General features: G+C 67.7%; 155 protein-coding genes, 1 pseudogene and 2 riboswitches. Of the genes and pseudogenes, 65 read left to right on the plus strand and 91 right to left on the minus strand.

The window, feature by feature from the left end; all coding sequences use genetic code 11:
- From QSJ95_RS17740 to thiC, 3 genes are all read right to left on the minus strand, one after another.
- Positions 1-685, minus strand: a 685-nt coding sequence (locus QSJ95_RS17740) for an IS110 family RNA-guided transposase (RefSeq protein ID WP_285644410.1), incomplete at its 3' end; no start/stop codon positions are given.
- A 548-nt stretch (positions 686-1,233) separates the two neighbouring features.
- Positions 1,234-2,511 carry a putative hydroxymethylpyrimidine transporter CytX gene (gene cytX, locus QSJ95_RS17745; RefSeq protein WP_285644178.1) on the minus strand — a complete coding sequence of 426 codons (1,278 nt, stop codon included), beginning with the start codon at positions 2,509-2,511 and terminating at the stop codon, positions 1,234-1,236.
- A gap of 129 nt (positions 2,512-2,640) precedes the next feature.
- Positions 2,641-4,521 (minus strand): phosphomethylpyrimidine synthase ThiC, encoded by a 1,881-nt coding sequence (gene thiC, locus QSJ95_RS17750; protein ID WP_285644180.1) that lies wholly within the window; start codon positions 4,519-4,521, stop codon positions 2,641-2,643.
- A 112-nt stretch (positions 4,522-4,633) separates the two neighbouring features.
- Positions 4,634-4,741: riboswitch (TPP riboswitch) on the minus strand.
- Between the two features lie 182 nt (positions 4,742-4,923).
- On the opposite strand from thiC, the gene QSJ95_RS17755 reads away from it, so the two are divergent.
- The gene (locus tag QSJ95_RS17755; RefSeq protein WP_043268550.1) at positions 4,924-6,384 is read left to right on the plus strand and encodes a TolC family outer membrane protein; all 1,461 of its coding nucleotides are present in this window, start codon (positions 4,924-4,926) and stop codon (positions 6,382-6,384) included.
- A 1,124-nt stretch (positions 6,385-7,508) separates the two neighbouring features.
- On the opposite strand, the gene QSJ95_RS17760 is transcribed toward QSJ95_RS17755, so the two are convergent.
- Positions 7,509-8,294: a class II aldolase/adducin family protein gene (locus tag QSJ95_RS17760; protein WP_061562970.1), complete on the minus strand. Its 786-nt coding sequence runs from the start codon at positions 8,292-8,294 to the stop codon at positions 7,509-7,511.
- Positions 8,295-8,405: 111 nt separating this feature from the next.
- Positions 8,406-9,449 carry an ABC transporter substrate-binding protein gene (locus QSJ95_RS17765; RefSeq protein ID WP_285644216.1) on the minus strand — a complete coding sequence of 348 codons (1,044 nt, stop codon included), beginning with the start codon at positions 9,447-9,449 and terminating at the stop codon, positions 8,406-8,408.
- Positions 9,450-9,789: 340 nt separating this feature from the next.
- On the opposite strand from QSJ95_RS17765, the gene QSJ95_RS17770 reads away from it, so the two are divergent.
- The 3 genes from QSJ95_RS17770 to QSJ95_RS17780 all read left to right on the plus strand — a co-directional run bounded on the left by QSJ95_RS17770 (position 9,790) and on the right by QSJ95_RS17780 (position 12,922).
- Positions 9,790-10,140 carry a EutQ-related cupin domain-containing protein gene (locus QSJ95_RS17770; RefSeq protein ID WP_009613539.1) on the plus strand — a complete coding sequence of 117 codons (351 nt, stop codon included), beginning with the start codon at positions 9,790-9,792 and terminating at the stop codon, positions 10,138-10,140.
- 34 nt (positions 10,141-10,174) lie between these two features.
- Complete coding sequence (locus QSJ95_RS17775) at positions 10,175-12,127, plus strand: oxidoreductase (RefSeq protein WP_285644221.1); 1,953 nt, start codon at positions 10,175-10,177, stop codon at positions 12,125-12,127.
- 201 nt (positions 12,128-12,328) lie between these two features.
- On the plus strand, positions 12,329-12,922 hold the full coding sequence (locus QSJ95_RS17780; RefSeq protein ID WP_009613541.1) for a helix-turn-helix domain-containing protein: 594 nt from the start codon (positions 12,329-12,331) through the stop codon (positions 12,920-12,922).
- A 326-nt stretch (positions 12,923-13,248) separates the two neighbouring features.
- Here the strand turns inward: QSJ95_RS17780 and waaA are convergent, their stop codons facing one another.
- Together waaA and QSJ95_RS17790 are read right to left on the minus strand one after the other, a co-directional pair.
- Positions 13,249-14,517: a lipid IV(A) 3-deoxy-D-manno-octulosonic acid transferase gene (gene waaA / locus QSJ95_RS17785; RefSeq protein WP_285644223.1), complete on the minus strand. Its 1,269-nt coding sequence runs from the start codon at positions 14,515-14,517 to the stop codon at positions 13,249-13,251.
- A gap of 188 nt (positions 14,518-14,705) precedes the next feature.
- On the minus strand, positions 14,706-15,584 hold the full coding sequence (locus QSJ95_RS17790; RefSeq protein ID WP_061562974.1) for a LysR family transcriptional regulator: 879 nt from the start codon (positions 15,582-15,584) through the stop codon (positions 14,706-14,708).
- A 112-nt stretch (positions 15,585-15,696) separates the two neighbouring features.
- On the opposite strand from QSJ95_RS17790, the gene QSJ95_RS17795 reads away from it, so the two are divergent.
- The 4 genes from QSJ95_RS17795 to QSJ95_RS17810 all read left to right on the plus strand — a co-directional run bounded on the left by QSJ95_RS17795 (position 15,697) and on the right by QSJ95_RS17810 (position 19,280).
- Positions 15,697-16,029, plus strand: coding sequence for a DMT family transporter (locus QSJ95_RS17795; protein WP_009613544.1), 333 nt, complete (start codon positions 15,697-15,699; stop codon positions 16,027-16,029).
- Positions 16,030-16,084: 55 nt separating this feature from the next.
- Entirely contained in the window at positions 16,085-17,260 is a 1,176-nt protein-coding gene (locus QSJ95_RS17800) for an NAD(P)/FAD-dependent oxidoreductase (protein ID WP_058488178.1), read from the plus strand.
- Positions 17,257-18,060, plus strand: a complete 804-nt coding sequence (locus QSJ95_RS17805; protein ID WP_285644227.1) for an aldo/keto reductase — start codon at positions 17,257-17,259, stop codon at positions 18,058-18,060. Before QSJ95_RS17800 ends, QSJ95_RS17805 begins: the two co-directional genes overlap by 4 nt.
- 308 nt (positions 18,061-18,368) lie before the next feature.
- Entirely contained in the window at positions 18,369-19,280 is a 912-nt protein-coding gene (locus QSJ95_RS17810) for a metal ABC transporter ATPase (RefSeq protein ID WP_285644229.1), read from the plus strand.
- A 178-nt stretch (positions 19,281-19,458) separates the two neighbouring features.
- Here the strand turns inward: QSJ95_RS17810 and QSJ95_RS17815 are convergent, their stop codons facing one another.
- The 6 genes from QSJ95_RS17815 to msbA form a co-directional block, all read right to left on the minus strand.
- A complete protein-coding gene (locus QSJ95_RS17815; RefSeq protein ID WP_074983427.1) occupies positions 19,459-20,667 on the minus strand; it encodes an acyl-CoA dehydrogenase family protein in 1,209 nt (402 codons plus the stop codon).
- Positions 20,668-20,678: 11 nt separating this feature from the next.
- Positions 20,679-21,962: an acyl-CoA dehydrogenase family protein gene (locus tag QSJ95_RS17820; protein WP_285644235.1), complete on the minus strand. Its 1,284-nt coding sequence runs from the start codon at positions 21,960-21,962 to the stop codon at positions 20,679-20,681.
- A 223-nt stretch (positions 21,963-22,185) separates the two neighbouring features.
- The gene (gene hldE, locus QSJ95_RS17825; RefSeq protein WP_267853550.1) at positions 22,186-23,610 is read right to left on the minus strand and encodes a bifunctional D-glycero-beta-D-manno-heptose-7-phosphate kinase/D-glycero-beta-D-manno-heptose 1-phosphate adenylyltransferase HldE; all 1,425 of its coding nucleotides are present in this window, start codon (positions 23,608-23,610) and stop codon (positions 22,186-22,188) included.
- A gap of 75 nt (positions 23,611-23,685) precedes the next feature.
- Positions 23,686-25,101 carry a PIG-L deacetylase family protein gene (locus QSJ95_RS17830; RefSeq protein ID WP_285644241.1) on the minus strand — a complete coding sequence of 472 codons (1,416 nt, stop codon included), beginning with the start codon at positions 25,099-25,101 and terminating at the stop codon, positions 23,686-23,688.
- A 127-nt stretch (positions 25,102-25,228) separates the two neighbouring features.
- Complete coding sequence (locus tag QSJ95_RS17835; RefSeq protein WP_285644412.1) at positions 25,229-26,125, minus strand: GNAT family N-acetyltransferase; 897 nt, start codon at positions 26,123-26,125, stop codon at positions 25,229-25,231.
- 6 nt (positions 26,126-26,131) lie between these two features.
- On the minus strand, positions 26,132-27,952 hold the full coding sequence (gene msbA / locus QSJ95_RS17840; protein ID WP_285644243.1) for a lipid A export permease/ATP-binding protein MsbA: 1,821 nt from the start codon (positions 27,950-27,952) through the stop codon (positions 26,132-26,134).
- Between the two features lie 99 nt (positions 27,953-28,051).
- On the opposite strand from msbA, the gene QSJ95_RS17845 reads away from it, so the two are divergent.
- Positions 28,052-28,699 (plus strand): lipopolysaccharide kinase InaA family protein, encoded by a 648-nt coding sequence (locus QSJ95_RS17845; protein WP_285644246.1) that lies wholly within the window; start codon positions 28,052-28,054, stop codon positions 28,697-28,699.
- A gap of 5 nt (positions 28,700-28,704) precedes the next feature.
- On the opposite strand, the gene QSJ95_RS17850 is transcribed toward QSJ95_RS17845, so the two are convergent.
- Entirely contained in the window at positions 28,705-30,186 is a 1,482-nt protein-coding gene (locus QSJ95_RS17850; protein WP_285644248.1) for a hypothetical protein, read from the minus strand.
- A 481-nt stretch (positions 30,187-30,667) separates the two neighbouring features.
- Here QSJ95_RS17850 and QSJ95_RS17855 point away from each other — a divergent pair, with 481 nt between their 5' ends.
- Positions 30,668-31,573: a glycosyltransferase family 2 protein gene (locus QSJ95_RS17855; RefSeq protein ID WP_352230819.1), complete on the plus strand. Its 906-nt coding sequence runs from the start codon at positions 30,668-30,670 to the stop codon at positions 31,571-31,573.
- A gap of 16 nt (positions 31,574-31,589) precedes the next feature.
- Here QSJ95_RS17855 and QSJ95_RS17860 read toward each other — a convergent pair whose 3' ends face one another.
- From QSJ95_RS17860 to glnE, 13 genes are all read right to left on the minus strand, one after another.
- Entirely contained in the window at positions 31,590-32,390 is an 801-nt protein-coding gene (locus QSJ95_RS17860) for a hypothetical protein (RefSeq protein ID WP_285644415.1), read from the minus strand.
- A gap of 46 nt (positions 32,391-32,436) precedes the next feature.
- A complete protein-coding gene (locus QSJ95_RS17865) occupies positions 32,437-33,114 on the minus strand; it encodes a hypothetical protein (RefSeq protein ID WP_285644250.1) in 678 nt (225 codons plus the stop codon).
- Between the two features lie 63 nt (positions 33,115-33,177).
- On the minus strand, positions 33,178-34,149 hold the full coding sequence (locus tag QSJ95_RS17870; protein WP_285644251.1) for a glycosyltransferase: 972 nt from the start codon (positions 34,147-34,149) through the stop codon (positions 33,178-33,180).
- A gap of 62 nt (positions 34,150-34,211) precedes the next feature.
- Entirely contained in the window at positions 34,212-35,966 is a 1,755-nt protein-coding gene (locus tag QSJ95_RS17875) for a carbamoyltransferase family protein (protein ID WP_285644253.1), read from the minus strand.
- Positions 35,967-36,172: 206 nt separating this feature from the next.
- Entirely contained in the window at positions 36,173-37,657 is a 1,485-nt protein-coding gene (locus QSJ95_RS17880) for a lipopolysaccharide kinase InaA family protein (protein WP_285644255.1), read from the minus strand.
- Positions 37,654-38,409 carry a lipopolysaccharide kinase InaA family protein gene (locus QSJ95_RS17885; protein ID WP_009613575.1) on the minus strand — a complete coding sequence of 252 codons (756 nt, stop codon included), beginning with the start codon at positions 38,407-38,409 and terminating at the stop codon, positions 37,654-37,656. The genes QSJ95_RS17880 and QSJ95_RS17885 overlap by 4 nt, the downstream gene beginning before the upstream one ends.
- Positions 38,406-39,140, minus strand: a complete 735-nt coding sequence (locus QSJ95_RS17890; RefSeq protein ID WP_285644257.1) for a lipopolysaccharide kinase InaA family protein — start codon at positions 39,138-39,140, stop codon at positions 38,406-38,408. Before QSJ95_RS17890 ends, QSJ95_RS17885 begins: the two co-directional genes overlap by 4 nt.
- Entirely contained in the window at positions 39,140-39,946 is an 807-nt protein-coding gene (gene rfaP, locus QSJ95_RS17895) for a lipopolysaccharide core heptose(I) kinase RfaP (RefSeq protein WP_043268509.1), read from the minus strand. The genes QSJ95_RS17890 and rfaP overlap by 1 nt, the downstream gene beginning before the upstream one ends.
- A gap of 48 nt (positions 39,947-39,994) precedes the next feature.
- Positions 39,995-41,116, minus strand: a complete 1,122-nt coding sequence (locus QSJ95_RS17900) for a glycosyltransferase family 4 protein (RefSeq protein ID WP_043316965.1) — start codon at positions 41,114-41,116, stop codon at positions 39,995-39,997.
- On the minus strand, positions 41,113-42,180 hold the full coding sequence (waaC, locus tag QSJ95_RS17905) for a lipopolysaccharide heptosyltransferase I (protein ID WP_043316968.1): 1,068 nt from the start codon (positions 42,178-42,180) through the stop codon (positions 41,113-41,115). Before waaC ends, QSJ95_RS17900 begins: the two co-directional genes overlap by 4 nt.
- Positions 42,177-43,211: a lipopolysaccharide heptosyltransferase II gene (gene waaF / locus QSJ95_RS17910; protein WP_285644263.1), complete on the minus strand. Its 1,035-nt coding sequence runs from the start codon at positions 43,209-43,211 to the stop codon at positions 42,177-42,179. The genes waaC and waaF overlap by 4 nt, the downstream gene beginning before the upstream one ends.
- 80 nt (positions 43,212-43,291) lie before the next feature.
- On the minus strand, positions 43,292-44,215 hold the full coding sequence (gene ilvE / locus QSJ95_RS17915; protein ID WP_009613587.1) for a branched-chain-amino-acid transaminase: 924 nt from the start codon (positions 44,213-44,215) through the stop codon (positions 43,292-43,294).
- Positions 44,216-44,297: 82 nt separating this feature from the next.
- Positions 44,298-47,246 carry a bifunctional [glutamate--ammonia ligase]-adenylyl-L-tyrosine phosphorylase/[glutamate--ammonia-ligase] adenylyltransferase gene (gene glnE, locus QSJ95_RS17920; protein ID WP_285644265.1) on the minus strand — a complete coding sequence of 983 codons (2,949 nt, stop codon included), beginning with the start codon at positions 47,244-47,246 and terminating at the stop codon, positions 44,298-44,300.
- 243 nt (positions 47,247-47,489) lie between these two features.
- On the opposite strand from glnE, the gene aceE reads away from it, so the two are divergent.
- The 4 genes from aceE (at position 47,490) to msrA (ending at position 55,501) form a co-directional block, all read left to right on the plus strand.
- Entirely contained in the window at positions 47,490-50,138 is a 2,649-nt protein-coding gene (aceE, locus tag QSJ95_RS17925) for a pyruvate dehydrogenase (acetyl-transferring), homodimeric type (protein ID WP_009613590.1), read from the plus strand.
- Positions 50,139-50,149: 11 nt separating this feature from the next.
- Entirely contained in the window at positions 50,150-51,784 is a 1,635-nt protein-coding gene (gene aceF, locus QSJ95_RS17930) for a dihydrolipoyllysine-residue acetyltransferase (RefSeq protein ID WP_285644269.1), read from the plus strand.
- 299 nt (positions 51,785-52,083) lie between these two features.
- Positions 52,084-54,771 (plus strand): putative bifunctional diguanylate cyclase/phosphodiesterase, encoded by a 2,688-nt coding sequence (locus QSJ95_RS17935; RefSeq protein WP_043268493.1) that lies wholly within the window; start codon positions 52,084-52,086, stop codon positions 54,769-54,771.
- 82 nt (positions 54,772-54,853) lie between these two features.
- Positions 54,854-55,501, plus strand: coding sequence for a peptide-methionine (S)-S-oxide reductase MsrA (msrA, locus tag QSJ95_RS17940; protein ID WP_285644272.1), 648 nt, complete (start codon positions 54,854-54,856; stop codon positions 55,499-55,501).
- Between the two features lie 218 nt (positions 55,502-55,719).
- On the opposite strand, the gene QSJ95_RS17945 is transcribed toward msrA, so the two are convergent.
- Positions 55,720-56,568, minus strand: a complete 849-nt coding sequence (locus QSJ95_RS17945) for a 23S rRNA (adenine(2030)-N(6))-methyltransferase RlmJ (protein ID WP_285644274.1) — start codon at positions 56,566-56,568, stop codon at positions 55,720-55,722.
- Positions 56,569-56,701: 133 nt separating this feature from the next.
- Between QSJ95_RS17945 and QSJ95_RS17950 the strand changes: the two genes are divergently transcribed.
- The 8 genes from QSJ95_RS17950 to QSJ95_RS17985 all read left to right on the plus strand — a co-directional run bounded on the left by QSJ95_RS17950 (position 56,702) and on the right by QSJ95_RS17985 (position 69,027).
- The gene (locus tag QSJ95_RS17950) at positions 56,702-58,519 is read left to right on the plus strand and encodes an acyl-CoA dehydrogenase (RefSeq protein ID WP_285644276.1); all 1,818 of its coding nucleotides are present in this window, start codon (positions 56,702-56,704) and stop codon (positions 58,517-58,519) included.
- 418 nt (positions 58,520-58,937) lie between these two features.
- Positions 58,938-60,680: a potassium/proton antiporter gene (locus QSJ95_RS17955; RefSeq protein WP_009613606.1), complete on the plus strand. Its 1,743-nt coding sequence runs from the start codon at positions 58,938-58,940 to the stop codon at positions 60,678-60,680.
- 132 nt (positions 60,681-60,812) lie between these two features.
- Positions 60,813-64,181, plus strand: coding sequence for a mechanosensitive channel MscK (gene mscK / locus QSJ95_RS17960; protein ID WP_285644278.1), 3,369 nt, complete (start codon positions 60,813-60,815; stop codon positions 64,179-64,181).
- Between the two features lie 63 nt (positions 64,182-64,244).
- Positions 64,245-65,705: a protein adenylyltransferase SelO gene (gene selO / locus QSJ95_RS17965; RefSeq protein WP_285644417.1), complete on the plus strand. Its 1,461-nt coding sequence runs from the start codon at positions 64,245-64,247 to the stop codon at positions 65,703-65,705.
- A 123-nt stretch (positions 65,706-65,828) separates the two neighbouring features.
- On the plus strand, positions 65,829-67,106 hold the full coding sequence (locus QSJ95_RS17970; RefSeq protein WP_285644280.1) for a bifunctional O-acetylhomoserine aminocarboxypropyltransferase/cysteine synthase: 1,278 nt from the start codon (positions 65,829-65,831) through the stop codon (positions 67,104-67,106).
- Positions 67,107-67,158: 52 nt separating this feature from the next.
- On the plus strand, positions 67,159-67,593 hold the full coding sequence (gene trxC / locus QSJ95_RS17975) for a thioredoxin TrxC (protein WP_285644282.1): 435 nt from the start codon (positions 67,159-67,161) through the stop codon (positions 67,591-67,593).
- A gap of 104 nt (positions 67,594-67,697) precedes the next feature.
- Positions 67,698-68,141 carry a PaaI family thioesterase gene (locus QSJ95_RS17980; protein ID WP_009613620.1) on the plus strand — a complete coding sequence of 148 codons (444 nt, stop codon included), beginning with the start codon at positions 67,698-67,700 and terminating at the stop codon, positions 68,139-68,141.
- Between the two features lie 76 nt (positions 68,142-68,217).
- The gene (locus QSJ95_RS17985) at positions 68,218-69,027 is read left to right on the plus strand and encodes a universal stress protein (RefSeq protein ID WP_285644285.1); all 810 of its coding nucleotides are present in this window, start codon (positions 68,218-68,220) and stop codon (positions 69,025-69,027) included.
- A 25-nt stretch (positions 69,028-69,052) separates the two neighbouring features.
- Here QSJ95_RS17985 and QSJ95_RS17990 read toward each other — a convergent pair whose 3' ends face one another.
- Both QSJ95_RS17990 and QSJ95_RS17995 read right to left on the minus strand, forming a co-directional pair.
- Positions 69,053-69,820, minus strand: coding sequence for a ParA family protein (locus tag QSJ95_RS17990; protein WP_009613622.1), 768 nt, complete (start codon positions 69,818-69,820; stop codon positions 69,053-69,055).
- A gap of 89 nt (positions 69,821-69,909) precedes the next feature.
- Positions 69,910-70,803, minus strand: coding sequence for a LysR family transcriptional regulator (locus QSJ95_RS17995; RefSeq protein WP_043316996.1), 894 nt, complete (start codon positions 70,801-70,803; stop codon positions 69,910-69,912).
- Between the two features lie 183 nt (positions 70,804-70,986).
- Between QSJ95_RS17995 and QSJ95_RS18000 the strand changes: the two genes are divergently transcribed.
- Positions 70,987-72,309 carry an MFS transporter gene (locus QSJ95_RS18000; protein ID WP_285644286.1) on the plus strand — a complete coding sequence of 441 codons (1,323 nt, stop codon included), beginning with the start codon at positions 70,987-70,989 and terminating at the stop codon, positions 72,307-72,309.
- Positions 72,310-72,571: 262 nt separating this feature from the next.
- The gene (gene gabP / locus QSJ95_RS18005; RefSeq protein WP_043316999.1) at positions 72,572-73,969 is read left to right on the plus strand and encodes a GABA permease; all 1,398 of its coding nucleotides are present in this window, start codon (positions 72,572-72,574) and stop codon (positions 73,967-73,969) included.
- A 512-nt stretch (positions 73,970-74,481) separates the two neighbouring features.
- Here gabP and hemE read toward each other — a convergent pair.
- The 11 genes from hemE to QSJ95_RS18060 all read right to left on the minus strand — a co-directional run bounded on the left by hemE (position 74,482) and on the right by QSJ95_RS18060 (position 90,301).
- Positions 74,482-75,546 carry a uroporphyrinogen decarboxylase gene (gene hemE, locus QSJ95_RS18010; protein WP_043268474.1) on the minus strand — a complete coding sequence of 355 codons (1,065 nt, stop codon included), beginning with the start codon at positions 75,544-75,546 and terminating at the stop codon, positions 74,482-74,484.
- A gap of 288 nt (positions 75,547-75,834) precedes the next feature.
- Positions 75,835-77,253, minus strand: a complete 1,419-nt coding sequence (locus QSJ95_RS18015) for a glutamate synthase small subunit GltD family protein (RefSeq protein ID WP_061562993.1) — start codon at positions 77,251-77,253, stop codon at positions 75,835-75,837.
- 27 nt (positions 77,254-77,280) lie between these two features.
- On the minus strand, positions 77,281-81,726 hold the full coding sequence (gene gltB, locus QSJ95_RS18020) for a glutamate synthase large subunit (protein ID WP_058070739.1): 4,446 nt from the start codon (positions 81,724-81,726) through the stop codon (positions 77,281-77,283).
- 219 nt (positions 81,727-81,945) lie between these two features.
- On the minus strand, positions 81,946-83,622 hold the full coding sequence (locus QSJ95_RS18025) for an AAA family ATPase (protein ID WP_069863126.1): 1,677 nt from the start codon (positions 83,620-83,622) through the stop codon (positions 81,946-81,948).
- 6 nt (positions 83,623-83,628) lie between these two features.
- Positions 83,629-84,735 carry a 3-dehydroquinate synthase gene (aroB, locus tag QSJ95_RS18030; protein WP_285644292.1) on the minus strand — a complete coding sequence of 369 codons (1,107 nt, stop codon included), beginning with the start codon at positions 84,733-84,735 and terminating at the stop codon, positions 83,629-83,631.
- A gap of 51 nt (positions 84,736-84,786) precedes the next feature.
- Positions 84,787-85,305 (minus strand): shikimate kinase AroK, encoded by a 519-nt coding sequence (aroK, locus tag QSJ95_RS18035; RefSeq protein ID WP_024128057.1) that lies wholly within the window; start codon positions 85,303-85,305, stop codon positions 84,787-84,789.
- 8 nt (positions 85,306-85,313) lie between these two features.
- Positions 85,314-87,407: a type IV pilus secretin PilQ gene (locus QSJ95_RS18040; protein WP_058488152.1), complete on the minus strand. Its 2,094-nt coding sequence runs from the start codon at positions 87,405-87,407 to the stop codon at positions 85,314-85,316.
- 56 nt (positions 87,408-87,463) lie between these two features.
- On the minus strand, positions 87,464-87,988 hold the full coding sequence (gene pilP / locus QSJ95_RS18045; RefSeq protein ID WP_009613643.1) for a type 4a pilus biogenesis lipoprotein PilP: 525 nt from the start codon (positions 87,986-87,988) through the stop codon (positions 87,464-87,466).
- A complete protein-coding gene (gene pilO / locus QSJ95_RS18050) occupies positions 87,985-88,641 on the minus strand; it encodes a type 4a pilus biogenesis protein PilO (RefSeq protein ID WP_009613645.1) in 657 nt (218 codons plus the stop codon). Before pilO ends, pilP begins: the two co-directional genes overlap by 4 nt.
- Positions 88,638-89,237, minus strand: a complete 600-nt coding sequence (pilN, locus tag QSJ95_RS18055; protein ID WP_009613648.1) for a type 4a pilus biogenesis protein PilN — start codon at positions 89,235-89,237, stop codon at positions 88,638-88,640. The genes pilO and pilN overlap by 4 nt, the downstream gene beginning before the upstream one ends.
- Positions 89,237-90,301, minus strand: a complete 1,065-nt coding sequence (locus QSJ95_RS18060; protein ID WP_009613650.1) for a pilus assembly protein PilM — start codon at positions 90,299-90,301, stop codon at positions 89,237-89,239. Before QSJ95_RS18060 ends, pilN begins: the two co-directional genes overlap by 1 nt.
- 185 nt (positions 90,302-90,486) lie before the next feature.
- Between QSJ95_RS18060 and QSJ95_RS18065 the strand changes: the two genes are divergently transcribed.
- On the plus strand, positions 90,487-92,919 hold the full coding sequence (locus QSJ95_RS18065) for a penicillin-binding protein 1A (protein ID WP_009613652.1): 2,433 nt from the start codon (positions 90,487-90,489) through the stop codon (positions 92,917-92,919).
- A 505-nt stretch (positions 92,920-93,424) separates the two neighbouring features.
- On the opposite strand, the gene QSJ95_RS18070 is transcribed toward QSJ95_RS18065, so the two are convergent.
- From QSJ95_RS18070 to tkt, 8 genes are all read right to left on the minus strand, one after another.
- The gene (locus tag QSJ95_RS18070) at positions 93,425-93,916 is read right to left on the minus strand and encodes a M48 metallopeptidase family protein (protein WP_043268464.1); all 492 of its coding nucleotides are present in this window, start codon (positions 93,914-93,916) and stop codon (positions 93,425-93,427) included.
- Between the two features lie 61 nt (positions 93,917-93,977).
- Positions 93,978-94,748 (minus strand): class I SAM-dependent methyltransferase, encoded by a 771-nt coding sequence (locus tag QSJ95_RS18075; RefSeq protein ID WP_043268462.1) that lies wholly within the window; start codon positions 94,746-94,748, stop codon positions 93,978-93,980.
- Positions 94,749-94,790: 42 nt separating this feature from the next.
- A complete protein-coding gene (locus QSJ95_RS18080; protein WP_009613658.1) occupies positions 94,791-95,213 on the minus strand; it encodes a hypothetical protein in 423 nt (140 codons plus the stop codon).
- 71 nt (positions 95,214-95,284) lie between these two features.
- Entirely contained in the window at positions 95,285-96,349 is a 1,065-nt protein-coding gene (gene fba / locus QSJ95_RS18085; RefSeq protein ID WP_009613660.1) for a class II fructose-bisphosphate aldolase, read from the minus strand.
- 93 nt (positions 96,350-96,442) lie between these two features.
- Positions 96,443-96,784, minus strand: coding sequence for an MliC family protein (locus tag QSJ95_RS18090; RefSeq protein WP_009613662.1), 342 nt, complete (start codon positions 96,782-96,784; stop codon positions 96,443-96,445).
- 104 nt (positions 96,785-96,888) lie between these two features.
- Positions 96,889-98,052: a phosphoglycerate kinase gene (locus tag QSJ95_RS18095; protein WP_285644301.1), complete on the minus strand. Its 1,164-nt coding sequence runs from the start codon at positions 98,050-98,052 to the stop codon at positions 96,889-96,891.
- A gap of 27 nt (positions 98,053-98,079) precedes the next feature.
- On the minus strand, positions 98,080-99,129 hold the full coding sequence (gene epd / locus QSJ95_RS18100) for an erythrose-4-phosphate dehydrogenase (protein WP_285644303.1): 1,050 nt from the start codon (positions 99,127-99,129) through the stop codon (positions 98,080-98,082).
- Between the two features lie 112 nt (positions 99,130-99,241).
- Positions 99,242-101,239, minus strand: coding sequence for a transketolase (gene tkt, locus QSJ95_RS18105; protein ID WP_285644305.1), 1,998 nt, complete (start codon positions 101,237-101,239; stop codon positions 99,242-99,244).
- Positions 101,240-101,541: 302 nt separating this feature from the next.
- On the opposite strand from tkt, the gene QSJ95_RS18110 reads away from it, so the two are divergent.
- The 3 genes from QSJ95_RS18110 to ligB all read left to right on the plus strand — a co-directional run bounded on the left by QSJ95_RS18110 (position 101,542) and on the right by ligB (position 105,918).
- Entirely contained in the window at positions 101,542-102,543 is a 1,002-nt protein-coding gene (locus QSJ95_RS18110; RefSeq protein WP_043313171.1) for an ArsR/SmtB family transcription factor, read from the plus strand.
- Positions 102,544-102,559: 16 nt separating this feature from the next.
- Positions 102,560-103,750 carry a methionine adenosyltransferase gene (metK, locus tag QSJ95_RS18115; protein WP_009613672.1) on the plus strand — a complete coding sequence of 397 codons (1,191 nt, stop codon included), beginning with the start codon at positions 102,560-102,562 and terminating at the stop codon, positions 103,748-103,750.
- A 503-nt stretch (positions 103,751-104,253) separates the two neighbouring features.
- Positions 104,254-105,918: an NAD-dependent DNA ligase LigB gene (gene ligB, locus QSJ95_RS18120; RefSeq protein WP_285644310.1), complete on the plus strand. Its 1,665-nt coding sequence runs from the start codon at positions 104,254-104,256 to the stop codon at positions 105,916-105,918.
- Positions 105,919-105,922: 4 nt separating this feature from the next.
- Here the strand turns inward: ligB and QSJ95_RS18125 are convergent, their stop codons facing one another.
- The gene (locus QSJ95_RS18125; protein WP_285644311.1) at positions 105,923-107,224 is read right to left on the minus strand and encodes a ferredoxin reductase family protein; all 1,302 of its coding nucleotides are present in this window, start codon (positions 107,222-107,224) and stop codon (positions 105,923-105,925) included.
- A gap of 170 nt (positions 107,225-107,394) precedes the next feature.
- Here QSJ95_RS18125 and QSJ95_RS18130 point away from each other — a divergent pair, with 170 nt between their 5' ends.
- A complete protein-coding gene (locus QSJ95_RS18130; protein WP_285644313.1) occupies positions 107,395-108,138 on the plus strand; it encodes a metallophosphoesterase in 744 nt (247 codons plus the stop codon).
- Here the strand turns inward: QSJ95_RS18130 and QSJ95_RS18135 are convergent.
- On the minus strand, positions 108,117-109,106 hold the full coding sequence (locus QSJ95_RS18135) for a CE1 family esterase (RefSeq protein WP_058070751.1): 990 nt from the start codon (positions 109,104-109,106) through the stop codon (positions 108,117-108,119). The genes QSJ95_RS18130 and QSJ95_RS18135 overlap by 22 nt on opposite strands.
- Before the next feature lie 149 nt (positions 109,107-109,255).
- Here QSJ95_RS18135 and QSJ95_RS18140 point away from each other — a divergent pair, with 149 nt between their 5' ends.
- Positions 109,256-109,642: a DUF1090 domain-containing protein gene (locus QSJ95_RS18140; RefSeq protein ID WP_009613677.1), complete on the plus strand. Its 387-nt coding sequence runs from the start codon at positions 109,256-109,258 to the stop codon at positions 109,640-109,642.
- A gap of 333 nt (positions 109,643-109,975) precedes the next feature.
- Here the strand turns inward: QSJ95_RS18140 and QSJ95_RS18145 are convergent, their stop codons facing one another.
- From QSJ95_RS18145 to QSJ95_RS18155, 3 genes are all read right to left on the minus strand, one after another.
- The gene (locus QSJ95_RS18145; RefSeq protein WP_009613678.1) at positions 109,976-110,434 is read right to left on the minus strand and encodes a c-type cytochrome; all 459 of its coding nucleotides are present in this window, start codon (positions 110,432-110,434) and stop codon (positions 109,976-109,978) included.
- 131 nt (positions 110,435-110,565) lie between these two features.
- Positions 110,566-110,952, minus strand: coding sequence for an MAPEG family protein (locus QSJ95_RS18150; RefSeq protein WP_058070753.1), 387 nt, complete (start codon positions 110,950-110,952; stop codon positions 110,566-110,568).
- 119 nt (positions 110,953-111,071) lie between these two features.
- Positions 111,072-111,902, minus strand: a complete 831-nt coding sequence (locus QSJ95_RS18155; RefSeq protein WP_061563004.1) for an EamA family transporter — start codon at positions 111,900-111,902, stop codon at positions 111,072-111,074.
- 154 nt (positions 111,903-112,056) lie between these two features.
- On the opposite strand from QSJ95_RS18155, the gene QSJ95_RS18160 reads away from it, so the two are divergent.
- Together QSJ95_RS18160 and QSJ95_RS18165 are read left to right on the plus strand one after the other, a co-directional pair.
- The gene (locus QSJ95_RS18160; protein WP_009613681.1) at positions 112,057-112,671 is read left to right on the plus strand and encodes a LemA family protein; all 615 of its coding nucleotides are present in this window, start codon (positions 112,057-112,059) and stop codon (positions 112,669-112,671) included.
- 2 nt (positions 112,672-112,673) lie between these two features.
- On the plus strand, positions 112,674-113,564 hold the full coding sequence (locus tag QSJ95_RS18165; protein ID WP_285644320.1) for a TPM domain-containing protein: 891 nt from the start codon (positions 112,674-112,676) through the stop codon (positions 113,562-113,564).
- A 3-nt stretch (positions 113,565-113,567) separates the two neighbouring features.
- Here the strand turns inward: QSJ95_RS18165 and QSJ95_RS18170 are convergent, their stop codons facing one another.
- From QSJ95_RS18170 to QSJ95_RS18190, 5 genes are all read right to left on the minus strand, one after another.
- Positions 113,568-114,344, minus strand: a complete 777-nt coding sequence (locus QSJ95_RS18170; protein WP_043313159.1) for an ABC transporter ATP-binding protein — start codon at positions 114,342-114,344, stop codon at positions 113,568-113,570.
- The gene (locus QSJ95_RS18175; RefSeq protein WP_285644324.1) at positions 114,344-115,150 is read right to left on the minus strand and encodes an ABC transporter permease; all 807 of its coding nucleotides are present in this window, start codon (positions 115,148-115,150) and stop codon (positions 114,344-114,346) included. Before QSJ95_RS18175 ends, QSJ95_RS18170 begins: the two co-directional genes overlap by 1 nt.
- A gap of 57 nt (positions 115,151-115,207) precedes the next feature.
- A complete protein-coding gene (locus QSJ95_RS18180; protein WP_285644327.1) occupies positions 115,208-116,215 on the minus strand; it encodes an ABC transporter substrate-binding protein in 1,008 nt (335 codons plus the stop codon).
- Between the two features lie 131 nt (positions 116,216-116,346).
- Positions 116,347-116,754 carry an acyl-CoA thioesterase gene (locus tag QSJ95_RS18185; RefSeq protein WP_009613689.1) on the minus strand — a complete coding sequence of 136 codons (408 nt, stop codon included), beginning with the start codon at positions 116,752-116,754 and terminating at the stop codon, positions 116,347-116,349.
- A gap of 117 nt (positions 116,755-116,871) precedes the next feature.
- A complete protein-coding gene (locus tag QSJ95_RS18190) occupies positions 116,872-117,780 on the minus strand; it encodes a LysR family transcriptional regulator (RefSeq protein WP_009613691.1) in 909 nt (302 codons plus the stop codon).
- A 214-nt stretch (positions 117,781-117,994) separates the two neighbouring features.
- On the opposite strand from QSJ95_RS18190, the gene QSJ95_RS18195 reads away from it, so the two are divergent.
- From QSJ95_RS18195 to rhlE2, 6 genes are all read left to right on the plus strand, one after another.
- A complete protein-coding gene (locus QSJ95_RS18195) occupies positions 117,995-119,176 on the plus strand; it encodes an acyl-CoA dehydrogenase (RefSeq protein ID WP_009613692.1) in 1,182 nt (393 codons plus the stop codon).
- A 96-nt stretch (positions 119,177-119,272) separates the two neighbouring features.
- Positions 119,273-120,496: a CaiB/BaiF CoA transferase family protein gene (locus QSJ95_RS18200; RefSeq protein ID WP_285644333.1), complete on the plus strand. Its 1,224-nt coding sequence runs from the start codon at positions 119,273-119,275 to the stop codon at positions 120,494-120,496.
- A gap of 147 nt (positions 120,497-120,643) precedes the next feature.
- Positions 120,644-120,747: riboswitch (S-adenosyl-L-homocysteine riboswitch) on the plus strand.
- A gap of 22 nt (positions 120,748-120,769) precedes the next feature.
- Positions 120,770-122,179 carry an adenosylhomocysteinase gene (gene ahcY, locus QSJ95_RS18205; RefSeq protein ID WP_043313154.1) on the plus strand — a complete coding sequence of 470 codons (1,410 nt, stop codon included), beginning with the start codon at positions 120,770-120,772 and terminating at the stop codon, positions 122,177-122,179.
- 84 nt (positions 122,180-122,263) lie between these two features.
- Positions 122,264-123,109 (plus strand): methylenetetrahydrofolate reductase [NAD(P)H], encoded by an 846-nt coding sequence (metF, locus tag QSJ95_RS18210; RefSeq protein ID WP_043313153.1) that lies wholly within the window; start codon positions 122,264-122,266, stop codon positions 123,107-123,109.
- 69 nt (positions 123,110-123,178) lie between these two features.
- Positions 123,179-124,243, plus strand: coding sequence for a hypothetical protein (locus tag QSJ95_RS18215; RefSeq protein ID WP_285644339.1), 1,065 nt, complete (start codon positions 123,179-123,181; stop codon positions 124,241-124,243).
- Positions 124,244-124,491: 248 nt separating this feature from the next.
- Entirely contained in the window at positions 124,492-126,480 is a 1,989-nt protein-coding gene (gene rhlE2, locus QSJ95_RS18220) for an RNA helicase RhlE2 (RefSeq protein ID WP_285644341.1), read from the plus strand.
- Positions 126,481-127,183: 703 nt separating this feature from the next.
- Here rhlE2 and QSJ95_RS18225 read toward each other — a convergent pair.
- From QSJ95_RS18225 to pip, 7 genes are all read right to left on the minus strand, one after another.
- Positions 127,184-127,918: an amino acid ABC transporter ATP-binding protein gene (locus tag QSJ95_RS18225; RefSeq protein ID WP_043268418.1), complete on the minus strand. Its 735-nt coding sequence runs from the start codon at positions 127,916-127,918 to the stop codon at positions 127,184-127,186.
- Positions 127,911-128,873, minus strand: a complete 963-nt coding sequence (locus QSJ95_RS18230) for an amino acid ABC transporter permease (RefSeq protein WP_009613709.1) — start codon at positions 128,871-128,873, stop codon at positions 127,911-127,913. The genes QSJ95_RS18225 and QSJ95_RS18230 overlap by 8 nt, the downstream gene beginning before the upstream one ends.
- 72 nt (positions 128,874-128,945) lie before the next feature.
- The gene (locus QSJ95_RS18235; protein ID WP_009613710.1) at positions 128,946-129,743 is read right to left on the minus strand and encodes a transporter substrate-binding domain-containing protein; all 798 of its coding nucleotides are present in this window, start codon (positions 129,741-129,743) and stop codon (positions 128,946-128,948) included.
- A gap of 236 nt (positions 129,744-129,979) precedes the next feature.
- Positions 129,980-132,565, minus strand: a complete 2,586-nt coding sequence (gene mdoH, locus QSJ95_RS18240) for a glucans biosynthesis glucosyltransferase MdoH (RefSeq protein ID WP_064584739.1) — start codon at positions 132,563-132,565, stop codon at positions 129,980-129,982.
- Positions 132,558-134,132: a glucan biosynthesis protein G gene (locus QSJ95_RS18245; protein WP_009613713.1), complete on the minus strand. Its 1,575-nt coding sequence runs from the start codon at positions 134,130-134,132 to the stop codon at positions 132,558-132,560. Before QSJ95_RS18245 ends, mdoH begins: the two co-directional genes overlap by 8 nt.
- Positions 134,133-134,347: 215 nt before the next feature.
- Positions 134,348-134,785 carry a D-aminoacyl-tRNA deacylase gene (gene dtd / locus QSJ95_RS18250; RefSeq protein WP_009613714.1) on the minus strand — a complete coding sequence of 146 codons (438 nt, stop codon included), beginning with the start codon at positions 134,783-134,785 and terminating at the stop codon, positions 134,348-134,350.
- A complete protein-coding gene (gene pip / locus QSJ95_RS18255) occupies positions 134,782-135,753 on the minus strand; it encodes a prolyl aminopeptidase (RefSeq protein WP_009613715.1) in 972 nt (323 codons plus the stop codon). Before pip ends, dtd begins: the two co-directional genes overlap by 4 nt.
- 111 nt (positions 135,754-135,864) lie before the next feature.
- On the opposite strand from pip, the gene QSJ95_RS18260 reads away from it, so the two are divergent.
- The 4 genes and pseudogenes from QSJ95_RS18260 to QSJ95_RS18275 all read left to right on the plus strand — a co-directional run bounded on the left by QSJ95_RS18260 (position 135,865) and on the right by QSJ95_RS18275 (position 137,800).
- Positions 135,865-136,299 carry a hypothetical protein gene (locus tag QSJ95_RS18260; protein WP_064584740.1) on the plus strand — a complete coding sequence of 145 codons (435 nt, stop codon included), beginning with the start codon at positions 135,865-135,867 and terminating at the stop codon, positions 136,297-136,299.
- Entirely contained in the window at positions 136,296-136,769 is a 474-nt protein-coding gene (locus QSJ95_RS18265) for an NUDIX domain-containing protein (RefSeq protein WP_009613717.1), read from the plus strand. The genes QSJ95_RS18260 and QSJ95_RS18265 overlap by 4 nt, the downstream gene beginning before the upstream one ends.
- On the plus strand, positions 136,766-137,275 hold the full coding sequence (locus QSJ95_RS18270; RefSeq protein ID WP_285644351.1) for a M23 family metallopeptidase: 510 nt from the start codon (positions 136,766-136,768) through the stop codon (positions 137,273-137,275). Before QSJ95_RS18265 ends, QSJ95_RS18270 begins: the two co-directional genes overlap by 4 nt.
- 93 nt (positions 137,276-137,368) lie before the next feature.
- Positions 137,369-137,800: pseudogene (locus QSJ95_RS18275) on the plus strand (hypothetical protein).
- Between the two features lie 476 nt (positions 137,801-138,276).
- Here the strand turns inward: QSJ95_RS18275 and hutG are convergent.
- From hutG to QSJ95_RS18310, 7 genes are all read right to left on the minus strand, one after another.
- Complete coding sequence (gene hutG, locus QSJ95_RS18280) at positions 138,277-139,080, minus strand: N-formylglutamate deformylase (protein ID WP_285644353.1); 804 nt, start codon at positions 139,078-139,080, stop codon at positions 138,277-138,279.
- The gene (gene hutI, locus QSJ95_RS18285) at positions 139,073-140,281 is read right to left on the minus strand and encodes an imidazolonepropionase (RefSeq protein WP_285644355.1); all 1,209 of its coding nucleotides are present in this window, start codon (positions 140,279-140,281) and stop codon (positions 139,073-139,075) included. Before hutI ends, hutG begins: the two co-directional genes overlap by 8 nt.
- 14 nt (positions 140,282-140,295) lie before the next feature.
- Positions 140,296-141,693 (minus strand): purine-cytosine permease family protein, encoded by a 1,398-nt coding sequence (locus tag QSJ95_RS18290; RefSeq protein WP_285644356.1) that lies wholly within the window; start codon positions 141,691-141,693, stop codon positions 140,296-140,298.
- Between the two features lie 103 nt (positions 141,694-141,796).
- Positions 141,797-142,942, minus strand: coding sequence for an acyl-CoA dehydrogenase family protein (locus QSJ95_RS18295; protein WP_009613724.1), 1,146 nt, complete (start codon positions 142,940-142,942; stop codon positions 141,797-141,799).
- Positions 142,932-144,107, minus strand: coding sequence for a CaiB/BaiF CoA transferase family protein (locus QSJ95_RS18300; RefSeq protein WP_285644357.1), 1,176 nt, complete (start codon positions 144,105-144,107; stop codon positions 142,932-142,934). The genes QSJ95_RS18295 and QSJ95_RS18300 overlap by 11 nt, the downstream gene beginning before the upstream one ends.
- Before the next feature lie 10 nt (positions 144,108-144,117).
- Positions 144,118-145,797, minus strand: a complete 1,680-nt coding sequence (gene hutU / locus QSJ95_RS18305; protein ID WP_285644358.1) for a urocanate hydratase — start codon at positions 145,795-145,797, stop codon at positions 144,118-144,120.
- A gap of 366 nt (positions 145,798-146,163) precedes the next feature.
- Positions 146,164-147,132: an isopenicillin N synthase family dioxygenase gene (locus QSJ95_RS18310; RefSeq protein ID WP_285644360.1), complete on the minus strand. Its 969-nt coding sequence runs from the start codon at positions 147,130-147,132 to the stop codon at positions 146,164-146,166.
- Between the two features lie 422 nt (positions 147,133-147,554).
- On the opposite strand from QSJ95_RS18310, the gene hutH reads away from it, so the two are divergent.
- From hutH to hutC (QSJ95_RS18355), 9 genes are all read left to right on the plus strand, one after another.
- Complete coding sequence (hutH, locus tag QSJ95_RS18315; protein ID WP_285644362.1) at positions 147,555-149,084, plus strand: histidine ammonia-lyase; 1,530 nt, start codon at positions 147,555-147,557, stop codon at positions 149,082-149,084.
- A gap of 10 nt (positions 149,085-149,094) precedes the next feature.
- Positions 149,095-150,288, plus strand: coding sequence for an alpha-hydroxy acid oxidase (locus QSJ95_RS18320; RefSeq protein ID WP_285644364.1), 1,194 nt, complete (start codon positions 149,095-149,097; stop codon positions 150,286-150,288).
- Between the two features lie 9 nt (positions 150,289-150,297).
- Positions 150,298-151,674 (plus strand): FAD-binding oxidoreductase, encoded by a 1,377-nt coding sequence (locus QSJ95_RS18325; protein WP_285644366.1) that lies wholly within the window; start codon positions 150,298-150,300, stop codon positions 151,672-151,674.
- Between the two features lie 101 nt (positions 151,675-151,775).
- On the plus strand, positions 151,776-152,609 hold the full coding sequence (locus QSJ95_RS18330) for a transporter substrate-binding domain-containing protein (protein ID WP_285644369.1): 834 nt from the start codon (positions 151,776-151,778) through the stop codon (positions 152,607-152,609).
- 80 nt (positions 152,610-152,689) lie between these two features.
- Entirely contained in the window at positions 152,690-153,352 is a 663-nt protein-coding gene (locus tag QSJ95_RS18335) for an amino acid ABC transporter permease (protein ID WP_009613739.1), read from the plus strand.
- A complete protein-coding gene (locus QSJ95_RS18340; RefSeq protein WP_285644371.1) occupies positions 153,349-154,020 on the plus strand; it encodes an amino acid ABC transporter permease in 672 nt (223 codons plus the stop codon). The genes QSJ95_RS18335 and QSJ95_RS18340 overlap by 4 nt, the downstream gene beginning before the upstream one ends.
- Positions 154,021-154,108: 88 nt before the next feature.
- Positions 154,109-154,906, plus strand: coding sequence for an amino acid ABC transporter ATP-binding protein (locus tag QSJ95_RS18345; RefSeq protein ID WP_173427893.1), 798 nt, complete (start codon positions 154,109-154,111; stop codon positions 154,904-154,906).
- Complete coding sequence (hisC, locus tag QSJ95_RS18350; protein WP_009613745.1) at positions 154,903-156,030, plus strand: histidinol-phosphate transaminase; 1,128 nt, start codon at positions 154,903-154,905, stop codon at positions 156,028-156,030. Before QSJ95_RS18345 ends, hisC begins: the two co-directional genes overlap by 4 nt.
- Before the next feature lie 23 nt (positions 156,031-156,053).
- Complete coding sequence (gene hutC, locus QSJ95_RS18355) at positions 156,054-156,797, plus strand: histidine utilization transcriptional repressor HutC (RefSeq protein ID WP_009613746.1); 744 nt, start codon at positions 156,054-156,056, stop codon at positions 156,795-156,797.
- 53 nt (positions 156,798-156,850) lie between these two features.
- Here the strand turns inward: hutC (QSJ95_RS18355) and QSJ95_RS18360 are convergent, their stop codons facing one another.
- Positions 156,851-157,438, minus strand: coding sequence for a HutD/Ves family protein (locus QSJ95_RS18360; RefSeq protein ID WP_285644374.1), 588 nt, complete (start codon positions 157,436-157,438; stop codon positions 156,851-156,853).
- Positions 157,435-158,187 carry a histidine utilization transcriptional repressor HutC gene (gene hutC, locus QSJ95_RS18365; RefSeq protein WP_276215193.1) on the minus strand — a complete coding sequence of 251 codons (753 nt, stop codon included), beginning with the start codon at positions 158,185-158,187 and terminating at the stop codon, positions 157,435-157,437. The genes QSJ95_RS18360 and hutC (QSJ95_RS18365) overlap by 4 nt, the downstream gene beginning before the upstream one ends.
- Positions 158,188-158,288: 101 nt before the next feature.
- On the opposite strand from hutC (QSJ95_RS18365), the gene QSJ95_RS18370 reads away from it, so the two are divergent.
- Positions 158,289-159,653, plus strand: a complete 1,365-nt coding sequence (locus tag QSJ95_RS18370) for a formimidoylglutamate deiminase (RefSeq protein ID WP_285644379.1) — start codon at positions 158,289-158,291, stop codon at positions 159,651-159,653.
- A gap of 260 nt (positions 159,654-159,913) precedes the next feature.
- Here QSJ95_RS18370 and QSJ95_RS18375 read toward each other — a convergent pair whose 3' ends face one another.
- The 7 genes from QSJ95_RS18375 to QSJ95_RS18405 form a co-directional block, all read right to left on the minus strand.
- Positions 159,914-160,474: a lipocalin family protein gene (locus tag QSJ95_RS18375; RefSeq protein WP_043317924.1), complete on the minus strand. Its 561-nt coding sequence runs from the start codon at positions 160,472-160,474 to the stop codon at positions 159,914-159,916.
- Position 160,475: 1 nt separating this feature from the next.
- A complete protein-coding gene (gene bamE, locus QSJ95_RS18380) occupies positions 160,476-160,730 on the minus strand; it encodes an outer membrane protein assembly factor BamE domain-containing protein (protein WP_009613753.1) in 255 nt (84 codons plus the stop codon).
- Between the two features lie 69 nt (positions 160,731-160,799).
- Positions 160,800-161,408, minus strand: a complete 609-nt coding sequence (locus tag QSJ95_RS18385) for a DUF924 family protein (RefSeq protein ID WP_285644380.1) — start codon at positions 161,406-161,408, stop codon at positions 160,800-160,802.
- Positions 161,408-162,418, minus strand: coding sequence for a class 1 fructose-bisphosphatase (locus QSJ95_RS18390; RefSeq protein ID WP_043317922.1), 1,011 nt, complete (start codon positions 162,416-162,418; stop codon positions 161,408-161,410). The genes QSJ95_RS18385 and QSJ95_RS18390 overlap by 1 nt, the downstream gene beginning before the upstream one ends.
- A 169-nt stretch (positions 162,419-162,587) precedes the next feature.
- Entirely contained in the window at positions 162,588-164,501 is a 1,914-nt protein-coding gene (gene estP / locus QSJ95_RS18395) for an esterase EstP (protein ID WP_069863100.1), read from the minus strand.
- 134 nt (positions 164,502-164,635) lie between these two features.
- Positions 164,636-166,000 carry a DUF3999 domain-containing protein gene (locus tag QSJ95_RS18400; protein WP_069863099.1) on the minus strand — a complete coding sequence of 455 codons (1,365 nt, stop codon included), beginning with the start codon at positions 165,998-166,000 and terminating at the stop codon, positions 164,636-164,638.
- Entirely contained in the window at positions 165,997-169,608 is a 3,612-nt protein-coding gene (locus QSJ95_RS18405; RefSeq protein WP_285644382.1) for a DUF2339 domain-containing protein, read from the minus strand. Before QSJ95_RS18405 ends, QSJ95_RS18400 begins: the two co-directional genes overlap by 4 nt.
- 527 nt (positions 169,609-170,135) lie before the next feature.
- Between QSJ95_RS18405 and QSJ95_RS18410 the strand changes: the two genes are divergently transcribed.
- Positions 170,136-170,375 carry a hypothetical protein gene (locus tag QSJ95_RS18410; RefSeq protein WP_064584754.1) on the plus strand — a complete coding sequence of 80 codons (240 nt, stop codon included), beginning with the start codon at positions 170,136-170,138 and terminating at the stop codon, positions 170,373-170,375.
- A gap of 191 nt (positions 170,376-170,566) precedes the next feature.
- On the opposite strand, the gene imm45 is transcribed toward QSJ95_RS18410, so the two are convergent.
- Both imm45 and QSJ95_RS18420 read right to left on the minus strand, forming a co-directional pair.
- Positions 170,567-170,887, minus strand: a complete 321-nt coding sequence (gene imm45, locus QSJ95_RS18415) for an Imm45 family immunity protein (RefSeq protein ID WP_285644386.1) — start codon at positions 170,885-170,887, stop codon at positions 170,567-170,569.
- A gap of 1 nt (position 170,888) precedes the next feature.
- Positions 170,889-178,799, minus strand: coding sequence for a two-partner secretion domain-containing protein (locus QSJ95_RS18420; RefSeq protein WP_285644387.1), 7,911 nt, complete (start codon positions 178,797-178,799; stop codon positions 170,889-170,891).
- 190 nt (positions 178,800-178,989) lie between these two features.
- Between QSJ95_RS18420 and QSJ95_RS18425 the strand changes: the two genes are divergently transcribed.
- The gene (locus tag QSJ95_RS18425) at positions 178,990-179,637 is read left to right on the plus strand and encodes a DUF746 domain-containing protein (protein ID WP_285644389.1); all 648 of its coding nucleotides are present in this window, start codon (positions 178,990-178,992) and stop codon (positions 179,635-179,637) included.
- Between the two features lie 54 nt (positions 179,638-179,691).
- Here QSJ95_RS18425 and typA read toward each other — a convergent pair whose 3' ends face one another.
- Positions 179,692-181,512, minus strand: a complete 1,821-nt coding sequence (gene typA / locus QSJ95_RS18430) for a translational GTPase TypA (protein WP_009613807.1) — start codon at positions 181,510-181,512, stop codon at positions 179,692-179,694.
- Positions 181,513-181,642: 130 nt separating this feature from the next.
- The gene (thiI, locus tag QSJ95_RS18435; protein WP_285644394.1) at positions 181,643-183,148 is read right to left on the minus strand and encodes a tRNA uracil 4-sulfurtransferase ThiI; all 1,506 of its coding nucleotides are present in this window, start codon (positions 183,146-183,148) and stop codon (positions 181,643-181,645) included.
- A 332-nt stretch (positions 183,149-183,480) separates the two neighbouring features.
- Here thiI and glnA point away from each other — a divergent pair, with 332 nt between their 5' ends.
- Together glnA and QSJ95_RS18445 are read left to right on the plus strand one after the other, a co-directional pair.
- Positions 183,481-184,890, plus strand: a complete 1,410-nt coding sequence (gene glnA, locus QSJ95_RS18440; protein WP_009613809.1) for a glutamate--ammonia ligase — start codon at positions 183,481-183,483, stop codon at positions 184,888-184,890.
- Between the two features lie 455 nt (positions 184,891-185,345).
- Positions 185,346-187,571 (plus strand): mechanosensitive ion channel domain-containing protein, encoded by a 2,226-nt coding sequence (locus QSJ95_RS18445; protein WP_502945280.1) that lies wholly within the window; start codon positions 185,346-185,348, stop codon positions 187,569-187,571.
- Between the two features lie 15 nt (positions 187,572-187,586).
- Here the strand turns inward: QSJ95_RS18445 and QSJ95_RS18450 are convergent, their stop codons facing one another.
- On the minus strand, positions 187,587-188,357 hold the full coding sequence (locus QSJ95_RS18450; RefSeq protein WP_058488117.1) for a bactofilin family protein: 771 nt from the start codon (positions 188,355-188,357) through the stop codon (positions 187,587-187,589).
- A 335-nt stretch (positions 188,358-188,692) separates the two neighbouring features.
- Here QSJ95_RS18450 and QSJ95_RS18455 point away from each other — a divergent pair, with 335 nt between their 5' ends.
- From QSJ95_RS18455 to ntrC, 4 genes are all read left to right on the plus strand, one after another.
- Positions 188,693-189,238 carry a DUF4124 domain-containing protein gene (locus tag QSJ95_RS18455; RefSeq protein WP_285644400.1) on the plus strand — a complete coding sequence of 182 codons (546 nt, stop codon included), beginning with the start codon at positions 188,693-188,695 and terminating at the stop codon, positions 189,236-189,238.
- Positions 189,238-189,792: a DUF4124 domain-containing protein gene (locus QSJ95_RS18460; RefSeq protein ID WP_009613813.1), complete on the plus strand. Its 555-nt coding sequence runs from the start codon at positions 189,238-189,240 to the stop codon at positions 189,790-189,792. Before QSJ95_RS18455 ends, QSJ95_RS18460 begins: the two co-directional genes overlap by 1 nt.
- Positions 189,793-190,022: 230 nt before the next feature.
- Complete coding sequence (gene glnL, locus QSJ95_RS18465; protein ID WP_009613815.1) at positions 190,023-191,105, plus strand: nitrogen regulation protein NR(II); 1,083 nt, start codon at positions 190,023-190,025, stop codon at positions 191,103-191,105.
- Positions 191,102-192,532 (plus strand): two-component system response regulator NtrC, encoded by a 1,431-nt coding sequence (gene ntrC, locus QSJ95_RS18470; protein WP_009613816.1) that lies wholly within the window; start codon positions 191,102-191,104, stop codon positions 192,530-192,532. The genes glnL and ntrC overlap by 4 nt, the downstream gene beginning before the upstream one ends.
- Positions 192,533-193,108: 576 nt before the next feature.
- Here ntrC and trmL read toward each other — a convergent pair.
- A complete protein-coding gene (gene trmL / locus QSJ95_RS18475) occupies positions 193,109-193,570 on the minus strand; it encodes a tRNA (uridine(34)/cytosine(34)/5-carboxymethylaminomethyluridine(34)-2'-O)-methyltransferase TrmL (RefSeq protein ID WP_043317611.1) in 462 nt (153 codons plus the stop codon).
- Between the two features lie 76 nt (positions 193,571-193,646).
- Here trmL and QSJ95_RS18480 point away from each other — a divergent pair, with 76 nt between their 5' ends.
- Complete coding sequence (locus QSJ95_RS18480) at positions 193,647-194,018, plus strand: hypothetical protein (RefSeq protein WP_285644404.1); 372 nt, start codon at positions 193,647-193,649, stop codon at positions 194,016-194,018.
- Positions 194,019-194,619: 601 nt separating this feature from the next.
- Here QSJ95_RS18480 and secB read toward each other — a convergent pair.
- Genes secB through QSJ95_RS18495 form a run of 3 tightly spaced genes read right to left on the minus strand, consistent with a single transcriptional unit; the run spans position 194,620 to position 195,824 of the window.
- Positions 194,620-195,105: a protein-export chaperone SecB gene (gene secB / locus QSJ95_RS18485; RefSeq protein WP_043317607.1), complete on the minus strand. Its 486-nt coding sequence runs from the start codon at positions 195,103-195,105 to the stop codon at positions 194,620-194,622.
- Positions 195,106-195,145: 40 nt separating this feature from the next.
- Positions 195,146-195,400, minus strand: a complete 255-nt coding sequence (gene grxC / locus QSJ95_RS18490; RefSeq protein ID WP_009613820.1) for a glutaredoxin 3 — start codon at positions 195,398-195,400, stop codon at positions 195,146-195,148.
- A 1-nt stretch (position 195,401) separates the two neighbouring features.
- Positions 195,402-195,824: a rhodanese-like domain-containing protein gene (locus tag QSJ95_RS18495; RefSeq protein WP_058070782.1), complete on the minus strand. Its 423-nt coding sequence runs from the start codon at positions 195,822-195,824 to the stop codon at positions 195,402-195,404.
- A 145-nt stretch (positions 195,825-195,969) separates the two neighbouring features.
- On the opposite strand from QSJ95_RS18495, the gene gpmI reads away from it, so the two are divergent.
- From gpmI to QSJ95_RS18515, 4 genes are all read left to right on the plus strand, one after another.
- Positions 195,970-197,505 (plus strand): 2,3-bisphosphoglycerate-independent phosphoglycerate mutase, encoded by a 1,536-nt coding sequence (gpmI, locus tag QSJ95_RS18500; protein ID WP_285644405.1) that lies wholly within the window; start codon positions 195,970-195,972, stop codon positions 197,503-197,505.
- Between the two features lie 107 nt (positions 197,506-197,612).
- Complete coding sequence (locus tag QSJ95_RS18505) at positions 197,613-198,899, plus strand: murein hydrolase activator EnvC family protein (RefSeq protein ID WP_197886758.1); 1,287 nt, start codon at positions 197,613-197,615, stop codon at positions 198,897-198,899.
- 27 nt (positions 198,900-198,926) lie between these two features.
- The gene (locus QSJ95_RS18510) at positions 198,927-200,231 is read left to right on the plus strand and encodes a S41 family peptidase (RefSeq protein ID WP_009613824.1); all 1,305 of its coding nucleotides are present in this window, start codon (positions 198,927-198,929) and stop codon (positions 200,229-200,231) included.
- A 3-nt stretch (positions 200,232-200,234) separates the two neighbouring features.
- Positions 200,235-200,993 carry a divergent polysaccharide deacetylase family protein gene (locus tag QSJ95_RS18515; RefSeq protein WP_285644409.1) on the plus strand — a complete coding sequence of 253 codons (759 nt, stop codon included), beginning with the start codon at positions 200,235-200,237 and terminating at the stop codon, positions 200,991-200,993.
- Positions 200,994-201,349 lie beyond the last annotated feature (356 nt).

The following is a 201,349-nucleotide window of genomic DNA, read 5'->3' on the forward strand; positions in this document are numbered from 1 at the left end:
CCGTCATCAGCCGTTTGGCTGTCGGGTCGGCGGCGGCACAGGCTTCCAGACGCCCGGTCAGCGCGGCGATACGCTCGCCCAGCCGTTTCCATTCGTTCAGCATCTCGTCGATCAGCTCGCGCAGCAGAGCCGGCAACGGCTGTCTAGCGTCTTCCAGCACCCGGGTGACACCTTGCTTCAAGCCCACATCCCCCTGCGCCAGGGCGATACCCTGCTCCAGCAGCAGCCCGCGGATCTGATTACCCATGGCGGTGCGCCGCTGCACATAGCCCCGCCGGACACGGTGCCAGGCCTGCATCGCCAGTGCCGCGACGCTCTTCACCGGTACCGACGCGATACTGCTATCCCGTCCCGCCCGCAGAATGGCGTGGGCATCATTGCGATCATTCTTCGCTCCGCTCCGGTGCTCGGCCACCCGCTGGGCCGGCAGGATACGCACCGGGTTGCCCTGCGCCTGCAGCAGCCGAGCCCAGGCTTGTGCTCCAGGGCCGGTTTCCATCAGCATCGTCACGCCCTCCGGCAGCTTCTGCAGAAACACCTGAAACGCTTCACGCGACTTGATTCGCTGTTCGTACGCCAGTTGACCCTGGGCGTCTTCCCCCGCCACCTGGAAGACCTTTTTCGCCAGATCCACGGCGACTGTCGTGCACACCGATACATCGGTTGCAGACACCGGCTTATTCATTGTCGTATGCTTTTTCATGGACTCACCCTCACTGTCGGTGGCTTCTTAGACCGCCACCGTGGCGCCTCGACGCCTCGGTGAGGGTGAGTCCATCCAATTACGGATCACCGTGAGGCATGGCGCTGCCCGTAGGAGCAACTGTCTTGCCGGCCGCGCCGAGACGCCTTTCGTAGGATGGGTTGAGCCTTGGCGAAACCCATGCGGTTGCGGTGATGGGTATCGCTTCGCTCAACACCATCCTACGAAAGCCATGCTCGCTCATGCGGTAGGAGCGGACCTTGTCCGCGAACGGTGTTCACCGGCGGCAACGGTGCATCGGACTGACTCCGTTCCCTCTCCCCAACCCTCTCCCGCAAGCGGGAGAGGGGGCTGTCCGGCATGGACGGGAAGTTCGGCATCGACCTGTAGGAACAACTGTCTTACAGGCTGCACCGAAGTGCTCTTCGTAGGATGGGTTGAGCTTGCGAAACCCATGCTGCCATGGTGATGGGTATCGCTTCGCTCAACCCATCCTACGCTTGAGTTTCTCCCGCACTCCGCCAGGCCGCTCAGCCCTTCGCGCCGATACGCCCCAGCGCAAGCTGCAGCACACCGGCCACCAGCAGCGCCGGCAGGGTGGCGCCCAGGTCCGGGGCGTAGTTGGCCAGCAGGTGATAGGTGACCACGCCGCCGGCCCAGGCCAGCAGCGAGCCCCAGCGCAGGCCGGGGCGGACTTCGGCGGCGGCGCGGCGGCGCAGCAGGAAGTGGTCGACCAGCACCACGCCGAACAGCGGGGCGAACACCGAGCCGATCAGCAGCAGGAAGTTCTGGTACTGCGCAAGCGGCGCGAACCAGGCGATCAGGGTGCAGAACACGCCGATGATCAGCGCCAGGTGCTCGACCTTCAGCGGCACCAGGATGCCGCTGGAAACCGCCGCCGAGTGGATGTCGGCGAAGGCCTTCTCCGACTCGTCGAGCAGGATCAGCAGCAGCGGGATGCCCATGCCGGCGCCGGCCAGGGCCAGCAGCAGGGCGTTGGCGTCGCTGCCCTGGGCGAACGCCAGGGTGTAGGCCACGCCCAGGCCCATCAGCCAGAAGCAGCCGATGAAGAAGCCCAGCGCGGCGCCGCCGAACACCTGCCCGGCGTGCTTGCCGAAGCGCGAGTAATCGGCGATCAGCGGCAGCCACGACAGCGGCATGGCGATGGCGATGTCAAAGCCCACCGCCAGCGGCAGCGAGCCGTCGCCGCCGCGGGCCCAGATGGCCGCCAGGTCCGCGCGGTGCAGCAGGTCCCAGGTCAGCCAGATGCAGGCCGCCAGCAGCAGCCAGATGCCCCACTTGCGCAGCACTCGGCGGACGAAGGCCAACGGCCCGCTGACCGCCAGCAGGGTGGCCAGGGCGCCGAACACCAGGGTCCACAGCGCCGGGCTGGTCCAGGCGCTGCCCTCGCCGAAGGCGCGCGCGGCCAGCAGGCTGGCGGCGTCGCGCATGACGATCACTTCGAAGGCGCCCCAGCCCACCAGTTGCAGCAGGTTGAGCACGGCCGGCAGCGCCGCGCCGTGACCGCCCAGGCTGAGCTTGAGCGAGGCCATGGCGGCCAGCCCGGTGTCGCTGCCGATCACCCCGGCGGCGGCCAGCAGCAGCACCCCGACCAGGGTGCCGAGGAAGATCGCCAGCAGCGAGCCGGCCAGACCCAGGCCGGGCGCCAGCAGCGCGCCGGTCTGCAGCACCATCAGGCCGATGCCGAGGGAGAACCACAGGGAGAACAGGTCGCGCAGGCCGAGCACGCGCTGGGCGGCGCCAACGGCGATGGCCGGTGAGTAGTTGGTTGCAGTGGTGGTGGTCACGATGTGCGCAAGGCTCTGGGGTTATTGGGATGTGTCTTCTTTTCGTAGGAGCGGGCTTGCTCGCGAACCGGCCCCGAACCCGGGCTGTTCGCGAGCAAGCTCGCTCCTACAGGTGCCGCGGTGTAGCGATCAGACCTGTTTGTAGATCACCGAGCCTTCGTCCTTGAAGCGCGCGGCCTGTTCCTGGAAGCCGGCCTCGATGGCCTTCTGCTCGTCGGTCAGGCCGTTCTCCTTGGCGTAGTCGCGGACTTCCTGGGTGATCTTCATCGAGCAGAACTTCGGCCCGCACATGGAGCAGAAGTGCGCCACCTTGGCCGAGTCCTTCGGCAGCGTCTCGTCGTGGAAGGCGCGCGCGGTGTCCGGGTCCAGGCCGAGGTTGAACTGGTCTTCCCAGCGGAACTCGAAGCGCGCCTTGGACAGCGCGTTGTCGCGGATCTGCGCGCCCGGATGACCTTTTGCGAGATCGGCAGCATGCGCGGCGATCTTGTAAGTGATGATGCCGGTCTTCACGTCGTCCTTGTTCGGCAGGCCCAGGTGCTCCTTGGGCGTGACGTAGCAGAGCATGGCGCAGCCGAACCAGCCGATCATCGCCGCGCCAATGCCCGAGGTGATGTGGTCGTAGCCTGGGGCGATGTCGGTGGTCAGCGGGCCGAGGGTGTAGAACGGCGCCTCGTCGCAGCATTCCAGCTGCTTGTCCATGTTCTCCTTGATCAGTTGCATGGGCACGTGGCCGGGGCCTTCGATCATCACCTGCACGTCGTGCTTCCAGGCGATCTTGGTCAGCTCGCCGAGGGTTTCCAACTCGCCGAACTGGGCGGCGTCGTTGGCGTCGGCCACCGAGCCCGGGCGCAGGCCGTCGCCCAGCGAGAAGCTGACGTCGTAGGCCTTCATGATTTCGCAGATGTCTTCGAAATGCGTATAGAGGAAGTTCTCCTGGTGGTGCGCCAGGCACCACTTGGCCATGATCGAGCCGCCGCGGGAGACGATGCCGGTGACGCGCTTGGCGGTCAGCGGCACGTAGCGCAGCAGCACGCCGGCGTGGATGGTGAAGTAGTCCACGCCCTGCTCGGCCTGTTCGATCAGGGTGTCGCGGAAGATTTCCCAGTTCAGGTCCTCGGCGATGCCGCCGACCTTCTCCAGCGCCTGGTAGATGGGCACCGTGCCGATCGGCACCGGGCTGTTGCGCAGGATCCACTCGCGGGTCTCGTGGATGTGCTTGCCGGTGGACAGGTCCATCACCGTATCGGCGCCCCAGCGGATGCCCCAGGTGAGCTTCTCCACCTCTTCCTCGATCGACGAGCCCAGGGCGCTGTTGCCGATGTTGCCGTTGATCTTCACCAGGAAGTTGCGGCCGATGATCATCGGTTCGAGTTCGGTGTGGTTGATGTTCGCCGGGATGATGGCTCGGCCGCGGGCGATCTCCTCGCGGACGAACTCGGCGGTGATCTCCTGCGGGATGCTGGCGCCGAAGCTTTGCCCCGGGTGCTGGTCCTTGAGCAGGCCGGCGGCGCGGGCTTCCTGCAGCTTCAGGTTCTCGCGGATGGCGATGTATTCCATCTCCGGGGTGATGATGCCCTGGCGCGCGTAGTGCATCTGCGTGACGTTCTTCCCGGCCTTGGCCCGGCGCGGGGTGCGCACATGGGCGAAGCGCAAGGCGTCGAGGCTGGCGTCGGCCAGGCGGGCCTGGCCGAAGTCGGAGGTCAGGCCGGGGAGGATCTCGGTGTCGCCGCGCTCGTCGATCCAGCGCGAGCGCACATCGGGCAGGCCCTTGCGCAGGTCGATGCGCACTTCGGGGTCGGTGTAGGGGCCGGAGGTGTCGTAGACGAACACCGGGGCGTTCTTCTCGCCGCCGAAGGCGGTGGGGGTATCGGCCAGGGAAATTTCCCGCACCGGCACGCGGATGTCCGGGCGCGAGCCGGTCAGGTAGACCTTGCGCGAATTGGGGAAGGGCTGCGCCGACTGGCGATCGAGCTGTTCAAGGCGGGTTACGTTGTTCTTCTGGGTGCTCATCCTGGCTCTCCTGGGTTGATTGTCGGGAGAACCTGGGTGACGCGGGAGCCGCAAGGCACTGCGGAGAAAGGACGCGTCCGGGGAGGGCTGGGGCCGGCCGGAAAGGCACTGGGGACGCGGACTTCTTGTTCCCTACGCGGGTGCTAACCCGATCAGGTTCAACGGGATCCGGAACTATCCGATCTCAGCCCCTCGCAATGGGGCACCCCGACAAGAACGTCCGCAGTCTAAACAAGAGTTCGGCGCTTGGCCAATGCCGCCGGGCCGAAAGTATCGGATGCGACTTCGCGGTCACGCCCCGGCAACTACAATGCTGCAACGAATTGCCCGAAGATGGCGCCTTGACCGCCAATCGGGGCGACCGTAGCCTTGCCCCACCCGCACACTTTCTAGGACGAACGAATGCTGCGCAGACTCTCCCTGGCTGTCGCCGTGGCCGCCTCCACAGGTTTCGTCTGGGCAGCACAGCCCACGTCGAGCGTCGCTCCGCTGCCGACCAAGACCGACCTGATCAGCGTCTACAAGGATGCCGTAGACAACAACGCCGACCTCGCCGCCGCCCAGGCCGACTACCTGGCGCGCAAGGAAGTCGTGCCCCAGGCGCGCTCCGGCCTGCTGCCGCAGATCAACGCCGGCGGCAGCCTGGGCACCAGCCGCACCTCGCTGGACACCCCGGACGTGACCCTCAACCGCAGCAGCCAGCTGGTCCAGGCCAGCCTCAGCCAGCCGCTGTTCCGCGCCGACCGCTGGTTCCAGCTCAAGGCCGCGGAAAACATCAGCGAACAGGCCCAGCTGGAATTCTCCGCGACCCAGCAGCGGCTGATCCTGCAGACCGCCGAGACCTACTTCGGCGTGCTCCGCGCCCAGGACAACCTGGCCGCCAGCAAGGCCGAGGAAGCGGCCTTCAAGCGCCAGCTCGACCAGTCCAACGAACGCTTCGACGTCGGCCTGTCGGACAAGACCGACGTGCTCGAATCCCAGGCCGGCTACGACACCGCGCGGGCCAACCGGATCGTCGCCGAGCAGGCGGTGGAAGACGCCTTCCAGGCCCTGGTGACCCTGACCAACCGCGAGTACAGCGGCATCGAGGGCATCCTCCACTCGCTGCCGGTGGTGGTGCCGACGCCGAACGACGCCAAGGCCTGGGTGGATACCTCGGTGCAACAGAACATCGCCCTGCAGGCCAGCAACTTCGCGGTTACTGCCGCCGAGGAAACCCTGCGCCAGCGCAAGGCCGGGCACCTGCCGACCGTGGATGCGGTGGTGCAGTACCAGAAGGGCGACAACGACGCCCTGGGCTTCACCAACACCGGCACCGCCCCGACCTACGGCAAGTGGGTGGACCAGACCAGCGTCGGCGTGCAGTTGAACATCCCGATCTACAGCGGCGGCCTGACCAGCTCCCAGGTGCGCGAGTCGTACCAGCGCCTGAGCCAGAGCGAGCAGCTGCGCGAAAGCCAGCGCCGCCAGGTGGTGCAGGACGCGCGCAACCAGCACCGCGCGGTGAACACCGACGTGGAAACGGTGAAGGCGCGGCGCCAGGCGATCATCTCCAACCAGAGCTCGCTGGAAGCCACCGAGATCGGCTACCAGGTCGGCACCCGCAACATCGTCGACGTGCTCGACGCCCAGCGCCAGCTGTACAGCGCGGTGCGCGACTACAACAACAGCCGCTACGACTACATTCTCGACAACCTGCGCCTGAAGCAGACCGCCGGCACCCTCAGCCCGGCCGACCTGCAGGCCCTGGGCACCTACCTCAAGGCCGACTACAACCCGGACAAGGACTTCCTCCCCCCGGACCTGGCCAAGGCCGCCGAGCAGCAGCTGGAAAGCAGCAGCAAGGCGCGAACCCAGCAGTGAACGATAGCCGGACGTCCCGGCGCGGATCGCGGATGAGATCCGCTCCTACGCCGCCCCACCCACGCCATTCCCATGTAGGAGCGCGCCCTGCGCGCGATTTCGCGGGCAGGGCCCGCTCCTACAGGTTGCTGGGGAGCATGGTATTCCTCCTCTCCCGTAGAGCGGACCTTGTCCGCGATAGCCGGACGCCCCGGCGCGGATCGCGGATGAGATCCGCTCCTACGCCGCCCCACCCACGCCATTCCCCTGTAGGAGCGCGCCCTGCGCGCGAATCGCGGGCAGGGCCCGCTCCTACAGGTTGCCGGGGAGCATGGTATTCCTCCTCTCTCGTAGGAGCGGACCTTGTCCGCGATAGCCGGATGTCCCGGCGCGGATCGCGGATGAGATTCGCTCCTACGCCGCCCCCACCCACGCCATTCCAATGTAGAGCGCGCCCTGCGCGCGAAATCGCGGGCAGGGCCCGCTCCTACAGGTTGCCGGAAAGCACGGTGTTTCTCCCCATAGGAGCGGACCTTGTCCGCGATAGCCGGACGTCCCGGCGCGGATCGCGGATGAGATCCGCTTACGCCGCCCCACCCACGCCATTCCCATGTAGGAGCGCGCCCTGCGCGCGATTTCGCGGGCAGGGCCCGCTCCTACAGGTTGCTGGGGAGCACGGTATTCCTCCTCCCCCGTAGGAGCGGACCTTGTCCGCGATCCGCGCCGGAACCTCCGGCGAGATTCGCGGATGAGATCCGCTCCTACGCCGCCCCACCCACGTCATTCCAATGTAGGAGCGCGCCCTGCGCGCGAAATCGCGGGCAGGGCCCGCTCCTACAGGTTGTGGGGCAGCACGGTATTCCTCCTCTCCCGTAGGAGCGGACCTTGTCCGCGATAACCGGACGTCCCGGCGCGGATCGCGGATGAGACCCGCTCCTACGCCGCCCCACCCACGCCATTCCCCTGTAGGAGCGCGCCCTGCGCGCGAAATCGCGGGCAGGGCCCGCTTACAAGGAACAGGAGAAACGCCGTCGTAGGATGGGTTGAGCGAAGCGATACCCATCACCACGGCCGCATGGGTTTCGCAAGCTCAACCCATCCTACGAAAAGCACCTCGGCGCGGCCGGCAAGACAAGGCCGGTCGCTCAGTCGCGATACCCCGGCGCAATGCGCTCCAGCATGCGCAGCAGCGCCTCCCAGGCCAGGTCGATGCCGTCCGGGTCGCTCAGCTCGCCTTCGGCCTGCGGCTGATGCGGTTCGTTGAACTGGCGCTCGGTGCGCCGGCACACCGCGTCCGGCGGGATCACCAGTTCGCCGCCGACCTGGGCGGCGATCTGGATGTCGCAGGCCTTCTCCAGGTAGTACATGCGCAGGAACGCCTGCTTCACGCTCGCGCCCACGGTCAGCAGACCGTGGTTGCGCAGGATCATCCCCAGGTGGTCGCCGAGGTCGCGCACCAGGCGCTGCTGCTCGTCGAACGACAGCGCGATGCCCTCGTAGTCGTGGTAGCCCAGGCGCCCGTAGAACTCCATGGACATCTGGTTCAGCGGCAGCAGCCCCGCGGCCTGGGCCGCCACCGCGCAGCCGGCGCGGGTGTGGGTGTGCAGCACGCACTGGGCGTCCTCGCGGGCGGCGTGGATGGCGCTGTGGATGACGAAGCCGGCCGGGTTGACCTTGTAGCGCGTCGGCGCCACCGGGTGGCCGGCCAGGTCGATCTTCACCAGGCTGGAGGCGCTGATCTCGTCGAACATCAGCCCGTAGGGGTTGATCAGGAAATGGTGCTCCGGCCCCGGAAGGCGCAGGGAAATGTGGGTGAAGATCAGGTCGCTCATGCGGAAATGGGCGATCAGCCGGTAGCAGGCGGCCAACTCCTCGCGCAGCTTCCACTCTTCGGCGGAGCAGGTTTCACGGGAGGGCATCGGGATGGTCATGCCGGGGTTCCTCTTGTTGTTCGAACGACAGGCTACAGGCGAAGAGCATGTGCAGGGCTCTTCGCTCTTGCTTGCAGCTTGCAGCTTGCAGCTTGCAGCCTATAGCTTGACCTATTGCGCCGCCCAGGCGTTGAAGCGCTCTTCCAGCTCCTCGCCATGGTCGGCCCAGAACTCGTCGTCCATCGCCAGGCCCACCTTGATGTTCGCCGGCGCGGTCGGCACCCAGCGCGCCAGGTCCTGCGGCAGGCGTTCGGCGGCCTGCTTGTTGGTCGGGCCGTAGGGGATGTTGTGCACGTACTCGACCTGGGCGTCGGCCTGGTTGGCGAAGGCGATGAAGCGCTTGGCCAGGTCGACGTGCTGCGAGCCCTTGATGATCGCCCAGTAGTCCATGCCGTACAGCGCGCCCGGCCAGACCAGGTCGAGGTTGCGCCCGCTCTTGTGGGCGTCGGCGATGCGCCCGGTGTAGCTGGTGGTCATCACCACGTCGCCGGCGGCGAGCCACTGCGGCGGCTGGGCGCCGGCCTCCCACCACTGGATCGATGGCTTTATCTGGTCGAGCTTGGCGAAGGCGCGGTCGACGCCGGCCTTGGTGGAGAGCACCTTGTACACGTCCGCCGGGGCGACGCCGTCGGCCATCAGGGCGAACTCCAGGTTGTACACCGCGCGCTTGCGCAGGCCGCGCTTGCCGGGGAATTTCTTCAGGTCCCAGAAGTCCTGCCAACCGCTGGGCGCGGTCTTCAGCTTGTCGGCGTCGTAGGCGATGGCCACGCCCCACACCAGCGCGGCCGAGCCGCATTCCTTGGCGGCGTTGGGCACCAACTGGTCGGCGCCGCCCAGCTGCTTCCAGTCCAGCGGCACGAACATGCCCAGGTCGCAGTTGCGCGCCAGGTCCGGGCCCTCGATCTGCACTACGTCCCAGTCGGCGTGGCCGGTATCGGTCATCACCTTGATGCGCGCCATCTCGCCGTTGTACTCGGCCTGGGTCAGGCGTGCCCCGCTGGCCTTGGCGAAGGGCTGGAAGAAAGCCACGTCCTGGGCCTTCTGCCCGGCGCCGCCATAGCCGACCACGACCATGGAATCCTGCGCCTGGGCGCTGCCGAGACCGAGTCCCAGGAGCAGCAGCAGGGGTTGCAAAGCGTTCTTGCGCGAAATCATCGAGCGGACCCTCTGTGGATGCGAACCGTGGCCACCGCGGTGGCACGGCGGAGGTGGGTTGGGCGTACCGGAACAACTCGCGGACGGAGGCGGCTGGCAGTCAGAGGCGAAGGGGCGCCGCGGCCTGGAACGGCCGGCGCGGGTAGACACCGTGGGGCACGGTTCATGCGCATCTCCTCTTGTAGTTGTTGTGGAGTACGTCGCTGGGCACGCCCCGTCGGCGACGGGGCGTGGAAATGAAACTACCCAGTCACTTTTAAAAAAACAAGTTGATTTTTTACTGAAGGTAAATTTCCATGGAAATACGTTAGATGACCATCCGCCCACCAGGAGCCCCGCCGTGTCCGACGTCATCCACTTCCAGAAGTCCGCCCTGCAGTTCCAGCCCTATGCCGGCCAGGCGCCGGAGAACGCCGCCATCTGCCGCCTGATCGGCCCGGCCGACAGCCAGACCATGGGCGCCGGCCTGGCCCGCTTCGACGGCTGCTCCATCGAGTGGACGGTGCTCTACGACGAGCTGATCGTGGTGCTGGAAGGCCACTTCCGCCTGCGCCTGGGCGAGCGCGTCATCGAGGCCGCGCCGGGCGACGTGATCTGGGTGCCGGAGCGCACGCCGCTGGCCTACGAGGGCGAAAAGGCCTGCGTGTTCTACGCCCTATACCCGGTCGACTGGCAGGCCCGCAACGCCTGAGCCCCCCGCAGAACAACAAGAAAGGACCACGCCCGTGACCCATGCCTTCCCGCACCTGTTCAGCCCGCTGCAAATCCGTGGCAAGCGCCTGAAGAACCGCATCATGTCCACCGGGCACGACACCTCGATGCCCACCGACAACCTGGTCAACGACCAACTGGTGGCCTACCACCAGGCCCGCGCCAAGGGCGGCGTGGGGCTGATCGTGATGCAGGTGGCGGGGGTGCACGACAGCGCCCGCTACACCTCCCACGTGCTGATGGCCACCGACGACGAATGCATCCCCGGCTACCGCCGCGTCGCCGAGGCCTGCCATGCCGAGGGCACCCTGGTGCTGTCGCAGATCTTCCACCCCGGGCGCGAGATCATGGAGTCCAGCGACGGTCTGCTGGCCGTGGCCTACTCCGCCTCGGCCTCGCCGAATGAGCGCTTCCGCGTGATGCCGCGCGAGCTGGACCAGCGCATGATCGACGAGATAGTCGCCGGCTACGCCGCCGCCGCAAGGCGCCTGCACCAGGCCGGGCTGGACGGCGTGGAAGTGGTGGCCAGCCACGGCTACCTGCCGGCGCAGTTCCTCAACCCGCGGGTGAACCGCCGCACGGACGGCTACAACGGCGACCTCGACGCCCGCCTGCGCTTCACCCGCGAGGTGATCGCCGCGGTGCGCGCGGCCACGGCCGAGGACTTCATCGTCGGCCTGCGCATCTCCGCCGACGAACGCGACCCCGAGGGCCTGACCGAGGACGAATCGCTGCAGGCCGTGCAGTCTCTGCAGGGCGAACTGGACTACGTGCACATAGTCGCCGGCACCTCCGCCTCCCTCGGCGGCGCCATCCACATCGTCCCGCCGATGGCCATCGAGGCCGCCTACCTGGCCAGCAACGCCGCGACCTTCAAGGCGCGCCTGGACATCCCGCTGTTCGTCACCGGGCGCATCAACCAGCCGCAGGAAGCCGAGCTGATCATCGCCCGCGGCCAGGCCGACGTGTGCGGCATGACCCGCGCGCTGATCTGCGACCCGCAGATGCCGAACAAGACCGAGACCGGCCACGTCGAGGACGTGCGCGCCTGCATCGCCTGCAACCAGGCGTGCATCGGCCACTTCCACCGCGGCTACCCGATCTCCTGCATCCAGCACCCGGAAACCGGCCGCGAGCTGCAGTACGGGCGCATAGAACCGGCCGCGCAACGCAAGCGCGTGCTGGTGGCCGGCGGCGGCCCGGCGGGCATGAAGGCCGCGGCGGTGGCGGCGCAGCGTGGCCATGAGGTGATTCTCTGCGAAGCCGGCGCGCAGCTCGGCGGCCAGGTCAACCTGGCGCAACTGCTGCCGCGCCGCGCCGAATTCGGCGGAGCCTCCACCAACCTGCAGCGCGAAATGCAGCTGGCCGGCGTGGAAGTGCGGCGCAACACCCGCGTCGACCGCGCCCTGGTGGAAGCCGAGAAGCCCGACCTGGTGATAGTCGCCACCGGCGCCAAGCCCTACTGGCCGCCCTTCGAGCGCGGCGGCGAACTGCAGGTGGTGGACGCCTGGCAGGTGCTGCGCGGCGAGGTGCAGGTCGGCCGCTCGGTGCTGGTCACCGACTGGCGCTGCGACTGGATCGCCCCCGGCATCGCCGAACAGCTGGTGCGCGCCGGCCACCAGGTGCGCCTGGCGGTGAACGGCACCCACGCCGGCGAGAACCTGCCACTCTACGTGCGCGACCACCTGGCCGGCGAGCTGCACCGCCTGGGCATCGAGATCACCCCCTACGCGCGGCTGTACGGCTGCGACGACAGCAGCGTCTACCTGCAGCACAGCGCCAGCGGCGAACCGATGATCTTCGAAGGCATCGACACCCTGGTGCTGTGCCAGGGCCACCAGCCGGTGGACGACCTGGCCGCCGAGCTGGAAGGCCTGGTGGAGTTCCGCCGCATCGGCGACTGCCTGGCCCCGCGCACGGCCGAAGAAGCGATCTACGAAGGCCTCAAGGCAGCCTGGGCAATCTGAGCCGCTAGGTCGGGCGTAGGGCGAATAACCGTTCGCGGTTATCCGCGGCCTGACCTTGGCCGCCGCGCGCTCGGAGCCGAACCCGAAGCCGCCCCACGCAAAGTCCAGCAACGGCATTCGTGGCAAGCAAGGTGCAGCGGCCCACAGGCGCGGCGCATTGTTTAGAATGCCCCACGACCGACTCGCCAGGACCCTCGCCGCATGAGCCCGAAAGCCCCGCAGCAAGCCCCCGCCAGCGCCGAAGCGCAGTTCCTCGGCACGCGCATTCGCGGCCTGCGCAAGCGGCGCGGCATGACCCTGGCCGAGCTGGCCGAGCAGAGCAAGCTCACCGCCGGCTACATCAGCCAGCTGGAACGCAACCTGGCCTACCCGTCGATCCCGGCGCTGTTCAACATCGCCCGAAGCCTGGGCGTGACCATCCAGTGGTTCTTCGCCAGCGAGGTGCAGGCCGACCCGGCCGACGCCGGCTACGTGGTGCGGCGCAATGCGCGCACCAGCGTGCACTACGAGGACGGCATCGTCGACGAACTGCTCAGCCCGCAGCCCACCCGCCAGCTGGAAATCCTCCACTCGCGCTTCCCGCCCGGCACCTACAGCCAGCAGAGCTACAGCCACGAGGGCGAGGAAGCCGGCTACCTGCTCAGCGGCACCTTCGAGCTGTGGGTGGGCGAGCGGTATTTCCTGCTCAACGAAGGCGACAGCTTCAGCTACTCCAGCCAGGAGCCGCACCGCTACGGCAACCCCGGGGACGTGGATGCGGTGGTGCTCTGGGTAATTACGCCGCCGACGTTTTGACCGCCGCATTCATTGTGTAGGAGCGAGCTTGCTCGCGAACCGTGCTCACCGGTGGCTTCGGTGCTTTGGCTGGACTCCGCTCCCTCTCCCTAACCCTCTCCCTGAAGGGAGAGGGGACCGTTGGGCAGGGTTTGATGCTCTGGAGTCAGCCGGCTAGCACCGTGATTTCCGATTGAAACCATTCCCTCTCTCGGCACGAACAAGCCCTCTCTCCCTTCAGGGCGGGGCGCGCAGCCGAGGGCTGGGGAGAGGGGACGGTGGTGATCTCATGCGCCGCCATGACCGGGAAACTCCGTTCGCGAGCAAGCTCGCTCCTACAAAGACCCTCAGCCCAACAGCCGAGCCAGCCCATCAAGCAGCCGCCGCAACGCCCCCTGATTGGCCTTCAGCACCCCCAACCCAGCCTCAGCCATGCGCTGCGCCACCGCTGGCTCATCCCACAACTGCCCCACCGCCACCGCCAGCGTCGGCGTGTCCAGCACCTCGCGCAGGGCGCCGACCTCGCGCAGTTGCGCGGCGATCTCGAGGAAGTTGAACAGCTGCGGCCCGGACAGCACCGGCTTGCCCAGCGCCGCCGGCTCCAGCAGGTTGTGCCCGCCGTTGGGCACCAGGCTGCCGCCGACGAAGGCGACGTCGGCCAGGGCGTAGAGGAACAGCAGTTCGCCCATGGTGTCGCCGAGCAGCACCTGGGTGGCGGCCTGCACCGGTTCGCCGCCGGAGCGGCGCAGCGTGGCGAAGCCCTCGCGGCGGCACAGTTCGAACATGCCGTCGAAGCGTTCCGGGTGGCGCGGCACCAGGATCAGCAAAGCGTCCGGATGCGTTTCCAGCAGCTTGCGGTGGGCGGCGAGAACGATCTCGTCCTCCCCGGCATGGGTGCTGGCGGCGATCCACACCGGCCGGCCCTCGGCCTGCCAGTCGTGGCGCAGGGCCGTGGCGCGGGCGAGCAGTTCGGCGTCGATGCTCAGGTCGAACTTGATCGAACCGGTCACGCTCACGCACTCCGGACGCGCGCCCAGGCGGCGGAAGCGCTCGGCCTCGGCCTCGGTCTGCACCGCCAGCCAGCTCATCTCGCCGAGCATCGGCCGCGTCAGCCCTTCGAAGCGCGCGTAGCCGCGGGCCGAGCGTTCGGACAGGCGCGCATTGGCCAGCGCCACCGGGATGCCGCGGCGGGCGCACTGGTGGATGTGGTTGGGCCACAACTCGGTTTCCATGATCACCGCCAGGCGCGGCTTCACCCGGTCGAGGAAGCGCGCCGCGGCCCAGGGCAGGTCGTAGGGCAGGTAGCAGTGCTGGACGCTGTCGCCGAACAGCGCGCGGATGCGCTCGGAGCCGGTCGGCGTCATGCAGGTGACGGTGATCGGCAGCTGTGGATAACGCTGCTGCAGGGCGCGGATCATGGGCGCTGCGGCGATGCTTTCGCCCACCGATACTGCGTGCACCCAGATACCGCCCGGCTGCATGGCCGGCAGGCCGAAGGAAAAGCGCTCGCCGATGCGCCGGGCATAGGCCGGCGCCTTGCGCGAACGCAGGAACAGGCGCAGCGCGACCAGCGGCAGGCCCAGGTGGAACAGCAGGGTATAGAGAGTCCGGTTCATGGCGGCGGAGAGTAGCAAATAACGCCGGGGGTTCGCGCGGCGCCCAGCTTGCCGACAGGCTCTTCGTAGGATGGTGTTGAGCGAAGCGATACCCATCACCAGGGTCCGATGGGTATCGCAAGCTCAACCCATCCTACGAAAAGCACCTCGCGCTACCGGCAAGACAGTTGCTCCTACAGTCGTGCCTCCTATTCCTTCAGGTGCTCGGCGAAGCATTCGCCCAGCCACTGCGCCGCCGGGCCCAGGGGCTCGTCGCGGCGCCAGACCAGCTCCACCACCAGCGGCGGCGGCGTCCAGTCGCTGGCCAGCTCCACCAGCAGCGGCTGGTAGGCCGGGTACTGCGCCACGTGGCGCGGCAGCCAGGCCCAGCCGAGGTCGCGCATCAGCAGTTCGGCCATGGCGTAGAAGCTGTCGGCGCGCCACACCAGCGGGCTGATCTGCTCGCCGCCGGGGTAGTGGCTGTCCTGCGGCGCCATCAGCAATTGGCGGTGCCGCGCCAGTTCGCGGCGGTCGGCATAGTCCAGGCCAGCCAGGGCGTGGCCGGCGCCGCACACGGTAACCATCTCGATGGTGCCCAGGTGCTGGCGCTCCAGTTCGTCCGGCATGCCCTCGTGGTGGAACAGCAGGCCGAGATCGGCGCGGCGCTCCAGCAGCTTGCGCGCCACGTCGCCCTGGGCGCCGCTGGCCAGTTGCACCTCCAGGGTGGGGAAGGCCCGGGCCAGCGCCTGCAGGCCGGAAAGCACCGGCTGGTAGGGCATGGCCTCGTCCTGGGCCAGGCGCAGGCGCGCCTCCTCGCCGCGCACCAGGGCCATCGCCCGGCTTTCCAGGCGCTGGCACTGGCGCAGCACCTCGCGCGCCTCGTCGAGTAGCGCCCTGCCCTCCTGGGTCAGCACCGGCTGGCGGCCGCTGCTGCGGTCGAACAGGCTCACGCCCAGGTCGCTCTCCAGCAGCGCGATGGACGAGCTGACCGCCGACTGCACACGCTGGAGCTGGCGCGCCGCCGCCGAGAAGGAAGATTGATCGGCGACGCTGACGAAGAGTCGCAACTGGTCCAGGTTCCACTGCATAGCCTATCTCCCTTTCAGATAGGTAATGACTTTATCCCATCGCCGGGAACACTAGAATGCCGCTATTCGCAACATCGGCCGCCCGCCCGGCCGCTCCTGGGGAGGACTGAACATGCCCGGCTATCTCTATCTCGCCATCGCCATCGTCGCCGAAGTCATCGCCACCGCTTCGCTGAAGTCGGTGAAAGGCCTGTCCACGCCCCTGCCCCTGCTGCTGGTGATCGTCGGCTACGCCATCTCCTTCTGGATGCTCACCCTGGTGGTGCGCAGCATCCCGGTGGGCATCGCCTACGCCATCTGGGCCGGCCTGGGCATCGTGCTGGTCAGCGTCGCCGCGCTGGTGCTCTACCAGCAGAAACTCGACGCCCCGGCGCTGCTGGGCATGGGCCTGATCGTCAGCGGCGTGGTGGTGATCCAGCTGTTCTCCGGCAGCGTCGGCCACTGAGCCACAGCCCCTCGGTTATACTGCGCGCTTCGTTTCACGCGAGGCGCGCCCTTCCATGACCCAACCCCTGAGCACCGACATCCTCGTCGTCGGCGGCGGCATCGCCGGCCTCTGGCTGAATGCCCGCCTGCGCCGTGCCGGCTATTCCACCGTGCTGGTGGAGAACACCGCGCTCGGCGGCGTGCAGAGCATGCGCTCGCAGGGGATCATCCACGGCGGCACCAAGTACGCCCTGCACGGCGCGCTGACCGGCGCCTCGGAAGCCATCGCCGACATGCCCTCGCTGTGGCGCCAGTGCCTGGCCGGCGACGGCGAGCTGGACCTGCGTGGCGTGCGCGTGCTTTCCGACGCCCACTACCTGTGGTCGCCGGGCGGCCTGGCCGGCAACCTCACCAGCTTCTTCGCCAGCAAGGCGGTGCGCAGCCGCGTCGCCCAGGTGAAGGGCGACGAACTGCCGCCGGCGTTGCAGGACAAGGCCTTCAAGGGCAAGGCCTACCGCCTCTCCGAACTGGTGCTGGACGTGCCCAGCCTGGTCGCCCACCTGGCGGTGCTGGGCGGCGACGGCCTGCTGGCCGGGGAGCGCATCGAGCCGCTGCGCGAAGGCGACGAGCTGGTCGGCCTGCGCGTCGACGGCCGCGATATCCGCGCCCAGCGCGTGGTGCTGGCCGCCGGCGCCGGCAACGAGGCGCTGCTGCGCGAACTCGGCCTGGAGCAGCCGGCCATGCAGCGTCGCCCGCTACACATGGTGCTGCTCAAGGCGCCGACGCTGAAGCCGCTGTACGCCCACTGCGTCGGCGGCGGGCCCAAGCCGCGGGTCACTGTGACCACCCATCCGGCCGCCGATGGCCAGTGGGTGTGGTACCTGGGCGGCGACATCGCCGAAGCCGAGGGCGTGGCCCGCAGCGAAGCCGAGCAGATCGCCGAGGCCCAGCGCGAGCTGCGCAAGCTGCTGCCCTGGGTCGACCTCTCCGCCGCACGCTGGGCCACCCTGCGAGTGGACCGCGCCGAGCCGGCGCAATCCGGCCTGCTGCGCCCGGACAGCGCCTTCCTCGCCGACCAGGGCCGCCTGCTGGTGGGCTGGCCGACCAAGCTGGCGTTGGCGCCGAATTTCGCCGACCGCGTCTTCGAGGCCCTGGACCGCGACGGCATCCGCCCCGCCGCCGGGCAGGCGTTGCCGGAGCTGCCGCGTCCGCCCCTGGCCCGCCCGGTATGGGAGGAGCTGCTGCCATGAGCGGCCTGCACGCACTGCACCGTCCGCTGGGCCGCACCGGCCTGAACGTCTCGCCGCTGGGCCTGGGCACCGTCAAGCTGGGCCGCGACCAGGGCGTGAAGTACCCCAGCGGCTTCCGCATCCCCGACGACCGCGAGGCCGCCGACCTGCTGGCGCTGGCCCGCGAGCTGGGCATCAACCTGATCGACACCGCGCCGGCCTACGGCCGCAGCGAGGAACGCCTCGGCCCGCTGCTGCGCGGCCAGCGCCAGGACTGGGTGATCGTCAGCAAGACCGGCGAGGAATTCGAAAACGGCCAGTCGCGCTTCGACTTCAGCGCCGCCCACACCCGCCTGTCGGTGGAGCGCAGCCTGCGCCGCCTGGAGACCGACTACATCGACCTGGTGCTGGTGCATTCCGACGGCAACGACCTGCACGTCCTGCAGCACACCGAGGTCTACGAGAGCCTCGAACGGCTCAAGCAGGAAGGCCTGATCTGCGGCTTCGGCTTCTCCGGCAAGACCGTCGATGGCGGCCTGCTGGCGCTGCAGCGCGGCGACTGCGCCATGGTCACCTACAACCTCAACGAACAGGCCGAGAAAGCGGTGATCGACCATGCCCTGGCGCACCACCGCGGCATCCTGGTGAAGAAGGCCCTGGCCAGCGGCCATGCCTGCCTGGGCGAGGGCCAGGACCCCGTGCGCGCCAGCTTCGAGCTGGTGTTCGGCCACCCCGGGGTGGGCGCGGCCATCGTCGGCACCATCAACCCGCAGCACCTGCGGCACAACGTCGCGCTGGCGGCCGAAGTCCTCGGCGGCTGAGCCCTGGCGGCCGAATCCGGCGGCGCCACGACCGTTGATCGGCAGTCACCCAAGGTTGACACAAAGGGCGCATTCCTGTGCCATGCTCAGACTCCGCGGTGAAAAACCGCGGCACGTAAAATTGCCGCCAAAAGCTCGCTGACAGGAAAAACATCCGAAAACAAAGCGCCTTTCAGGGCTAACCTCGAAATAATCGAGGGTTTTCGAAGTTCGCCGTCAACGCCCTAGCCACTGGCAACCCGGAACGATCGGCCAGGCCGCCCACCCCTGAAGGCGGCCCGATGCGCCCTGTACGACGAGGACCGCCCATGCCCCGTACGCTCGCCCGCAAGGACCCGACCGCCTTCAAGACCCTGCCGTTGCTGGTCGAGGCCACCCCCGACAGCCTGGTCTACCAGGGCCTTGGCCTGCCGCTGAATTTCTCCCAGGTCCTGGGGCGCCGCCGCCCGGTCGAGGTGGCCGATGCCCAGCGCTTCACCGCCGAGCTGGCCAACCTGGGCGTGTCGGTGCGCCTGACGCTCAACTGGCAGGGCCGCGACTACTGGGTGCTGGTGCGCCAGCAGCGCGCCGACCGCGGCGACACCGTGCTCAAGCTGATTTCCGGCTACGTGCCGTCCCATGAACTGAACCTGCCGCTGCTCACCGCCATCCAGGAAGTGGCCGAAGAATGCCTGGTGGAAACCGCCGACGGCTGGCTGGGCGGGCGCTTCGGCGACACCTGGCTGCCGACGCCCTACCAGGGCGCCCTGCGCTACCGCGAGGCCAGCCACTTCTCGCTGACGCCGCTGTCCGGCGCCGCGCGCCCGGTGCAGGCCGGCGCCCTGCGTCTACTCGAGCGCCCGCAGGCCTACGTGCACCTGCCCACCGCCTCGCTGCAGCTGGTCTACGACCTGCGCATGGAACTGCCCAAGGACGTGCGCGACGTCAGCCTGTTCCACGTCGACGAGCGCCTGGAAAGCGGCCCCCTGGTGGCCCGCCTGGACCGCCGCCGCCCGGACCTGTACCTGCTGCCGCTGGAACACGGCCAGCCCACCGACGCGCTCTTCACCCTGCGCAAGGGCGAACTGGTGAAGGCCGCGACCCGCGGCATCTGGCTCTCGGAAAGCTTCGCCGAGCAGGACGGCTGGCTGGTGCGCGACGAACGCATCCGCTTCCGCGACTGGCTCGACAGCCTGCCGCCGGCCAACGGCAATTCCGGTAAGGGCCGGCGCACGGCCTGAGCCCCGCTCCTACGCCCTCCGGTCTCCCGTAGGATGGGTTGAGCGAAGCGATACCCATCACCGATGACCGCATGGGTTTCGCAAGCTCAACCCATCCTACGAAAAGCACTACGCGTGCCCTGTAGGAGCAGGCCCTGCCTGCGAATCGCGCGCAGGGCGCGCTCCTACATGTGAATGATCACTTCAATTGGCTGGAGGTCTTGCCCAACAGCCTGCGCGCCACGATCAGCAGCTGGATCTGCTGGGTGCCTTCGAAGATGTCGAGGATCTTCGAGTCCCGCGCCCACTTCTCCAGCAGTTCGTCCTCGCCGTAACCCAGGGCGCCGGCCAGTTCCACGCATTTCAGGGTGACCTCGTTGGCCACGCGCCCGGCCTTGGCCTTGGCGATGGAGGCCTCCTTGGAGTTGGGCTGGCGGTTGTCGGCCATCCACGCGGCCTTCAGCGTCAGCAGGCGCGCCGCTTCCCATTCGGCCTCCAGGCGGTACAGGGTCGCCTCGGCATGGCTGACGGAGAGCAGCGGCTTGGCGTAGTCGAAACGGCACCCGGCCTTCTTCAGCAATTCGCGGGCGCGGTCCAGCGAGGCCTTGGCCACGCCCACGGCCATGGCGGCCACCAGCGGGCGGGTGTTGTCGAAGGTCTCCATTACGCCGGCGAAGCCCTTCTGCACGTCGATCTCGGCATTGCCCAGCAGATTGGCTGCCGGCACCCGGCAGTCGCTGAAGCTGATGGAGGCGGTGTCCGAGGCCTTGATCCCGAGTTTCTTCTCCAGGCGGGTGACGGTCATGCCGGGGGTGCCCTTCTCCACCACGAAGGACTTGATCGCCGCGCGGCCCAGGCCACGGTCCAGGGTGGCCCAGACCACCACGGCGTCGGCGCGGGCGCCGGAGGTGACGAAGATCTTCTCGCCGTTGAGCACGTAGTGGTCGCCGTCCTTGCTCGCCGTGGTGCGGATCGCCGCCGAGTCCGAGCCGCAGCCCGGTTCGGTGATGGCCATGGCCGCCCAGGTGCCACCGAAGCGTTTCAGTTGTTCGTCGTTGGCCACCGCGGCGATGGCGGCGTTGCCCAGGCCCTGGCGCGGCATGGCCAGCAGCAGGCCGACGTCGCCCCAGCACATTTCCATCACGCCCAGGCAGGCGGAGAGGTTGCCGCCGTTCTTCACGCCCTCCTCCGCCGCCGCGCCCTTGCGCTTGCTGGCCGAGGTGGCGCCCACGGCGTCCGGCGAGCCGGCGTTCATGCCGTCCAGCAGCGCGGCCAGCAGGTCCAGCTCCTTGGGGTAGGCGTGCTCGGCCTTGTCGTATTTGCGCGAGATCGGCCGCAGGTAGTTTTCCGCCACCTGGTGCGCCTGGTTGACCAGGCCGCGGAATTTCTTCGGGGTTTCCAGGTACATGCAGGCGCTCCTCAGAGGTGCAGGCCGCCGGCCATCACGGCCACGGCGCGCAGGTCGCGGTACCAGCGCTCGGCTGGGTGTTCCTTGGTGAAGCCGTGGCCGCCGAGCAGTTGCACGGCGTCGGTGCCGATCTTCATGGACTTCTCGGCGCAGAGCAGGCGCGCCAGGTAGGCCTCGCGGTGGAACGGCTGGCCGCGCTCGGCCAGGGCGCAGGCGCGCCAGGTCATCAGGCGCATGGCGTCCAGTTCGATGGCGATGTCGGCGACCATGAAGGCCACGCCCTGGCGGTGGCTGATGGGTTCGCCGAAGGCCTCGCGCTCGTTGCAGTAGCCAATCACGTAGTCCAGCGCCGCCTGCGCGGTGCCCAGGGCCAGGGCGCACCAGGCCAGGCCGCTGAGGTCGAGGAAGGCCTGGTAGTCGAATTTCTCCGCGGCCAGGCGCCGTTCGGCGGCCACCTTCACGCTCTTCAGGCGGATGCGCGCGGTGCCGGCGGCCTTCAGGCCCATGGCCGGTTCGGGGCGGCGTTCCACGCCCCTGGCGGCGGCATCGACCAGGAACAGCGCCGGGCCGTCGGCGGTCTGTGCGGCGACCAGCAACTGGCTGGCGTCCAGGCCGCGTACCACCAGGCACTTCTCGCCGGACAGCAGGTAATGGCGGCCGCGCTTGCGCGCCTGGGTCTTCAGTTGCGCGGCGTCGGCCAGCAGCTGCGGCTCGCCCACGGCGATGCCGATCAGCGGCGGGCCATCCTCGCCGACGAACGCCGGCAGCCACTGCGCCTGCTGCTGCGGGCTGGCCCAGCGGCGGATGCAGTTGGCCGCAGACAGCGGCACCAGCAGCGCGGCGGCCAGGCTCAGGTCACCGCGGGCCAGGGCTTCGGCGATCAGTGCGTTGGTCAGCACGGTGCGCTCACCGGCCATGCCGCCGTGTACTTCGTTCACGCCGTAGTAGGCCAGGCCCAGTTCCAGGGCCTGGTTGAGCAGTTCGGCGGGCACCCCGGCGTTGGCGTCGGCATCGTGGGCGGCCGGGCGCAGCACCTCGGCGGCGAAGCCTTCGAGCATCTCCACCAGCATCTGCTGTTCGTCGGACAGCGACAGGTCGAAGAGCCCGTCCGGGTCGACCTTGCGCGGCGTCTTGAGCTGCTTGGCAGCGCGCTGGCTGGCCATGCGGAAGCCGGTGCGGCTGCCGGTGTAGAGCAGTTTCTCGAAGGGTTTGCGCAATTTCAGGCGGTCCGGCCAGTCGGCCTGGGCCACCCGGTTGAGCACGGCCAGGGCACGGCCCTGCACGTCGGTGGTCATGGCATCTCGCTCCACGCGGGGATGGGATGCCGGGATCATGCGCCGGGAAGCGGCGGGGGGACCATGACCGCTTTGCCGGGACGCGCTGGCACGGCGGTCAGTGGGTGGGAAGCTGGAAGCTAGAAGCTAGAAGCTAGAAGCTAGAAGCTAGAAGCTGGAAGTGTGCGGCTCTCGCTTTCAGCTTTCAGCTTTCAGCTTCCAGCTTCCAGCTTCCAGCTTCCAGCTAATTCTTACGACGTATCTTTTCGACGATGGCGGTGGTGGAGCTGTTCGGCACCAGGCCGAGCACGCGCACTTCGCCGCCGTAGCCGGCGACTATGTCGGCGCCGACCACCTGGTCGACGGAGTAGTCGCCGCCCTTGACCAGCACGTCCGGGCGCACCTGGGCGAGCAGGCGTTCGGGGGTGTCCTCGCTGAAGCTCACCACCCAGTCCACCGCGCCGAGGCCGGCGAGCACCGCCATGCGCCGGTCGACGCTGTTGATCGGCCGGCCCGGGCCTTTCAGGCGGCACACCGATGCGTCGTCGTTGACCGCCACGATCAGCCGGTCGCCCTGGGCGCGGGCCTGTTCCAGGTAGCTGACGTGGCCGGCGTGGAGGATGTCGAAGCAGCCGTTGGTGAAGACGATTTTCTCGCCGTGGGCGCGGGCGTCCTCGATGGCCAGCAGCAGTTGCTCCAGGCCCAGCACGCCGCGCTCGGAGCCCTGCTCGCGCTGCACCGCGCGGCGCAGTTCGGGGGCGCTGATGGCCGCGGTGCCGAGCTTGCCGACCACGATGCCGGCGGCCAGGTTGGCCAGGGCCACGGCCTGCGGCAGGTCCTCGCCGGCGGCCAGGGCGCCGGCCAGGGTGGAGATCACGGTGTCGCCGGCGCCGGTGACGTCGAACACCTCGCGGGCGCGGGCCGGCAGGTGCAGCGCCGGGTGGCCGGGGCGCAGCAGGGTCATGCCGTGCTCGCCGCGGGTCACCAGCAGGGCGCCCAGGTCCAGGTCGCCGAGCAGCTTCAGGCCCTTGGCCACCAGTTCGTTTTCATCCTGGCAGCGGCCGACGATGGCCTCGAATTCGGAGAGGTTCGGGGTGATCAGGCTGGCGCCGCGGTAGATGGAGAAGTCCTTGCCCTTGGGGTCGGCCAGCACCGGGATGTTGCGCTGGCGCGCGGCCTGGATCAGCGCCTGGTGGTTCTTCAGCGCGCCCTTGCCGTAGTCCGACAGCACCAGCACGCGGACCTGGTCCAGCAGCGCCTCGGTCTCGCGGGCCAGGGCCTCGGCGTCGGTCCTGAAGGGTTCCTCGAAGTCCACCCGCAACAACTGTTGGTGCCGGCTCATGACACGCAGCTTGACGATGGTCGGCTGCCCGGCGATGCGCTGGAAGCGGGTGGTCACGCCCACTGCGCCGAGGCTGTCGGCCAGGCTGGCGGCGGCCTCGTCCTCGCCGGTGACGCCGACCAGGAAGGCCGGGGCGCCCAGGGCGGCCAGGTTCAGCGCGACGTTGGCCGCGCCGCCGGGGCGGTCCTCATGCTGCTCGACCCGCACCACCGGCACCGGAGCCTCGGGCGAGATGCGCGAGGTCGCGCCGTGCCAGTAGCGGTCGAGCATCACGTCGCCGACCACCAGCACAGGGGCCTGATCGAAACGGGGCATGGTCAGTTTCATGGGAACTCCGCAGGTCGAAATCGCCGCGGATAATACCATAGCCGCTCGCCCGGCCTCGCGCCGGGCGCCGGTCGTTCAGCGCAGCGGACGGACCCAGAACAGCTCGTGGCGACGCACCGCCTTGCGGAAGAATTCGTCCTCGCCGAAGGCCGGCCAGCGGCGCCCGGCCAGGGCCCGCTGGATCAGCCGGCGCAGGCGTTTCTTGGCCGGTAGCGGGACGGTCAGGTCGTGCTGCATGGCCAGGGCCTGGGCCTTGTCGAGGCGCGTGGCGGCGTCCAGCGTCGGGCTCCACAGGGCGTCGGCCGGCAGCGGCTCGATGCACGGCGGCAGCGCCACGCCACCCTCGGCCGGGCCCATGGGCCAGCGGTCGTTGTCGTGCAGGTGGTTGGCGTAGAACAGCAGGGTCTGCGGCTTCCAGGCGCTGCGCTCGATCGCCTCGCACAGCGCCCGCGTGGCGTGCACGTGGTCGGCGTGGGGGTCCAGCTGCGGGTGCGGGCTGACCAGCACCTCGGGGCGGAAGTGCTCCAGCAGCGCCGCGAGGTCAGCCACCAGGTTGTTCCAGCTGGGCACGCCGTCGGCGTCGGCCGGCAACTGCAGCGGGTTGTGCCGGCGCCGGTCGCGGATGTCGCTCTCGCCGGACTCCCGCGAGCCGAAGCCCTTGTCCGGTTCGCCGCACATCGCCGGCAGTTGCAGGCAGTAGTAGCCCAGTTGCACGCAGCGGCTGGCCGGCACCCCGCCCCACAGCGGCACGGCCAGGCTGTCCCAGGTACGCAGGCGGCCCTTCAGGCGTGCCGCGGCGGCCTGGTCCAGGCCCAGGCGCTGGTAGTGCTCGGCCTCGATCTCGCCCTGGGTGAGGGTGACGATGCTGGCCTCGGCGGCGCGGCTGTACAGGCCGAAGGCGGCCAGTTCGGCGTCGTCGGCGTGGGGCGCGATGACCATCAGCCGGCGCTCGGCGTAGTCCGGGTTGTGGAAGGCGTGCAGGGTGCCTTGGCTGTCCAGGCGGCAGTGGCGGCCGCGGATGCGCAGGTGCCCGCCGCGCAGGGCCGCGCCCTGGCCGGACAGGTTGAGGTAGCGCACGCCGTTCACGCCGCGCTCGAAGTCCTGGCGGTCGATGCCATCGGCGCCTTCGATCAGCACCTGCGGGTCGAGCCAGCGCCCCAGCCAGTTGGCCTTGACGCGGATCTGCAACAGCAGTGTCTCGTAGCCCTCGGGCAGCGCATCGGTGGCGACGTGCAGGCCATGCGGGCCGAGGGAGGCCGGCAGGCTCAGCTGACCTTCCGGGAAGTCGTAGCGGTAGTCGTCGCGCGGCGAGTAGAACAGGTGGTCGGCGAACCAGGCCTCGTGGGCCACCCAGCCCAGCAGCACGGCCAGGGGCACGCTCCACCAGGGGGCGAACACGCCGAGGGCGACCAGCGCCAGCAGCGCGACCAGCAGCACCAGGCGCTTCTTGCGGCGGTGGGCCTTGAGCAGTTGCTGCTTGCGGGCGCTCATGGGAGTTCTCCGGAGTCTGCTTCTACGGAAGGCAACGGTAGGTGTAGGAGCGAGCTTGCTCGCGAATGAGTCCGCTGCGGAATCTGTTCGCGAGCAAGCTCGCGCCTACGAAGAGCATTTCGAGCATTTACACCTGGAACACCGGCACCCGGTGGCACCAGCGGTCCTTGTATTCGCGGTCGGCGCGGCCGAAGGAATAGCGTAGCGGCTTGCCCAGCGCCTCGGCCTCGGCCCAGGCTTGCTGGGTGTTGACGTGGGTGAGCACGCTGCCGGGGCTGAATTCGCGGTTCTCCGGGGCCACGCCGCCGTTGATGTATTCGACGCTGATCCACTTCGGCGACTCGACGCGGTAGAGGATCTGGATCGCCACCGGCTCGCCGTCCAGGCGCACCAGCGAGCCGCGCATGAATTCGCGCATCAGTTCCAGCACCTCGGCCAGGCGCGCCTTGCCCGGCACCTCGAAGCCCCAGCGGCGCTGGAACAGTTCGGCGTAGATGTGCGCCTGCTCGACCGGGCTCAGTTCGTCCATCGGCTGCAGCACACCGCCCGCCTCTTCCAGCAGGCGCAGCTCGCGGCGCTGGTTGTAGCGGAATTTCTTCGAGAAGTCCGCCGGCGCGCGGTTCAGCGCCAGCTCTTCATCTTGCCGGCGGGCGTCGGTCACCTGCTGCTGGTTGAGCTCGGACAGGTAGCGCACCCGGTGGCGCAGGGCGATCCGCGCGTCCTCGGCAACCGGCAGGATGACCTCGGCATTGCCCAGGTCGAACAGCGCCTTCTTGCCTTCGCGCTTGAGCACGTCCTTGGACAGCGCCAGGTGCCGGCCCCAGGTAGGGATGGCGGCGCGCAGCTGGCCGTCGGCAACCCAGCCCAGGTAGCGCACCGGGATGCCGGCCAGGCCGGCCAGGCGCTCCACCACCTGCGGGTGGGTCGCCACGCTGCCGCCGAAGCGTTGCCAGGCCTCGGCGTAGGCCGCGGCGTCGATGGGTGTCCAGCCGCGCTCGCGGAAGCAGCGCAGGCGATCTAGCAAGGCCATTCAGACCGACTCGCCGACACCGTCCTCGGCCGGCTCGTCGGCGAACTGCCTGGCGTGCAGGCGCGCGTAGTAGCCGTTGAGGGCGATCAGCTCGTCGTGGGTGCCGCGCTCGACGATATGGCCCTGGTCCATCACCAGGATCAGGTCGGCACGCTCGATGGTGCTCAGGCGGTGGGCGATCACCAGGGTGGTGCGGCCCTCCATGACCTTTTCCAGGGCGGCCTGGATGTGCCGCTCGGACTCGGTGTCCAGCGCCGAGGTGGCCTCGTCGAGGATCAGCACCGGGGCGTCCTTGAGCAGCGCGCGGGCGATGGCCAGGCGCTGGCGCTGGCCGCCGGAGAGCATCACGCCATTCTCGCCGACCTCGGTGTCGAAGCCTTCGGCCAGGCGGTCGATGAACTCGCGGGCGAAGGCATCCTCGGCGGCCTTCTCCACCGCGCTGCGCGGCTTGCTGGCGAGGTCGCCGTAGGCGATGTTGTTGAGCACGCTGTCGTTGAACAGGTTGACCTGCTGGGTGACCAGCGAGATGTGCTTGCGCAGGTTACGCAGGCGGTAGTCTTCCACGTCCACGCCATCGAGGAGGATCTTGCCCTGGCTGTGGTCGTAGAAGCGCGGGATGAGGTTGGCCAGGGTCGACTTGCCGCTGCCGGAGCGGCCGACCAGGGCGACCATCTGCCCCGGCTCGACGCTGAAGTTGAGGTCGTTGAGCACGCGCTTGTCGCTGCCCGGGTAGGTGAAGCTGAGGTTCTTCACTTCCAGGCGGCCCAGCACGCGCTCCTTCTCCACGCTGCCGTGGTCCACCTCGGGCTGCTCGTCGAGCTGCTCGAAGATGCTCTCGGCGCCGGCCACGCCCTTCTGGATGGTGGAGCTGACCTCGGAGAGCTGGCGGATCGGCTTGGGCAGCAGGCCAGCCATGGAGATGTAGGCCACCAGGTCGCCGACGGTGGCATCGCCGCGCAGCAGCAGCACCAGGTACAGCAGCACCGCCATGGCGCTGTAGATCACCAGTTGCAGCATCGGCGTGTAGATCGCCGAGGTCTTGTTCATGCGCAGGTTCTTGCTGGTGTTCTCCTGGCTCACCTGCAGGAAGCGCTCGCGCTCGTAGGCCTCGCCGCCGAAGCTGCGCACCACGCGGTAGCCCTGGATGGTCTCGGAGGAAACGTGGGTCACGTCGCCCATGGCCACCTGGATCTTCTTGCTCTGCTTGCGGAACTTGCGGCTGGCGCTGGTCACCATCAGGGCGATGACCGGCAGGATGGCGACCATCACCAGGGTCAGCTTCCAGTTCATATACAGCAGCGAGAGGAACAGGAAGACCACGGTCATGCCTTCGCGGATCACCACCTTGATGGCGTCGGTGGCAGCGCCGGTGACCATGGTCACGTTGAAGGTGATGCGCGAGATCAGGTGCCCGGAGTTGTGGCTGTCGAAGTAGCGGTTGGGCAGCGTCAGCAGGTTGTTGAACAGCGCCACCCGCAGGTCGTGCACCAGGCCCAGGGAGACGCGGGCGATGTAGTAGTTGCCGAGGAAGGAGCCGATGCCCTGCCACACCGCGATCATCACCACCAGCAGCGGCACCGCGTAGAGCAGCGAGAGGTCGCGCAGCCAGGGCCAGGGCGCGTTGGGGAACAGCTTGGCGTCCGGGTGCGTCAGGCCGTCGACGAAGTACTTGAGGATGCCGGCCAGCATCGGCTGGGTGGCAGCGAAGATCAGGAAGCCGACGATGCTCAGGGCGAACATGCCCCAATAGGGCCGCACGTAGGTGAGCAGGCGGAAGTAGATCTTCAGGCTCGAGGGCTCTGCGGTGTCTTTGCCGGTCATGAAAGAATCGCACGCTGAAAAGGCCGGCGATTATAACACAGGCCTCTCGTTTGCCCGGCGCCTGGGCTACTATAGCCGGCCCCCGTCCAGGAAGCCGGTATGCAAGAGCTCGACCTATCCGCCTACGAATCGCTTCGCGCCGGCGCCACCGTGCTGGAAGCCGACAAGCACGGCGACAAGGTCCTGCGCCTGCCCGACGGCAACTTCGTCAAGCTGTTCCGGCGCAAGCGGCTGATCTCCTCGGCGGCGCTCTACCCCTATGCCCAGCGCTTCGCCGACAACGCCCGGGCGCTGCAGCGGCTGGGCATCCCCTGCCCCGAGGTGATCGGCGTCTACCGCGTGCCCGGCATCGCCCGCGACCTGGTGCACTATCGCCCGCTGCCGGGCCAGACGCTGCGCCAGCTGATCGCCGCCGGCCAGGCCGACAGCGCCCTGCGCGAGCGCCTGGGCGAGCTGATCGCCCGGCTGCACGAGCGCGGCGTGTACTTCCGTTCGCTGCACCTGGGCAACGTGGTGCAGACCCCGCAGGGCGAGCTGGGCCTGATCGACATCGCCGACATGAAGACCCAGCGCCGCGCCCTCGGCCGCGCCCAGCGCAAGCGCAACTTCGCGCATATGCTGCGCTATGCGGAGGATCGGCAGTGGTTGCTGGCGGATCGGGGACGGAAGTTGGTCGACGGCTACCTGCGGGCCAGTCCCGCACGCATGGACCGAGCAGCCCTAGAGCTGGTACTCCAGCACCCCTGACTCACTCAGGGAACCTTAGCGCGGCGGAAAATCACGTAAGTCTCGCCCCGTCGATTGTGGAATTCGGCCAGGGGCTCCAGCCCCTTCGCTTTCAATTGCGCCAGTTGGGCTTCAGGTTCGCGCTTGAGGTCCAAGGCGAAATACTCGTAGGCATCATGGCCCTTGAGCGCTAGCGCCTGTTCACGATCACGCCCTTCGCTGCCATATCCCCAGCCCGCAAAATAGCCCAGGCGATTGTCCTCCTGATAGACGCGGGCCTCGCGCGACAGATGGCTGCCCAGCCAGAGGCCGGCGTCGCGCAGGTGTGTCTTCGGCGCCGAGAACGAAACGACATTGGCCAGCGCCAGCAGTAGCACCCCTCCAACCAGCCAGGGACGCAAGCGCGGCCAGAGCACGGCCAGTCCGTGCAGCCCCATCGCCATCACCGGAACCAACAGGAAGCCAAGGAATGCCACATAGCGTGCGGACAGGAACAGGTGATCTATGAGGAATAGCAGCAGTATGACGAGGTATCCCGCCGCGGCCACATCGAGCAGCAGCCAGTCCCTATCTCTGTTTCGCCGGCGCTCGATTGCGCCATACAGCCAAGGCACAACCATGACACCAAGGGAAGAGAAAACCTTCAGCAACAGATAGCCGAACAGGCCCATCAGGAGAATCAGAGCCGCATCTTCTCGCGCGTACTCAAACGGCATCGATTCCGCCAGGCGACTGGCGAACTGATGAAGCCCGGCCAAAAGACTGGGTAGCTCCAGATGCGCTACATACTCGTCGATCCGTCCCTGAGGGAGCCAGCCATGCCGTCGGGCCCAGACCAATCCCATGCAGACAGCGAGCACGCCAACGCCACCCAGGACAATGGCCACGCTTCTCTTCAACGGACCACCATGAACCCGCAGCACCGCTACCACCGGCACCACCAGCACCAGGTACATCGCCTCGAAGCGGAACAGTGTCGCTACCAGTACAGCCACAAATCCCAGCAACAGCAGGGACAAGCGACGGGAGACCATCCAGCGGTGCATGCACCAGAGCCCCAGCATGGCGAAACACCAGAATCCGTTTTCCCTCAGAATGTCGCCCCGATAAGCATTGAATGCCGGGACGGCCAATACTGCCAATGCCGCCCATGACAGCAGCTCAACACGGGTTCGGCGAACGATGTCGACACAGGCGACACACGCAATGGCAGTGAACAACTCACACAGCAGACGACCGATCAGTTCCAGATCCAGCCCGCTGATCCAATGCAACAAACCGAGTAGCATCGGGAACCACGGCCAGTCGAAACGCTCGAAGCTCTCCGAGAAACCATCCTCCCGATAATGTGCGGCGATATCCAGATATAAGGCTGCGTCACGAGCCAGGATCGGATTGCATAGGGAGGCGACCAATGACAGGATGAGGCTGCCAAGAAAAACCGCCCATAGAAGCTTCCGCCCATCGCCATCTGTGAACGCTGAAAAGCTAACCGCGTAACTACTCATGAATCTCCGTTTGCCCGAAGCGGAACCTTGAGGAGGCATTCAGCATCGTCTGGCGTCAAGAATCAATACCGAGCATGACCAAGGCAAGTCCCAACCATAAGGAAGCCCCCGGCAACCCTGCTGGGACTCGGCTAAATTCAATGCATCGCCTTGTATTTGGTTGGTAAGACCTTGGATACGATTTCATCAATGAGATATTATCCGTGCCCCCGAAGAGCTCGCCCGCCAGTAGGCAGCCAGGCCCTGCCGGCATGCGCAGACTGGCGAAGCCTGGGGATTCTAAGCGGTATCATCAAGCAAGGAAGGATATGTGAGCGAACTCTTCAGGCGCCCCCATGCACGCGTAAGCGCAGCGCCTCTTCCGATAGCGCAGACGTTTCGCGAGCCCCCCACTCTTCTGCTCGGGCGTCGGGACACCTCATCAGAGGCCCGGCTCGACCAGCAAACCAGTGATGATGTATCGCCGATGAGCTCGAGGCCTGTGATCAGCGTCGTCATCCCTGCCTACAACTACGCACATGTCCTCGCTCGCGCTGTGAGATCTGTGGCAAACCAGTTGGATGAGCGCAGTGAACTGTTGATAATTGACGACGGTTCTTCTGACAACACACCGGCCGTCATCGCGGAACTACAGCGTGAACTGGGCAATTTCCGCAGCCTGCGCCAGGAAAATGGGGGACTTGCCTCGGTTCGAAACCGGGGTATTACTGAAGCGTTAGGAGACTACCTGATCTTTCTCGACGCCGATGACGAGATGGCTCCTGGCGCCCTGTCTACCATCCACAGACATTTGGAGCAGAGCCCTCAGAGCCGCATGGTCATTGGCGGCTATCTAGCCAAAGGATACGAGCGGGTTGTCGAGCGCATTCCTCAACCGCTCCCAAGCGATCCAGAGGAAAGGGTACGTGGCTACCTGATAGAGAAAAGCATCAACATTGCCAATGGTGCCTGCGTGATGCACCGCGATGTATTCACGCGCGGCCTCTACCCTGAACGTTTCCGCAACGCCGAAGACATTCCGGTATTCGCCCAGGTACTGGCGAACTACCCCTGCACAACTCTCGAACAATCCCTGGCGATCATCCACCGCCATGATGACAGCCTGCGGCACCAGTTCTGCTACTCCAAGGAGATTGGGATAGAACTGGTCGAAGAAGTATTCAGACGCCTAGAGGGCAACTGGCAGTCTCTTAGCAAGGCCTACTACACACAACGCTGCCTGTCGCTATTTCGAGAAGCCTACTTGGTGGATGACGATGCCTCTGCCAAGCATTTTTTCCTCATGGCCTTGAAGCATGACTGGCGCGTAATACTCAAGCTATCCTACTCCCGCAAGGCGCTGCGCCTCTGGTTACACGCAAAGCGCAAACGCAACCGGAGCGCCTGACAAAGCAGAAACACGTTCAGAGGCGTCGGTCAATGAAGGTGCGCAACCGCGCCAACCGGTGGAAAACACGATTCTCGCGCTTACCCATCGAGCGCTTCGAGGAGAAGGGTTCATCGGCAAATTTTCCATCGATGCGTACGCGAGAGGCCGTAGTGTCCATGAGACAAACGCGTGCACCATGGCGCTGCAGGGCGAACTTCAGGAGCCGCTCCGAATGCACTGGACGACCACTGGAGTCGCAAAAGGCGAGCATATCCTCGATACGGCAACCGTATGCCCAAAAGCTCTCCTTGCCACAGATCGCGAACCGGTCGTTGAGCCCGCCCCACCACTGCCAGTTCGGAATATATACGTTCCGCCGCCGCATCTCCGGCTTGGCGAACACGTAGCCAGGCAACGGATCGTGGTAGAGGATGTCCGGACGGACATAGACCACGAAGTCCGGAGCCGATGGCGCCAGCAGTTCGGTAACTCGATGCAGTGAATTGAGCTGGTGGATCAGATTGCGAACAGAGCGAAAATCATCCCTCCAGGTATCGCCACGCTGCCTGATAGCTTCGAAGTTCCAGCGCTCCAGACAGAGTTCCGGCTCCTCGATGATGCCTTGCATCCCGTGGAACGGCTCGAAATTATCCTCACTCAGCATCCCTTGCTCACCCGAGCGGGGATTGACGATTTCCTGCAGGCGATACAAGTGGTAGTAGCAGGACACCTCCGCAGCAGCGGGAAGCGCCCCCAGGATATTGGCCTGTATCGATGGGAAACAAAGCGTGGAATTACGTGGAATTCCAAAAAAGGCGACAGCGATTTTCAAGATGAGATTCCAGCGTATATTCGACCCGGACACCGCCGGATCGCAGGTTTCATTTCCACCGGGAGAACAGAGACCAGAGCTTGTTTCGACGGCTCAAGGCAACAACACGCACCCGGGAGCCATTCATCCATGCCCGCTCATAATCCCAGGCATGCCCTTTCCATAGTTTCCCAGCCTCATTGGAGAAGCCCAGGGCGAACAGGTCGTACGAGTATCCCGGCCGCTCCCGCAACCAATCGAACAGCACCATGCCGTTGAAGCCGGTCGATGGACCAGCGAAGGGCTTACCGTCCGACCGCAGCTTTGGATAATCGAGCAAGGGCGCCAAGGGGATACGGTCCTCATAGACAGCGACACGCGGCAAGGCCGACATCGGCTTGACCACCCCCACCAGCAAGGTGAAACAGCGCTGCGGCGCCTGCTGGAACAAGTCGCTGATACAGCGACGGCACGGCAAGCCGAAGAAGTAGAAGTCCTGACCATGATAGCCATGCACGAACACCTGGGTGGCGCTGACCGGCAGTAACTCGGCCTTGATGGCCGTATTGAAACTCACCACCACATCCCGGCCCCCCAGTTCCAGCGCATCGAAATCTTCAGCGCGAATCGCCGGGTTGTTGGCGACCAGAACAACTCGCCGGGCCCGGCCGAGCAACTCGCGCAGTTCAGGCGGCAGATTGCTTTCCACCCAGGTATCCGTGCTGGTTGGATTGAGAGTCGGGCCCACGCAGAACTCCAGATTGCTTGCTTGTTGGGACGGCACGGATACTAACACGCAGCTCAATCGTGCCTACCCGGCGCGAAAGCCATAGCGCACGCGCGCCCACCAGCGTGTCAGGGCTCCTGGCTCCTGCCAAGGCCGCAATGGTTCCTGGATTGCCTCAGCAAGATCCTTGCCGACCCGTGCGAAGGTGTAGCGCTCCTCGACGAAGGACTGACCGGCTCTGGCAATGCTCGCGGCTAACTCAGGCTCGGCCTGGAGCTGACGAATCTTCTCCACCGCTTCGTCAACCGAGCGATAGAAGACTGCATTGCGCATGTCCTCAAAACCTAACAGGCGATCTTCCTCGCCCTGACTCCAGGCCAACAGCACACAACCGCAAGCCATGGCCTCGAAGTTTTTGATCATGAACTCGCCCATACCGATATCGGCACTGACGAAAATGCCGATACGGTTGAGGGTTTCCAGATAGTCCCGCCCCGACTCGGTACGGGTTATCAACATCGGCACCCGCGCAGCGATGCTCTCCAGCATCTGTTTGCGCTGGCTGTACTCGCTGCTCTTCAGGCTGCCGAGGAAACCCACGGGAATGTCGCGCACACTTCCTATATTGCGCAGCATTTTCTCGTCGTAGCCCTTGGACACAAAACGCACATCCAGCCCTTCGGCAGCCAAACGCCGAGCAACCAGCGCACCGGAAACGATAATCCGCACCCCCGGCAACCGACGCAGCAATGCGGAGTACTTGCCCAGGTATTTGCTGCCCTGCATGTAGTTCTGATAAGCGTCATGCTCCAAAACCACTAGATTGGGCAGGCAGCGCAGCACGGAATACTGCGGAACCATGCGTTTGAGCCGGGAGAACAGCACGATACGATCGAAGCGGCGATAGTCCACCGACTCCAAGTAACGTCCGAGGTCCATCTGCTGAGCCTTGCTCAGACGGTGAATCTCACACAATTCGCAGTTGCGCTGAATCATTTCGTACAGACGATCGAGGATCACCCTCTGCTCGTCCATCACCATCAACATGACTCTCACTAACCCACTTCCCTGCACAACTGCTCAATCGTCCCGGACAGACGTTTGAGCAATATAGTGAATCATTCAGCCGTATAGGCCGCCGCGCCTTCCTTGACCACCAGGATGTCCTGCATGATCAGGTATTGCAGGTCCGAACCGTAGAACATGTTCAGCGCGTCGGTCGGCGAGCAGATCATCGGCTCGCCGCGACGGTTCAGCGAGGTGTTCAGCGCCACGCCGTTGCCGGTGAGCTTCTCCAGCTCCTTCATGAGGTCGTAGTAGCGCGGGTTGAACTCGCGCTTGAGCACCTGGGCGCGGGAGGTGCCGTCCTCGTGGACGACTTCCGGCACGCGGGTCTTCCACTCTTCGTTGACTTCGAAGGTGAAGGTCATGAACGGCGCCGGGTGGTCGATCTTGAACATCTGCGGGCCGACGGTATCCAGCATCGACGGGCAGAAGGGCCGCCAGCGCTCGCGGAACTTGATCTGCGCGTTGATGCGGTCGGCCACGCCCGGCACGCTCGGGCAGCCGAGGATGGAGCGCCCGCCTAGGGCGCGCGGGCCGAACTCCATGCGGCCCTGGAACCAGGCCACCGGGTTGCCGTCGGCCAGCACCTTGGCGATGGTTTCGGGCACGTTGTCGATCTTGCGCCAGGCCGGCTTGGCCTCGTGACGGGCGCAGGCGGCGATGACGTCTTCGTTGCTGTACTGCGGGCCGAGGTAGACGTGTTCCATCTTCTCCACAGGCACGCCGCGCTCCCAGGATACGTAGGCGGCGGCGCCCACCGCGGTGCCGGCGTCGCTGGCCGCGGGCTGCACGTACAGCTCCTTGACCTCGGGGCGGGCGATGATCTTCTGGTTCAGCTTGACGTTCAGCGCGCAGCCGCCGGCGAAGGCGATCTTGCCGGTTTCGCGGAGGATGTCGCCCAGGTAGTAGTCCATCATCTCCAGCGCCAGTTTCTCGAACAGCGCCTGGATGCTGGCGGCGTAGTGGATGTACGGGTCGTCGGCGATGTCGCCTTCGCGCTTGGGCCCCAGCCACTCGATCAGCTTGGGCGAAAAGTAGTAGCCCTTGCCCTTTTCCTTGTAGCGGCGGAAGCCGATGACGTTGGCGTACTCGGTGTTGATGATCAGCTCGCCGTTCTCGAACTTGGCCAGGCGCGAGAAATCGTACTTGCTGGCGTCGCCGTAGGGCGCCATGCCCATGACCTTGAACTCGCCGTCGAGCATGTCGAAGCCCAGGTACTCGGTCAGCGCGCCGTACAGCCCGCCCAGGGAGTCCGGGTCGTAGAACTCCTTGATCTTGTGGATCTTGCCGTTCTCGCCGTAGCCGAAGAAGGTGGTGGCGTACTCGCCCTTGCCGTCGATCCCGAGGATCGCGGTCTTCTCCTTGAAGCCGGAGCAGTGGTAGGCGCTGGAGGCGTGGGCCAGGTGGTGCTCGACCGGCTGGATCTTGACCTTCTTCAGGTCGAAGCCCAGTTGCTGCAGGCACCACTGGATGCGCTTGTAGTAGCGCTTGTAGCGGCGGTTGCCGAGCAGGATGGCGTCCAGCGCGCGGTCCGGGGCGTAGGCGTAGCGCTTGGCGTAGTGCCAGCGGGCCTTGCCGAACAGGCTGATGGGGGCGAAGGGAATGGCCACCACGTCGACGTCGGCGGGCTTGATGCCGGCCTGTTCCAGGCAGAACTTGGCCGACTCGTAGGGCATGCGGTTCTTCGCGTGCTTGTCGCGGACGAAGCGCTCTTCTTCGACCGCCGCGACCAGCTTGCCGTCGATGTACAGGGCGGCGGAAGGGTCATGGCTTACGGCGCCGGACAGGCCGAGGATGGTCAATGACACGGGTAAGAGCCTCTTTGAAAGCAGCTGGAAGCTTGAAGCCGGAAGCTTGAAGCAACAGCGATGTTCGTCATAGCCCCTGGGGGCTTTCGTCTTCCGGCGTCAAGCCTCGGGCTTGAAACCGGGATAAATTGTCTTAGAAGCAGCTGGAAGCTGGAAGCTTGAAGCCCAAAACACCAGCGCCAACCTCCAGCTCTTGCTTTCAGCTTTCAGCTTTCAGCTTCCAGCTTCCAGCTGCTTTTAGGTATTCGCTCATCCAGCAACCGGTGCAGCGCGCTGCCTTGCGGCCAGTTGCGCAGGAAACGTGCGCGGTCGCGGGCATAGGCGCGCTCGAAACTGGCCTGGCCGTGGTGCTTGTGCATGGCGTCGAGGTCGATCAGCGCCCAGCGCCCCGCATCGCCTTCCCCCTGCCAGAACAGGTTGTGGCCCTTGAGGTCGCCGTGGCTGATGCGCTCGCGCCGCAGCGCCGCGAACAGGCTGTCCAGGGCCTTGAGTTCGGCCTCCGGTGGCATGCCGGCCCCGTCCGGATCGTCCAGATGGGGTTTGAAACGGGCAATTATATCCTGCCCGGCCAGGTAATCGGTAATCAGGAAGGCCGGCCCGCGCAGCCACAGCCAGCGCCGTTCCAGCACCGCCAGGGGTTTCGCGGTGGCGATGCCGAGGGCTTCCAGGCGGTTGCCCTCGCGCCAGGAGGCCCAGGCGCGGCTGGGGCGCCAGAAGCGCTTTAGCCAGTGCAGCAGGTTCTTGATGTTGTAACGCTTGACTACCAGTGGGCGGCCATCCAGCTCCACTTTCGCCACGGTAGCGGCACCGCCGGTCTTGTAGACATGCCCCCGGTCAATGAAAGCGTCCGGCTCGGCCAGCAGCGGCGCCAGGCCGGCTTCCTCTTCGCGGCGCACCGCGCGCAGGCCGAAGGCGCCGCGGCGCACGCTGAACAGGCTGCAGTCGCGGCCGATCTTCTTCAGCAGGTCGGCGACGCGCCAGCGGCGCACCCGGGCGATCTCCTTCTGCAGGGCCTCCAGCGGCAGCGCGTGCTCGCCGTTGACCAGCAGGTAATGCACCAGCAGTTCTTCGAGGAAGGGGTCGAGGCTGGCCGGCAGTTGGGCGAAGAACACTCCGAGGTTTTCCAGCACGTGCTTGCGCGACAGCGGCTGGCCGGGCGTCTCGGCGCGGATGCCGGCGCCGTCGATCAGGTACAGGCGGCCATCGTGGCGCAGCAGGTTGTCCAGGTGCAGGTCTTCCTGCCAGAGGCCCTTGGCGTGCAGTTCGGCGATGGCCGCCAGGGCCTCGCCGAGCACCGCCTGCTGGGCGTCGGACAGCGCCGGCTCGGCTTCCACCGCGCGCCAGGCGTCGCCCAGGCTGTGGGCATCGTCGAGGAATTCGAAGAGCAGCCAGCCGCCCTCGCCTTCGCGCAGGCCGTCGGCCAGCAGCAGCGGCGTGGTCAGGCCCTGTTCGGCGAGCAGGCGCACGCCGGCCAGCTCGCGCTGGAAGTGCCGCGCGGCCTTGCCGCCGACCAGCAGCTTGGCCAGCACCTGGCGCCCGCGCCAGTTGCCTGCGCCGACGTAGCGCCGGCCCGGCAGCACGCGCAGCAGGCTGTCCAGGCGCAGTTCGGCGGGGCCGGCGCCATCGGCCAGTTCCAGTCGCAGCGGCAGCGTCGGCTGGCGCCCGGCGCTTCGCATCTCGCCCAGCCTCACCCGCGTTTCTCCTTCTTGCGCCGGCGCGCGCCCAGGCGCTTGTACCAGTGGTCCACCTCGGCGCCGCTGGCCGCGCTGCCCAGGTAGGCGGCGAGCAGTTGGCGCACGTCCACCTCGCTCCAGTCCGGCGCGCGGCGCAGCAGCGGCTCCAGGTCCTTGACGCGGTCGCGCAGGCCGAACCACAGCGGGCGGGTCTTCTCCAGGTCGATCAGGCAGGCCTGGAAGCCGTCCTCGGCCTCCCGCAGGAAGATGTGCTTGGGATAGAAGCAGCCGTGCATCTGCCCGGCCTCGTGCAGGCGCCGGGCGAGCATGCCGCAGGCGTGCAGGATGGCCTGGCGGCGCTCCGCCGGCAGGCCGGACCAGTCCTTCAGCCAGGCGTCCAGGTCGCGCCAGCCGTCCAGCGCGCGGGTCACCAGGATGGCGCGGCGCTCGCCGCCCTCGCGGCGTTCGCCGAAGAAGGCCGCCTGCAACGCCGGGATGCCCAGTTGCTGGTAGCGCTGGATGTTGCGGAACTCACGGGCGAAGGTCGGCTCGCCGCCCGGGCGCAGCAGGCTGCGCGTGAGGTGGTTGCTCTGCCGCTTGAGGTAGTAGGCGCCGCCGTCCAGCTCCAGGCGGAACACGCAGCTCATGCCGCCGCGCTCGGTGTTGGGCTCGTCCACCGCCTCCAGCGGCAGCGTCCAGAGCGCGTCGAAGTCGGCCAGGCCCTGGCTGTGCAGGCGCTCGCGGTCGTCGTCGGCGATGAAGTCGTTCACTCGCGTCCCTCGTAGAAATGGGCGATGCGCCGCACGCGGACCTTGTCCGAGGCGTTCAGCCGCTCGCGCCGGCGGTACTGCAGGTAGAAGCGCAGGCGCTGGGTGGCGGAAAGGTGGTGCTTGGCCACCTTGTCCAGGGTCGCCAGGTCCTTGGTCACGCGGTGGCGCAGCATGAAACTGACCCAGTAGTTGCCGATCGGGCAGTCGATGAAATACACGGTGCCGGCGGCGTCGACCAGGATGTTGCGCCACTTCAGGTCGTTGTGGGTGAAGTGGTGGTCATGCATCAGCCGGGTATGAGCGGCCAGTTGCTGGCTGACGTGGTCGACCCAGGCGCGGTCGCGCAGGCGCGGGTCGTCGCGCCGGGCCAGCGCGGCCAGGTCCTCGGTGCCCGGCACTTCGCGGGTGACCATGGCGCCGCGGACGAAGGCGCCGCGCCTGCGCTCCAGGCCCCAGGCCACCACTTCGGCGGTGGGGATGCCCCACTTGGCGAACTGCTTGAGGTTCTGCCACTCGGCCTTGATCCGCGGCCGCGCGAGGTAGCGGTGGTAACCCTTGCCGGCGCTGTTGTAGCGCTTGACGTAGTAGCGCACGCCGTCGCGCTCGATGCGGATCACTTCGGACTTGGGGTCCTTGGTCAGGCGCTCGCCCTGCAGGGCGAATACCGCGTCCAGGCTGCCGAAGTCGGCGGACAGGTGGCTGTAGGCGGGTTCCAGGGTCCAGCCCGACATCAGAGCAGGTCTCCGTAGCGCTGCTTGCGATCGTAGAGTTTGGCGGCCTTGCGCTCCATCCAGGCGAGCAGAGCGGCCTCCTCGCGGAGGATGTCGCGCAGGGGCTTGCGGAAGTAACCGCGCAGGAAGCGTAGCTTGTCGCGTTGCGTCAGGCCGATGTCCAGCGCCGAGAAGTACAGCGCGGCCAGGTCCTTGTCGCGCCAGCGCCGCGGCGTGGCGGCGCGGGTCTGGGCGCGGTGCAGGTCGATCACCGACAGGCGCAGGTCGTCGGGCGTCGGCGGGCGGTCGGTGTGCAGCAGGAAGTGGCAGATGTAGCAGTCGCGGTGGTTCACCCCGGCGCGGTGCATGGTGCCGACCATCTTCGCCACTTCGTCGATCAGCGCGCGCTTGAAGCGCGGCTGCGGCGGCTCGCGCAGCCAGTTCAGCGACAGCTGTTCGAGATCGATGGTGGGCGCCAGTTCCTCGGTGACGATGAAGGAATGCTGGCGCGCCGGGTCGCCGCCGCGCTCGCCGTAGGCCACCGCGGTCATGGTCGCCACGCCGGCCTGGTGCAGGCGCTCCAGGGCGCGTTGCTCCTGGCCGGCACCGAGCACCGGGAGCTTGGCGCTGAGCAGGTTCTTGAAGATTTCGCCCCAGCCGATGCCGCGGTGGATCTTGACGAAGTAGCCGCGGCCGTCGACCTCGGTGCGCAGGGTACGGCGGCCTTCCAGCTCGCGGTAGACCTTGCCCTGCAGGCGCTCGACCTCGACGAAGGGGTCCTTGCCGGCCCACAGGCTCCTGAACGGCTCGCGCAGCTCAAGCTTCATGGGCGCCCGCCTTTCGTAGGAGCCCGGGGAAGCCGGGGAGAGGGGTGTTCATGGGCGCTCCTGCAGGATCACGTCCGCGGCGTGCTGCGGCATGGAGTACAGGTCCGCCGTGTCGGCGAAGGCCAGGCCGTTGCGCGACCAGGCAGCGCGCGCCGCGTCGTCCCGGAGCATCTCCGCCAGCATGCGGTTGAAGGCGTCCTGCTCGAAGGGCGACGGCACTACGCGGCCGGCATCGGCTTCGGCGATGTAGTGGGCGTAGCCGCAGACGTCGGTGACCAGCACCGGCAGGCCGGCGACCACCGCCTCCAGCAGCACGGTGCCGGTGTTCTCGTTGTACGCCGGGTGGATCAGCAGGTCGGCGCCGAGCAGGAAACGCGGGATGTCGCTGCGGCCCTTGAGGATCTGCACGTGGTCCGACAGGCCCAGGGCCTTCACCTGCAGCAGGAAGGGCTTGGGGTCGTCCTGGCCGATGGCGATCAGCCGGGTGCGCTTGCGCAGGTCCCGCGGCAGCGCCGCCAGGGCCTTGAGGCTACGATCCAGGCCCTTGGTCTTGAAGCCCGAACCGATCTGCACCAGCAGCAGGTCGTCGTCGGCCAGCTTGAATTCGCGGCGGAAGTCGGCGCGGATTTCCGCGGCGTTGGCCGGCGCCCGGCGGTCCAGGGCGATGCCCGGAGGCAGCAGGTGGAAGCGCTCGATCGGGGTGTGGTAGTGCTTGATGAACAGCGGCTGCTGCACCTCGGAGATCATCAGCACCTCGGTCTTCGACTCGGGGGCGAACACCGCCCGCTCGTAGTCGGCGAAGTGCTTGTAGCGGCCCCAGCGGCGGTAGATGGGGTTGCGCAGGGTCTGCGCCTTGTCTTCGAAGCAGCCGTCGGCGGCGTAGTAGACGTCGAGGCCCGGCATCTTGTTGAAGCCGATCACCCGGTCCACCGGGTCGCGCGCAAGGTCGGCGGCCAGCCAGGCGCTGAACTTCTCGTTGCGGCGGTGGTTGAACAGCGCCTTGACCGGCGCCACGCGCACGTCGAAACCGGGCGGCACCTCGCCCTCCCAGATCGGCGTGTAGACGCGGATGGAATGGCCGCGCTTCTGGCATTCCAGGGCGATGCGCATGAAGTCGCGCTGCAACCCGCCGAAGGGGAAGTACTTGTACAGGACGAAAGCCAGTTTCATCGAAGCGTCTCCGGGGCCAGCAGCAGCGCCTCCAGTTGCAGCGCCACGCGCTGCGGGTTCAGGCGCGTGAAGCACAGGGGCTGCTCTTGCCGCAGGTCGAACTGGCGCTTGTCTTCGGCCGTCGGCTGGTAGGTGCAGGTCTTCTGCAGGCAGGGTGCGCAGGGCCAGTCGCTGGCCAGGTGCACCTGGGAACGCCCGTAGGCGCCGGTCAGCCCGGGGTTGGTCGGACCGAACAGCGACAGCGTCGGCACGTCCAGGGCGGCGGCCAGGTGCCCGAGCCCGGTGTCCACCGCCACGCAGGCGGAAGCGCCGGCCAGGACCTTGGCCATGCCTGCGAGGGATAACCTGGGGAGCACCGAGGCGTTTTCCAAGCCCTGGGCGATGCGCTCGGCGCGCTGGCGCTCGTTGTCGTTGCCCCAGGGCAGGCGCACCGACCAGCCGCGCTCGCCCATGCGTTCGGCCAGCTCGCGCCAGTAGGCCTCGGGCCAGTGCTTGGTGACCCAGGTGGTGCCGTGCAGGAAGACCAGATAAGGCTCGCCGGCGCTCCCGTCGATCAGCAGGCCGCGGTCCAGGCCGTAGTCGCCGACGCCCGCCGGCAGCGGGTAATCCAGCGCCTGGGCGAACAGCTGGCGCACGCGCTCCACCGCGTGCTGACCCCAGGCGACCGGGTAGCCGCGGTCGTAGAAGCGGCTGGCCGCCGGCTCGCGCGCGGATTCCCTGTCCAGCCCGGCGACCGGCACCTTCTTCGCGTAGCGCGTCAGCCAGGCGCTCTTGAGCAGGCCCTGGGCGTCGATCACCAGGTCATAGTCGACCTCGCGCAGGCGCTTCTTGAAACGCCGCCACTCGCCGTTCTTCAGGGTCTGCCAGAGGTTCTTGCGCCAGCGCCGGATGGCCACCGGGATGACCTGGGCCACCGCCGGGTGCCAGGCCGGGATCTCGGCGAAGCCTTCCTCCACCACCCAGTCGAACTGGATGCCGGGGATGGCCCGGGCGGCGTCGGTGAGCGCCGGCAGGGTATGGATGACGTCGCCCAGGGACGACGTCTTGATCAGCAGTACCCTCATTCGACGTCGACCGGGTCCGCGACCAGGCGGTCGAGCGCCTGCAGCACCATCGACGGCGGCAGCTCGCGCAGGCAGTTGTAGTGGCCGAAGCGGCACACGCGGTCGAAGCAGGGGCTGCATTCCAGGCCCAGGCGGACGATTTCCACGGCATCGGCCAGCGGCGGGGTGAACTGCGGCGAGGTGGAGCCGTAGACCGCCACCAGCGGGCGGTTCAGCGCGGCGGCCACGTGCATCAGGCCGGAGTCGTTGCTGACCACGGCGCAGGCGCAGGACATCAGGTCGATGGCCTCGGCCAGGGCGGTTCCGCCGGCGAGGTTGACCGACTCCTCGCGCAGGCCGGGGATCAGCCGCGAGCGGATGTCCTCGCCGCCGGGGTGGTCGTTCTTCGAGCCGAAGATCCACACCTGCCAGCCGGCGCGGATCTTCGCCTCGGCGACCTTGGCATAGAACTCCGCCGGCCAGCGCTTGGCCTCGCCGAACTCGGCGCCGGGGCACAGCGCCAGCACCGGGCGGTCCAGGCTCAGGCCGAACTTGGCCAGGGCCGCGTCGCGGCTGGCCGGGTCGATGGCCAGGCGCGGCTGCGGGTAGGGCTTGGGCAGCTCGGCGCCCGGCGGGTAGGCCAGGGCCATGAAGCGCTCGATCATCAGCGGGTAGCGCGCCTTGTCGAGCTTGCGCACGTCGTTGAGCAGGCCGTAGCGCATCTCGCCCTTCCAGCCGGTGCGCCTGGCGATGCCGGCGAAGAACGGCACCAGCGCGGACTTGAGCGAGTTGGGCAGGAGGATGGCCTGGTCGTACCGGCCGGCCAGGGACTTGCCGATGCGCCGGCGCGCGGCGATGTCGAGCACGCCGTGGCCGAGCGGGAAGCTCAGGGCCTGGCGCACTTCGGGCATGCGTTCGAGGATCGGCCGGCTCCACTCGGGCGCCAGCACGTCGATCTGGCAGTCGGGGTGTTCGCGCTTCAGGCACTCGAAGAGCGTCTGCGCCATCACCATGTCGCCGACCCAGGAGGGACCTACGATCAGAATGTTCATAAGCTGGAGGCTGAAAGCTCGAAGCTGGAAGCCTGTCTGGAACCGCGTTGGCTTCCGACTTCAGGCTTCCAGCTTCCGGCTCATTTGACCAGAGTGCGCCACTCCGGATGGGCGCTGGTCTTGCCGGTGACCAGGTCGAAGTAGGCCTTCTGCAGTCGCTCGGTCACCGGGCCGCGGCGGCCGATGCCGATCTGCCGGCCGTCCACCTCGCGGATCGGGGTGACTTCGGCGGCGGTGCCGGTGAAGAAGGCTTCGTCGGCGATGTACACCTCGTCGCGGGTGATGCGCTTCTCCACCACCCTGATGCCCAGCTCGTCGGCCAGGGTCAGCACGGTGTTGCGGGTGATGCCGTTCAGGCAGGCGGTGACTTCCGGGGTGTAGATCACGCCGTCCTTGATGATGAAGATGTTCTCGCCCGAGCCCTCGGCCACGTAGCCTTCGGGGTCCAGCATCATGGCCTCGTCGGCGCCGCCGGAGATGGCTTCCTGCAGGGCCAGCATCGAGTTGATATAGGCGCCGTTGGACTTGGCGCGGGTCATGGAGATGTTCACGTGGTGGCGGGTGAAGGAGCTGGTGCGCACCTTGATGCCCTGCTCCAGGGCGTCGTCGCCCATGTAGGCGCCCCAGTGCCAGGCGGCGACTATCACGTGGACCTTCAGGCCGGCGGCGCGCAGGCCCATGCCTTCGCTTCCGTAGAACACCATCGGGCGGATGTAGGCGCTTTCCAGGTTGTTCTCGCGGACCGCGGCGCGGGTCGCTTCGTTGATCTCTTCCTTGGTGAACGGCATCTTCATGTTCATGATGTGCGCCGAGTCGAAGAGACGGTCGGTGTGGGCCTGCAGGCGGAAGATCGCGGTGCCCTGCGGGGTGTTGTAGGCGCGCACGCCCTCGAACACGCCCATGCCGTAGTGCAGGGTGTGGGTCAGAACGTGGGTGGTCGCGTCGCGCCACTGCACCAGTTCGCCGTCATACCAGATCACGCCATCACGATCGGCCATCGACATATTTGCCAGCTCCTCACAGAAATTCGTCGTCCGGTCGCCGCGGAACCCAGCCCCGCCGGCGACCTGTGCGTACTGCCCGGGATCAGGCGAGCTCGAGCTCGCGCCAGATCCGCATCACTCCGCGGCGTTCTTCATGGAAACGGTCGCCGCCCACTACCCCTGGCTGTTTCTGCAGCGCCAGACGGTGCGCGGCTGCGCGATAGGCCTTGTAGGCCTCCTGCAGGAAACGGACGTCCTCGCTGGCGATCAGGCCAGCCCGCTCCAACCCTTCCAGGATGCGGATGTTGTCGGTGAACTGCAGCAACCCAGGGTGCTGCCACGACCAGGCAAGGGCCGCATATTGCACCATAAATTCGATATCGACGATACCACCGGCATCCTGCTTGAGATCGAAGGGCGCCGCGGCTTCGAAGGCATTCGGCGCGGTGCCGGCGGCGGTCGCGGGGGTGCCCAGGTTGTCGCGCATCTTCGCGCGCATCTCGCTGACTTCCCGGCGCAGCTCGGCCAGGTCGCGATGGCGCCCCACCACCGCGGCGCGGATGCCCTCGAAGGCTTCGGCCACCCGCGCACTGCCGGCCAGCACGCGGGCGCGCACCAGGGCCTGGTGCTCCCAGGTCCAGGCCTCGTTCTGCTGGTAGGCCTGGAAGGCCGCCAGCGAACTCACCAGCAGGCCGGCGGCGCCGCTGGGGCGCAGGCGCATGTCCACCTCGTAGAGCGCGCCGGAAGTGGTCTGGGTGGTGAGGAAGTGGATGATCTTCTGCCCCAGGCGGGTGAAGAACTGCGAGCCGTCGATGGGCTTGGCGCCGTCGGTCTCGCGCTGCGGGTCGCCATCGTGGATGAACACCAGGTCCAGGTCCGAGCCGTGGCCCAGCTCCAGGCCGCCGACCTTGCCGTAGCCGACGATGATGAAGTCGGTGTCGCAAGGCGTGCCGTCGGCGCGCAGCGGCCGGCCGTGGCGCTGCACCAGCTGGTGCCAGGCCAGGGCCAGGACCTGTTCGAGGATGGCCTCGGCGAGCCAGGTCAGGTAGTCGCTGACCTTCATCAGCGGCAGGGTGCCGGCGATCTCCGAGGCCACCACGCGCAGGCCGTGGGCCAGCTTGAAGTGACGGAGGGTCTCCATCTGCTGCTCAAGGTCGTCCTCGGGGATGCGCATCAGCCGCTCGCGCAGCTCGGCGATCAGCTCCGGCGCCTGCGGCGGACTGAGCAGGCGCCCTTCATTAAGCAGCTCGTCCAGCAGAATGGGGAACTTGGCGATCTGCTCGGCCACCATCGGGCTGGCCGCGCACAGCGTCAGCAGGCGCTCCAGGGCGCCGGGGTTTTCGGTGAGCAGCACCAGGTAGGCCGAGCGCCGAGCCACCGCCTCCACCAGGGGTAGCACGCGCTCCAGGGTCAGGTCCGGCTTCTCGTGCTCGGCGAGCATGTTCAGCAGCCGCGGGACGAAGGCGTCCAGGCGCTCGCGGCCCAGGCGCTGCATGGCGCGCACCTGGTTGCCGTGGCGCAGGTCGATGAGCCGCTTGAAGGCCGCCGCCGGCTCGGCGAACCCGGCCTCGGCCAGTTGCCGGCAGGCGGACTCCTCGTCCATCTGCTCTTCCCACAGCGGCAGCCACTCGGCGCCAGGGGTGGCGCCCTCGTTCTCGCCGCTCTCGTCCTCGTCGGGGTCGGCGATCACCTGGCGGAAGTGCCAGTCGACGCGCTCGCGCCAGTGGTTGATCGCCTCGTGGAACGCCGACCAGTTGGCGAAGCCCATGATGAAGGCGACACGGATGCGCGACAGCTCGTCCTCCGGCAGCATCTGCGTCTGCCGGTCGTCGATGGCCTGCAGGGCGTGCTCGGCGTAGCGCAGGAACTGGTAGCCCTCGCGCAGCTCGGCGATTACCTGCGGCGGCAGGTAGCCCTGCCCTTCGAGTGTCGCCAGCACCCGCAGCAGCGGCCGCTGCTGCAGGCTCAGGTCGCGGCCGCCGTGGATCAGCTGGAAGGCCTGGGCGATGAACTCCACCTCGCGGATGCCGCCGGCGCCGAGCTTGATGTTCTCGCTCATGCCCTTGCGCCGCACTTCCTGCTGGATCAGCTGCTTCATGCTGCGCAGCGCCTCGATGGCCGAGAAGTCCAGGTAGCGCCGGTAGACGAACGGCCGCAGCAGCTCCAGCAGGCGCTGGCCGGCGTCCTGGTCGCCGCCGACCACCCGCGCCTTGATCATGGCGTAGCGTTCCCAGTCGCGGCCCTGGTCCTGGTAGTACTGCTCCAGTGCGGCGAAGCTGTGCACCAGCGGGCCGCTGGAGCCATAGGGGCGCAGGCGCATGTCGACGCGGAAGACGAAGCCTTCGACGGTGATCGCATCCAGCGCCTTGATCAGCTTCTGCCCCAGGCGGGTGAAGAACTCCTGGTTGTCCAGGGCGCGGCGGGCGCCCTGGGTCTCGCCGCCCTCGGGGTAGCCGAAGATCAGGTCGATGTCCGAGGACAGGTTCAGCTCGCCGGCGCCCAGCTTGCCCATGCCCAGCACCACCAGTTGCTGCGGCAGGCCGGAGCGGTGGCCGATGGGGGTGCCGAACTGCTGGCAATGCCTGTCGTAGAGCCAGCGGTAGGCCAGGTCGATGCAATTGTCGGCGAGGTCCGACAGGTCGCGGCAGGTGCCGGCCAGGTCGCTGCCGCGGGTCAGGTCGCGCCAGACGATGCGTATCTGCTGGCGCCGGCGGAAGCGGCGCAGGCGGCGGCCCAGTTCGTCCTCGTCGGCGCAGTCGGCCAGCAGCGCTTCCAGTTGCGCGCGCATCTCGCCGCGCTCCAGCGGCCGGTCCAGCTGGCCGCTGGCCACCAGTTCGAGGAAGCCCGCGGCATCGCGCGCCGCCTGCTCGGCGACGAAGTCGCTGGCGGCGCAGACCTGGGCGAAGTCGGCGTGGCGCTCGGCGGACCACTGCTCATAAAGGGCGGCGTTTTCGGCGGGAAGATCGGCTACGGCGGTGCTGAAGGTCTGCCCCGCGCGCTCGGCGAGGGGCTTCAGGGTGGCCGGCAAGGCGGCCCGGGACGGCAGAGTCATGCATCGATCCTGATGAACGGCAACCCCGCGGAAGCCCCGCCATTCGGGCGCCTGTAGTTTTACTACTAACTTTTTTCGCCCAAGGGCTGTATCCAGTCGCGTTTTGTAGTAAAACTACAACCCGCCGGAACCACCCCCGGTGCACTTCCAAGAATTCGCGGCGTCGCCCACGAGGCCGGCGCTGCTATCGGCAACGATCTACTGGCTTTCGATTCTGGAAGCCTTTCCGCCCTGGAGCAAGCCATGCAAGACCTTGATCCCGTCGAAACCCAGGAATGGCTGGACGCCCTGGAATCGGTCCTGGACCGTGAAGGTGAAGACCGCGCCCACTACCTGATGACCCGCATGGGCGAGCTGGCCAGCCGGTCCGGCACCCAACTGCCCTACGCCATCACCACGCCCTACCGCAACACCATCCCGGTGACCCACGAAGCACGCATGCCCGGCGACCTGTTCATGGAACGCCGCATTCGCTCGCTGGTGCGCTGGAACGCCCTGGCCATGGTGATGAAGGCGAACAAGCACGACCCGGATCTGGGCGGCCACATCTCCTCCTTCGCTTCCTCGGCGACGCTCTACGACATCGGCTTCAACTACTTCTTCCAGGCCCCGACCGAAGAACACGGCGGCGACCTGGTGTTCTTCCAGGGCCACGCCTCCCCCGGCGTGTACGCCCGCGCCTTCCTCGAAGGGCGCATCAGCGAAGACCAGTTGAACAACTTCCGCCAGGAAGTGGACGGCCACGGCCTATCCTCCTACCCGCACCCCTGGCTGATGCCGGACTTCTGGCAGTTCCCCACCGTGTCCATGGGCCTGGGCCCGATCCAGGCGATCTACCAGGCGCGCTTCATGAAGTACCTGGAGAGCCGCGGCTTCATCCCCGCCGGCAAGCAGAAGGTCTGGTGCTTCATGGGCGACGGCGAGTGCGACGAGCCCGAATCCCTGGGCGCCATCTCCCTGGCCGGCCGCGAGAAGCTGGACAACCTGATCTTCGTCATCAACTGCAACCTGCAGCGCCTCGACGGCCCGGTGCGCGGCAACGGCAAGATCATCCAGGAACTCGAAGGCGTGTTCCGCGGCGCCGAGTGGAACGTCAACAAGGTCATCTGGGGCCGCTTCTGGGACCCGCTGTTCGCCAAGGACACCGCCGGCCTGCTGCAGGCGCGCATGGACGAGGTCATCGACGGCGAATACCAGAACTACAAGGCGAAAGACGGCGCCTACGTGCGCGAGCACTTCTTCGGTGCGCGTCCGGAGCTGCTGGAGATGGTCAAGGACCTCTCCGACGAGGAAATCTGGAAGCTCAACCGTGGCGGCCACGACCCCTACAAGGTCTATGCGGCCTACCACCAGGCGGTCAACCACAAGGGCCAGCCGACCGTCATCCTGGCCAAGACCATCAAGGGCTATGGCACCGGCTCGGGCGAAGCGAAGAACATCGCGCACAACGTCAAGAAGGTCGACGTCGAGAGCCTGAAGTCGTTCCGCGACAAGTTCGACATCCCGATCAAGGATGCCGACCTGGAAAACCTGCCGTTCTACCGCCCCGAGGAAGGCAGCGCCGAGGCCAAGTACCTGGCCGAGCGCCGCGCCGCCCTGGGTGGCTACATGCCGGTGCGCCGGCAGAAGAGCTTCCAGGTCCCGGTTCCCCCGCTGGACACCCTCAAGGCCATCCTCGACGGCTCGGGCGACCGCGAAATCTCCACCACCATGGCCTTCGTGCGAATCATCTCGCAGCTGGTCAAGGACAAGGAGCTCGGCCCGCGCATCGTGCCGATCGTGCCCGACGAAGCCCGTACCTTCGGCATGGAAGGCATGTTCCGCCAGCTCGGCATCTATTCCTCCGTCGGCCAGCTGTACGAGCCGGTGGACAAGGACCAGGTGATGTTCTACCGCGAGGACAAGAAGGGCCAGATCCTCGAGGAAGGCATCAACGAGGCCGGCGCCATGTCCAGCTGGATCGCCGCCGGCACCTCGTACTCCACCCACAACCAGCCGATGCTGCCGTTCTACATCTTCTATTCGATGTTCGGCTTCCAGCGCATCGGCGACCTGGCCTGGGCCGCCGGCGACAGCCGCGCCCACGGCTTCCTGGTCGGCGGCACCGCCGGGCGCACCACCCTGAACGGCGAAGGCCTGCAGCACGAGGACGGCCACAGCCACATCCTGGCCTCGACCATCCCCAACTGCCGCACCTACGATCCGACCTATGCCTACGAGCTGGCGGTGATCATCCGCGAAGGCGCGCGGCAGATGATCGAAGAGCAGCAGGACATCTTCTACTACATCACCGTGATGAACGAGAACTACGTCCAGCCGGCCATGCCCAAGGGCGTGGAGGAAGGCATCATCAAGGGCATGTACCTGCTCGACGAGGACAAGAAGGACGCCGCTCACCACGTGCAGCTGCTGGGCTCGGGCACCATCCTCCGCGAAGTGGAAGCCGCGGCGAAGATCCTCCGCGAGGACTTCGGCATCGGCGCCGACGTCTGGTCGGTCCCCAGCTTCAACGAGCTGCGCCGCGACGGCCTGGCCGTGGAGCGCTGGAACCGCCTGCACCCGGGCCAGAAGCCCAAGCTGAGCTACGTCGAGGAATGCCTGGGCGGCCGCAAGGGCCCGGTCATCGCCTCCACCGACTACATGAAGCTGTACGCCGAGCAGATCCGCCAGTGGGTCCCGAGCAAGGAGTACAAGGTCCTGGGCACCGACGGCTTCGGCCGCAGCGACAGCCGTCGCAAGCTGCGTGACTTCTTCGAAGTGGACCGCCGCTGGGTCGTCCTGGCCGCGCTGGAAGCCCTGGCCGACCGTGGCGACATCGACGCCAAGGTGGTGGCCGAGGCCATCGCCAAGCTCGGTATCGACCCGGAAAAACGCAACCCGCTGGACTGCTGAGGAGACGCATTGTGAGTGAGCTGATCCGCGTACCCGACATCGGCAACGGTCAGGGTGAAGTCATCGAACTGCTGGTCAAGGTCGGCGACAAGGTCGAGGCCGACCAGAGCCTGCTGACTCTGGAATCCGACAAGGCCAGCATGGAAATCCCCTCGCCCAAGGCTGGTGTGGTGAAGAGCCTGAAGGTCAAGGTGGGCGACACCCTGAAGGAAGGCGACGAGATTCTCGAGCTGGAAGTCGAGGGTGGCGCAGCCGAGGCTCCGGCCGCGGCGCCCGCCCCGGCTGCCGAAGCGCCCAAGGCCGAGGCTCCGGCCCCGGCCGCCGCACCCGCTGCCGCCGCCCCGGCGGCAGCGGCCAGCGTCCAGGACATCGCCGTCCCGGACATCGGCTCGGCGGGCAAGGCCAACGTCATCGAGGTCATGGTGCAAGCCGGCGACACGGTCGAGGCCGACCAGTCGCTGATCACCCTGGAGTCGGACAAGGCCAGCATGGAAATCCCCTCGCCGGCTGCCGGCGTGGTGGAAAGCGTGTCGATCAAGGTCGGTGACGAAGTCGGCACCGGCGACCTGATCCTCAAGCTCAAGGTCGCGGGCGCCGCTGCCCCGGCCGCCGCCGAACAACCGGCCGCCGCGCCGGCTCCGGCTGCTGCTCCGGCCGCTCCGGCGGCCGCGGCTCCAGCTCCGGCCGCCAAGGCCGAAACCCCGGCCCCGGTCGGCGCGCCCAGCCGCGACGGCGCCAAGGTGCATGCCGGCCCGGCCGTGCGCATGCTGGCTCGGGAGTTCGGCGTCGAGCTGGCCGAGGTGAAGGCCACCGGCCCGAAAGGCCGCATCCTCAAGGAAGACGTGCAACTGTTCGTCAAGGAACAGCTGCAGCGCGCCAAGTCGGCCCCGGCCGGCGCCACTGGCGGCGCGGGCATCCCGCCGATTCCGGAAGTCGACTTCAGCAAGTTCGGCGAAGTGGAAGAAGTGGCCATGACCCGCCTGATGCAGGTCGGCGCCGCCAACCTGCACCGCAGCTGGCTGAACGTGCCCCACGTGACCCAGTTCGACCAGTCGGACATCACCGACATGGAAGCCTTCCGCGTCGCGCAGAAGGCCGCCGCCGAGAAGGCCGGCGTCAAGCTGACCGTGCTGCCGATCCTGCTCAAGGCCTGCGCCCACCTGCTCAAGGAACTGCCGGACTTCAACAGCTCCCTGGCCCCCAGCGGCAAGGCGCTGATCCGCAAGAAGTACGTGCACATCGGCTTCGCCGTGGACACCCCGGACGGCCTGCTGGTGCCGGTGATCCGCGACGTCGACCGCAAGAGCCTGCTGCAGCTGGCCGCCGAGGCCGCCGAACTGGCGGAGAAGGCGCGCACCAAGAAGCTCTCGGCCGACGCCATGCAGGGCGCCTGCTTCACCATCTCCAGCCTCGGCCACATCGGCGGCACCGGCTTCACGCCGATCGTCAATGCGCCGGAAGTGGCGATCCTGGGTGTGAGCAAGGCGACCATGCAGCCGGTGTGGGACGGCAAGGCCTTCCAGCCGCGCCTGATGCTGCCGCTGTCGCTGTCCTACGATCACCGGGTGATCAACGGCGCCGCCGCCGCGCGCTTCACCAAGCGCCTGGGCGAGCTGCTCGGAGATATCCGCACCCTGCTGCTGTAACCGCATCGGCCCCCATTCGGGGGCCGATCGCTTTCTACCAACGAGCACGCCACGCTCGTTCTCTCCAGCCCTGTCGGATGACGGGGCTTTTTTTATTCGCGCCGGCCGCGATAATGGCAAACAGCCATTACCCATGGCATTCTCCGATCAACGGCACCCCGCATGCCGCTCAAAATCCTCCCGGTCCCGCCGATACAGGCATTGCTTGTCAGACAAAACCGCATCATGCACCCTTGCCTTCGCCCAACAGAAGTCGGCCGAGGCAAAGTACCTCGCCCAGTAGTGGAAAACCGCCGAGCATGAAGAGTCATCCCGATACCGCCAATCGCCCGGCGGTCGAGGCTGTCACCCAGCTCCCCGTCCCGTCGCGGCTGGGGCTGCTGCGCTTCGAGCGGTTGAATGAACCGAGCTGGACCCTGCTGTTCCTCGACCCGGCCTGCGAGCGCGCCTTCGGCGTGCCTGCCGCCGAGCTCTGCGGCCTGCTCGACGCCCCCTACGCCAGCCTGATGGAACCCGAGGCGCGGCACCGCCTGCACGAACAGATCCAGCAGCAACTGGTGGAACACGCCCACTACCAGGTGCGCTACGCCCTGCACACGCCCCGCGGCGTGCTGAACCTGCTGGAAGTCGGCGAGGCCTTCCAGCAGCGCGGCCGCCAGCTGCTCCACGGCTACCTGCTGCAGGACGAAGAAGGCGCCCGCCAGGAAACCCAGGGCGAGCTGGCGGAACAGAACCTGCGCCTGCAGATGTCCCTGGAGATGTACCAGCGCTCCCAGGACGAGCACCTGCAGCACCTGGTGCGCTCGCGCGCCCAGCAGAACCTGATCGTGCGCCTGGCGCGGCACCGCTACCAGTCCAGCGACCCGCTGCTGGAAGCCGCGCAGCTGATCGCCCAGGCCGCCAGCGAGGCCTACGACGTGGCCCGCGCCGGCATCTGGCGGCTGACCGTCGACGACCACATGGAGCCGATCGCCGTCTACCGCCGCGACATCGACCAGTTCGAACTGCCGCGCGGCTTCGACGCCAGCCGCTACCCCAACTACCTGGAGGCCATCAACAGCGGCCGCGCCATCGACGCCCACAACGTCCTGCAGGACCCGCGCACCCGCGAGCTGGCCGAGGCCTACCTGCGCCCGCAAGGCATCAGCGCCATGCTCGACGCCACCATTCGCGTCGGCGGCGAGGTGGTCGGCGTGCTCTGCCTGGAGCACATCGGCGAAGTGCGCCTGTGGCAGAGCGACGAGATCGCCTTCGCCGGCGAGCTGGCCGACCAGTACGCCCAGGTGCTGATGAACCACGAACGGCGCAGCGCCTCCAGCGCCCTGCACCTGTTCCAGCGCGCCGTCGAGCAGAGCGCCAGCGCCTTCCTGCTGATCGACCGCGACGGCGTCATCGAATACGTCAACCCCAGCTTCACCGCCATCACCCAGTACGGCGCCGACGAAGTGCGCGGCCGCCGCCTGGCCGAGGTGCCGGCCCTGGCCAACCTCAGCGAGCTGCTGTTCGACGCGCGTTCCACCCTGGTCAACCAGAACAGCTGGCAGGGCGAGTTCCGCAGCCGGCGCAAGAATCTCGAGCCCTACTGGGGCCAGCTGTCGCTGTCCAAGGTCTACGCCGACGACGGCGAACTGACCCACTACATCGGCATCTACGAAGACATCACCCAGAGCAAGCTGGCCCAGCAGCACATCGAGAAGCTCGCCTACCGCGACAACCTCACGGGCCTGGCCAACCGGCACTACTTCATCAACGTGCTGGAAGAGCGCCTGCGCGCCGGCTCCGGCCCGCCCCTGGGCCTGCTGCTGGTGGACATCGACAACTTCAAGCGGATCAACGACAGCCTCGGCCACCAGACCGGCGACAAGCTCCTCGCCAGCCTCGCCCGGCGCCTGCGCAGCAGCCTGGTGGACGGCACCACCCTGGCGCGCTTCGCCAGCAACGAATTCGCCGTGCTGCTGGAGGAATCCAGCCCCGGCCGCGGCGAGCGGGTGGCGGCGCAGATCCTCGACGTGCTCGACAAGCCGCTGTTCGTCGACAACCAGCTGATCAACATCACCGGCTCCATCGGCCTGGCCTACGCACCGCAGCACGGCCATGACCCGCAGACGCTGATGAAGAACGCCGGCCTCGCCCTGCACAAGGCCAAGGCCAACGGCAAGCACCAGTTGCAGACCTTCACCGAGGAAATGACCGCCGAGGCCAGCCACAAGCTGTTCGTCGAGAACAACCTGCGCCGCGCCCTGGTGCAGAACGAACTGGCGGTGCACTACCAGCCCAAGCTGTGCCTGCGCAGCGGCCAGTTGCTGGGCCTGGAGGCGCTGCTGCGCTGGCAGCACCCGGAGAAGGGCATGATCCGCCCGGACCAGTTCATCAGCGTGGCCGAGGAAACCGGGCTGATCATCCCCATCGGCAAGTGGGTGATCCGCGAGGCCTGCCGCATGGGCCGCGAGCTGGCGGAAAACGGCCTGGGCGACCTGAACATCGCCATCAACCTGTCGCCCAAGCAGTTCAGCGACCCCGACCTGGTCGGCTCCATCGCCGCCATCCTCCACGAGGAACAGGTGCCGGCCGGGCGCCTGGAGCTGGAACTGACCGAAAGCCTGCTGCTGGACGCCACCGCCGACACCAAGCAGCAACTGGAACGCCTCAAGCAACTGGGCCTGACCCTGGCCATGGACGACTTCGGCACCGGCTACTCGTCGCTGAGCTACCTGAAGAAATTCCCCATCGACGTCATCAAGATCGACCGCAGCTTCATCAAGGACATCCCGGACAACCAGGACGACATGGAAATCACCTCGGCGGTGATCGCCATGGCCCACAACCTCAAGCTGCAGGTGGTCGCCGAAGGCGTCGAGACCGCCGCCCAGCTGGCCTTCCTGCGGCGCAACCGCTGCGACATCGGCCAGGGCTACCTGTTCGACAAGCCGATCCCCGGCGCCCAGCTCGCCAGCAGCCTGCAGCGCTATCCCTGCCGCGGCGAGTGAAAAGCTCCACAGCCCGCACAAAGGCTGTAATCTCCAGGGTCTTCGCGCGTCTATCGCCATCCGGACAAAGGAGACCCAGGCCATGACCCTTCGCTCGCAGATACTCGTCAACAAGCAGGAACTGCCCACCCAGGCCCAGGCCCTGCCCGGCCGTGAGGCACCGATGCCGGTGCCGGAAACCCACTACGTCAACGGCCATCCGCTGTGCCCGCCGTTCCCCGGCGGCCTGCAGCAGATCGTCCTGGGTCTTGGCTGCTTCTGGGGCGCCGAGCGGCGCTTCTGGCAGCAGCCGGGGGTGTGGGTCACCGCCGTGGGCTACGCCGGCGGCCTGACGCCCAACCCCACCTACGACGAGGTCTGCTCTGGCCTGACCGGGCACAGCGAGGTGGTGCTGGTGGTGTTCGACGCGCAGCAGACCAGCCTGGAACAGCTGCTCAAGGTGTTCTGGGAGTCCCACGATCCGACCCAGGGCATGCGCCAGGGCAACGACACCGGCACCCAGTACCGCTCGGCCATCTACTGGTACGACCAGGCGCAAAAAGCCGCGGTGGAAGCCAGCCGCGCCGCCTTCCAGAAGGAGCTCAGCGCCGGCGGCTACGGCGAGATCACCACCGAAATCCGCGAAGTGCCGCCGTTCTACTACGCCGAGGCCTACCACCAGCAGTACCTGGCGAAGAACCCCAACGGCTACTGCGGCCTGCGCGGCACCGGGGTGTGCCTGCCGGCATAACGCGACCCGTAGGAGCGGATTCATCCGCGATGGCGCCGGCCTGCGGCCGGATCGCGGACGGATGGATAGGCGCCCCACGGAAACCTGTAGGAGCAGGCCCTGCCTGCGATTCGCGCGCAGGGCGCGCTCCTACATGGGAGCGGTGTGGGTCGGCGTAGGAGCGGATCTTATCCGCGAAACGCGCCGGAACCCCCGGCTATCGCGGACAAGGTCCGCGCCTACGAAGAGCGCCCTTCCTCGACCAGCCAATCCAGCCGCCAGCCGCCTTCGCTCTGCGCCAGCACCTCGGCCAGCCAGGGCAGCAGCTCGCGCAGTTCTTCCTCCAGCGGCCACGGCGGGTTGGCGATGGCCAGGCCGGAGCCGTTGAGGCGGTCGGCGCTGTCCGCCGGGTGCACCAGCAGTTCGACGCGCAGCAGCTTGGGCGCCTTGCTGCGTTCCAGGCCCTGGTAGAAGTGCCTGAGCTGGCGCTCGTCCTTGATCGGGTACCAGATCGCCACCACCGTCTGGCGCATGCGCCCGATGGCCTCTTCCAGGGCGATGACGCAGCGCTCCAGCTCGTCGGCCTCCTCGAAGGGCGGGTCGATCAGCAGCACCCCGCGCTTTTCCGGCACCGGCAGCAGCGCCCGCGGCAGCAGCCAGCCGTCGTTCTGGTGCACGGCGATGCGCCGCTCGCCGCCCATGTTGGCCTTGAGCAGGCGGCCGTCCTCCGGGTGCAGCTCGTTCAGGTGCACGCGGTCCTGGGAGCGCGTCAGGCGCCGCGCCAGCTCGGGCGAGCCGGGGTAGTACTGCAGCTCGCCGTCGGGGTTCAGCGCGCGCACCACTTCCAGGTAGTCCGCCGCCAGCTCCGGCACCTCGTCGAGCCGCCACAGGCGGCCGATGCCCGCTTCCCACTCGCCGGTGCGGCTGGCCTCGTCGCCCTGCAGGTCGTACAGGCCGATGCCCGAATGGCTGTCGAGGAAGGCGAAGGGCGTGTCCTTGCGCACCATCAGGGCGAAGATCCGCGACAGCACCAGGTGCTTGAGGACGTCGGCGTGGTTGCCGGCGTGGTAGGCGTGACGGTAGTTCATGAACGGCAGACTCCTTGAAGGCGTGCAGTTTAGCTGCACCGGCATTGTTTTAGGCCTTTATCACGCTCATGGATGTTGCTGTGCCTGCTTCATTCACCAGACTAGACTGCGGCCATTCCCCTGGAGGCCGACCATGTCCGAGACCCTGCTCAGCTCCCGCAACCTCGCCTTCGAGCTCTACGAAGTGCTCGACGCCGAGGCCCTGACCCAGCGCGAACGTTTCGCCGACCACAACCGCGAGACCTTCGACGCCGCCCTGGCCACTGCCCGCGGCATCGCCGAGGAGCTGTTCGCCCCGCACAACCGCAAGAACGACGAGCACGAGCCGCAGTACGTGGACGGCGCCGCGGTGCTGATCCCCGAGGTCAAGCCGGCGGTGGACGCCTTCAACGAAGCCGGCTTCCAGAATGCCTCGCGCAGCTTCGAACAGGGCGGCATGCAGTTGCCGCACCTGCTGTCGCGCGCCTGCTTCGCGCACTTCCAGTCGGCCAACATCGCCACTTCGTCGTACCCGATGCTGAGCATGGGCTCCAGTCACCTGATCGAGTCCTTCGGCGACGAGGAGCAGAAGCGCCTGTTCCTGCAGCCGATGATCGAAGGCCGCTTCTTCGGCACCATGGCCCTGACCGAGCCCCACGCCGGCTCGTCCCTGGCCGACATCCGCACCCGCGCCGAACCCCACGCCGACGGCAGCTACCGCATCCGCGGCAACAAGATATTCATCTCCGGCGGCGACCATCCCCTTTCGGAAAACATAGTCCACATGGTGCTGGCCAAGCTGCCGGATGCGCCGCCGGGGGTGAAGGGCATCTCGCTGTTCATCGTGCCCAAGTTCCTGGTGAACCCGGACGGCAGCCTCGGCAAGCGCAACGACGTGGCCCTGGCCGGGCTGTTCCACAAGATGGGCTGGCGCGGCACCACCTCCACCGCGCTGAACTTCGGCGACAACGGCGACTGCGTCGGCTACCTGGTGGGCAAGCCACACCACGGCCTGGCCTACATGTTCCAGATGATGAACGAGGCGCGCATCGGCGTCGGCATGGGCGCCATCATGCTCGGCTACGCCGGCTACCTGTACTCCCTGGAATACGCCCGCGAGCGCCCCCAGGGCCGCCCGGTGGACGCCAAGGACCCGACCTCGGCGCAGGTGTCGATCATCGGGCACGCCGACGTCAAGCGCATGCTGCTGACGCAGAAGGCCTACGTCGAGGGCGCCTTCGACCTCGGCCTGTACGCCGCGCGCCTGGTGGACGACTGCGAGACGCTGCCCACGGAAGAGGCGCGCAAGCAGGCCCACGAGTTGCTCGACCTGCTCACCCCGATCGTCAAGTCCTGGCCCTCGGAGTTCTGCCTGAAGGCCAACGAGCTGGCCATCCAGATCCTCGGCGGCCACGGCTACACCCGCGAATACCCGGTGGAGCAGTACTACCGCGACAACCGCCTGAACCCCATCCACGAAGGCACCCACGGCATCCAGTCGCTGGACCTGCTGGGCCGCAAGCTCAGCCAGAACGGCGGCGCCGGCCTCAAGCAGCTGACGCGCCTGATCCACCAGGCCTGCGAACGCGCCCGGGCCTACCCGTCGCTGGACGCCCTGCGCCAGCCGCTGGAGCAACTGCTGGCGCGCCTGTCGGAAGTGACCCTGGCGCTGCTCGGCGACCTGATGCAGGGCAAGGTGGCCCAGGGCCTGGCCAACTCGGCGCTGTACCTGAAGGCGTTCGGCCACACCGTCATCGGCTGGCGCTGGCTGGAACAGGCGATCCGCGCCGAGGAAGGCCTGGCCCTGCTCCACAACGGCGGGGGCAACCCCGCCGACGAGGACTTCTACCGAGGCAAGCTGCAGGCGGCGCGCTACTTCCTGACCTGGGAAGTGCCGTCCTGCCACCACGAGCTGGCCCTGCTCGAAGCCCGCGACGACACCTGTTCCAGCATGCGGGACGCCTGGTTCTAGTCCCGCCTGCCCCTTCCAGCCCCGGTCACGTCCGGGGCTTTTTTATGGGCCAGACCCTGGCGACAGGCTGCCTTTCGTAGGAGCGAGCTTGCTCGCGAACGGAGTATCCCGGTTGCAACGGTGTGCCGGGTCGGGCTCAGCCCCTCTCCCCAACCCTCTCCCTGAAGGGAGAGGGGGCCGATCGGCATGCGCGGGAAGCCAGGTGTCATCCCGGAACCTTCGGCGGTTCGCGAGCAAGCTCGCTCCTACAGGGGGATCCGGCATCGGGGAAAAGCCCTCTGAAAGCTCGCTGAAAGGCACTGCAATTAGCCTTTGACAGCCTTGCAAATCCGCAGGTTAGAATCCCTTGGCATGCGGCCTGCATCCTTCCCGTCAACGCCGCCGCTTCCCCCCTCGCCCCGCCAGGAGATCCGCCGCCTTGGATGCCGTCTCGATCAACACCTATTTCCTGGTGGGCGCGGTGCTGGTGGGCATGAGCATCCTGGTCAGCTCGCTGTCCTCGCGCCTGGGCATCCCGATCCTGGTCATCTTCCTCGCCGTGGGCATGGTCGCCGGCACCGACGGCCCCGGCGGCATCGGCTTCTCCAACTACCCCATGGCCTACCTGGTGGGCAACCTGGCGCTGGCGGTGATCCTCCTCGACGGCGGCCTGCGCACCCGCGTGGCGAGCTTCCGCGTGGCGCTCTGGCCGGCGCTGTCGCTGGCCACGGTGGGCGTACTGATCACCGCCGGGCTCACCGGCCTGGCTGCCGCCTGGCTGTTCAAGCTGAGCTGGATGGAAGGCCTGCTGATCGGCGCCATCGTCGGCTCCACCGACGCCGCGGCGGTGTTCTCCCTGCTCGGCGGCAAGGGCCTGAACGAGCGGGTCACCGCCAGCCTGGAAATCGAGTCGGGCAGCAACGACCCCATGGCGGTGTTCCTCACCGTCACCCTGATCGACATGCTCGCCCACGGCCAGAGCGAGATGAGCTGGAGCTTCCTGGCCCACTTCCTACGCGAGTTCGGCATCGGCGCCGTGCTCGGCCTGGGCGGCGGCTGGCTGCTGCTGCAGATGATCAACCGCATGCAGCTGGCCAGCGGCCTCTACCCGCTGCTGGCGATCAGCGGCGGCCTGCTGATCTTCGCCCTGTCCAACGCCGTGCACGGCAGCGGCATCCTGGCCATCTACCTGTGCGGCCTGGTGCTGGGCAACCAGCCGATCCGCTCGCGCCACGGCATCCTGCACATGCTCGACGGCATGGCCTGGCTGGCGCAGATCGGCATGTTCCTGGTCCTCGGCCTGCTGGTCACGCCCCACGACCTCTGGCCCATCGCCCTGCCGGCCCTGGGCCTGGCGCTGTGGATGATCCTCTTCGCCCGGCCGCTGTCGGTGCTGGTGGGCCTGGCGCCGTTCCGCGCCTTCCATGGCCGCGAGAAGGTGTTCATCGCCTGGGTCGGCCTGCGCGGCGCGGTGCCGATCATCCTCGCGGTGTTCCCGCTGATGGCCGGGCTGCCCAACGCCCAGCTGTTCTTCAACGTGGCCTTCTTCATCGTGCTGATCTCGCTACTGGTGCAGGGCACCAGCCTGCCCTGGGCCGCCAAGCTGCTGCGCGTGGTGGTGCCGCCGGACCCGGCGCCGATCTCCCGCGCCGGCCTGGAAGTGCACCCGACCAGCGAGTGGGAGCTGTTCGTCTACCACCTGAGCAAGGAAAAGTGGTGCATAGGCGCGGCCCTGCGCGAGCTGAAGATGCCCGAGGGCACCCGCATCGCCGCGCTGTTCCGCGGCACCCAGCTGCTGCACCCCTCCGGCAGCACCATCCTGGAGGCCGACGACATCCTCTGCGTGATCGGCCACGAGCACGACCTGTCGGCCCTCGGCAAGCTGTTCAGCCAGGCCCCGGACCGCGGCCTGGGCGCGCGCTTCTTCGGCGACTTCGTGCTGGAGGGCGACGCCCAGCTCTCGGCGGTGGCCTCGCTCTACGGCCTCAAGCTCGACGGCGTCGACGGCGAGCAGAACCTCGGCCGCTTCATCGCCCAGCAGATCGGCGGCCAGGCGATCATCGGCGACCAGGTGGAGTGGAACGGCCTGACCTGGACCGTGGCCGCCCTGGACGGGAACAAGATCCGCAAGGTGGGGGTCAAATTCCCCGAAGGTCGCCCGGGCCCCGGGTTGTTCCTCTGACAGACCACCTCCACGGACGCTAGCCAAGCCAGCCCACGCCCCTTCCGCGGCGGCGCGTCGGCCGTGCCTTGCCGGCGCCGCACCGGGCGCACTACCCTCACTGCAACCTACCGAGAGCCGCTGACCGCGACCATGCAATCCCTGCGCACCCTGCTCGCCGCCGCCCTGCTCGGCGGCTGCCTCGCCGTCCTGCCCGCGCACGCCGAGGACAGCAACCAGCCACCGTCCGCCGAAGCCGTCCAGCAAAGCCTCGACGGCCTGGCCGAGCGCAAGCTCGCCGACGCCGATGCCAAGGCCACCAAGGCCAGCCTCGAGCGCACCCTGAAGCTGCTCGGCGCCCGCGACGACAGCGAGAAGCAGCTGGCCGAGCTGAAGGCCAGCCTGGCCGACGCCCCCCGGCAGATACTGGAGAACCAGCGCGCCCTGGCGCGCCTGAAGGGCAGCGGCGAGAAGCCGGCGGCCCAGCGCTACGCCGGGGAGAACGTCAGCCGCCTGGAAATGCTGCTCAACGACCGCTCCACCCAACTGGCCGACTGGCAGAAGCAGTTGACCGAGGCGAAGAGCCAGTACATCACCGCGCAGACCCGCCCGGAACGCGCCCAGTCCGACATCAGCAACGCCCAGGCGCGCCTGCTGGAGATCGGCAACATCCTCAAGGCCGGCAAGGAGACCGGCAAGGCGCTGGCCCCCGAGCGGCGCAACGAGCTGCTCGCCGAACAGGCCGCGCTCAACGCGCAGATCCAGCTGCTGCGCCAGCAACTGGCCGGCAACAACCTGCTGCAGGACCTGGCCAGCAGCCAGCAGGACCTGCTGGGCGAACAGGTCGCCCGCGCCGAGCGCGAGACCCTCGAACTGCAGGCCATGATCAGCGGCATGCGCCGCGAGCAGTCGGAGAAGACCGTCGCCGAGCTGGCCCGCGACGGCAGCCAGGGCGCCGGCAGCGACAGCCTGCTGAGCCAGGAGAACGCCGAGAACCTGCGCCTGTCCGACTACCTGCTGCGCACCACCGACCGCCTCAACGTGCTGACGCGGCGCAACCTCGAGGCCAAGCAGCACCTGGACAGCCTGACCCAGCTCGACCAGACCCTCGACCAGCAGATCAACGTGCTGCGCGGCAGCCTGCTGCTGTCCAAGGTGCTCTATCAGCAGAAGCAGTCGCTGCCGAAGATCAAGACCGACCAGGAACTGGCCGACGAGATCGCCGACCTGCGCCTGTACCAGTTCGAGCTGAACCAGAAGCGCGACGAACTGGCCAACCCGCAGCAGTACATCGACGACCTGCTCGCCCAGCAGCCCCAGGAAGCCGTGACCCCGCAACTGCGCAAGGACCTGTCCACCCTGGTGGACACCCGCAGCGAGCTGATGGAGCGCCTCAACCACGAGCTCAACGCCGTGCTCAACGAGGCCATCACCCTGCAGCTGAACCAGAAGCAGCTCAAGGACACCAGCGACAACCTGCGCGCCACCCTCGACGAGCAGATGTTCTGGATTCCCAGCAACCGCCCGCTGGACCTGTCCTGGTTCAAGATGACCCCGACGCTGCTGCAGCACCAGCTCTCCGAGGTGCCCTGGGGCTCGGCGGTGGTCGAGCTGGGCGAGGGCCTGATCGACCGCCCGCTGCTGTTCCTGCCGCTGTTGCTGCTGATCGCCGGGCTGCTGTGGAAACGCCGCTACCTCTACGACAAGCTCGCCTCGATCAACGACGACATCGGCCACTTCAAGCGCGACAGCCAGGCGCACACGCCGCTGGCCCTGCTGCTGGCGCTGCTGCTGGCGCTGCCCGGCACCCTGACCCTGGCCATCGCCGGCCTGGCCCTGATGCTCGACGCCCGCGGGCAGAACGCCACCCTGGGCGCCGCGCTGCTGCAGATGGCCGAGGTCTGGCTGGTGTTCTACGCCGCGCACCGCATCCTCAGCCCCGGCGGCATCGCCGAGCGGCACTTCCACTGGAGCCAGGCCCAGGTGCGCTTCAGCAGCAAGCTGATCCGCCGCCTCGGCGTGGTGGTCATGGCCCTGGCCGCGGTGGTCACGGTGGCCGAGCGCCAGCCCGGCAGCCTGGCCGACGACGTCATCGGCATCGCCGTGGTGCTCAGCGGCTTCGCGGTGATGACCTGGCTGATGGCGCGCATGCTCTTCGCTAGCCCCAGCACCAGCCGGCCGTCGGTGGTGAAGATGGTGGTCGGCGTGCTCTTCACCGCGCTGCCGGTGCTGCTCTTCGTCGCCGTGTGCTTCGGCTACTACTACACCGCCCTGCGCCTGAGCGACCGGCTGATCGACACCCTGTTCCTGCTCATGGTCTGGGTGGTGATCGAGGCCACCTTCGTCCGCGGCCTCAGCGTGGCGGCGCGACGCCTGGCCTACCAGCGCGCCCAGGCCAAGCGGCAGAACCCGCCGAAGGAAGGCGTCGACGGCAACGAGACCGCGGAGGAGCCGACCCTGGGCATCGAGCAGATCAACGAGCAGTCCCTGCGCCTGATCCGCCTGGGCCTGCTGATCGGCTTCGTGGTGGCGCTGTACTGGGTCTGGGCCGACCTGATCAGCGTCGCCGCCTACCTGGACAACGTCACCCTCTACCAGTACACCGGCGGCAGCGGCGACAGCGCCACCAGCCTGCCGATCAGCCTCGGCGACGTGCTCATGGCGCTGGTCATCGCCGCGGTGACCGTGGCCCTGGCGCGCAACCTGCCGGGCCTGCTGGAAGTGCTGGTGCTGCAGCGCCTGACCCTGGCCCAGGGCAGCGCCTACGCCATCACCACCCTGCTGTCCTACGCTATCAGCGGCGTCGGCATCGTCAGCGCGCTGTCCACCCTGGGCGTCAGCTGGGACAAGCTGCAGTGGCTGGTGGCGGCGCTCTCGGTGGGCCTGGGCTTCGGCCTGCAGGCGATCTTCTCCAACTTCGTCTCCGGCCTGATCATCCTCTTCGAGCGCCCGGTGCGCATCGGCGACACCGTGACCATCGGCAACCTGTCCGGCACCGTCAGCCGCATCCGTATCCGCGCCACCACCATCACCGACTTCGACCGCAAGGAAATCATCGTCCCCAACCAGACCTTCATCACCGGGCAGTTAATCAACTGGTCGCTGAGCGACACCGTGACCCGCGTGACCATCAAGATCGGCCTGGCCTACGAGAGCGACCTGGCCCTGGCGCGCAAGCTCATGCTCGAAGCCGCCCGCGGCAACCCGCGGGTGCTGCGCGACCCCGAGCCGTCGCTGTACTTCCTGGCCATCAGCGCCAGCACCTTCGACTACGAGCTGCGCTTCCACGTGCGCGAGCTGGGCGACCGCAACCCGGCGGTGGACGAACTGCTCACCGCCATCGCCCTGAGCTTCCGCGAGCACGGCGTGGACATGGCCTTCAACCAGCTGGACGTGTTCGTCAAGAACGGCGAGGGCAAGGAAATCCACCTGGCGCAGAACGTCACCCAGCTGCCCCTGGCGCTTCCCGGCGCGCCGCTGAAGGACCAGGACCCGCCACTGCCGCCCGGCAGCAAGCCCTGAGTCTGGACGGCTCCGGACAAGTCCGAGCACAATGCTCGGACTTACCGGAGCCCGCCCGTGACCGTGAAACAGCTCGACGAACTGACCTTCGACAACCGCTTCGCCCGCCTGGGCGACGCCTTCTCCACCGAAGTCCTGCCCGACCCCATCGCCGAGCCGCGCCTGGTGGTGGCCAGCCCCGCCGCGATGGCGCTGCTCGATCTCGACCCGGCGGTGGCCGGGGAACCGGTGTTCGCCGAAATCTTCTCCGGGCACAAGCTCTGGTCCGAGGCCGAGCCGCGGGCGATGGTCTACTCCGGCCACCAGTTCGGCGCCTACAACCCGCGCCTGGGCGACGGCCGCGGCCTGCTGCTGGGCGAGGTGGTCAACGACGCCGGCCAGCACTGGGACCTGCACCTCAAAGGCGCCGGGCAGACGCCCTACTCGCGCATGGGCGACGGCCGCGCGGTGCTGCGCAGCTCGATCCGCGAATTCCTCGCCAGCGAATACCTGCACGCCCTGGGCATCCCCAGCAGCCGCGCGCTCTGCGTCACCGGCTCGGACACCCCGGTGTGGCGCGAGACCAGGGAAAGCGCCGCCATGCTGCTGCGCCTGGCGCCCAGCCACGTGCGCTTCGGCCACTTCGAGTACTTCTACTACACCCAGCAGCACGACAAGCTGAAGGAACTGGGCGACTTCGTCCTGGCCAACCACTTCCCCGAGTGCCTGGAGCAGCCGCAACCCTACGCCGCGTTCTTCCGCGCCGTGGTGGAAAGCAACGCCGAACTCATCGCCCACTGGCAGGCCTACGGCTTCTGCCACGGGGTGATGAACACCGACAACATGTCGATCCTCGGCATCACCTTCGACTACGGCCCCTACGCCTTCCTCGACGACTTCGACGCCAAGCACATCTGCAACCACTCCGACGACGCCGGGCGCTACAGCTTCAACAACCAGGTGCCCATTGCCCACTGGAACCTGGCGGCCCTGGCCCAGGCGCTGACGCCCTTCGTCGAGGTGGACGAACTGCGCGAGGCCCTCGGCCTGTTCCTGCCGCTGTACCAGGCCCACTACCTGGACCTGATGCGCCGCCGCCTGGGCTTCGCCACCGCGGAGGACGGCGACCTGGAGCTGGTGCAGCGCCTGCTGCAGGCCATGCAGAGCGGCGCGGTGGACTACAGCCTGTTCTTCCGCCGCCTCGGCGAGCAGGCGCCGGAACAGGCGCTGGCGGTGGTCCGCGAAGACTTCGTCGACCTCGCCGGCTTCGACGCCTGGGCCACCGACTACCGCGCCCGCGCCGAACGCGAAGGCGGCAGCCAGGACGAGCGCCGCGCCCGCATGCACGCGGTGAACCCGCTGTACGTGCTGCGCAACTACCTGGCCCAGGAAGCCATCAGCGCCGCCGAGCAGGGCGACTACTCAGTGGTGCGCGAGCTGCACGAGACGCTCAGCAAGCCCTTCGAGGAACAGCCCGGGCGCGAAGCCTTCACCCGCCGCCCGCCGGACTGGGGCCGGCGCCTGGAGATCAGTTGTTCCTCCTGAGGCGGTTATAAGCTCAGGCAAAATCGTTCTGGCGCCGCCCCGCGGGCATTGCTCCCGGTCATTGACCGGTCGGGGCGCCGCTCGCATCCTCAGGGCTTTCTGCCCACCAAGGATGCTCGAACAATGAAACTGGAAACCCTGGCGATCCACGCCGGCTACAGCCCCGACCCGACCACCAAGGCGGTGGCCGTGCCGATCTACCAGACCACCTCCTACGCCTTCGACGACACCCAGCACGGCGCCGACCTGTTCGACCTGAAGGTGGCCGGCAACATCTACACGCGGATCATGAACCCCACCAACGACGTGCTGGAGCAGCGCGTCGCCGCCCTGGAAGGCGGCGTGGGCGCGCTGGCCGTGGCCTCGGGCATGGCCGCCATCACCTACGCCATCCAGACTGTGGCCGAGGCCGGCGACAACATCGTCTCGGTGGCCAAGCTCTACGGTGGCACCTACAACCTGCTGGCCCACACCCTGCCGCGCTTCGGCATCCAGACGCGCTTCGCCCCCCACGACGACGTGGCCGCGCTGGAAGCGCTGATCGACGAGCGCACCAAGGCGGTGTTCTGCGAGTCCATCGGCAACCCGGCGGGCAACATCGTCGACCTCCAGGCCCTGGCCGACGCCGCGCACCGCCATGGCGTGCCGTTGATCGTCGACAACACCGTGGCCACGCCCATCCTCTGCCGGCCCTTCGAGCACGGCGCGGACATAGTCGTGCACTCGCTGACCAAGTACATCGGCGGCCACGGCACCAGCATCGGCGGCATGGTGGTCGACTCCGGCAAGTTCCCCTGGGCGCAGCACAAGGAGCGCTTCCCGCTGCTCAACACCCCGGACCCGTCCTACCACGGCGTGACCTACACCGAAGCCTTCGGCCCGGCCGCGTTCATCGGCCGCTGCCGCGTGGTGCCGCTGCGCAACACCGGCGCGGCGCTGTCGCCGTTCAACGCCTTCCTCATCCTCCAGGGCCTGGAGACCCTCGCCCTGCGCATGGAGCGCCACTGCGAGAACGCGCTCAAGGTCGCCCACTACCTGGAGCAGCACCCGCAGGTGGCCTGGGTGAAATACGCCGGCCTGCCGGAGCACCCCGAGCACGCCCTGGCCAAGCGCTACATGGACGGCAAGCCGGCCTCGATCCTGTCCTTCGGCATCCAGGGCGGCGCCGAGGCTGGCGCGCGCTTCATCGACGCGCTGAAGCTGGTGGTGCGCCTGGTCAACATCGGCGACGCCAAGTCCCTGGCCTGCCACCCGGCCAGCACCACCCACCGCCAGCTCAACGCCGAGGAACTGGCCCGCGCCGGGGTGAGCCAGGACATGGTGCGGCTGTCCATCGGCATCGAGCACAGCGACGACATCATCGCCGACCTCGAACAGGCCCTGGCCGCCGCCGCGGCTTGATATCCGCCGGGCGCGGCTCCAGATTGGGGGAATCCTCTTCCGGAGCCGCGCCATGACCGACCCCCTGCTGATTCCCTGCCCGCACTGCGGCGGGCTCAACCGCCTGCCGGCCGCGCGCCTGGGCGACCATCCGCGCTGCGGGCGCTGCAAGAATGAGGTGCTGCCGGGCAAACCCTTCGCCGTCGACGAAGCCGGCTTCGCCGCCCAGCTCAAGGGCGACCTGCCGCTGCTGCTGGACGTCTGGGCCGACTGGTGTGGCCCGTGCAAGGCCTTCGCGCCGACCTTCGAGCAGGCCGCCGCGCGGCTTTCCGGGCGCTGCCGCCTGGCCAAGCTGGACAGCGAAGCCAACCCGCGCCTGGCCGGGCAACTGGGCATCCGCTCCATCCCCAGCCTGATCCTCTTCAAGGACGGCCGCGAAGCGGCGCGCCAGAGCGGCGCCCTGCCGCTGCCGCAACTGCTCGACTGGCTGGCCCGCCAGGGCCTGTGAGGCGCCGCGACCGCTTCGGTCAGCGCGCCTGAGCGAAGCGGTCATTGCCCGCCGCGGCAGGGCGGCTAGGCTTGCCTGGACAGAACAAGAAGCGGAGCCGCCCGATGTCCTTTCCCGTCGAATTCGTCCGCCAGATGACCGAAGAGCACATCGCCTTCGTCAAGCGCTGCGGGCTCAAGGCCGAAATCCTCGAACGCGGCCACGTGCGCCTGCGCATGCCGCTGCACGGCAACGAGAACCACCTGGGCAACATGTACGCCGGCGCCCTCTTCACCCTCGCCGAGCTGCCCGGCGGCGTCATCACCCTGACCAGCTTCGACAGCCACCGCTTCTACCCCATCGTCAAGGAAGCCGGCCTGCGCTTCCGCCGCCCGGCGGCCAGCGACGTGCGGGTGGAGGCCCGCCTGGACGAGGCCGAGCTCAAGCGCATCGCCGAGGAAGCCACGCTCAACGGCAAGGCCGAGTACGTGCTGGAGCTGCAGCTCAAGGACGCCCACGGCGAGGTGGTCGCGGAAAGCCGCGCCGTCTATCAGCTGCGCAGCCGTTGATCCGCGGCCCTTGCGCTGCGTCAACATGGGCGCGCGCGGCTGGGCCAGAGTGGTGGGACCGCCGGAGGATCCCACCATGCCCAAGCACATCCTGGTCGCCCACGACCTCAGCGTCGAAGCCGACGTCGCCGTGCGCCGCGCCGCGCAACTGGCCGCCGAGCACGATGCCCGCGTCAGCCTGCTGCACGTCATCGAACAGCCCCTGGCCGCGCCGCTGCTGGCCAAGGCCCGGCAGAGCGCCGTCGCCGCGCTGCAGGACAGCGCCCGCAGCGCCGGCCTGACGGATTACCAGCCGCTGGTCGCCGAGGGCCGCCCGGCCAGCGTGATAGCCGCCACGGCGCAGGAGCTGCAGGCGGACCTGCTGGTCACCGGCACCCACCGCCAGGCGCTGGTGGAGCGTTTCGACGGCACCACCCTGGAACAGATCCTGCGCTGCAGCCGGGTGCCCGCGCTGCTGGTGACCGACTCGCAGCTGCGCCCCTACCGGCGGGCGCTCAGCGCCCTGGACTTCTCCGTCGGCGCCTGCCACGCCTGGCGCAGCGCCTGCGCCTGGTTGGCGCCGGGCGGCGAACTGCGGGCCCTGCATGCCTACGACGCCGGCAACGACCCCGCCCGGCTGCGCGAACGCCTGGACGAGCAACGCCAGCTGCTGGAGCAGCTGATGCACGACGAGAGCCAGCAGGTGGGCGGCCCGCTGCCGCAGCTCAAGTGCCTGGTGAGTTCGATGGGGGTTCGCGAAGCGCTGGACCACAGCCTGGCCGACTGGCAGCCGCAGCTACTGGTGCTCGGCAGCCGCGGGCGCGGCGCGCTGCAACAGGCCCTGCTGGGCAGCACGGCGCGCTACTACCTGCGCCGGCCGCCTTGCGACCTGCTGGTCAGTGCCTGAATAGAGCAGCTGTAAGCCTCAGGCTTCAAGCTTCAAGCAGACCGTGCAGTTCGACGAACTGCTGGGTCAGCTTGTGGCGGGGGTCGAGGTAGATCAGCGGGGTGCAGGCCTGGTGCGACTCGCGCATCTTCACCGAGCTCATCAGGTACACCGGCAGCACCGGCATTTCCTCTTCCACCAGTTCGTCGAGCAGTTGCTGTGGCAGGCTGGCGCGCGGCTGGAACTGGTTGACCACGATGCCCTCCACTTCCAGGTCCTCGTTGTGGTCCTCCTTCAGCTCCTCGATCTCGCGCAGCAGGCCGTACAGCGCCTGGCGGGAAAAACTGTCGCAGTCGAAGGGGATCAGGCAGCGGTCGGCGGCAATCAGCGCGGATACCGTGTAGAAGTTCAGCGCCGGCGGGGTGTCCAGGTAGATACGGTCGTAGTCCTCGGCCAGCTCGTCGAGCAGTTTGCGCAGCTTGTTGATCTTGTGCTTGGCCTCGAGCTTGGGCTGCAGGTCGGCCAGCTCGGCGGTGGCGGTCACCACATGGAGGTTGTCGAACGGCGTCTCGTAGATATCCACCTTGCCCTTGCGGGCGAAGGGGCCGCCGGAGAGGCTCTGCTTGAAGAAATCGGCGATGCCCATGGGCACGTCGTCGCCGGTCAGGCCGGTGAGGTAGTGGGTGGAGTTGCCCTGGGCGTCCAGGTCCACCAGCAGCGTGCGGTAGCCCTCGGCGGCGCTCACGGCGGCCAGGTTGCAGGCAATGCTCGACTTGCCGACCCCGCCCTTCTGATTGAAAACCACGCGACGCATGAGCACCCCTCCAAGCCGTTCAAGTGACAGCGGATTCTATGCAATGCCCATGACGAGGGCGAGCACTTGCGCATGCCGTCGGGCGGCGCCTAGGCCGCCGCGCCGCGGGTGACCAGCTCGATGAAGGCCAGCGCCGCCGGGGACCTCTCGCTGCGCCGCCGCACCAGCCATACCGAGCTGGTCGCGCCAGGGTCCAGCAGGGTGCGGTAGACCACCCCGTCCACCCGCGTGCGGCGGAACGAGCCGGGCAGCATGGAAACCCCCAGGCCCGCCGCCACCAGGCCGATGATGGTCATGGCCTCGCCGGCCTCCTGGCTGATGCGCGGGGTGAAGCCGGCCTGCCGCGCCAGCGCCTGCAACTGGTCGTAGAGGCCGGTGCCGTAGCTGCGCGGGAAGAACACGAAGGGCTCCTCGGCCAGCGCCGCCAGCTCCAGGCCCTCCAGCGACTCGCGGGCCAGCGGGTGGTCGGCGCGCAGCACCGCCACCAGCGGTTCGCTGAACAGCTCCACCGCCTCTAGCGAGGCCGGCAGCTGGAAGGAGCGGATCACCCCGACCTGCAGGCGCTCTTCCTGCAGCGCTTCGACGATCTGCCGGCTGCTCATCTCCTGCAGGTCCAGGTGCACTTCCGGGTAGGCCTGGCGGAAGGCGTGGATGCTGCGCGGGATGGCCGAGGTGAAGGGCGCCGAGGCGGTGAAGCCGATGCGCAACTCGCCCAGTTCGCCCTGGTGCGCGCGGCGCGCCAGCAGCACCGCGCGGTCGACCTGGGCCAACACCTGGCGGGCCTCGTCGAGGAACAGCCGGCCGGCTTCGGTCAGCGCCACCCGACGGTTGGTGCGCTCCAGCAGGCGCGCGCCTATCTCCTCCTCCAGCGCCTGGATCTGCTGGCTCAGCGGCGGCTGGGAGATGCCCAGGGCCTCGGCGGCGCGGCCGAAATGCAGTTCCTCGGCGACGGCGATGAAGTAACGCAGGTGGCGCAGCTCCATGGGAACTCCGAATGAGTCGAATTACATATCAAACGTGTCGATCAATATATTGGAAATAATAAAAGCCCTTCCTTATCCTTGTCACACAAGCCCAATAACGACTTTCCACTTTCTGCCAGCCTGGCTGCGCGGGCCGATTTCGCTCGCCGCGAGGCACACCCCTTTCCAGAATCGAGGTGAGTTGTGAGTCACTCTGCCGTGCGGGCTTCGTCGGATTCCGAACCCGCCTTGCTGCAGGCCGCCGAGGCGGCCAACCAGGCGCTGGCCGGCGCCGTGAACGACATCGAGAGCTACATCGAGAAAGGCACCCCGGCCTTCATGCGCACCTCTTTGGCGCTGTTCTCCGGCGGCTTCGCCACCTTCGCCCTGCTCTACTGCGTGCAGCCGATGATGCCGGTGCTGTCGCAGACCTTCGCCCTCAGCGCCGCGCAGAGCAGCCTGGTGCTGTCCATCGCGACCATCATGATGGCCCTCGGCCTGCTGGTCACCGGGCCGATTTCCGACGCCATCGGGCGCAAGCCGATCATGGTCGCCTCGCTGGCCTTCGCCGCCCTCTTCACCCTGGCCAGCGCGGTGATGCCGACCTGGCACGGCGTGCTGGCCATGCGCGCGCTGGTCGGGCTGTCGCTCAGCGGCCTGGCGGCGGTGGGCATGACCTACCTGAGCGAGGAAATCCACCCGCAGCACATCGGCCTGTCCATGGGGCTGTACATCGGCGGCAACGCCATCGGCGGCATGAGCGGGCGGCTGATCACCGGCGTGCTGGTGGACTTCATGTCCTGGCACGCGGCCATCGCCATCCTCGGCGGCCTGGCCCTGGTGGCGGCCGTGGTGTTCTGGCGCATTATCCCGGAGTCGCGCAATTTCCGCCCCACCCCGCTGAACCTCCGGCAACTGGCCGACGGCTTCGCCTCGCACCTGCGCGACGCCGGCCTGCCCTGGCTGTTCCTCGAGGGCTTCCTGCTGATGGGCGCCTTCGTCACCCTGTTCAACTACATCGGCTACCGCCTGCTGGCCGATCCGTACCACCTCAGCCAGGCCGTGGTCGGCGTGCTCTCGCTGGTGTACCTGGTGGGCATCTACAGCTCCGCCTGGGTCGGCTCGCTGGCCGACCGCCTGGGCCGGCGCAAGGTGCTCTGGGCGGTGATAGTGCTGATGCTCAGCGGCCTGCTGCTGACCCTGCTGCCGGCGCTGCCGCTGATAGTCGCGGGCATGCTGCTGTTCACCTTCGGCTTCTTCGCCGCGCACTCGGTGGCCAGCAGTTGGATCGGCCGCCGCGCGCTCAAGGCCAAGGGCCAGGCCTCGTCGCTGTACCTGTTCAGCTATTACCTGGGCTCCAGCGTGGCCGGCACCACCGGCGGGGTGTTCTGGCACCACTTCGGCTGGACCGGCGTCGGCCTGTTCATCGCCGCGCTGCTGAGCATCGCCGTGCTGGTGGCGTTGCACCTGGCGCGCCTGGCAGTGTTACCGCGCACCCTTCCCGCGCTGAGCACTCCGCACAACTGAGTAGTTTCTACACACTCAGTTTCGATTCTGTCGGCGACAGATATGCCAGTGTCGCCTCTGGATATGACATTCCCATGATCGCGACGCCCCTATCCCGGGGCGTCGTGGCACTTCTACCCAACTTTTTTCGCGCCTACGACCAAGGTCGTAACAAAATATGGCGCGCATCTTGCGTTCAGGAAAAGGAACACCTCGTTGGATTATCAAAACGGCTTCGGCTGCGCAGGACGCATTTCCTTCCTTTTCTCGCTGTAGGTAACGCATGAGCAGTACCCCATCCGCCGGTCTGGCCCAGGGCCTGAAGAACCGCCACGTCACCATGTTGTCCATCGCCGGGGCCATCGGCGCCGGCCTCTTCGTCGGCTCCGGCCACGCCATCGCCGAAGCCGGCCCGGGCGTCATGGTCTCCTACCTGGTCGCCGGCCTGCTGGTGGTCCTGGTCATGCGCATGCTGGCCGAAATGGCCGTCGCGCAGCCGGACAGCGGCTCCTTCTCCACTTACGCCGACCGCGCCATCGGCCACTGGGCCGGCTTCACCATCGGCTGGCTGTACTGGTGGTTCTGGGTGCTGGTGATCCCGCTGGAGGCCAACGCCGCCGCCGCCATCATCCACGCCTGGATCCCCGGCGCGCCGATCTGGGTCCTGGCCTTCGTGATCACCGCGGCGCTGACCGTGACCAACCTGTTCAGCGTGAAGAACTACGGTGAGTTCGAGTTCTGGCTGGCACTGATCAAGGTCGGCTCGATCATCGCCTTCCTGGTCATGGGTTGCGCGGCCATCTTCGGCGTCTCGCCGAACCCCGAGGTCAGCGGCATCAGCCACCTGTACGCCGAGGGCGGCTTCCTGCCCAAGGGCTGGGGCGCCGTGCTGGCGGCCCTGCTGACCACCATGTTCTCCTTCATGGGCTCGGAGATCGTCACCATCGCCGCCACCGAGTCCAAGGACCCGGCGCAGCAGATCACCCGCGCCACCAACTCGGTGATCTGGCGTATCGCCCTGTTCTACCTGCTGTCGATCCTGATCGTGGTCTGCCTGGTGCCGTGGAACGACCCGCGCCTGGTGAGCATGGGCTCCTACCAGACCGTGCTGGAGCACCTGCACGTGCCCTACGCCAAGCTGATCGTCGACATCATCGTCCTGGTCTCGGTGACCAGCTGCCTGAACTCGGCGCTCTACACCGCCTCGCGGATGATGTACTCGCTGAGCAAGCGCGGCGACGCCCCGCGCATCGCCCAGGTGACCAGCGCCAGCCGCACCCCGGTGTACGCCGTGCTGCTGTCCACCGCCATGGCCTTCCTGTGCACCTTCGCCAACTACCTGGCCCCGGCCGAAGTGTTCAACTTCCTGCTGGCCAGCTCCGGCGCCATCGCCCTGCTGGTGTACCTGGTGATCGCCATCTCGCAGCTGAACATGCGCAAGAAGCTGCTCGCCCAGGGCCACCAGCTGACGCTGAAGATGTGGCTGTTCCCCTGGCTGACCTGGGCGGTGATCCTGTTCATCGCCGGCGCCCTGGTAACCATGATGATCCGCCCGGACCACCGCATGGAGGTGGTCGCCACCGCCCTGCTGACCATCGTGGTCGTGTGCTCCGGGCTGCTGGTGGCGAACCGTCGCAAGGCCCAGCAGCGCGCCGCCGGCTACGCGGCCGACGCCGCCTGACCGATAGCGCCCATGAAAAAGCGCCGCCAATGGCGGTAATGCTGTTCACTTAAGAAAGGATGCCGTTTCTCTGCCTGGGGGAAACGGTATTTTCATATGGCTGGGGCTATGGCTTGGCTTGCGAACGCGGAAACCCAGTTGCCTTGGCTTGGGTGTTTCTGCGCCGCACCGAGTCTGCCCGACCGTCTTGTTTCGCCCCCTCGGGCGAGTCCCTTTTGTCAAACGCCACAAAAGGAACCAAAAAGGCTTGCCCCGCATACGGGCCCGATGGAGCCGGGCTACCCTCGCGAATTCCCCCGCCACGGAGGCCTGCCCCGAGGGTACGTCCCTGTAGCCCATCGGGGCTCTCGCGACATCCATGTCGCATGACCTCCTGAGCGCCGGTTTCGTTCGGCCTGCTGAAGGGGCGTTCCGGTGCGCTCGGGTATTTCTCTGGAAGTCCAAAAGCCAGAGCGAATGCGCTTTGGCTTTTCGTAGGAGCGAGCTTGCTCGCGAGCCACCGCAGCTTCCGCTCAGTGATACTGCGCCGACAGCTCGTGCACCGCCTCGAAGAAGGCGCCGGCATGGGCCGGATCGACTTCCGGGGTGATGCCGTGGCCGAGGTTGAACACGTGGCCGCTGCCCTGGCCGTAGGCGCCGAGGATGCGCGCCACTTCGCGGCGGATGGCTTCCGGGTTGGCGTAGAGCACCGACGGGTCCATGTTGCCCTGCAGCGCCACCTTGTCGCCGACGCGGGCGCGGGCGCTGCCGATGTCGCAGGTCCAGTCCAGGCCCAGCGCTTCGGCGCCGGTGGCGGCCATGGATTCCAGCCACAGGCCGCCGCCCTTGGTGAAGAGGATCACCGGCACCTGGCGGCCGTCGTGCTCGCGGATCAGGCCGTCGACGATCTTCTTCATGTAGGCCAGGGAGAATTCCTGGTACGCCGCCGCCGACAGGCTGCCGCCCCAGGAGTCGAAGATCTGCACGGCCTGGGCGCCGGCGCGGATCTGCCCGTTGAGGTAGCTGGTCACCGACTGCGCCAGCTTGTCGAGCAGCGCGTGCATGGCCTGCGGGTTGTCGTAGAGCATCGCCTTGGATTTGCGGAAGTCCCTGCTGGAGCCGCCCTCGACCATGTAGGTGGCGAGGGTCCAGGGGCTGCCGGAGAAACCGATCAGCGGCACCCGGCCGTTCAGCTCGCGGCGGATGGTGCGCACCGCGTCCATGACGTAGCCCAGGTCCTTTTCCGGATCGGGGATCGGCAGCGCCTCGATGTCGGCCAGGCTGGAGACCACCTTCTTGAAGCGCGGGCCCTCGCCGCTCTCGAAGAACAGGCCCTGGCCCATGGCGTCGGGGATGGTGAGGATGTCGGAGAAGAGGATCGCCGCGTCCAGCTGCGGATAGCGGTCCAGCGGCTGCAGGGTCACCTCGCAGGCCAGCTGCGGGTTCATGCACAGGCTCATGAAGTCCCCGGCCTTGGCGCGGGTGGCGCGGTATTCCGGGAGGTAGCGGCCGGCCTGGCGCATCATCCACACGGGGGTGACGTCGACGGGCTGCTTGAGCAGGGCACGGAGGAAGCGATCGTTCTTCAGGGCAGTCATGGCGGCATCCGGCAAAAAAGTGCGGGCATTTTCGCAAAGCCCAAAGCAAAAGGCACGGCGGGGGCCGTGCCTTTTGTCCATCGCGGCATTCTGCCGCAGCGCCATACATCTTTTGCAGGAGCGCGCCCTGCGCGCGATTCGCGGGCAGGGCCTGCTCCTACAGGGCAGGGTTCGCAGTCGTAGGATGGGTTGAGCGAAGCGATACCCATCACCCCACGGCCGCATGGGTTTCGCAAAGCTCAACCCATCCTACGAAAAGCGCCTCGGCGCAGCCGGCAAGACAGCCAATCAGACGCCGAGGTAATCGAGGATGCCCTCAGCCGCAGTGCGCCCTTCGAAGATCGCCGTCACCACCAGATCGGAACCACGGACCATGTCGCCGCCGGCGAAGATCTTCGGGTTGCTGGTCTGGTGCTTGAACTGCGCGGCGGCCGGGGCGATGACGCGGCCCTGGCTGTCGATCTCGACCTGGTGCTGCTCGAACCAGGGCGCCGGGCTCGGGCGGAAGCCGAAGGCGATCAGCACGGCTTCGGCCGGGATGATCTCCTCGGAGCCCGGGATCGGCTCGGGGCTACGGCGGCCACGGGCGTCCGGTTCGCCGAGACGGGTCTCGACCACCTTCACGCCTTCCACCCTGTCCTCGCCGACGATGGCGATGGGCTGGCGGTTGAAGAGGAACTTCACGCCCTCTTCCTTGGCGTTCTTCACCTCTTTGCGCGAACCAGGCATGTTCTCTTCGTCGCGGCGGTAGGCGCAGGTCACGCTCTTGGCGCCCTGGCGGATGGAGGTGCGGTTGCAGTCCATCGCGGTGTCGCCGCCGCCCAGGACCACCACGCGCTTGCCCTTCATGTCGACGAAGTCCTCGGGGGACTTCTCGAAGCCGAGGTTGCGGTTCACGTTGGCGATCAGGAAGTCCAGCGCATCGTGCACGCCGGGCAGGTCCTCGCCGGGGAAGCCACCCTTCATGTAGGTGTAGGTGCCCATGCCCATGAACACGGCATCGTACTCATCGAGCAGTTGCTCCATGGTCACGTCCTTGCCGATCTCGGTGTTCAGGCGGAACTCGATGCCCATGCCGGTGAAGACTTCGCGGCGACGCGACAGCACGTGCTTTTCCAGCTTGAACTCGGGGATGCCGAAGGTCAGCAGGCCGCCGATTTCCGGGTTGCGGTCGTACACCACCGGGGTCACGCCGTTGCGCACCAGCACGTCGGCGCAGCCCAGGCCGGCCGGGCCGGCGCCGATCACCGCGACGCGCTTGCCGGTGGGCTTGACCTTGGACATGTCCGGGCGCCAGCCCATGGCGAAGGCGGTGTCGGTGATGTATTTCTCCACCGAGCCGATGGTCACCGCACCGAAACCGTCGTTGAGGGTGCAGGCACCCTCGCAGAGGCGGTCCTGCGGGCACACCCGGCCGCAGACTTCCGGCAGGGTGTTGGTCTGGTGCGACAGCTCGGCGGCGGCCAGGATGTTGCCTTCGGAAACCAGCTTCAGCCAGTTGGGGATGAAGTTGTGGACCGGGCACTTCCACTCGCAGTACGGGTTGCCGCAGCCCAGGCAGCGATGGGCCTGGTCAGCCGCCTGCTGCGGCTTGAACAGGTCGTAGATTTCCACGAACTCGCGCTTGCGCTGGCGCAGCAGTTTCTTCTTCGGATCCTTGCGCCCGACTTCGATGAACTGGAAGTCATTGTTGAGACGTTCAGACATTTCAAGACCTCTTCAGACTTCAGGCGCTTATTGCGGGTTGGCACGGGTGCTGGTCAGCAGGGAACCGAGGCTCGCGGCCTTCGGTTTCACCAGCCAGAACCGACGCAGGTAGTCGTCGAGGTTCTCCAGCAGGTTCGCACCCCACTCGCTCGCCGTTTCCTCGACATATTCCACCAGGACCTTGCGCAGGTGGCTGCGCTGGGCCTCCATCGCCTCGCCGCTGATCCGCTGGATTTCCACCAGCTCATGGTTCACGCGGTCGACGAAGGTGTTGTCCATGTCCAGGACGTAGGCGAAGCCCCCGGTCATGCCGGAGCCGAAGTTGTAGCCGGTCTTGCCCAGTACGCAGACGAAGCCGCCGGTCATGTACTCGCAGCAGTGGTCGCCAGTGCCTTCCACCACCGCGTGGGCGCCGGAGTTGCGCACGCCGAAGCGCTCGCCCGCGGTGCCGGCGGCGAACAGCTTACCGCCGGTGGCGCCGTACAGGCAGGTGTTGCCGACGATGGCCGACTCCTGGGTCTTGAACGGGCTGCCCTTGGGCGGGGTCACCACCAGCTTGCCGCCGGTCATGCCCTTGCCCACGTAGTCGTTGGCGTCGCCTTCCAGGTACAGGTGCAGGCCGCCGGCGTTCCACACGCCGAAGCTCTGCCCTGCGGTGCCCTTGAAGCGGAAGGTGATCGGCGCCTTGGCCATGCCCTGGTTGCCGTGCACCCGGGCGATCTCGCCGGACACGCGCGCGCCGATGGAACGGTCGCAGTTGCAGATGTCCAGCTCGTACTCGCCGCCCTTGGCGCCTTCAATGGCGCCGCGGGCCAGCTCGACCATCTTCTCGGCCAGCAGGCCCTGGTCGAACGGCGGGTTCTTCTCGACTTCACAGAACTGCGGCTTCTCGGCCGGGATCAGGTCGCTGCCCAGCAGCGGGGTGAGGTCGAGGTTGCCCTGCTTGGCGGTTTCGCCGGGGAGGATTTCCAGCAGGTCGGTACGGCCGATCAGCTCGGCGAGGCTGCGCACGCCCAGCTTGGCCAGCCATTCGCGGGTCTCGCTGGCGATGAAGGTGAAGAAGTTCGTCACCATCTCGACGGTGCCGATGAAGTGGTCCTTGCGCAGCTTGTCGTTCTGGGTGGCCACGCCCGTGGCGCAGTTGTTCAGGTGGCAGATGCGCAGGTACTTGCAGCCCAGGGCGATCATCGGCGCGGTGCCGAAGCCGAAGCTCTCGGCGCCGAGGATGGCCGCCTTGATCACGTCCAGGCCGGTCTTCAGGCCGCCGTCGGTCTGCACGCGGACCTTGCCGCGCAGGTCGTTGCCGCGCAGGGTCTGGTGCGCCTCGGCCAGGCCCAGCTCCCAAGGCGAACCGGCGTACTTGATGGAGGTGATCGGCGATGCGCCGGTACCGCCGTCGTAGCCGGAGATGGTGATCAGGTCGGCATAGGCCTTGGCCACGCCGGCGGCGATGGTGCCCACGCCCGGCTCGGAGACCAGTTTCACCGACACCAGCGCCTGCGGGTTGACCTGCTTGAGGTCGAAGATCAGCTGCGCCAGGTCCTCGATGGAGTAGATGTCGTGGTGCGGCGGCGGCGAGATCAGCGTCACGCCGGGCACCGCGTAGCGCAGGCGGGCGATCAGGCCGTTGACCTTGCCGCCGGGCAGCTGGCCGCCCTCGCCGGGCTTGGCGCCCTGGGCCACCTTGATCTGCAGGACCTCGGCGTTGACCAGGTATTCCGGGGTCACGCCGAAGCGGCCGGTGGCCACCTGCTTGATCTTCGAGCTCTTCAGCGTGCCGTAGCGCGCCGGGTCCTCGCCGCCCTCACCGGAGTTGGAGCGCCCGCCGAGGCGGTTCATGGCTTCGGCCAGGGCCTCGTGGGCTTCCGGCGACAGCGCGCCGAGGGAGATGCCGGCGGCGTCGAAGCGCTTGAAGATCGACTCCAGCGGCTCGATTTCGTCGAGGCTCAGCGGCTGCGCGGCGGTCTTCACCTGCAGCAGGTCGCGGAGCATCGACACCGGACGCTTGTCCACCAGCGCGGTGTATTCCTTGAATTTCTCGTAGTCGCCCTGCTGCACGGCGGCCTGCAGGGTGTTGACCACGTCCGGGTTGTAGGCGTGGTACTCGCCGCCGTAGACGAACTTCAGCAGGCCGCCCTGCTGGATCGGCTTGCGGTTGTTCCAGGCATCAAAGGCCAGCAGCTTCTGCTCGTTCTCGATGTCGAGGAAGCGCGCGCCCTGGATGCGGCTGGGCACGCCCGGGAAGCACAGGCCGGTGACCTCGTCGGACAGGCCGATGGCTTCGAACAGCTGGGCGCCGCGGTAGGAGGCGATGGTGGAGATACCCATCTTCGACAGGATCTTCATCAGGCCCTTGGAGATGCCCTTGCGGTAGTACTTGAACACCTCGTAGAGGTCGCCCAGCACTTCGCCGGTGCGGATCAGGTCGGCCAGCACCTCGTAAGCGAGGAACGGGTAGACCGCCGAGGCGCCGAAGCCCACCAGCACCGCGAAGTGGTGCGGGTCGCGGGCGGTGGCGGTCTCCACCAGGATGTTCGAGTCGCAGCGCAGGCCGGTCTGCACCAGGCGGTGGTGCACGGCGCCCACGGCCAGGGCCGCGTGCACCGGCAGCTTGCCGGGGGCGATGTGGCGGTCGGAGAGCACCAGCAGCACCTTGCCGGCGCGCACGGCTTCCTCGGCCTGGTCGGCGATGTTGCGCACGGCCGCTTCCAGGCCGATGGACTCGTCGTAGTTCAGGTCGATGTGGTGGCGGTCGAAGCCCGGGCGCTCCAGGTTCATCAGGCTGCGCCACTTCGCCGGGGAGATCACCGGGGTGGTCAGGATGGCCTGGTTGGCGTGGTGCGGCGACTCTTCGAAGATGTTCTGCTCGACGCCCAGGCAGGTCTCCAGGGACATCACGATGGCTTCGCGCAGCGGGTCGATCGGCGGGTTGGTGACCTGCGCGAAGACCTGGCGGAAGTAGTCGTAGGGCGAGCGGATGCGCTTGGACAGCACCGCCATCGGGGTGTCGTCGCCCATCGAGCCGACCGCTTCCTGGCCCTGCTCGGCCAGCGGGCGCAGCACCTGGTCACGCTCCTCGAAGGTGACCTGGAACATCTTCATGTACTGCTTGAGCTGATCGCTGTCGTAGCTGGCCACGCCCTGGTCGTCTTCCAGGGTCGCCTGGATGCGCAGCGCGCGCTGGCGCAGCCACTGCTTGTACGGGTGGCGCGACTTCAGGCGGTTGTCGATGTCCTCGGTCTGCAGCAGCTGGCCGGTCTCGGTGTCCACCGCGAGGATCTGCCCCGGGCCGACGCGGCCCTTGGCCAGCACGTCCTCGGCCTTGTAGTCCCACACGCCGATTTCCGAGGCCAGGGTGATGTAGCCGTTCCTGGTGGTGACCCAGCGCGCCGGGCGCAGGCCGTTGCGGTCGAGCAGGCAGACGGCGTAGCGGCCGTCGGTCAGCACCACGCCGGCGGGGCCGTCCCACGGCTCCATGTGCAGCGAGTTGAATTCATAGAACGCGCGCAGGTCGGCGTCCATGGTCTCGACGTTCTGCCAGGCCGGCGGAATGATCATGCGCAGGCCGCGGAACATGTCCATGCCGCCGGTGACCATCAGCTCGAGCATGTTGTCCATGCTCGAGGAGTCCGAACCCACGCGGTTGACCAGCGGACCGAGTTCGTCGAGGTTCGGCATGAACTCGTTGACGAACTTGCTGCGCCGGGCCTGGGCCCAGTTGCGGTTGCCGGTGATGGTGTTGATCTCGCCGTTGTGCGCCAGCAGGCGGAACGGCTGGGCCAACGGCCACTTCGGCAGGGTGTTGGTGGAGAAGCGCTGGTGGAAGACGCAGATGGCGGTCTTCAGGCGCTCGTCGGAAAGGTCCGGATAGAAGGCGGCGAGGTCCGCCGGCATCATCAGGCCCTTATAGATGATGGTCTTGTGCGAGAAGCTGCAGACGTAATGGTCGGCGTCGGCGGCGTTGGCCACCGAGGAGCGCCGACGGGCGCAGAACAGCTTCACGGCGAAGTCCTGGTCGGACAGGCCTTCGCCGCCGACGAACACCTGCTCGATCTGCGGCAGGCGCTCCAGGGCCAGGCGGCCGAGCACGCTGGTGTCGATCGGCACCTTGCGCCAGCCGACCAGTTGCAGGCCTTCGGCCTCGATCTCGCGATTCATGTTCGCGCGAGCGGCCTCGGCCTTCACCGGGTCCTGGTTGAAGAAGACCATGCCCACCGCGTACTGGGCGGGCAAATCGGTCGCGAACTCGGCCTTGGCCACCGCCCGCAGGAACTCGTCGGGCTTCTGGATCAGCAGCCCGCAGCCGTCCCCGGTCTTCCCGTCCGCGTTGATCCCACCTCGGTGGGTCATGCAGGTCAGTGCTTCGATGGCGGTTTGCAGAAGTTCGTGGCTTGGCTCGCCCTGCATATGGGCGATCAGGCCGAATCCGCAGTTATCCTTGAACGTCTCAGGATGGTACAGACCTGCTTTCATAGGGAACTCTCACCGGCAAAACTTTTTTAATTCAGCGACTTCGCCTGTCTTCTCGCTCAAGCGGCAAGTTTCCGACAGGCAAAGGGAGGCCATTGTACATAGGTACAAGGCGCCTCACAAATTTTTGGCGAGAGGCTGAAACTGGATGTCGCATTCCTGAAAGAAAAAACCCGCCAGTCGTGCTTGTGACCGGCGGGTTTTCATTTTTGCGACAGCGCGTCAGCGGGCGCTGGCGATTTCCTGCTGGATGCTGGCGAAGGTGCGCGGCCAGGGTTTGCCGCCCTGGGCCTTGGCCGACAGGCTCTTCACCGCGGCCACGGCGGCGGCGCGGCTGGGGAAGCTGCCGTAGGTCACCACGTAGAAGGGCTTGCCCTGCAGGGTCTTGCGGAAGTAGCGGTACTCGCCGCCGCCCTGCTTGCTGATATAGGCCTTGGCGCTGGCCTCGGAGCCGGTGCCCAGCACCTGCACAGCATAATTCCCCGCGGGCTGCGAGCGATACCACTGGCTACCGGCGCCACCGGCGGCGGCGCTGGCCTTGGCCGGGGCCGCAGGCTTGCTCGGCGCAGCCTTGGCCACGGCCTTGGGTTCTGCCGGCTTGGCCGCGGGCTTAGCGACCGGTTTTACCGGCTCGGCCTTGGCCACCGGCTTGCTGACCGGGGCCGGTGCCGGCGCGGAAACCACCGGCTGCGCCGGAGCACTCGCCACGCTCGGCGCCGGCGGCACCGGGTTCAGCGGTTGCGGCGCGCTCTTGCCGGCCAGCGGCGCGAGCGGCGGTGCGGAGGTGGTCACGGTCGGCGGCACGCCAGGCGCGGGCATGGCGCCTTCGTCGGCGTCTTCCTGGCCACCGGCCTGGGCCATGGGCTCGCGGATGACCGGCTGGGCCTCGCCCACCAGCGGCAGCGGCACCGGCTGGTTGGAACCGGCGAACTCCACCGAGGGACCGGAGCCCGAGGCCGGCGCCTGGGCGGCGCCCGGCTGCGCGGCGGAACCCATCGGCAACTGCGCGGAAGCCTGGGTGGCGGCGCTATCCGGCTTGCTGGTGCGGCCCTGCATGAACCAGGCGGCGACCACGCCGATGGCGACCACGCCGAGGATCAGCAGATGTTTCTTCGGCAGGCGCAGGCTGGCGCCGGGGGCGGCCTTGCGGGCGCCGCCACGGTCGGCCAGCATCGCCTCGATCAGGGCGTCGCGGGCCACCTGGTTGATCGAACCCGGCCAGCCGCCGGACTGCTCGTGGATGTCGGCCAGCAGGTCGTCGGAAATCAGCTCGGCGCCCTGCCCTGCGCCTTCCAGGCGCTGCGCCAGGTATTCGCGGGTTTCTTCCTCGCTGTAGGGCTGCAGCTCGATGGCGTGGAAGCGCTCCTCGCCCTCGGACAGCGCCTCCAGCCGCGACAGCAGCTCGGGCTCGCCGAACAGGAACACGTGCAGGCGCGCCTCGCTGTTGCCGGCGGCCAGCAACAGCAGCACTTCCAGGGCGCCGTCACGCAGTTGCTCGGCATCGTCCACCAGCAGGTAGACGTCCTGCCCGGTGATCGCCAGCTGGGCGACCTTGGCCAGGATGGCCTCGATGCTCACCTGAGTGATGCCCAGGCCCTGGGCCAGTTGGCGCATCAGGGTGGCTTCGTCGGCCGCCGAGCGGCCGGAGATCACCACGCTGGACACCGCATCCTTGTTGGTGCTGGCCACCAGGGCCTGGCGCAGCAACGTCTTGCCGCTGCCCAGGGGGCCGGTCACCGCCAGCAGCAGGTGACTGTAGCGCGCCAGGTGGTGCAGTTGGCCCAGCACCGGCTTGCGCTGTGCCGGGAAGAACTTGAAGCCAGGAACCCGCGGAGCGAAGGGGTCGTGGCTGAACTGGTAGTGGGCCAGGAAGGCCTCATCGGCATGCAAGCTGGACATGGGACCTCAATGTTCTCCTAACTGATCGACCAGGGCCTGGTAATCAGTACGCAGGGTTTCTTCCAGAATCTCACGAGGGAAGTCCGCAGTGACCACCGCATCCCCCAGCCCTTTCAGCAATACGAGGCGCAGACGGCCGTCGAGCACCTTCTTGTCCACCGCCATGTGCTCGAGGAAATCCCCGGCGCTCATTTCCTTCGGCGGCACCACCGGCAGTTTCGCCCGCTGCAGCAGGCGCACGCCACGGTCGCGCTCGGCGGCGGTCAGCCAGCCCAACAGATGCGACACCTGCAGTGCCATCACGGTTCCCGCACCCACGGCTTCGCCGTGCAGCCAGACGCCATAGCCCATGTGGGTCTCGATGGCGTGGCCGAAGGTGTGGCCGAGGTTCAGGGTGGCGCGCACCCCGGATTCCCGTTCGTCGGCGCCCACCACCCGGGCCTTGGCCGCGCAGGAGCGCTCGATGGCTTCGGCCAGCGCGGCGGAGTCGAGCGCCAGCAGCGCGTCGACGTTGTCTTCCAGCCAGGCGAGGAAAGACTCGTCGCAGATCAGGCCGTACTTGATGACCTCTGCCAGGCCGGCGGACAGCTCGCGCGCCGGCAGCGTGCGCAGCGAGGCGGCATCGATCACCACCGCCTGCGGCTGGTAGAAGGCGCCGATCATGTTCTTGCCCAGCGGGTGGTTGATACCGGTCTTGCCGCCCACCGAGGAATCCACCTGGGACAGCAGGGTGGTCGGCACCTGGATGAAATCGACACCGCGCTGGTAGCAGGCCGCGGCGAAGCCGGTCATGTCGCCGACCACGCCGCCGCCAAGGGCGATCAGGGTGGTCTTGCGGTCATGCCGCGCCTGCAGCAGGGCATCGAAGATCAATTGCAGGGTTTCCCACTGCTTGTACGCCTCGCCATCGGGCAGGACCACGGCGATCTGCGCGTAGTCGGCCAGCGTCTTCTGCAGGCGCGCCAGGTACAGCGGCGCGATGGTCTCGTTGGTGACGATGGCGACCTGCCGCCCACGGATATGCGGCGCGAAATGACGCGGATCGTCCAGCAGCCCTTCGCCGATGTGGATCGGGTAGCTGCGGTCGCCGAGATCGACAGTGAGTGTGCGCATGAAGCCCCCAGACAGGAAAGGGCACTAGGATAACGCAGAACCGCGCGCCCTTTAATGGCGCTCCAGCCTGCGCAGGCGATCGAGTATCTCCAGCACCACCAGGCGCGGTGGCCGCTCGTCGGTTTCCACCACCACGTCGGCGATCTCCCGGTACAGCGGATCGCGCAGGGCCATGAGGTCGCGCAGGATCTGCCCCGGGTTGGGCTTCTGCAGCAGCGGCCGGTTCCTGTCGCGGGCGGTGCGGGCGATCTGCTGGTCGACCGAGGCGTGCAGGTAGACCACCTTGCCGCCGGCCTTGAGCGCGGCGCGGTTGGCCTCGCGCAGCACGGCGCCGCCGCCGGTGGCGATCACCACGCCGTCGCCGTCGCAGAGCTCGGCGAGCATGGCGCTTTCCCGCTCACGAAAGCCAGCCTCCCCCTCGACGTCGAAGATCCAGGGGATGTTGGCTCCGCAGCGCTGTTCGATCTCCTTGTCGGAGTCCTTGAAGTCGAGGTGCAGCTCTTTGGCAAGAAGACGCCCGATGGTGCTCTTTCCAGCACCCATCGGGCCTACCAGAATCAAATTGGGCACGGCATTGATCAACGATCGATGGCAATGGCCTGATTATTCATGATCCGGGGAGTGAGGAAAACCAGAAGCTCGTTCTTGGTGTCCGTCACATAGTCGTTCTTGAACAGGCGGCCGACGACCGGTACGTCGCCGAGGAACGGGACCTTGGAGGTGGTCTTGGTCTGGGTGTTGGAGAACACCCCGCCGATGACGATGGTTTCACCGTCGTTGACCAGCACCTTGGCGTTGACCTCGTTCTTCTTGATCGGCGGCACGCCGAGCAGCGCGTTCTGGTAGTCGGGCTCGTCCTTGTTCACCTTGACCTGCATGATGATGCGGTTGTCCGGGGTGATCTGCGGGGTGACCTCCAGGGACAGCGCGGCCTCCTTGAAGGACACCGAGGTGGCGCCGCTGGAGCTGGCTTCCTGGTAGGGAATCTCCGAGCCCTTGAGGATCTTCGCGGTTTCCTTGTCCGAGGTGACCACCTTCGGCTGCGACACCACTTCGCCGTTGCCGGTCTTCTCCATGGCGTTGAGCTGCAGGTCCAGGGTGGTGTTGTCGGTGACGAAGCCGATGCCGATACCGGAGGTCGGGGACGCGGTGCTGACGCCCAGATCGACGAAGGTATTCGCACTGCTGGTACCACCAGTACCACCGGTGATGTTGAAGTTGCCGCGATTATTCAGCGAACCACCCCACTGCACCCCCAGCTCCTTGGTGTAGTCGACGCTGGCCTCGACGATGCGCGCCTCGATCATCACCTGGCGTACCGGGATGTCCAGCTGCGAGACGATGCGGCGCAGCTCGTCCAGGCGGTCCTGGGTCTGGTAGGCGATGATGGCGTTGGTGCGGTCGTCGACGGTGATGGAGCCACGGTTGTCGGTGCCGGCGGCAGGCTGGGCGCCCGGGCCGGAACTGGTGCCGGTCACGGACTGGAACAGCTTGGCGATGTCGGAAGCCTTGGCGTAGTTCACCTGGATCAGTTCGCGACGCAGGGGCGCCAGTTCGGCGATCTGCTTCTGCGCTTCCAGCTCCTGGCGCTCGCGCGCGGCGATCTCGTCGGCCGGCGCCACCAGCAGGACGTTGCCGACCTTGCGCTTGTCCAGGCCCTTGGTCTTGAGCACCAGGTCCAGCGCCTGGTCCCAGGGCACGTTCTGCAGGCGCAGGGTGATGTTGCCCTGCACGGTGTCCGAGGCCACCAGGTTGAGGTCGGTGAAGTCGGCGATCAGCTGCAGCACCGAGCGCACGTCGATGTCCTGGAAGTTCAGCGACAGCTTCTCGCCGGTGTAGGCGAAGCTGTCCTTCTTGCGCTTCTCGGCCTCGTTGGCGGTCATCGGCTTGATGCTGACGGTCATGCGGTTGTCGGTCTGGAACACCAGGTAGTCGTACAGGCCGCTGGGCTCGATGACGATGCTGGCCTTGTCGCCGGCCGCCGAGGCGTTGACGAACTGCACCGGAGTGGCGAAGTCCTTCACGTCCAGGCGCACGCGCAGGCTGTCGGGCAGCTGGGTGCGCGGGAAGTCCAGGCGGATCTTGCCGCCCTGCTCCTGGATGTCCGGGCTGACGCTCGGGTCGGACAGGTCGATGACCACATTGCCCTCGCCCTGCTCGCCGCGCTGGAAGTCGATGTTGCGGATCGCCTTGCCCACCGGCACGTAGGGCTTGGGCTGCGCCGGGCGAGGCGCCGCGGCATAGGCCGGGGCCGCGCTCGGCGCGGAGCTGGCCGCCGCGGCGGGCGCGCCGCCACCCTGGCCGACCAGGATGATCAGGTCGTTGCCCTGGGCGCGGGTGGAATACGGCACCAGGGTGGTCAGGTTGATGATCAGGCGGGTGCGGTCCTTGGCCTCGACCACGGTCAGGCTGCGCGCGTTGCCCACGCCCAGCTCGCGGTTCTTGCTGCCCAGCTTGTTCTGCACGCCCGGCAGGTCCAGGGCGATGCGCGCCGGCTGCTCGATGGTGTAGCCACGCGGCGCGGCCACCGGCTCGTCGAAGCCCAGCTTGAGCTCCACGCGATCCCCCGGCAGCGAGGCCACGTCGACGCGCTGCAGGTTGGCGGCGAGCAGGCTCGGCGCGAAAAGGCCGGCCAACAGGGCAAAGCCCAGGCGGGTCATAGTTCTGTTCATCGTCGTCTGTATCCGTCGTGCAGACAGCAGTTTGTTATCCATGGTCATCCCCGCCCTTAGGAGCGCTCCTTGAGAGTCAGGCTGCGCGGACGTTCGAGCCAGCCACCCTCACCATCAGGAACGATCTCGACTACATCGATCTTGCCTTCGCTGATGGAAACGATCTTCCCATCGTTGCGCCCCAGATAATCCCCCACCTTGACCCGGTGCACCCCTCCTGCACCGCGGACCAGGGCGAACGTACCCTCCTGGTTGGACAGTGTCCCCACCATCTCGAAGGTCTCGATGTTGAAACCTTCGAGGAACTGCTTGACCCGCGTTTCGTCGGGCTTGACCACCTTGGAGCCCTTCTGCTTGATCGCCAGGTCGATCTTCACCGGCGGCTGGAACGGGCTGCGCAGGGACGAGGCGTTGTAGGTGAAGGCCTCGTAGGGCTGGAACTTGGGCAGCGGCTCGATGGAGCCCTTGGGCCGCGCACGGACTTCGTCCATGTACGCCTGCAGGTCGGCGAAATCGCCCCCCGAACCGCAACCATTCAGACTCAGCAGCAACAGGCCACACAGCATCAGGCGCTTGTTCATTTCTTCGCCCCCGCCTTGTTGGCCGCCGGCTTGGCCTGCACGCCCTTGTCGTTGTAGCGGTAGGTCTTGGCCACGATGGTCATGCGCAGCTTGGTGGTACTGTCCGCACTCACGGGTTTGATCTCGAAGTCGTGCAGGGTGACGATCCGCGGCAGGCTGGCCACGCCGCTGACGAAGGTCGCCAGGTCGTGGTAGCCGCCGACCACGCTGATCTGTATCGGCAGCTCGATGTAGAACTGCTGGGTGACTTCCGGCAGCAGCTTGATTTCCTCGAACTCCAGGCCGCTGCCCAGGCCGGTGCGGGTGATGTCCTCGAGCAGCCCGGGCACCTCGGTGTCGCTGGGCAGCTGGCGCAGCAGCGCGCCGAAGGACTCTTCCATCTCCTTCATCTGGTTCTTGTAGGCTTCCAGGTTGGCCGCCTGGAAGGCCTTGGTGCCGAACTGCTGCTTGAGCGTCTCTTCCTCGGCCCGGCGCTGGTCCAGCTCGCCTTGCAGGTCCTTGAGGTGGAACTGGTAGCCGAGCACCAGCACCAGCACCATCAGCAGCGCGCCGGCGATCACCTTGGCCGCGGCGGGCCAGGAACCGACGTTGTTGAAGTCCAGCTCGTTGATGTCGATCTTGCGCAGGCTTTGCAGGGAATCGGCCAGACTCATTTCTTGGCTCCTTGCGCGACTGTCTTCTTCTCCTGCTCCTTGACCTTCTCGCCAGGCTGCGTCTGCTGCACGGTGAGCTGGAAGGTGTTGGCCTGGTCGACGGCGCCCTGGGTGACCGCCTTGACCTCGGTGAGGTTGGGCGAGGTCAGCCAGTCGGAGGCGTCCAGGTTGCGCATCAGGTTGGACACGCGGTTGTTGGACTCGGCGGCGCCGGCGATGGCGATGGTGTGGCCGTTCATCTTCAGGCCGGTGTAGTACACGCCATCGGGCAGGGTGCGCACCAGTTGGTCGAAGACGCGCCCGATGATCGGCCGGTTGCCCTGCAGGTCCTGGATGATCTTCATCCGTTCCAGCAGTTGCTGGCGGCGCGTCTTCAGCTCGCTGATCTCCTTGATGCGGGCGTCCAGCACGGCGATTTCCTTGCGCAGGAAGTCGTTGCGCGCGCTCTGGTTCTCGATCGCCGAGCTGAAGTACTGGTCACCGAGGAACACCAGGCCGCCGGACACCAGCAGCACGCCACCCAGGGCGACCAGGAAGCGCTGCTTGCGCTCCTCGCGCAGCTGCTCCCGCCATGGCAGTAGGTTGATGCGTGCCATCAGTCGAAACTCCTCATCGCCAGACCGCAGGCAATCATCAGCGCCGGCGCGTCACTGGCCAGCGCCCCGGCATTCACCTTGTTGCTCAGCACCATGTCGGCGAAGGGGTTGGCCACCAGCGTCGGGGTGCCGATCTTCTGCTGGATGAGCCGGTCCAGGTCGGGGATGGAAGCCGTGCCGCCGGCGAGCAGGATGTAGTCGACGTCGTTGAACTGGCCCGCGGCGAAGAAGAACTGCAGGGAGCGCGAAACCTGCTGCACCACCGCATCCTTGAACGGTTGCAACACTTCGCTGTCGTAGTCATCCGGAAGACCGCCCTGCTTCTTGGCGAGGCCGGCTTCTTCCACCGACAGGCCATAGCGGCGCTGGATCTCCTCGGTGAGCTGGCGCCCGCCGAACAGCTGCTCGCGGGTATAGATGGTGCGGCCGTGGTGGAGGACGCTGAGGGTGGTCATGGTGGCGCCGATGTCGACCACCGCGACGGTCAGCTCGTCGGCGTTGCCGCCCAGTTGGTCGCCGAGCAGGCCGAAGGCGCGCTCCAGCGCGTAGGCCTCGACGTCCACCACCTTGGCGGTGAGCCCGGCCAGGGCCAGCGCGGCCTCGCGCACCTCGACGTTCTCCTTGCGGCAGGCCGCCAGCAGCACGTCGACGCGCTCGGCGTTGCGCGCGGATACGCCCTGGACCTCGAAGTCGATGGCGACTTCCTCCAGGGGATAGGGAATGTACTGGTCGGCTTCGATCTTGAGCTGGTTCTCCAGCTCGTCTTCGGAAAGACCGCCGTCCATCTCGATGGTCTTGGTGATGACCGCCGAGCCGGCGACCGCCACGGCAGCCGTCTTCACGCCGGTGCGCGCCTTGGCGACCACCCGCGACAGCGCCTGGCCGACCCCCTCCAGTTCGGCGATGTTCTTCTCGACCACCGAGTTCGGCGGGAGCGGCTCTACGGCGTAGGCCTCTACCTTGTAGCGCCCGCCCGAACGGCTCAACTCGAGGAGTTTGACCGAAGTCGAACTGATGTCGATCCCCAGCAGTGTGTTCGCTTTCTTAGTGAAGAGCCCTAGCACGACTGATTTCCTATCAGCATCCGAGACTTACGGACGATTTATGTTTTTTGACATTAGATACCAGACTTGACACCCGCGCAAATAGCTCGCTGGCAAAAAAACTGCTTATAATGTGATCAGCTTTTCCCTTTTCGCCGCGCCTTTCGCTTAACTCTCTCTTTTCCCTGGAAATCCAAGACCTGCCAATGCGCCTGCTGAAGTTTCTGTGGTGGACTTGCGTCACCCTTTTTTGTGGAGTGCTGCTCGGTTTAAGTGGCGCCTACCTGTACCTGAGCCCCAGCCTGCCTTCGGTCGACGCCCTGCGCAACGTGCAGCTGCAGATTCCGTTGCGGGTTTACAGCAGTGATAACAAATTGATAGCAGAGTTCGGCGAGATGCGCCGCACGCCTATCCGTTTCGCTGACATCCCGCCGGATTTCATTCACGCCCTTCTGTCGGCCGAGGACGACAATTTCGCCAATCATTATGGCGTGGACGTGAAGAGCCTTATGCGCGCTGCCGCGCAATTATTGTCGACCGGTCACATCCAGACCGGCGGCAGCACCATCACCATGCAGGTGGCGAAGAACTACTTCCTGACCAACGAGCGCAGCTTCTCGCGCAAGATCACCGAGATCCTCCTGGCCCTGCAGATCGAGCGCGAGCTGACCAAGGACGAGATCCTCGAGCTGTACGTCAACAAGATCTACCTCGGCAACCGCGCCTACGGCATCGAGGCCGCCGCCCAGGTCTACTACGGCAAGTCGATCAAGGACCTGAGCCTGGCGCAGATGGCGATGATCGCCGGCCTGCCCAAGGCGCCCTCGCGCTACAACCCGCTGGCCAACGTGGCGCGCAGCATGGAGCGGCGCAACTGGATCCTCGAGCGGATGTACAAGCTCGGCTTCATCGACCAGGCCCGCTACCAGGAAGCCGTCGCCGAGCCGGTGGGCGCCTCCTACCACGTGGCGAGCCCGGAACTGGCAGCCCCGTACATCGCCGAGATGGCCCGCGCCGAAATGGTCGGCCGCTACGGCGGCAACGCCTACACCGAGGGCTACCGGGTCTACACCACGGTGCGCAGCGACCTGCAGCAGTACGCCAACGACGCCCTGCGCGAAGGCCTCCAGGAATACGACCAGCGCCACGGTTACCGCGGCCCCGAGGCGCGCATGCCGGGCAAGTCGCTGGATGCCTGGCGCCTGGCGGTGGCCCAGCAGCGCCCGATCGGCGGCCTGGAGCCGGCCATCGTCACCCGCGTGGAGAAGAGCGGCGTGATGGTCGTCACCCGTGACGGCAAGGACGACACCATCAGTTGGGACAACATGAAGTGGGCCCGCCCCTTCCTCAGCAGCAACAGCATGGGCCCGGCGCCGCGCCAGCCCGGCGACGTGCTGCAGCCCGGCGACCTGATCCGCGTGCAGCGCAAGGACGACGGCGCCCTGCGCCTGACCCAGGTGCCGGCGGCGCAGAGCGCGCTGGTCTCGCTGAACCCGGACAACGGCGCCATCATGGCCCTGGTCGGCGGCTTCTCCTTCGAGCAGAGCAGCTACAACCGCGCCGTCCAGGCCAAGCGCCAGCCCGGCTCCAGCTTCAAGCCGTTCATCTACAGCTGCGCGCTGGACAACGGCTTCACCGCCGCCAGCCTGGTCAACGATGCGCCCATCGTGTTCGTCGACGAGTACCTGGACAAGGTCTGGCGGCCGAAGAACGACACCAACACCTTCCTCGGCCCCATCCCGCTGCGCGAGGCGCTGTACAAGTCGCGCAACATGGTCTCGATCCGCACCCTGCAGGCCCTGGGTGTGGAACGCGCGCGCCAGTACATCAGCCGCTTCGGCTTCGATGCCCAGGAACTGCCGCCGAACCTGTCCATGGCGCTGGGCACCGCGAACCTGACGCCCCTGGAGATCGCCGGCGCCTGGAGCACCTTCGCCAACGGCGGCTACAAGATCAGCCCCTACGTGGTCGACCGCATCGAAAGCCGCGACGGCCAGGTGCTGTACCAGGCCAACCCGCCCAGCGTGCCGGTGGAGGACAACCCGCAGGTCGCCGACAAGGAGGCCGCGCAGCCCGTCGCCGCGCCGGCGGAGGACAACGACCCGGCCCATGCCAGGACCACCATCGAGCCGACCCCGGCCGAGCGCATCATCGACGCCCGCACCGCCTACATCATGACCAGCATGCTGCAGGACGTGATCAAGCGCGGCACCGGCCGCCGCGCCCTGGCCCTCAAGCGCGACGACCTGGCCGGCAAGACCGGCACTACCAACGACTCCAAGGACGCCTGGTTCTCCGGCTTCAACGCCGACTACATGACCACCGTGTGGGTCGGCTTCGACCAGCCGGAAAGCCTCGGCCGCCGCGAGTTCGGCGGCAACGTGGCGCTGCCGATCTGGATGCGCTACATGGGCGCGGCGCTCAAGGACAAGCCCTCGCACACGCTGCCCGAGCCCTCCGGCCTGGTCAGCCTGCGCATCGACCCGCTCAGCGGCCGCGCCGCGCCGCCGGGCACGCCGGGCGCCTACTTCGAGCTGTTCAAGAGCGAAGACACCCCGCCGCCCATGAGCGAACTGGGCAGCGGCGCGCCGGGCACGCCGCTGCCGGCCGACGAAGGCGCGCCGATGGATCTGTTCTGATCGCCTGCGCGGGCTTTACGGGAACGCCGTTCTCCTGAGGGGGGACGGCGTTTTTCGTAGGGGGCTCTTTTAGGAGGCCGGTGCTCACCTGGGGCTTCGGTGCTATGGCTTGGCGCCGTTCCCTCTCCCTAACCCTCTCCCTGAAGGGAGAGGGGACCGTTCCGTGTGAAGCGTTAGTTCGACGCTCGCCGGAAATAGCGGACTTGCGGGGTGACTCAGAACTAACCGGCAGCACCGTACGGCTCCCTCTCCCTTCAGGGAGAGGGCTGGGGAGAGGGTGCGAAGGAGAGCCAGTACACCGAAGCCGCAGGTGATCCACCTTACGTCCGCGACGATTTTTCCCCCAAATGGGAAAAAATTCCGAAAAGACTGATGGCAATATGCCAAATCTTTTGATTACTCTCCGGATGCGGCGGGGGAAGGCTCCTGTGCGGTCGACCCCCATCCGATCGCCGGGAGCTTCCCGCGGCAACCCGGCCTCCGTGGCGCGCAAGGCGCCGGAAGTTCAGTCCAGTTCGCGCCAGGTCAGGTAGACGCGCAGGTCGAATTCCAGCTGGTGATAGCCCGGCAGCATGTATTCGCAGAGCTGGTAGAAGGCCTTGTTGTGGTCGCGCTCGCGCAGGTGCGCCAGTTCGTGCACCAGGATCATCCTGAGAAATTCCGGCGCCGCATCCTTGAACAGCGAGGCCACGCGGATTTCCTTCTTCGCCTTCAGCTTGCCGCCCTGCACCCGCGAGATCGCGGTGTTCAGCCCCAGGGCGCGCTGCACCACGTCCAGCTTGCTGTCGTAGAGCACCTTGTCCACCGCCGGCGCGTTGCGCATGTGCTCCTGCTTGAGCTGCATGGCGTAGGCGTACAGCGCCTTGTCGCTCTGCACCTCGTGGCGCCCGGGGTAGCGGCGCTGCAGGTAGTCGCCCAGGCGGTCCTCGGCGATCAGCTGGCGGACCTGGTCCTGCAGCTGTTGCGGGTAGGCCTGGAGGTAGCGGAGCGGTTGCATGAAGGTCGGTTCGCGGTGACGGGGCGCGCAGTCTAGCCGATCCGCGCGCCCCTTCGCAGGCTCAGTCCAGCACCACCGCCGAATAGGCCTCGGTGCGGTAGGGGAAGGCCACCTCGGCCTGGCCCTTGAGCGCCGGGTGGGTGGCGATCAGTTCCTGCAGGCGCTGCTCGACCCGCGCCTTCTGCTCCGCCGGCAACGCGGCGATGAAGCTGATCGACAGCGTCCGCGCCACTATCACCTGCTCCGGCGGGCCGACGTGGCGGTAGCTGAATTCGCGCAACTGCAGCGGGCCAAAGGGCGCGTCGGCAAAGGCCCGGCGCCATTCGCCGGTGTGGAAGCGCGGGGTACTGCCCTCGTAGGGCGCGACTATGTGGGTCAGCTCGGCGACCCAGTCCACCCGCTCGTCGCGGACGTTCCATACCAGCCCCAGGTGGCCGCGCGGGCGCAGCACGCGATGGATCTCGCGCAGCGCCTCGGGCTTGGCGAACCAGTGGAAGGCCTGGGCGCAGAGCACCGCGTCCAGGCTGGCGTCGGCCAGCGGCATGCCCTGGGCGGTGCCTTCCAGCACACGCACGTCGGGCAGCTCCTCGTGCAGGCGTTCGCGCATGGCCGCCACCGGCTCGATGGCGGTCACTTCGGCGCCGGTGCGCAGCAGCAGGCGGGTGAACTTGCCGGTGCCGGCGCCGAGGTCGGCCACCTTGCTGCCGGCCTTGATGCCGAGGCTGCCGTCGAGCCAGCCGAGCAGCTCGTCGGGGTATTCGGGGCGCCCGTGGGCGTAGGTCTGGGCTTCCTGGCCGAAGCCCTGCTGGGCGCTGGCGTGGACGCTATCCATGGACGGCTCTCCTGTACGGTGTCGCCCTCCGGTATAGCACACTCAGCGCAGCCGGCAGGCCTTGCCTTCCAGGTAGTCGCGGTAGCAGGCGAGCAGCCTGGCTTCGCTGATCCGGCAGCGCTTCTGCCGGCACTGGCTGTGGAACTCGAAGCGCCCGCCATCGGGCTCGGCCAGTTGGATACGCAGCGCCGGCCAGCCCTTGTTCGGCGCCTTCTCCGGGGTGCTCAGCAGGCGGCCTTCGCTGACCACCAGGGGCGCGCCGGCCGCGGCGTAGTCGAAGACGAACAGCAGCGAGCGCGAGGTCTTCAGCGTGCACTCGGTGTGGCTCAGGCAGTTCTGCGCATCCACCGGCAGGTCGACCGCCGACGCTCGCGGCGCGGGGGCTGCGGCGGGCGCGGGCGCACCGGGCGGCTGCGCGGCGCAACCGGCGAGCAGGAGCATCAGCAGGGGAACGAGCCAACGCATGGCAGCCTCTGTGTCTGGCATGGATACGAAAGAGCCCCGCCGGGGCGGGGCTCTTCAGGGGCGGGGCCGGATCAGTTGATCTTCGGCTCCAGTTCGCCCTTGGCGTAGCGCTGGAACATGGCTTCCAGGGAGATCGGCTTGATCTTGGAGGCGTGGCCGGCGGTGCCGAAGGCTTCGTAGCGGGCAATGCACACGTCGCGCATGGCTTCGATGGTCTTGGCGAAGTACTTGCGCGGGTCGAACTCGCTCTTGTTCTGCGCCAGGAAGCGACGGATGGCGCCGGTGGAGGCCAGGCGCAGGTCGGTGTCGATGTTCACCTTGCGCACGCCGTACTTGATGCCTTCGACGATTTCTTCTACCGGAACGCCGTAGGTTTCCGGGATTTCGCCGCCGAATTCGTTGATGATCGCCAGCCAGTCCTGCGGCACCGAAGAGGAGCCGTGCATCACCAGGTGGGTGCCCGGGATGCGCGCGTGGATCGCCTTGATGCGGTCGATGGCGAGGATGTCGCCGGTCGGCGGCTTGGTGAACTTGTAGGCGCCGTGGCTGGTGCCGATGGCGATGGCCAGGGCGTCGACCTTGGTTTTCTTGACGAAGTCGGCGGCTTCTTCCGGGTCGGTCAGCAGCTGGCTATGGTCCAGCACGCCTTCGGCGCCGACGCCGTCTTCCTCGCCGGCCATGCCGGTTTCCAGGGAGCCCAGGCAGCCCAGCTCACCTTCCACGGAGACGCCGCAGGCATGGGCGAAAGCCACGGTCTGCTGGGTCACGCGGACGTTGTATTCGTAGTCGGCCGGGGTCTTGCCGTCTTCCTTCAGCGAGCCGTCCATCATCACCGAGCTGAAGCCCAGCTGGATGGAGCGCTGGCATACGTCGGGGCTGGTGCCGTGGTCCTGGTGCATGCACACCGGGATGTGCGGGAATTCCTCGATGGCCGCCAGGATCAGGTGGCGCAGGAAGGGCGCGCCGGCGTATTTGCGGGCGCCGGCCGAGGCCTGCACGATCACCGGGGAATCGGTCTTGTCGGCCGCTTCCATGATGGCGCGCATCTGCTCGAGGTTGTTGACGTTGAAAGCCGGGACGCCGTAGCCGAACTCGGCGGCGTGGTCCAGCATTTGGCGCATGCTGATGAGTGCCATGTTTTCACTTCTCCCAGGAAGTTGGGCTCGTTCTATGGTTCGACAGCCTGCCGCAGGGGCAGGCCGCATTCAAGTCTGTTGCGCCGCGCGGTGCTAGCGTGCGCGGCAGCCGCGGCCGATCAGGTCGTTGCTTTCCACCCAGTAGATCAGCCCCTGGTCGCCGGTGATGCTGAAACCGACCAGTCCGTCACTATAGAAAGCACCGGACCCGCCGGGTTCCTCCTCCAGGTGATGGACGACGTCGTCCTCGCCCAGGCGCAGGTCCACCACCGACGAGCGGGTGCCCTCGACGTAGCGCCAGATCACCACGGCGCCGCTGTCGCAGGTCCAGTGGTTCCAGCCGCCTTTGGCGGTGCCGGCGCCGCTTCCCGCGGGGTGGCTGGAGCAACCGGCCAGCAGGGCGCCCAGGGCCAGGGCGGCGAGGTAACGCTTCATCGGGCAATTCTCCCTCTCACGGCGATGCCGTATGTCCATTCAGCCCCGCGCCGCGCCGGCGCCCCGGTTCAGGGGCATTCACCGGGGGTCGGACGCCGCCAGGCTCACTGCTTGGCGCGTTGCTCCAGCACTTCCACGGCCGGCAGGACCTTGCCCTCGACGAACTCGAGGAAGGCGCCGCCACCGGTGGAAATGTAGGAGATCCGCTCGGCCACGCCATACTTGTCGATGGCCGCCAGGGTGTCGCCGCCGCCGGCGATGGAGAACGCCGGGCTCTCGGCGATGGCCAGGGCCAGGGTCTTGGTGCCTTCGCCGAACTGGTCGAACTCGAAGACGCCCACCGGGCCGTTCCACAGGATGGTCTTCGACGACTTCAGCAGCTCGGCGAACTGCGCGGCGGTCTGCGGGCCGATGTCGAGGATCATGTCGTCGTCGGCGACGTCGGCGATGGCCTTGACGGTGGCGACGGCGCTTTCGGCGAACTCCTTGGCCACCACGACGTCGACCGGCAGCGGCACGCTGACCTTGGCCGCGATGGCCTTGGCGGTGTCGACCAGGTCGGCCTCGTACAGCGACTTGCCGACCTTGTAGCCGGCCGCGGCGAGGAAGGTGTTGGCGATGCCGCCGCCGACGATCAGTTGGTCGCAGATCTGCGCCAGGCTGTTGAGCACGTCGAGCTTGGTGGAAACCTTGGAGCCGGCGACGATGGCCGCCATCGGCCGGGCCGGGTTGCCCAGGGCCGTGCCCAGGGCGTCCAGCTCGGCGGCCAGCAGCGGGCCGGCCGCGGCGACCTTGGCGAACTTGGCCACGCCGTGGGTCGAGCCCTCGGCGCGGTGGGCGGTGCCGAAGGCGTCCATGACGAACACGTCGCACAGCGCGGCGTACTTCTGCGCCAGCTCGTCGGCGTTCTTCTTCTCGCCCTTGTTGAAGCGCACGTTCTCGAACAGAACCAGCTCGCCCGGCTTGACCTCGACGCCGTCGAGGTAGTCGCGCACCAGCGGCACGTCGCGGCCCAGGGCCTTGCTCAGGTAGTCGGCGACCGGCTTGAGGCTGTTCTCCTCGGAGAACTCGCCCTCGGTGGGCCGGCCCAGGTGCGAGCAGACCATCACCGCCGCGCCCTTCTCCAGGGCCAGCTTGATGGTGGGCAGCGAGGCCAGGATGCGGGCGTCGCTCTTCACCACGCCGTCCTTCACCGGCACGTTGAGGTCCTCGCGGATCAGCACGCGCTTACCTTGGAGGTCGAGGTCGGTCATCTTCAAAACGGTCATGACATCAGTCCTGTCTGGGCTGGTTGTTTAACGTTCGCTGGCGGCGACCCGCAGGAAGTGCCCCGCGGTGTCGAGCATGCGGTTGGCGAAGCCCCACTCGTTGTCGAACCAGGCCAGCAGGTTCACCAGGCGCGGCCCGGAAACGCGGGTCTGGCTGCCGTCGATGATCGCCGAGTGCGGGTCGTGGTTGAAGTCGCAACTGGCGTGGGGCAGCTCGGTGTAGTCCAGCAGGCCCTTGAGCGGCCCGCTGCCGGCGGCCTCGCGCAGCACCCTGTTGATTTCCGCGGCGGAAGTGTCGCGGGAAACCTGCAGGGTGATGTCCAGGGCCGAGACGTTCACCGTCGGCACCCGGATGGCTTTGGCCTGGATTCGCCCGGCAAGTTCCGGGAGCAGGCGCTCGATGCCCCTTGCCAGCCCCGTCGATACCGGGATCACCGACTGGAAGGCCGAGCGCGTGCGGCGCAGGTCCTCGTGGTGGTAGGCGTCGATCACCGGCTGGTCGTTCATCGCCGAGTGGATGGTGGTGATCGAGACGTACTCGATGCCCACGGCCTCGTTCAGCAGCTTGAGCAGCGGCACGCTGCAGTTGGTGGTGCAGGAAGCGTTGGAGACCAGCTTCTCGGCGCCGGACAGCTGTTGCTGGTTGATGCCGAAGACCACGGTGGCGTCGACGTCGGCCTCGCTGGCCATAGGCTGGGAGAACAGCACCCGCGGCGCGCCGGCGGCGAGGAAGCGCTGGCCATCGGCGCGGCTGTGGTAGACGCCGGAGCACTCCAGTACCAGGTCGACGTCCAGCGCCGCCCAGTCGATGGCCTCGGGCTCGGCCTGGCGCAGCACCTTCACGCAGTCGCCGCCGACGTGCAGGCAGCCGTCGGCCACGCTCACCTCGCCGGGGAAGCGGCCGTGGGTGGAGTCGAAGCGGGTCAGGTATTCCAGGCTCGGCAGGTCGGCCAGGTCGTTCAGCGCGACGATGGAAAAGCCGGCCTTCGCGCCGCGCTCGTGCAGGGCGCGGAACACGCAGCGGCCGATGCGGCCGTAGCCATTGAGGGCGACACGGTAGGACGGATTCCGGGGCATTCGGGCCTGCCTAATCACAAGCCGCTCGAAAGCTGGAGGCTGGAGGCTGGACGAAACAGCAGCTCGGCGCCGCTTGTCGTCCAGCCTCCAGCCTCCAGCCTCCAGCGTCTTTTCAGTCTTCCAGGAGTTCTTCGGCAACCGCGAGCACGTTTTCGACGGTAAAGCCGAAGTGCTCGAACAGCGCCGGCGCCGGGGCCGACTCGCCGAAGGTGGTCATGCCGATCACGCGGCCTTCCAGGCCCACGTACTTGTACCAGTAGTCGGCATGGGCGGCCTCGATGGCGATGCGCGCGCCGACCTGCACCGGCAGCACGGCCTGCTTGTAGCCGGCGTCCTGCTGCTCGAAGACGCTGGTGGAGGGCATGGAGACCACGCGCACCTGGCGGCCTTCGGCGCTGAGCTTGTCGTAGGCCTGCACGGCCAGGCCGACTTCCGAGCCGGTGGCGATCAGGATCAGCTCCGGCTCGCCGGCGCAGTCCTTGAGCACGTAGCCGCCGCGGGCGACGTTGGCCAGCTGCTCGGCGTCGCGCGCCTGGTGCGGCAGGTTCTGGCGGCTGAAGATCAGCGCCGAGGGGCCGTCGTTGCGCTCGATGGCGTACTTCCAGGCCACCGCGGACTCGACTGCGTCGGCCGGGCGCCAGGTGTCCAGGTTCGGCGTCAGGCGCAGGCTGGCCAGTTGCTCGATGGGCTGGTGGGTCGGGCCGTCCTCGCCCAGGCCGATGGAGTCGTGGGTGAACACGTAGAGCACGCGCTGCTTCATCAGGGCGGACATGCGCACCGCGTTGCGGGCATATTCCATGAAGATCAGGAAGGTCGCGCCGTAGGGGATGAAACCGCCGTGCAGGGCCACGCCGTTCATGATGGCGCTCATGCCGAACTCGCGCACGCCGTAGAACACGTAGTTGCCCGAGGCGTCGCTGGGGGTCACGCCCTTGCAGCCCTTCCACAGGGTCAGGTTGGAACCGGCCAGGTCGGCGGAGCCGCCGAGCAGTTCCGGCAGCAGCGGGCCGAAGGCGTTCAGCGCGTTCTGGCTGGCCTTGCGGCTGGCGATGGTCTCGCCCTTGGCGGCGACTTCGGCGACGTAGGCCGCGGCCTGCTCGGCGAAGTCGGCCGGCAGTTCGCCCTTGACGCGGCGCTGGAACTCGGCGGCCAGCTCCGGGTGCGCAGCCTGGTAGGCGGCGAAGCGCTGGTTCCACTCGGCCTCGCGGGCGGCGCCGGCTTCCTTGGCGTCCCACTCGGCGTAGATCTCGGCGGGGACTTCGAACGGGCCGTGGTTCCAGCCCAGGGCGGCGCGGGTGGCAACGATCTCGTCATTGCCCAGCGGCGCGCCGTGGCACTCTTCCTTGCCCTGCTTGTTCGGCGAGCCGAAGCCGATCACGGTCTTGCAGCAGATCAGCGTCGGGGCGTCGCTCTTGCGCGCGGTCTCGATGGCGGTCTTGATCTCGTCGGCGTCGTGGCCGTCGACGTTGCGGATCACCTGCCAGCCGTAGGCTTCGAAGCGCTTCGGGGTGTCGTCGGTGAACCAGCCGTGGACCTCGCCGTCGATGGAGATGCCGTTGTCGTCGTAGAAGGCGATCAGCTTGTTCAGGCGCAGGGTGCCGGCCAGGGAGGCGACCTCGTGGGAGATGCCTTCCATCATGCAGCCGTCGCCGAGGAAGGCGTAGGTGTAGTGGTCGACGATGCCGTGGCCTTCGCGGTTGAACTGCGCGGCCAGCACCTTCTCCGCCAGGGCCATGCCCACGGCGTTGGCGATGCCCTGGCCGAGCGGGCCGGTGGTGGTCTCCACGCCCGCGGTGTAGCCGTACTCCGGGTGGCCCGGGGTGCGCGAGTTGAGCTGGCGGAAGTTCTTCAGGTCCTCGATGCCCAGGTCGTAGCCGGTCAGGTGCAGCAGCGAGTAGATCAGCATCGAGCCGTGGCCGTTGGACAGCACGAAGCGGTCGCGGTCGGCCCACTGCGGGTTGCCCGGGTTGTGCTTGAGGTAGTCGCGCCAGAGCACTTCGGCGATGTCCGCCATCCCCATGGGGGCGCCTGGGTGGCCGCTGTTGGCTTTCTGCACGGCATCCATGCTCAGTGCGCGGATGGCATTGGCTCGCTCACGACGGCTGGGCATCGCTGAATCTCCTGCGGGGGCTGCTTCGATTGATCGAAGGGATGAAAAAAGGCGGCCATTTTCGCCCAGCCGGCCATCGCGGGGCAATGACAATCGGGCCGCAGGCTACAGGCGGCAGGTTTCTGGCGCGAGCCGCCTTTGGCAGGAGCGAGCCTGCTCGCGAACAAGCGCCGTGCCAGGCCGGTTCGCGAGCAAGCTCGCTCCTGCAGTCCTGGCATTGCCGCTACCTTCCGTCTCCAATATCAAAACTTTTTGATACAGCCGTTGCCAGCATCCTCCCGGGGCTCTAGACTCCGCCCCCTATGAGCCTGCGCATGCCCCTGATCCGCCACGATGCCTGCGACGAGCTGGCCGCGCTGTGCAAGGCCGGCGGCGACCCGCTGCGGCTGAACGTGCTGCGGGTGCTGGCCAACGATTCGTTCGGCGTGCTGGAGCTGGCGCAGATCTTCGCCATCCGCCAGTCGGGCATGAGCCACCACCTGAAGGTGCTGGCCCAGGCCGGCCTGGTGGCGACGCGCCGCGAAGGCAACGCGATCTTCTACCGCCGCGCCCTGCCCCAGGCCGACAGCCTCGGCGGCAAGCTGCACGGGGCGCTGCTGGCGGAAGTGGACGAGCTGGCGCTGCCGCCCGAGGTGGACGCCCGCGTCGCCGCGGTGCATGCCCAGCGCGCCGCGGTGAGCCGCGACTACTTCGCCCGCAGCGCGGAGAAGTTCCAGGCCACGCAGGACCTGATCGCGGGGCTGCCGCAATACCGTGAAAGCGTTCTGGCGCTGCTCGACGCACTGAGCTTCGCCCCCGGCGCCACGGCGCTGGAAGTCGGCCCCGGCGACGGCGGGTTCCTCCCCGAGCTGGCCCGGCGTTTCGCGCGGGTGACCGCGCTGGACAACAGCGTGGCCATGCTCGACCTGGCCCGCCGGCGCTGCCTGGAGGCAGGGCTGACGAACGTGCGGCTGGACCTGGCCGACGCCCTGCAGGACGCCGCCGAACCGGCCGACTGCGTGGTGCTGAACATGGTGCTGCACCATTTCGCGGCGCCCGCCGAGGCCCTGCGCCAGCTGGCGCGCCTGGTGAAGCCGGGCGGCAGCCTGCTGGTGACCGAACTGTGCAGCCACGATCAGAGCTGGGCCCGCGAAGCCTGCGGGGACCTCTGGCTGGGGTTCGAACAGGAAGACCTGGCCCTTTGGGCCGATGCCGCGGGGCTCGCCCCCGGCGAGAGCTTGTACATTGGTTTACGTAATGGCTTTCAGATCCAGGTGCGGCATTTCGCCAAGCCGGATTCGCGAAGCGTCCTCACCCACCGGTAAAGACAGGAACCGTTAGATGAGCGAATACTCGATTTTCACCTCCGAATCCGTATCCGAAGGCCATCCGGACAAGATCGCCGACCAGATCTCCGACGCGGTGCTGGACGCCATCATCGCCAAGGACAAGTACGCCCGCGTGGCCTGCGAGACCCTGGTGAAGACCGGCGTCGCCATCATCGCCGGCGAAGTCACCACCTCGGCCTGGGTCGACCTCGAAGACCTGGTGCGCAAGGTCATCATCGACATCGGCTACAACAGCTCCGACGTCGGCTTCGACGGCGCCACCTGCGGCGTGCTGAACATCATCGGCAAGCAGTCGGTGGACATCAACCAGGGCGTCGACCGCGCCAAGCCCGAGGACCAGGGCGCCGGCGACCAGGGCCTGATGTTCGGCTACGCCAGCAACGAGACCGACGTGCTGATGCCGGCGCCGATCTGCTTCTCCCACCGCCTGGTCGAGCGCCAGGCCGAAGCGCGCAAGTCCGGCCTGCTGCCGTGGCTGCGCCCGGACGCCAAGAGCCAGGTCACCTGCCGCTACGAAGGCGGCAAGGTGGTGGGCATCGACGCCATCGTGCTGTCCACCCAGCACAACCCGGAAGTCTCCTACGCCGACCTGCGCGAAGGCGTGATGGAACTGATCATCAAGCACGTGCTGCCGGCCGAGCTGCTGCACAAGGACACCCAGTTCCACATCAACCCGACCGGCAACTTCGTCATCGGCGGGCCGGTGGGCGACTGCGGCCTGACCGGGCGCAAGATCATCGTCGACTCCTACGGCGGCATGGCCCGCCACGGCGGCGGCGCCTTCTCCGGCAAGGACCCGTCCAAGGTCGACCGTTCGGCTGCCTACGCCGGCCGCTACGTGGCCAAGAACATCGTCGCCGCCGGCCTGGCCGAGCGTTGCGAGATCCAGGTGTCCTACGCCATCGGCGTGGCCCAGCCGACCTCCATCTCGGTGAACACCTTCGGCACCGGCAAGATCAGCGACGAGAAGATCGTCCAGCTGGTTCGCGAGCACTTCGACCTGCGTCCGTACGCGATCACCAAGATGCTCGACCTGCTGCATCCGATGTACCAGCCGACCGCGGCCTATGGTCACTTCGGTCGCAATCCGTACGAGCTGACCTACGGTGACGATACCTTCACCGCCTTCACCTGGGAGCGCACCGACAAGGCCGCCGCCCTGCGTGACGCGGCTGGCCTGTAAGGTCCGTCCGACGGAACAGCCTGCTCCGGCAGGCTGTTCACGGTAAGAAAGAATGCCGTTTCTCTGTCTGGGGGAAACGGCATTTTTCGTATGGGATGGGCCATGGCTTCGCGCACGCATTCTGTCCTTCGCTCCGACCTCGATCCCATCGCGGACAGAGTCTACTACCGCATGAGCGAGCATGGCTTTCCGTAGGATGGCGTTGAGCGAAGCGATACCCATCAGCGCAACCGCATGGGTTTCGCAGGCTCAACCCATCCTACGTAAAGCAGCTCGGCGCAGCCGGTGAGACAGTTGCTCCTACGATTCAGGGAAGCTTGGGCGTAGGAGCGGACTCTGTCCGCGATTGGATTCACCGTTTGGCGTGAAGTGAAATCACGACGCTCCCTGAATCCTGTTCGCGATGGCGCCGCATCCCGGAAGCCTCCCACACTCCACCCGGCCCCTTCGCGGCGGCGGCGCACCTAGTCTGGAACCCCCTCCAGGCGCAAGGAAGCCCGCCGATGAAAGCTCTGCTCGCCTCAGCCCTGCTGCTCCTCCCCAGCCTCTCCCTGGCCTGCCCCGACTGGCCCGAACAGCGCGCCCGCGAAGAGCTGCTGGGCCTGCGCCAGCGACTGGAAGCCTGGGACCAGGCCTACCACCAGCGCGGCGAAAGCCCGATCGCCGACGAACTCTACGACCAGGCCCGGCAACGCTTCAGCCTTTGGCGCAGCTGTTATCCACAGCTCGCCATCGAGCCGCCCCCGCCACTGCCGGCCACCCGCGGCAAGCTGCGCCACCCCGCAGCCCATACCGGCCTGGACAAGGCCGCCGACACCAACGAAGTCCGCCAGTGGATGGCCGGGCGCGAGGACCTCTGGGTGCAACCTAAGGTCGACGGCGTGGCCGTGACGCTGGTCTACCAGGACGGCGAACTGGTCCAGGCCATCAGCCGTGGCGACGGCATCCGCGGCCAGGACTGGACCGCCAACGCCCGCCGCCTGCCGGCCGTGCCGCAACGTCTGCCCGCCACAGGGCGGCTGGTGTTGCAGGGCGAACTCTACTGGCGCCTGCCGGGCCACGTGCAGGCGCAAAAGGGCGGCCTCGGCGCCCGCGGCAAGGTCGCCGGGCTGATGGCGCGCAGCGAACCGGGCGAACAGGTTTCGCAGGTCGGCCTGTTCGTCTGGGAATTGCCGCACGGCCCCGGGAACATGACGCAACGCCTGGAGCGCCTGAGAGCGCTGGGCCTCGCGGACAGCGCGGCCCTGACGCTGCCGGTGACGGGTTTCGAGGACGCCCAGCACCAGCGCGAGCACTGGTACCGCAGCCCCCTGCCCTTCGCCAGCGACGGCATCGTCCTCCGCCAAGGCTCGCGCCCCGCCGCGAAGGCCTGGCAGGCTGGCAGCGCCAGTTGGGCGCTGGCCTGGAAATACCCCTACCGCCAGGCCCTGGCCGAGGTGCGCCGGGTGCATTTCCGCATCGGCCGCACCGGACGGGTGACGCCGCTGCTGGAACTGCAACCGGTGACCCTGGACGAGCGCCGCATCGCCCAGGTCAGCCTCGGTTCGACGCGGCGCTGGCAGGCCCTGGATATCCGCCCCGGCGACCAGGTGGCCATCGCCCTGGCCGGCCTGACCATCCCGCGGCTGGAAAGCGTGGTCTGGCGCTCGCCGCAGCGTCTTGCGGTAGAGCCGCCGCAGCCCGGGCGCTACCACGCGCTCAGTTGCTGGCGGGCAACGCCCGGCTGCGAGGAACAGTTCCTCGCCCGCCTCGCCTGGCTGGGCGGCGAACAGGGTTTGGCCTTGGAAGGCGTGGGGCCTGGGACTTGGCAGACGTTGCTGGAAGCCGGCCAGATTGCCGGCCTGCTCGACTGGCTGGAATTGCCGCCGGAAGCCCTGCGCCAACTGCCGGGCTTCGCCGAGCACAGTGGCGAACGCCTGCACGCCCAGTTCCGCGCCGCGCGACAGCGTCCCTTCCAGCACTGGTTGCGGGCGCTGGGCGTGCCCCAGGTCGACAGCCTGCCGGCCACCGAAGGTTGGGCCGAACTGAGCGCCCGGCAGGCCAGCGACTGGCGCCAGCTGCCGGGTGTCGGGCCGGTCCGGGCCCGGCAACTGCAGGCCTTCTTCGCCGACCACGAGGTGCAGCGCCTGGGCGCCCAGCTCGCCGCGGCCGGGGTAGCCGGCTTCTAAGCCCTCAGCGCAGGCGGAAGGCTTCCTGGTGGAAATTGCGCGCCGGCATGCCGCGCCGGCCGAGGTCGCGCCGCAGCAGGTCGGCCAGGCCCTGCGGGCCGCAGAACCACAGGCTCGGCCAGCGACCGGAGGCGTCCGGCGCCATGCTCAGGTCGTCGCCGCGCAGGTAGCCCTCTTCGGCGCTGTAGTGGACCTTCAGCGCCACGCTGGGCAGGCCGTCGCACAGCTCGCGCAGGCGCCCGGCGTAGATGGCGTCGGCGGGGCTGCGCACGCAGTAGTGCAGCTCCACTTCCGGCGCATCGGCGGGGTGCTGCTGCAGCGCCTCCAGCCAGGCCAGGAAGGGCGTGATGCCGATGCCGCCGGCGATCCACACCTGGCGCTCGCCGCCGCGGCGGAAGTCGAAGCAGCCATAGGGCCCCTCGACCTTCACCGCATCGCCCGGCGCCAGAGAGTCCTGCAGGCGCCGGGTGTAGTCGCCCAGGGCCTTGATGCTGAAGCGCACCTCGCCGTTGCCCTGGTCGGCGCTGGAAATGCTGAAGGGATGCTGCCCCTCCAGGCGGTCGCAGGTGAGGAAGGCGAACTGCCCGGCCTTGTGCCGCCAGTTGCGGCCGAGCCGGCAGGTGACTTCCAGCATGCGCTCGCCGGGCCGCGCCACCGCCACCACCACGCCCTGGTGCGTGCGCTGCCGGCCGATGCGCCCGCTCAGGGCGATCAGCGCGCACACCGAACCCAGCGCCGCGCACAGCGCCAGCAGCCAGCCCAGTGGCTGCGCCCAGTAGCCGGCCGGCGCCAGCACCACGCCATGGAAGGCCAGCACCAGGTAGACCAGCGCCAGCGCTTTGTGCACGTAGCGCCACAGGTGGTAGGGGAAGCGCTGCCAGAGCGTCAGCACCAGCATGGCGGCGAGCAACCAGGCCGACCACTCGCCCAGCTCCTTGGCCGAGCCGCGGAAGACCTCGAGGAAGGTCTCCACCCGCGGCCCCTTCGCCGGCTTGGCGACGAATTTCGCCAGCAGCGGCCCGCCCAGCTCCAGCAGGTAGTGCAGCAGGCCCAGGCTGATGGCCAGGATGCCCGCCCAGCGGTGCACCCGGTACATGCGGTCGAGCCCGCCCAGCGGCCGCTCCAGCCAGGCCGGGCGTACCGCCAGGAGCATGATCAGCGACATCAGCGCGAAGGCGACGACGCCGCTCAGCAGGATGGCCTGCTTGCGCAGGACCCAGATATCGAAAGTGGCCGGCGGATCGAGCGCGAGCGCCAGCCCGAACGCCGCCAATACGGTGGCGATGACGATGCCTACGAACTTCATATGGCCTCCCTGGTTGCGAGCCTGGTCCGAGACTGGGCGCGCGGCCTTAATCATCCCTGAAGTTCGTATGGGAATTTTCCGCTGTTCGGCCTTGCCATGATCCAGGTCAAGCGCTGGGCAAGGCCGCGGGCGTGCAGCACAATGCCGGACCCGGCCAGGAGACACCCCGCATGCGTATCCGCGTCCTTTCCGACCTGCACCACGAGCACTTCGGCGGCCGCCGCGAGCTGCCCGCGGTGGACGCCGACCTGGTGGTGCTGGCCGGCGACATCCACGAGCACTTGCAGGGCCTGCACTGGGCCCGCGAAGCCTTCCCCGACACGCCGGTGGTCTACGTCGCCGGCAACCACGAGTTCTACAACGCCGACCTGCCGGAGCTGACCCAGGCCATGCGCAACCTGGCCCGCGCCCTGGACATTCACTTCCTGGAGAACGACGCGGTGGTCATCGATGGCGTGCGCATCCTCGGCGCCACCCTGTGGACGGACTTCCGGCTCTACGGCGAGGAAAGCCTGCCGCTGACGCTGCAACGCGCGCTGCGCCTGATGCCCGATTTCAGCTGCATCGACTGGTTCACCGCGCCCTTCACCCCGGCGCTCAGCCAGCAACTGTTCGAGGCCTCGCGGGACTGGCTGGCGGCGCAGCTGGCCGAGCCCTTCGCCGGGCCGACCGTGGTGGTCACCCACCATGCGCCCAGCGCCCGCTCCATTCCGCCGCAATATGTCGGCGACAGCCTGTCGCCGGCCTTCGCCTCGGACCTGGAGCACCTGGTGCAGCAGTGCGACCTGTGGCTGCACGGCCACGTGCACGACGCCCTGGACTACCGCATCGGCCGCGCCCGGGTGGTGGCCAACCCGGGCGGCTACCCGGGCGAAAAGGGCGGCTTCGACGCCTACGGCACCGTGGAAGTCTGAGCCACCGGCAACTGCTTGAAGAAGCGCCAAATCTCCGCCGGCCCGTCCAGCTCGGGGTCGGCCATGCCGAACAGGCGCGGCGGCCGATAGCCCGGCTGCGACAACAGATGGCCGCCGCCGTGCACGCTCACCAGTTCCACCGGCGGCATTCCCTCGCCCTGCCATTGCCAGCGCTCCGACCAGACCGGGCCGGGGCGCGTCAGCGGCTCGCGCTGCGCCGGCGCGCTGATGCCGTTGCGCCGCGCCAGCTCGCCGGCCGAAGCCTCGCTGGAGAGCACTTCGCCGCGGTCGCCGAAGCCGAACAGCTTCACCCGCCCGCCGCCGTAGGGGTTGATCGGGTCGCGCGTGCCGTTCATCAGCAGCGCCGCCACGGCCCGCTGCGACTCGCTGCAAGCGTCGTTCGCCGCGCTCGGCAGGCTGGCCGCCACCAGGGCGATGCCGGCCAGCGGCAGTTCGGACTCCGCGGCCATGCGCAGGGCCATCTGCCCGCCGTTGGAGTAGCCGGCGAAGAACACCCGCTGCGGGTCCACCTGGCGCTCGCGCTGAATCCGCCGCACCAGCCGGGTGAGGAAGGCCACATCGTCGATGTTGCGGGCGCGCGCGCTGTAGCTGGCCACCTTGCGGCAGTCGTTCCAGTGGCCCTCGAAGCCGTCCGGGTAGAGCACCAGGAAGCCGTCGCGGTCGGCCAGGGCGTCGAAGCCGAAGCCGCTGTCGCGGCGCATCAGCTGGCCGTTGCTGCGCGAGGCGTGCAGCACCACCAGCAGCGCCGGGTTCGGCGCCAGGTTGGGCGGCACGTAGAGCACGTAGCCGCGGCGCAGGCCGCCGGCGCGCAGCGAGCTGTCCTCGCTCACCCCGGTGAGCATCGGCGGGCGCAACTGCTCGCCGGGCAGCAGGTACCAGGCGCCCACCAGCAGGGCCGCCAGCAACAGCAGGATCAGCGTCTGAACCAGGCGAATCGCGATACGCATCCAGCCTCCCCCGCTCCGCCCGGCGGAGCGCGTTCAATGGATCGACCAGGCCGCGGACTGCCATGGGGCAACCCCCACGCGCGCGCTTAATGGCAAACTCTAGACGTTCGTCAGCATCGATATCTCATTTGGTAACGCAGGACCCGAGAATGTTCCGATCCATTACCCTCAGCCTCGCCGCACTGCTCTGCACCGGCGCCTTCGCCGCGCAACCCGAGCAGCCCCTGAGCGGCTGCGCCGCCAAGCAGGCGGCCATCGCCGGCAAGCTGGAAGAAGCCCGCGCCCGCGGCGACAAGGGCGCCATCGCCGGCCTGGAAACCGCCCTGGAAAAGGCCCGCACCTACTGCACTGACGGCAGCCTGACGCAAAAGCGCACCCAGCGCGTGCTGGACGCCGAGCGCGAAGTCAGCCAGCGCGAAAGCGACCTGCGCAAGGCCATGAACAAAGGCGACGCGCAGAAGATCGAGAAGCGCAAGGACAAGCTGGCCGAGGCCCGCGCGGAGCTGGAGCAGGCGAAGCGGGAGTTGGAGGAGTGAGTGGGGGTGGTTGCCTGGCTGGCTACCTGTAGGAGCGAGCTTGCTCGCGAACAGCGTTTCCAGGCGGCCTCGGTGTTTTGGTTCGGCTCCGCTCCCTCTCCCCAGCCCTCTCCCTGAAGGGAGAGGGGGCTAGTCCGTGCCGAGAGAAGAAATGGTTTCAGCTGGAAACCAGCGGAGCAGCCGGCTGACTCCAGAATCCCCAACCCTGCCCAACGGTCCCCTCTCCCTTCAGGGAGAGGGTTAGGGAGAGGGGGCGGACTTAATCCCAGACACCGTAGCTACCGGGAAACTCCGTTCGCGAGCAAACTCGCTCCAAAAAAAGCAGAGCGCCCGTCAAAGCGCCCTGAATTTCTTGTGGCAAGCCTCGCAGGCATCTTCCACCGCGGCCAGGTCCTTGCGCACGCCGTCGGCGGTCGGGGTGGCCTGGCGGGTGTTGGCCTCCAGCGCGGCGGCGGCCTGCTGGAAGGTCTTGGCGTCGGCCTGGAACTCCAGCTGGCGCTGCCACAGCTCGTCCTTGGCGCGGCTGTCGCCGCCCTCGTCGGTCGGCTTGCTGGTGGGGAAATACTGCCAGGGCTGGCCGGCCAGCTCGTTGAGCTTGACCGAGTCGGCGCGGAATTTCTCGGCGTCGAAGACGACGCGGCCGCGCAGCATGCCGCCCATGTCCTCGCTGGCGTGGAGCATCTGCTTGAAGATCGCCTGGCGCTTGGCCAGCGGGGAATTCGGATCGAGGCGGTGGCAACCGGCCAGGGCGGCACCGGCCAACAGCAGGACGAGCAGGGTCTTCAGCTTCATGAGCGGACTCTTGTAGGACAGGCCAGACACGGGAGCGGCGGATTATCCGCCGCTACCCGGCATTGATCCAGAGCCCGCGCGCCCGCCTGCGGCCATCCGCCGCAGCGATGCGCGAACCGTTCAGCTGCGGTTCAGGCGGAGACCACAAAGAAGGCAGCGATCAGCGCCATGCCGACGAACCACACCAGCGAACGCAGCAGCGCCAGGTCGGCGAGGTAGAAGATCAGGTAGAGCAGGCGGCTGGTCAGCCAGGCGATGGCCAGGGTATCCAGGGTCGCCGGCTCGGCGTTGCCCACCACGTAGGCCACCAGCACGGCGATGGCGAAGGCCGGGGTGACCTCGAAGCTGTTCAGCTGGAAGGCGTTGGCGCGCTTGCGGTAGCCCTCCAGGCTGGCCAGGAAGGTGCGCGGGTCGTGGTTCTGCCGGGGGCCGAAGCCGCCGCCGGTGAACTTGGCGATGCTGGTGCCCAGGTAGGGCAGGAAGATGGCGATCAGGATGCACCAGAAGGCGATGGGCATGAACGGAGGTCTCGTCGGCTGGGAAGTCGGCAGGTTGCCGCCAAGCATAGGCGAAGGTCAGTGGCCGGCGGGCGGATGCGTGCGCCAAAGCGGCCAATCTCGCGGCCTGTTCGCCAAGCTCAGAGTTTCATCACCAGCATCCCCGCCAGCACCAGGCTGCACGCCAGCAGGCGCGGCAGCCCGAAGGGCTCCTTGAGGAAGCGCATGCCGAACAGCACCACCAGCACCACGCTGGTCTCGCGCAGCGCCGCGGCCTCGGCCACCGAGCCCAGCTGCATGGCCCAGAGCACCAGGCCGTAGCTGGCCATCACGCAGATGCCGACGCACAGGCCGAGCTTCCACTGCGTCTGCCAGAAGCGCGCGAAGGCGCGGGTGCGCGCGCCCAGGGCGAGCAGCGGGAAGGGCACGCCGGAAAGCAGCGTCAGCCACACCAGGTAGTCCAGCGGCTGCGGCCAGCGCTTCAGGGCGTGGCCGTCGGTCCAGGTGTAGCTGCCGATGCACAGGCCCATCAGCAGCACCACGGGGAAGGCGATCCAGGGCAGCCGCGAACCGCCGCCGCCCTTGAGCAGGAACAGCATGCCCAGCGGGATCAGCAGGATGCCGAGGACCTGCCGGTCGCTGAGCTGCTCGCCGCCCACCAGCAGCGTCAGCGCCAGCACCACCAGCGGCGACAGGCCGCGCATCAGCGGGTAGACCAGGCCGAGATCGCCGACCTTGTAGGCCTGGATCAGCAGCACCCGGTAGACCAGCTGCAGGGCCACGGCGCTGCCCAGCCAGGGCCAGACCTCGGCCGGCGGCAGGCTGATCCAGGGCAGCAGGGCGAGGGCCACGAGCAGGCCGACGAGGTCCATGCAGGCCACCACCAGCAGGCGGTCGGCGCTGAATTTGACGAGGGTGTTCCAGGCCGCGTGGAGCACGGCGGCGAGCAGCACCAGGGCGGTGGCGAACAAGGCGGGGCTTCCTGGTATAGACCAGTTGCGATTCTAGCGCCTCGCCCCCAATGCTCGGCAAGCCTCGGAAAGGCCTGAAGTGCGCACGCGGCTGCGCACCGAGGAGCGTGGCTGGTCTAGACTGGGGGTTTCGCGATCGCCAGAGTCCCCTGCCATGCCCCGAATGCTCAAGTTCCTGTGCTGCTACGTCCTCGTCTCCCTGCTCACCGGCTGCGGCTACAACGCCATGCAGGCCGGCGACGAGCAGGTCAAGGCGGCCTGGTCCGAAGTGCTCAACCAGTACCAGCGGCGCGCCGACCTGGTGCCCAACCTGGTCAACACCGTGAAAGGCTATGCCGCCCACGAGGCCGCCGTGCTCACCCAGGTCACCGAGGCCCGGGCCAGGGTCGGCAGCACCACCCTCAACGCCGACCAGCTCGGCGACGCGGCGGCCATGCAGCGCTTCCAGCAGGCCCAGGGCGAGCTCAGCTCGGCGCTCTCGCGGCTGCTGGTGGTCACCGAGAATTATCCACAGCTCAAGGCCGACGGCCTGTTCAAGGACCTGCTGACGCAGCTCGAAGGCACCGAGAACCGCATCACCGTGGCCCGCGGCCGCTACGTCAAGGCGGTGCAGGACTACAACGTGCTGATCCGCCAGTTCCCGCAGGTGATCACCGCGAAGATCTTCGGCTACCAGCCCAAGGCCAACTTCAGCGTGGAGAACGAGGCGGCCATCTCCACCGCGCCCAAGGTCGATTTCGGCACGCCGCAGCCGCAACCGGCGCAATGAGCATGCGCGCCTGGCTGCTGGCGCTGGCCCTGCTGTGCTGCGCGGGCCTGGCGCGGGCCGAGGTGGCCGTGCCGCAGCTGAGCGCGCGGGTCACCGACCTCACCGCCACCCTCGACGCCGAGCAGCGCGGCCGCCTTGAACAGCAGTTGGCGGCGCTGGAGCAGCGCAAGGGCGCGCAACTGGCGGTGCTGATGATCCCCAGCACCGGCGAGGAGAGCATCGAGCAGTACGCGGTGCGCGCCTTCGAGCAGTGGAAGCTGGGCCGCAAGGGCGTGGACGACGGCGTGCTGCTGGTGGTGGCCAAGGACGACCGCGCCCTGCGCATCGAGGTCGGCTACGGCCTGGAAGGCGCCATCACCGACGTGCTGGCCGGGCGCATCATCCGCGAGCAGATAGTCCCGCACTTCCGCGAAGGCGACTTCGCCGGCGGCGTGCAGGCCGGGGTGGACAGCCTGGAGAAGCTGATCGACGGCGAGGCGCTGCCCGAACCCCAACAGGCCACCCAGGGCGACGACCTGGGCCTGCCGGCCGGCAGCCTGCTGCCGCTGTTCGCCCTGCTGGCCGGCGTGCCGCTGCTGGGGCGCCTGCTGCCGCTGCCGTTCATGCGCCAGCGCAGCTTCGGCCGCTATGTGGTGTGCAGCGTGGTCGTCGGGGTGCTGGCCGGCGCGCTCAGCCTGGTGCTGACCTTCAGCTTCGCCGCGCTGGTCAACAACGGCGTCAGCGCCTTCGTCTTCGCCCTCATCGCCTACCCCTTCTTCCTGCTGCCGGCCGGCTTCTTCCGCGGCGGGCGCGGCGGCGGTTTCGGCGGGGGCGGCTTCGGTGGCCGGGGTGGCGGCGGCTTCGGCGGGGGCGGGGGTTCCAGCGGCGGCGGCGGGGCCTCCGGCCGCTGGTGAGCCTCAGAGCACCGCGGCGCCGGCCTCTTCCTCGCGGATCGAGCGCAGCACCTGGCGCTGCAGTTCGATGAACTCGGCGCTGCCGGCCATCTCCTCGCGGCGCGGGCGCGGCAGGCCCACGTCGAAGGTGGTCTTGATCCGCCCCGGGCCCAGGCCCATGACCACGATGCGGTCGGACAGGTAGACCGCCTCCTCGACGTCGTGGGTGACGAACATCACCGTCAGCCGGTGCGTCTCCCAGATACGCGTGAGCAGCTCCTGCATCTGGTGGCGGGTCATGGCGTCCAGGGCGCCGAAGGGCTCGTCCATCAGCAGGATCTTCGGCCGGTAGGACAGCGCCCGGGCGATCGCCACGCGCTGCTTCATGCCGCCGGACAGCTCCGTGGGATAGGCGTCGGCGAACTTCTCCAGCTTCACCAGCTGCAGGTGCTCGGCGGCGATCTCGCGGCACTCGGCGCGGGAGCGGCCGGCGGCCTTGAGGGCGAACTCGACGTTCTGCCGAGCGGTCAGCCAGGGCAGCAGGGTGTAGGCCTGGAACACCACGCCGCGGTCCAGGCCGGGGCCGGCGATGGGCACGCCGTCGACCTTGACGCTGCCGCTGTCGAAGTCCTCGAGCCCCGCAGCGATGGACAGCAGGGTGCTCTTGCCGCAGCCGGAGGTGCCGACGATGGAGACGAACTCGTTGTCCGCCAGGGTCAGGTCGATGTTGCGCAGCACCTCGCGGCGCTCTCTGCCGACCGCGAAGCTCTTGTTCAGGCCGGAAATCTCCAGGGTCGCCATCAGCCGCGCCTCCGGTTGTAGCGGAACAGGACGCGCTCGGCGGCGCGCATGGCCTGGTCGGTGACCAGCCCCAGCAGGCCGAGCAGCAGGATGTAGCCGATGATGGTGTCGGTCTGGAAGAAGCGCTGCGACACCACGATGCGGTAGCCCAGGCCCGAGGTGGCGGCCACCAGCTCGGCCAGCACCAGCCAGGTCCAGGCCCAGCCGAGGCTGATGCGCAGGGCGTCCCAGATGCCCGGCAGGGCGCTGGGCAGGACGATCTTCAGGAGGATGCGCCGGTCGGGCATGCCCAGGGTCCGGCCGAGGCCGACGAAGTCCGGCGGCACGCGCTTGATGGCGTCCATCACCATCAGCACCTGCTGGAAGAAGGTGCCGATCCAGATGATGAGGAATTTCTGGAAGTCGCTGGTGCCGGCCCAGAGGATGCTCAGCGGCACGAAGGCCACCACCGGCATGTAGCGCACGAAGTCCACCAGCGGCTCGGTGGCGGCCTTCCAGAAGCCGTAGCAGCCGGCGAACACGCCGATGACGATGGACATCGCCGAGGAAATCGCGAAGGCCACCAGGATGCGGTAGACGCTGACCTTCAGGTCGGCCCACAGGGTGCCGTCGGCGGCCAGCCTGAGCATGCGCGCCCAGACGTCGCCGGGCGCCGGCAGGAAGATCTTCGGCACCGCGCCGCTGGCGCCGGCCGCCCACCAGGCCAGGGCCAGCAGGACGAATACGCCGCCGCCGATCAGCAGCAGGTGGGTGCGCGCCGGCGGCTTGCCGATGACGAACAGCGGGGAGGATTTACGGGCGTTCATGCGAGGCTCGGGGTAACGGGGAAAGCGCGCCGGCCCGGAGCCGGCGCGCGGGGTGCGTCAGAGCGCCTCGGCGAAGCGCGCGTCGACGGCCTGTTCCGGGGTCACCGGCTGCTGGATGATGCCGGCTTCGCTGGCGGCCTTCTGGATGTGCGCGAAGGAGTCCTTGACGAAGGCGCCCTTCAGCTCGGTCTTGTTCTCGCCCAGGGAATAGAAGCGCACGCCGTCGAAGGCGCTCTGCAGCTCCGCCGGCTCGGCGCCGACGCCCTTGGCGATGGCCGCGCGGCCTTCGGCGGTGTGGGCCTGGTAGTGCTTCAGGCCGGCTTCCCAGCTCTTGAGCAGGGCCAGCACCTGGCCGGGGCGCTGCTTGAGCACCTCGTCGCGGACCACGAACACGTCACTGATGATGCCCGGGTCGTCCGAGCCCTTGTACAGCAGGTTCACTTTCGGGTTCTGCTGCCTGGCGGCGCTCAGGTAGGGCTCGTAGGTCACCGCCGCCGGCACTTGGCCTGCGATCAGCGCGGAACCGGCGTTGGCCGCCGGCATCGGCACCGGCTGCACGTCGGCCAGGCTCAGGCCGGCCTTGCGCAGGGCGCTGTGCAGGAGGATGTCGCTGGTGGTGCCCTCTTCATAGGCGACCTGCTTGCCCTTGAGGTCCTTCAGCGTCTTGATCGAGGGGTCGACGATCAGCGCGTCGGCGCTGGTGCTCTGGTCCAGCAGCAGGACGATCTTCACCGGCAGGCCGGCGGCGACCATGGCCATGGCGGTGTGGGTGGCGAGGTTGCCGCCGTCGATCTGGCCGCTGGCCAGGGCGGCGTTCATGTCCTTGTCTTCGGTGAAGTTGACCAGTTCGACCTTGTCCAGGCCGTTGGCCTTGAAGGCCCCGGCCTGCTCGGCGACGTACCACTGGCCGTAGCCCAGCCAGGGCTGCATGCCCATCTTGAAGGTGCCGGCCTCGGGCTTGAGGTCGGCCTTGGGCTCGGCGGCCTGGGCGGCGCCGCCCAGCAGGACGGCGCAGCAGGTGGCCGCGACGAGGCGGCGCAGCGTGGATGCGATGGGCGCTTGCATGGTGTCTCCCCGGTCTTTTTCTGTGGTGGTACGACGGGGGAGCGGTGGCCCGCACCCGCCGTGGGCGGGCACAGGCTCACACGAAACCGCGCGGATGCAAAGCCTGGATGCGTCGCTGCGGGCCCGCAGGCTCAGGGCTCGAGGTCGTCCCCGTCCTTGAACTGGTCCTTGATGTAGGTGATCTCGGTCTTGCCGTGGGGCGCCGGCAGGCCGTCCGGGCCCATGTTGACGAAGACCATCTTGTCGATGGTGAGGATGCTCTTGCGGGTGATCTTGTTGCGCACGTGGCAGGTCAGGGTGATCGAGGTGCGGCCGAAGTCGGTGGCGGTGATGCCCATCTCGATAATGTCGCCGGTGCGCGCCGAGCTGACGAAGTTGATCTCGGAGATGAACTTGGTGACCACGCGCTGGTTGCCCAGCTGGACGATGGCGTAGATGGCCGCCTCTTCGTCGATCCACTTCAACAGGCTGCCGCCGAACAGCGAGCCGTTGGGGTTGAGGTCTTCGGGTTTTACCCATTTGCGGGTGTGGAAATTCATGGGAACTCCTTGCTGGTTGCGCCTCGTGAGCGCGATGCCTTGTCGGCAAGTTGACGGGTCGAGCCCCGCCGGCTGCGCAATTATCGCGCGGATCGCCGCTGCGCGTCCTGCCTGGAGTCAGCCCAGGCCGGCCTCCTCGCGGTAGATGCGCGCCTGTTCCACCAGCCAGTCGCGGAAGGCGCGGACGATGGCGGACTCCACCTTGCGCTCGGGAATCATCAGGTAATAGGCATGCTCGCTCAAATAGGCATGTTGCATCGCCACGATCAGCCGGCCCTCGGCCAGTTCGCGCTGGATCAGCATCGGCGGGATCAGCGCCACGCCCATGCCCTGCTCGGCCGCCTGGGCGAGCATGGAGAACAGCTCGTAGCGGGTGCCGCTCATGTCGTGGGCGACGCTCATGCCCAGGGAGCCGAACCACTGGCGCCAGGCGTAGGGCCGGGTGGTCTGCTGCATCAGCGGCAGCGCGGCGATCTCTTCGGCGCCGAGGCTGGCGCGGCCTTCGAGCAGCTCGGGGCTGCACACCGGCACCGGGTTCTCGCGCATGAGGAAGTGCTTCACCGTGCCGGACCAGGCGCCGTCGCCGAAGTACAGCGCGCAGTCGAAATCGGTGTCGGCGAAGAGGAAGGGCCGGGTGCGGTTGGTCAGGTTCACCGTGACTTCCGGGTACAGCCCCTTGAAGGCCTTGAGCCGCGGCAACAGCCACTGGGTGGCGAAGGTCGGCACCACCGCCAGCTCGATGCTGCCGCCGCCCTGCTGGCCCATCACCGCCAGGGTGTCGCGCTCCACTGCGTCCAGCCGCGCGGCGATGCGCCGGCTGTAGCCCAGCCCCGCCTCGGTGAGCTTGACGCCGCGCCGCGAACGGCGGAACAGTTCGACGCCGAGGAACGCCTCCAGCCCGGCGATCTGCCGGCAGATAGCGCTCTGCGTCAGCGACAGTTCCTCGGCAGCCTTGGTGAAGCTCTCGTGGCGCGCCGCCGACTCGAAGCTGACCAGCGCCGCGGTGGTGGGGATCTTGCGCCGCATCGAATGCCTCTTGGGAATCTCGTGATCCGCGAAGCCCGGGAAACAGGGCATTCAAACATTCGTTTCATGGGGCCCGGGCGATCACGGAGTGAGAAAATAGCACAACAGCGTGCGAATTAGTCGGTTGCCGCACCGGTCGGCGGCTGACTAGGATCGACCGCACTGCGTCCGCCTAAACTGGTCGGACACCCTGTCACTGCCCCGAGGTAACCCGATGGCCACCAAAGCAAGCTTCAACTGGGAAGACCCGCTGCTGCTGGATCAGCAACTCACCGAAGAAGAGCGCATGGTTCGCGACAGCGCCCAGCAGTTCGCCCAGGACAAGCTGGCCCCGCGCGTGCTGGAGGCCTTCCGCCATGAGCAGACCGACCCGGCGATCTTCCGCGAGATGGGCGAGACCGGCCTGCTCGGCGCGACCATCCCCGCCGAGTACGGCGGCAGCGGCCTGAACTACGTGTGCTACGGCCTGATCGCCCGCGAGGTCGAGCGCGTCGACTCCGGCTACCGCTCGATGATGAGCGTGCAGTCGTCCCTGGTCATGGTGCCGATCTACGAGTTCGGCAACGAAGCCACCAAGCAGAAGTACCTGCCGAAACTGGCCAGCGGCGAATACATCGGCTGCTTCGGCCTTACCGAGCCGAACCACGGCTCCGACCCGGGCTCGATGATCACCCGCGCGAAGAAGGTCGACGGCGGCTACCGCCTGTCCGGCGCCAAGATGTGGATCACCAACAGCCCGATCGCCGACGTCTTCGTGGTCTGGGCCAAGGACGACGAAGGCCAGATCCGCGGCTTCGTCCTGGAGAAAGGCTGGGAAGGCCTGTCCGCCCCGGCGATCCACGGCAAGGTCGGCCTGCGCGCCTCCATCACCGGCGAGATCGTGATGGACAACGTGTTCGTCCCCGAAGAGAACGCCTTCCCCGAAGTGCGCGGCCTGCGCGGCCCGTTCACCTGCCTGAACTCGGCGCGCTACGGCATCTCCTGGGGCGCCCTGGGCGCGGCCGAGGCCTGCTGGCACACCGCCCGCCAGTACACCCTGGACCGCAAGCAGTTCGGCCGCCCGCTGGCCGCCAACCAGCTGATCCAGAAGAAACTGGCCGACATGCAGACCGAAATTACCCTCGCCCTGCAAGGCTGCCTGCGCCTGGGCCGGATGAAGGACGAAGGCACCGCCGCGGTGGAAATCACCTCGATCATGAAGCGCAACAGCTGCGGCAAGGCCCTGGACATCGCCCGCATGGCCCGCGACATGCTCGGCGGCAACGGCATCTCCGACGAGTTCGGCGTGGCCCGCCACCTGGTCAACCTGGAAGTGGTGAACACCTATGAAGGTACCCACGACGTCCACGCGCTGATCCTCGGCCGCGCCCAGACTGGCATCCAGGCTTTCTTCTAAGACGAGCCATAAGCTGGAAGCCCGAAGCTGGAAGCCTCTCCGGCGCGGGCTTCCGGCTTCAAGCTTCCCGCTTCCAGCTCCTCTGCGAGGTCATCCATGTCCGGCGCCCTGTCCCATATCCGCGTTCTCGACCTTTCCCGTGTCCTGGCCGGCCCCTGGGCCGGGCAGATCCTCGCCGACCTCGGCGCCGAAGTGATCAAGATCGAACGCCCCGGCAGCGGCGACGACACCCGCGCCTGGGGCCCGCCGTTCCTCAAGGACGCCGAGGGCCGCGACACCAGCGAGGCGGCCTACTACCTGTCGGCCAACCGCAACAAGAAATCCCTCACCATCGATTTCACCCGGCCCGAGGGCCAGCGCCTGGTGCGCGAGCTGGCGGCCAAGGCCGACATCGTGCTGGAGAACTTCAAGGTCGGCGGGCTGAAGAGCTACGGGCTGGACTACGAGTCGCTCAAGCAGCTCAACCCGAAGCTGATCTACTGCTCCATCACCGGCTTCGGCCAGACCGGCCCCTACGCCAAGCGCGCCGGCTACGACTTCATGATCCAGGGCCTGGGCGGCCTGATGAGCATCACCGGGCGCTCCGACAGCGAAGAAGGCGCCGGCCCGGTGAAAGTCGGCGTGGCGCTGACCGACATCCTCACCGGCCTGTATTCGTCCACCGCCATCCTCGCCGCCCTCGCCCACCGCGACGTCAGCGGCATCGGCCAGCACATCGACATGGCCCTGCTCGACGTGCAGGTGGCCTGCCTGGCCAACCAGACGCTGAACTACCTGACCACCGGCATTCCGCCGCGCCGGCTGGGCAACGCCCACCCGAACATCGTGCCCTACCAGGACTTCCCCACCGCCGACGGCGACATGATCCTCACGGTCGGCAACGACGGGCAGTTCCGCAAATTCTGCGAACTGGCCGGGCACCCGGAATGGGCCGACGACGAACGCTTCGCCAGCAACAAGGCGCGGGTCGCCCACCGCGACGTGCTGATCCCGCTGATCCGCCAAGCCACGGTGATGCGCACCACGGCCGAATGGATCGCCGCGCTGGAGCAGGCCGGCGTGCCTTGCGGGCCGATCAACGACCTGGCCCAGGTGTTCGCCGACCCGCAGGTGATCGCCCGCGGCCTACGCGTGGACCTGCCGCACCCGCTGGCCGGGACCGTGCCCCAGGTGGCCAGCCCGATCCGCCTGTCGCAGACCCCCGTCGAGTACCGCAACGCCCCGCCGACCCTCGGCCAGCACACCGAGCAGATCCTCGAAAGCGTGCTCGGCCTGGACGCCGCCGCCATCGGCAAGCTGCGCGAGCAGGGCGTGATCTGAGTTCGGCGCGGGGCCCGCGCCAGGGTATTCACGGCCCCTGGCGCGGGCGCCGCCCGGCGGACGACGGAAAACCTTTGGCTTGCCGCCCGGCATCGCTATAATCCGCAGGCTTCACCGGCCGGCTCCGCTCCGGCCGTTCCCGCCACCCGTTCCGAGGGGCGCTGCAGCAAGCCAAGGCTTGTCAGGCTCGGACGGGGCGCGTCCCGGTCGGCGTCCGCCGGCCGTTAACGCATCAACGGCGCCCATTCGCAGACAACGAATGGAGAGTTACGCATGAGCGCTGTCATGACGCCTGCCGGTTTCACCGACTATAAAGTCGCCGACATTTCCCTGGCCGCCTGGGGCCGCCGCGAGCTGATCATCGCCGAGTCCGAGATGCCGGCACTGATGGGCCTGCGCCGCAAGTACGCCGCCAGCCAGCCGCTCAAGGGCGCCAAGATCCTCGGCTGCATCCACATGACCATCCAGACCGGCGTGCTCATCGAGACCCTGGTCGCCCTCGGCGCCGAAGTGCGCTGGTCCAGCTGCAACATCTTCTCCACCCAGGACCAGGCCGCCGCCGCCATCGCCGCCGCCGGCATTCCGGTGTTCGCCTGGAAGGGCGAGACCGAGCAGGAATACGAGTGGTGCATCGAGCAGACCATCCTCAAGGACGGCCAGCCGTGGGACGCCAACATGGTGCTGGACGACGGCGGTGACCTGACCGAGATCCTGCACAAGAAATACCCGGCGATGCTGGAGAAGATCCACGGCATCACCGAAGAGACCACCACCGGCGTGCACCGCCTGCTCGACATGCTCAAGGCCGGCACCCTGAAAGTCCCGGCGATCAACGTCAACGACTCGGTGACCAAGAGCAAGAACGACAACAAGTACGGCTGCCGCCACAGCCTCAACGACGCCATCAAGCGCGGCACCGACCACCTGCTGTCGGGCAAGCAGGCGCTGGTGATCGGCTACGGCGACGTGGGCAAGGGCTCGGCGCAGTCGCTGCGCCAGGAAGGCATGATCGTCAAGGTCTCGGAAGTCGACCCGATCTGCGCCATGCAGGCCTGCATGGACGGCTTCGAAGTCGTCTCGCCGTACAAGAACGGCCTGAATGACGGCACCGAGGCCAGCGTCGATGCCGCCCTGCTGGGCAAGATCGACCTGATCGTCACCACCACCGGCAACGTCAACGTCTGCGACGCCGGCATGCTCAAGGCCCTGAAGAAGCGCGCCGTGGTCTGCAACATCGGCCACTTCGACAACGAGATCGACACCGCCTTCATGCGCAAGACCTGGGCCTGGGAAGAGGTCAAGCCGCAGGTGCACAAGATCCACCGCACCGGCAAGGACGGCTTCGATCCGCACAACGACGACTACCTGATCCTGCTCGCCGAGGGCCGCCTGGTGAACCTGGGCAACGCCACCGGCCACCCGAGCCGCATCATGGACGGTTCCTTCGCCAACCAGGTGCTGGCGCAGATCCACCTGTTCGAGCGCAAGTTCGCCGACCAGCCGGCCGCCGAGAAGGCCAAGCGCCTGAGCGTCGAAGTGCTGCCGAAGAAGCTCGACGAGGAAGTCGCCCTGGAGATGGTCCGCGGCTTCGGCGGCGTGGTCACCCAACTGACGCCGAAACAGGCCGAGTACATTGGCGTGACCGTCGAAGGTCCGTTCAAGCCCGATACTTACCGCTACTAAGCCGGAAGCTGGAAGCTGGAAGCTGGAAGCCCTGGCGGCTCCGCTTCCAGCTTCAGGCTTCAAGCTTCAAGCTTGGAAAAAGCCATGTCCCAAGATCGCCGCTTCAGCTTCGAGTTCTTCCCCGCCAAGACCGAAGCCGGGCATGAAAAACTGCTGGCCACCGCGCGCCAGCTGGCCGGCTACAAGCCGGACTTCTTCTCCTGCACCTACGGCGCCGGCGGCTCCACCCGCGACCGCACCCTGGTCACCGTCCTGCAGCTGGACGGCGAGGTGAACGTCCCCACCGCGCCGCACCTGTCCTGCGTCGGCGACACCAAGGCCGAACTGCGCGCCCTGCTCGCCCACTACAAGGACGCCGGCATCCGCCGCATCGTCGCCCTGCGCGGCGACCTGCCCTCGGGCATGGGTATGGCCAGCGGCGAGCTGCGCTATGCCAACGAGCTGGTGGAGTTCATCCGCGCCGAGACCGGCGACCACTTCCACATCGAGGTCGCTGCCTACCCGGAAGTACATCCGCAGGCACGCAATTCCGAGCACGATCTGGCCAATTTCGTACGCAAGGTCAAGGCCGGTGCTGACAGTGCAATCACGCAGTATTTCTTCAACGCCGACAGCTATTTCCACTTCGTCGAGCGTGCACAGAAGTTGGGCGTCGACATCCCGATCGTCCCGGGCATCATGCCGATCACCAACTACTCCAAGCTGGCGCGTTTCTCGGACGCCTGTGGCGCCGAAATCCCCCGCTGGATCCGCAAGCAGCTGGAAGCCTATGGCGACGACATCGCCAGCATCCAATCCTTCGGCGAGCAGGTGATCACCGAGATGTGCGAACGTCTGCTGGACGGCGGCGCCCCCGGGCTGCATTTCTACACGCTGAACCAGGCCGACCCCAGCCTGGCACTGTGGAAAAACCTGAAGCTGCCCCGCTAGCGCAACGGCGTTCCGCCGCCCGCCACGGGCGGCGGTTCACCGACCAGGACGCTAGAGGTTGCACATGGCATGGCACATGCCCCCTCTCTGATCTACCTCGTGTACGGTCGCCAGACCTACCATCAGGAAGCCCTGTTCAGCATCGCCAGCGCCATCGCCCGGGCACGGGAAACGCCGCAGCTGCGCCTGGACATCCAGGTCGTCACCGATGACGGCGCCCCCTACGCCGGGCTGCCGGTGCGGGTGCGCCACATCGACGCAGGCACCCTGGCCGGCTGGTACGGGCCCCACGGCTATCACTTCCGCGCCAAGCACGTGGCCCTGCGCCAGGCGCTCGACGAACTGCCCGCCGCCGTGCTGATCGACACCGACACCTTCTTCCGCGTATCGCCGGCCCGGCTGTTCGCCCAGGTGCGGCCCGGCGCCCTGCTGTGCAACGCCGTGCGGCACCGGCTTGGCGACTCGCAGGCGCCCGTCTATCGCCAACTGATCGAGCCCCTGAAGGCCCGCGGGCTGGCCGACGAACGGACGCCGCTGATCAATTCCGGGGTGATCGGACTGACCCGCGAAGACGCCCTCGTACTCGACCGTTCGTTGGAATTGATGGATGACCTCTACCCAATTGCCCGCGCAGCCTATAATCTTGAAGAGTTCGTTCTGGCGATTGCGGCCTACAGACAACTGGAACCGGTCGGCTGTACCGACCTCATCCACCATTATTGGAGCCGCAAGCAGTTGTTCCGGGCGAAAGCCCAGGCCTGGCTGCACAAGCACCGAACGTCCCTTCTCAGCCCCCTGGCTCTCGACGACACCCTGCTGGTGACCGACCGCCTGCCGCGTCCACCACGTGCCGCGCGCCTGCTGTACAAGCTGAGAACACTGCCGTTGCCGGTCCCGATGCGCCAGTTCAGCCTGGAGCTGTTCTACGGGTGCCACGACTACGACAACGAGTTCGACCGGGCCTGCGGCCCCGTCTGGTGGGAAAAGGCCGCGACCAATGTCATCGCACGCCATCCCGACCAGCCGGTGCAAGAGCAGCTCGGTGAATGGCTGAACCACAAGGTGTTGCGCCATCTCCTCGGCCCAAGGCTCAAGGAGATACGCCAGCACCTACGCCAGCAGGACCTGCTCTGAACGGCAGGCCGGCGCTGGCAGCGCCTCTGCCCTTCCGGGGCCGGGCGCAAACCCCAGGCCGGCGGCCCTTGCCGCCGGCCCCCGGAGGAGCCCGCGAGGGCCCCTGCCAGTAGCTCGGCCATGGGTGCATACGCAGCGCCCCGCGCCGTCCCTCTTCCCGCCACGGGAACGAGGGTACAGAGGAGTTCGAAGAACTTGGTGACTTCACATTCGCCGGCCAGCCGCCGGCTCATATAGGAATACCCCGCATGTCCTTTTCCTCCCTCGGTCTCTCCGAGGCGCTGGCCCGCGCAGTAGAGGCGGCGGGCTACAGCCAGCCCACCCCTGTCCAGGAGCGGGCGATTCCCGCCGTATTGCAAGGTCGCGACCTGATGGTCGCAGCCCAGACCGGCACCGGCAAGACCGGTGGCTTCGCCCTTCCGGTGCTCGAGCGGCTGTTCCCCGAAGGCCACCCCGACCGTGAACACCGCCACGGCCCGCGCCAGGCGCGCGTGCTGGTGCTGACGCCGACCCGCGAACTGGCCGCCCAGGTCCACGACAGCTTCAAGGTCTACGCCCGCGACCTGCCCCTGAAGAGCGCCTGCATCTTCGGCGGCGTCGGCATGAATCCCCAGGTCCAGGCCATGTCCAAGGGCGTCGACGTGCTGGTGGCCTGCCCCGGCCGCCTGCTCGACCTGATCGGCCAGGGCAGCGTCGACCTCTCCCGCGTGGAAATCCTGGTCCTCGACGAAGCCGACCGCATGCTCGACATGGGCTTCATCCACGACGTCAAGAAGGTCCTCGCCAAGCTGCCGCCCAAGCGCCAGAACCTGCTGTTCTCGGCGACCTTCTCGAAAGACATCACCGACCTCGCCAACAAGCTGCTGCACAACCCCGAGCGCATCGAGGTCACCCCGCCGAACACCACCGTCGAGCGCATCGAACAGCGCGTGTTCCGCATCCCCTCGGTACAGAAGCGCGCCCTGCTGGCGCACCTGGTGACCGTAGGCGCCTGGGAGCAGGTGCTGGTCTTCACCCGCACCAAGCACGGCGCCAACCGCCTCGCCGAATACCTGAGCAAACACGGCCTGCCGGCCGCCGCGATCCACGGCAACAAGAGCCAGAACGCGCGCACCAAGGCCCTGGCCGACTTCAAGACCAACGACGTGCGCATCCTGGTGGCCACCGACATCGCCGCCCGTGGCCTGGACATCGACCAGTTGCCCCACGTGGTCAACTACGAGCTGCCCAACGTCGAGGAAGACTACGTCCACCGCATCGGCCGCACCGGCCGTGCCGGGCGCAGCGGCGAGGCCATCTCGCTGGTGGCCCCGGACGAAGAGAAGCTGCTCAAGGCCATCGAGCGCCTGACCAGGCAGCAGATTCCCGCCGGCGACACCCAGGGCTTCGACCCCGAGGCTGTGCTGCCGGAAGTGGCCCTGCCCGAGCCCAAGGAACAGCCCCAGCGCCAGCCGCGCAAGGACAAGGCCAAGCGCGAGCGCAAGCCCAGGGACAAGGAGCCGCAGCAGGCGCAACCCGCCGCCGAGGCAGCCCATGCCGAAGCGGGCGCCGAGCAGGGCGACAAGCCGGCCGGCAAGCGCCGCCGTCGTGGCGGCCGCGGCAAGAAGAAGGGCGAGGCCCAGGGCGACCAGCAGCCGGGCCAGCAGGCCCAGCGCGGCGACGGCCAGGCCAAGCAGCCCAGGCCACCCAAGCCGGCCGCGCAGAGCAACGACCGCGACCCCGAAGAATTCCTCGACGACGACTACGACAACTTCGGCAACCGCGCCGACTACGTCAGCCCCTTCCCGGACAAGGACGTGCAACGCGGCCAGCGCCGTCGCGGCGGCCAGCCCCAGGGCCAGGCGTCCCAAGGCCAGCGTGCCCGCGGCCAGGGCCAGGCTCAGGGCCAAGGCCAGAAGCAGGGCAAACCGGGCCAGAAAGGCACCGGCCAGGGCGGCCAGGGCGCCCGCGGCAAGAACGCCAGCGGCCAGGCCCGCGGCGGCCAGGGCGGCAACGCCCAGGGCAAGCAGCGCGCCGCCCGCAAGCGCGGCGGCAAGGGCCAACCCTCGCTGATGAGCGATGCGCCGCTGCGCGAGCCGAGCGAGTACGGCGCCGCCAAGCCGACCCGCCAGCCGGTGGTGATCAACAAGCGCGACCTGGTCCGCGGCGACCGCTTCCCCACCGCCGAGCAACTGGAAGAACTGGAACCGCGCCGCGACAAGGGCGAACGCCCGGCGCTGCTGACGCGCAACCGTTGAGTGTCAGTTGCTGAAGAAACCGCCTCTCGGGGCGGTTTTTTCTTGCCGACGGAAAAGGCCGCACCGCAGTGCTTTCGTAGGATGGGTCGAGCTTGCGAAACCCATGCGGTCATGGTGATGGGTATCGCTTCGCTCCACCCATCCTACGGAGCTGTAGGAGCGAGCTTGCTTGCGAATGGTGTTCGCGGCAGGCATTTGCTAAGAGCACCCTCTCCCCAGCCCTCTCCCTGAAGGGAGAGGGAGCTTGTCCGTGCCGAGAAAGGTTTTGGCGCCAACCGGAAACTTCGTAGCAGCCGGCTAACGCCGAAATACCCGAGCACACCGAACGGCCCCTCTCCCTTCAGGGAGAGGGGGCTTGTCCGTACCGAGAGAGGTCTTGGCGTCAATCGGAAACTTCGTAGCAGCCGGCTAACGCCGAAATACCCGAGCACACCGAACGGCCCCTCTCCCTTCAGGGAGAGGGGGGCTTGTCCGTGCCGAGAAAGGTTTTGGCGCCAATCGGAAACTTCGTGGTAGCCGGCTAACGCCGAAACACCCGGGCACACCGAACGGTCCCCTCTCCCTTCAGGGAGAGGGTTAGGGAGAGGGAGCGGAGTTGAGCCGACACGTCGTTGCCAAAGGGAAACACCATTCGCGAGCAAGCTCGCTCCTACAAGTGACAAAAAAGCCGCCCCAAGAGGCGGCTTCTTCATTCACCGACCGCTCACAGCACCTGCCGCAAAAAGCTCTGCGCCCGAGGATCGGCCGGCTGTTCGAAGAACTGCGCCGGCGGCGCGTCTTCCAGCAGCTTGCCGTGGTCGAAGAACAGCACGCGGTCGGCCACTTCGCGGGCGAAGCCCATCTCGTGGGTGACGCAGACCATGGTCATGCCTTCCACCGCCAGGGCCTTCATCACGTCGAGCACCTCGCCGACCATCTCCGGGTCGAGCGCCGAGGTCGGCTCGTCGAACAGCATCACCTTCGGCTCCATGCACAGCGCGCGGGCGATGGCCACGCGCTGCTGCTGGCCGCCGGACAGGCGCGAGGGGTATTCGTTGGCCTTCTGGCCGATGCCGACCTTGGCCAGCAGCGCCTTCGCCTTCTCCTCGCGCTCGGCCTTGCCGCGCTTGCGCACCACCTTCTGCGCCAGGCACAGGTTCTCCAGCACGGTCATGTGCGGGAACAGGTTGAAGTGCTGGAACACCATGCCGACTTCGCGGCGGTAGGCGTTGATGTCGGTCTTCGGGTTGGCCAGGTCGACGCCGTCGATGCTCACCGAGCCGGAGTCGAACTCCTCCAGGCCGTTGAGGCAGCGCAGGAAGGTGGACTTGCCCGAGCCGGAGGGCCCGATCACCACCACCACCTCGCCCCTGTCCACGCGGGTGGTCACGTCGTCCACCGCGCGCACCACGTGGCCGCGGGTGTCGAACACCTTGGTCAGGTTGCGGACTTCAATCACTTTGTCCGAGCCTCCGTTCCAGCCGGCTCGCCATATGCGACAGCGGCAGGTTGATGACGAGGTAGAGCGCGGCCACGCAGAACCAGATCTCGAAGGTGGAGAATGAGGTGGTGATGGCCTCGCGGCCGCTCTTGGTCAGTTCGGTGATGGCGATCACCGAGACCAGCGAGGTGTCCTTGACCAGGCTGATGAACTGCCCGGCCAGCGGCGGCAGCACGCGCTTGAAGGCCTGCGGCAGGATCACATGGCGCATCGACTGCGCCGCGCTCAGGCCCAGGGAGCGCGCCGCCTCGTCCTGGCCGCGGGCGATGGACTGCACGCCGGCGCGGACGATCTCGGCCACGTAGGCGCCGGTGAACAGCGCCAGCGCGGCCACCCCGGCGAACTCGCGGGACAGGTTGAGCACGGTGCCGATGAAAAAGTAGAAGATGAAGATCTGCACCAGCAGCGGCGTGCCGCGCACCAGCTCGACGTAGAGCGTCGAGAGGTCGTGCAGCGTGGGGTTCTTCGACAGCCGGCAGAGGCCGGTGAACAGGCCGATGGCCAGGCCGATCGCGCCGGAGACGAAGGAGATCCACAGCGTGGTCCACAGGCCCCAGGCCAGCGGGCCGGCGGCCCAGTGGCGCTGCACGCCGACCACGTCGCCTTCGCCGACGTCGTCGTTCTCGGAGAACTGCAGGCTGTCGCCGGCCACGTTCAGCACCTGCTGTTTGCCGTCGTCGTCGACCAGGGTGACGCGGGCCTCGCGGCCGGAATCCTCGATCTTCTCCACCCGCGAGACGGCGTCCGCACGTTGCGGTTCCTCCGCCTGGTAGGCGAAGTACTGGGGAACGCGGTTCCAGCGCCACTCGTAGGAAATCAGCGAGGTGGAATACCAGATGGCCAGGCCGATCAGCAGGAGGATCAGCGCGGTCAGCCCATGCCAGGGCCAGGTGGGGCGTTTGCTTCTAGTCACGTATCTTTACCGTGAAAATGCGAACGCGCAGGCCGGGGCCTGCGCGTCGGGTCGAACAGCGTCGGACGCGGATTATTCCATGTCCTTCAGCCAGTCGGTGCTCTTGAACCACTTGTCGTGCAGACGATCGTAGGTCCCGTCCTCGTGGATCTGCTTGAGGAAGTTGTTGATCCAGTTGATCGAGTCGTAGTCACCCTTCTTCAGGCCGAAGGCCAGCGGCTCGTAGGTGAACGGCTGGTCGAGGAACACCAGCTTGCCGGCGCCGAACTTGCCGACCGCGACCACGTTGTAGGGCGAGTCGTAGATGAAGGCGTCGGCCTTGCCGTTGACCACGTCCATGACCGCCTCGGGCTCGTTGTCGAAGCCGTGGTACTGGGCCTTGGACAGCTGCTTCTTGGCGACGAACTCGCCGGTGGTGCCGATCTTCGAGGTGATGCGGTACTTGGCGTCGTTCAGGTCCTTGTAGGACTTGATGGTGCCTTCCAGCTCCTTGCGGATCAGCAGGGTCTGGCCGACCACGATGAAGGGATCGGAGAAGTTGACCCGCAGGTTGCGTTCCTGGGTCAGGGTCATGCCCGAGCCGATCATGTCGAACTTGTCGGTCAGCAGCGCCGGGATGATGCCGTCGTAGCTGGTGGAGACCAGCTCCAGCTTGACGCCCATGGCCTTGGCCATGGCCTTGAGCAGGTCGACCTCGAAGCCGACGATCTGGCCACGCTTGTTGGTCATCTCGAACGGCATGTAGGTCGGGTCCATGCCCACCCGCAGGCTGCCGCGCTTGACCGCGTCATCCACCGCGCCGGCCTGTGCCGCGCCCACGCCGGCCAGGGCGCAGACGCCCAGCAGCAGCGATGCCAGATACTTTTTCATTCCCCACACTCCCAGACAGTCGAAATTGAGTCGTGCGCACGTCGGCACGGCATCCAGTGGCGGTCTTTATGCCGCGCGAAGCCTCGCCGGGCGCTGAAGGGTGCGAATCCTACCCTCTGTCGCCGTCCGTCGGGAGTCTTTCTGGATCGATGGCGCAGGTTAGCAGCAGTAAAGCGCCGGGAAAACCGTTGCAAGGCGTTGCCACTCCCCGCCTGGCGACGGGGAGCGGCTCGCGGTCAGGACTGCGCGGCGGGCAGGCCCACGCCGGCGCCGGCCGGCGGCGCCAGCGGCAATGCCGGGCTGTGCGCGTCGGCCTGCACCGACTTGCGCCAAGGCTCCAGCCAGTTCTCGTGGCCGCCTTCCCACACCTGCAGGTGCAGGCGCGAGAGCGCCACCGGGTCGCTCAGCAGGGCCAGGCGGGCCTCGCCGGCGACGGCCTGCGGGCCGCCTTCCAGAGCCTGCTGCACACGCCGCTGGCGCGCCGCCTCGATGGCCTCGGAGCGGGCGTGGCGCGCGGTGCCCATGGCGCAGGCCAGGGCGTTGAGCAGCGGGTCGGAAACGCTGCGGACGAAGCCGTCCTTCAGCGCCTGCCAGCGGTTCTGGTAGGTGTACTCGTCGGTGGAACGCAGCTCGCGCGGGGTGTCGTATTCCTCGGGGATGAGGAACAGCTTCTCGTCGCGCGAGGCCAGGCCCAGGTTGACGCGGCTGGTGATCACCGACACCGGGATGGACAGCATCAGCGAACCGACGATGGGCGACAGCCACCACAAAAAGCGCGGGTTCAGCCACACCACCAGCAGCGCCCAGGCCAGGCCCAGCAGGGTCTGCATACCGTGGCGGCGCAGCGCCTCGCTCCAGGGCGTGGCGTCGTCGTCACGCTGCGGCGACTTCCACTGCGCTTCCCAGCCGAGGAACGCGGCCAGCACGAAGCGGGTGTGGAAGAGCATGCGCACCGGCGCCAGCAGCACCGAGAAGAGCATCTCCAGGAGCATGCTCAGGGTGACCTTGACCACGCCACCGAAGGCCTTGGCGCCCTTGGCCCAGATCAGCATGACGCTGAGCAGCTTGGGCAGGAACAGCAGGGTCAGGGTGGTGGAGAACAGCGCGATGGCCTTCTCCGGGTGCCACTGCGGCCAGATCGGGAACAGCTGGCGCGGCTCCAGGAAGTACTGCGGCTCCATCAACTGGTGCACCGCCAGCAGCGCGGTGGACAGCACCAGGAAGAAGAACCACAGCGGCGCCGACAGGTAGGACATCACCCCGGTGAGGAACACCGCGCGGTGCACCGGGTGCATGCCCTTGACCAGGAACAGGCGGAAGTTCATCAGGTTGCCGTGGCACCAGCGGCGGTCGCGCTTGAGCTCGTCCAGCAGGTTCGGCGGCAATTCCTCGTAGCTGCCCTCCAGGTCGTAGGCGATCCACACGCCCCAGCCGGCGCGGCGCATCAGCGCGGCCTCGACGAAGTCGTGGGAGAGGATGGCCCCGGAGAACGAGCCCTTGCCCGGCAGCGGCGCCAGGGCGCAGTGCTCGATGAAGGGCTTCATGCGGATGATTGCGTTGTGGCCCCAGTAGTGCGACTCGCCCAGCTGCCAGAAGTGCAGGCCGGCTGTGAACAGCGGGCCGTACACACGGGTGGCGAACTGCTGCATGCGCGCATAGAGGGTGTCCATGCCCGAGGCCTTGGGCGCGGTCTGGATGATCCCCGCCTCCGGGTTGGCTTCCATCAGCCGCACCAGCTTGGCCAGGCAGTCGCCGCTCATCACGCTGTCGGCGTCCATCACCACCATGTACTTGTACTGGCTGCCCCAGCGCCGGCAGAAGTCGTCGATGTTGCCGCTCTTGCGCTTCACCCGCCGGCGGCGGCGGCGGTAGAACAGCTTGCCGAAGCCCTTGGTCTCCTGGCACAGCTCGATCCAGGCCTGCTCCTCGGCCACGGCGATGTCGGCCTGGTAGGTGTCGCTGAGGACGAAGAAGTCGAAGTGCTCCAGCTCGCCGCTGGCGGCCACCGACTCGAAGGTGGCGCGCAGGCCGGCGAAGACCCGCGGCACGTCCTCGTTGCAGATCGGCATGACGATGGCGGTGCGCGCGTCGGCCGCGATCGGCTCGTTGCCGGCGCTGCTGCCGGAGATGCGGTAGCGGTCGCGGCCGCTGAGCAGCTCCCAGAAGCCCATCAGCGCGGTCCAGAAACCGGCCGAGACCCAGCAGAAGAGGATGGCGAAGAGCAGCAGCACGCCGAACTGGATCAGGTACGGCAGCACCTGCTGCAGGGTCTGCAGCCAGGTCTGGCGGTTGATCTCTTCCAGGTCGATCAGCGCCCAGCCCTGGTACGGCAGGATGCCCTTCATGTAGTAGGTGGCGATGCTGGTCTGGCCGAGCATCAGCAGCAGCAGGATCATCCGGCGCAGCGAGCCGACCCGCTGCCAGCGCGCCTTGGGCAGGTCGCGCACGGGCTTGGACGGGTTGCCGCGGCCGAGCAGGCGGCGCCAGCCGCGCACCAGCACGTTGGTCCGCCAGGGTTCGGGCAGCACCTTGGTGCGCTGGATCGGCGGCGCCGCTTTGAGGTAGGCGCGGCCGTTGTCGTCCAGGCCGAGCATGCCGGTTTCCTGCAGCTCCTGGCCGTAGCCGAGCAGCAGGCGCGGGCCGATGGAGCCCAGCGCCGCATCGTCGGTGGCGACCGGCGCGGTGCCGGCCTCCTCCGCCAGGCGCTGGTGCAGGTCACTGAAGGAAGCGCTGCGCGCCAGGCGCTCGCGCCCTTCCGCGGTCAGCGGAAGGTGCTCGAGGTATTCGCCCAGCGGAGCCTTGTGGGTGGTCGTGTTATTCATCGGCAGGCAGCTGGTAGCTCCAGGTTTCGGACAGGGTCTGTCCATCTTTGACCAGGGCCGCACGCATTTCGGTCGGCTTCTTCGGATCCTTCACCTTGATCCGCAGGGTCAGGCGCCAGCCCTGGGTCACAGGGTTGTAGCGCAGGTTGTTTTCCTTGACCTCGGCGTTGTCGTCGGTGCTCACCTGGGTGGTCACCGCGGCGTCGGCCGGCAGGACCTTGAGGTTGGCGCCCTCGAAGTCCACCACCAGGGCGGTGCTGCCGTCGGGCTGGCGGATCAGGTTGGCCTGCTTGACGTCACCCACCGAGCGCAGGGTCTGCTTGACCTGGGCGACCTTCTGCGAGTGCAGGGCGTCCTCGTCCATGGTCCAGTGCATGCGGTAGGCGTATTCCAGCGGCTGGCCGGCCTCCGGGCGTTTCTCCGGGTTGAAGAAGGCGACGATGTTGTCGTTGGTCTCGTCCGGGGTGGGGATCTCGACCAGCTCGACGCTGCCCTTGCCCCAGTCGCCGCGCGGCTCGATCCACAGGCTCGGGCGCAGGTCGTAGCGGTCGTCCAGGTCTTCGTAGCGGCTGAACTCGCGGCCGCGCTGGAGCAGGCCGAAGCCTTTCGGGTTCTCCACCGCGTAGCTGCTCACCGACAGGTGTTTCGGGTTGTTCAGCGGGCGCCAGATCCACTCGTCGTTGCCGGCATGGATCTGCAGGCCGGTGGAGTCATGCAGCTCCGGACGGAAGTTGTGCTGCTCCGAGGGCTGGTTGGAGCCGAACAGGAACATGCTGGTCAGCGGCGCCAGGCCGAGCTTGGTGACCTTGTCGCGCAGGAACACCTTGGCCTGCACGTCGACCACGGTGTCCTTGCCGGGGCGCAGGACCAGGCGGTAGGCGCCGGTGGCGCGCGGCGAGTCGAGCAGGGCGTAGATCACCAGGTGCTTGTCCTGGGGCTTGGGTTTCTCGATCCAGAACTCGCGGAAGCGCGGGAACTCCTCGCCGGAGGGCAGCGCGGTGTCCAGCGCCAGGCCGCGGGCGGACAGGCCGTAGACGTGGCCCTTGCCGACCACGCGGAAGTAGCTGGCGCCGAGGAAGGTGGCGATCTCGTCGAGCTTGTCGGCCTTGTTGATCGGGTAGAGCACGCGGAACCCGGCGTAACCGAGGTCCTTGGTGGCATTGGCGTCGAACTGCAGCGTACCGAAGTCGAAACGCGCGGGATCGTACTTGATCTCCTTGACGCTGGTGGCCGTCACCTCGTTGATCTTCACCGGGGTATCGAAGTGCATGCCCTGGTGATAGAAGCTGAGCTTGAACGGCTCCTTCTCGTCGGCCCAGTAGGCCTTGTCCATGCGGAAGCGGATCTGCTGGTAGTCGGCGAATTTCATCTCGCTGAATACCGACGGCAGGTTGCTGGTCGGCGCGCTGTACTTCTCGCTGGCCAGCTTCTTCGCCTCGCCGGCGACGTCATCGATGGTGAAAGCCCAGGCGTGAGAGGCGCCCAGGGCCAGGAAAGCGGAGCCGACCAGCATCAGGTCGCGCAGGAAATTACGGGAAGCGGTGTGTTGAACGGAACGAAAAATCACGAGTCCCCCTCGTCCGTGAACTTGAAAAAACCAAGGCCGACCCTGGCAATGCCAAAGTGCCGGCGATTGAATTCCGACCCCGGTGAGCCCGAATGATTCCCCGCGATTGCGAAGAACCCTTGCCCGGCCTTGTGGCCTGGGCTTCCGGGGAGCCATTGTTCTAGTCGCATGCGAGTTGCCATCATCCTGCGGCCCGATTACGGACTGCCGCCTGTTCACGCCTCCAGAAGAAAGGTCACCGGCCCGTCGTTGACCAGGTGGACCTGCATGTTGGCGCCGAACCGGCCGGTAGCGACCAGCGGATGACGGGCTCGTGCCTGATCCACGAGATGTTCGAACAACTCGGCGCCCCGGGCTGGCGGCGCCGCGCTGGAAAAGCTCGGCCGCAGGCCCTTGCGGGTGTCGGCGGCCAGGGTGAACTGCGAGACCAGCAGCAGGCCGCCGCCGACATCGCCCAGAGAAAGGTTCATCTTACCTTCAATATCGGCGAACACTCGATAGTTAAGCAGCTTGTGCAGCAGCCGCTGGGCGCTCGCCTCGTCGTCCTGGGGCTCCACGCCGACCAGCGCCAGCAGGCCCTGGTCGATGGCGCCGACGATTTCCCCGTCGACTTCCACCCGTGCGGCGCTCACCCGCTGGATCAGCCCCTTCATTCGGCCTCCGGGGGCAGGTTCAGCAGGCGCCGGCCGATTTCGTTGGTGGCGCGCACCAGGGCATCGGCGATGCCCGGCTCGCTGGCGGCGTGGCCGGCGTCGCGGACGATCTGCAGCTCGCTGTTCGGCCAGGCCTTGTGCAGCGCCCAGGCGTTGTCCAGCGGGCAGACCACGTCGTAGCGGCCGTGCACGATGACGCCGGGCAGGTGGGCGATGCGGTGCATGTCGCGCAGCAGCTGGTCCGGTTCGAGGAAGGCGGCGTTGACGAAGTAGTGGTTCTCGATGCGGGCGATGGACAGCGCGCGGTGCGGATCGCTGAAGCGGTCGACCACCGCCGGGTTGGGCCGCAGCGTCGCGGTGCGCCCTTCCCAGGTGGACCAGGCGCGCGCGGCGTGCATCTGGGCGATCTGGTCGCTGCCCACCAGGCGCTTGCGGAAGGCCTGCATGAGGTCGCCGCGCTCGTCCGCCGGGATAGGCGCCAGGTAGTCCTCCCAGTAGTCGGGGAACAGCTGGCTGGCGCCTTCCTGGTAGAACCAGCGCAGATCCTGCGGGCGGCACAGGAAGATGCCGCGCAGGACCAGGGCGTGGACGCGCTCGGGGTGCGTCTGGGCGTAGGCCAGCGACAGCGTCGAGCCCCAGGAGCCGCCGAACAGCACCCATTTCTCGATGCCCAGGTGCTGGCGGATGCGCTCCATGTCGGCCACCAGGTGCCAGGTGGTGTTGTCGTCCAGGCTGGCGAAGGGCGTGGAGCGCCCGCAGCCGCGCTGGTCGAAGGTGACGATGCGGTACAGGTTGGGGTCGAAGAAGCGCCTGGACAGGGCGTCGCAACCGGCACCCGGGCCGCCGTGCACGAAAAGCACCGGCAGGCCGTCCGGTATGCCGCTTTCATCCACGTAGAGGACGTGCGGTTCATCGACGGCCAGCTGGTGCCGGGCGTAAGGCTTGATTTCCGGATACAAAAGCTGCATGGCGCACTCCTGAATCTTTACGTACGGTCCGTCCCTCGACCGGATACCATCCCTTGCGTGTCCGGCATGATACCTGTGCCCGCGCAAAACCGATAAAGGAGTTCACTCGGGATGCCGAGGAAGTTGTATCTTTGCCTGCTGTGCGTCATTTGTCTGCTGGGCGGGTGCAGCAGCGACTCCCCCCAGGACCAGTTGAACGACGCGGTGCGCCAGCTGCAGCGCAACCTCGACGAGCGCGCCACCAGCGCCGTGCTGGCGCAGTTGCACGAGGATTTCCGCGCCCAGGGCGAGTACGACCGCGACTGGGTGCGCCGGACCCTGGCGCAGCTGTTCGTCCAGCAGCCGCGGGTGCGCTTCATCACCCTGGGCCGCAGCAGCCGCGTCGACCGCAACTATGCCGACGTCGGCCACTCCCGGGCGGAACTGGCGCTGACCGGCGGCGACGACCTGCTGCCCGAGCGCAGGCGCAACCGCCCCTACAGCGTAAGCCTGGAATGGCGACGCGACGGTGACACCTGGAAGCTGGCGAGGCTCGACTGGCGATGAACCCACTGCAACACCGCATCCGCGCCGCCGGCCTGCTGGTCCGCGAGCAGAGCATCCTGCTGGTGCGCCACGAGGTCGACGGCGACGTCTACTGGATTCCCCCGGGCGGCGGCTTCGAGTCGCACAGCGACCGATCGACGCGCGACACCGTGAAGCGCGAATGCCGCGAGGAAACCGGGCTGGAAGTGGAGGTCGGGCCGCTGGTGTACGTCCGCGAGTTCGCCGAGCCGCTGGCCGGGCGCTTCCACATGGAGCTGTTCTACCGCGTCGACGCCTGGCGCGGCGACCTGAGCCTGGACAACCTGCGCGGCCTGGGCGGCGACGAGTTCGCCATCCACGAGGTGGCCTGGGTGCCGCGCGCCGACCTGACCGCCCTGCCCTCCTTCTATCCCGCCGAACTGCTCGACGACGTCTGGGAACGCCTGGCCGCGCCGGCGCCGCTGATCCGCCACCTGGGCCTGCAGGTATGAAACGCCGCTGGCTCCTGCTGCTCGCGGCGCTGCTGGTCCTGCCGATGCTGTTGCCGGAACGCCCGGTCATCCCGGTGCAGGGCGCCAGCCAGCGCGACTGGAACCGCCGTTCGTTCTGGTACGAACCCTGGGGCATTTCCGGGGTGCACAAGGGCATCGACATCTTCGCCGACGCCGGCGCCCCGGCGCTGTCGCCGGTGCCGGGGCTGGTGCTGTACCGCGGCGAGATCGGCCTGGGCGGCAAGGTGGTGCTGATCCTCGGGCCGAAATGGCGCCTGCACTACCTGGCGCACCTGCAGGCCTGGAACGTGGCGCCGCTGCAACCGGTGGGCCGTGGCCAGGTGGTCGGCGCGGTGGGCAGCTCGGGCAACGCCGCCGGCAAGCCGCCGCACCTGCACTACGCGGTGCTGTCGCTGCTGCCGCGGCCCTGGGCGGCCACCGACGAGACCCAGGGCTGGAAGAAGATGTTCTTCATCGACCCCGGGCAGTTCCTCCTGGCGCGCTGAACGGCGAACTTTGGAAACACTCCCGGCGTGGCCGCGGGGGGCGCGTCTGCGCTACGGTGCCGGGCTTATCTTCATTCCGAAAAGGAGTTCGACATGCTGGCCAGGCCCCTCGCCCTGCCCCTGCTGCTGTGCCTCGCCCTGCTCGCCGGCTGCGGCAAGGACGACCCGCAAGCCGCCCTGGAAGCCGCCGTGCAGCAATTGTAGGCGAACATCGAAGCGAAGAAGACCGGCGCCGTGCTCGACCAACTGGCCGACGACTTCCGCGCCCAGCAGGTCAACGACCGCGACTGGGCCCGGCGCACCATGGCGGTGCTGTTCCTCCGTCACCAGAAGATCGGCGTGCTCGCCCCGGCGAAGAACAGCTGGATCGACCCGGCGGTCTCGCGCCGCGGCTACACCGAGGCCAAGGTCGGCCTGACCGGCGCCGAGGGGCTGATCCCCGACAGCGCGCGCCTGTACGACGTGAAGCTGGAGTGGTGGCTGGACGACGGCGAGTGGAAGCTGGCCCGGCTGGATTGGGAATGACCGCGCGCCCCGCGCCGAGAGGCTTTTCGTAGGATGGGTTGAGCTTGCGAAACCCATGCGGTCACGGTGATGGGTATCGCTTCGCTCAACCCATCCTACGATTGTCAGGCGCCCCCTGTAGGAGCGGACCTTGTCCGCGATAGCCGGACATATCGGCGCGATTCGCGGATGGGATCCGCTCCTACGCTGCCCCACCCACGCCATTCCCCTGTAGGAGCGCGCCCTGCGCGCGATATCGCGGGCAGGGCCCGCTCCTACAGGTTGTCGGGAAGCACGGTATTCCTCCCCCCGTAGCGGACCTTGTCCGCGATAGCAGGACATATCGGCGCGATTCGCGGATGAGATCCGCTCCTACGCTGCCCCACCCACAGCGTCCCCATGTAGGAGCGCGCCCTGCGCGCGAATCGCGGGCAGGGCCCGCTCCTACGCCCACCCTACGAAAAGCATCTCGGCAAGCGCCGTGCGCGGGCGTTTCGTCAACGGCCGTAACGCTCCCGGCCCCAGGCCAGGAAGGTCTCCAGCATCTTGCGCAGCACCGCGGCGGTCGGGCCGGCCAGGTCTTCGCGGTAGGCGAAGGGCGCCTGTTCATCCATGTAGTTGCACTGCGCGAGCTCCAGTTGTACCGCGTGCACGTGCTGCCCGGGCTGGCCGTAATGGCGGGTGATGTGGCCGCCCTTGAAGCGCCCGTTGAGCACGTGGCTGTAGCCCTCGGCTTCGGCGCACACCGCCTGCAGGCGCTCGGCGAGGTCCGCCGGGCAGCTGTTGCCGGAGTTGGTGCCGATGTTGAAGTCCGGCAGCTTGCCGTCGAACAGGTGCGGAATGTGCGAACGGATCGAGTGCGCGTCCCACAGCAGGGCGTAGCCGAACTCGGCCTTCAGCCGCGCCAGCTCCTCGGCCAGCGTGCGGTGGTACGGCGTCCAGACTTCCGCCAGGTAACGCGCGCGCTCCTCGGCCGAGGGCGCCTGGCCTTCGTGGAACAGCGGGCGGCCGTCGAACAAGGTGTCCGGATACAGGCCGGTGGTGGCCGTGCTGTACAGCGGCTTGTCGTCGGCCGGGCGGTTGAGGTCGATGACGTAGCGCGAGTAGTTCGCCGCCAGGGTGCTGGCGCCCAGCTCGCGGGCGAAGTCGTAGAGGCGCGGGATGTGCCAGTCGGTGTCGGCCAGTTCCTTCGCCTCGTCCACCAGGCCGGCTTCCACGGCCGGGGTCAGGCGCGTGCCGGGGTGCGGCATGCTCACCAGCAGCGGCACGCGGCCGCGGCTGAAGCTCAGTACGTTATCCACAGGAGACTTCCTCTGCGTGACGGATGATGCGCTTGGGCAGGTCGCCGCCGAGCCAGTAGGCCAGCTCGGCCGGGCGCTGGATGTCCCAGGCGACGAAGTCGGCGAGCTTGCCCGCCTCCAGGCTGCCGTGGTCGGCTTCCAGGCCCAGGGCGCGGGCGGCGTGCAAGGTGACGCCGGCCAGCGCTTCTTCCGGGGTCAGGCGGAAGGCGGTGCAGCCCATGTTCAGCATCAGGCGCAGCGACAGCGCCGGCGAGGTGCCGGGGTTGAGGTCGCTGGCCAGGGCGATGGCCACGCCGTGCTTGCGCAGGGCGTCCATCGGCGGCAGCTGGGTTTCGCGCAGGACGAAGAAGGCGCCCGGCAGCAGCACCGCGACGGTGCCGGCCCTGGCCATGGCGATGGCGTCTTCCTCGGTCATGAATTCCAGGTGGTCGGCGGACAGCGCCTGGTAGCGCGCCGCCAGGCTGGAGCCATGCAGCGACGACAGCTGCTCGGCGTGCAGCTTCACCGGCAGCCCCAACGCCTTGGCGGCCTGGAACACCCGCTCGACCTGCGCCGGGGAGAACGCCAGGTGCTCGCAGAAGGCATCCACCGCGTCCACCAGGCCTTCCTGCGCCAGCGCCGGGAGGATTTCCGCGCAGATCAGCTCGATGTAGTCGTCGGCACGATTGGCGTATTCCGGCGGCAGGGCATGGGCCGACAGGCAGGTGGCGCGCACCGTCACCGGCAGCACCTCGCCCAGGCGCCGCGCCACGCGCAGCATCTTGCGCTCGCTGGGCAGGTCCAGGCCGTAGCCGGACTTCACTTCCAGCACGGTCACGCCGTCGGCCAGCAGCGGCCGCGCGCGCTTGATGGCGCTGGCCAGCAATTCTTCCTCGCTGGCCTCGCGGGTGGCGCGCACGGTGCTGGCGATACCGCCGCCGGCGGCGGCAATCTCCGCGTAGCTGACGCCTTGCAGGCGCAGCTCGAATTCGGCGCTGCGGTCGCCACCGAACACCAGGTGGGTGTGGCAATCGATCAGCCCCGGGGTCAGCCAGGCGCCGCCCAGGTCGTGGCTGCGCTGCACCTCGTGCAGCGGCAGTTCGGCGTGTGGGCCGATCCAGTGGATGCGCGCGCCCTCGGTGAGGATCGCGGCGTCCTCGATGATCGAGTACTTGCCGCCGGCCATGGTGGCGGCGTGGCAGTTGTGCCAGAGCTGTTTCATGCAATCCCCTCGTATCACGGCCGTTCGGGCAGCACCATCTGCGTCGGCACATGGCGCACATCACCGCGTGCCAGGAAGTAGTAGACCATGGCCGGCAGCACCAGGCCGACCAGCCAGGAGATGTCCACACCCCCCAGCTTCTCCACCATCGGGCCGCTGAAGAAGGCGGTATCGATGAACGGCATCTGCACCAGAACGCCGAAGGCATAGACGCCGATGCCGGTCCAGTTCCAGCGCCCGTAGCGGCCATCCGGGTCGCCCAGGGCCGGAATGTCATAGCGTTCGCGGGTGATGCAGTAGTAGTCCACCAGGTTGATCGCGCTCCAGGGGGTGAAGAAGGCCAGGAGGAACAGCAGGAAGGACTTGAAGGCCGTCAGGAACGAATGCTGCCCGGCCAGCGCCAGGGCGGTGGACAGCCCGACGATGCCCAGCACGAACACCAGGCGCTGGACGCGGGAGATGCTCAGCTGCCCGCGGAAGCCACTGATGATGGTGGCGATGCACATGAAGCTGCCGTAGGCGTTGAGCGTGGAGATGGTCACCTTGCCCAGGGCCACGCTGAAGAACAGCGCCGAGGCCATCAGGCCGCTGGCGCCGAGGCCGACGATGTAGGCCACCGGCTGGCCGGAAAAGGCCTTGCCGGCCAGGGCGGCGGCGAACACGCCGAGGACCATGGAGGCCTGCGAGCCGAGCACCGAGCCGGCGCCGACGGCGAAGAAGGTCTTCAGCGACGAGGTGCCGCTGGGCAGGTAGCGCGAATAGTCGGCCACGTAGGGACCGAAGGCGATCTGCCAGGACGCCGACAGCGACACCGCGAGCAGGAAGCTGCTCCAGGCGAAGTGGCGGTTGTCCAGCAGCGCGCCTATGTCGTTGGCCGACAGCAGGCGCACGAACAGATAGACGAAGGCCAGCACCCCGATCACGCTGGCGACCTTGCCCAGCGCATGGATGACGCGGTAGCCGCAGACAGTCAGCACCACGATGACCGCGGCGAAGATCAGGATGCCGGCGCTCTCGCTCACCCCCAGCAACGCGCTCACCGCCTGCCCGGCCAGCACTGCGCCGGTGGCGTTGAAGCCCACGTACATGACGCACACCAGCACCAGCGGGATGACCGCGCCGAGCACGCCGAACTGCACGCGGCTGGAGATCATCTGCGGCAGCCCCAGCTTGGGCCCCTGGGCACCGTGCAGGGCCATGACCGCGCCGCCGAAGACCTGACCGATGAACAGGCCGATCAGCGACCAGAACACATCGCCGCCCAGCACCACGGCCAGCGCCCCGGTGACGATGGCGGTGATCTGCAGGTTGCAGCCGAACCACAGGGTGAACTGGCTGAACAGGCGTCCGTGCCGCTCGCGCTCGGGGATGTAGTCGATGGAACGGGTTTCGATCAGGGACTTACCAGCCATGAAGCTCTCCTCGCTCGCGGTCGCTCGTGGCGGCCGCGCCATTGTTGTTATGCACAGCGATTCCCGATACGTCGCGGGCGGCGCGCCGCCCGCCAGCCCACCGTCACTGGCGGGCGTTCTCCAGCACAGCGCGGGAGATGATGATCTTCTGTACTTCCGAGGTGCCCTCGAAGATCCGCAGGATGCGCGCATCACGCACGAAGCGCTCCAGCGGCAGGTCGCGGATGTAGCCGTAGCCGCCATGCAGCTGCAGCGCGGCGTCGGTGATGTAGCCGCAGGCCTCGGCGGCGAACAGCTTGGCGGTGGCCGATTCCAGGCTGAAGCGCTGGCCGCTGTCGCGCCGCGCCGCGGCCTTCTGGGTCAGCAGGCGCGCGGCCTCGAATTGCGCGTGCATGTCGGCGATGCGCCATTGGGTTCCCTGGTAGGCCGACAGCGGCTTGGGACCGATCTGCCGTTCGTCCACCCACTTGAGCGCATATTCCATGGCCGCGCGGGCGATGCCCAGGGACATGGCGGCGACTTCCACGCGACCGCGGTCCAGCACTTCCATGGCGGTGCGGAAGCCCTGGTTCTCGGCGCCCAGCAGCGCCGAGTCCGGCAACCAGCAGTCCAGCGCCAGCTCGTAGATGGTGCTGCCGCGCAGGCCCATGGTCTTCTCCGGGCTGGAGAAGCTCACGCCCTCGGTGCCCTTGGGAACCATGAAGGCGCTGATGCCACGGGCGCCGGCCTCGGCGTCGGTCTTGGCATAGAGCACGATGAAATCGGCTTCGGCGGCGTTGGTGATGTAGTGCTTGCTGCCGCGAATGCGCCAGCCGCCCGCCTCGCGCACGGCGCGGGTGCGCATGTCCGCGGGGTTGGAGCCGGCGGCCGGCTCGGTGAGGCCGAAGGCGCCCAGCAACTCGCCGCTGGCGCAGCGCGGCAGCCATTCCTGGCGCTGCGCCTCGGTGCCGCCGATGAGGATGGAGTCGGTGGCCAGGAAATGCGCGGTCAACGCCGAGGCGGTGGAAGCACAGGCCGCGGCCACCGCCTCGACCACCGCGCTCATGGCCAGGCTGCCGATGCCGAAGCCGCCGTACTGCTCGGGCAGGTTGATGCCCATGAAGCCCAGCTCGCCCAGGGCCCGCAGGCTGTCTGCGCAAAAGCTCTCGGTCTCGTCGTAGCGCTGCGCATTGGCAGCCAGCACCTCGCGGCATACGCGCTCGGCGGCGTCGACGATGGCCTGCTCGGTGGTGTCGATATCAAAGTTCATTCACAGCTCCCGCTTTTTCCTCGAGGCCGAACGCGGCGTTGCTTTCTCCCAGGCGCGGCGCACGACTCGTGACATGGGGCTTGCGCCCGTTGAAGAACACCGGCTGCGGCACCAGCGGCGGCAGGCCGTCGCCCGGCTGCAGCAGCAGTTGGCGCACCTGGGCCTGCTCGCTGCCGGTGGCCTCGGCGAGGTTCCACACCGGCGAGGCCGGCACCCCGGCGTCCAGCAGCAGGTCGCAGGCCTGCTCGACGCTGTGGCGACCGGTCCAGGCCTCGATCTCGGCGCGCAGGGCCTGCTCGTTCCGGGTGCGCGAGGGGTCGTCGGCGAAGCGCGGGTCGTCGGCCAGCTCAGCGCGTCCGATGCTTTCGCAGAAGCGCCCGAACAGCTTGTCGCTGGCCACCGCGATCACCACCAGGCCGTCGGCGGCGCGGTAGGTGTCGAAGGGCGTCGAAACGGGGTGGCGGTTGCCCACCAGGCCCGGCGCGCGGCCATGGGCGAACAGATTGGAAAGCCCGGTCATCTGCAGGCTGACCAGCACGTCGAACATGGCCACGTCGATGTACTGGGCGCCGGCGCCGCGCTCGCGGGCGAACAGCGCGCTGCTGATCGCCCAGGCCGCGTAGACGCCGGCGCACAGGTCGCCGAGGGCTTCGCCGCTGCGGGTCGGGCCGGTCTCGGCGAAACCGGTGACGCTCATCAGCCCGGACATCGCCTGGGCGACGATGTCGTAGGCCGGGCGCCGCGACAGCGGGCCGCTCTGGCCGAACCCGGAGATGCTGGCGTAGATCAGCTTCGGATTCAGCGCCTTGAGGCTGTCGAAATCGATACCCAGGCGCTGGGTGACCCCGGGGCGGAAGTTCTCCACCACCACGTCGGCCCCGGCCACCAGCTCGCGGAAGCGGGCCAGGTCGGCGGGCGCCTTGAAGTCCAGCTCGACGCTGCGCTTGCCGCGGTTTATCAGGCCGAAGTAGACGCTCTCGCCGTCCTTGAACGGGCCGAGGTGGCGACTGTCGTCTCCATGCCCCGGTACCTCGAACTTGATCACCTCGGCGCCCAGGTCGGCGAGCATGGCGGTGCAGTGCGGCCCGGCCAGCACGCGGCTCAGGTCCAGCACCCGCACGCCCTGCAGAGGCCGCGCGGCGGGTATTTCAGTCACGCTGCTCATCATCGTCCGCTCACTTGCCGGTGATCATCGGCAGGTTCAGGCCCTGTTCCTTGGCGCAGTCGATGGCGATCTGGTAGCCGGCGTCGGCATGGCGCATCACGCCGGTGCCCGGGTCGTTGGTCAGCACGCGGGCGATGCGCGCTGCGGCTTCGTCGGTGCCGTCGCAGACGATCACCATCCCCGAGTGCTGCGAGAAGCCCATGCCCACGCCGCCGCCGTGGTGCAGCGAAACCCAGGTGGCGCCGCTGGCGGTGTTCAGCAGGGCGTTGAGCAGCGGCCAGTCGGACACGGCGTCGGAGCCGTCCTGCATGGCCTCGGTCTCGCGGTTCGGGCTGGCAACCGAGCCGGAGTCCAGGTGGTCGCGGCCGATCACGATCGGCGCCTTCAGCTCGCCGCTGCGGACCATCTCGTTGAACGCCAGGCCGAGCTTGGCGCGCTGGCCCAGGCCGACCCAGCAGATGCGCGCCGGCAGGCCCTGGAAGCTGATGCGCTCCTTGGCCATGTCCAGCCAGCGGTGCAGGTGGGCGTCGTCGGGGATCAGCTCCTTGACCTTGGCGTCGGTCTTGTAGATGTCCTCGGCGTCGCCCGACAGCGCGGCCCAGCGGAACGGGCCGATGCCACGGCAGAACAGCGGGCGGATGTAGGCCGGAACGAAGCCGGGGAAGTCGAAGGCGTTGGCCACGCCCTCTTCCTTGGCCATCTGGCGGATGTTGTTGCCGTAGTCGAAGGTCGGCACGCCCTGCTTCTGGAAGTCGAGCATGGCTTTGACGTGCACGGCCATGGACTGCTTGGCGGCCTTGACCACGGCGGCCGGCTCGGTCTGCGCGCGGTCGCGGTACTGCTCCCAGGTCCAGCCGATCGGCAGGTAGCCGTTGAGCGGGTCGTGGGCGCTGGTCTGGTCGGTGACCATGTCCGGGCGCACGCCGCGGCGCACCAGCTCCGGGAGGATTTCGGCGGCGTTGCCCAGCAGGGCGATGGAGATGGCCTTGCCTTCGGCGGTGTACTTGGCGATGCGCGCCAGGGCGTCGTCCAGGTCCTTGGCCTGTTCGTCGACGTAGCGGCTGCGCAGGCGGAAGTCGATGCGGCTCTGCTGGCACTCGATGTTCAGCGAGCAGGCGCCGGCCAGGGTCGCGGCCAGCGGCTGGGCGCCGCCCATGCCGCCCAGGCCGGCGGTCAGCACCCAGCGGCCCTTGAGGTTGCCGTCATAGTGCTGGCGGCCGGCTTCGACGAAGGTTTCGTAGGTGCCCTGGACGATGCCCTGGCTGCCGATGTAGATCCAGCTGCCGGCGGTCATCTGGCCGTACATGGCCAGGCCCTTGGCGTCCAGTTCGTTGAAGTGTTCCCAGGTGGCCCAGTGCGGCACCAGGTTGGAGTTGGCGATCAGCACGCGCGGGGCGTTGGCGTGGGTCTTGAACACGCCGACCGGCTTGCCGGACTGCACCAGCAGGGTCTCGTCGTCGCTCAGCTCTTTAAGGGTGGCGACGATTTTGTCGTAGCACTCCCAGTTGCGCGCGGCGCGGCCGATGCCGCCGTACACCACCAGCTCCTTGGGGTTCTCCGCGACTTCCGGGTCGAGGTTGTTCATCAGCATGCGCAGCGGGGCTTCGGTCAGCCAGCTCTTGGCGTTCAGCTGGGTGCCGCGCGGGGCGCGGATTTCGACGTCGCGGAATTTGTTGTTCGAGTTGCTCACGGGATGACTCCTGACTCGGTTGACTGACGGGCCGGCCTGGCGGCGGGTTCGGTGTGCGGACGCCCAGGACGTCCGCACACATATAAGCTTGTACATACAAGCATATGCATGAGAGGGGCCAACCTTGTCGGCGGCCGTCATGAATCTCTCTGAAAGGGCTCTGGACTGCGCCATTGCTGGGCTGCAGGCGGACCTTGGCGGTGTGCGGGAGCGCTGGGATGGACGGGCGAAGTGTTACCCACAACGGAGCCGGTGACACTTTTTGAAGCACGGCGCCCCGTTGCGGGGCATCGTCGGGTAACAACGCGGAGCGTCATCCGCCCCGGGCGACGGATGACCGGGAAAGGCTATCGACCGGCGGGCCGCTCAGGCCTGTACCTTTTTCCTGTAGGCCATGGATTCGTCGATGCGCCTGAGGATGTAGTCGCCGGCCTTCACCGGCGGGTAGAGGCTCTGCGCGTCGCCGATGCCCAGGTCGCGCGGATCGACCAGCGCCTGGTAGTTGGGGTCGAAGAAGGTGGCGATGGAGTAGCGCTCGTGACCGGACTTGTTGATGACCCGGTGCAGCGTCGAACGGAAGCGGTCGTTGGACCAGCGCGCCAGCAGGTCGCCGACGTTCACCACCAGGCTGCCGGCCAGGGGCGTGGCATCCACCCATCTCTGGCCGCCCAACTCGCGTACCTGCAGGCCGCCGCTGTCGTCCTGGTACAACAGGGTGATGCAGCCGTAATCGGTATGCGGGGCCACGCCGAACAGGTCGGCCTCGGCCATGGGCGGGTGCGGTGGATAGTAGATGGCCTGGGTCCGCTGCAGCGGCTTGTGGTACTTGCCGGCGAAGAAGTCTTCGTCGATCCCCAGGCTGACCGCCACGGCGCGCAGCAGGTCGGCGCCGGCCCGGCCGACCGCGGCGTAGTAGGCCTCCAGCGCGGCGCGCAGCCGCGGCAGGAACGCCGGCCACTGGTTGGGCCCGCGCAGGGCCTCGCCGGCCACCACGCAGGGGTCGTCTTCCGCCAGTTCCAGGCCGATGCTGAAGAACTCCTTCAGGTCCGGCTTCGTGGCCTGATACATGGTCGCCCCGCCGATACGATGGAAGCCGCGATGGCGCGCATTCACCGCCACCTGCACCTTCACCTCCAAGGGCAGCGCGAAGAACTCCCGCGCCGCGCCCATGGCCTCGTCGATCACCTGCTGGGGCACACCATGGTTGACGATATAGAAGAAGCCAATCTCGGTGCAGGCGCGCTGGATCGCCTGCCCGGCACGCAGCAGGCTTACAGCGTCGCCCCCGGCCACGCCAGCCATGTCGACCACGGGAATGGAAAGGTTCTGACTCATGGGGACTCCTGGACGACGCCGGCGCATCCGGCAGCTAGGGTTATCGGAACGGGCGGGGCCCGCGGAATGCCGCCACGAGAAGCGGTATATACAGCTAAAGCACAGAATATGCCCAACACATGGCCTTCGCCCCGACAGCCCGGAGACAAGGCTGGCGAACGACGCTACGGGCCCTCCAGGAGCCAATGAAGTCGGTGCGCTACGCGCCCTTCGGTTGTGCACTTAGCACACAGCGGCCCCACGCAGGTGCAACCTTAGGTGACACGAACGGCAGCCGGAAAACCGCAGAAGCGCCGGGAGATGCCTCTGCCACGCCGGGGTCGGGAAGATTGGCCCACGAATTGCCTGTCCTGTATATACAGGAAAACATGCCGATAGCATCCCGCCCGCGGCAGCCGCCGTACACGCTTCAGGAACAACCCATGTCCGATACAGTGCTCATCGCCCCAGGCCAACTCACCCTCGACCAATTGCGCCTGATCCACCAGCACCAGGCCGACATCGGTCTCGACCCCGCCTGCCAGGCCGACATCGAAGCCAGCACCCGCACGGTGGCCGCGATCATCGCCAGCCAGCGCACCGTCTACGGCATCAATACCGGCTTCGGCCTGCTGGCGCGCACGTCCATTCCCGGCGACCAGTTGGCCAGGCTGCAGCGCAACCTGATCCTCTCCCATTGCACCGGCACCGGCCCATTGCTGGACGATGCCACCGTCGGTTTGGTCATGGCGCTCAAGATCGCCTCCCTGGCCCGCGGCTTCTCCGGTGTGCGCAGGGAGGTGATAGACGGGCTGCTCAAGCTGTACCGCGCCCAGGTCTATCCGTGCATTCCCTCGCAAGGCTCGGTGGGCGCATCCGGCGACCTGGCCCCGCTGGCGCACATGTCCTCGGCGCTCATCGGCGTCGGCCAGGTACGCCACCGGGGCCGCGTCATGGACGCCGTGGAAGGCCTGGCAGTGGCCGGCCTGGAGCCGCTGGAACTAGGGCCCAAGGAAGGCCTGGCGCTGATCAACGGCACCCAGGTGTCCACCGCCCTGGCCCTGCGCGGGCTGTTCGCGGCGGAGAAGCTGTTCGTCTCGGCGGTGGTCGCCGGCAGCCTGACGGTGGAAGCGCTCAAGGGTTCCTACGTGCCCTTCGACGCGCGCATCCAGGCGGTCCGTGGCCAGCCCGGGCAGATCGACGTGGCGGCCTTCTACCGCGAGCTGCTGCACGACAGCCAGATCAACCAGTCGCACATCGACTGCAAGCGCGTGCAGGACCCCTACTCCCTGCGCTGCCAGCCCCAGGTGATGGGCGCCTGCCTCGACCACCTGCGCTTCGCCGCCGGGGTGTTCCTGCGCGAGGCCAACGCGGTGTCGGATAACCCGCTGGTGTTCAGCGCCGACGGCGACGTGCTCTCCGGCGGCAACTTCCACGCCGAGCCGGTGGCCATGGCCGCCGACGTGCTGGCCCTGGCCATCGCCGAGATCGGCGCCCTGTCGGAACGGCGCATCGCCCAACTGGTGGACCCGGCGCTGTCCGGCCTGCCGGCGTTCCTGGTCAGGGAAGGCGGGCTCAACTCCGGCTTCATGATCGCCCAGGTGACCTCGGCAGCCCTGGCCTCGGAGAACAAGACCCTCGCCCACCCGGCCTCGGTGGACAGCCTGCCGACCTCGGCCAACCAGGAAGACCACGTGTCCATGGCCACCTTCGCCGCGCGCCGCCTGCAGGACATGGCCGGCAACAGCTCGGCGGTGGTCGCCATCGAGCTGCTGGCCGCCGCCCAGGGCGTGGAATTCCACGCGCCGCTGCAAAGCTCGCCGCAGCTGCAGGAAGTGCTGAAGATGATCCGCGCCCAGGTCCCGGCCTACGACCAGGACCGCTACTTCGCCCCGGACATCGCCGCCGCGCGGGCCTGGGTCGAGGACGGCGCCTTCGCTCGCTGGCTCGCCCCCGGCGCGCTGTACGCCTGAGCCGCCGCATATGCGCCGCTACCAGACCGGCCCCGACTTCCGCCGCGCGCAGAGCATCGCCGAGCTGGCCGCCATGGCCCGCCGGCGCCTGCCGTATTTCGCCTGGGAATACCTCGACGGCGGCGCGGAAGACGAGCTGACCCTGCGGCGCAACCGCCAGGCCTTCGCCGAACTCGGCCTGCTGCCGCGCACCCTGGTGCCCTGCGCGGCGCCCGACCTGCGCCGCCCCCTGTTCGGCGGCGAACTGCCGCTGCCGCTGGGCATAGGCCCGAGCGGCTACAACGGCATGCTGTACCGCGACGCCGACCTGCACCTGGCCCGTGCCGCCGGCGAGCGCGGCCTGCCCTTCACGCTCAGCACGGTGGCCACCAGTTCGCTGGAGGAAGTCGCCGCCGCGGCGCCCGGCACCGAACTGTGGTTCCAGCTCTACTGCCTGCGCGACCCCGGCATCCAGGACGACCTGCTGCAGCGCGCCGAGGCCGCCGGTTGCCGCACCCTGCTGCTGACCGGCGACGCCGTGCTGCTGGGCAACCGGGAATGGGACAGGCGCAACTTCAGCCGTCCGCAGCACCTCACCTGGCGCAACCGCCTCGACGTGCTGCGCCACCCACGCTGGCTATTGCAGGCGCTCTGGCCGCAGGGCATGCCGCAAATGGCCAACCTCGCGCCCTACCTGCCGGCGAACCGGCGCAACGCCGCTGGCGCCGCGCACTTCATCGGCCAGCAGATGGATACCGCGCTGGACTGGAACGCCCTGGAACGCCTGCGCCAACGCTGGCCACACCGCCTGCTGCTCAAGGGCGTGCTGGACGCCGGCGACGCCCGGCGCTGCGCGGAGCTGGGCCTCGATGGGGTGGTGGTCAGCAACCACGGCGGCCGCCAGCTCGACGGCGCGCCGGCCAGCGTCGACTGCCTGCCGGCCATCGCCGCGGCGGTCAAGGGCCGCCTGGCGGTCCTGCTGGACAGCGGCATCCGCCGTGGCGCCGATATCCTCAAGGCCTGCGCCCTGGGGGCCGACGCCGTGCTGCTCGGCCGCGCCACCCTGTATGGCGTGGCCCTTGGTGGCAGCGCCGGCGCCGGTCACGCGCTGGACCTGTTGCACCAGGAACTGCGCCTGGCCCTGGCCTTGCTCGGACGCAGCCGCCTGGCCGAAGTCGACCCCACCTGCCTGCTGCGCGCCACGCCAGCCCCACTCCCCGCATAGGCAAGCCCCATGAGCGAGCTCGAACAGACCCTCCAGTTGCTGCGCCAGGCCCTTGGCGACAAGGCCGTGCTCACCGGCGCCGCGATCAATCCGCGCCACCACAGCGACTGGACCCGCCACGCCCCCGCCTGCCCCGCGGCGCTGCTGCTGCCACGCGACACCGGGCAGGTCGCCGCGGCCCTGCGCATCTGCAACGAACGCGGCCAGGGCGTGGTGCCCCAGGGCGGCATGACCGGCCTGGCCGGCGGCGCCGTGCCGCGCCCCCAGGACATCGCCCTGTCGCTGGAGCGCCTGGAGGGTATCGAGGAACTCGACAGCGCCGCCTCGACCCTGACGGTCCGTGCCGGCACCCGCCTGGAGACCATCCAGCAGGCCGCCCTCGAGGCCGGCCTGCTGTTCCCGCTGGACCTGGGCGCGCGCGGCTCCTGCCAGATCGGCGGCAACATCGCCTGCAACGCCGGCGGCAATGCGGTGATCCGCTACGGCATGACCCGCGATCTGGTCCTGGGCCTAGAGGTGGTGCTGGCCGACGGGCGGGTGCTGAACCTGCTCAACAAGATGATCAAGAACAACACCGGCTACGACCTGAAACAGTGCTTCATCGGCTCCGAAGGCACCCTCGGGGTGATCACCCGCGCGGTGCTCAAGCTGGCGCCGCCGCCCGGCGAACAGACCACCAGCCTCTGCGCCCTGCCCGACTACGCCAGCGCCGTCGCCCTGCTGCGCCGCGTGCAGCGCGAGCTGGGCACGCCGCAGGCCTACGAGCTGATGTGGCAGGACTTCTACCGCCTCGGCGTGTCCTGGCTGGAAAACGCCGAGGCGCCGCTGGCCGACCACCATCCGCTGTATGCGCTGTTCGACACCAGCGCCGCCGGCCAGGCCCTGGAGCGCACGCTGCAGGGCGCCTTCGAAGCCGGCGAGGTGGTCGACGCGGTGATCGCCCGTTCCCACGCCCAGGCTCGCCAGCTGTGGAAAGTTCGCGAGGCCACCGGGGAATTCCCCAACCGCCTGCAACCGCTGAACTTCGACGTCAGCCTGCCGATCGGCCGCATCGGCGAGTTCGTCGAGAGCTGCCGCGAGCGCCTGCAGGCGCGCTGGCCGGGCAACCGCAGCTTGTATTTCGGCCACATCGGCGACAGCAACCTGCACCTCACCCTGGACTGCCGCGCGCTGCCGCAGCCGGCGCCGGTGCTGGAAGTGGAGGAGCTGGTCTATGCCGCGGTCGGCGAAATGGCCGGCTCGGTGTCCGCCGAACATGGCATCGGCCTGCTCAAGCGCGAATTCCTGCACCACTCGGTAAGCCCCGAGGCCCTGCAGGTGATGCGCCAGCTCAAGCAGGCCCTGGACCCCAGGGGCATCCTCAACCCCGGCAAGCTGCTGGGGTGAACCGGCGCAGACCGGCCCATGCCCCTGTTGATTGGCACATTTGCTGCTGCTCTGCCGTTGCACAAGAACGACAACTGTCCGCCCAACGAAGGAGTTACCCGATGCGCTTCAACCCCGTGCTTGGCAAGACCCTCGCCGCCCTCGGCGCCGCCGCGATCCTCGCCCTAGCCCCGCAGGCCAACGCCGACCAGTTGGCCGACGTGAAGAAAGCCGGCGAACTGGTGGTGGGAACGGAAATGCAGTTCGCCCCCTTCGATTTCCTCGAGAACGGCAAGCAGCAGGGCCTGAACGCCGAACTGTTCAAGGCCCTGGGCGACGAACTGGGCGTGAAGGTGCGCTTCATCGACCTGCCCTGGCCGAGCGTGCTGCCCGGCCTGGAGGCGAAGAAGTTCGATGTGGTCGCCGGGCCCATCATCGTCACCAAGGCGCGCAAGGAGCGCTACCGCTTCGTCGACCCCATCGCAGAGGCCACGGTGTCGCTGCTCAGGAGCGCGCGCAACGACAAGATCGCCAAGCCCGAGGACATCGCCGGGCTCACCGTCGGCGCCGGCAAGGGTTCCGCGCAACTGGAGGAGCTGAAGACCTTCGCTGCGACCCTGCCGCAGAAGGTGACCATCCGCGAATACGTGGACAACAATCAGGCCTATGCCGACCTCGCCGCCGGGCGCATCGCCGCGGTGGCCAACTCGCTGCCGAACATCTCCTACGTCGCCGCCCAGCGCCCGCAGGTATTCGCCGTGGTGCAGCCACCGTTCGGCAAGAAGTCCTACTTCGCCTACCTGGGCCGCAAGGACGACGACGCCGCCAGCCTGATCCAGGCCCTCGACCAGGCCCTGGCCAAGCTGCACGCCGACGGCCGCCTGGCCGCGCTGCAGAAGAAGTGGCTGGGCGCGGCCATGCAGACTCCGCAGGGTGACTTCGAGCCCACCTGGTAATCCTGGGCGGCGGCGTGCCCGGCCGGGGCACGCCCCCGTCTTCCGCCTTGCGATGCGCCAAGCGGCGCAGGAGACCGGCAATGATCTTCGATTGGCCCACCCTGCTGCAGAGCCTGCCGCTGATGGCCGCGAGCCTGCTGACCACCCTCGGGGTCTCCCTCGCGGGCCTGGGCATCGGCTTCGTCATCGGCATCGGCGTCTGCACCCTGCGCCTGTCGCCACGTCCACTGCTGCGCCGCCTCGGCGGCGCCTACATCTTCGTGTTCCGCGGCGTGCCCCTGCTGGTGCAGCTGCTGTTCATCTACTACTTCCTGCCGCGCATCGGCCTGCCCAACGTCTCGCCCCTGGTGGCGGCGGTGATCGGCCTGGCCCTGGCGGCCGGCGCCTACATCGCCGAGATCTTCCGCGGTGGCTTCCTCGCCATTCCCGGCGGCCAGCTGGAAGCGGCGCACCTGCTGGGGATATCGGCCTGGCAGATCCTGCTGCGGATCAAGGTGCCGCAAGCGGTGCGCCTGACCCTGCCGGCCCTGCTCAACGAAATGATCCTGCTGATCAAGGCGTCCTCGCTGGTCTCGGTGGTCGGCCTTGCCGACCTGACGCGCACCGCACAGAACCTGGCGGCGAGCAACTACCTGTTCCTGCAGACCTACCTGGTGCTGGCCGCCTTCTACTGCCTGATCAATATCCCCCTGGCGTTCTGCGGCGGCCTGCTCGAACGGCGGCTGCAAAGGGGGCTGGCATGACCTTCGAGCCGAGCATCATCACCAGCCGCCTGGGCGAGATCGGCGATGGCCTGCTGGTGACCTTCCAGACCTGGAGCGCCGGTGTCGCCCTGGGCCTGCTGCTGGGCCTGCTGATCGCCATCCTGCAGCTGTTCGGCGGGCCCTGGCTGCGCGCGCCGCTGCGTGCCTTCATCGAACTGATCCGCGCCACGCCCTTCCTCGTCCAGCTGTTCCTGCTGTACTACGGCGGGCCGTCCTTCGGCCTCGACCTGCAACCGATCAGCGCCGGCATCCTTGGCCTGGGCGTGTACGGCAGCGTGTATTTCGCCGAGATCTTCCGCGCCGGCTTCCAGTCGGTGCCGCCGGGCCAGCTGGAGGCCGCCGAGTGCCTGGGTATCGGCCGCTGGCAGTGCATCCTGCGCATCCAACTGCCGCAGATGCTGGTGATCATCCTGCCGGCGCTGGTCAACCTGGTCACCATCCTGTGCAAGGAAACCGCGGTGCTGTCGATCATCACCATCCCGGAACTGACCATGGTGCTGACCGGCATCGGCTCGGAGACCTTCGCCTTCGTCGAGACACTGCTGGTGCTGTGCATCGGCTATCTCGTGCTCATCGAACTCTGCTCGCGCCTGGGCCTGACCCTGGAAGCGCGCGTCGGGCGCTTCCTGCAGCGCCAGGAGGCCTGACATGAACACCCCGGTACGCCCATACGGCCCCGCCATCGAGGTGCATCCCATGCAACACGACCCCAGCACCGGCGCAGCCGGCGAACCCATTCTCAAGCTGCGCGGCGTCGGCAAACACTTCGGCCAGCTGCAGGTGCTGCACGACATCGACCTGGACGTGCGGCGCTCGGAAGTGGTGTGCCTGATAGGCCCCTCCGGCTCCGGCAAGAGCACCCTGTTGCGCAGCATGGCCTTCCTCGAGCAGTACGACAGCGGCGAGGTATTCATCGAGGGCCAGCTGCTCGGCTGGCAGCCCGGCCCGCGGCGCAAGCTGGCCAGCCGCGCGCAGATCAACCAGGTGCGGCGCAACGTCGGCATGGTCTTCCAGCAGTTCAACCTGTGGCCGCACATGAGCGTGCTGGGCAACGTCACCGAGGCCCTGCTGCGGGTGCGCCGGCAGCCGACCGACGAGGCCCGGCGCCGCGGCCTGGCGATGCTGGAGAAGGTCGGTCTGGCGCACAAGGCCGACAACTACCCGGCACAGCTCTCCGGCGGCCAGCAGCAGCGTGTGGCCATCGCCCGCGCGCTGGCCATGGAGCCGCACATCATGCTGTTCGACGAGCCGACCTCGGCGCTGGACCCGGAGCTGGTGGGCGAGGTGCTGCAGGTGATGAAGGCGCTGGCCGCCGACGGCATGACCATGGTGGTGGTGACCCACGAGATGGGCTTCGCCGCCCAGGTCGCCGACACCGTGGTCTTCCTCGACCAGGGCCGCATCGTCGCCAAGGGCTCGCCGCGCGAGGTTTTCCACGACACCCGGCACCCCCGCCTGCAGCAGTTCCTGCAGAACTACCTGGACCGCAATGCCTTCTGGCAGGACCTGAAAGAAGAAGAGGCCCGCGCATGACCTACCTCGACTCTCTCGCCCGCGCCGAAGTACGTGGCCTCGCCCGCTACAACGCCGGCCTGTCCAGCGACGCCGTGCGCCAGCGCTTCGGCCTCGCCCGCATCGCCAAGCTGGGCAGCAACGAAAACCCGCTGGGCGCCGCGCCTGCGGTGGCCGCCGCTCTGGCCGAGGCTGCCGGGCAATGCGCGCTCTACCCCGACGCCAGCTGCGGCGAGCTTCGCGCCGCGCTGGCCGAGCACCTGCAGGTGGACGGCCAGCGCCTGGTGTTCGGCAACGGCTCGGAGGACCTGCTCGGGATCATCAGCCGGGTGTTCCTCGACCATGGCGACGAGGTGCTCACCGTGCTGCCATCCTTCGGCCTGCACCTGATCTACCCACGCGCCGCCGGCGCCGAAGTGCGCGGCGTGCCCATGACAGCGGACATGGGTATCGACGTCGACGGCCTGATCGCCGCCCTCGGCCCGCGCACCCGCCTGCTGATGTTCGCCTGCCCGTCCAACCCGGTGGGCTGTACCCTGCGGGCCGACGAACTGCAGCGCATCCTCGAAGGGCTGCCGGCGCACTGCCTGCTGGTGTTCGACGAGGCCTACCACGAGTACGCCCGCGACGAGCCCGGCTACCCCGACTGCCTGGCCATGCTGGAGGCCAGCGGCAAACCCTACGTACTGCTGCGCACTTTTTCCAAGGCCTACGCCCTGGCCGGACTGCGCATCGGCTACGGGGTAGCCGGCGACGCCCACCTGGCCGAGCTGATCGACCGCCTGCGCACGCCCTTCAACGTCAATCGCGCGGCCCAGGCCGCCGCCATCGCCGCGCTGGCCGACCAGGCGCACCTGCGCGCCAGCCTCGAGCACGTCGCCGTCGAACGCCGCCGCCTGGACGCGGCGCTGCGCGAGCGGGGCCTGCTGCCGGCGCCATCGCGGGCGAACTTCCTGTTCTTCGCCACGCCCTTCGAGGCCGAAGACCTGAACCAGGCCCTGCTGCGCCAGGGGGTGATCGTCAAACCCTGGCGCGAACCGGGTTACACTCGCTGGCTGCGCGTTTCCGTCGGCACCCGCGAGGACAACGACCTGTTCCTCCAGGCCCTCGACCGGGCCCTCGCGCAACCCGCGCCGCCCGCCTGATCCGCCGCCCCGGAGCCACCTCCATGACCGCCAAGCCCAGCATCCCGCAAGCCCTCTATCGGCAGGCCAAGTCCTTCGTCGAGAACAAGCTGCGCTCGGGCGAGTGGAAACCCGGCGACCTGATCCCCTCGGAGAACCGACTGGTGGTGGAGCTGGGCATGTCGCGCATGACGGTCAACCGCGCCCTGCGCGAACTCACCGCCGAAGGCCACCTGGTGCGGCTGTCGGGGGTGGGTACCTTCGTCGCCGACCGCAAGCCGCAGTCCAACCTGCTGATGATCGCCAACCTCGCCGACGAGGTGCGCGCCCGCGGTCATCGCTACGAGTGCCGGCTGGTCACTCTCGCCCGCGAAGCCGCCTCGCTGCCGGTGGCGGCGGCGCTATCGCTGCCCACCGGCAGCTCGGTATTCCATGTCACCTGTGTGCATTGCGAGGAAGGCGTGCCGGTGCAGTTGGAAGACCGCTACGTGAACCCGGAGCTGATTCCCGAGTTGCTGCAGCAGCGCTTCGACGACGAACTGCAACCCTCGCAGTACCTGCTCAACGTGATCGCGCCGGACGAGATGGAGCACATCGTCGACGCCGTGCTGCCGAACCCGGCGGAAAGCGAGCTGCTGGAACTGGAAGGCAACGAGCCCTGCCTGGTGCTGATGCGCCGCACCTGGGTCCGGGGCAAGGCGGTGACCTTCGTGCGCTTCGTCCACCCCTCGTCGCGCTATCGCCTGGGCAGCCGCCTGCCGGTCAAGGCCGGGCACGGCGCGGGCTGAGCGAACGCCTGATCCAGTACGTAACAGTGGCAATGTCGGCGCGCCCCGCGCGGTCAAGCCCTGGCATTCAGCTCGATCAGGCAGCAGTTCACCGGGCCGTCGCTCTCCAGCAGCAGCTCGGCCAGGCCTTCGTTACCCTCGATGCGCAGGCAGTCGTGGCGCCCCAGGACGCCGCAGTCATGGCCGTCCAGGCTGGCGCGCAGGCCCTCGCCGGCGCTGAACAGCAGCCAGATGCCGGACGAGGCGAACAGGCGCTGCTCGCCATTCACCCGCAGCCAGTGCAGGCGCGCGTCGTAGCGCTGCGGCGCGTAGATCAGATTGAAGTCGCGTATGGCGCCATCGAGCAGCGTGCACTCCACATGGCTGTCGCCGCTGAAGGCGAACGGGTCCAGCGCCAGCAAGGGCCGCGAATCCACGCCGTCGACGTGCAGGCGCATGCCGGCGCCTTCGAGCACGGTGATGATCCGCTGGTAACCGTCGAAACGGGAGAAACCGCCGGACTCGCCGACGTCGGCGATCGACAGGCGCCAGCCGAAGCCCGCCAGGCCGGCGCCGCTGTCGCGGGTGATCTCCAGCGTGGTGCCGGCCCCATTCTTCCAGGGCATGCACGGGTAATCGGCGGCGCGCAGCAGGTGGATCATTGTTCGAATTTCCCCTCGAGTCGGTAACGGGAGCCGGGATACAGCAGGCGGGTGCTGGCCACCACCTGGCGGCCCGACCAGGTGCGCCGGCGGATCAGCAGGCAGGGCTCGCCACGCTCGATCTTCAGCAGCTTGCATTCGGCCGCATTGGCCAGCACCGCCTCGACCACGTGCTCGCCCTCGGTCATCGGCGCCAGCGCCATCAGGTAGGCGTTGGGCGTGCTGCGGGTGAAGTCCTGCCCCAGGTACTCCGGCGCCACCAGCGGGTTCACGTAGCGCTCCTCGATCTGTACCGGCACACCGTTCTCGAAGTGCACCAGCAGCGAGTGGTACAGCTTCTGCCCCTCGCGCAGGCCCAGGGCCATGGCGTGCTCGGGGCCGGCCTTGACCTCGTCGAGGACGATCACCTCGGCGCGGTGCGCGTGGCCACGGCTGGCGATCTCGTCGGCGATGTTGTGCACCTCGAACAACGCCGCCTGGCCCTTGGGCTCGGCGACGAAGGTGCCCACACCCTGCATGCGGACCAGCAGGCCCTCGGCAGTCAGCTCGCGCAACGCCCGGTTGATGGTCATGCGGCTGAAGCCCAGCTCGGCGACCAGTTCGCTCTCCGACGGCACCCGGTAGTGCGGCGGCCAGGTGCCGCTGGCGATCTGCTGGGTGATCATCTGCTTGACCCGCGCGTAGAGCGGCGCCGGCGTCTCTCCGAGCTGGGCGGCCAACGGCAAGGACGAGGGTTGTGGGTTCGGCATCGGAGCGCTCCTTGGCGGGATGACCTTGGCGACAGTTTACGCACGCCCAGAACATCTGTATATGTATATACAAATAAGTCCATGCGTGCAGGAGCATGATTATGCCCGCCTATTACGCCGAACGCGCCCTCCTCCCTTCCGGCTGGGCCCGCGATGTCCGTTTCGAGGTTGCCGCCGACGGCCTGCTGGCGCGGGTCGAGGCCAACGCCGGCGCCGAGGGCGCGGAGCGCCTGCGCGGGCCGGTGCTGCCGGGCATGCCCAACCTGCACTCGCACGCCTTCCAGCGCGCCATGGCGGGCCTGGCCGAGGTGGCCGGCAACCCCAACGACAGCTTCTGGACCTGGCGCGAACTGATGTACCGCCTGGTCGGCCGCATCACCCCGGAGCAGTTGCAGGTCATCGCCCGCCAGCTGTACATCGAGATGCTCAAGGCCGGCTACACCGGCGTCGCCGAATTCCACTACGTGCACCACGACCTGGATGGCCAGCGCTACGCCGAGCCGGCCGAGCTGGCGCTGCGCGTCAGCCAGGCCGCACGCGAGGCCGGCATCGGCCTGACGCTGCTGCCGGTGCTCTACAGCCATTCCGGCTTCGGCGGCCAGCCGCCCAGCGAAGGCCAGCGCCGCTTCATCAACGGCACCGACGCCTACCTCGAACTGATCCACGGCCTGCAGCCGCGCCTGGCGGCGCAACCGGCGCAGCGCGTCGGCCTGTGCTTCCACTCGCTGCGCGCGGTGACGCCGCAGCAGATCACCGAGGTGCTGGAGTCCGACAGCAGCGAAGGACCGATCCACATCCACATCGCCGAGCAGCAGAAGGAAGTCGACGACTGCCTGGCCTGGAGCCAGCGCCGGCCGCTGCAGTGGTTGTACGACAACATCGAGGTGGACGAGCGCTGGTGCCTGGTCCACGCCACCCACGCCGAGCCCGACGAAGTCGCCGCCATGGCCGCCAGCGGCGCCGTGGCCGGCCTGTGCCTGACCACCGAGGCCAACCTCGGCGACGGCATCTTCCCGGCGGTGGACTACCTGGCCCGCGGCGGGCGCCTGGGCATCGGCTCGGACAGCCACGTGTCGCTGAGCGTGGTGGAAGAACTGCGCTGGCTGGAATACGGCCAGCGCCTGCGCGACCAGAAGCGCAACCGCCTGTACCGCAGCGACCAGCCCAACGTCGGCCAGACGCTCTACGAAGCGGCCCTTGTGGGCGGCGCCCAGGCCCTGGGCCAGCCGGTGGGCGAACTGGCCGCGGGCCGCCGCGCCGACCTGCTGGTGCTCGACGGCAACGATCCCTACCTGGCTACGGCCAAGCCCGAGACACTGCTCAACCGCTGGCTGTTCGCCGGCGGCGACCGCCAGGTGCGCGATGTGATGGTCAACGGGCAGTGGGTGGTGCGGGAGCGCCGGCATGCGCTGGAAGAGCAGAGCGCCGGGGAGTTTGCGGGGGTGTTGCGGGAGTTGTTGGGGTGATGGGGGCAGCCGGTGGCTTCGTCGTCTAGACCAACCTTCTTTCCCTCTCCCCAGCCCTCGGCTGCGCGCCCCGCCCTGAAGGGAGAGGGGGCTAGTCCGTGCCGAGAGATGGAAGGGTTTCAGCCGGACACCTCCGGCGTCGCCGGCTGACTCTAAAACACCCAGCCCTGCCCAACGGTCCCCTCTCCCTTCAGGGAGAGGGTTAGGGAGAGGGAGCGGAGGTGAAGTAGCGCGCCTGCGTTACCGGCAGGCACCGTCCCTCAATTCCCCGCGATCGCACTATCCTTGCTCCGCCAAATCAGATCGCTGGTGTCATACCCCTTGCGATTGGCCTCGGCCAACAAACGACGCAACGTCGCCTCCGGCAGGCTGGTCTGCCGCGCCAGCAGCCACAGGTGGTCGCGGTCGCGGTTGCCGACCAGTGCGGTCTGGTAGTCCTCGTCGACGTAGAGCACCTGGTAGTCGCCGCGCACCACGCCGGGGAGCAGCCGCGACGCCCAGTTATCGAAGCGCACCCAGAAGGCATCGGTGCTGCCCGGCGTCTGCGGGGTGGCCGTGCCGGTCACCTGCTTCCAGCTGCCGTCGGCGGTGCGGCAGCGGTTGCGCAGGCCGATGCTGCCGTCGGCGCGCACGCTGTAGTGGGCCTCGGACTGCAGGCAGGCGCGCTGGAAGAACATCGGCTTGCGCGCCAGCTCGTACCAGGTGCCGGCGTAGCGCTGCGGGTCGACCTGCATCGTTTGCGGCCGCTCCTCGGCGTGCCCGGCGCAGCCGCCGATGCCGGCCAGCGCGACGGCGGCGAGCACCCGCAGCGCGGCGTTCATCTCACTTCAGGCCCTGGCCGGAGAACATCAGCACCTTGTCGCCGGCGTACTGCACGCTGATGAAGGTCTTGTCGTCGCCCCAGGTGCAGCTGGACACGCCCAGCGCGCCGGAGCACTCGGTGGGTTTGCCGAGCAGGGCCTCTACCTCGGCCTTGTCCATGCCGGCCTTGAGCTTGGAATAGTTTTCCTGGTTGAGCTTGCTGCAGGCGGCCATGGCGATGCAGACGGCGATCAGGGCGATACGGCGGAAGGACATGGGCAACTCCATTGTCGGATGGTCCATTGGACAAGCGTGGCACAGGCCACGCGAAACGCACCCTTGGAGTCAGAAACGCGAGCCGGGTTCCTTGAGGAAGGCGACTTCCTCGGCGCTGGACTCGCGGCCAAGGATGGCGTTGCGATGGGGGAAGCGGCCGAAGCGCGCGACCACCGCGCGGTGGCGCTCGGCGTAGTCGAGGAAATCGGCGAACAGCGCCTTGTCGTCCTCGGCGGCCTGCTCGTGCAGTTCGGCGAAATGCTGTACCGCCTGCTCCTGCTGCGCCAGGTCCTCGGCGTGCTCCAGCACCAGGTAGACGAAGACCCGCTCGATGGGCTGCAACTGGCGGTCCAGCCCGGCCGCAAGACCGCGGCGCACCAGCGCCTGGGCGCGGGCGTCACCGTCGTAGGCGCGCGGCGTGTCGCGGAAGATCATCCGCGGCAACTGGTCCAGCAGCAGGATCAGCGCCAGCCAGCCCTGGGCCGAGCCGGCCCAGTCGGCCAGCCCGCCGTCCAGGGCCTGGCGCACCAGGCCGCCGAAGCGGTTATCCGAGGCCACGTCCTCGCAGGCGCTCTTGCCGAACCACAGGCCATTGCGCTGGGCGGCGACGTCGCTGGCGCGCAGGGCGTCGCCGAACCACCAGTCGAGCAACGCCTGCCAGGCGGATACCGCGCTCATCAGGCCTGGTGGTAGCCGGTGACGCGCTCGACCTCTTCCTTCGAACCGAGGAATACGGCCACGCGCTGGTGCAGCGAATCCGGCTGGATGTCGAGGATGCGCTGGGTGCCGTTGGTGGCGGCGCCGCCGGCCTGCTCGATGATGAAGGACATCGGGTTGGCCTCGTACATCAGCCGCAGCTTGCCGGGCTTCTCCGGCTCACGGGCATCGCGCGGGTACATGAAGATGCCGCCGCGGGTCAGGATGCGGTGCACGTCGGCCACCATGGAGGCGATCCAGCGCATGTTGTAGTTCTTGCCCAGCGGGCCTTCCTTGCCGGCCAGCAGTTCGCTGACGTAGCGCTGCACCGGGGCTTCCCAGTGGCGCTGGTTGGACATGTTGATGGCGAACTCGGCAGTGCTTTCCGGCACGCGGATGTTGTCGTGGGTGAGCACGAAGCTGCCCAGCTCGCGGTCCAGGGTGAAGCCCTTGACGCCGTCGCCGAGGGTCAGCATCAGCATGGTCTGCGGGCCGTAGATGGCGTAGCCGGCGGCGACCTGCCTGGTGCCCGGCTGGAGGAAGGCCTGCTCGTTGAGGCTGTCGTTCTGGCTCAGGTGCTGCTCGGGGCAGCGCAGCACCGAGAAGATGGTGCCGACCGAGACGTTGACGTCGATGTTGCTGGAGCCGTCCAGCGGGTCGAACACCAGCAGGTAGGCGCCCTTGGGGTACTTGCCGGGGATCTGGTAGGCGTTGTCCATCTCCTCGGAGGCCATGCCGGCCAGGTGGCCGCCCCACTCGTTGGCTTCCAGGAGGATTTCGTTGGACATCACGTCCAGCTTCTTCTGCACCTCGCCCTGCACGTTCTCGGTGCCCATGCTGCCCAGCACGCCGCCCAGGGCGCCCTTGGACACGGCATGGCTGATTTCCTTGCACGCACGCGCCACCACCTCGATGAGGAAGCGCAGGTCGGCCGGGGTGTTGTGGCTGCGGGTCTGCTCGATGAGGTAGCGGCTGAGGGTAACGCGGGACATGGAAGGGCTCCGGGGGAGAGGTAGGAAAAAAACTGCGCGCATTCTAGCGTGGAATCGGCCACGCCGCCTCCCGTACGGCGCGTCCGTCCTGAGGTTGGAGCGCGCCGCCGGTGGTCGGTTCCCTCGTCGCTGCGGCCGTCAGTCGCGGCGGCTTGCTGGCGTGCCTGGCTTAGAAGTCCAGGCTCAGCGCCAGGCTCACGCCCTGCTGCAGGTCGTCGTCGCTGCGGTGCGCGCTGTAGCCGCCACGCAGCGAGAGTTCCGGGGTCAGCTTCTGGGCGAAGCCCAGGGTCGCGCGCTGCAGGTGGCTCTGCGGGGTGTAGCCCTGCAGGGTGAAGCCGTTGGCCGGCAGGCTGGTGAAGGCCATCCCGATGTTCTGGGTGTCGTCGGCGTATTCACGCTCCACCGCCACTTCGCCGAACAGCTGGGTCTGCTCGCTGAGCGCGTACTTGCCCTGCAGGCCCACGCCAAGGCGGCGGGAATAGCGCTTCTGCTCGTCGAACGACAGCGAGGTGGAAGCGTTGCCCTCGTCGTAGCCGTCCACCTTCACCCGCGCCCAGTCGGCGCTGACGAAGGGCGACAGGTGCCAGGCCTCGCCGCCCTGGGCGATGTCGTAGCCGATCCGGCCGCTGAAGGCGAGCAGGTTGCCGTTGGTGTCGCCCTTCTCCTCGACGGTGCGCGGGCCGATGGCGAACTTGCGGTTGGCCTCGTCGTAGTCGAGGTAGCCGCCGGTCACCGCGGCGTCGCCCCACCAGCGATCCTGCTGGTACTGCACGAAGAGGCTGCCCAGGTAGCTGTTGAGCTTGTAGTCGGAATCCTCGGCGCCGGCCTCCAGTTTCTGCCGGTAGAAACCGGCGGCGATGCCGGCGCGCCAGGCGTCGTCCAGGCGCAACGAGCCGCCCAGGGTCAGGTTGTAGCCGAAGCCGTCGCCGCTGGCGGCGCTGTCCTGGTCGTCGTAGTCCAGGTGCTGGCCGCCGCCGGTGACGAAGCCACGCCACTGGCCGACGCCCTGCCAGTTCTCCCAGTCGGCCAGCCACTGGCTGCGCAGCTCGTCCTGGTAGGCGCGCAGGGTGCCGTGGGCCATTTCCGGCAGCAGGGTGGCCTCCCAGGGCGCGGACAGCACCGAGTAGGCGTAATCGGCGATCAGCGTCTGGCCGGCGATGGTCGGGTGCACGCCATCGTTGAAGATCAGCTTGGTCGGGTCGGGGCTGCTGCCGTGGCGGCCGTAGACCGGGTTTTCCGGGCAGCTGTTGCCACTGAAGCAGGTGCCCACCAGGTTCTGTCCGGTGGCCAGGCCATAGGCGCCGGGGTCGGCCAGCACTTCCTGGAGCATCAGCGGGATGTTCAGCGGGATCACGTTGGCGCCGCTGCTGGCCAACTGGCTGACCAGCTCTTCGTTGAAAATGCCGCTGAGCTGGGTGCCGAAGCTCTGCAGGACGGTGCCGTTGGTGGCCGGGGTGAGGCCCAGGTCGGGCAGCAGCCAGACCATGATGTAGCGGGCGCCGGCCTGGCTCAGGGCCTGGGCGCTGTCCACCAGGCGCCCGGCGGCGGCGCGGGCGGAGGGGTCGTCGGTGATGCGGAACTGCAGGAAGTCGTTGCCGCCGCCGGTGAGGTAGTAGAGCGCGTTGGGGTCGGCGAGGCGGCCGACCAGGTAGCCGTCGCGGGTGCGCGTCTGGCCGTTGGCGCTGACCACCGAGCCGCCGGCGGCGGTGATGGAGTCGTAGATCTGGTCGGTGCGGTAGCCACCCACCGCCCAGTTGTTGCCGTCCGGCAGGCCTTCGGCGGCGTTCACCAGCGAGGTCGAGGGGCCGAGGTCGCCGGCGGCGACGCCCAGCTTGCCGCCGAGGATCATCGCTGCGGTAGGCCCGAAGACCTCGCCGCTGCCGTCCAGATAGGTCGGTCCCACGCGGTTGGTGAAGCGGGTGGAGGCGCCGGCGGGGCCGCCGGCGTCGGGGAACTGGCCGGCGTCGCTGAGGCTGTCGCCGAACACCACCAGGGTCGAATACGGGGAAGGTGACGCCAGGGCCTGACCGGCGATGCCGAGCAGGCAAGCGGCGGCCAGGGGTGAAAGCACCTGTTTGATCATGCGGCTGACTCCATGCTTTTTCTTATAGGTAGAGTGCAACGCCGTTAACAGTATCAGAACAATCGCGCAGAGTAGCGTTCTTGACGCATTTCCCTACATAAGCTGGCGTAATTTCTCCATTTCCCGGTATTTGCTCATTGGCCAGCCCGCTGCCCGCGCAGCAGGCTGAAGGCCATGCCGCCCAGCAGCAGCACCCCGCCCAGCAGTACGGCCCACAGGCCGATGCGCTTCCAATTGCCGTCGCCGGCGCTGGCGGCTTCCGCCGGGGCGGCCTGCAGGGCACCGTCCAGGCTGGCCTGGCCGACCTGGGCCGGCTTGTCCGGCTGGTAGCCGGGGATCAGCACGCTCAGCGGCAGGCTGGCGGAGGTGGCGTCGCGCTTGCCGAGGGCCAGTTGGTAGGGCGCGCTGCCGCGCACCAGGAACACCAGCTCGCGGGCGCGCATGGCCACCCGCAGGTCGGGCGCCGTGTCGCCCAGGCCGGTGCCGCGCGCGTCGGTGACCAGGCGCAGCTGGCGCACCGGCTGGCCGGCCAGCAGCAGTTCGTCCTGGCGCACCTGGCGGCCATCCACCGGCAGGTCGTAGAGCACCCCGCGGGCCAGCGGGTACCAGTCCTCGCGCGTGCCCTGCCCCGCGGCGTTGCGCGTGGACAGCGCCACCGGCGCCATCAGGTGTTGCGTCGCCGTGCCGAGATCGAAACGCACCCGCTCCAGCGGCAGCGCCTGGGGCAGGTCCCAGCGGTAGCTGCCGTCCGCCTCGCGGCGCCCGGCGATGGGCTCGGACCACACCAGCGGCGTGCTCGCGGCCTGGTCGGTGCGGCCCAGCAGGCGCGCGCCCTTGAGCGTCACCGCCGCGTTGCCGGCCGGCCAGGACAGGCGCAGGTAGCGCGCCTTCTGCCCGGGCAGGGCCACCTCGCTGACGTCCATGCGCTCGCCGTTGAAGCTCAGGCGGGCGAGCTGGCCGTCGCCCCAGTTGCGCCAGTGCTGCAGGTCGTCGCTGGCCTCGATGCGGAAGTGCTGGAAGCCCTCGGCCTCGCTGCTCCAGTCCAGGGCCAGGCGCTCGAAGGGGAAGTCGGACTCGCCAGCGTCCAGAAGCCAGCCGCTGCGCCGCTCGCCCGTTGGCACGGGAGTTGCGTCGGGCAGCACTTCCACCAGGGTGCCGGTGGTGCTGCGCTGGATGCGCAGGCCGGGCTGGCGGCCGGGGTCGGCTTCGGCGCCGTACAGCGGGAACAGCCGGGCCGCGGCCTCATGGGCGGTGCTGCTGCCCTGCGCCGCCGCCGCGCTCAGCGCGTAGGGCAGCGCCTCGCCCTCCTTGTCGAACACCCGCAGGTCGCGCAGGTCGGCATGGGCGGCGGCCAGTTGCACGCTCATCGGCAGTTGCAGGCGGTACCAGGGGCCTTCGCCCTGCAGGCGCAGGGGCACCTGCTGCGGGTAGTCGGCGGGGGTTTCCGCGGCCTGGGCCAGCCCGGCGGCCAGGCAGAGGATGAGGGAAGCCAGCTTCATGCGGGGGGTTGCTCCTGTTGCCCGGCCACCCGGTGCGGCGGCAGCGGGGCGAAATAGCCGACGACCAGCAGCAGCACGCCGACGCCGATGAAGGAAACGATGCGCTCCAGGCTGCCGCTGTTGCCCAGCTCGACGAAGAACAGCTTGACCACCACCACGCCGATCAGCGCCGCGCCGACCATCCACAGGTCGCGCCGACCGCGCAGGTGGCCGCCGACCATCAGGCCCAGGGCGATCAGCGTCCAGACGATGGACAACCCGGCCTGCACCAGCATCGACTCGCGCAGCGGCTCCAGGGCGAAGGGCACACCGCCCCAGTGGTGCGCGGTGCGGCACACGGCCAGGGTCAGCAGGGCGAACAGCGAGGCGCCCAGCAGCGCCTGCGCCGGCAGGCGCACCTGTTCGCCGGCAAGGCCCAGTTGCGGCAAGCCCTCGCGGCTCCACTGGAAGACCGCCGCCAACACGATCAGCATGCCCAGCTCCAGCGGATTGAGCAGCGGCAGGTAGGGCAACGGTTGCGCCGCGCCGTCGCTGACCAGGTTGACCAGCCAGAACCAGCCGAGCAGCGCCAGCGCCACCGGCGCCGCGGCCAGGGCGCGGTACTCCCGGGGGAAGGCCGCCACCGGCCAGGGCAGCGTGCGGCGCGCGCCCATGAGGATCAGGTAGAGGCTCGGTACCAGCGCCCAGCCCAGCCAGCGCCAGGCGTTGTAGTGCTCGGCCAGGGCGAGGAACAGGTAGCGCAGCTGCAGCGCCAGCACCGCGAGCAACAGCCAGCAGCCGAGCACGTGGGCGCCGCGCAGGGGCAGCGCCGGCAGCACCGGTTCCAGGCGCCTGAGCGACCAGAAGTGCGCCACGAACAGCGCGCCCCAGCCCAGCCAGCCGAGTTCACCCAGCGGCTGGTACTCCGGCTGCCATGCACTGGCCAGCGCCAATACGCCCGCCGGCGCCAGGGCCAGGCAGGCGAGCGCCAGGGCCCGCCACTGCTCGCGGCGGGCGACGAAGGCCCAGAGCACCACGCTGACGGCCGCCACCAGCAGGGCGACGTGCTCGCGCCGCGACGCCGGGACGAAGCGGGCGATCTCGCACAGCGCGGTCAGCGCCCACCAGCCAGCGCCCCAGGCCAGCAGCAACTGCGACAGCCGTTCCAGGGTCAGCGCCCCCAGTTGCAGCGCCTGCCCGCCCTGCCCCGCCCGGTGCAGGCGCCAGGCGCCGACCAGCGCCGCCAGGGCCAGCACCGCCGGGCACCAGAAGCCGCTGTGGGCCAGGGGCGTCAGGCCCTCGCCGGAGAGCCCGGCGAACAATGACGAGCCGCCGAACAGCAGCGCCGCGCCGCCCAGCACCTGCAGCAGCAGGCCGAACACGAAGCTCGCGCGCTGCTGCAAGGCCAGGCTCAGCCAGAGGATCAGCAGGCCGCTGCCGGCCCATACCGCCGCGGCGCTGCGCCAGGGCAGGACGAACAGCACCGCCAGGTTGACGAAGGCCAGGCCGGCCAGCAGCACCGCGCTGAGGCCGAGCATCAGCCGGCGGTCGTCGCGCACCAGCGGGTCGCGCGCGGCGAGGATCATCCCGGCGATCAGCGCCAGGCCGATCAGGCTGGCGCCGAACAGGCCGGTCCAGCCGCTGCCGAGCACCCCGGCGCCGCCGTCGGCCGCCCGCAGGTCGGCGAGGAACAGCGCGCCGCCGAGCAGCTGCACGGCGAAGGCACAGAACAGGAAGGTCCGCGAGCCCAGGCGCAGCGCGGCGAACACCGTGGCCAAACCAGCCAGCGCCCAGGCCATGGCGGTGCCCGGCACGGCAAAGCACAGCGGCGCGATCAGGTAGAGGAAGGCCAGGCCGCAGGCCGCCAGCACCGGCTGGCAGCGCGGCTCCCAGGGCCAGAGGCCGGCGTCGCCGTGGCGGCGCAGTTGCCAGTAGCTGAACAACAGCGCCACGCCGAGCATCAGCGCGCCCAGTGGCGCGCCATCCAGCAGCTTATCCACACCCGGTTGCAGGCCCATCAGGAAGGCGATGGCCGCGCCCACCTGCAACAGCAGCGCGAACATCCGCGCCAGCCGCCGCCCCTGGCGCAGGCCCAGCCAGTAGACGCCGGCGCCCTCCACGGCCCAGGCCGCCGAGGTCCAGCGCGCGTCCAGGCCCAGCGGGATGGCCAGGCTGCCGAACACCACGCCCAGCGCCAGGCAGGCTTCCACCAGCAGCAGGGCGCGGCCGGCGGTGCGCCCGGCCAGCAGGCGCGCCAGGCCCATGTAGAACAGCCCCAGCGCCAGCGCGCTGAACGCCGGGCCGAATTCCAGGTGGCGGATCAGCGCGTATTGCAGGCCGAAGCCGATCAGCGGCGCGCCGAACAGCACGGTGCCGTCGACGTAGTCGGTCTGCCGCAGCGACCAGCGCAGCGTCTCGTCGCGTCCGGCGCCCTCCTCCAGGCCTGCGGCCTCGCGCAGGCGGCGGCGGGCGAAGAGCAGGCCGATGGCCACGTACATCAGGAAGAACAGCAGCAGGAAGGGCTCGGTGCTGGCGAACAGCTCCGGCGTGTAGGAACGCAGCCCCCAGGCGAAACCGATGCCGAAGGTGCCGAAGAAGCCGATCAGGTTGAGCAGGCGCCAGGCGCGGAACCAGGCGATGGCGAAGATGCCGGCGTTGAGCAGGGCGAAGTAGCTGAACAGGGCGACGTGGTTGCCGGCGCCGGTGGAAGTCAGGATGGGCGCGGCGAATCCGCCCAGGGCCGCCGCGGCGGCAAGGCCGAGGGCGTCCTGCAGCACCGCCAGCACGGCGGAGAACACCGTCACCACCACCAGCAGGCCAAGGGCCTGGCCGGGCGTCAGCAGCGGATGCAGGCGCATGGCGGCGAACACCGTCAGATACAGCACCGCGATGCCGGTGCCCTGCAGCAGCAGGCCGTAGGTCGCGCGCTTGTGCCGCAGCCACCAGCCCAGGGCCAGCAGGGCGATGGCGGCGGCGGCCACGCCCATGTAGCGCAGCTCGACGGGGACGACCACGCGCTCGGAGGCGTAGCGCAGCAGGAAGGCCAGGCCGAGGAACAGCAGCAGCACGCCGACGCGCAGCACGGTATTGCCGCCGAACAGCCAGTCGCGCGCGGCACCGAAGGCACGATCGAACCAGGACGGGCCGGATGGAGCGGCCGGTTCGGCCTCCCAAGCCGGGGCTTCGCGCGCCACGGGGACTTCGACGGCGGGCGGGATCGGGGCTGGCGGCGGCTCCTGGGGCTGCAACGACCAGTCAGGCGCAGCGCTGGTCGCGGCAGGCGCCTGCGCTTCGGGCAGCTCGATCTCCCATTCCAGCTCCGGCTCAGGCTCGGCGACGGCTTCCGGCGCAACGACGGGCTCCGCCGGCTCGGCGGGCGGCACAGGCGCTACGGCCCCGCCCTGCTCCAGGCGCAGCAGGCGCTGGTATAACGCCTCGGTACCCGCCTCGAACCGCTCGGCGAACTGCTCCAGCTGCCGGCGCAACGCCGCGTTCTGCCGCTGCAGGCCATGCAGCGCCAGCGCCTGGCCGAACAGCAGCCCCACCCCGGCGCCCACCAGGCCATCGGTGATCGACTCGTCCCAGGCGGCGCCCAGCACCAGGCCGATCAGCATGAAGATCCATTGCATGCATTCACATCCTTGAAAGGGAAACGCCCCCATCCAGCGGCGCGCAAGGCTCCGAGTATATCGCCCCACGCGGCGCAGGCACCCTGATTCCACAGGATATGACGCCAGCGCCGGGACGCCAGCCACAAAGCACAAGGAACGGCAGGCGCCGGCAGTATCGGCTGGGCGAGAGAGTCGGGCCCGGGCAGATCGGCAAGGGTCATGAAGCGCCTCCTTGTCCGAGACGCGTGCCTCCTGTCGATACGGCTCCCCCGCTTTCTTGCCGCCTCCGATTGACAGCCTTGGGGTAGCGCCCTAACGTGGCTCGGCCGCTCAACAGGGCGGCTCGGGATTGGCGTCCCGATGGACAAGAGAAGGCGCATGGGCATCCGCTCGGCGCCGTGCATGGCTGCATCCGCGTTATGGGCGGGCCGTGCGGGGCATCTTCGGATGCGCCGGTTTCCTTGTCCCGGTACGCCAACCTGTACGGTCCGCCCTCCCTGATTGGCGTCAGGAGGCGGAAACCCCATAGACAAGAGGCCCACTCCATGAACCTTGCAGCCCAAGTGCTACCCCATCCCCTGACAAGCACCGCCCCATCGGAGCTCTACGACGCCGCGCAATCCCGCCAGGCGGCCCTGGTCAACCTGCTGCGCCTGCTGGCCGGCGCGCCGGACCTGGGCGCGCCCACCGAGGAAGTGCTGGACGGCACCTTCAGCGCGCTGGAATACCTGGCGGCCGACGCCGAGCGGCTGTACGCCGCCGCCGAGCAACGCACCCGACCGTAGGGCGCATAACGCGAAGCGTTATCCGCCGTTGCCGGATGACGCTTCGCTCCGCAGACTAAAAAAGAGATTTATTTCCAGCTCTCTAATCCTGCACAGTCAGCCAGCTTTAGAGCAAAAGAAGTAAATCCGCCCCCTTTTCGCTCTCTTGCTTTACTTCCCCTCAAGACTCTCAGTTACTTCATAGAACCGAGTTAACCCACTACATACCCATCCAAAAGACATACATCGGCCACACTACAGTCTGGATATATCCATTTACTCCAGTTTGCCACTATCCAACCCTTATCTAATCCACCTGTGGGATGAGAACTTTCGCCAGGCAAATAGACTAGTATCAATCCAGCCTTGTACCCAGACGTCACCATTAGTCCATAAGGACTCTCCTCAGAGAGAGTCTCAAAGACCATGAAATCAACACACTCTTCATATGGATACTTTCCCTTAACCCGAAAAACATTCCCACGCCAGATAGCAGCATCCTTCGAGTCAATAAGCTTAACAGGCTCTTTCATATCACCGCACCTTCAAGTCATGGCTGCCATTTTTATCGGCGGGTTTTGTTTTATTGAAGTCAAAATCAAACTCCCCAAGATGCCTTCCATTTTTTGGATTAACCATTTCAAATCTTCCATGTTGAGTATCAAGAGCAAACAAATACCCGTTCTTTGCCTTGTATACGTCACGACCATTCATCTTGGACAAACTACTATCCTTCACCATCCCATTTGCTGCCGCCACGCTAACTGCAGCTATCTTAATTTGAGCAACTCTTTCTCCCTGTGGGAGCTTAACCAAGCTTTTTTCAAATTCAGCAGCAGATTTTCCTCCTGGTAAAGAGCCTTTTGCAGAGCCGCCGGCAATTGCCATTCCTAGCAACTGGCCTATATCGGAAAGCAGTCCGGCGCTTAGCCCTCCCTGCTCCACGGCCACCGCTTTAGCGATAATGCCTTGCGCGTCTTGATTGCTCTGCGGAATCGTCCAGCCTACCGTGAGCGCCGCGCCGCCCTCTCCCTGTTGTCGAAGCTGCTGGGAAAGCTCCTGCAGCTTAGGAGCATCTTGGATCAACTGAGCAGATAGCAACGTGCAAGCCTTGACGTCTCGGCTACACAGGCTGTCCAGTTCTTCGTTGCGTTGCTGGTCAAGCTCGGCGTAACGCTTCTGCACACCAAGACGACATTCGGCGTCAGCGCATGCCGCCCTTTCCGCCAGCATCTGCTCGACTTCGTGATAACGCAGATAGTTGTAGACAGTGCCTTGCTGAGCTACCCAGCCGGCCTTTTCCTGTTCTTTCTCACTGCCACCTGCCATGGCCGCAACGGTCATCCCGACCAACTGGGATGTCATGGCGAGTACGCGATCATGGGCTTCGCCGGGGAAAATCTCGCTCCCTACCAACTCGATCAGAGCCTTGTTCGCCCCCGCAGCCAGAGCCCCGGTTTCGAAGCTGCCACCGGCAGCTTCCGCAATCAGCCCCCCTACGATGGCGTGCACGGCAACTTTGGTCGGGAGTCCCGTCCCGACCAGTTCTGCTCCCACGTTCTGGTAGATGTATCCAGACAGCGCGTTGGCTGCGAGGCTGACAGCGGCCTGTGCCAGATTGTCCTTGAAGCTACCGCCTTGCAGGACGGTCTTCATGGCGGAGTTGACTGCCAGTTGCAGTCCGACATTGGCGTTTGCGATGCCACCGCTGACCCCGGCAATGGCATAGCCCTTCAGGCTGTCGCTTGAAGTGACATCCCTGGCAACCGCGCCCAGATTACCTTTGTTGTTGATGGTGCTGATTGCGGCGTTGCTGGCCACAGCAGCCGCTACCGAGTTCGCGGCCACACCTGCGGCACTTTTGGCGGCAACGCCCAGCGCCGAATTTCCAGTGCCCCAGGTCAGGTAGGTAACCATGATGGCGATGGCCAACTGCGCCCCCACGCCCAGCCCCGAGCTGCTGTAGCTGAAGGAGTCATGCACCTCCTTGACGCGGTTCCAGTCCACGTCCCCGCGCTGTTCGGCTTCCTTCAACCAGGCCAGGTTGGGATCGGCCTGCACCATGGCGTCGATGGTCTGCCCGACGCTCTGCTGGTCGATGTGCTTGATGTCGATCTTCAGGCCTTCCACGGCCTTGATCGCCAGTTCGCCCTGGGCGATCAGTTGGCTCTGGCGCAGGGTTTCGTCGGTCTGGCCCTTGCCCTTGGCGGACTGCCAGGCGAGGTTGCCCTTGCTCTTTTCGTGGCTTTCCTGGTGCAGGTCCTTGACCGCTTCGAAGGTCACGCTGCCGCCGCTGAGGAGGGCGATGTCGTTGCCGCTTTCGAGCTTCGCGCCCTGGTATTTCTGGTCGCCGCCGCTGAGCAGGGTGATGTCGGAGCCGGCGCTGATCTGGCTGCCCACCGCCTTCACGTCGGTGACTTCGTCGCGCTGGGTCTTCTTGCTGCCGAAGCCGCCCTTTTTCTCCTCGCTGTACAGGGCGTAGTCGCTGTCGTAGCCCGCCAGCAGTTCCAGTTTGTCGCCGGCCACCAGGTAGGCTTCGTTGCCCGCGCTGATCTGGCTGGCCACCAGGGTGAGGTTCTGCCCCGCGCTGACGACCACGTCCCCGCCTGCACTCAGGCTGGTGCCCTGCTGCCGCACCTGGTCGTCCTGCTGCTCGACCTTCTTGCCGCCGCCCTTGTACTTCGTCTGGCTGTGCTCTTCGTTCGCCGCCGAGGCGAGGGTGACGTCGCGGCCGGCGCCCAGGGCGATGTCGCCCTTGGCGTCGATGTGGCTGGCGATGACACTGAGGTCGCGGCCGGCGCTGGCATCGAGGTTGCCGCCGACGCTGATGTCGCTGGCGTGCTGGGTGGTGCTGGCGAGGCTGCCCTGCATGCGCCGGCTCTGGAAATCGGCGCTGTCGGTTTCCCCGGCAGCCTCCAGGCGCAGGTCGCGCCCGGCCTGCAGGTGGGCGTCGCCACCAGCCTGGATCGCGCTGCCGACGCTGAGCAGATCGCGCCCGGCGTTGATCGCCAGGTTGCCGCTGGCTTCGATGCGGGCGGCAGCGTTGGCGATTTCCTTGTGGATGCGGTCGTTGCCGGCGCTGAGGTCGAGGGTGGTGATGCTGCGTTCGTTGATCACGTCGCCGGTCAGCGCAGTGAGGCTGACGTCGCGCCCCTTGAGGATGCCGCCGGCGGTGTTGCGGATGCTCTCGGTGGCCAGCAGGTCGAGGCGCTTGCCCGCTTCGATCAGGCCGCTGTTGCCGATGTTCGCCGCGGTGGCGCTAAGGTCGCCGCTGGCGCGCAGGGTGCCGGCGTTGTTCAGTGCGGCACCGCTGATCAGGCTCAGGTTCTGGCCCTGGATCAGCGCGCCGTTGGGCGCCAGGCGGTTGTCGGCCTGGGCCAGGTAGAGCACCGGCACCAGTACCTTCTCGCCGTTCACCACGGCCTCTTCCAGCCAGACGATGTCGTGGGTCAGCGCCGCCACCTGTTCGGCGGTCAGGCCCACACCTACCGTCAGGTTGAGGCTGTCCTTGTAGGCGATGGCGTTGTCCATCAGGTACTTGAACAGCGCCTCGTCGCTGGCCATGCCGTCGATGAAGCGCTGGCCGGTGCGGGCCACCACCGCCTGCTGGATCAGGCGCTGTTCGTAGAGGCCGTCGCCCAGGCGCTTCTGCGCCTGGTCCGGGTCGTAGCCGAGCAGGCCCAGCAGGTAGTCGGAGCTGAGGAAGCTCTTCAGGCTGGTCAGCTCGGGATTGGTCTCGATCAGGTACTTGTGGCTGTTGCCCGGCGCCGCGCTGCCCGGCACGCCCTGGACGCGGGAAAGCCCCTGGCCGAGGCCGGCGAGATCGGGCCCGTTCCCGGCGCCGGCGCTGCCGTCCTCGCCGCTAAGGCGGAACAGGCCGTTGCCGCCGCTGGGCAGGCTGAAGCCGGGAAGCTCCAGTGGGTTGACCTGCTGCTGCGCCAGGTCCGGCGGCAGCTGCGAGGTGATGGCGAACTGGCCGGTGGCGGCGCCGGTGGCCGTGCTCACGTCGCGCGGGTCGATGCTCTGGGCGCCGGCGTCACGGCGCACCACGCTGTTGTCGAATTGCTCGCTGGCGATGATGCTGACGTTGCCCGCGGCCTGGATCACCGCGCTGGCCGCCGGGGCGCCGGACACCTGCACCTCGGAGATCATGAGGTTGTGGAAGTTGTGTTCCGGGTAGCCGCCGGACTCCAGCACCTGCTGGCGGCTCAGGGCGCCGGGGTCGTAGTCCGGCGAGTTGGGGTCGTTGTAGCGGTTGTAGAGCGCCTGGTTGCTGCGGAACGTCCAGTAGTAGGCGTCGGTGCGGGTGTAGAAGGCCCCGTCCAGGTGCCGCTCCACGCCGCCGGCCGCGCCCTGGTTGCGGAAGCGGGCGGCCTGGATGTCGATGTCGCCGCCCGAGGCGATGCTGCTGTAGAGGTTGGCGAAGGCGCCGCCGCGGAAGACGAAGTCGCCGCCGGCGGTGATCGTCGCCTGGGGCGAGTCCTGGGTGATGACGTCCTCGTAGCGCTCCCAGGACTGGAAGCGGAATTCGCAGCCCTTGCCGTCGCACATGTCGTCGGCGTACATGCGGATGTTGCCGGCGACGATGCGCTGGCCGATGCGGAAGTCGTCGCCACGGCGGTTGTCGAAGTCCTGCGCCAGCAGGGTCAGGGCGCCGGCGCTTTCGATGCTGCCGGAGACGTTCTCGACCTTGGCCGCCCAGCCGTTCTGGTCGTTGGCGGCGATGTGCAGGTTGCCGAGGCTGTAGAGGTCGCCGGCGCGGTTGCTGAAGGTGCCGACCCGCAACGCCATGTCGCCGCCGCTGAACAGCAGCCCGCCCTGGTTGAGCAGGTTGCCGGCCTCCACGCGCAGCCCGGCGGCGCTGCCGAGGCTGCCGAAGTTGTCGAGGCTGGCGACGCGCACGCCGAGGTCGCCGGCGGAGCTGATGCGGCCGTGGTTGCTCAGGCCGTTGGCGGTGACGCTGGCCGCGCTGCCGCCGGCGATGCTGGCGGCGGCGCCGAGTTCGATCCGCCTCGCCCCAAGGCTCAGGTCGCCCAGGCTGGTGAGGCGCCCGGCGCCAGCGTAGGTGCCGCTCAGGTTCAGGCTCAGGCCGGCATCGCTGGCGATCAGCCCGTCGTTGCGCCAGTGGCCGCCGCTGCCGCCAAGGCCCTGCACGGCCAGCAGCTGGCCGTCGCTGCCGAGCTGCAGGCGGTCGACGTTGAGGGTGAGCTGGCGGGCCTGCAGGCTGCTGTTCAGGGTCCAGTCGGGCGCGTCGATGTCCAGCGCGGCCTGGGTGATGAAGTGGCCGCCGGCCTGGCCGAGTTGCCCCAGGTCGACGAGGAACTGGCCGTTGCCGGCGTGCAACACGGTGCCGCCGGCGTTGTGCAGGGCGCCGCCGCTCAGTTGCAGGGTGTCGGCGGCGGTTTCCAGGGTGCCCTGGCGATTGTCCAGCAGGCCGCGGGTGACGATCCGCGTGCTGCCGCTCTGGCCCAGGGCGCGCAGGCGGCCCTGGGCGTTGCTCAGGCTGGCGGCGTCGAGGCTCAGCCAGTCGCCGGCTTCGATCAGGCCGCCGTCGTTGTTCAGGGCGCCCTGCAGGCTGAAGTCGATGCCTTTCGCGCCGACCTTGCCGTTGCCGTTGAGGAAGTCGCCGGCGGCGAGGGTCAGCTGGTTGCCCGCGTAGAGACCACCGTCGCGGTTGTCCAGGGCTGCGCTGCCGCTGTCGACCTTGGCCTGGCCGGCGGTGGCGGCGAGATGCCCCTGGCGGTTGCCGATGCCGCCGCTGGCCCTAGCGTCCAGGTCCACGCCCTGGGCCACGCCGGCGTCGTTGCCGAAGTAGCCGGTGACGATCCGGAGCAGGCCCTGGGCGGCATTGAGGATGCCGCCGCTGTTGTCGATGCTCGCGGCGCCCAGGTCGAGCGTGCCGCCGTCGCTCTGGATGCGGCCCCGGGCATTACTCAGCGTACCGCTCAGGGCGAGGCTGGCGTCGCCCTGGCTGGAAAGCTGCCCCTGCTGGTTGTCGAGGCCGGCGGCGCGCAGGCTGAGGCTGTCGCCGCTGTGGACGAGGCCGTCGTTACCGTTGAGCAGGCGGCCGCCGAGCGCCTCGATGCGCAACGCGCCCTGGCTGGCCAGGGTGCCGCGGTCGCGGTTGTCCAGGTCGCCCTGGCCGAGGATCAGCTCGAGGGTGGACTGGCTGGACAGCTGGCCGCCACGGTTGTCCAGGCTGGCGGCCTTGAGCAGCAGGCCGGCGCCGCTGCTCAGGCGGGCGTTGTTGGCGTTGATGAGCGCGCCGCTCAGCGTCGCCTCCAGGGCCCCCTGGCTGAGCAGTTGGCCGCCGCTGTTGTCCAGGCTGCGGCCCTTGAGCAGCAGGCTGCCGGCGCTGATCTGCCCAGCCTGATTGAGCAGCCGGGTGGCGGCGTGGCTGAAGTTGAGCCGGCGCAGGGCGTCGATCAGGCCGGCGTCGCGGTTGTCGAGGGTGTCGGCGATGGCGAGTTCGACGTTGCCCTCGGCGGAGACGATGCCGCCGCGGTTGTCCAGGCTGGCCGCGCTGATCCGCTGGTCCCCCTGGCTGACCAGGGCGCCCTGGCTGGCGTTGTTCAGTGCGCCGGCGAGGCTGACGGCGAGCGCGCCGGCCTTGCTGGAGAGGGTGCCGCCCTGGCTGTTGTCCAGGCTGCCGCCGCCGACGCTCAGCCCCTGCCAGCCGGACAGCAGGCCCAGGCCGGCGTTGAGCAGCCGGTCGGCCTGCAGGTCGAGCCGGCCGGCGCTGATGATGCGGCCGCTGTCGCGATTGTCCAGCAGCCGGGCGCCGAGGGCGAAGCTCTGCTGGCTGGAGATTTCGCCGCCGCGGTTATCCACCGCGCCCAGTTGCTTGAAGCGCAGGGTGCCGGCGCTGAGCAGCCCGCCCTGGCTGTTGTCCAGGTCGCCGCCCTGCAGGTCGAGGCCGAGCGCGCCGGTGCCCAGCAGGCGCCCGCCGCGCAGGCTCAGTTGCCGGGTGCGGATGTCGGCATCGGCCTGGGTGGAGATTTCGCCCCGGCTACTGTCGATGTGCTGCGCCGCCAGCGTGAGGTTGCCGGCGCTGTGGATGAGGCCGTCGGCGCTGTTGTCCAGCTTGCCGGCGAGGTTGGCGTGCAGGGTGCCGCGGCTGGTGAGGGTGCCCTGGCCGCTGTTGTCCAGGCTGGCCAGGTCCAGGCGCAGGCTCTGTTCGGCGGCGAACAGGCCGAGGCGGTTGTCCAGGGCGCCGCCGCTGATGTGGATATGCTGGCCGCCGATCTGGCCGTTGCGGTTGTCGAGCACGGCGGCGCGGGCCTGTAACTGGCGCGTGGCGATCAGGCTGCCGCTGTTGCGCAGGTTCTGCGCATCAATCGCCACGTCACCGCGGGTATTGCGGCTGTTGTCGGTATTGACGCCGGCCTCGATCACGCCGCTGTTGCTGAGCTGGTTCGCCGTCAGTTCGATGGCCGAGCCCGCCGCCAGGCTCTGCGCATTGCTCAGCGCACCACCGGCCTGCACGCTGGCGCTGCCCCCGGCATAGGTCGGGCCGTTCAGGGCCACGTCCTGCCCTTTCAGCGCCAGGTCCCCGCTGGCCGCCACCTGGGCCAATTCCAGCCTGCCGTTGGCATCGATGCGGATGTCGCCCGCGCTGGCCGCCATGTTGCCGGCCAGTTTCACGCCCACGCCTTGTTCAGTGCCCACCAGGCGGATGGTGTTGGCGTACATGCCGCCCAGGGCCGAGCTGTCGATAGCCAGTTGCGTCTTGGCGCTGCCGTCGTCGGGCTTGGCAGTCGCAGTCAGGGTTTGCGCGTCCACCGTGTTGCGCCCGGCCACCACGGTGAGCTGCTTGGCGTACAGGTCGGCGTTGAGCTTGGCGCTGCGGGTGATCAGTTCGAACTGGTCGAGGTTGCTGGCGTTGAGCCCGGCGCCTTCGATGGCGATTTCGCCGCCGTCGACGTCGTAGCCCTGCAGGCGCTCGCCGGCCAGGATCGGCTTGCCGGTGGTGAGGGTGGCGCGCGGGGTGTTGATGAAGCCGCAGCCGTTGCAGGTGATGCCGTGGGGGTTCGCGACGATGACGTGGGCGCCCTGCCCGGCCACTTCGGTGTAGCCCTTGAGTTGCGAGGGATTGGCCCCGGTGACTTCGTTGAGGATCTTCTGCGCCGCCTGGCCCTTGAGGTTGGGGTTGCCGATGACGATCCCGCCCAGCTGGGTGCTGGCGGTCTTGCCGGTGGCGTTGTTGAGGATCAGGCCCTGTTGGCCAACGTTGTAGTCGCTGAATTTATTGTGCGAGAGGCCGCTGCCATTGGGCGTGGCGATGTTGACGATGGGCACGCCGTTGCCCGCCGCGCCGATCTGCGTGTTGCCGCCGGCGGCCGCATCCACCGCCAGTTGCGCGGCGGTCGCGACTATGGGGTTGAGGAATAGCAGGCCGGCCAGGGCGCTGGCGATGGCCTGATAGAAGGGGCGACGGATGTCCATATCGGGGGCTCGCGCGGGGTAATCGTTGACCCGGCGGACTCTATTCCCCTACTCGGAGTGAGGCCTTGAGGAGTTCCAGCCTCCTTGCGTAGGCCTTTTCCGAACTATGCCCAGTCACCCACGGAGCACATTCACAAGGCGCCGGCGCCGCAGCTCAAATAGCGCTCCGATGTCACGCAAAGCCCGCCCCATGCCCCGCCGCCAACTCGACCACGCCCTGCCCATCCTCGACCGTGGCCAGGACATCCCCCGGCACGAAGACCCCGCACTGACCGCCTTCCTGCAACGGCACATCGACGAAGTCCTGTCCAAGGACCCAACACCGCCGCCCTGCCATCACTGCGGCAGCCACCAGGTGGTGTTGCGCTACCGGGGCAGGCCGCCGAACGGCATTCCCTATTTCAATTGCCGGCACTGCGGCAAGGGCTTCAACCGGCGTACCGGTACGGCGCTGCAGAGCTTCCTGCGCTGCGACAAGCTGGAGGCGTTCCTACCCCTGCTGTCGCAACAACGCTCGATCGCCAATGCCAGCGAACGGCTGGGGGTGTCGCACAGGATGCTGTCCCGCTGGGTCAGGGTGTTCCGCCAGTGGCTGCTGAGGCTCGACCCCAGCGGCGAGTGGGAGGCGAAGATCAAGCTGGGCATGCGGCCCGAACTGCCTGCCCTGGAATGCCCACGCTGTGGCAACCGCGAGCACTTTTTCCGCTTGGGCTTCGTCGACGGCAGGCACCAGGGCAAGCGGATGTTTCAGTGCAAGGCTTGCCGGCGCTGCGTGAGCGAGCCGGACGAGCATTTCAGGATGCGCATCGCAAGCCGGGCAGGCGCCACGGAAAAATGAAAAAAGGCCCCGCCGGATCGCTCCGGCGGGGCCTTCTTCATGCTGCGGTCGGGATCAGACCTTGGCGCGTTCGTAGCGCTTGCGGTCGTTCTCGTTCAGCAGTTTCTTGCGCAGGCGGATGGACTTGGGCGTCACTTCCACCAGTTCGTCGTCGGCGATGAATTCCAGCGCCTGCTCCAGGGTGAAGCGGATCGGCGGAACCAGGGCGATGACTTCGTCCTTGCCGGACGCGCGCATGTTGTCGAGCTTCTTGCCCTTGGTGGGGTTGATCACCAGGTCGTTGTCGCGGCTGTTGATGCCGGCCAGCTGGCCTTCGTAGATCTCGTCGCCCGGGCCGAGGAACAGCTTGCCGCGGCTTTGCAGGGTTTCCAGCGAGTAGGTCAGCGCGGTGCCGGTGGCCATGGAGACCAGTACGCCGTTCTGGCGGTTGCTGACTTCGCCGGCCTTGATCGGGCCGTAGTGGCTGAAGGTCGAGGTCAGGATGCCGGTGCCCGAGGTCAGGGTCAGGAAGTTGTTGCGGAAGCCGATCAGGCCGCGCGCCGGGATGGTGTATTCCAGGCGCACGCGGCCCTTGCCGTCGGGGATCATGTTGCTCAGATCGCCCTTGCGCAGGCCCATCTGTTCCATCACCGAGCCCTGGTGCTGCTCTTCGATGTCGATGGTGACGTTCTCGTAGGGCTCCTGCTTCTCGCCGGCCTCGTTCTCGATGATCACCACTTCCGGACGGCCCACGGCCATCTCGAAGCCTTCGCGGCGCATGGTTTCGATCAGAACGGACAGGTGCAGCTCGCCACGGCCGGAAACCTTGAATTTCTCCGGGCTGTCGCCTTGCTCGACGCGCAGGGCCACGTTGTGCAGCAGTTCCTTCTCCAGGCGCTCCTTGATGTTGCGGCTGGTGACGAACTTGCCTTCCTTGCCGGCGAACGGCGAGTCGTTGACCTGGAAGGTCATGCTCACGGTCGGCTGGTCGACGGTCAGCGGCGGCAGGGCCTCGACGTTCTGCGGGTCGCACAGGGTGTCGGAGATGAACAGTTCTTCCATGCCCGAGACGCAGACGATGTCGCCGGCTTCGGCTTCCGGCACTTCGACGCGCTGCAGGCCGGAGTGGCCCATGATCTTCAGGATGCGGCCGTTGCGCTTGCTGCCGTCGTCGCTGACCGCCACCACCGGGGTGTTGGACTTGACCTTGCCGCGGGTGATGCGGCCAATGCCGATCACGCCGAGGAAGCTGTTGTAGTCCAGCTGCGAGATCTGCATCTGGAACGGGCCGTCGACGTCGACCACCGGGGCCGGGACATGGTCGATGATCGCCTGGAACAGGGCGTCCATGTTGTCGTCCATCTTCTCGTGGTCCATGCCGGCGATGCCGTTCAGGGCGCTGGCGTAGACGATCGGGAAGTCGAGCTGCTCATCGGTGGCGCCGAGGTTGTCGAACAGGTCGAAGATCTGGTCGATGACCCAGTCCGGACGCGCGCCGGGGCGGTCGATCTTGTTGACCACGACGATCGGGCGCAGGCCGGCCTTGAAGGCCTTCTGGGTCACGAAGCGGGTCTGCGGCATGGGGCCGTCCTGGGCGTCGACCACCAGCAGCACGGAGTCGACCATGCTCATCACGCGCTCCACCTCGCCACCGAAGTCGGCGTGGCCGGGGGTGTCGACGATGTTGATGTTGTAGCCGTTCCACTTGATCGCGGTGTTCTTCGCCAGGATGGTGATGCCGCGTTCCTTTTCCTGGTCGTTGGAGTCCATCACGCGCTCGGATTCCGCTTCTTTGCGGTCGAGGGTGCCGGACAGCTTCAGCAGCTTGTCCACCAGGGTGGTCTTGCCATGGTCGACGTGGGCGATGATGGCGATGTTGCGGAGATTTTCGATCACGGTGTCTGTCTCGGTAAAAAGTAGCTTCAAGCTGCAAGCCACAAGCGGCAAGCAGGTGGAAATATCGTTCAGGTACGGACGTCCGGAGGATGCCTGCGCCAGGTTGCGTTTCGACTGATGCGGCACAGGATCATGCGGGACCGCTCTTCTCTTGCAGCTTGCCGCTTACAGCTTGCAGCTGCCCAACGGGCCTGTAGACCCGCACATTGGTGTGCCCTTCGTTGACCAGGTGGTGGGCGTGCAGGCGGCTCATCACGCCCTTGTCGCAGTACAGGAGGTACTGGCGGTTGGGGTCCAGTTCCTTGAACTTGCTGTTGATCGCGTAGAACGGCATGGCCAGCACTTCGATGCCTTCCAGCGCCAGGGGTTCATCTTCCAGGGCGTCGGGGTGGCGGATGTCGACCACGATCTGCCCGGGCAGCACCTCGTCGACCATTTCCACCGGCAGGTCCTTGCCCAGCTCGTCGATGACGCGGTCGACGGTCATCTGGGTGGCGCGCTCCAGGGCGCGGTCGAGCACGGCCATGTCGAACTTGGTCTCTTCGTGCTCGACGCGGTAGGGCTTGGCCTGGGTGGTCGGGTTCACCGAGATCACGCCGCAGTACTCGGGCATGTGCTTGGCGAACTCGGCGGTGCCGATCTTCGTCGCGGTGTCGATGATGTCCTGCTTGTGGCTGACGATCAGCGGGCGCAGCACCAGGGTGTCGGTCACCCGGTCGATCACCGAGAGGTTCGGCAGCGTCTGGCTGGACACCTGGGAGATCGACTCGCCGGTGACCAGCGCGTTCAGCTCCAGGCGCTCGGCCACGCGGCTGGCGGCGCGCAGCATCATGCGCTTCAAGGTCACGCCCATGTAGCTGTCGTCGACCTTGGTGAGAATCTCGCCGACCACTTCCTCGAAGGGCACGCTGACGAACAGCACGCGCTGCGAGCGGCCGAACTTCTCCCACAGGTAGTGGGCCACTTCCATCACGCCCAGCTCGTGGGCGCGGCCGCCGAGGTTGAAGAACACGAAGTGGCTGATCAGCCCGCGGCGCATCATCTGGTAGGCCGCCACGGTGGAGTCGAAGCCGCCGGACATCAGCACCAGCACCTGCTCCAGGGCGCCCAGCGGGTAACCGCCCAGGCCCTCGTGCTGGGCATGGATGACGTACAGGCGGTCGTGGCGGATTTCCACGCGCACCTGCACTTCCGGGTTCTTCAGCGATACCCCGGCCGCGCCGCAGTGCTGGCGCAGGCCGCCGCCGACGTAGCGTTCCACGTCCATGGAGGTGAAGGCGTGCTTGCCGGCGCGCTTGCAGCGCATGGAGAAGACCTTGCCCGGCAGCAGGTGGCCGAAGTGCTGCTTGCACTTCTCGAGGATGTCGTCGAAATCGCCCAGCGGGTATTCGTGCACTTCCAGGAAGTGGCCGATGCCCGGCACGCAGGTCAGGCGCTCGATCATCTCGCGCAGGGCCTTGGCGTCGGTCACCCGGGTTTCCACTTCAAGATTGTCCCACTCGCCCTCGACCAGCAGCGCCGGGTCCAGGTCGCGCAGCACGGTGCGGATGTTCTTCGCGAGCTGGCGGATGAAGCGCTTGCGCACCGGCCGGCTCTTGATGGTGATTTCCTGGAAGACCTTGACGATGAGTTTCATGCGAGAAAAGGCACGAGCCCGAAGGGACGAAAAAAAGGGGCGGAATTATACCTGAAATTGCTCAAGACTTGAGCAGTCGAGCGCAGATTCTTTTTGGTGCACCAAAATGGACGCATGCATCATTGTGCAGCACCAAATCGGTGCAACAATTCCGTCATCCGCGCCAGCTACCGTGCGCAAAGCCCTGTAGCGCGGGGCCCTGTCCAAAATCGGGCACTGGCACGCTACTTGCTCTCTTGTGAGGCAGGTTGCCCTGGCGGAGTATTCCGGCCGGCATCACCCGATACTGGGGCACAGAAAGCTCCCAGCTCTAATCCCTCCTGGAGGACAGCATGTCGTACAAGTCGCACCAACTGATCAAAGACCATGACGTGAAGTGGGTAGACCTGCGCTTCACCGATACCAAAGGCAAGCAGCAGCACGTCACCATGCCGGCCCGCGACGCGCTGGACGATGACTTCTTCGAAGCCGGCAAGATGTTCGACGGCTCCTCCATCGCCGGCTGGAAAGGCATCGAAGCCTCCGACATGATCCTGCTGCCGGACGACAGCACCGCCGTGCTGGACCCGTTCACCGAAGAGCCGACCCTGATCCTGGTGTGCGACATCATCGAGCCGAGCACCATGCAAGGCTACGAGCGCGACCCGCGCAACATCGCCAAGCGCGCCGAGGAATACCTGAAGTCCACCGGCATCGGCGACACCGTCTTCGTCGGCCCGGAGCCGGAGTTCTTCATCTTCGACGAAGTGAAGTTCAAGTCCGACATCTCCGGCTCGATGTTCAAGATCTTCTCCGAGCAGGCTTCCTGGAACACCGACGCCGACATCGAGTCGGGCAACAAGGGCCACCGTCCGGGCGTGAAGGGCGGCTACTTCCCGGTACCGCCGGTCGACCACGACCACGAAATCCGTACCGCCATGTGCAACGCCCTGGAAGAAATGGGCCTGGTGGTCGAAGTTCACCACCACGAAGTCGCCACCGCCGGCCAGAACGAAATCGGTGTGAAGTTCAACACCCTGGTGGCCAAGGCCGACGAAGTCCAGACCCTGAAGTACTGCGTGCACAACGTCGCCGACGCCTACGGCAAGACCGTGACCTTCATGCCGAAGCCGCTGTACGGCGACAACGGCTCGGGCATGCACGTGCACATGTCCATCTCCAAGGATGGCAAGAACACCTTCGCTGGCGAAGGCTATGCCGGCCTGTCCGACACCGCCCTGTACTTCATCGGCGGCATCATCAAGCACGGCAAGGCCCTGAACGGCTTCACCAACCCGTCGACCAACTCCTACAAGCGTCTGGTCCCGGGCTTCGAAGCCCCGGTCATGCTGGCCTACTCGGCCCGCAACCGTTCCGCCTCGATCCGTATCCCCTACGTCACCAGCCCGAAAGCCCGCCGCATCGAAGCGCGCTTCCCGGACCCGGCGGCCAACCCCTACCTGTGCTTCGCCGCGCTGCTGATGGCCGGCCTGGACGGCATCCAGAACAAGATCCACCCCGGCGATGCCGCCGACAAGAACCTGTACGACCTGCCGCCGGAAGAGGCGAAGGAAATCCCGCAGGTTTGCGGCAGCCTGAAAGAGGCGCTGGAAGAACTCGACAAGGGCCGCGCGTTCCTGACCAAGGGCGGCGTGTTCACCGACGAGTTCATCGATGCCTACATCGAGCTGAAGTCCGAGGAAGAAATCAAGGTGCGCACCTTCGTGCACCCGCTGGAATACGACCTGTACTACAGCGTCTGATCCACGAATACCTATAAGTAGCGGCAACATTAAGGCCTCCTTCGGGAGGCTTTTTTTATTGTTGGCGTTCCGGACTGTCGCTTTTCGTAGGAGCGAGGGGGACGCCTAGTTCTTGCTCGCGAAGGAGTTCTGTCGGCGGGGACTGTGCGCACCCTGCCCGCGATTCGCGCGCAGGGTGCGCTCCTACAGGGACACGACGCGGCTGGGGCAGCGCAGGAGCGGATCTCATCCGCGAAACGCGCCGATACGTCCGGCTATCGCGGACAAGGTCCGCTCCTACGCCCTCCGGCAAGCACAAGACCCGTAGGATGGCGTTGAGCGAAGCGATACCCATCACCACGGCAGCATGGGTATCGCAAGCTCAACCCATCCTACGAAGAGTGCCTCGGCGCAAGGCAGTCGCTCCTACAAAACGAGCATCTCCCCTCCAATTCGGCTCAGCCCCCCGCATCTGTATGATGTGCCGAGTTTCGCCTGCTCCGGAGTGCCCGTTCGTGACCGATCTTCTTCGCCGCTTCCTGCTGCTGTGCTGCCTCAGCCTGGGCCTGCTCCTCGCCGGGCCGGCATCCGCCGCGCTGCCGAGCATCCCCGGCGTGACCGGCGGCGATGCCAAGGTCAGCGAGGCGCAGTTGCAGCAGTCGCTGGACCAGGTGATCAAGACCCTGGAGAACGACCAGCAGCGCAGCGACCTGCTGAAGAAGCTCAAGCAGCTGCGCGACGCCACCAAGAAGGGCGCGGAGGACCAGAGCGGCGTGCTCGGCCTGCTCGGCGACACCCTGGGCAGCCTGGAGAAGCGCTTCGAAGGCGCCAACAGCCCGACACTGCGCTGGAGCGGCCTGTTCCAGCAGGCCGGCGTGGAGCTGCAGGAGCGCACGCCGTCCTGGCAGGAATGGCCGGGGATGATCCTCGACTTCTCCCTGGTGCTCCTCCTCTGGGCCTGCCTGGCCCTGGGCCTGCGCTGGCTGGCGCGGCGCATGCGCGAGCGCTTCGGCCTGGCCGACGAACTGCCGCAGCACCCCAAGACCCGCGACCTGCTGCTGTTCGCCCTGCGCAAGCTGGGGCCCTGGCTGGTGGCCTTCCTGATCACCGTGTACCTCTCCGTGGTGCTGCCCAGCTCCCTGGGCAAGCTGGTGGCCATGGTGATCGCCTACGTGCTGGTGTGCGGCACGCTGTTCTCCGCGCTCTGCGTGATCTCCCTGTCGCTGCTCGGCGGCCCGCACCGCACGCGCGCCCTGGACATCCTGCGGCGCCGCGCCTTCCGCCCGCTGTGGCTGATCGGCAGCCTGGCCGCCCTGGGCGAGGTGATGCACGACCCGCGGGTGACCGACAGCCTCGGGCAGAACACCGCGCTGACCGTGGGTTCGCTGGCGAACATCTGCGCCGCGCTGTTCACCGCCCTGTTCGTCCTGCAGTTCCGCCGGCCCATCGCCCACCTGATCCGCAACCAGCCGCTGGAGCGCCGCCTCAAGCGCCGCAGCCTGCACGAGCTGGTGGAGCTGGTCGGCTCGCTGTGGTACGTGCCGGTCCTGCTGCTGGTGGGCATCTCGCTGTTCGCCACCGTGGTCACCGCCGGCGACAGCAGCTACGCCCTACGCCGGGCCCTGCTGTGCGCGCTGATCGCGGTGGTGGCGATGACCGTCAACGGCCTGATCCGCCGCGCCCACCTTCGCTCGGCGCAACGCAGCAGCCGGCGCAGCGCGCCCTACATCGAGCAGCTGCAGAACTTCGGCTACACCCTGCTGCACCTGGCCACGCTGCTGGTGTTCCTGGAAGTGGGCCTGCGCGTCTGGGGCATGTCGCTGATCGGCTTCGCCGAGGGCGACGGCTCGCAGATCAGCCTCAAGCTGATCAGCTTCGGCAGCACCCTGCTGGTGGCCTGGCTGATCTGGATCCTCACCGACACCGCGGTGCAGCACAGCCTCGGCCTGGGCGGGAAGAACCGCGCCAACACCCGCGCGCTGACCATGCTGCCGCTGATCCGCAACGTGCTGTTCATCACCATCGCGGTGATCGCGCTGATAGTCGCGCTGGCCAACATGGGCATGAACGTCACGCCGCTGCTGGCCGGCGCCGGCGTCATCGGCCTGGCCATCGGCTTCGGCGCGCAGTCGCTGGTGGCCGACCTGATCACCGGGCTGTTCATCATCATCGAGGACTCGCTGTCGATCGACGACTACGTCGACGTCGGCGGCCACCTCGGCACGGTCGAGGGCCTGACCATCCGCACCGTGCGCCTGCGCGACCTGGACGGCGTGGTGCACACCATCCCGTTCAGCGAGATCAAGAGCATCAAGAACTACTCGCGGCAGTTCGGCTACGCCATGTTCCGCTGGCCGGTGCCGGCGAGCATGCCGATCGACGACGCCCTGGCGCTGGTGAAAGACGTGGCCGGCGAGCTGCGCAACGACCGCACGATCAACCGGGCGATCTGGTCGCCGCTGGAAATGCAGGGCGTCGAGAGCTTCGACAACGGCCAGGCGATCCTGCGCTTCCGCTTCAAGACCGCGCCGATCCGCCAGTGGGAAGTGCAGCGCGCCTTCAACCTGCGCCTGCGCCAGAAGCTGGACAAAGCCGGGCTGGAACTGGCCATGCCGCGCCTGAACGTGCAGCTCTCACGCATGCGCAAGCCGCGCGAGGAAGGCCCGCAGGACCACGCCGAGCCCGCCGACGGCGGCATCTGAGGCCGCCGGCGCGGTTCAGACCGGCTCGCGCGGCGCCTCGGCGCCGGCCCGGGCATTGACCTGGGCGCCCTTCTCGGCCGTCACCTGGCCATAGACCTTGCAGCCCTCGTTGATCCGCACCCGCTCGGCGTTGATGCTGGTCGGCGAGCCCTGCGCGCCGACCACGCAATCGCGCCCCAGGCTGACGCTGCGCCCGGCGCTCAGCGGCCCGGCGACGCGCGAGCGGCGGCCGACGCGCACCGAACCCCGGGCCAGGATGGCGCCGGCCACTTCCGCGCCTTCGTCCATCCACACGCCACCCTCGACCCGCACCGAGCCGAGCACGCGGGAATAGCGGCCGAGATACAGGTCGCCGTGCACCAGCAGGTCGCCCTCCAGGCAGCCACCGGCGGCCACGCGGTACTCGCCCTCCTCGACCTGGCGCCGGCCGCTGCCGGCAGCGACGATTCCGGTCGGCGTGCGCGAACAGTCGCCGAAGCGGATTTCGCCCGCGCAGATGCGCCAGAACTGCAGCGGCGGGCGGATGCGCACCAGCCCCTCCACCACCAGCGGCCCGTGCAGGCAGCGATCGGCCGGGTGCAGGCCCAGCGGCAGGTAGAGCAGGTTGTTCGGCGCCGTGCTGGCCTGCGGTTTCGGCAACGACGGCGGCTCGGGCAGTTCGCAGGCGTGCCAGGTGGCCGCGGCGGCGCCGGCCGGCACGCTGGCGGTGCTGACGACGGGCAGCGGCAACAGGCGCGGCAAGGCCACCAGCAACAGGGCGATGAACAGCGGCAGCAGGAGGGTCATGCTCGGCGCCTCCCGCTGAAGGGGCCGGCCCGCAGGCGGCGGGACGAAGGGATGGACATGGCGTTCACTCCGGGCGCCCCGGCGAAGGGGCGCGCGTACGATTCAGTGCGCCTATCTCAAGCCATGCCCCGGGAAGTACCCTTGACATTTGTCAGAAAACGCAGAAATCAACAACGAAACCACGCTAGATATCAAATAAGTTCGACAAAAGCAGCAGCACTCCGTCGGCTGCGCACTGTTAACTCCCGCGCAAACCCGGCGGCGTGATGGCGTTTCACTTGCCACCCGTCGGCGCCGATGCAAGGCTTAGCCCATTGTCTTCCGGGAGATCACGCATGCGCGTGCCAGTCCTCTGCCTGCTGCTCGCCCTGGCCGTGCCGGCCAGCGCGCAGATCTACAAGTACACCGACGCCAACGGCAAGACGGTATTCACCAACCAGCCGCCCAGCGGCGTGGACGCCAAGCCGGTGGAACTGCCGCCGACCAACACCGTGGGCGCCCAGCAGCCCGGCGCGCCCATGGGCAGCGGCGATGGCGAGCAGCGCCAGGCCCGCTACGCCATCCTGGCCATCACCGGGCTGCCCGACGAGGAGGCCCTGCGCGCCAACGACGGCAACTTCGACATCGAGGTGGCCATCCAGCCGCAACTGGCCATGGGCGACCGCCTGCAACTGCGCCTGGACGGCCAGCCCTACGGCGCGCCCAGCAGCTCCACGCGCTTGAGCCTGAACAACCTCGAACGCGGCGACCACAGCCTCTCTGTGGACGTGGTGCAGGGCGACCGTGTGCTGCAGTCCAGCGCGCCGGTGAACTTCACCCTGCAGCGCATCAGCACCAACAGCCCCGCGCGCGTCCGGCCCATGCCGAGGAGCGGCAACTGATGAAACGCGCCCTGCTGCTCGGCCTGCTCCTGCTGGCGGCGTTCCAGGCCAGCGCCGAGGTCTATACCTACATCGACAAGGACGGCAACCGCGTCTTCACCGACCAGCCCAGGCGCAGCAACGCCCAGCGCCTGAACCTGGCGCCGCCCAACGGCATGCCGAACATGCCCCCGCCGCTGTACGCGCCCGCCGCCTCGGCCCTGCCGCCGCAGCCGCCGCAATACCAGGTGCTGCGCATCCTGGTGCCCGAGCCCGACGCCACCGTCCGCGCCAACAACGGCGAGCTGATCGTCACCGTCTCCAGCGACCCCAACCTGCTGCCCGGGCACAGCTTCCGGCTGTTCCTCGACGGCGTTCCGGTGGGCGAGCCCAGCCGCAGCCCGGTGTTCCCCCTGCACAACCTCGATCGCGGCACCCACCAGCTGTCGGTGGAGATCCTCGACCAGCGCGGCCAGACCCTGGAACAGACGCCCAACCAGCCGTTCCACATGAAGCGCGTATCGGTCGCCGAAAGCGACGCCGGCGAGCGGCCCGCCCTGGCATCGCGCCCCTGAACCCAGCGAATTTTCGCGCGCCCTCTTAAGAAGCCTTCCCCGAAGATGCGCACCACTTTGGTGCGCTTGCCTGCACCACTTTCTATACTCTCCCCATTTCGGGTCACGCTGACGGCCCGTTTTCCTTGAGGAAATGCCACGAGTCGGCGCAGATCGCGGCCTGGCGCGTCTTTTCGGGGCTTGGTTTGCTTTTTGCATTTTCCTGCCCAACCTTGGAACGCCTGTCCGCCATGCCTACAGAAACCCAGCTCAGACTGTTGCTCGACAACCTCACCACGGCGGTGATCCTGCTCAACGCCGAACTGCGCCTGGAGTACATGAACCCGGCCGCCGAGATGCTCCTGGCGGTCAGCGGCCAACGTAGCCACGGGCAGTTCATCAGCGAGCTGTTCACCGAATCCCAGGAGGCCCTGCAGTCGCTGCGCCAGGCGGTGGAGGAAGCGCACCCGTTCACCAAGCGCGAAGCCACCCTGACCTCGCTCACCGGCCAGAGCATCACCGTCGACTACGCGGTGACGCCCATCCTCAACCGCCGCGAGACCCTGCTGCTGCTGGAAGTGCACCCGCGCGACCGGCTGATGCGCATCACCAAGGAAGAGGCCCAGCTGTCCAAGCAGGAGACCACCAAGCTGCTGGTGCGCGGCCTGGCCCACGAGATCAAGAACCCCCTGGGCGGCATCCGCGGCGCGGCCCAGCTGCTGTCCCGCGAGTTGCCGGACGAGTCGCTCAAGGACTACACCAACGTCATCATCGAAGAGGCCGACCGCCTGCGGAACCTGGTGGACCGCATGCTCGGCTCGAACAAGCTGCCGCAATTGCGGGTGACCAACATCCACGAAGTGCTGGAGCACGTCTGCAGCCTGGTGGGCGCCGAGACCCAGGGCAGCATCCCGCTGATCCGCGACTACGACCCGAGCATTCCCGACCTGCTGCTCGACCGCGAGCAGATGATCCAGGCGGTGCTCAACATCGTGCGCAACGCCATGCAGGCCATCGCCGCGCACAACGAACTGCGCCTGGGCCGCATCACCCTGCGCACCCGCACCCTGCGCCAGTTCACCATCGGCCACACGCGCCACCGCCTGGTGTGCAAGGTGGAGATCATCGACAACGGCCCGGGCATCCCGGCCGAGCTGCAGGACACCATCTTCTACCCCATGGTCAGCGGCCGCCCGGACGGCACCGGGCTGGGCCTGGCCATCACCCAGAACATCATCAGCCAGCACCAGGGGCTGGTCGAATGCGAGAGCCACCCCGGCCACACCGTATTCAGTCTGTTCCTGCCCCTGGAACAAGGAGTGCACCACCCATGAGCCGTTCAGAGACCGTCTGGATCGTCGACGACGACCGCTCCATCCGCTGGGTACTGGAAAAAGCCCTGCAACAGGAAGGCATGACCACCGTCAGCTTCGAGAACGCCGATAGCGTCATCCACCGCCTCGGCCGGCAGCAGCCGGACGTGATCATCTCGGACATCCGCATGCCCGGCTCCAGCGGCCTCGACCTGCTGGCGCAGATCCGCGAGCTGCACCCGCGCCTGCCGGTGATCATCATGACCGCCCATTCCGACCTGGACAGCGCGGTGGCCTCCTACCAGGGCGGCGCCTTCGAGTACCTGCCCAAGCCGTTCGACGTCGACGAGGCCGTGTCCCTGGTCAAGCGCGCCAACCAGCACGCCCAGGAACAGCAGGGCCTGGAGGCGCCGGCCAACCAGGCGCGCACCCCGGAGATCATCGGCGAGGCGCCGGCAATGCAGGAGGTGTTCCGCGCCATCGGCCGCCTCAGCCACTCCAACATCACCGTGCTGATCAACGGCGAGTCGGGCACCGGCAAGGAACTGGTCGCCCACGCCCTGCACCGCCACAGCCCGCGCGCGGCCGAGCCGTTCATCGCGCTGAACATGGCGGCGATCCCCAAGGACCTGATGGAGTCCGAGCTGTTCGGCCACGAGAAGGGCGCCTTCACCGGCGCCGCCGCGCAGCGCCGCGGGCGCTTCGAGCAGGCCGACGGCGGCACCCTGTTCCTCGACGAGATCGGCGACATGCCGGCCGACACCCAGACGCGCCTGCTGCGCGTGCTGGCCGACGGCGAGTTCTACCGCGTCGGCGGCCACACCCCGGTGAAGGTCGACGTGCGCATCATCGCCGCAACGCACCAGAACCTGGAAAACCTGGTGCGCGAGGGCAAGTTCCGCGAGGACCTGTTCCACCGCCTGAACGTCATCCGCATCCACATCCCGCGCCTGGCCGACCGCCGCGAGGACATCCCGGCGCTGGCCCGGCACTTCCTCGCCCGCGCCGCCCAGGAGCTGGCGGTGGAGCCCAAGCTGCTCAAGCCCGAGACCGAGGACTACCTGAAGAACCTCGGTTGGCCGGGCAACGTGCGCCAGTTGGAGAACACCTGCCGCTGGATCACGGTGATGGCCTCCGGCCGCGAGGTGCACATCGACGACCTGCCGCCGGAGCTGCTGACCCAGCCCCAGGACAGCCTGCCGGCGGCCAACTGGGAACAGGCCCTGCGCCACTGGGCCGACCAGGCCCTGGGCCGCGGCCAGTCGAGCCTGCTGGACAGCGCCGTGCCGGCCTTCGAGCGGATCATGATCGAGACGGCCCTCAAGCACACTGCCGGCCGCCGCCGCGACGCCGCCGTGCTGCTGGGCTGGGGACGCAATACCTTGACGCGCAAGATCAAGGAACTGGGCATGAAAGTGGACGGCCCGGACGACGAAGGCGACGACTGAAGCGCCCTTGGAGCGATCGAAGGGGCCTGCGGGTCCCTTTTTCGTGGGGGAGTGTTCTTGCACCTTGTAGGAGCGAGCTTGCTCGCGAACCGAGTTTCCAGGCGGCCTTGGTATTTCGGTTTGACTCGGCTCCCTCTCCCCAACCCTCTCCCTGAAGGGAGAGGGGGCTTGTCCGTGCCGAGAGGGGATTTGGTGTCAGCCGGGTGCTCGGTACAAGCCGGCTAACGCCGAAACACCCGAGCACACCGAACAGTCCCCTCTCCCTTCAGGGAGAGGGCTAGGGAGAGGGGCGGAGTTGAGCCGACACACCGTCGCCAAGGAGTAACACGGTTCGCGAGCAAGCTCGCTCCTACAACACCCCCGAAATACCCCCAGAACCTGTGGATAACCCTGTGCACAGCCCGGGGATCGATCCCCCCGCAGCCCAGGCCCCGCGCCCCTCACAGCCCCGACTGAATTCTGTGCAGGATTTCCCACGTTGCCCACAACCGCTGTGCGCCCACCTGTGGACAACCTTGGGATGAATGGCTGCGGCGCAGGCCCCACGGGCCCTGCACCGGATCGATCAATCGCTGCTCAATCCATGGCGAAGCCGAGCTGACGCCAGGCTTCATAGACAGTCACGGCGACAGTATTGGACAGGTTCAGGCTGCGGCTATCCGGGCGCATCGGCAGGCGCAGGCGCTGCTCCGGCGGCAGCGCGTTGCGCACCTCTTCCGGCAGGCCGCGGCTTTCCGGGCCGAACAGGAAGGCGTCGCCACGCTGGTAGGCGACTTCGTGGAAAGCGTGGGAGCCCTTGGTGGTGAAGGCGAACAGCCGCGGGCGGCCGAGCTTATCCAGGCATTCCTCCAGGCTCGCATAGCGCTGCACCGGGGCGTATTCGTGATAATCCAGCCCGGCGCGGCGCAGGCGCTTGTCGTCCAGTTCGAAGCCCAGCGGCTCGATCAGGTGCAGGCTGCAGCCGGAATTGGCGCAGAGCCTGATAATGTTGCCGGTATTGGGTGGAATTTCCGGTTGGAAGAGGATGACGTGGAACATGCAGCGCTCCGGGCCTGAGGACGGCCGGCATTCTACTCCCGCGGCGGCGGATGTGCGGCCCCGGCCGTGGCTGCGGGTGTTTTCGGCGCTGGCCATCGGCGGGCTGATGATCGGCCTGATGCTCGGCCGCCTCACCGGGCCCACGCCGGGCGAGCCGCATCTGCTCGCCGTCCGGGCGCAGGATGGCGCCCTGCTGCTGCGCTTCGACCAGAGTGCCAGGGTCGAGGCCGGGCAGATCGAGGGCGCCCTGGCGCTGCGCGTGCGGGCAGCGGGCGCGGCCGCCGAGGGCCAGATGCGCCTGGACGGCCAACCCTTGCGCTGGCGCGTGGAAAGCCGGGAGGGAGAACTGTGGATAACCCTGCTCTCCACCCGCCACCTGGGCGGTAGCTGGGACAGCGAGGAGAAGGACGGGGACTGGGTGCTGCGGGTCCATCCGCAATTGCGCTGAGGGGGCCGGCGGCCAGCCTCGGGAAGAAAGAAGGGGATTCCCCGGCCTGCCTGAACCGAGGGCCCCGAAAGGGGCGGAGGCCGCATCGCGAACCTCCGGTGTAAAAAGGGGGTTTCCCCGGCCTGCCTGTACCAGGACCCCCGAACCGTTCACGCCTTCCACCGCATCGGGCCGCGGCGGCGCGCCTTGTGTAAAAGTGGGGTTTCCCCAGCCTGCCTGTACCGAGGCCCCCGAAATCGTTATTGGGACTATTGCAGGGGCTGTGCCAGTTTTGCCGACGGGTCGTATTTCCCTCACGAAACAGCCGCGCAGGCCAGTATTCACGGGGCTTTCAGCGAACGCCCCGGTGAACATCCAGGCACAAAAGGCATGACCGAAATGCCCGCACAGGCTGGCCGAGAAGGCGCCTTGCTAGTGCACGCGCACCAAAGTTGAACGCGCCGGCCCTGATCTCCCCGTAGGATGGGTTGAGCGAAGCGATACCCATCGCCATGACCGCATGGGTTTCGCCAAGGCTCAACCCATCCTACGAAGAGCGCTTCGCTATCGGATGGGCAAAAGAAAAGGCGCCCTTGGGCGCCTTTCTTCGCTACGACGGGCCTTACTGGACCGAAGGAATCTCGCCGGAAGCCTGCAGGCGGGCGATTTCCTGGGCGTACAGGGCGTCGAAGTTCACCGGCGAGAGCATCAGCGCCGGGAACGAGCCGCGCACCACCAGGCTGTCCAGGGCTTCGCGGGCGTAGGGGAAGAGGATGTTCGGGCAGAAGGCGCCCAGGGTGTGGCTCATGCTGGAAGCGTCCAGGCCCTTGATCAGGAAGATGCCGGCCTGCTGCACTTCGACGATGAAGGCCACGTCGTCCTTGTTCTTCACGGTCACCGAAACGGTCAGCACCACTTCGTAGAAGTCGCCGTCGAGCTGCTTCTGGCGGGTGTTCAGGTCCATGCTGATCGCCGGCTGCCATTCCTGGCGGAAGATTTCCGGAGCCTTCGGCGCTTCGAAGGACAGGTCGCGGATGTAGATGCGCTGCAGGGAGAACTGCGGGCCGTTTTCTTGCTCGTTGGCGCCGTTGCTAGCTTGCTCAGTCATTTCAGGACCTTCTTATGGCTCGTTTGCAGTAATAAGGGGATCACGCCGACAGCAGCGCATCCAGCTTGCCCGCGCGCTCCAGCGCGTACAGATCGTCGCAGCCGCCGACGTGGGTGCTGCCGATCCAGATTTGCGGTACCGAGGTACGGCCGGCCTTGCGGCTCATTTCGGCGCGCAGGTCGGGCTTGCCGTCCACGCCGATCTCCTCGTAGGCCACGCCCTTCTTGTCCAGCAGCGCCTTGGCGCGGATACAGTAGGGGCACCAGGCCGTGGTGTATATCAGAACCGCCTGCATCTCACTTCACCAGGGGCAGGTTGTCGCCGCGCCAGCTGCCGATGCCACCGCCGAGCTTGGCCACGTTGTAGCCGGCCTTCTTCAGCACGCCGCACCAGGTGCCCGAGTGCTGGCCCATGGCGTCGACCACGATGATGGTCTTGGCCTTGTGCTTGTCCAGCTCGCTCATGCGGCTGTTCAGCTTGTCCGCCGGGATGTTCAGCGAACCGGAGATGTGGCCGCCGGAGAACTCCTTGCTCGGGCGGATGTCCAGTACGACACCCTGCTCGGCATTGACCAGCGCGGTCAGCTCGCGGGTCGACAGCGCGCGGCCGGCCTTGTTCAGCTCGTGCAGCGCGAGCAGGACCAGGAGCACCACCAGGGCGCCGACCAGCAGATAGTGATGGGTGGCGAATTCGATCAGACGGGGAAGGAACGACGACATGGCGCAAGGCATCCACAGGTAAAAATGCCGGCCAGTATACACGCGCCCTCCTGACGGCTGAACCCTGCCAATCATGGCGCCCGTCGCACCCAGACGGTAAAATGCCGATCCTTTTCTGACCCCCGTTTTGGAAAGAGCCGCACCTATGACAGCATCGCCCAAACCCCTGGTCCTGATCATCCTGGACGGCTTCGGCCATAGCGACAGCCCCGAGTACAACGCCATCTTCGCCGCGAAGAAGCCAAACCTCGACCGCCTGCTGGCCACCCAGCCGCACGGCCTGATCTCCGGCTCGGGCATGGACGTGGGCCTGCCAGACGGGCAGATGGGCAACTCCGAGGTCGGCCACATGAACCTCGGCGCCGGGCGCGTCGTCTACCAGGACTTCACCCGCGTGACCAAGGCCATCCGCGACGGCGAGTTCTTCGACAACCCGGTGCTGACCGGCGCGGTGGACAAGGCGGTGGGCGCCGGCAAGGCCGTGCACATCCTCGGCCTGCTTTCCGACGGCGGCGTGCACAGCCACCAGGACCACCTGGTCGCCATGGCCGAACTGGCCGCCCGGCGTGGCGCGCAGAAAATCTACCTGCACGCCTTCCTCGACGGCCGCGACACCCCGCCGAAAAGCGCCGAGCCGTCGCTGAAGCTGGTCGACGAGGCCTTCGCGCGCATCGGCAAGGGCCGCACCGCCAGCATCATCGGCCGCTACTTCGCCATGGACCGCGACAACCGCTGGGACCGCGTCGAAGCCGCCTACAACCTGATCACCGAAAGCACCGCCGAATTCACCGCCGACAACGCCGTGGCCGCGCTGCACGCCGCCTACGAGCGCGGCGAGAGCGACGAGTTCGTCAAGGCCACGCGCATCGGCGAGCAGGTACGCGTGGAAGACGGCGACGCCGTGGTGTTCATGAACTTCCGCGCCGACCGCGCCCGCGAACTGTCGCGCGCCTTCGTCGAGCCGGGCTTCAAGGAATTCCCGCGCCAGCGCGAGCTGCACCTGGCCGAGTACGTGATGCTCACCCAGTACTCGGCGAACATCCCGGCGCCCAGCGCGTTCAAGCCCGAGTCGCTGGACAACGTCCTCGGCGAATACCTGGCGAAGAACGGCAAGACCCAGCTGCGCATCGCCGAGACCGAGAAGTACGCCCACGTCACCTTCTTCTTCTCCGGCGGCCGCGAAGAGCCGTTCGAGGGCGAAGAACGCATCCTCATCCCCTCGCCGAAGGTCGCCACCTACGATCTGCAGCCGGAAATGAGCGCGCCGGAAGTCACCGACAGGATCGTCGAGGCCATCGAAAACCAGCGCTACGACGTCATCGTGGTCAACTACGCCAACGGCGACATGGTCGGCCACACCGGCGTGTTCGAGGCCGCGGTCAAGGCCGTGGAATGCCTGGACACCTGCGTCGGGCGCATCGCCGCGGCGCTGGACAAGGTCGGCGGCGAGGCCCTGATCACCGCCGACCACGGCAATGTCGAGCAGATGGAAGACGAAAGCACCGGCCAGGCGCACACCGCGCACACCTGCGAGCCGGTGCCCTTCATCTACGTTGGCAAGCGCAAGCTGAGCATCCGCGAAGGCGGCGTGCTGGCCGACGTGGCGCCGACCATGCTGACGCTGATGGGCCTGCCGGTGCCGGCCGAGATGACCGGCAAATCCATCGTCACCCTGGAGTGACCCTCGCGAGCTGCAGGCGGCGTGATGCTTTTCACTCGCCGCTTGCGGCTTGTAACGATTTTTTTATGCATACTAGGCCGATTCCGCCTCCAGGTGCCCGCCACCCCATGCATCGCGCCCTCTCCTCCCTGCTGCTGATCTGCCTGCTGAGCCCGCTGGCGGTCGTCGCCGACGAACGCGCCGACACCCAGAAGCAGATCGAGCGGACGCAGAAAGACATCGCCGAGCTGAAGAAGACCCTCAGCGGCATCCAGGAAGAGAAATCCGGGGTGCAGAAGCAGCTCAAGTCCACCGAAACCCAGATGGGCGACCTGGAGAAGCAGGTCAAGGCGCTGCAGGAGGAGCTGGAGAAGAGCGAAAAGGAGCTGCAGCGCCTGGACGAGGAGAAAAAAAAACTCCAGGGCGCGCGCCTTGAACAGCAGCGGCTGATCGGCATCCAGGCCCGCGCCGCGTACCAGAGCGGCCGCGAGGAATACCTCAAGCTGCTGCTGAACCAGGAACATCCCGAGAAGTTCAGCCGCACCCTCACCTACTACGAGTACATCAACCGCGCGCGCCTGGAACAGCTCAACGCCTTCAACGAGACCCTGCGCCAGCTGGAGAACGTCGAGCGCGACATCACCACGCAGAAGAGCCAGCAACTGGCCCAGCAGCAGGACCTCGAGGCCCGCCGCCAGGAACTGGCCGAAGTGCGCAAGCAGCGCCAGGAAGCCCTGGCCAAGCTCAACAGCGACTACAGCGACAGCAACCGCAAGCTGCAGGACCGCCAGCAGGCCCAGGCCGAGCTGAACAAGGTGCTCAAGACCATCGAGGAAACCCTCGCCCGCCAGGCCCGCGAAGCCGAGGAAGCGCGCCAGCGCGCCCTGGCCGCCGAACGCGAGCGCGCCCGCCGCGAACGCGAGACGGCCAGCGGCGGCGGCAGCGTGAAGCCCAAGCCCCGCGCGGACTACAGCGGCCCGCTGGTATCCAGCGGCGCCGGCTTCGGCGGCGCCTTCGACGCCACCCGCGGCAAGCTGCCCTGGCCGGTCAACGGGCGCATCCTGGCGCGCTTCGGCAGCCCGCGCGGCGACGACCCGCGCGCCACCTGGGACGGCGTGCTGATCGGCGCCAGCGCAGGCGCCACGGTACGCGCCGTGCATGGCGGCAGGGTGGTGTTCGCCGACTGGCTGCGCGGCGCCGGGCTACTGGTTATCCTCGACCACGGTGGTGGATACCTGAGCCTTTATGGTCATAATCAGAGTCTGCTGAAAGGCGCCGGGGACACGGTCAAGGCCGGGGATCCCATCGCTACCGTCGGCACCAGCGGCGGGCAGGAGACTCCGGCGGTGTATTTCGCCATTCGTCATCAGGGCCGCCCGACGGACCCCACTACCTGGTGTCGCACGCAAGGATAAGCGGCGGACACGCCTTAGGAGCCAAACATGTCGCATCGCTTCCGTCTCATCACCCTGGCCCTGCTGCTCGGTATCGGGGCGGCCCAGGCCGCCGAGACACCGCCCGCCGCGCCAGCCGCGGCCAGCGGCAAGGAGGCGCCGCTGCCGCTGGACGAACTGCGGACCTTCGCCGAGGTCCTGGACCGGGTGAAGGCCGCCTACGTCGAGCCGGTGGACGACAAGACCCTGCTGGAGAACGCCATCAAGGGCATGCTCAGCAACCTCGACCCGCACTCCGCCTACCTGGACCCGGAAGAGTTCGCCGAGCTGCAGGAAAGCACCAGCGGCGAGTTCGGCGGCCTGGGCATCGAGGTGGGCACCGAGGACGGCTTCATCAAGGTGGTCTCGCCGATCGACGACACCCCGGCGGCCGCGGCCGGCATCCAGCCCGGCGACCTGATCGTGCAGATCGACGGCAAGCCGACCAAGGGCCAGTCGATGAACGAGGCGGTGGACAGCATGCGCGGCAAGCCCGGCTCGTCCATCACCCTGACCATAGTGCGCGGCGGCGGCCGGCCGTTCGACGTCAGCCTCAAGCGCGCCATCATCAAGGTCAAGAGCGTCAAGACCCAGCTGCTGGAGCCGAACTACGGCTACCTGCGCATCACCCAGTTCCAGGTCAACACCGGTGACGAGGTGGTCAAGGCCCTGGCGCAGCTGAAGAAGGACAACAAGGGCAAGCTCAAGGGCCTGGTCCTGGACCTGCGCAACAACCCCGGCGGCGTGCTGCAGTCCGCGGTGGAAGTGGCCGACGCCTTCCTCACCAAGGGCCTGATCGTCTACACCAAGGGCCGCATCCCCAACTCCGAACTGCGCTTCTCCGCCGACCCGGCCGACCCCAGCGAGGGCGTGCAGCTGGTGGTGCTGATCAACGGCGGCACCGCCTCGGCGGCGGAAATCGTCTCCGGCGCCCTGCAGGACCAGAAACGCGCCATCCTCATGGGCACCGACAGCTTCGGCAAGGGCTCCGTGCAGACCGTGCTGCCGCTGAACAACGACCGCGCCCTGAAGCTGACCACCGCGCTCTACTACACCCCCAACGGCCGCTCCATCCAGGCCCAGGGCATAGTCCCGGACATCGAGGTGGAACGCGCCAAGGTGACCCGCGAGCAGAGCGACTTCGAAGGCTTCAAGGAAGCCGACCTGCAGGGCCACCTGGCCAACGGCAACGGCGGCAAGGACCGTCCGACGCAGTCGGGCAAGGCGCCCCAGGCCGCCCCGCAGGACAGCGACTTCCAGCTGAGCCAGGCCCTCAGCCTGCTGAAGGGGCTCAGCGTCAGCCGCGGCAACTGACCGGTGCGCCGGGCACGGCTGCTGTTCGGCCTGTGCCTGGCCGCCCTGTTCGGCCAGGCGCAGGCCAGGCCGCTGCTGAGCGTGGTGATCGACGACCTCGGGCAGAACCTGGCGCGCGACCGCCAGGTGTTCGAACTACCGGCGGCAGTGGCCCTGGCGATCATGCCGGACACCCCGCACGCCGCCGAACTGGCCCGCGAAGCCCACCAGCGCGGGCGCACCCTGATCCTGCACCTGCCGATGGACCCGGCCGGCGGCCCCTACGCCTGGCGCCCCGACCTGCCGCACACGGAGCTCGCCCGGCGCCTGGACGCGGCGCTGGCCGCGGTGCCCTACGTGCAAGGCGTGAACAACCACGAAGGCAGCCGCATGACCGCCGACCGCGCCGGCATGGACCTGCTGATGGGCACCCTGCAGGAACGCCACCTGTTCTTCCTCGACAGCCGCACCAGCGCCGCCACCGTGGCCGCCGCCGAGGCGCAGAAACGCGGCCTGGCCAGCCTGTCCCGCGACGTATTCCTCGACGACCAGCCGGATGAAGACAGCATCGCCCGCCAGTTGCAGAGCGGCGTGGCCCTGGCGCGCAAGCAGGGCTCGGCGCTGCTGATCGGCCACCCGCGCCCGGCCACCCTGCGGGTGCTGCTGCGCGAGCTGCCGAAGCTGAAGGCGGCGGGCATCGAACTGGTGAAGCCCGACCTGCTGATCGCCGAACGCGGCAACCGCGCCATGGCGGCGCATGGCAAGGATGGCGTCTACCGCTGAGCCCCCGCTCGCCGGCCGCGCCTCGGCGCTTTTCGTAGGATGGGTTGAGCGAAGCGATACCCATCGCCGTGCCCGACCGAGCACCGGCCGTTGCAGGCGAGCATGGCTCGCTCCTACGAAGAGCACGCCGGTGCGGCCTGTTGTTTCTAGGCGGTTTTCTGGGTTCCCGCGAACGCGGGAACCCAATAGAACAGTTCCGAACCCACCTGTAGGAGCGCGCCCTGCGCGCGAATCGCGGGCAGGGCCCGCTCCTATGTATGGACTCACCCCCACCGTCAACCCGCTTTTGAACATGAAAACCCGACTGCATCTATGTATTAGGCCTGTTCGAGGAAGCCACGTCGGGCTTCTGGCCA

Origin of the sequence: Pseudomonas sp. NBRC 100443 (assembly GCF_030268185.1) — a bacterium.
GTDB lineage: Bacteria > Pseudomonadota > Gammaproteobacteria > Pseudomonadales > Pseudomonadaceae > Pseudomonas > Pseudomonas citronellolis.

Bases quoted from the DNA above. Each gene is read 5' to 3' on its own strand.
- metK (WP_009613672.1), top strand. From the start codon at position 102,560: ATGAGCGAATACTCGATTTTCACCTCCGAATCCGTATCCGAAGGCCAT.
- QSJ95_RS17900 (WP_043316965.1), bottom strand. From the start codon at position 41,116: ATGAAACTGGCTTTCGTCCTGTACAAGTACTTCCCCTTCGGCGGGTTG.
- QSJ95_RS18340 (WP_285644371.1), top strand. From the start codon at position 153,349: ATGACCTTCGAGCCGAGCATCATCACCAGCCGCCTGGGCGAGATCGGC.
- QSJ95_RS18110 (WP_043313171.1), top strand. From the start codon at position 101,542: ATGAGCCTGCGCATGCCCCTGATCCGCCACGATGCCTGCGACGAGCTG.
- QSJ95_RS18270 (WP_285644351.1), top strand. From the start codon at position 136,766: ATGAAACGCCGCTGGCTCCTGCTGCTCGCGGCGCTGCTGGTCCTGCCG.
- QSJ95_RS17820 (WP_285644235.1), bottom strand. From the start codon at position 21,962: ATGACCACCGACGTGCAGGGCCGTGCCCTGGCCGTGCTCAACCGGGTG.
- QSJ95_RS18310 (WP_285644360.1), bottom strand. From the start codon at position 147,132: ATGAGTCAGAACCTTTCCATTCCCGTGGTCGACATGGCTGGCGTGGCC.
- QSJ95_RS18385 (WP_285644380.1), bottom strand. From the start codon at position 161,408: ATGAGCGCGGTATCCGCCTGGCAGGCGTTGCTCGACTGGTGGTTCGGC.
- QSJ95_RS17765 (WP_285644216.1), bottom strand. From the start codon at position 9,449: ATGATTTCGCGCAAGAACGCTTTGCAACCCCTGCTGCTGCTCCTGGGA.
- QSJ95_RS18170 (WP_043313159.1), bottom strand. From the start codon at position 114,344: ATGGCGACCCTGGAGATTTCCGGCCTGAACAAGAGCTTCGCGGTCGGC.
- QSJ95_RS18505 (WP_197886758.1), top strand. From the start codon at position 197,613: ATGCATCGCGCCCTCTCCTCCCTGCTGCTGATCTGCCTGCTGAGCCCG.
- QSJ95_RS17780 (WP_009613541.1), top strand. From the start codon at position 12,329: ATGAGCCCGAAAGCCCCGCAGCAAGCCCCCGCCAGCGCCGAAGCGCAG.
- QSJ95_RS18195 (WP_009613692.1), top strand. From the start codon at position 117,995: ATGGCCACCAAAGCAAGCTTCAACTGGGAAGACCCGCTGCTGCTGGAT.
- QSJ95_RS18405 (WP_285644382.1), bottom strand. From the start codon at position 169,608: ATGCAATGGATCTTCATGCTGATCGGCCTGGTGCTGGGCGCCGCCTGG.
- QSJ95_RS17790 (WP_061562974.1), bottom strand. From the start codon at position 15,584: ATGCAGTGGAACCTGGACCAGTTGCGACTCTTCGTCAGCGTCGCCGAT.
- QSJ95_RS18320 (WP_285644364.1), top strand. From the start codon at position 149,095: ATGCGCCGCTACCAGACCGGCCCCGACTTCCGCCGCGCGCAGAGCATC.
- QSJ95_RS18420 (WP_285644387.1), bottom strand. From the start codon at position 178,799: ATGGACATCCGTCGCCCCTTCTATCAGGCCATCGCCAGCGCCCTGGCC.
- rfaP (WP_043268509.1), bottom strand. From the start codon at position 39,946: ATGAAGCTTGAGCTGCGCGAGCCGTTCAGGAGCCTGTGGGCCGGCAAG.
- QSJ95_RS18335 (WP_009613739.1), top strand. From the start codon at position 152,690: ATGATCTTCGATTGGCCCACCCTGCTGCAGAGCCTGCCGCTGATGGCC.
- QSJ95_RS18095 (WP_285644301.1), bottom strand. From the start codon at position 98,052: ATGACCGTTTTGAAGATGACCGACCTCGACCTCCAAGGTAAGCGCGTG.
- QSJ95_RS17980 (WP_009613620.1), top strand. From the start codon at position 67,698: ATGTCCTTTCCCGTCGAATTCGTCCGCCAGATGACCGAAGAGCACATC.
- QSJ95_RS18160 (WP_009613681.1), top strand. From the start codon at position 112,057: ATGCCCCGAATGCTCAAGTTCCTGTGCTGCTACGTCCTCGTCTCCCTG.
- QSJ95_RS18325 (WP_285644366.1), top strand. From the start codon at position 150,298: ATGAGCGAGCTCGAACAGACCCTCCAGTTGCTGCGCCAGGCCCTTGGC.
- rhlE2 (WP_285644341.1), top strand. From the start codon at position 124,492: ATGTCCTTTTCCTCCCTCGGTCTCTCCGAGGCGCTGGCCCGCGCAGTA.
- aceE (WP_009613590.1), top strand. From the start codon at position 47,490: ATGCAAGACCTTGATCCCGTCGAAACCCAGGAATGGCTGGACGCCCTG.
- QSJ95_RS17935 (WP_043268493.1), top strand. From the start codon at position 52,084: ATGAAGAGTCATCCCGATACCGCCAATCGCCCGGCGGTCGAGGCTGTC.
- QSJ95_RS18445 (WP_502945280.1), top strand. From the start codon at position 185,346: ATGATGTGCCGAGTTTCGCCTGCTCCGGAGTGCCCGTTCGTGACCGAT.
- QSJ95_RS18135 (WP_058070751.1), bottom strand. From the start codon at position 109,106: ATGCGTATCGCGATTCGCCTGGTTCAGACGCTGATCCTGCTGTTGCTG.
- QSJ95_RS18075 (WP_043268462.1), bottom strand. From the start codon at position 94,748: ATGGATAGCGTCCACGCCAGCGCCCAGCAGGGCTTCGGCCAGGAAGCC.
- bamE (WP_009613753.1), bottom strand. From the start codon at position 160,730: ATGTCCTTCCGCCGTATCGCCCTGATCGCCGTCTGCATCGCCATGGCC.
- QSJ95_RS17945 (WP_285644274.1), bottom strand. From the start codon at position 56,568: ATGAACTACCGTCACGCCTACCACGCCGGCAACCACGCCGACGTCCTC.
- QSJ95_RS17970 (WP_285644280.1), top strand. From the start codon at position 65,829: ATGAAACTGGAAACCCTGGCGATCCACGCCGGCTACAGCCCCGACCCG.
- msbA (WP_285644243.1), bottom strand. From the start codon at position 27,952: ATGACCGGCAAAGACACCGCAGAGCCCTCGAGCCTGAAGATCTACTTC.
- QSJ95_RS18370 (WP_285644379.1), top strand. From the start codon at position 158,289: ATGCCCGCCTATTACGCCGAACGCGCCCTCCTCCCTTCCGGCTGGGCC.
- grxC (WP_009613820.1), bottom strand. From the start codon at position 195,400: ATGCAGGCGGTTCTGATATACACCACGGCCTGGTGCCCCTACTGTATC.
- trmL (WP_043317611.1), bottom strand. From the start codon at position 193,570: ATGTTCCACGTCATCCTCTTCCAACCGGAAATTCCACCCAATACCGGC.
- imm45 (WP_285644386.1), bottom strand. From the start codon at position 170,887: ATGAAAGAGCCTGTTAAGCTTATTGACTCGAAGGATGCTGCTATCTGG.
- QSJ95_RS17755 (WP_043268550.1), top strand. From the start codon at position 4,924: ATGCTGCGCAGACTCTCCCTGGCTGTCGCCGTGGCCGCCTCCACAGGT.
- QSJ95_RS18425 (WP_285644389.1), top strand. From the start codon at position 178,990: ATGCCCCGCCGCCAACTCGACCACGCCCTGCCCATCCTCGACCGTGGC.
- thiC (WP_285644180.1), bottom strand. From the start codon at position 4,521: ATGAGCACCCAGAAGAACAACGTAACCCGCCTTGAACAGCTCGATCGC.
- waaF (WP_285644263.1), bottom strand. From the start codon at position 43,211: ATGAACATTCTGATCGTAGGTCCCTCCTGGGTCGGCGACATGGTGATG.
- QSJ95_RS18235 (WP_009613710.1), bottom strand. From the start codon at position 129,743: ATGAAAAAGTATCTGGCATCGCTGCTGCTGGGCGTCTGCGCCCTGGCC.
- QSJ95_RS18400 (WP_069863099.1), bottom strand. From the start codon at position 166,000: ATGAAGCTGGCTTCCCTCATCCTCTGCCTGGCCGCCGGGCTGGCCCAG.
- QSJ95_RS17845 (WP_285644246.1), top strand. From the start codon at position 28,052: ATGCAAGAGCTCGACCTATCCGCCTACGAATCGCTTCGCGCCGGCGCC.
- QSJ95_RS17950 (WP_285644276.1), top strand. From the start codon at position 56,702: ATGTCCGAGACCCTGCTCAGCTCCCGCAACCTCGCCTTCGAGCTCTAC.
- QSJ95_RS18130 (WP_285644313.1), top strand. From the start codon at position 107,395: ATGCGTATCCGCGTCCTTTCCGACCTGCACCACGAGCACTTCGGCGGC.
- QSJ95_RS18300 (WP_285644357.1), bottom strand. From the start codon at position 144,107: ATGAGCAGCGTGACTGAAATACCCGCCGCGCGGCCTCTGCAGGGCGTG.
- QSJ95_RS18360 (WP_285644374.1), bottom strand. From the start codon at position 157,438: ATGATCCACCTGCTGCGCGCCGCCGATTACCCGTGCATGCCCTGGAAG.
- QSJ95_RS18455 (WP_285644400.1), top strand. From the start codon at position 188,693: ATGCGCGTGCCAGTCCTCTGCCTGCTGCTCGCCCTGGCCGTGCCGGCC.
- QSJ95_RS18495 (WP_058070782.1), bottom strand. From the start codon at position 195,824: ATGTCGTCGTTCCTTCCCCGTCTGATCGAATTCGCCACCCATCACTAT.
- QSJ95_RS17850 (WP_285644248.1), bottom strand. From the start codon at position 30,186: ATGAGTAGTTACGCGGTTAGCTTTTCAGCGTTCACAGATGGCGATGGG.
- QSJ95_RS18070 (WP_043268464.1), bottom strand. From the start codon at position 93,916: ATGCAACCGCTCCGCTACCTCCAGGCCTACCCGCAACAGCTGCAGGAC.
- QSJ95_RS17985 (WP_285644285.1), top strand. From the start codon at position 68,218: ATGCCCAAGCACATCCTGGTCGCCCACGACCTCAGCGTCGAAGCCGAC.
- QSJ95_RS18375 (WP_043317924.1), bottom strand. From the start codon at position 160,474: ATGAACGCCGCGCTGCGGGTGCTCGCCGCCGTCGCGCTGGCCGGCATC.
- glnL (WP_009613815.1), top strand. From the start codon at position 190,023: ATGCCTACAGAAACCCAGCTCAGACTGTTGCTCGACAACCTCACCACG.
- QSJ95_RS18450 (WP_058488117.1), bottom strand. From the start codon at position 188,357: ATGACCCTCCTGCTGCCGCTGTTCATCGCCCTGTTGCTGGTGGCCTTG.
- QSJ95_RS17990 (WP_009613622.1), bottom strand. From the start codon at position 69,820: ATGCGTCGCGTGGTTTTCAATCAGAAGGGCGGGGTCGGCAAGTCGAGC.
- QSJ95_RS18260 (WP_064584740.1), top strand. From the start codon at position 135,865: ATGCCGAGGAAGTTGTATCTTTGCCTGCTGTGCGTCATTTGTCTGCTG.
- QSJ95_RS18175 (WP_285644324.1), bottom strand. From the start codon at position 115,150: ATGAACGCCCGTAAATCCTCCCCGCTGTTCGTCATCGGCAAGCCGCCG.
- secB (WP_043317607.1), bottom strand. From the start codon at position 195,105: ATGACTGAGCAAGCTAGCAACGGCGCCAACGAGCAAGAAAACGGCCCG.
- pilP (WP_009613643.1), bottom strand. From the start codon at position 87,988: ATGAACAAGCGCCTGATGCTGTGTGGCCTGTTGCTGCTGAGTCTGAAT.
- hldE (WP_267853550.1), bottom strand. From the start codon at position 23,610: ATGAAACTGACCATGCCCCGTTTCGATCAGGCCCCTGTGCTGGTGGTC.
- aroB (WP_285644292.1), bottom strand. From the start codon at position 84,735: ATGCGCACACTCACTGTCGATCTCGGCGACCGCAGCTACCCGATCCAC.
- gpmI (WP_285644405.1), top strand. From the start codon at position 195,970: ATGACAGCATCGCCCAAACCCCTGGTCCTGATCATCCTGGACGGCTTC.
- QSJ95_RS17800 (WP_058488178.1), top strand. From the start codon at position 16,085: ATGACCCAACCCCTGAGCACCGACATCCTCGTCGTCGGCGGCGGCATC.
- pilN (WP_009613648.1), bottom strand. From the start codon at position 89,237: ATGGCACGCATCAACCTACTGCCATGGCGGGAGCAGCTGCGCGAGGAG.
- hutH (WP_285644362.1), top strand. From the start codon at position 147,555: ATGTCCGATACAGTGCTCATCGCCCCAGGCCAACTCACCCTCGACCAA.
- glnA (WP_009613809.1), top strand. From the start codon at position 183,481: ATGTCGTACAAGTCGCACCAACTGATCAAAGACCATGACGTGAAGTGG.
- QSJ95_RS18015 (WP_061562993.1), bottom strand. From the start codon at position 77,253: ATGTCTGAACGTCTCAACAATGACTTCCAGTTCATCGAAGTCGGGCGC.
- pip (WP_009613715.1), bottom strand. From the start codon at position 135,753: ATGCAGCTTTTGTATCCGGAAATCAAGCCTTACGCCCGGCACCAGCTG.
- hemE (WP_043268474.1), bottom strand. From the start codon at position 75,546: ATGACTGCCCTGAAGAACGATCGCTTCCTCCGTGCCCTGCTCAAGCAG.
- ahcY (WP_043313154.1), top strand. From the start codon at position 120,770: ATGAGCGCTGTCATGACGCCTGCCGGTTTCACCGACTATAAAGTCGCC.
- QSJ95_RS18065 (WP_009613652.1), top strand. From the start codon at position 90,487: ATGCGCCTGCTGAAGTTTCTGTGGTGGACTTGCGTCACCCTTTTTTGT.
- thiI (WP_285644394.1), bottom strand. From the start codon at position 183,148: ATGAAACTCATCGTCAAGGTCTTCCAGGAAATCACCATCAAGAGCCGG.
- QSJ95_RS18025 (WP_069863126.1), bottom strand. From the start codon at position 83,622: ATGTCCAGCTTGCATGCCGATGAGGCCTTCCTGGCCCACTACCAGTTC.
- QSJ95_RS17760 (WP_061562970.1), bottom strand. From the start codon at position 8,294: ATGACCATCCCGATGCCCTCCCGTGAAACCTGCTCCGCCGAAGAGTGG.
- epd (WP_285644303.1), bottom strand. From the start codon at position 99,129: ATGCCCCGGAATCCGTCCTACCGTGTCGCCCTCAATGGCTACGGCCGC.
- QSJ95_RS18140 (WP_009613677.1), top strand. From the start codon at position 109,256: ATGTTCCGATCCATTACCCTCAGCCTCGCCGCACTGCTCTGCACCGGC.
- QSJ95_RS18180 (WP_285644327.1), bottom strand. From the start codon at position 116,215: ATGCAAGCGCCCATCGCATCCACGCTGCGCCGCCTCGTCGCGGCCACC.
- QSJ95_RS18145 (WP_009613678.1), bottom strand. From the start codon at position 110,434: ATGAAGCTGAAGACCCTGCTCGTCCTGCTGTTGGCCGGTGCCGCCCTG.
- trxC (WP_285644282.1), top strand. From the start codon at position 67,159: ATGACCGACCCCCTGCTGATTCCCTGCCCGCACTGCGGCGGGCTCAAC.
- fba (WP_009613660.1), bottom strand. From the start codon at position 96,349: ATGGCACTCATCAGCATGCGCCAAATGCTGGACCACGCCGCCGAGTTC.
- QSJ95_RS18150 (WP_058070753.1), bottom strand. From the start codon at position 110,952: ATGCCCATCGCCTTCTGGTGCATCCTGATCGCCATCTTCCTGCCCTAC.
- QSJ95_RS18090 (WP_009613662.1), bottom strand. From the start codon at position 96,784: ATGAAGCGTTACCTCGCCGCCCTGGCCCTGGGCGCCCTGCTGGCCGGT.
- waaA (WP_285644223.1), bottom strand. From the start codon at position 14,517: ATGAACCGGACTCTCTATACCCTGCTGTTCCACCTGGGCCTGCCGCTG.
- QSJ95_RS18165 (WP_285644320.1), top strand. From the start codon at position 112,674: ATGCGCGCCTGGCTGCTGGCGCTGGCCCTGCTGTGCTGCGCGGGCCTG.
- QSJ95_RS18040 (WP_058488152.1), bottom strand. From the start codon at position 87,407: ATGAACAGAACTATGACCCGCCTGGGCTTTGCCCTGTTGGCCGGCCTT.
- QSJ95_RS17995 (WP_043316996.1), bottom strand. From the start codon at position 70,803: ATGGAGCTGCGCCACCTGCGTTACTTCATCGCCGTCGCCGAGGAACTG.
- QSJ95_RS17830 (WP_285644241.1), bottom strand. From the start codon at position 25,101: ATGAGCGCCCGCAAGCAGCAACTGCTCAAGGCCCACCGCCGCAAGAAG.
- QSJ95_RS18510 (WP_009613824.1), top strand. From the start codon at position 198,927: ATGTCGCATCGCTTCCGTCTCATCACCCTGGCCCTGCTGCTCGGTATC.
- hutC (WP_276215193.1), bottom strand. From the start codon at position 158,187: ATGCCGAACCCACAACCCTCGTCCTTGCCGTTGGCCGCCCAGCTCGGA.
- ntrC (WP_009613816.1), top strand. From the start codon at position 191,102: ATGAGCCGTTCAGAGACCGTCTGGATCGTCGACGACGACCGCTCCATC.
- pilO (WP_009613645.1), bottom strand. From the start codon at position 88,641: ATGAGTCTGGCCGATTCCCTGCAAAGCCTGCGCAAGATCGACATCAAC.
- metF (WP_043313153.1), top strand. From the start codon at position 122,264: ATGTCCCAAGATCGCCGCTTCAGCTTCGAGTTCTTCCCCGCCAAGACC.
- QSJ95_RS18295 (WP_009613724.1), bottom strand. From the start codon at position 142,942: ATGAACTTTGATATCGACACCACCGAGCAGGCCATCGTCGACGCCGCC.
- msrA (WP_285644272.1), top strand. From the start codon at position 54,854: ATGACCCTTCGCTCGCAGATACTCGTCAACAAGCAGGAACTGCCCACC.
- QSJ95_RS18390 (WP_043317922.1), bottom strand. From the start codon at position 162,418: ATGTCCCGCGTTACCCTCAGCCGCTACCTCATCGAGCAGACCCGCAGC.
- QSJ95_RS18410 (WP_064584754.1), top strand. From the start codon at position 170,136: ATGAACCTTGCAGCCCAAGTGCTACCCCATCCCCTGACAAGCACCGCC.
- gabP (WP_043316999.1), top strand. From the start codon at position 72,572: ATGAGCAGTACCCCATCCGCCGGTCTGGCCCAGGGCCTGAAGAACCGC.
- QSJ95_RS18460 (WP_009613813.1), top strand. From the start codon at position 189,238: ATGAAACGCGCCCTGCTGCTCGGCCTGCTCCTGCTGGCGGCGTTCCAG.
- tkt (WP_285644305.1), bottom strand. From the start codon at position 101,239: ATGCCCAGCCGTCGTGAGCGAGCCAATGCCATCCGCGCACTGAGCATG.
- QSJ95_RS17815 (WP_074983427.1), bottom strand. From the start codon at position 20,667: ATGTACCTGGAAACCCCGAAGAAATTCCGCGGCCTGGTCAACCAGGCG.
- QSJ95_RS17890 (WP_285644257.1), bottom strand. From the start codon at position 39,140: ATGTCGGGCTGGACCCTGGAACCCGCCTACAGCCACCTGTCCGCCGAC.
- QSJ95_RS18290 (WP_285644356.1), bottom strand. From the start codon at position 141,693: ATGGCTGGTAAGTCCCTGATCGAAACCCGTTCCATCGACTACATCCCC.
- hutC (WP_009613746.1), top strand. From the start codon at position 156,054: ATGACCGCCAAGCCCAGCATCCCGCAAGCCCTCTATCGGCAGGCCAAG.
- QSJ95_RS18265 (WP_009613717.1), top strand. From the start codon at position 136,296: ATGAACCCACTGCAACACCGCATCCGCGCCGCCGGCCTGCTGGTCCGC.
- QSJ95_RS18190 (WP_009613691.1), bottom strand. From the start codon at position 117,780: ATGCGGCGCAAGATCCCCACCACCGCGGCGCTGGTCAGCTTCGAGTCG.
- ligB (WP_285644310.1), top strand. From the start codon at position 104,254: ATGAAAGCTCTGCTCGCCTCAGCCCTGCTGCTCCTCCCCAGCCTCTCC.
- glnE (WP_285644265.1), bottom strand. From the start codon at position 47,246: ATGACTCTGCCGTCCCGGGCCGCCTTGCCGGCCACCCTGAAGCCCCTC.
- estP (WP_069863100.1), bottom strand. From the start codon at position 164,501: ATGATCAAACAGGTGCTTTCACCCCTGGCCGCCGCTTGCCTGCTCGGC.
- QSJ95_RS17810 (WP_285644229.1), top strand. From the start codon at position 18,369: ATGCCCCGTACGCTCGCCCGCAAGGACCCGACCGCCTTCAAGACCCTG.
- dtd (WP_009613714.1), bottom strand. From the start codon at position 134,785: ATGAAGGGGCTGATCCAGCGGGTGAGCGCCGCACGGGTGGAAGTCGAC.
- QSJ95_RS18330 (WP_285644369.1), top strand. From the start codon at position 151,776: ATGCGCTTCAACCCCGTGCTTGGCAAGACCCTCGCCGCCCTCGGCGCC.
- QSJ95_RS18080 (WP_009613658.1), bottom strand. From the start codon at position 95,213: ATGCGTTGGCTCGTTCCCCTGCTGATGCTCCTGCTCGCCGGTTGCGCC.
- waaC (WP_043316968.1), bottom strand. From the start codon at position 42,180: ATGAGGGTACTGCTGATCAAGACGTCGTCCCTGGGCGACGTCATCCAT.
- QSJ95_RS17805 (WP_285644227.1), top strand. From the start codon at position 17,257: ATGAGCGGCCTGCACGCACTGCACCGTCCGCTGGGCCGCACCGGCCTG.
- hisC (WP_009613745.1), top strand. From the start codon at position 154,903: ATGACCTACCTCGACTCTCTCGCCCGCGCCGAAGTACGTGGCCTCGCC.
- QSJ95_RS18215 (WP_285644339.1), top strand. From the start codon at position 123,179: ATGGCACATGCCCCCTCTCTGATCTACCTCGTGTACGGTCGCCAGACC.
- hutI (WP_285644355.1), bottom strand. From the start codon at position 140,281: ATGAAACAGCTCTGGCACAACTGCCACGCCGCCACCATGGCCGGCGGC.
- QSJ95_RS17795 (WP_009613544.1), top strand. From the start codon at position 15,697: ATGCCCGGCTATCTCTATCTCGCCATCGCCATCGTCGCCGAAGTCATC.
- ilvE (WP_009613587.1), bottom strand. From the start codon at position 44,215: ATGTCGATGGCCGATCGTGATGGCGTGATCTGGTATGACGGCGAACTG.
- QSJ95_RS18125 (WP_285644311.1), bottom strand. From the start codon at position 107,224: ATGAAGTTCGTAGGCATCGTCATCGCCACCGTATTGGCGGCGTTCGGG.
- mscK (WP_285644278.1), top strand. From the start codon at position 60,813: ATGCAATCCCTGCGCACCCTGCTCGCCGCCGCCCTGCTCGGCGGCTGC.
- gltB (WP_058070739.1), bottom strand. From the start codon at position 81,726: ATGAAAGCAGGTCTGTACCATCCTGAGACGTTCAAGGATAACTGCGGA.
- QSJ95_RS18185 (WP_009613689.1), bottom strand. From the start codon at position 116,754: ATGAATTTCCACACCCGCAAATGGGTAAAACCCGAAGACCTCAACCCC.
- QSJ95_RS18200 (WP_285644333.1), top strand. From the start codon at position 119,273: ATGTCCGGCGCCCTGTCCCATATCCGCGTTCTCGACCTTTCCCGTGTC.
- mdoH (WP_064584739.1), bottom strand. From the start codon at position 132,565: ATGAATAACACGACCACCCACAAGGCTCCGCTGGGCGAATACCTCGAG.